The sequence below is a fragment of the Mesorhizobium sp. M8A.F.Ca.ET.181.01.1.1 genome (genome assembly GCF_004792025.1).
Classification (GTDB): domain Bacteria; phylum Pseudomonadota; class Alphaproteobacteria; order Rhizobiales; family Rhizobiaceae; genus Mesorhizobium.
This window is the reverse complement of record NZ_SRTV01000006.1, coordinates 171,892-397,440: the sequence shown is the minus strand read 5'-3', so window position 1 is coordinate 397,440 and position 225,549 is coordinate 171,892. Positions and strand designations below refer to the sequence as shown.

The following is a 225,549-nucleotide window of genomic DNA, read 5'->3' as shown; positions in this document are numbered from 1 at the left end:
TCAAGGAATCGATGCCCAACACGACCATGATCTATGTCACCCACGACCAGGTCGAGGCGATGACGCTGGCCGACCGCATCGTGGTGCTAAAGGATGGCCACATCGAGCAGGTCGGCACGCCCATGGAGCTCTACAAGAACCCCGGCAACCTATTCGTCGCCCAGTTCATCGGCTCGCCGGCCATGAACATCCTGCCGGCCACGGTCGACAAGACGGGCAATCCGACCATCATCAGCCATGTCGGCGGCCGCAAGGCGACGGTGCCGATCGCGACGCCTGCTTCGGCAAAGGGAGCGGCGGTCAGCTTCGGCGTGCGGCCGGAAGATCTCGCGATCGCCAGTGGTGCGGACTATCTGTTCGAGGGGACGGTCGATTATGTCGAGCAACTCGGCGAGGTTCAGTTGGTCTATATCGACATCGGCCGGGCCGACCTGCCGCTGGTGACCAAGCTGCCGGGCAATGTCGAGATCAAGCGCGGCTCGACGCTGCAGTTGACCGCCAATGCCGGCGACCTTCATATCTTCGATGCGGATGGACGGTCGTTCGCGCTGCACGAAGCGGAAGCAAAAGCCGCCTGAGGCCAGCCATGTCTCGACAACAAAAAAAGAGAGCAGCGGGCTGGCCCGCCGCTCTCTTTTTATACATCACGACGGCTGGTTAGTTGTTGCCGAAGAGATTGCGGTCTGCGCCGTGAGGGGCGGACTTCTGCACGTCGCCGGACGAGTTGAGCAGCTTGTAGATGGGTGAGTCGCTGTTGCGGACCGAACCCGTATGCGACGTATCGACATTGACGGTCGACGATGCAGTGGGCTGATTGGCGCCATTGGAGCCATAGTTGTCACTGCCGGCGAAAGCGCTGCCGGAGAGGGCCAGAACGGCGGCGGCAGCAATGAGGATCTTGTTCATTTCCAATACTCCTAACGTCTTGAATTCCACGAGTGGCGAGCGAGCCCGCCACTCGCAACAGGCGTCAACGGCCGAAGAGGTTGCGATCGCTACCCGGCCGGGCAGGCGCCTCGGTGGCCGGAGCCGACTTGCCGATCGATGCGGTGTTCGCGTTGTCGGTCGACGTGACAGCCGCCTGGTTGGCACCGCTCGAACCGTAGTTGTCGCTGCCGGCAAAGGCGCTGCCGGAGAGGGCCAGGACGGCGGCGGCGGCAATGAGGATCTTGTTCATTTTAGGTACTCCTGAATTTGTGGCATCCACCCCGCGCGGCAGGGTCGCCCCGCCGCAAGCCGGGGATCGGCTGTTAGTTGTTGCCGAAGAGATTGTGGTCGGCGCCCTGGGCAGGCGTCTGAGCAGCCGGCTCCGACTTGCTGGTCGAAGCGGTGTACGAGCTGTCGACAGTGGCAGCGGGGGTGGCGGCGTTCGAACCGTAATGGTCGCTACCAGCGAAGGCGCTGCCGGAAATGGCCAGAAGGGCGGCGGCAGTGAGAACAATCTTTTTCATTTTGGGTACTCCAGTATTTTTCCGTCCGTCTAGCGGCGTGTCTTGGGATTAAAATCGCGTCGTTCGGACCGCCCCGATGTGGGAGAGCACCTCTGCTGTTTCCAATCACGAAGTTGTTCAGCGTGGACCATGACTCTACCACTTGAAATTGTGCCAGTGATTTCCACATCTGTTATTTTCTGTCGTTATATCAATCAGTTAGCTAAAAATGGCACCCCGATCACCAACTGTATCGGAGGCTCGGCGTTCACACCGTCCTGCACGCACCGTCAACAGAAACGAACCGTTCGGTTCGATTTTAGAATCTGCTAATAGTCACTTTTCGAAACTGTTAACCTTTTCGCCCCCGGCAAAGGGGTCGAAAAAACGGTGCCGGCGCGCCTGGCGACAGAAGGCGATTTGATGATGCGACCCCTGTCACGACGTTCCAGCATGCGTGTCGCGCCGCATGGATGCGATGTCGCTTTCATGCCGATGTCGCAAACCCTGCCGTGATTAGATCAGGCATCTCAGGTGCCGCTGCGTGACGACGGAGCGGAGAATTGGGAAGCCGGTCAGATTCCGGCGCTGCCCCCGCAACGGTGGTGGAGTTCAAGTCGCAACGGGAGACCACTGGGCGTAAGCCTGGGAAGGTGTCGCGATGGTCCGTAAGGACGACTCCAGAGCCCGGAAACCAGCCCGAGATGGCTAGAACTCGACTGATCGCGGTGGGCGGTCAAGAGGCGGATGGTGTTTGTCCGGCTTTGCGCCGATCTGCGTCCAGTCCTTCCTCAATCACCACCAGTTCAGTCCTTGAAAATGAGGACAGGACATGGACGCGCGCAACGACATGCTGAGGCTCTTGAACAGCCGCAGACAAGGCTTTTCGCTGGAACAGCCTTTTTACACCGACCCGGACTACTTCAAGCTCGACATGGAGCTGATCTGGTATCGCGACTGGCTGTTCATCGGCCATGATTGCGAATTGCCCAAGCCGGGCAGCTTCATCACCGTGCAGATCGGCGACTATCCTATCGTGCTGGTGCGCGATCAGCAGGGCAAGATCAACGCCTTCCACAATTCCTGCCGCCATCGCGGCAGCCGCGTCTGCAACAGCGACAAGGGCATGGCCGCCAAACTGGTCTGTCCCTATCACCAGTGGACCTATGAGCTGGACGGGCGCCTGCTGTTCGCCCGCCAGATGGCCGAGGGGTTCGACAAGAGCCAGTTCGGGCTGAAGCCGGTCGCCTGCGAAAGCGTCGCCGGCTATGTCTTCATCTGCCTGGCCAAGGAGCCGGCCGACTTCGCGCCGATGCGGGCGATGATCGAGCCCTATCTCAAGCCGCACCGGCTGAGCGAGGCCAAGATCGCCTTCGAGAGCACGATCATCGAGAAGGGCAATTGGAAGCTGGTCTGGGAAAACAACCGCGAATGCTATCATTGCGCGGGCAATCATCCCGAACTGTGCAAGACCTTCCCGGAAGCACCGACCGTGACCGGCGTGCAAGGCGCCGACAGCGATCCGGAGATGCTGGCGCACTGGGCGAAGTGCGAAGCTGTTGGCCTGCCCAGCAAATTCCGCATCGACCCGGCCGGGCAATACCGCGCCACCCGCGCGCCGCTGCTGCGCGACGCCCAGAGCTACACGATGACCGGCAAGCGGGCGGTGAGGAAGGACCTGTCCGACAGCGTTTCGGCCGACCGCATCGGCACGCTGATGCACTATCACTACCCGACGACCTGGAACCACATCCTCGTTGATCATGCCGTCACCTTCCGCGTGCTGCCGGTCAGCGCCACCGAAACGGCAGTGACGACGAAGTGGTTGGTGCACAAGGACGCGGTCGAGGGTGTCGACTACGATCTCGCCGAACTCACCCATGTCTGGACCGAGACCAACGACCAGGACCGCCGGATCGTCGAGGAGAACGCTTTCGGTATCCTGTCGCCGGCCTATGAACCCGGCCCGTATTCGGAGCTGCATGAAGGCGGCGTCATCCAGTTCGTCGACTGGTATGCCCGCTTCATCGGTCCGCGCCTGGCCGAAGGCGGGCGGCCGGCGCTGCGCAGCGTCGCCTAGCGCATGTCACCCAAAAGTGTGCAGCGGTTTTGGGATCACGACATCCGCAAAATGAAAGGTATGCAGGGATGAATGCGATGACCGACCTTGGCCTCTATCGCCATCTCGACCAGATGGCGCCCTGGAACGACAGGCTGCAGGTGCTGGAAGTGACCGGTGTCAGCGACGAGGCGCCCGACGTCAAGACCTTCACCTTCCGGTCCGACAACCAGACCTGGTTCCGCTACAAGCCGGGCCAGTTCGTGACGCTGGAACTGCCGACGCCGGATGGGCCGCTGATGCGCACCTACACGCTGTCGTCGTCGCCGTCGCGGCCGTTCTCGATCGCGGTGACGGTGAAGGCGCAGGCGGGCAGCATCGGCACACGCTGGATGTTCGATCACCTGGCGCCCGGCTCGCACGTCAAGGCCTATGGACCGGGCGGCGACTTTTCACTGCACAGCCATCCGGCGGCGAAATATCTGTTCGTCTCGGCCGGCTCCGGCGTGACGCCGATGATGTCGATGCTGCGCTGGCTGAACGACTGTGCGCCATGGACCGATGTCGGTTTCGTCAACTGCGCGCGGCGCCCGGAAGAAATCATCTTCCGCAAGGAACTCGAACTGCTCGGGGGCCACATGCCTGGCCTGTCGCTCGGCTTCATGATCGAGGAGCGGTCGAGCCGCGAGGGCTGGTACGGCCATATGGGCCGCATCGACGCCATCCGGCTGCCGCTCCTGGCACCCGATTTCCGCGAACGCGAAATCTTCTGCTGTGGGCCCGATCCCTTCATGCGCGCCGTGCGCGGCATGCTCGAAGCCGCCGGCTTCGACATGGCAAAGTACCATCAGGAAAGCTTTGCCGCGCCGACCGTGGACGAAGTCCCGGCACCGTTTGCCGCGCCGGCTGAAGCCGGCGCGGCAATTTCCGTCGAAGCCGCGACGCCGATCCGCTTCGCGCTTTCGGATGTCGACGCCGACTGCGTCGCCGGCCAGACCGTGCTGCAGACCGCGCGCGCCTCGGGCGTGCGGATACCGGCGGCCTGCGAATTCGGCCTGTGCGGAACTTGCAAGGTGAAGAAAGTCTCCGGCAGCGTCGAGATGAGTCACAATGGCGGCATCCTCGATCATGAGATCGACGACGGCTTCATCCTGGCCTGTTGTTCCAAGCCATTGTCGGCGCTGGAAATCGAGGCTTGATCCGCCCGTCCTTCGACTGATCCCGGAAATGTCGGCGCCTTGCCGGCAAGGTTACCTTGCCAAGGAACGACCGAAAGTCTACAGGCGTTGTCGGTGGAAGCGGTCCTGCTGGCGGGCAGGGATGTAAAGCGGGGCAACAATGAAGCATGAATCCCATGCCTATGCGGTTGCGAGCCGGGATATCGTTTTCGAATCCTTCGATGGCGAGGCCGTGGTGCTCAACCTTGCCAATGGCAAATATTTCGGCTTCTCCGATTCCGGCAGCAAGGCGTGGCAGGTGCTTTCGTCCGGAGCGGACGCCCAGGCTCTGATCGGGCTGGCCGCGGGCGGCTCGACAATAAGCCACGCCGAACTCGAACACTTCATATCGCAGCTGCTCGAACTGGGTTTGCTGGTGCGTTCGGAAGCGGCGGCGCAGCCACTGCCGGGCGAATTGCAAGCCGAGCTTGCCGCCACCAGCGAGCCGCTCAATGTCAGCATCCACGACGACCTCGCGGACCTGATCGTCGTTGATCCCATCCATGAGGTCGAGGAACCCCTTGGCTGGCCGGCGGTCAAGCAGGCTTCCTGATCGGCCGGCCGCAGCCGTGATGGAAGGCGCTTGATGCCGCGCGTCACGCTCGAAACCCTGCCGGACTACGCCCGGTATCTCATCGCCGCCGCTGAAGGCGCTGCCTCGCGCTATCCGACCATCCGGCGGGTTCGGCTGCCCGGGCTGGAACTGGCCGTGCATCTGGGTCACGGTGTGCTCGCCGACGCCCTGAGCCATGCATTTGTCGAGGCCGCTCACGATCAGCCGGAACCGTCCACCTGCCGCATCTTCATCGCTCATCCCGGCATCGACGGCATCCCGGAGCCGGCGCGATGGGGCGACGCGCATTTCACCGAGCACGGCTTTGCCAAACGGCTCGCCGAAGCCGGGTTACGCGGCCACTATTTCCACGATCTAGATTTCTGGCAGATCTACGATCCCCAACGTTGCGTTGGCGTACAGCTGATGGCCTCGGCCGATGCCTTTCCGCCTTGGGAGCCGGGGGCACCGCTGCGCGCCTTCCTGCATTGGGAATATGCCGCACGCGGCATGCGGCTGACCCATGCCGGCACGCTCGGCATCGATGGCAAGGGTATCCTCCTTGCCGGCTCGCGTGGAGCCGGGAAATCCGGCACCGTCGCCGCCGGCCTGCTCAACGGACTAGACAGTGTCGGCGACGACTATGTGCTGATCGATCTCGCCGGAGGCGTGACCGCGCGGCCCCTTTTCTCGACCTTGAAGCAGGACGCGCAAGGTTTCACGCGGCTGGGCCTGCAAAAGCGGCTAACGGCGCAAGGCCCGCTGAACTGGCAGGGCAAGCACATGTTTCACGTCGATGAGATCGCGCCTGGGCCGGTGCCCGCGATGCTGGACATCGTTGCGCTGATGGTGCCACATATTAGCGGTGGCGGAGCAAGTTCGATCATGCCGGTGTCGCGCAGGGATGCCATGATTGCCTTGGCGCCGTCCGGCATCGCACAGATGCCGGGCGAACGCGAAAGCGGCTTTCGCTTCTTCAGCGAATTGACGCGCCGCCTGCCGTGCTTTCGTTTGTCCCTCGGCACCGACCCGGCGGAGATCGCCGGCACGATCGAGGACGTCCTGACACGAGGCGCCCGGTGAAGCTCAGCGTGATCATGCCTGTGTACAATCGCGAGCGCTACGTCGTCCCGGCGCTGCGCTCGTTGATCAGGCAGCGCGCTGACGCCGACTTCGACATCATCGTCATCGACGATGGCTCCACGGACGCCTCGGTGGAGGCAGTACGGTCGACGATGCGCGAGGCGCCCTGCATCCGCCTGTTTCTGCAACCCAATATGGGTGTCGCGAGGGCGCGCAATGCCGGGCTGAGACAGTTGCCGCCGGATGCCGGATTTGTGTCGTTCCTCGATTCCGACGACATCTCGCTTGCCGGGCGCTTCAAGGCGGATCTGGCTTGCTACGAGGCCGACCCGGGCCTTGACCTGACCTACTCCCTGATGACCCTGGCCGAGCAGATAGACGATGACACGATGGAGCCGGTAGCGGGCAGCCGCACTGTAACGCTGCGCGGCATTTCAATGAGCACCGGACTGTTCAGCCGGGCGCTTGTCGATCGCATAGGCTGTTTCGACGAGGAATTCGACCAGTGCGAGGACACTGACTATCTGCTGCGCATCTTCGAAACGGGTCCGAATTACCGTCTTCTGGAGACCGTCGCGATCTACTACAGGCGCCACGCCGGCAATATCACCCGGAAGCGCGAGGGCCGGCTCCGCGACCACATGCGGGCGATCCACAATTCGACCCGGCGACGCAGGGCCGACCCGTCCCTGCGTGAGATTCCCCGCATTTTCGAGCTCAAGAGCACGCCCGACTGGCGGCTGTTTTGATGCGGGATATCTCGCGATCAAAACGGGTGGTGCAGCAGCGGCCGCGAGGCCGAGGATGAGGCTGAGCGTGATCATGCCGGTCTACAATCGCGAGGCCTATGTCGGCGCCGCGCTGCGCTCGCTGCTCAGGCAAGGCGATGCCGCCGATCTCGACATCATCGTCATCGACGACGGTTCGACCGACGGCTCGGTCGAGGCCGTGCGCGCGATGATGGATGATCATTCCTGCATCCGGCTGTTCCGGCAAGAAAACATGGGGGTGACCCGAGCGCGCAACAGCGGGCTCAGGCAGCTCAAGCCCGAGGCGGAACTGGTGTCGTTCCTCGATTCGGACGACATCTCGCCAGCGGGGCGCTTCGGAGCCGATGTCGAGCTTTTCCGGAAGAATCCCGATCTCGACCTGACCTATTCGAGGATGATGCTGGTCGACAAAATCGATGATGGGACCTTGGAGCCCATGGCGGACAGCAACAGCATCACGGTTCGCGGCATTCACCTGTCGGCGGCGATCTTCGCGCGCCGCCTCGTCGCGCGGATAGGCGATTTCGACGAGGATTTCGTCCAGGCCGAAGATACCGACTACCTGCTGCGCGGTTTTGAGATCGGCCCCAGATACGTGCTTCCCGACACGGTCGCGCTCTATTACAGACGGCATGCGGGCAACATGACGAGGCAAGAGGACGTCCAGTCGCGGGAATTCCTGCGCGCTATCTACAAATCCATGAAGCGGCGCAAGGCCGACCCGTCGCTGCGGCCGATCGAAGGGATCTTCGAGCTCGACAAACTGTCAGATTGGCGTGCCCTGTGATGGACGGATACGGCGTCGTCATACCGGCCTTCAACGCCAGCGGCACCATCGCCGAGACGCTGCGATCGGTTGCGGCGCAGACGGTGCGGCCGGACCTGGTGGTGATCGTCGACGACGGATCAACCGACGATCTCGCCGCGGCGATCGGCGGAACGGACCTGCCGCTGCAATTGCTGCGCCAGGCAAATGCCGGACCGGGCAGCGCCACGACCAGAGGCATCGCCGCGCTGTCGACGCCGTTCATCGCGACGCTCGACGCCGACGACCTTTGGCTGCCGACCAAGATCGAGGATCAGCTTGCATATCTGCGAGGATTGCCCGGCACATCGGGCGTCTTCTGCCATTTGCGAAACTTCCGCAATGACCGGCCCGATGCACCCGAGGATGCGGTCGTGCCCGGCTGGTCGCGGACCACGATGCTGATCCGGCGCGAGGTCGCCGAGACCGTCGGTCCGGTTGTCGATCCGCCGGGCGGTCGCGGCGAAATGATCGACTGGATCGCGCGGGCACGCGAGGCGGGCCTTGCCTTCGACATGATGGAAGAGGTGCTGGCGCTGCGCCGCATCAGGCCCGGCAGCCTGTCGTACGGACGCGATGCGACGCGCGACCGCGGCTATCTCGAAGTGGCGCGGCTGGCCATGCTGCGACGGGTCCGAAACAAGACCGGCGCGGGCTGATGGCGCGCATCCGCCGCATCAGCCGCCGTTTCCCGGACTATGGCTGGCCCTGGCCGACGGGCGGGCTCGACCAGTTGCTCAAGGCCGCGCTTCTTGCCGACGACGACGCGGCCGCCGGTTGCGCGATGGAGTGGCTGAGCGCCAACGACATCGATCTCGTCTCCTTCAGGGAGCATCGGCTGCTTGCCGCCATCTGCGACCGGTTCGGCCGGAAATTGGCCGGCCATTCCGCCTATCCACGTCTTGTCGGTCTGCAAAAGATGCTGTGGACCAAGTCGCGCATGGCGATGCGCGAGGCCGAACCGGCGCTGCAGGCGATGACGGACGCCGGATGCCTTGTGATGCTGATCAAGGGCGCCAGTCGCATTGCCTTGGACGCGTCGGCGCAGCGTGGCCGGGTGGCGCACGACATCGACATATTGGTGCGGCCGCAGGACATGGGAACGGCGTTCGACGTGCTGCGCGACCGCGACTGGCAGATCGCCACCGGGGTGAGCCCGCAATATCTGAGGACAAGACTGGCGTCGTTGCGGTCGATGAACTTCTTCAAGGGCAATTATGGCGACATCGACCTGCACCAGCTTGCCTATGACGGTTCCCAGCAAAGCGACGAGGACGACCAGGCGATCTGGCGGCGGGCGGCGGCGGCCGAATTCAGTGGTGTCGGCGTGCTGGTGCCGTCGCCGGCGGACCGCATCGCGCTGGCCATCGCGCATGGCGGGCTCGACGCCCACACGCACAGCGATTGGCTGGTCGATTGCGCGGTAGCCATTCGCGTCGGCGACGTCGACTGGGACGTGTTCCTCGACGTTGTCGCCAGGCGTGGCCTTGCCGTTGCCGCAGCGGTGGCGCTCTCCTACCTCGCGCTCGAAATAGGCGTGGCGGCGCCGGACAGGGTGCTGGCGCGCCTGCTTGAGATGGCCGACCGTACAGGCCTTTCGCGCTGGTCGGCCATGCTGCAAGCCAAGCCACGGACCGACTTCGGCAGGCTGGTCTGGTTGTCGCGCGGCTTTGCCAAGCAGTTGCGTCTGCGACGCAAGAGCGGCCGGCTTCGGCAGGAGCCGCCCGCCAGGGCATGGCGCGGAAAAGCATGGCGCGACGGGCCGGCCCGCCGCGAGCAGCCGGAAGCACCGTCGCCCCTGGTGTTCTCGCAGACCATACCTTGCCCGCCGACGGCAGGGGAGATGATGCTGGACATCACGGTCAGGATCAGCGTTCCGCCGGTCCGGCGCCGTATCGAAATGGAGATCAACCGGGGTGACGACCACGTCGCGCGTCTGCGTGCGATGGCCATCAGCCGGTCCGGTGGGGAAAGGGTGCTGCGCTTTCGCGGCAAGGTTACAGTCGACGGCCGGCAGCATGCCCTGACGCTGGAGGCGCGGCCGTCGCGGCAATTCCGCCAATGGGATGACCAGGCGACGGTCGCCGCCTATGGCGCATTGCCTTTCCATCTGGTCTCGGCGACCTTTTCGCCGCTGCGCTGAGATATCGGAGTTCACCCGCCAGGATCGCGATGGCGGCACGAGCGGATCGAGCCCGATGGACACCCCGCGGAAGAGAGCCGAGGGCACGGCAATGGTTCACCGTGGCGATGATATCCGGCCGTCAGCTATCGTCGAGGTCACGCGTTCGCGAGCCCTTATGTCGGCAAGCATCCATGCCGACAGCGACAAGGGCACCAACACGCCGATGCCAAGCCCGATGCCGTTCACCAGATGAGCGATGGCAGGATAGAGCCAGACGAGCGCCAGGAAAATCCGGGGCATGCTGGCGCGCCTCGAAAACAGGTAGGCGACGGCAACGGCGAGACCGACGGTGTCGTAGCTGTAGCCGTACGGCGTCGCGACCGTTGCCAGCACGGCGGTGAGGACCACTCTTTCGCCATGCACGACCTGCCGCCGTGGCAACCAGACCCAGATGGCGGCGCAGATCGCGGCAATGGTCGCAGCGGCTTGCATCGCATAGGCCACTGTCAGCCCGGCGCCGCATGCGCGCGCCAGGAAGAACATGGTTGCGGCATTGGCCTGGTAGGGTTGGGGATAGGGTGCCTCCAGGATCGCCGTCATCAGGGGGCGGGTTTCGGTCCAGAACAGATGCCAGACGTCGAATCCGAGTGAGAGCCCGGTCAAAATGAACAGAGCCGCCGATGACAGAGCCGCTGCGGCGATGGCACGCCAGTTGCCGCTGGCCAGCAGGCAGAACGGCACCAGAATGCCCAGATGCGGCTTGATCGTCAGCAGACCGAACAGCAGCCCGGCCAGGATTGGCCGTTTTGGCGCCACGGCCAGTCCGCCAATGAGAAGAGCGGTGGTCAGGGCACCGTTCTGGCCGAAGATGGCGTTGATGAAGACGGCCGGACACACAAGGACGGCCGCTTCGGCCAGCTTGCCCAGTTTCAGCGGCCGCACCGCCAGCCAGAGGCAGAAGACGGTGCCGAAAGTCCAGATGAAATAGGCCGCAAAGATCGGCAGCAGCGCGAGCGGCACGCCGAAGACCAGGATGCTGGGCGGGTAGCTCCATTCCTGGTTGGGAAGATCGGGCGAAAACATCCGCCGCAAGGCCGCGCGATAGCTGTCGACGTCAAACAGCCAGGCTACATGGCCGTCGAGCGCCATGCGTCCGCCGGCCCACAGATTGGTGAAATCCCAATAAGGCAGCCGGTCACTGAGTTCGGAGAAGCCGTGCTCGTCGAAGGTCCACAAGGCAAGATGGTAGCGCAGTCCGATCAGGATTCCGGTGCACAGCACAAGTGCCGCGAAACGGAAATCGGATCGATTGCGGGCAGTCTGATCGGCCTGTGCCATTGCGCTGTTTCCAAGACCCTGTCCGCCTTGATAAGCGACGCGCGTTAAGATCGGCTTATGTGGAGGTCTCGCCGGGCTTCGTCACCCGCCGCAGCGTCAGATTGATCCTGCCGCCGTTCTTGAGCAGCGCGGAGGTCGAAGGGTAGATGCGGTCGACGCCATGGAAGGCAAGACGGCCCTCGCCGCCAAGCACGACGACATCGCCGCTTTTCAGCCTGAACGATTTGGTAGCGCCATCGCGCGTTGTCTGGCCGACCCTGAACAGACAGTCGTCGCCCAGCGAGACAGAGACGACGGGAGCCGAGAAATCGGCCTCGTCGCGATCCTGATGCAGGCCCATCTTTGCGTCGGGCGTGTAGAAATTGATCAGGCAGGCCTCCGGTGGATTCGGATAGCCCGACACCTGCCGCCACAGGTCGAGCAGGCTGTCGGGGATAGGCGGCCATGGCTCTCCGGTCAGCGGATGCGTCGGCTGGTAGCGATAGCCGCGTTCCTTGTCGGTGACCCAACCGAGCGGACCGCAATTTGTCATGCGCACGCTCATCTCCTTGCCGGTCCGCGGCATGGCCGGCACGAACAACGGCGCTTGCTGGACGATGCTCCTCACCTCCTCGACCAGCGTCTCCTGGACGGCGCGGGACAGATGGGCCGGCATGTGGCGGACGCCTTTGGGCAGAACGAGCATGGACTGGTTCACCTTGCTAATGTTCGGAGCCGCAAGATGCCACCATCACAGGCAGAGGGCGACCCGAAAGCCGTCGTCGTTTTTCACTGAAATTGCCCGGGCAGAACGCGCGGTGAATTCGTTTGCCCGATTGGCCAAAGGCGGTTGACGGGCACGATTGGCGTGCTGCTTAATCGTTCTCCACCCGACCGCGCAGCCTCTTCACTGTCGATCGCCCGGCCTTGGTCTTGAGCCGCCGCTCGACCGCGCCTTTCGACGGCCGCGTCTTCTTGCGCGGCGGCGGCGGTGGTTCGGCGGCCTTGGCGACCAGTGCCGTGAGCCTGGCCCGCGCATCGGCGCGGTTCTGTTCCTGGGTACGGAAGCGTCCGGCCTCGATGACGATGACACCGTCCTTGGTGGCGCGCTGGCCGGCAAGTTTTATGGTCCGCTCGCGCACACGGTCCGACAGGCCCTCGGCGTTCTGCGCGTCGAAGCGAAGCTGCACCGCCGTCGCCACCTTGTTGACGTTCTGGCCGCCGGGACCGGACGAGCGGATGAAATCCTCGTGCAAGTCGCCCGGGTGGATCACGGCCTCGCCTGAGATGATGATGTCGTCGTCGATCGGCATGCCGCAGTCATGGCGCGGCGGACCGAAAAAGAAAAGGCCCGATCGAAACCGGGCCTTCACTGGTGCCACGCGGCAATGATGCTGAGCGGCTTGGCGATTACTCCGCCGCTTCCTGCATGCGAGGTGCTGCCCCCAGCACCACGGCGTCGACATGGCTTTCGAATTTCTCGAAATTGACGGCGAACATGCTGACCAGCCTTGCCGCCTGCCGGTCGTAGGCCGCCTTGTCCGCCCAGGTTGAGCGCGGGTCGAGAATGGCGCTGTCGACGCCCGGCACCGCCACCGGCACCTCGAAGCCGAAATTGGCGTCGGTGCGGAAAGCGCCTGCCTTCAGCGAGCCGTCGAGGGCGGCAGCGAGCAGCGCGCGCGTCGCCTTGATCGGCATACGCTTGCCGGTGCCATGCGCGCCGCCGGTCCAGCCGGTGTTGACCAGCCAGCAATCGGCGCCATGGCGGGCAATCAGTTCGCGCAGAAGGTTGCCATATTCCGACGGATGGCGCGGCATGAAGGGCGCGCCGAAACAGGTCGAGAAGGTCGCCTCGGGCTCGGTGACGCCTTTTTCGGTTCCGGCGACCTTGGCCGTGTAGCCGGAGAGGAAATGATACATGGCCTGCGCCGGCGTCAGCCGGGCGATCGGCGGCATCACGCCGAAAGCGTCGGCGGTCAGCATGATGATGTTCTTCGGATGACTGGCGCGCCCGGTCTTCGAGGCGTTGGGGATGAAGTCGAGCGGATAGGCACAGCGTGTGTTTTCGGTGAGCCTGCCGTCATTGAAATCCGGCACTGCGTCGGCATCTAGCACGACATTTTCCAGCACCGTGCCAAAGCGTTGCGTGGTGGCGAAGATCTCCGGCTCGGCTTCCACCGACAGCTTGATCGTCTTGGCGTAGCAGCCGCCTTCGAAATTGAAGATGCCGTGCGGGCCCCAGCCATGCTCGTCGTCGCCGATCAATGTGCGGGACGGATCGGCCGACAGCGTCGTCTTGCCGGTGCCCGACAGGCCGAAGAAGATGGCGGCATCGCCGGCCGGTCCTTCATTGGCCGAGCAGTGCATCGGCATCACGCCCTTCTCCGGCAGGAGGTAGTTGAGCATGGTGAACACCGACTTCTTCATCTCGCCGGCGTAGGAGGTGCCGCCGATCAGCACGATCATGCGGGTCAGGTCGACGGCGATCACCGTTTCGGTGCGGCTGCCATGGCGGGCGGGATCGGCGCGGAAGGACGGCAGGTCGATGATCGTCATGCCGGGCACGAACTGTTCGAGTTCGGCCGCGTCGGGACGGATGAGCAGGTTGCGGATGAACAGCGAGTGCCAGGCAAATTCGGTGATCACCCTGGTGGGCAGCTTGAGCTCCTCGTCGGCGCCGCCGACCAGATCCTGTACATAGAGATCCTTGTCCTCGGCGTGGGCCTGGAAATCGGCGAGCAAAACGTCGAATTGAGCCGGCGAGATCGCCTTGTTGTTGTCCCACCAGACATGCGGCTCGGTGGCGCCGTCGCGAACGACGAACTTGTCCTTGGGCGAGCGGCCAGTGTGCTGGCCGGTCTCGGCGACGAGCGCGCCATGGGCGGTCAGCCGGGCTTCGCCGCGCCGGATCGCTTCCTCATAGAGGGCGGCCGCGCCGAAATTGTAGCGCACCATGCCGGAGGTTTTCAGACCGATACGATCGATCGCGCAGGCACGATTGCGTTTGCCGATTTCCGACATTGGAGACCTTTCTCAAGATTTGCCGCATCTTTGCCGGCGTATTTCCGGCACACCCGCCAAGCAGGCCAGCATGGTCAGAACCAGAAAAGCCAAATGATATCAAATCATTAATCGATTTAAATATTTTGAAAGTTGTTTAAATCGTTTATATATGCGAAAAGTTTCGTGGTTGCCCAAAGGATTGGCGATGTTCGTTCGTCCAATCCGTGTCGAGGTTGAATTGTGGCCGGCGGCACCCTTGCTCGTGACAGCGGACAAGGCCTACGCCACATTTTGTACCTAATTTGTCCTGCAAAAGCCCCTTCTCTACGAAAGAAGGGACAGCTCATGAGGGAGCCGCTTGAAATGGCAACAATCGCGCTTGTCGACGACGACCGCAACATTCTGACGTCGGTGTCGATCGCCCTCGAATCCGAGGGATATCGTGTCGAGACCTACACGGATGGTGCGTCCGCGCTGGAAGGCCTGGCGGCGCGGCCGCCGAATCTCGCCATCCTCGACATCAAGATGCCGCGCATGGACGGCATGGAGCTTCTGCGCCGGATGCGCCAGAAATCCGACCTGCCGGTGATCTTCCTGACCTCCAAGGACGATGAGATCGATGAATTGTTCGGTCTCAAGATGGGCGCCGACGACTTCATCCGCAAACCGTTCTCGCAGCGCCTGCTGGTCGAGCGGGTGCGCGCCGTATTACGCCGGGCCAGTGCCCGCGAGGCCGCGGCAAAAGCGCCCAGCCAGCAGGCTCGCTCGCTCGAACGCGGCCAACTCGTCATGGATCAGGAGCGCCATACCTGCACCTGGAAGGGCGAGCCGGTAACGCTCACCGTCACCGAGTTCCTGATCCTGCATTCGCTGGCGCAACGCCCCGGTGTGGTAAAAAGCCGTGATGCGCTGATGGATTCGGCCTATGATGAGCAGGTCTATGTCGACGACCGCACGATCGACAGCCACATCAAGCGGCTGCGCAAGAAGTTCAAGGCCGTCGACGACGACTTTGAAATGATCGAAACCCTTTACGGAGTCGGATACCGGTTCCGCGAAGCGTAAAGCCTAGGCAGGAGCTGCTATTCGATGGCAGTGGAAGCACAACGAAGCAGACCGGCGGCCGCTGCCAGGCGGCCGTCGCGCATCATGCCGTCCTTCGTGTCGAAATTCACGGTGCCTATGCGCCGATTCCTCGGCCACCATATCTTTTCCAGCCTGACGCGGCGTATCCTCTTCCTCAATCTCGCCGGGCTGGCGGTGCTCGTCACCGGCATCCTCTACCTCAACACCTTCCGCGACGGTCTGATCGACGCGCGCGTCGAAAGCCTGATGACGCAGGGCGAGATCATCGCCGGCGCCATCGCGGCGTCGGCGACGGTCGAGACGGATTCGATCAGCATCGACCCGGAAAAGCTGCTCGAGCTGCAGGCCGGCGAAAGCCTGGGACCCGGCTCGGACCAGCTCGACAATCTGGATTTTCCGATCAACCCGGAGCGCGTGGCGCCGGTGCTGCGGCGGCTGATCTCGCCGACCCGCACGCGCGCCCGCATCTATGACCGCGACGCCAACCTGCTGCTCGATTCACGCCATCTCTATTCGCGCGGCCAGATCCTGCGCTACGACCTGCCGCCGGTCGAAGAGGAAGAACCCGACCTTGTCGAGCGCGTCCAGAAATTCATCTTCGACTTCTTCCGCAACACCGACCTGCCGGTCTATCACGAACAGCCGGGCGGCAACGGCGCCGCCTTTCCGGAAGTGGTCAAGGCGCTGACCGGCAGCCCGTCGACCATCGTGCGTGTCTCGGAACAGGGCGAGCAGATCGTCTCGGTGGCGGTGCCGATCCAGCGTTTTCGCGCCGTTCTCGGTGTGCTGATGCTGTCGACCGAAGGCGGCGATATCGACAAGATCGTCGCCGCCGAACGCAAGGCGATCCTGCGCGTCTTCGGCATCGCGGCGCTCGTCACCGCAATCCTGTCGATGCTTTTGGCTTCCACCATCGCAAACCCGCTGCGCCGGCTGTCGGCGGCGGCCGTGCGGGTGCGCCGCGGCGTCAAGAGCCGCGAGGAAATCCCCGACTTTTCCGACCGCCAGGACGAGATCGGCAATCTGTCGATAGCCGTGCGCGACATGACCAACGCGCTCTATGCGCGCATCGAGGCGATCGAGAGTTTCGCCGCCGATGTTTCGCATGAGCTGAAGAACCCGCTGACGTCGTTGCGCAGCGCCGTCGAAACATTGCCCCTGGCGAAAAATGATACCTCGCGCGCACGTCTGATGGAGATCATCCAGCATGACGTCAAACGGCTGGACCGCCTCATCACCGACATTTCCGATGCCTCCCGCCTCGACGCCGAACTGGCGCGCGAGGACGCGGGAACCGTCGACCTGAAGAAATTCGTCACCGACCTCGTCGCTGTTTCGCGTGAAACGACGCGCAACAAGAAGGCGGTCGAGATCGAGCTCAAGGTTGCCAAGCTGCCACAGGGCGCCAAGGGCTATGTCGTCGTCGGCCATGACTTGCGCATCGGCCAGGTCATCACCAACCTGATCGAGAACGCCCGCTCCTTCGTGCCCGAGGATCATGGCCACATCAGCCTGTCTCTGGCGCGCGCCGGCAAGTTCAACATCCTGACCGTCGACGACAATGGGCCCGGCATCCGCGCCGACACGATCGACCGCATCTTCGAACGCTTCTACACCGACCGGCCGGCCGGCGAGGCGTTCGGCCAGAATTCGGGGCTTGGCCTGTCGATCTCCAGGCAGATCGTCGAGGCCCATGGCGGCACGCTGACCGCTGAAAACATTCCCGGCACCAAGCCCGGCGAGATCAAGGGCGCACGCTTCGTCGTGACGCTGCCGGCCGAGGGATGACCTTGGCCCTGATATAACCATGCCCGAAGCCGCCGCGCAGCCTGAAAACATCCACGGAACCGCGATCCTGATCGGCGATCGCGGCGTCCTCATCACCGGCCCGTCCGGGGCCGGCAAGACGACACTGGCGCTGACGCTCCTGGACCATTGCCGGGCGCGCGCGCTGTTCTCGCGGCTGATCGGCGACGACAGGCTGCTTGCCTCGGCACACGCCGGGCGGCTGGTCTGCCGCGTGCCGCCGACCATCGCCGGTCTCGCCGAGGTGCCTGGGTTCATGCCGCGCCCGCTACCATTCGAGCCGGGCGGCGTGATCGACCTGCATGTGCGGCTTGTGCCGAAGGCGGAAATGGCCCGTTTCCAGGAGGAACTCAGTGAGCCGGTCGCAGGCTGCCCGGTGCCGCGTATCGACCTTGCGGAGCGCAACGCCGCCACGGCCTTGCCGGCCATCATGGCGCGGCTGTCGATCGCGCCTTTTCTATGATCCGCCCTGGGTTTTTTGCTGCAATGCGTCAAAATGGCATGGGCCGGCGCAATTTTGGGCTTGTCAACGGGCCGCGCGTCGACAAGATAGCGCTCCCGCCGCCTGGATTGGCTGGCGAGCATAAAATGCGCCTGTGAAGCGGCGATGACGGGAGCCACCAAAGAATGATCGGACTCGTGCTTGTAACGCACGGTCAACTGGCCACCGAGTTCCGACATGCCGTCGAACATGTCGTCGGGCCACAAGACAATTTCGAAACCGTGGCGATCGGTGCCGACGACGATATGGAGCAGCGTCGCCGCGACATCGTCGACGCGGTCGCCCGTGTCGATACAGGGGCAGGTGTGATCGTGCTGACCGACATGTTCGGCGGCACGCCATCCAACCTGGCCATCTCGGTGATGGAGTCCGGCCGCACCGAAGTGATCGCCGGCATGAACCTGCCGATGCTGATCAAGCTGTCGTCGATCCGCAAGGGCGACAACATGGCGGCGGCGCTCGATGAAGCGCAGGCCGCGGGCCGCAAATACATCAATGTCGCCAGCCAGCTTCTGAGCAGCAAATGAACGCGATATTCCCGGAAAAAGACCAGATCGTCCGGGAGTTTCCGATCGTCAACCAGCGCGGCCTGCATGCGCGCGCCTCGGCGAAATTCGTCCAGCTCGCCAGCGGCTTCAACGCCTCTGTCCATGTCGAGAAGGACGGCGTCCAGGTCGGCGGCACGTCGATCATGGGCCTGATGATGCTGGCCGCCAGCCCGGGATACTCGATCCGCGTCACCGCCAGCGGCCCGGAGGCGCTCGAGGTCATGGATGCGCTGGAGCAGCTTGTCGCCTCCCGTTTCGGCGAAGAGTGCTGACCCCGAAATCAGCCCTCCGGGACATGCACGAATAAAGATTTCTTTATATCCCATTGTCGTGTGGAACCTGATCTGCTAGTCAGACCGGCAATTCGCGCCCTTGGAAATGTCTTCCGGCACGGGCGCATCCGCAAACAATTCGCACGCATAACAATTCGCATCGGAGCACTGCCATGACGGGTAGCAAGGACTATGTGGTCGCCGACATCTCGCTTGCCGGCTGGGGCCGCAAGGAACTCGATATAGCCGAGACCGAAATGCCGGGCCTGATGGCCTGCCGCGAGGAATTCGGCGCCAAGAAGCCGCTCAAGGGCGCGCGCATCACCGGCTCGCTGCACATGACCATCCAGACGGCGGTGCTGATCGAGACGCTGAAGGTGCTCGGCGCCGATATCCGCTGGGCTTCCTGCAACATCTTCTCGACCCAGGATCACGCCGCCGCGGCGATTGCCGAGGCCGGCATTCCGGTCTTCGCCGTCAAGGGCGAAAGCCTCGAACAGTACTGGGACTACACCGACAGGATCTTCCAGTGGGCCGATGGCGGCCTCTCCAACATGATCCTCGATGATGGCGGCGACGCCACCATGTATATCCTGATCGGCGCCCGCGCCGAGGCCGGCGAGGACGTGCTGTCCAATCCGCAGAGCGAGGAAGAGGAATATTTCTACGCGCAGGTCAAGAAGCGCCTGAAGGCTTCGCCGGGCTTCTTCACCAAGCAGAAGGAAGCGATCCGCGGCGTCACCGAAGAGACGACTACCGGCGTCAACCGGCTCTACCAGCTGCAGAAGAAGGGCCTGCTGCCCTTCCCCGCCATCAACGTCAACGACTCGGTGACCAAGTCGAAGTTCGACAACAAATATGGCTGCAAGGAATCGCTGGTCGACGGCATCCGCCGCGGCACCGACACGATGATGGCCGGCAAGGTCGCGGTCGTCTGCGGCTATGGCGATGTCGGTAAAGGCTCGTCGGCCTCGCTCAAGGGCGCGGGCGCCCGCGTCAAGGTCACCGAAGTCGACCCGATCTGCGCGCTGCAGGCGGCGATGGACGGTTTTGAAGTGGTCACGCTGGAAGATGCGGCACCGACCGCCGACATCGTCATCACCACCACCGGCAACAAGGATGTCGTCACTCTCGACCATATGCGCTCGATGAAGGACATGGTGATCGTCGGCAACATCGGCCATTTCGACAACGAGATCCAGGTCGCGTCGCTGCGCAATCTGAAGTGGACCAATGTCAAGCCGCAGGTCGACATGATCACCTTCCCGGACGGCAAGCGGATGATCCTCCTGTCGGAGGGCCGCCTGCTCAATCTCGGCAACGCCACCGGCCATCCGAGCTTCGTCATGTCGGCATCCTTCACCAACCAGGTGCTGGCCCAGATCGAGCTCTACACCAAGGGTGAGCAGTACCAGAACCAAGTCTATGTGCTGCCCAAGCATCTCGATGAGAAGGTCGCGCGCCTGCATCTCGACAAGCTCGGCGCCCGCTTGACCGAGCTGTCGGGCGAGCAGGCCGCCTATATCGGCGTCACGCCGCAGGGTCCGTTCAAGCCGGAACACTACCGCTATTAACCAAAGCCGAATTTACTACAAGATATTGATGCCGGGCGATTGACTTTTCGCCCGGCTTTATTTTTGCGCCGAATGATTCTTCACGCCGATTCCAGCAGGCGCTATTGTTGTGATTCGCGGGTCCAGGGGCGAGGACCGGCGCACGCGTCAGGGCGGTCTTGCATTCAGGCGGCGAAGAGGACCAAGACATGCCGGGGGAAAACCCGCTTCACGCGGGACAGGCCGTTTCCGGCGGCCACGATGATTCAGGGACCATGGGCTGCGCCACACGCGGCGAGCGCCTTTCCTGGCGCGCCCGTGCGGGATTGCTCCTTGCCGGTTCCGCGCTTGCCTGCCCCTTGCAGGGGGCGGTCGCGCATGCCCAGGCGGTCGGCGCCGCGGTGGCCGGTCTTTCGATCAGCACCGTCGAGGTCGTACAACTGGCGGTGTTCGTCGGCGTAACGGGTACGGCATTCCTGTCGGCCATCGTTCTCATCCGCGAACGAGCGCGTACCTCGGCGGAGAATGTCGAGCTGAGAAGCCGCGTCGCCGATGTCAGCGCGGCATTGCGGCGTTCGGAAGCGCTGCTCAATTTGCGCGACCAGCGTGTCGTCGTCTGGGCCTCGGAAAACAAGAAGCCCGAACTCATCGGCACATTGCCGACCGAAAGCGGCGCGCCGGAGGAACGGGCCGCGTTCCTCGCCTTTGGCCGCTGGCTGATGCCGCGTTCGGCGGCGGCACTCGAACATGCCGTGGCGGGTTTGCGCGAAAAAGGCAGGCCGTTCGACCTGGTGATCGAATCCCAGGCCGGCGCTCCATTGGAGGTGCATGGCCGCAAGAGCGCGGCCCATGTGCTGGTGCGGTTTGTCTCGCTGTCCGAGACACAGCGCAGCCAGGCCCGGCTCAAGATCGACAACCAGCGGCTGGCCGCTGACCATGACACGATGATCGGCCTGCTCGAAGCGCTGAAGATGCCGGCATGGCTGCGTGACGAGCATGGCCGCCTGAAATGGGTGAACCGGGCCTATGCCGACGCCGTCGAAGCCGAGAGCGCGGAAGCCGCCGTGCGCGGCGCCAAGGAGTTCCTCGGCGGCCAGGCGCGCGACGCCATCGCCACGCAGCACAAATCGCATCCGGTGTTCGAGCAGTCGCTGTCGACGGTGATCGAAGGCGACCGCCGCGTGTTCGCCGTGACCGACTTTGCCGGCGCCGACGGTTCGGCCGGCCTTGCCTGCGACACCAGCGCCATCGAGGCCATCCGCGGCGAATATGAGCGGACTGTGCGCAGCCACGCCGATACGCTCGACCAGCTCAACACCGCGGTCGCCATCTTCGACACCGACGAGAAGCTGCGCTTCTTCAACCAGGCTTTCCAGAAACTGTGGGGGCTCGACAGCGGCTTCCTGCACAGCGCGCCCGACAACGCCCTTTTGCTCGACCGGCTGCGCAGCGAGGGCAAGATCGCCGAACAGCCGGAATGGCGCCGCTGGAAGGAAGGCCTGCTCGGCGCCTACCGCGCCGTCGAATCGCAGGAGCACTGGTGGCATCTGCCGGACGGCAAGACGATCCGTGTCGTCGCCAATCCGCAACCCAAGGGCGGCGTCACCTGGGTGTTCGAGAACCTGACCGAGAAGATGGATCTCGAAAGCCGCTACCGCACCGCGGTTCGGGTCCAGGGCGAAACGCTCGACAATCTGGCGGAAGGCGTCGCGGTGTTCGGCCCCGACGGCCGGCTGCGCCTGTCGAACCCGGCCTTCGCCACGCTGTGGGGGTTGGACGCGGAAGCCGCCAAGCCCAATGTGCACGTATCGGCCATACGCGAGCTCTCCGACCGACAAGCGGTCGAGAGCCCCTGGCCCGGCTTCGTCGCCGCCATCACCGGCTTCGACGACGAGCGCCGCGACCGCCACGGCCAGACCGAGCTCAACAACGGCACCGTGCTGCGGTACGCCGTGATTCCGCTGCCCAACGGGCAAGTGATGATGACCTTCGTCGACGTTACCGACAGCGTCCACGTCGAACGCGCGCTCAAGGACAGGAACGAGGCGCTCGAGAAATCGGACCAGCTCAAGAACGAATTCGTCCAGCATGTGTCCTATGAACTGCGTTCGCCGCTGACCAACATCATCGGCTTCACCGAGCTGCTGTCGCTGCCGGCAACCGGCCCGTTGACGCAGAAGCAGCGCGAATATGTCGAGCATGTCGGCTCGTCCTCCTCGGTGCTGCTGACCATCGTCAATGACATACTGGACCTTGCGACCGTCGATGCCGGCATCATGCAGCTCGACATTTCCGAAGTGCATGTCGACCGCACCATCGCGGCCGCCGCCGAGCTTGTCGCCGACCGGCTGGAGGAGCATTCGATCCGGCTTGCGGTCGACGCCGCCGCCGCGCCGAAGACGTTCCATGGCGACGAAACCCGCATCCGCCAGATCCTCTACAATCTGCTGAGCAACGCCGCCAATTACGCGCCGGAGGCCAGCACCATCCGGCTGGCCTGCCGCCAGCTGGCGGACGGAGTCGAGTTCTCGGTTCACGACGACGGGCCCGGCATGCCGCCTGATGTGCTCGATTCGGTGTTCCGCCGCTTCGAGCCGCGCACCAATGGCGGCCGCCGCCGCGGCGCCGGCCTCGGCCTGTCGATCGTCAAGAGCTTTGTCGAACTGCATGGCGGCGCCGTTCGCATCGAAACCGGCAAGGACAAGGGCACGACCGTCATCTGCACCTTTCCCGACATGCCGGGTATCCGCGCAGCGGCCGAGTAGCGCGCTCGATGACGGAACCGGTGCTGGAGCGTTTGCTCGCCGACGAGACCCAGACGGCGCGACTGGGCGAGGATCTGGCGCTGGCGCTGCGCGTCGGCGACGTGCTGGCGCTCAAGGGCGATCTCGGCGCCGGCAAGTCGACGCTGGCAAGAGCGCTCATCCGAACACTGGCCGACGATGCCGATCTCGAAGTGCCGAGCCCGACCTTCACGCTGGTTCAGAGCTACGACACACGCATCCCGGTCCATCATTTCGATCTCTACCGCCTGTCCTCGGCGGCCGAGCTCGACGAGCTCGGCTTCGAGGAAGCAATCGCGCAAGGTGCCGCCCTCATCGAGTGGCCCGAACGGGCTGAGGGCTATTTGCCCAAGACGACGGTGCTGATCGAACTCGTCCAGCACGGCGAGGGCCGGCTGGCGCGCCTGTCGGGGCAAGGCGCGAGCTTCGACCGTGTGGCGCGCTCGCTGGCCATGCGCGGCTTCCTCGACAACGCCGGATGGGGGCAAGCGCGGCGCCGGCATTTCATCGGCGATGCCTCGGCCCGCTCCTACGAGATCGTCTCGCTTGCCGGCGAGGCGCCGCGAGTGCTGATGAATTCGCCGCGGCTGGTGCTCGGCCCTCCCGTGCGCGACGGCAAGCCCTATGCCGTGATCGCCCACACCGCGCAGTCGGTGTCGGCTTTCGTCGCCATCGACCGTGCGCTGCAGGCTGCCGGCGTCGCGGTGCCCAGGATTGACGCGCAGGATCTCGACCAGGGCTTCCTGCTGCTCGAGCATCTGGGCTCGGAAGGCTTTCTCGCCGGCAATGGCGAGCCAGTCGCCGAACGCTACGAGGCAGCGGCCGAACTGCTTGCCATGATGCATGGCAAGACCTGGCCGCCCCGCATGGAGGCGGCACCCGGCGTCGTCCATGACGTGCCGCCATTCGATCGCGACGCCATGCTGATCGAGGCGGACCTGCTGATCGACTGGTACGTGCCGGCGATATCGGGCGGCCCGGCGAGCGACGCGCTGCGTTCCGGCTACCACAGGACATGGAACGCGCTTCTCGACCGGCTGCAAGGCAGCGAATACACGTTGATGTTGCGCGACTTCCATTCACCCAACATCATCTGGCGCGGCGAGCGGTCCGGCCTCGACCGGCTCGGCATCGTCGACGTGCAGGACGCGCTGATCGGTCCCGCCGCCTATGATGTCGCCTCGCTTGCCATGGACGCCCGCGTCACCATCCCGCCCGAGATCGAGAAGCGGACGCTTGCTGCCTATGTCGCGGCGCGTCACAAAGCCGGCGGCTTCGATGAAGCAGGCTTCCTCGAAGCCTACGCAATCATGGCCGCACAACGCAATTCCAAGATCCTGGGCATTTTCGTGCGCCTCGAAAAACGCGACGGCAAACCCTATTATCTCAAGCACCTGCCGCGCATCCGCGACTATCTCAGGCGGGCGCTGTCGCATCCCGCGCTCGCCGAGCTGCGAGATTTCTACGGCGCGCACGGGTTGCTGGAGGAACGAGCGCTGTGACAATGAGACCGGACATCGCCATCGTACTTGCCGCGGGGCTTGGCAAGCGCATGCGGCCGATCACCGACACCATCCCCAAACCGCTGGTTCGGATCGCCGGCAAGACGCTGCTCGACTGGGGCCTCGACAGCCTGGCCGCGGCCGGCGTCGGCACGGCGGTGGTCAATGTCCATTACCTTCCCGAACAGATCGTCGCCCATGTCGCCGCGCGCCGCGCGCCGCGCATCGTCATTTCCGATGAAAGCGACCGGCTGCTCGATTCCGCCGGCGGCATCGTCAAGGCGCTGCCGGAACTCGGCCAACAGCCGTTCTACATCCTCAACGCCGATACATTCTGGATCGACCACGGCCCGCTCAATCTCAGGCGGCTCGCCCTTGCATGGGACGCGGCGAAAATGGATATTCTGCTGATGCTGGCGGATCTCCATCAGGCGACAGGCCATTGTGGCAGCACCGATTTCCTGGTGGCGCCGGACGGCGCGCTGCGGCGTTCGAAAGGCGATCCTGCCGGCCTGATCTATGCCGGCGCCGCGATCATCCATCCGCGCCTGTTCAAGGACGCAACCGCCGAACCGCATTCGCTCAACGCCTATTTCGACAAGGCGATTGCCCGCGGCCGCCTGTTCGGCATGCCGATGCATGGCCACTGGATAACCGTCGGCACGCCCGACGCCATTCCGCTCGCCGAAGACGCGGTGGCCGGCGCACTCATCGGATCGCAATGAGCGGCTCAAGCCGCGTTTTTTCCATTCCCTCCGGAGCGCCGTTTCTGCCGACGCTGGCCGAGGCGCTGCTTGCCGGCCGGCTTGTCCCCGGGTTTCGTTTCGACGGCGATCCGCTCGCTCTGGCCGACGTCACCATCTATGTGCCGACGCGCCGTGCCGCACGTGCCCTGCGCGGCGTGTTCGTCGACAGCCTGAAGGCGCGTGGCGGCGGCGGTTCGGCGATCCTGCCGGTGATCCGTCCGCTCGGCGAATTCGACGAGGATGAAGCCTTGTTCGAGGCCGAGCCATCGGCGGCAATCGATCTGGCGCCGCCGATCGCCGCCACCGAACGGCTGTTGCTGCTAACGCCGCTGGTGCGGGCGTGGAAACGCCGGTTGCCCGCCCATGTCGCGGCGCTCTTCGCCGAGGAGATCGTTGTGCCTGCCTCCACCGCCGACGCGATCTGGCTGGCGCGCGATCTGACCGGACTGATGGACGAGATCGAGACGGAAGGCACCGACTGGGCCAAACTTGCCGGCCTGGTGAGCGGGAACCTTGCCGGATGGTGGCAGGTGACGCTCGAATTCCTCGGCATCGTCACCGATGCCTGGCCGAAATTCCTCGAAGAAAGCGACCGCTCCAACCCGGCAGCGCATCGCAGCGCCTTGATCCGCGCCGAGGCCGCGCGGCTGCGGCGCAATCCGCCCGCCGGGCCGGTCATAGCCGCGGGGTCCACCGGTTCCATCCCCGCCACGGCGGAGCTGCTTGCGACCATCGCCGGCCTCACCGGTGGCGCCATCGTGTTGCCCGGGCTCGACCAGTTACTGGACGAAGCCTCCTTCCAGGCGCTCGTGGCGCCAGGCGCGCGTCCAGCCGTGCTTGGCCATCCGCAATACGGCCTGGCGAAGCTGATCGGCAAGATTGGCGTGCTGCGCGGCGATGTCGAGGAGATCGGCGCGGCCGAGCCGAAGCTCGCGCTCCGCGCGGCCCTTGTCGGCGAGGCGTTGCGGCCGGCCGAGACCACCGAATTGTGGGCGGAGACGCGAAACGGGTTTTCAGCGTCCGATATTGCCGCCGCCTTCGCCGACGTGACGCTGCTCGAAGCGGCAAGCGAGCGCGACGAGGCCGTCGCGATCGCGGTCGCACTCAAGCAGGCCGTGGAAGAACCCGGCCAAAGGGCCGCTCTCGTGACCGGCGACCGCGCCCTGGCGCGCCGCGTCAGTGTCGAGCTCAAGCGCTTCGGTGTCGTTGCCGACGATTCCGGCGGCACGCCGCTTTCCAACACGCCGGCGGCCAGCCTGCTCAGGCTGGCGCTCGAGGCGGTGTTCCGGCCGGGAGATCCGGTCGGCCTGTTGTCGCTGCTCAAGCATCCATTGCTCGGCCTCGGCCTGGAACGCGGCGATGTGCGCCACGCGGCGGAATTGGTCGAACTGGTGGCGCTGCGCGGCGGCACCGGCCGCCCCGACATTGCGTCGCTGCCGGACCTTTTCGAAGCCCGCCTCACCGGCCTTGGCGATGACAGCCGGCCGCCCTTCTGGTTTGCGCGGCTGACCGTGCGCTCCATCGAAGGCGCGCGGAATTTGCTTGAACGTCTCAAGCAAGCGCTGGCGCCGCTTTCAGCCTTTCGGGGCCAGGCGGAAGCCGGCCTTGCCGCGCTGGTCGAGACCAGCGTCGTTGCCCTGGAGAATCTCGGCAGTTCCGCCGATGGCGGCCTTGGCGAACTCTACGCCGGCGATGCCGGCGAAAAGCTCGCCGACCTTTTGCGCGGGCTGGTCGCGGCTTCGGCGCCGCTGTCGTTCGCGGCAATCGAATGGCCTGACGTGATGGAGGCGCTGATCGCGCCCGAGACCGTCAAGCCGGCGCAAGGCACCGACAGGAACATCGCCATCTGGGGCGCGCTGGAAGCCCGGCTGCAGCATGTCGACACACTGGTCATCGGTGGGCTCAACGAAGGGGTCTGGCCGCGCAAGCCGGAGAGCGACCGCTTCATGTCGCGGCTGATGAAGACCGGCATCGATCTCGAACCGCCGGAGCGGCGCATCGGCCTCGCCGCGCATGACTTCCAGATGGCCATGGGTGCCAGGAAGGTGCTGCTGGCGCGCTCGGCGCGCGCCGGCGACGCGCCCGCCGTGCCGTCGCGCTGGTTGCAGCGGCTGCTCACCTTCATCGGCAACGACCAGGCGACAGCGCTGCGCCGGCGCGGCGATGAATTGCTTGCCTGGGCACGCGCGCTCGACACAGGGCCGAAGCGGGATTTCGCGCCGCGGCCGCAGCCGAAACCGCCATTGCCGGTTCGCCCGGGCCATTTCTCGGTCACCGAGATCGAGACGCTGCGCCGCGACCCCTACGCCATCTACGCCCGAAGGATCCTCGGCCTGATGCCGCTCGATCCGCTCATCCGTGATCCGGGCGCGGCCGAGCGCGGCACGCTGTTTCACGCCATCCTGCATCTCTTCTCCTCCGAGGTGGCCGACCCGCGCGCGCCGGACGCGCTGGCCGGGCTCATCGCCGCCGGCCGTGCCTGTTTTGCCGAGGCGGCGCTTCCGGCCGATGTCGAGGCCGTGTGGTGGCCGCGTTTCGAAAAGCTCGCCGCCAACATCATCGAATGGGAGCGCACGCGCGCCGATGCGGTGGTCCAGCGGCATGCCGAGGAGAGGGCTGGGAAAACCGTCGTCGGACAGTCCGGGGTGACGCTGTCCGGTTACGCCGACAGGGTCGACCTGCTGGCCGGCGGCATGGCCGACATTCTGGACTACAAGACGGGTTCCTCGCCTTCGAAGGCCCAGGCGCATACGCTGCTGGCGCCGCAACTGGCGCTGGAAGGCGCGCTGCTGAGGCGTGGCGCGTTCAAGGATCTGGGGGCGCGCGAGCCGTCGCAACTGGCCTTCATCAGGCTGAAGCCGAATGGCGAGGTATTCGAGGAGTCCATACTCGAACACAACCGCCAGCCACGCACCGCGGCCGACCTCGCCGAAGAGGCCTGGGCGCGGCTGGAAAAGCTGCTGATCCATTATGCCGACCCGGCGACCGGCTATCTGTCGCGCGCGCTGCCGTTTCGCGAAGGCGAAACCGACGGCGACTACGACCACCTCGCCCGCGTACTCGAATGGTCCGCCGGCGGAGACGCCGGGGACGAGGGCGGAGAGGCATGAAGAAAGCCTATCCGATCCCGACCGACACGGCTTCGAGCCAGGCCCGCGCCGCCGATCCCGGCAATTCCGCCTGGGTGTCGGCCAATGCGGGATCGGGCAAGACCCATGTGCTTGCCCAGCGCGTCATCCGGCTGCTGCTCAACGGCACCGACCCGTCGAAGATATTGTGCCTGACCTATACGCGCGCCGCGGCCGCCAACATGTCGAACCGGGTTTTTTCCACGCTGTCGGAGTGGACGACGCTTGGCGACGCGGAGCTGGCGTCCAAAGTCGAGGCGCTGGAGGGGCGCCGGCCCGATCGCGGCACCATGCGCAGAGCCCGCCGCCTGTTCGCCGAGGCCCTGGAAACGCCCGGCGGGCTGAAGATCCAGACGATCCACGCTTTCTGCGAATCCGTGCTGCATCAGTTCCCGCTGGAAGCCAATATCCCCGCCCATTTCGAAATGCTCGACAGCCAGATGGAGGCCTCGCTTTTTGCCGCCGCGCGCCGCGAGATGATCTCGGCCGCCGGCGACAGGGCCCTGGCCGAGGCCTTCGCCACTGTCCTGGAGCGCGGCGGCGAAGCTGGTCTCGACGCCCTGCTCGGCGAGATCGTGCGCAAGCGCGACGGGTTGCGCGATTTCCTCGATGCCGTCGGGCGCGACGGCTTCCAGCCCTTGTTCGATGAGTTCCATTTCCGCCCCGGCCAGACCGCGGAAGGCATAGCGGCGTCGATATGGCCGCTGCCCGGCTTCCTGCCGGACTATTTTGCCGGCTTTGTCCAGGCAGCCGAAGCCACCGACGCCAGATCGGTGCTGAACAACATCCTGCCCTATGCGCGCCAGGCTTTCGCCGAGGGCGATCCCGTTCGTCGGCTGCAACTCCTGGCAAGAGCCTTCCTCAAGACCGATGGCGATCCCTATGATCCGGCAAAGGCCTTCAAGAAGGCGCTGGCCGACCGGCTGCCGGACCTGGCCGAGCGCTATCTCTCGGCGGCCGGCGCCATCATGGAGACCGTCGACCGGCTGGCGCTGTTCCGGATGCTGGAGGGCACACGCGCGGCCTTGACCATCGCCGACTGGCTGATCGCGCGCTACGAAGTGCTGAAACGCAGCCGCGGCTTTCTCGACTTCAACGACCTGATCACGCGCACGGTGAACCTTCTGGCGCGGCCCGATGCCGGCCCGTGGGTACAGTACAAGCTCGACCAGGGCATCGACCACATTCTGCTCGACGAGGCGCAGGACACCAGCCCGGATCAATGGGAAGTGGTGAAGCGGCTGGCGGAAGAATTCTTTGCCGGCTTCGGTGCGCGCGATCGGGTCCACCGCACGGTCTTTGCCGTCGGCGACGAGAAACAGTCGATTTATTCCTTTCAGGGTGCCGCCCCGGACTCCTTCGCCGACAGCCGGCTGTTGTTCGCCGGGCGGGTGCGCGAGGCCGATGCATCCTTCGCCGACCTCAAGCTGACCTGGTCGTTCCGCTCCACGGACGATGTGCTGGCCGCCGTCGACCGCGTCTTTGCCGATCCGACCGTGCGGCGCGGCATCAGCCACGACCCCGATCCGCTGAACCACAAGGCGATCCGCACCGATGCGCCGGGCTATGTCGAGGTGTGGCCGTCGATCGGTGCCGGAGCCGTCGACGAGCCCGACGACTGGACGCAAGCGATCGACCATGCCCATGCGCCGGCGGTGCGCGTCGCCGAGAATGTCGCGGCCACCATTGCCGGGTGGATCGGCATGGGCGAAATCATCGAGGGCCGTGGCAAGCGGCTGCGGCCGGGCGACGTGCTGGTGCTGGTGCGCAAGCGCGACAGTTTCGTCCACGCGCTGACCCGCGCGCTCAAGCGTTGCGACATTCCGGTCGCCGGCGCCGACCGGCTGAGCTTGCCCGGCCATATCGCGGTCAAGGATCTGATCGCGCTCGGCCATCTGCTGATCCAGCCGCAGGATGACCTGTCGCTCGCCGCCGTCCTGCGCAGCCCGATCTTCGACCTGCCGGAGGAGAGGCTGTTCACGCTCGCCGCGCAGAGGCCGGCCGGCGTGTCGCTGGCGGCATCGCTGCGCCAGCAAGCCGGCGACGACGAAGCCCTCGCAAAGGTCGTCGCTCAGCTTGACCTCTGGGCTGATGAGGCCGCCTTCAAGCCGGTGTTCGAGTTCTATGCCGGCCTGCTGGCGCGCGATGGCGTGCGCCGCAAGATGGTCGCCCGGCTCGGGCCGGAAGCCGGCGATATTCTCGATGAGTTCCTGAGCTTCTGCCTTGCGGACGAGCGGACCGGCCTGCCCGGGCTGGAAGCCTTCCTGTCGACGCTGGAAAACGCCGGCCCCGAGATCAAGCGCGAGATGGATCAGACCCGCGACGAGGTCCGGGTCATGACCGTGCACGCCGCCAAGGGCCTGGAGGCGCCGGTGGTGTTCCTGGTCGACGGCGGTTCCGCTCCCTTCAGCGACCAGCATTTGCCGCGCCTGATGCCTTTCGAGGGATCGGGCAGGCATTGGGACGGCAAGGGCTATCTCTGGCGTTCGGCCAGCGACGTCGCCAACGGCTTTTCGAAAACGGCGGCTGCTCGCGCCCGCGAACTCGCCGACGATGAATACCGCCGGCTGCTCTATGTCGGCATGACGCGCGCGGAGGACCGGCTGATCGTCTGCGGTTATCACGGCAAGCGGGCGCCGAACACCGGAACCTGGCATTCGATCGTCAGCCGCGCGCTGATCGGTGCGCCGGAAAGCGAACAGCGTCCGCACCCCGCCGGCGGCGAGCCGGTGCATCGTTTCCATGTCACCAACTTGCCGCCGGTCGCGCCAGGCGTCAGTGAACAGGCGCGGCAAGCCGATGCTTTCGGCCCGCTGCCGGCGACCCTGTTCCGGCCCTTGCCGCCTTTCGAGGACCTGCCGCGACCGTTGTCGCCATCGGGCGCCTCGGCGCTGATCGAGGAAGGCAAGGAAGCGGTTGTCGACAAGGCCTCGCCGGTGCTAGACGCCGATGCCGAGCCGGGTTTTGCCGTGATGCGCGGGCTCGCCTTGCACAAACTGCTGCAGATGCTGCCCGGCATGGCCGAGAGCGGCCGCCAAAGTGCGGCGGAGCGTTACCTCTCGCGAACGGGTGCGGGGTGGCCGCAAGCCGAGCGTGAAAAGGCCCTGGCGTCGGTCATGGCCATCCTTGCCGACCCCGGCCTCGGTCAACTGTTCGCGCCCTCGTCACGTGCAGAGGTCGCGATCATGGGCAGCCTGGAGGTCAAGGGCAAAATTCGCTCCATCTCCGGCAAGATCGACCGGCTGGCGGTGACGCCGGATACGGTCTCGATCGTCGACTACAAGACCAACCGGCCCGCACCCGCCTCCCCGGCCGAGGTCCCCCCGGCCTATCTGCTTCAGCTCGCGCTCTATCGCGCCCTGCTGCAGCCGCTTTATCCAGGGCGGGAAATCAAGGCGGCCCTGCTGTTCACCGAAGCGCCGAGGCTGATCGAGCTCCCGGCCCGGGCCATGGACGACGCCCTTGCCCGACTCACGGGAGCGTGACACAAGAACTGCTTGAAGAAGGGCGCGGCAACCACCACATTTGGTGCGACGAAAAATTTCGAAAGGATTTCCGCATGACCACCGTCAAGGTCGACAAGAACAATTTCCAGGCCGATGTGCTCAATGCCCAGGTACCGGTCGTGGTTGATTTCTGGGCGGAGTGGTGCGGCCCCTGCAAGATGATCGCACCGGCGCTTGAGGACATCGCCACCGAACTCGGCGCCAAGGTCAAGATCGCCAAGCTCAACATCGACGAGAATCCCGAGCTTGCCGCCCAGTTTGGCGTGCGCTCGATCCCGACGCTGATGATCTTCAAGGGCGGCGAAGTGGCCGACATCAAGGTTGGCGCCGCGCCCAAGACCGCGCTGTCGCACTGGGTCAATGGCAATCTCGCCTGATACCATTTGAATTCGAAGCATTGAGCCCGGCCATCGCGCCGGGCTTTTTGTTGGCGCCATCGGTGCGCCGCTCTGGCACTCACATCGGCGCCCTCCATGTCTTCTGTTGGCGGCAGAAGCAGGAGAGAGAAATGACCGGATCCGCCAAGGCCACAGTCTTCATCGACAATGAGCGCGTCATCGTCACCGAATACCGCTTCCAGCCGGGCGACAACACTGGCTGGCATCGCCACGGCCACGACTATGTCGTGGTGCCGCTGATGGACGGCAAGCTGAAGCTGGTGACCAAGGACGGTGAAACCTTCGCCGATATGAAGAAAGGTTCCCCCTATTTCCGCAAGGAGGGCGTCGAACACGACGTCATCAGCGCCAATGACGGCGAGTACGCTTTTATCGAGATCGAGCTGAAATAGGGCCATTCGCTCGCCGATAGTTACACCGGGAAATTCATCGACTGATCGGCACGATGTGCTGGCATGCCATCCCCTGCCATCTTGATGGCAGGTGCTGATCGGTCTATATCTCTTTCCAAACGGGAGTTTGACATGGCCGAACCACAGCTCTCAGTCCGCAGCGCAAAAGCACGCGACCTGGCTCACAGACTGGCTCGTCGCGAAAATCGTTCGATAGCCGATGTGGTCGAACGTGCGCTTGAATCATACGAAATCCGTGAAGCGGGCCGCGAACCCGCATCAACCTTCTATGCCAGCCTGATCGCGAGCGCCGGCGTCGACATCGATCTGGAGGAAGTTATTCACGAAGCTCGCCAGGTTCATTCAGGGCTTGAGCTTTGATTTTCGTCGATACCAACGTGATTTCGGAGTCCTTCAAGAAGGCGCCGAACCCGGCCGTGCTGGCGTGGCTCGTCCGCAACGACGCCGAACTGGCCCTTCCCACGGTGACGATTGCGGAAATCGCCTTTGGCATTCAAAAGATACGGCCCGATGAGCGAGCCGATCGGCTGGAGCAGGGACTTTCACGATGGCGCCATCGATTTGCCGACCGGATTTTTGGGCTGACGGAAGAAGCTGCCTTGGCTTATGGCGAGATCATGGGGTTCGCCACGCGCCAAGGCCGCGGCATGTCAGCTCCCGGTGGCATGATCGCGGCAATAGCGCGGGTGAATGGTGGTCGACTGGCAACGCGCAATCTCAATGACTTTAGTGCCACCAGCCTTGACCTAATCTCGCCGTGGGACTTCTGAACCGCCCTCGGATCTTTCGGTCAAAAGCGAGATAGCAGAATTCCGCCGCAGGCGTCTAAAGATGCAAGGCGTCGAAACTGTAGCCGCCCTCAGGTCGGCGGCGTGCCGTTTTCAGCCAGCACCGCACCGGCCAGATAGAGGGACCCGCCAATCAGGATGCGTGGCGGCGGGCCGTCCCAGGTGTCGCGCAGCAGCATGAGCGCGCTGGCGACGGAGCTTACCGGTTCGGCCGTCAGTCCGGCTTCCGTGGCGCGGACCGCCAGTTCGTCGTTCGGCACGCCGGCATCGCTCTGGCTCACTGGCACCGTGTAGACATGCCTGACCAAGCCCTTGAAGGCGCGGAAATAGCCGCTCTGGTCCTTGGTGTTGATCATGCCCGAAATGAGGAACAGCGGGCGCGGGTTCTTTTCTTCCTGCTCGGCCAGCGCTTCGGCGACGACCACGCCGGCGCCCGGATTGTGGCCGCCATCGAGCCAGATGTCGGCGCCCTTCGGCGCCAGTTCCGCCAGCCTGCCCTGCCCCAGCTTCTGCATGCGGCCGGGCCAGGCGACACTGGTCATCGCCTTCTCGGCGGCGCGGTGGCTGATCTCGAAGCCGGCGGCCTTGACCGCGGCGATCGCGGCGGCGGCATTGGCGAACTGGTGGCGACCGGGCAGGCGCGGCGACGGCAGGTCCATCAAGCCATCATCGTCCTGGTAGACCATGCGGCCGTTTTCCTCGAAAGCGAGAAAATCCTGGCCATAGACGAGGGTCGGGCATTCCAGCCGCTCGGCGGTGTCGATCAGCACCTGCAGCGCCGTCTCGCTTTCCTGGGCGCCGATGACCACGGGACAGCCGCGTTTCATGATGCCGGCCTTTTCGGCGGCGATCAGCTCCACACGGTCGCCGAGATAGGCCTCGTGGTCCATCGACACCGGCATGATCACCGACACGGCCGGCCGCGCGATGACGTTGGTGGCGTCGAAGCGGCCGCCAAGACCGACCTCGATGATGGCGGCATCGGCCGGATGTTCCGAGAACAGGATGAAGGTGACGGCGGTGAGGATTTCGAAGACGGTGATCTTCTGGCCTGCATTGGCCTTGGCGACTCGGGCGATGGCCTCGGCGAAGATGTCATCGTCGACCAGCCTGCCGCCGCCCTCGGCGGCCAGCCTGTAGCGCTCGTGCCAGCTGACCAGATGCGGCGAAGTGTGGACGTGGACGAGGCGGCCGGAAGCTTCCAGCAGCGCCCGCGAGAAGGCGGCGCAGGAGCCCTTGCCGTTGGTGCCGGCAATGTGGATGACCGGCGGCAGCAAATCCTGCGGATTGTCCAGCCGCTCCAGCAGCCGCGTGATGCGATCGAGCGAAAGGTCGAAGCCTTTCGGGTGAAGCGCCATCAGGGCTTCGATTTCGCGGTCGGCGGCAAGCGTCGTCATGGCACAATCCCGGCGCATGGCCCGAGAGCCAGAATCGCTCCCGCAATGACCACGGCTATCAAAAGGCTACAGCGCGTCATGGGCGGCGCGCAATCGCTGTTCGCGGCGGCCAATGTCGCGCCAGGCCGGGCTCACCTCCGGCCATCGTAGCGTCAAGCCTGTGGCCGGGCTTCGGCGGCAAGCACGGCCGGCGGCAGGATTTCCGGTTCCAGCGGCTTTTGCTCTTCCGGCATCTTGAGCAGCATCTTGAGCAGACGCGCGATCGTCTGGCGCATCTCCAGCCGGGACACCACCATGTCGACCATGCCATGCTCCATCAGATATTCGGCGCGCTGGAAGCCGTCCGGCAATTTCTCGCGGATGGTCTGCTCGATGACACGCGGCCCGGCAAAGCCGATCAGCGCGCCGGGCTCGGCAATGTGCACGTCGCCCAACATGGCGTAGGAGGCGGTGACGCCGCCGGTGGTCGGATTGGTCAGCACGACGATATAAGGGAGGCCGGCTTCCTTCAGCCGGTCGACGCCGACCGTGGTGCGCGGCAATTGCATGAGGGACAAAATACCTTCCTGCATGCGGGCGCCGCCGGAAGCGGCGAACAGGATCAGCGGCCGCTTGCGTTGCAAGGCGACCTCGAAGCCATGTACGATGGCATCGCCAGCCGCCATGCCGAGCGAGCCGCCCATGAAGGCGAAATCCTGCACCGTCACCACCACCGGCAGGCCCTCGACGGTCCCCAGCGCATTGATGATGGCGTCTTCCAGGCCGGTCTTGGCCTTGGCGTCCTTCAGCCGGTCGACATAGCGCTTCTCGTCGCGGAATTTCAGCGGATCCTGCATGACCTTGGGGTTGTCCAGGGTCTCGTACTTGCCGTCATCGAAGAAGAATTTCAGCCGCTCCTTGGCCGAGATCTTCATGTGATGGCCGGAGGACGGGATGACGAACTGGTTGGATTCCAGATCCTTGTGGAACACCATCTCGCCGGTCTCGGGATCCTTGATCCAGAGATTCTCGGGCATGTCGGTACGCCGGCCGAGCATCGAGTTGATCTTCGGGCGAACGTAATTGGTGATCCAGTTCATCGCTTCGGCTCCTGTCCTGACGAAGAGTTGGGTAAAGACGTAGGAAAACTATTCGGCAGCAGCAAGGCGGGCCGAGCGCACGCCTTGCGCCAGGCCGCTGACCAGCGTGGCGACGGCCTCGGCCGGATCGGCGGTCTTTTCGCCCTTCGGCCCCAGCACATTGGCGACCGCGTTGACGATCGCCGTGCCGACGACGACGCCGTCGGCGTTGGCGCCGATGACGCGCGCCTGTTCGGCGGTCTTGACGCCGAAGCCAACGCAGACAGGCAGGTCGGTGTGACCCTTGATGCGCTTGACCGCCGACGCCACCTTGCCGGTGTCGGCGAGTGCCGCACCGGTGATGCCGGTCATCGAGACGTAGTAGACGAAGCCGGACGTGTTCTGCAGCACCTTGGGCAGGCGCTTGTCGTCGGTGGTCGGCGTCGCCAGCCGGATGAAGTTGATGCCGGCCTTCAGCGCCGGAATGCACAGCTCCTCATCCATCTCCGGCGGCAGGTCTACGACGATGAGCCCATCGATGCCGCTCGCCTTGGCGTCGACGAGGAAGCGGTCGACGCCGTAGATGTAGATCGGGTTGTAATAGCCCATCAGCACGATAGGCGTTTCGTCATCGCCAGCGCGAAAGTCGGACGCCAATTTCAGCGTCTTCACCAACGTCTGGCCGCCCTTCAGCGCGCGCAGGCCGGCGGCCTGAATCGCCGGGCCGTCGGCCATCGGGTCGGAGAACGGCATCCCCATCTCGATCACGTCGGCACCCGCCTTGGGCAGCGCCTTCATGATCGACAGCGAGGTTTCATAGTCGGGGTCGCCACCCATGAAATAGGTGACGAGCGCCGGGCGGCCCTCGGTCTTCAGCTTCGCCATGCGGCGGTCGATGCGGGTGGTCATGTCTGGCCCTTTGGACGAATTTTGCTCATAATCAACTCCCAAATCGAAACTGTCCAAAGGGCCTAGATCTCCATGCCCAGCATCGAGGCCACCGTGTGCACGTCCTTGTCGCCACGGCCGGACAGGTTGACGATGACGATCTGGTCCTTGTCCATGGCGGGTACGATCTTGACCGCATGGGCGATGGCGTGCGCCGATTCCAGCGCCGGGATGATGCCTTCGACGCGCGTCGTCAGCTTGAAGGCTTCGAGCGCCTCGTCGTCGAGGATCGGCACGTATTCGACACGGCCGGAATCGCGCAGCCAGGAATGCTCCGGACCGACGCCGGGATAATCGAGGCCGGCCGAGATCGAATGGCCGTCCATGATCTGGCCGTCGGCGTTCTGCAGGAGATAGGTGCGGTTGCCGTGCAGCACGCCGGGAGAGCCGGCATTCATCGAGGCGCAATGCTCGATGCCGTCGAGACCGCGCCCGCCGGCCTCGATACCGATGATGCGGACTTGCCTGTCATCGAGGAAGGGATGGAACATGCCGATGGCATTGGAACCGCCACCGACGGCGGCGATGATGGTGTCGGGCAGCCGGCCTTCCTGTTCGAGGATCTGCGCGCGTGCCTCGGTGCCGATTACCGACTGGAAGTCGCGCACCAGTTCCGGATAGGGATGCGGGCCGGCGGCGGTACCGATCAGGTAGTAGGTGTCCTCGACATTGGTCACCCAATCGCGGAGGGCTTCGTTCATGGCGTCCTTCAGCGTGCCGTGGCCCGCGGTCACCGGCCGCACTTCGGCGCCTAGCAGCTTCATGCGGAAGACATTGGGGCTTTGGCGGGCAACGTCGGTCGCGCCCATATAGACGACGCAGGGAAAGCCGAAGCGGGCGGCGACGGTCGCGGACGCCACGCCATGCTGGCCGGCGCCGGTCTCGGCGATGATGCGCTTCTTGCCCATGCGCTTGGCCAGCAGGATCTGGCCGAGGCAATTGTTGATCTTGTGCGAGCCGGTGTGGTTCAAATCCTCGCGCTTGAAATAGACTTTCGCGCCGCCCCCGAGGCCCTTCGCCGAGGAAACGTCACGAAGATGCTTCGTCAGGCCTTCAGCGAAATACAGCTTTGACGGCCGCCCGGCATAGTGGGTGGACAGATCGGTCAGCTCGGCCCTGAAATCCGGATCGTTCTTGACCTCGTTCCAGTTTTTCTCCAGGTCGAGGATGAGGGGCATCAGCGTTTCGGCAACGAAACGGCCGCCGAAAATGCCGAACATGCCCTGCTCGTCGGGTCCAGTACGGAAGGAATTGGGTGTCGCCGGCTTGTTCATCGCCGATCTCCTAGATCTGTACTTTGAGCATGTCCCTGTCGGAAAACCGGGTTCCCGCTTTTCCGGGACATGCTCAGGGTTCGAAATTTGTTCAGGCGGCGCGGTCGTCCCGCGCGGCCCTGACGGCCCGGAAAAACTGTTCGATCAGCGCCGGATCCTTGACGCCCGGCGCGCTCTCCACGCCCGAGGAAATGTCTATTGCGGGCGGGTTTGCAAGCCGAAGGGCATCGCCGATGTTGGCGGCGTTGAGCCCACCGGAAAGCATGTAATCGATCCCGGCGTCAAGGCCGGCAAGGATACGCCAGTCGAAGGCGACGCCATTGCCGCCCGGCAGTTCCGAGCCCTTCGGCGGCTTGGCGTCGAACAGGAAGCGGTCCGCGATGCCGACGAACGGCTTTATCCGTTCGAGATCGGCAGCCTCGCTGAGCGGCAACGCCTTCATCACCGGCAGGCCATGGCGGGCTTTCAGTTCGGCCACTCGCTCGGGGGTTTCGGAGCCGTGCAATTGCAGCATGTCGGGCCGCATCTTTTCCACGATTTCATTGAGGAAGGCGTCATTGGCGTCGACGGTGACGGCAACCGCCAGGGCCTTGCCGCGCGCCGCTTCGCGCAGACGGCCGGCTTCGGCCGGTTCGACATAGCGGGGGCTTTTGGCGAAGAAAATGAACCCGACATGGCTGGCGCCGCCGGCAAGGGCCGCAGCCACTGCCTGGTCGGTCTTCAAGCCGCAGATCTTGATATCGAGCGCCATGGCGCGGGAATTGACATGAAAAGCGCCAAGAGTCGAGAAAAAGCATGCTGTTTGCCGGCAAGGCCAAAGGCGCTACCTATGGATGGACAGCATGCAAGGCGGGAGCACAGCCATGGCCGACCAGACCGTTGCCGAACTGAAGCAGAAGATCGCGCAGGCGCGCGAGGTCATCGCGCATCTCATGGACAAGGCCGCCTTCAACGGCGCCGAAGCACATCGGGCTCTGGACTATTTTGGCGGCGATGCCTTCGACCGCAACTTTCTGCCCTGGCCGCATCATGGCGATGAAGGGTTGCGGCCGGATGAGCTCAATGCGGCGAATGACGATTGAGTGCGTGGCCGGTAGCTGAAACGCCGCCGTCCGCTATCCCTATTCGAAAACGATCGCCTGCAGGGCGCCGCCGTTGCGCTTCAGCCAATCCTTGCAGCGGTCCGTGTCGGGGCAGAGCTTTTCGCACAATTTCCAGAATTTCGGGCCGTGGTTCATCTCCTTGAGATGCGCCACTTCATGCGCGACGAGGTAGTTTATGACAGGCTGCGGCGCCATCATGATGCGCCAGGAGAAGGACAGATTGCCTTCCGAGGTGCAGGAGCCCCAGCGGCTGGAAGTGTCCTTGTAGCGGATCGCCTTGGCGCGCTTGCCGAGCGCTTCCGTATGCCTGACCACCAGCTTCTCGATATCCTTCTTGGCCTCGCGCTTCAAAAAATCGGCGATGCGGCGCGGCAGATGGATGCGCTCGCCATGCACGATCAGCAGCGGGCCGCGCTCGTCGCGCGATATGGTGACGGTGCCGCGCTTTGACGGTTCGTGGACAACGCGGTGCGGCACGCCGCGCACCGGGATCTTGATACCTGGTCTTACTTGAGGACGAGCAGGCACCTTGGCCAGGCGCTGCTCCAGCCAGTCCTGGTGGCGGTCGAGGAACCTGTCCACCTCGCCGCGGCGCAGGCCCGGCGGCACGGTGATGCGCAGGCCCTGACCGCCGGAATCGATACGCAGCGTCAGGCGCTTTGCTCTGGCGCTCTCGACGATCTTGAGCGGCAGCGTGCGCCCGGCGACACAGTATTCCCGTTCCACGGCAGGCGTGGGCTTGGGCTTCGTCAGATTGCGGAAGAACCCGATGGTCATGGCCGGACGATACGCGATTCGAGGAAAACGAATAGAACAAAAAAGAAACGGCGCCGCTCGCGCGACGCCGTCATCATACCTTGGCCCTGTCGCTGGGCCTCAGTCGTCGAGCAGGTTCGAGCCTTTGCCACGCTTGGTGGGGGCCGTTCCGGTGCTCGGGTCGGTTTTCGCCGGAGCCGTCGACTTGTTGCGGTTGGCCATGAACCGGTCGAACTCGTCCTGATCCTTGGCGCGGCGCAATTCACGAGCGTATTCGTCGAACTGGGTCAACATCTCGTCGAGCTTGCGGCGCTCTTCGTTCAGACGCTCAAGCTCCTTTTCGCGCCAATCGTCGAAAGCGACGTTGCCGGTGCGAGCGGAGCCATTGCCCCAGCGCGCGGCCTTGTCGGAACCACGGCGGCAGCCGGCGAAGATGCCGTCGGTCGCACGGTTGACGTCACGCTTGAAGCCCTCGAGCCGGTCGCCCCAGATGATGTAGGCGAGCATGGCGAAGCCGAGCGGCCAGAACACCATGAAGCCGATCACCATCAACGCGATGGTCGCCGGCGTCCAGGCCGGGCGGATCAATGCAGATGTGTTCATTTTCTCCCATTCCTTCGGTTGGAGACAGCCAGGACCGGCTGCGTGGAATCGAAATGGGAAGGCGAAAACGGCGATTCAAGACAATGTCCGCCAAAACCGAACAAGGTTCTGAAATGATTATCGCTTTTTGAGCATATCGAGGAAAAGCACGACCAGCCCGGCGACAAGGCCCCAAAAAGCCGCGCCGACGCCGAACAGCGTCAGCCCGGAGGCGGTGACGACGAAGGTGACGGTGGCGGCCATGCGGTTGCCTTCGTCCTTGAGCGCAATCGCCAGCGCGTTGGCCAGCGAGGCCATCAGCGCCAGGCCCGCCACCAGCACGATCAGGCTCTGCGGCAGGACGGCGAAGATCGCCACCAGCGAAGCGCCGAAAATCGCGAAGATCAGATAGGCAAGCGCATAGAACGGACCCGTCTTCCAGCGCTCGGCGGGGTCGGGATGAACGTCAGGTCCGGTGCAAATGGCCGCCGAGATGGCCGCCAGATTGGTGGTTCCGGCCCCGAACGGCGCCGACAGCAGCGAAAACAGGCCGGTGATACCGATCAGCGGCCCAGGTTCAGGGTGGTAGCCGGCCGCCCGCAATACCGCCAGCCCCGACAGGTTCTGCGAGGCCATGGTGACGAGATAAAGCGGCAGCGCCAGCCCGATAATCGCCTTGGCGGTGAAATGGGGAGCAATAAACGTCAGCGTCGACAGTTCGGGCGCGGGCAAGCCGCCGACACGGCCGGTAAGGAAGGCGGCAAGGCCGCCGCCGACCAGCACCGCCAGTACCGACAGCGCCGGATTGAACAGCCGGATGACAAAGAATGCCGCGATCAGCGGCAGGATGAGCCAGGGGTCCGCCGGAATGGCTTTCATGGCATTGATGGCGAAGGTGACGACGATGCCGGCCAGCATGCCTGAGGCGACCGAAGCCGGTATTCTCGATATCAGCCGGGTCAGCGGCCCAAACAGGCCGGTCGCGACCAACAGCACGCCCGTGACGATATAGGCGCCGACGGCCTCGCCCATCGAAAAGCCGCTCGAGGCGGCGACCAGTGCCAGGCCCGGCGTCGACCAGGCAGTGATGACAGGCATTTTCGTGCGCCATGACAGCAACAGGCACTCGACCGTCATGGCCAGGCAGATCGCCGTCACACCGCTCGCCGTCTCGACCTGCGTCGCGCCGACCGCCTTGGCGGCGGCGATGACGATGGCCAGCGTGCCGCCGAAACCGACGATTGCCGCGACAAAAGCGGAGATCGGGATGGAAAGGCGCATCGTCACTTGCCTCGTCCGGCGATGTCGCCGACCGCCCGCACCAGCATGTCGAGATCCTGCGGGCGCGACAGGCGATGGTCGCCGTCGGGGATCAGCGACAGCGTGACATCGTCGGCCGGCAGCAGGGCGGCGAGCTTCAACGCGTGGCTCGATGGCACGTCCGCATCGGCCAGCCCCTGCAGGATGTGAACCGGGCAATGCGTGTCGATCGGCCCGGTCATCACCCGGTTTTCGCGCCCGTCGTCGATCAGCGCGCGCGTGTAGACGTAAGGCTCGGCGGAATAGTCCGACGGCTCCGCGAAGAACCCCTTTTCGGCGAGGTCGCGTTTCTGCGCCTCGGTCAGCACCGGCTCGATCAGGTCGCTGGTGAAATCGGGTGCCGGCGCCAGCAACACCAGGCCGACGACGCTTGCATCGCCCGCCTTGCGCAACTCCTGCACCATGCGCAGCGCGATCCAGGCACCCATCGACGAGCCGACCAGGACCTGATCGCCCTTGGCGAAATGCCGGAAAACCGCAAGGCTTTGCGCAAGCCATTTCGAGATCGTACCGTCGGCGAAGGCGCCGCCGGATTCGCCATGGCCCGAATAGTCGTGGCGCAGGAAGGCCCGGCCTTCCCGTGCCGCCCAGTCCGACAGCGTCTCGGCCTTCGTGCCCAGCATGTCCGACTTGTAGCCGCCGAGCCAGACGATGCCGGGCGTCGCGCCACCCGCATGGCGCACGGCGATATCGGATCCATCAACATCAAGAAAGGTCGGAGCGGCGGTCATGGCTGTGGGGCGGTCCTGGTTTTTTTCACGCCTCGCTTTTGGCACGGCCAAAGGCAAGGCGGAAAGTGCTCGCGATGTTTCTTTGCTTGGCACAGGCTCGTGATCAGGTGATTTCTTGAGAACGCTGTGCTATTGACTTGCGCCGCGCGCTTCCCACATTGGCGCGTCCGCACACAGATTCATACGAACCCTGAACGAAACGGCCAAGGAGACCACGACCATTCGCAGACCTTTCAAAGCAGCGGCGCCGACCAAGGATGGGCCGCGCTCCAACCGTGACATCCGGGTTCCCCGGGTCCAGCTTATCGACGCCGAAGGCCAGAACCGCGGCGATGTTTCCATCAACGACGCATTGCTGCTCGCCGAAGAGGCCGGGCTCGATCTGGTCGAAATATCGCCCAACGCGGTGCCCCCCGTCGTAAAAATCCTCGATCTCGGCAAATTGAAATACGCCAACCAGAAGAAGGCGGCCGAGGCGCGCAAGAACCAGAAGGTCATCGAGATCAAGGAGATCAAGATGCGCCCGAACATCGACAGCCATGACTACGAGACCAAGATGAAGGCGGTTCGCCGCTTCTTCGAGGAAGGCGACAAGGTCAAGCTGACGCTGCGCTTCCGCGGCCGCGAGATGGCGCATATGGAACTCGGCATGCAGCTTCTGAACAAGGTGCGCGAGGAAGTGGCGACCATCGCCAAGGTGGAAGCCGAGCCGAAGCTCGAAGGTCGCCAGATGATGATGGTGCTGGCGCCGCGCTAAGCAGACTCCGGTCGCTTCGCAACGCGTCGTCTGCATAGTTTCCATGGTTGTCGCGGGTTCTCACCGCAAAACCGTGGGCACTTTTGCGGAACCCGCTTGGATCACGATGACGTCAGGCCTCGTCATCGCGCCAAAATCCGCCTGAATTGTGCTACAGAGGCGTCCCGACGACCGGCGGGACGCCTATTCCTGGCTAGAGCTGCGATCGCCGGCCAGGCTCCTCGACGATCGGATCCCAATCTTGGACACAGAATACAAACACGGGCTGGGCAACTACCAGCAGATGCGCCGGCTGGTGCTTGCCGTGCTCGTGGTGGTGCTGTTTCTGGCATTGCTTTTCGGCCAGTCGACCTTCCCGCCGGACACGCCGGTCCATGAATCGATCGAGATGTTCGGCGTGCTCTTGATTTTCCTCGGCATCGTCGGGCGCCTGTGGGCGACGCTCTATATAGGCGGACGCAAGTCGTCCGAGGTGGTGACCGGCGGCCCCTACTCGATCACCCGTAATCCGCTCTACGTGTTCTCAACCGTCGCCGCCGCCGGCGTCGGCGCGCAGATCGGCTCGTTCTCCGGCATCATCCTTTTCGCGGTTCTGTGCGCCGGTGCCTTCCATATCGTCATCCTGCGCGAAGAAAAATTCCTCAAGGAGGCGCTCGGCGCACCCTATGCGGACTATCTGGCGCGCGTGCCGCGCTTCTTCCCCAAGCTTTCGCTCTACCAGGAAGGCGACACCGGCAGCTTCAAGCCGCGCCTGCTTTTGACCACACTGCTCGACGGGCTGGTGTTTCTCATTGCGCTGCCGGCTTTCGAACTGATCGACGGCGCGCAACTGTCGGGCGTGCTGCCGGTGTGGTTCAGGCTGCCCTGAGAGGGGACAGTGCGTCGCACGGCCTGAGGTGTTGCGCCCGCGCCATCTTTGATCTATAGCACCGCCGTTCCAAGAAAACCGCCCGGCAGGGCATGCCGTGGCGGTTTCATTTGCTTTTCGGGCTTTGGTCGGCCCGGAGCGAACAAGAAGCGCGATCGTGCGCCAACAATACGGAGTAGCAAAATGCCCAAGATGAAGACCAAATCGGCCGCCAAGAAGCGGTTCAAGATCACAGGTACGGGTAAAGTCCTGTCGGCTGCGGCCGGCAAGCGTCACGGCATGATCAAGCGTTCCAACAAGTTCATTCGAAATGCCCGCGGCACGATGGTTCTGGCTGAACCGGATGGCAAGAAGGTCATCAAGAATTTTCTTCCGAACGGCCTTTAAGTTTTAAGGAGATCATGACATGGCACGCGTAAAAAGAGGCGTCACCTCGCACGCCAAGCACAAGAAGGTCCTGAAAGCCGCCAAGGGTTTTTACGGCCGTCGCAAGAACACCATCCGCATCGCCAAGCAGGCGGTGGAAAAGTCGCTGCAGTACGCTTACCGCGACCGCAAGAACCGCAAGCGCTCGTTCCGCGCGCTGTGGATCCAGCGCATCAACGCCGCGACCCACGAGCACGGCCTGACCTATGGCCGTTTCATCGACGGTTTGAACAAGGCCGGCATCGAGATCGATCGCAAGATCCTGTCCGACATGGCCATCCACGAGCCTCAGGCTTTCGCCGCCCTGGTCGCCAAGGCCAAGGTCGCGCTCGAATACCTGAAGAACACCACGCCGAACGCTTTTGAAAGCGCTGTCGCCTAGAGCATGATGCCAAAAAGTTTCTGACTTTTTGGACAACATCATGCTCCAGGGAAATTAGCGAGGAGCGCGATCTTTTCCGAAAAGTCTGCAACTTTTCGGGATCGGGCTCCGAGCCCAGCGCTTCCCAAGCATTCGCAATTCTGATTTGGGGAACCCGCGCTGGCACGGCCGGCGCGGGTTCTTTTGTCTCTGATGCCTGAACTTTCAACTTAGAAGTGACTTTCACTTTAAAGCTGACTTCCAACGTAGCGAGTTTGACCGTGAACGACGCAACTACCGGCTTGGATACGCTCGAAAATTCCCTGATGGCTGAGATCGCGTCGGCCGCCGATGAGCCGGCCATCGAGGCCGTGCGCATCGCTGCCTTCGGCAAGAAGGGCACAGTGTCCGAGATGCTGAAAACCCTTGGCGCCATGACCGCCGAGGAGCGCCAAGTCAAGGGCCCCGCCATCAACGGCCTCAAGAACCGCGTCACCGAGGCGCTGACGGCCCGCAAGGCTGATCTGAAGGATGCGGCGATCGCCGCCCGGCTGGCCGCCGAAAAGGTCGACGTGACGCTGCCGGTGCGGCAGTCGCCGGCCGAGCGCGGCCGCATCCATCCGATCAGCCAGGTCATCGACGAGATCGCGGCGATCTTCGGCGATCTCGGCTTCGCCATCGCCGAAGGTCCCGATATCGAGACCGACTACTATAATTTCACCGCGCTGAATTTCCCGGAAGGCCATCCGGCGCGCGAGATGCATGACACCTTCTTCTTCCAGCCGGACGAGAACGGCGAACGCAAGCTGTTGCGCACCCACACCTCGCCGGTGCAGATTCGCACCATGGAGAAGCAGAAGCCGCCGATCCGCATCGTCATTCCCGGCAAGACCTACCGCCAGGATTCCGACGCCACCCATTCGCCGATGTTCCATCAGGTCGAGGGGCTGGTGATCGACAAGTCGGCCAACGTCGCCAACATGAAGTGGGTGCTGGAAGAGTTCTGCAAGGCCTTCTTTGAAGTGCCGCAAGTCAAGATGCGCTTCCGGCCGTCCTTCTTCCCGTTCACCGAACCGAGCCTCGAGGTCGACATCCAGTGCGACCGCTCAAGGCCAGGCGAGGTGCGCTTCGGCGAAGGCTCCGACTGGATGGAGATTCTCGGCTGCGGCATGGTGCATCCCAATGTGCTCAGGGCCGGCGGGCTCGACCCCGACGAATACCAGGGCTTTGCCTGGGGCATGGGCATCGACCGCATCGCCATGCTGAAATACGGCATGCCGGACCTGCGCGCCTTCTTCGACGCGGATGTGCGCTGGCTGTCGCATTACGGCTTCCGGCCGCTGGACATGCCGACGCTGTTCGGAGGCTTGAGCGCGTGACACCCCTGAAGACTCCTGCCGCCAGCCACTACGGAACAGCCCAATGAAATTCACCCTCTCCTGGCTCAAGGATCACCTTGAAACCGACGCCACGCTGGCCGAGATCGTCGAGCGGCTGACCTCGATCGGCCTCGAGGTTGAGCATGTCGACGACAAGGCAGGCCTGAAACCCTTCGTCATCGCCAAGGTGTTGACGGCAGTGCAGCATCCCGACGCCGACCGGCTGCGGGTGCTGACCGTCGATACCGGTGACGGCAAGCCGCCGGTGCAGGTCGTCTGTGGCGCGCCCAACGCTCGCGCCGGCCTGATCGGCGCCTTCGCCGCGCCCGGCACCTATGTGCCCGGCATCGACGTCACTTTGGCGGTCGGCAAGATCAGGGGCGTCGAAAGCCACGGCATGATGTGTTCCGAGCGCGAGCTGGAACTGTCCGACGAACATAATGGCATTATCGACCTCCCCGCGGATGCGCCGGTCGGTACCAGCTTTGCGTCCTATGCCCATCTCGACGATCCGGTCATCGAGATCAATCTGACGCCGAACCGGCCCGATGCCACCAGCGTCTTTGGCATCGCCCGGGATTTGGCGGCGAGCGGCCTCGGCCGCCTCGTCGGCGGCGCGATCATGCCGCATGTCGGCAGCGGCATGTGCCCGGTGAAGGTGACGATCGAGGCGCCGGAGCTTTGCCCGGGCTTCGCGCTCAGGCTGGTCAGGGGCGTCAAGAACGGGCCGTCGCCGAAATGGCTGCAGCAGCGGCTGATCGCCATCGGGCTGAGGCCGATCAGCGCGCTGGTCGACATCACCAATTACGTCACCTTCGACCGCGGCCGGCCGCTGCACGTCTTCGACGCCGCCAAGGTCGCCGGCAATCTGGTCGTGCGCCGCGCCAGGGATGGCGAAAAGGTCCAGGCGCTCGATGGGCGCGAGTACACGCTGACGCCGGAAATGTGCGTGATCGCCGACGATAATGGCGTCGAATCCATTGCCGGCATCATGGGCGGCGAGCATTCCGGCTGCGACGAGAACACGACGGACGTGCTGATCGAATCCGCTCTCTGGGACCCGATCACCACGGCCCGCACCGGCCGGACGCTCGGCATCATCACCGATGCACGCTATCGCTTCGAGCGCGGCGTCGACCCTGAATTCATGGTGCCGGGCGTCGAACTGGCGACCAAGCTGGTGATCGACTTCTGCGGCGGCACGCCCACGGAGACGGAGGTGGCCGGCTATGCCGGGCATCAGCCGAAGATCGTTTCCCTTCCGCTGTCGGAAGTGAAGCGGCTGACCGGCATCGAAGTGCCAAAGGCGGAGAGCCTCGACATCCTGTCGCGTCTCGGCTTCCACGCGCAGGGATCGGGCGACGTCGTCGACGTGACCGTGCCTTCCTGGCGCCCCGATGTCGACGGCAAGGCCGACCTGGTCGAGGAGGTGATGCGCATCCATGGCGTCGACAACATCGCGCCGCAGCCGCTCGGCGCGCATGACATGGTCAACGGCAAGATCCTGACGACGCTGCAGATCCGCACCCGTGCCGCCAAGCGTTCGCTTGCCGTGCGCGGCATGATGGAGGCCGTTACCTGGTCGTTCATTCCGGCCAGGCACGCCGAACTGTTCGGCGGCGGCCAGACGGCGCTGAAACTCGCCAACCCGATCGCCGCCGACATGTCCGACATGCGGCCCTCGCTGCTGCCGGGGCTGATTTCGGCTGCGCAGCGCAATGCCGACAAGGGCATCGGCGACGTGGCGCTGTTCGAGGTCTCGGGCACCTATGAGGGCGATGGCGCCGACCAGCAGCGGCGCGTCGCCGCCGGCGTGCGCCGCGGCACGGCCAAGCTCGACGGCTCAGGCCGCAACTGGGCCGGCAATTCCGGTCCGGTCGGGGTGTTCGACGCCAAGGCCGACGCGGTCGCCGCACTCGAAGCCTGCGGCGCGCCGGTCGAACGGCTGCAGATCGAGGCCGGCGGACCGGCCTGGTATCATCCCGGCCGTTCCGGCACCATCAAGCTCGGTCCGAAGACCGTGCTCGGCACGTTCGGTGAGTTCCATCCGAAGACGCTGGAAGGGCTCGATGTCTCCGGGCCGCTATGCGGCTTCGAAGTGTTCGTCGACGCCGTGCCCGAGCCGAAGGCAAAGCCGACCAAGACCAAGCCGAAGCTGGAACTCTCCGCCTTCCAGGCGGTGAAGCGCGATTTTGCTTTCGTCGTCGACAAGGTGGTCGAGGCGGGCACGCTTGTTCGCGCCGCACTGGCCGCCGACAAGAAGCTGATCACTGGCGTCTCGGTCTTCGATATCTTCGAGGGTGCGTCGCTCGGAGCCGACAAAAAATCGATTGCCGTCGAAGTGTCTATCCAGCCGGTCGAGAAGACACTGACCGACGAGGATTTCGAGGCGCTGGCCAAGCGCATCGTCGAGAATGTCGGCAAGCAAACGGGTGGCGTGCTACGGGGATAAAGGATTGCGGGTAGATGGCGAATCGCCCTCCAAAGGGCGATGGACCATTTGCGTTATTCCGGGCTCCCGTTTGAGAAACAACGAAGTGCGTTTCTCGGCATCGTCGAGGCTGATCCGCTGCTTGTCGAAACGCTGGCACGGGTGCGCGCGTTTGCCTTGCCGGATTGGCTGGTGGTTTCCGGCGCGCTCTACAACAGCGTCTGGAACCATCTGACCGGCAAGTCGTCGGGCTACGGCATCAGGGATGTCGACCTCTTCTATTTCGACGACTCCGACCTGTCCTATGAGGCAGAGGACGCGGTGATCCGCCGGGCGGCTCGGTATTTCGAGGGACTGTCGCTACCGGTCGAAGTGCGCAACCAGGCCCGCGTGCATCTGTGGTATCCGCAGAAGTTCGGACAGCCCTGCCCGCGTTATACGAGTTCCAGTGAGTCCGTCAGCTATTTCGCCTCAAAGACACATGCGGTCGGGGTGCGCTACGGCGCCGATGGGCAATTGGAGCTGGTGGCGCCGTTCGAGCTCGACGATCTCTTCTCGTTTCGCATCACGCCGAACCGGGTGATGGACAACCAGCGGACGCATGAAGTGAAGGGCGCGCGGGCAAAGGAGAACTGGCCGGAGATTACGGTGGTGCCTTGGTGAGCGGCAGAAATTTGGATGTCGGTGCGAGGCGCCCCCCTCTGGCCTGCCGGCCATCTCCCCCACTTGGGGGGAGATCGGCAGCTTCAGGGCTCCGCCCTTCCTTCAACGTTGGCGATTTGCGAGAGCGCCGGTGACAGCCAAGTCCCCCCTGGTGGGGGAGAAGTCCGGCAGGACAGAGGGGGGCGCCTCGCGCCAGCGTCTGAAAGCTAGCGGATGCCGAAAAATCTACCCATTCACCAGCGTCAGCAGTTCCTCCGTATAGCGCTTGCCCATCACCTTATCCGGCGACAGCGCATCGCCGATCGCCGCCACCTCGGCCGCACTTAGCTCAATCCCAGCCGCCGCCGTGTTCTGCTCCAGGTGCCGGATTTTCCGCGCGCCAGGGATGGGGACAATAAAATCGCCCTGGTGCAGCACCCAGGCCAGCGCCAGTTGCGCCGAGGTGACGCCCTTGTCGGCCGCCATCTTTTCCAGCGTGGCGATCACCTCGGCATTGGCGGCCATGGCATCGGCCTGGAAGCGCGGCAGGACACGGCGCCAGTCATCGTCGCTCAAGGTCTCCGGCTTGGCGATGGTGCCGGTGAGCAGGCCGCGGCCGAGCGGGCTGTAGGGCACGAAGCCGATGCCCAACTCGCGGCAGACAGCGAAGACATCGTCTTCAGGGTCGCGGCTCCACAGCGAATATTCGCTCTGCACGGCCGCGATCGGGTGTACGGCGTGTGCCCGGCGGATGGTGGCGGCGCTCGCCTCCGACAGGCCCAGCGCCCGCACCTTGCCCTCACGCACCAGCTCTGCCATGGCGCCGACCGTATCCTCGATCGGCACGTTCGGATCCACACGGTGCTGGTAGTAGAGGTCGATGACATCGGTGCCAAGCCGCTTCAGCGACGCCTCGGCAACAGCCTTGACGTGCTCGGGACGGCTGTCGACACCGGCCATGCGATCCATGCCGGTGCCTTCCTCCAGGATCTTGAAGCCGAATTTGGTCGCGATCGTCACCTTGCCGCGAACCGATTTCAGCGCCTTGCCGAGCAGGATCTCGTTCTCGAAGGGGCCGTAGACCTCCGCCGTGTCGAAGAAGGTGACACCGATCTCGACGGCGCGGTGCAGAGTGGCGATCGCCTCGGCTTCCGGCTGGCCGCCATAGGCAAAGCTCATGCCCATGCAACCAAGGCCGACCGGGAAGACTTCGAGTTCAGTACCGAGTTTGCGGGTTTTCATCACGCGTCTCCTTGTTGTGATGCGGCAGAAATAATGCCTTGCGGTCCGTTCGATAATCGGCTCTTCTTAGTACGGGTCGTTCCAAGAAATAGATCAATGAACCGAGCGCATCTCTCACAGCTTGCGGTGCTGGCAACCGTTGCCCAATGCGGCAGTTTTCGCGGCGCGGCCAGGGAACTGGCGATCGCGCCTTCGGCGGTCAGCCACGCAGTCTCCAGCCTGGAAGCACGGCTTGGCGTGCGCCTTTTGGCGCGCAGCACGCGCAGCGTCGCTCCGACCGAGGAAGGCGCACAGCTTGAACGTTTGCGGCCGGCGCTGTCCGAGATCGACCTGGCGCTGGAAACGGCCGTCGAGGCGCGCGACCGGCCTGCCGGCAATCTGCGGCTGACCGTCCCGCGCACGGCTGCGCATCTGACGCTGACGCCGCGGCTCGGCGACTTTGCCGCCGCCTATCCCGAGATCGTGCTGGAGATCGTCATCGAGGACCGCTTCACCGACGTGGTCGAAGGCGGTTTCGACGCCGGCGTGCGGCTCGGCGAAAGCCTGCAGCGCGACATGATCGCGGTGCGCATCGGGCCCGATCTTCGCGGCGCCGTCGTCGGCGCGCCGTCCTATTTCGCGACGATGCCGAAACCTCGCCATCCGCGCGAGCTTGCCGACCATCGCTGCATCCGCTTCCGTTTCTCCAGCGGCGTCCTCTACCGCTGGGAATTCGAGAAGGACGGCGAGGAGATCGAAATTGCCGCGCAAGGACCGCTGATCCTCGACGAGGACCATCTGATCGCCCAGGCGGCGGTCGACGGCGCCGGGCTCGCCTTCGTCTTCGAGGACTATGTCCGCGCGCCGCTCGCCGACGGCCGGCTGATCCGCGTGCTGGAGGACTGGTGCCCGCCCTTTGAGGGATTCTTCGTCTATTACCCCAGCCGCCGTCAGATGCGGCCGGCGCTGAGGGCTTTCGTCGATTTCTTCAGGGTGAGCGGGTAGGCAACTCTGCCCCTTGGCGGCAAGGGGAAGAAAGCTGACCGCGCCAACGTTCGCCTCCCATGCAGACCATCACCAACACCACGACCCGCTATGGCTGGGCAACCATCGTCCTCCACTGGCTGATCGGGATCATCTTCATCGGCCAGTTCACACTCGGCTTCGTCATGGTCAGGACCCAGAGCCAGCGTACCGCCTTCGAGCTGATCCAGCTGCACAAATCACTGGGCTTTCTGCTGCTTGGGCTCATCATCCTGCGTATCGCCTGGCGGCTCGGCAACGCCGCACCGCCCTTGCCGCCTTCTGTCGGCGCCCTGGAGCGCCGCTCCGCGCCGTTGGCGCATCTGGCGCTCTATGTCTTCCAGCTGGCCCTGCCTCTGTCCGGCTGGGCGCTGGTTTCGGTCTCGACCCTGGAAATCCCCAGCATGCCGTTCCACCTGTTCGTCATGCCCAACCTGCCGCAGCCCGAATCCGACGCCGCCGAAAGTTTTTGGGCGTCGGCGCACTGGTATCTCGCCTATGCCGGCATCACGCTGGTTGCGCTGCATGTCTGCGCGGCCCTGCGCCATCATTTCCTGCTGCGCGACAGCGTGCTGACACGCATGATCACGCCTTCGTCAACCGGGGAATAGAACGGGCCTTGATCTCGTTGGTGCGGTGAGGACGCGAGAGAGCGTTGCCTCCGAACAAGGAACAATCCAATGCGTGCGCGAATCCTCGGATTGGCGGCTGCCGCCGCCTGTCTTGCCATGCCCGTCTATGCGGCAGTCGTACTCGGCGATGCCGCCGGCAGCTATACGATCAGCCAGGCTGGTTCCGCGATCCGCTTCACCATCGGCAAGGCCGGCGGCGGCGGCTTCGACGGCGCCTTTGCCCGTTTCAAGGGCACGATCCGCATCGACAACGATGATATCGGGCGCTCGAAGGTCGACCTCACCATCTATCCCGAAAGTGTCGGCACCGGCCAGGGCCGCATCGATGCCTTCCTGCGCTCCGATGCGGTGTTCGATGCGGCCAACAGTCCCGAAATCCAGTTCCGCTCGACAAGCGTGAGCCGCACCGGTGACACGACGGCGCTCGTCACCGGTCGGCTGACGGCGCGCGGCAAGACGTTTCCGGAAAAATTCACCGCCGAGCTCGACGGGTTGAAGGGCGGGGCGATCAAATTCCATGTCACCGGCAAGGTGCTGCGCTCGCACTACGGCATGGATGTCGGCACGCCGCTCTATTCCAATGTCGTCGATTTCGACATGACGCTGACTGGGAGAAGGGGCTAGGCGCGACCTGGTTCCTCGCCACAGCTTCGTGGGGCGGGGAACAGAGCACCCGCATTGGCTTTTCCGGCGATTTCGGGCAAACCTCCTTGCCTGTAACCGACAAGGAGAAGCGCGATGTTCCGATGGGGTGTGTTGTCGACGGCAAAGATCGGCCGCGAGCAGTTGTTGCCAGCAATCGTCGAGGCGGAGAACGGCGTGCTGTCGGCGATCGCCAGCCGCGACCTGTCGAAGGCCAAGGCATTGGGCGACCGCTTCGGCGCGCGCCATGCCTTCGGCTCCTATGAGGAGCTGCTCGCTTCCGACCAAGTCGACGGCGTCTATATCCCCTTGCCGACGTCGCAGCATGTCGAATGGACGGCCAAGGCCATCGAGGCCGGCAAGCATGTGCTGGTCGAAAAACCGCTGGCGCTCGACGCCAAGAACATCGCGCCCCTGATCAAGCTGCGTGACGCCAAGAAGGTGCTGGTCTGCGAAGCCTTCATGGTCATCTACCATCCGCAATGGATCAAGGTGCGTGATCTCATCGCCAGCGGCGCCATCGGCCGGCTGCGCCATGTGCAGGGCGCTTTCTCCTATTACAATGTCGATCCCAACAACATGCGCAACAAGCTCGATCTCGGCGGCGGCGCGCTGCCCGACATCGGCGTCTACCCGACCGTGTCGGCGCGCTTTTCGACCGGCAAGGAGCCGCTGCGCGTACAGGCAACGATCGAGCGCGACAGGACATTCGGCACCGACATCTATTCCTCGATCCGCGCCGATTTCGGCGATTTCGAACTGTCCTTCTACCTGTCGACCCAGATGGCGGCACGCCAGGTGATGGTGTTCCATGGCGAGAAGGGTTTCATCGAAGTATTCTCGCCCTTCAATGCCGGGCTGTACGACCATCACCGCGTCGAACTGCACAACCAGAATCACACCGAGGCGCAGGTGTTCCGCTTTCCCGGGACGCAGCAATACAGGCTGGAGGTCGAGACCTTCGCGCGGGCGGCGCAGGGCGGTAAGGAGCGGGTCTTCACGCTGGAAGAATCCGTGCTCAACCAGAAAGTCATCGACGCCATCTTCCGCGCCGGCGACAACAAGGGCGGCTGGGAGACCGTCTGAGCCATTGTTTGACGCAATTCCGGACGGAAAACCGCCTCACACTTTTCCTGGAATTGCTTGCTTAACCGGCTAATTCTGGGGGGAACAAATGGCTGACGACGCGGACGTGATCATTGTCGGCGCCGGCCTTGCCGGGCTGGTTGCCGCCGCCGAGCTTGCCGAGGCCGGCAAGAAAATCATCATCGTCGACCAGGAGCCGGAGCAATCGCTGGGCGGCCAGGCGTTCTGGTCGTTCGGCGGGCTTTTCCTGGTCGATTCGCAGGAGCAGCGGCGCATGCGCATCCGCGACTCCCATGATCTGGCGCTCGAGGACTGGATGGGCACCGCCGCTTTCGACCGGCCGGAGGATTTCTGGCCGCGCAAATGGGCGGAGGCCTATGTCGGCTTTGCCGCCGGCGAGAAGCGCTCCTGGCTCCTGCAGCGCGGCCTGAAATTCTTTCCTGTCGTCGGCTGGGCCGAACGCGGCGGCGGCAATGCCATCGGCCATGGCAATTCGGTGCCGCGCTTCCACATCACCTGGGGTACCGGTCCCGGCGTGCTAGAGCCGTTCGTCCAGTGCGTGCGCGAGGCGCAAAAGCGCGGATTGATCGACTTCAGGTTCCGCCATCGGGTCAATGAGCTGACGCGGACGGGTGCGGCCGTGACCGGCGTGCGTGGCGACATCCTGCAGCCGAGCACTGTCGAGCGTGGCCACAAGAGTTCGCGCGATGTGTCAGGCGACTTCGAACTGCATGCCCAGGCGGTGATCGTCGCCTCCGGCGGCATTGGCGCCAACCATCAGCTTGTCCGCGAGAATTGGCCCAAGCGGCTGGGCACGGCACCGAAGCGCATGATCACGGGCGTGCCCGACCATGTCGATGGCCGCATGCTGGCCATATCGGAACAGGCCGGCGGCTCGATCATCAACCGCGACCGTATGTGGCACTATGTCGAGGGCATCAAGAACTGGGCGCCGATCTGGACCGATCATGCCATCCGCATCCTGCCCGGACCGTCCTCGCTGTGGCTCGATGCCCGGGGAAAACGCCTGCCGGTGCCGCTTTATCCCGGGTTCGACACGCTGGGCACGCTCAGCCACATCATGAGTACCGGCTTCGATTATTCCTGGTTCATCCTGACCAGGAAAATCATCCAGAAGGAATTCGCGCTGTCGGGCTCGGAACAGAACCCCGATCTGACGGGAAAAAGCTGGCGCCAGGTGCTCGGCCGCGCCACGTCGGGCATCCCCGGTCCCGTCAAGGCGTTCATGGAAAAGGGCGAGGATTTCATCGTCGAGGCCGATCTTTCGAAGCTGGTGGCGCGCATGAACGCGCTGGCCGGCGGCGAACCGCTGCTCGATGTAGCAGGGGTCGAGCGCGAGATCCGCGCCCGCGACATGCAGCTCGACAATCCGTTCTCCAAGGACATGCAGATCACCGCGCTGCGCGGCGCGCGCGCCTATCTTGGCGACCGGCTGATCCGCACGGCAAAGCCGCACAAGATGCTCGACCCGGCGAACGGACCGCTGATCGCGGTGCGCCTCAACATCCTGACCCGCAAGACGCTGGGCGGCCTGCAGACCGATCTCGACAGCCGCGTGCTGGGTCCCGACGGCCAGCCGGTACCGGGCCTCTATGCCGTCGGTGAAGCCGCCGGTTTCGGCGGCGGCGGCGTGCACGGCTACGCGGCGCTCGAAGGCACGTTCCTGGGTGGCTGCATCTTCTCGGGCCGCAGCGCGGGCCGGGCAGCGGCACGTTCGGTGGGGTGAGATGGCGGCGTCTTGCAGGCCTTTGGCCAGGCATGGCAAGGCCGACGCCATCGGCCGTGCAACCGACGAACCGCAGCGGTGGTTGAACGCGACCCGTGTCGCCGCTCCATGCTTGGCCGGGTGGACGTTAAACGCAGTCAAGTTGTGTTAAGTTGGGTAAAATCCCGCCGCCCGCCCGCATTTGTGCCTTAGGGGCCGGCATGAATGACGGACGGAATGGAATGAACAAGGTCCTCCTCATCGACGACGATGTCGAGTTGACGACGCTGCTGCAGGAATACCTGGTCGAAGAAGGGTATGACGTGGCGACAGGCACGGACGGCGGCACGGCGATTGCCGCCGCCGCGCGCAAAGCGGCGGACCTGATCGTGCTCGATATCATGATGCCCCGAATGAACGGGATCGAGGTCCTGCAAAGGATCAGGAAGCTGAGCCAGGTTCCGGTGCTGCTGCTCACGGCAAGAGGCGATGACATCGACCGGATATCGGGCCTTAACCTCGGTGCCGACGACTATGTGACAAAACCCTGTTCGCCGGGAGAGCTCGCGGCCCGAGTGCGCGCGATCCTTCGTCGTGCGAACCAGCCCGCGGTCGGCGCGTCCACTGACACGCTGAGAGCCGGACGGCTGGTGATCCATCCGAGCAACAGAACCGCCGAATGGGACGGGCAGTTGCTGGAGCTTACCGGTACGGAGTTCAGCCTGCTCGAAGTTCTCGCTCGCCATGCCGGTCAGTTGGTGCCGAAGCAAGACATCTCGAAACGGGCTTTTGGAAAGCCGCTAGCCCCGTTCGATCGCCGCATCGACGTCCATATCAGCAGCGTGCGTCAGAAGCTCGGCCTCAGGGACGATGGACAGTCATGGATAAGGTCTGTTCGCGGCCAAGGCTATCAACTTCTTTTGGACTGACATGCCCCGGCTGTTCAAGAAGTTCTTCGTGATAACCTGGCTGACGCTTGCCGCGTCCGTCGCGATCATAGTCCTGACGCTCGACTTCTTTCAGACGCTTCCTTCCGCTTCGAAACTGGAACGCCAGAAGCAGGCGGTCGTCCTCGACCTGACTGAAAACCTCCTTGTCAAGGACGGTGAAGATGCCGCTCGGCGCTTTGCCCGTGCAAGCGAGGACACGGTGCCGGTCGGCCTCACGATCTCCGAGATCGCGGGATCCGGCGCATGCACCGATAGGAGCACGGCGGAGACAAGAACCGTCCTGAAGGACGGGAGTTGCTACCGGATCTCCGTGCCTCGGCAATACAGTGTCATTCTCGACAAGCTTGGTCCGTTCGTACCAGGGCTCGGTATTTTGATTTCGAGCGCGATATCGGCGGCCGCGCTCGCCCGATATCTCATTCGTCCCGTCGTGCACCTTCGCGACGGCCTGAGCGCGCTCGCCCATGGCCGCTTCGACGTCCGCATCGGACACAAGATGGCAGGCCGGAAGGACGAGGTCTCCGCGCTCGCGCATGATTTCGATTCCAGCGCTGCGCGGTTGCAGGAGCTGCAGGAGGCACAGCAGAGACTTTTCCACGACGTGTCCCATGAGCTGCGCTCCCCGCTGTCACGTCTGCAAGCCGTTGGGGGTGTCCTTCGGCAGAGTCCGGGCAAACTCGATGCCATGCTGGATCGCATGGACCGGGAGATCGAACGGCTCGATGCGCTGGTCGGCGAAGTGCTGACGCTCGCCAGGCTGACGGCCGGTTCCCGCCTCCCTCTGTCGACACAGAGGCTGGACGTCATCGATCTCCTGAACGAAATCCTGAGCGACGCGGCGTTCGAAGCCCAGGCACGCCAGGTTTCGATCACCACCAATGTCGACGACAGCTTTCTTGCCGAGGTCGAAGGCGAGCTGATCTGCCGGGCGCTGGAAAACGTCATTCGCAACGCCGTCAAATACACCGCCGAACACTCGCAAATCATCGTGCAATGCGAGACCACGGAACACCTCCTCAAGGTGTGCGTCGTGGATCAGGGGCCGGGCGTCAGGCGAGACGAACTCGAACGAATCTTCCAGCCATTCTCCCGCGGCAACGACGCGGCACCCAGAGGCGGGTACGGTCTTGGCCTTGCGATCGCGAGACAGGCAATCGAGCGCCATGGCGGGCGCGTATACGCGTCGCTGCCGGACGTCGGCGGCTTGGCCATCATGCTGGAGATTCCTCGGCAGCCGGCCAACGATCGAGGTTGATGGCAAGGTTTACCCAACTTTACACTGCCTTTACCGCCATTAACGCTGGCATCGCTAAAGCTGGACCGCGACCCCGGTTCTTCAAATGCGAGAGAGTGGACTGATGTCGGTGACCACGACGGTGTTTCAGCAGGGCAAGAGGATGCGGTTCCTCTGGCTGGCCGTGCCATTACTTTTGACGCCGGTCCTATTGTCGCAGAGCGCCTGGCCGCCGGAGACTCTTCCTCGCCAAGGCATGGAGCTTATTGGCTCCGCATTTATCATAATATGTGTCGCCGGTCGGTGCTGGGCATCGCTGTATATAGGCGGACGCAAGAACCGGGAACTCATAACGAACGGCCCTTATAACCACACCCGCAATCCGCTGTACTTCTTTTCTTCCCTAGGGCTTGCCGGCATCGGCCTGATTTTCGGGTCAGTGGCGATTGCGGCCTTCTACTTCCTGTTTGGGTATCTGGTATTCGCTTATGTCTCAGGCCGCGAATCGATTGCTCTTGACGGGCTTTTTGGCGATGCCTACCGGGAATATTGCCATGAGGTGCCCGCCTTCCTCCCTCGCTTCGGACGAAGCGTTGGCGACGTCGCGCATCAATTGCCCAGGACGTTCAACCCGGTTGCGCTGAAGCGTACCGCTATCGACAGTTCCTGCTTTCTCCTTGCAATCCCCGGGTCCGAACTCATCGAGTCGTTGCAATCCGCAAAGCTCCTCAAACCAATACTGCACCTCTTTTGATGGCTGGGCTGCCGGCCCGATGAAACAAGTTTCCTCCGGCCCGCGTACGGTTCTGAGGCGAAACGCCCCGCTGGCCGCACCATCACGCTGGCGCTTCCGGCGACGTATGCGCCGGCTGAAGATCCGTGCCGATCGTGGGTTTTACCCAACTTTACACTGCCTTTACCGCAATTAACGCTGGGGCCGCTAGAGCTGAACCCATGATGCCGGTTCAGACGATTTGACAATGATCCTGAAGCTTCGACGACTTGAAATGCGGCCGCGAGCAGCGCTCTGCGCGGCCCTGTGGTTGTCCGCGTGCACGAGTGTGCCCTTGCCCCAGGGCACGTCCCTCAGTTCCTACGCCGGAATGAGCCCATCCACGGGCATCCTCGCAAAAGCGAGATTGCGTGTGGATCCGGCGCCGTTGCTCGCCGCACAGACCGTGCGCATTGTACCGACCGCGACGCAGATCGGCAGCAGTGGCTTCGATCCCAAAGACCTGGCGCTCGTCGCCAACGCGGTCGACCGGGCGCTCTGCACTGACCTTAGCGACCGCTTCCAGGTCGTGGCCCCGAGCCTGCCAGCGGACCTCATCGTCCACGCTACCGTCACCGACATCGTTGCGACCAATCGTACGGCGGCGGCGGGTTCCGTCGTTGCGTCGCTCGGCGCCTCGGTGGCGGGGCTCGGCGTTCCAGTCCCCCGGCTTCCGATCGGCCTCGGCGGCCTGGCCATCGAGGCCGAGGCCGTCGACAAGGACAGTTCCCAGAAGGCAGCCATTCTCTGGTCGCGCGGTGCAAACATAATCACGACCAAGGCTCGGGTGTCCACGGTGGGGGATGCGTATTCCCTCTCTTCGGCCTTCGCCGCTGACTTCAGCCGCATGCTGCTCAAGGGCAAGGACCCGTTCAAGGGAATGCCGGCGATACCATCGATGCAAAGACTGCGGGCCTCGCTCGGCGGTGATCCGAAATACGATGCCTGCAAGGCGTTCGGAACGGCTCCCGGCATTCCGGGAATGGTCGCCGCCCGCTTCGGCCTGCCGCCCACCTGGACCGACAGGGGCGCCGCGGTCTCCCGCTAGCGATAGCGGATATTTGTCGCGAGAAGCGGCGCTCTGCCGCACTTCGAGCAATCTAGAGCCGTTCCAGGAAAAGCGTGTAGCGGCTTTCCGTCCGGAATTGCGTAAAAACAAAGAGTTAGAAGAAGCACGTCCAAGATTGGCAGCGGCGGCGGTCGCAATCATGGATCATGGGATCGAGTTCGGAACTGCTGCGAACCCTCGTTGCCGCTTCCAGCGAAGAATCGGCGGCGTCGGCGCTCATAGTTCTGTACCGAAATGGCGCGCCCGAAGAGATTCGAACTCCTGACCCCCAGATTCGTAGTCTGGTGCTCTATCCAGCTGAGCTACGGGCGCGCATCAGGCCATGTTTTCGACGGCCCCGCGATCCGATCCGAAAGACCGGCCGCGAATGTGTGCAGTTCCCTAACGACTGAATTTGCGAAAAGCAAGCCGATCCGGCAAAAGTTTTGTCGCAAGCCTGTCATCCAGCGATGCCGGCGCCGATCCCGGCACTTCGAGCCGTGGGATCAGCCTGAATCCAGACGGCGGACAATCGGGTAAGGTCAGGGAAGAGGCGGGCCCGGAAGGCGAGTAATCCTCAGCAAACGGCCGGAAGCCGTCAGGCCGGGCGGCGCAGGCTGCCACGGGCCTGGTCGAGGCGCACCGGCTGGTCGGGGATGGTGACGGCGAATGTCGTGCGCCCGCCAATCGACTCGACCAATTCCACAGTGCCGCCATGCGCGCGGATCAGTTCATGCGCGATGGCCAGGCCAAGACCGGTGCCGCCGCTGCGCGCGGAGCCGCGGAAGGCCGCGAACAGGTTTTCGCGCGCCTTCGGCGGCAGGCCGGGGCCGGTGTCGGTGACGGCGATGCGGCTGACACTGCCCATGCGCTCGGCCGAGACCGCCAGCCGGCGCACCACGGCGCTTTCGGTATCGGCCGCCATCGCCTGCACCGCGTTGCGGCAAAGGTTGGTGAGCACCCGGAACAGCTGGTCGGAATCGGCGTCCACCTCGAAAGCCGTCTCGACGGCGTTGATGAACTCGATGCCCTCCTCGATCGCCAGCAGGCCGTGCACGTCCTCGACAAGCTGGCGCAGCCGCACCCTGCGGCGCGAGGGCGGCGGCTCCTGCGTGCGGCCGTAATGAAGCACGCCCTCCGAATAGGCGACGGCGCGGTCGAGCGCGCGCACCAGTTTCGGCGCGAAGGCCTGCACGGTCGGATCCTTGACCTGGCGCAGGCGGTCCGACAGCAGCTGGGCCGAGGCCAGAATGTTGCGCATATCGTGATTGATCTTCGATACGGCGAGGCCGAGGTCGGCCAGATGCTTCTGCTCGGCCAGCATCTTTTGCAGCCGCTCCTGCATCTGCGACAGTTCGCGTTCGGCCACGCCGATCTCGTCGGCGCGATCGGCGGGGTGAATGATCCGCCCAGGATCGTCAGGGGCCTGGGAAAAGGACAGCATCGAACGCGTCATGGTGCGGATCGGGCCGATCATGATCAGGTCGATCGCGGCATAAACCAGCATGGCCGTGAACAGCGAGATCAGGAGCGAGACGAAGGCGACGTTGCGCGAATAGATGAGCATGGCCTTGCGCAGGGAGTAGTCCGGCATGATCAGCTCGAACTCCTTGTCGCTGTCGCCGACCGGTCCAAAAACCCGCAGCATCCTGTCGCCGCCGAAAAACAGCGTGTCCAGCGCGCCGGTCATGCCCTTGACCATGCCGACGCTGGCGAGATCGATGTGTTCGTCGACCTGTGGCGGCATGTCGGCCACCACCAGAAGCCGCGAGACACCGCCGTCGCGCACCGCGATCGCCTTGGCGCCGATGGCCATCAGCACGTCGTTCTGGGCCGTGCGCGACAGCGAGGTCGACTCGCCCTGCACCAGCACGATCGACACGGCGGCGGCCGTGCTCAGCCTCTCCTTGAGCCAGCTCAACCTATAGCTGGCGATCCAGGGCAGGAAGATCAGCACTTCGGCCAGCAGCACGAAAACGATGGTGAGCAGCAGCAGCTTCGTCGACAAACCGCGCGACAGGGGTACCGTGCGGACGGCGGCTGATGCCGTTCCGGTCCCTTCCCCTGCTTGGCTGGCTTCGCTCATGCGACTCGATCTTCACAATCACTTGATCAGCCAAGATTAGGCGATTACGGCTTTTTTGCCAATTTCTCCCTTGGTCGGAAAAATAGATGCTCCAAAAGAGGTGCGTCTTTAGCGCGCCGACGCCGGATTGACTTCCAAAACCCTTCTTTCTATAAGCCCGCTCACGCTCGGGCCATTCGTCCCGGCGCGGTTTCGATCGCGCCAAAACCGGCCCGGCAAAGCTCCTGTTACAAAGTGACAGAATCAAGAAGGGCCGCACCCCGCGGTATTAAAACAAATGAAGCGTACCTACCAACCGTCCAAACTCGTCCGCAAACGCCGGCACGGCTTCCGTGCTCGCATGGCCACCAAGGGTGGCCGTGGCGTCGTCGCAGCTCGCCGCAACCGCGGCCGCAAGCGGCTCAGCGCCTAAGCGAGACGAGATCGTTGCCCGCAACCGGCAAGCCAGTGGGGCAAAATCCCAAGCGGCTTCTGAAACGCGCGGAATTCCTGGCCGTCCGTCGTGGTGAAAAGCGACGCGGACGGTTTTTCCTCGTCGAGGTCCTCGACCGCGGCGACGGCGGGGTGCCGCGCGTCGGCTACACCGTTACCAAGAAGGTCGGCAACGCTGTTGTGCGCAACCGCGTCAGGCGGCGGCTGAAAGAGGCCGTCCGCGTCCATGCCGCAGATGACATGGTGCCCGGCAATGATTATGTCATCGTCGGGCGCGATGATGCGCTGCGCGCCCCCTTCGGCCAGTTGAAGGCCGAACTCTCCCGCCGGATTCGCGGAACACGATAGGCCAAGGGCTCTCGATGGAAAACAACCGGAACTTCTTCATCACCATCGCCCTGTCGGTGCTGATCCTGGCGCTGTGGCAGTATTTTTATGTCCTGCCGCGCAGCGAGCAGCAACGCGAGGCGGCTCGCATCGAGCAGCAGCGCGTCGAGGACCAGAAGAAGGCGGCCGATACCGCCAATCCGGGCGCATCGACGCCGGCGCCGGGCACCACGGCCCCGGGTGCCATTCCCAACGCCCCCGGCGGTGACATCGTTACCGCGGCCGGCCGCGACCAGGCGCTGGCGGCTTCCAGGCGCGTCAAGATCGACACGCCGAGCCTCGAGGGCTCGATCAATCTGACCGGCGCGCGGCTCGACGACCTCAAGCTCAAGCACTACACCGAGACCGTCGACAAGAATTCGCCCGAGATCGAACTGCTCAACCCGCAGGCGCTGCCCACCGGCTATTTCGCCGAGATCGGCTTCGTCGGCAACGACAAGACCGGAACGGTGCCGGGCGCGGAAACGGCGTGGACGGTCGACGGCAATCCGACACTGACGCCGTCGACGCCGGTGACGCTCACCTACACCAACGACAAGGGCCTGACCTTCAAGCGCACCTTCTCCGTCGATAGCGACTACATGTTCACGGTTTCGGACACGGTGCAGAATTCGGGCAGCAGCGCCGTTTCGCTGTTCAACTATGGCCGCGTCACGCGATACGACAAGCCGGCCGTTGCCAGTACCTACGTGTTGCATGAAGGTTTGATCGGCGTCACCGGCACCGAGGGCTTGGCCGAATATAAATACGCCAAGATCGAATCTGAAAAGCAGGTCACCCCGGGCAAGTCGACCGACGGCTGGCTCGGCATCACCGACAAATACTGGGCCGTGACGCTCGTGCCAACCGAAAAGCAGCCTTTCCAGCCACGCTATGCCTTTTTCGAGGATGGTCGCCATCGCTATCAGTCCGACTTCCTGACCGATGCAATCAATGTCGACGCCGGCCAATCCGCAACAGTCGAGACGGAGATCTTCGCTGGGGCCAAGGAAGTTGCCAAGATCAACGCATATGAGACTGACCGTCACATTCGCCAGTTCAACTTGGTGATCGACTGGGGATATTTCTATTTCATCACCAAGCCGATGTTCTGGCTCATCGACACGCTCTACAAATTCTTCGGAAATTTCGGCCTGGCGATCCTGGCCACCACGGTCATCGTCAAGGCCATCTTCTTCCCGCTCGCCAACAAGTCCTACGCGTCGATGGCGAACATGAAGAAGGTGCAGCCCAAGATGCTCGAGATTCGCGAGAAATACGCGGACGACAAGATGAAGCAGCAGCAGGCTATGATGGAGCTGTACAAGACCGAAAAGATCAATCCGCTCGCCGGCTGCTGGCCGGTGGCGCTGCAGATCCCGGTCTTCTTCTCGCTCTACAAGGTGCTCTACATCACAATCGAGATGCGGCACGCGCCGTTCTTCGGCTGGATCCAGGATCTGGCAGCGCCCGATCCGACCTCGCTGTTCAACCTGTTCGGCCTCGTTCCGGTCACCCTGCCGCACATGCTGATGATCGGCGTCTGGCCACTGATCATGGGCGTCACCATGTTCCTGCAGATGCGCATGAACCCGACGCCGCCGGATCCGACGCAGGCCGCGATCTTCACCTGGATGCCCGTCATCTTCACCTTCATGATGGCCGGGTTCCCGGCGGGTCTGGTCATCTACTGGGCCTGGAACAACACGCTGTCGATCCTGCAGCAGGGCGTGATCATGAAGCGCCAGGGCGCCAAGATCGAGCTGTGGGACAATCTGGTGGCGCTGTTCCGCAAGAAACCTTCGCCGGCCGAATAGCCGGCACCTTCCCTCCTCAAAAGGCCCGGCTTGTCCGGGCCTTTTTGTTTGCACCAGGTATCGCTTCACGATCCCGTGATCGGCGAAACTGCAATCACGCGCGGGGCGTGACTGCGTGTGCGTTTCAAAGGCTATCAATCCCGATCAGCCCTCACCCGGAGGAAGACCACATGCGCTTGCCCACATTCAGGACCATCGCCCTATCAGCCCTCATCGCCGGCATGGCGATTGCCGCGCCGGCCTATGCCAAGAACCCGAATGTCGGCGGCGCGCCGATGTACGCCACCAAGACCATCGTCGAGAACGCGGTCAAGTCGAAGGACCACACGACGCTGGTCGCCGCCGTCAAGGCCGCCGGCCTGGTCGAGACGCTGCAGGGCGCCGGCCCGTTCACCGTGTTTGCCCCGACCAACGAAGCCTTCGCGGCGCTGCCGGCCGGCACGGTCGACACGCTGCTGAAGCCCGAAAACAAGGACAAGCTCACCAAGGTGCTGACCGCGCATGTCGTGGCCGGCAAGATTTCGGGCGCCGATATGATGAAGAAGGCCAAGGCGATGGGCGGCAAATACGAGATGAAGACCGTCTCGGGCGACACGCTCACCGCCGAAGTCAAGAAGGGCAAGCTCTACATCATGGACGAGTCCGGCGGCGAGTCGAAGGTGACGATCGCCGACGTCAACCAGTCGAACGGCGTCATTCACGTCGTCAACAAGGTTCTGTTGCCGAAGTAGCGGCTTCCGGCGAAAAGGGGGCGTCGGCGGATCGTTGGGGCTTTCCCGGTCCGCCATCCCCGCCTCATGACGAGGTGCCATGTTTCTTGCGAAGCCGTATCGGCGAGGCCGGGGTCCTGTCGTCCCTCACAGGGCCCCGGTTTCTTTTGGTGAGAGCGCTTTGCCTCGGCGTTCGAAGCCCGACCGCTTCCGCCACATCACTCCATGACGGCGCTGTGGTCGACCTTGGCCGGCGTCCCCGGCTTGCGCAGCAGGAGCAACAGCGGGATCGCCGCCAGCGACAGGATCATCATCAGCTTGAAGTCATTCATGTAGCTGATAACAGTCGCCTGCAGCGTCACCACGCCGTCGAGCGCGGCGCGGCCGGCGGCGGTATAAGGGTTCATCGCCTGGAAGATCGCCGGATCGCTGAACGCCTGGTTGAAGGGCGTCACATAGGTGGCAATGTTGGCGTGGTTGATCTGCACATTCTGCGTCAGAAGCGCGGTGACCACCGATATTCCGACGCTGGAGCCGATGTTGCGCGACAGATTGTAGAGGCCGGTGCCTTCCGCGCGCCGCTCCGGCGCCAGCGTGGCGAAGGTGATGGTGGTCAGCGGCACGAACAGGAAGCCCAAGCCCGCACCTTGGATGAAGCCGGTGGAGATGATGGTCCACTGCGAAACGTCAGGCGTCCAGCCGGTCATGTCGTACATCGCCCAGGCGGTGATCAGCAGGCCGATGAGCAGCAGCCAGCGCGTGTCGACCTTGCCGATCAGCCTGCCGACCAGGAACATGCAGGCCATCGTGCCAAGCCCGCGCGGCCCCATGACGATGCCGGCCGTCACCACGGGATAGCCCATCAGCGTCTGCAGGTAAGGCGTCATCAGCGCCAGCGAGGCGAGATAGGTGATGCCGATGATGAAGATGAAGATCATGCCGACGGCGAAATTCCGGTCGAGGAACAGCCTCGGATTGACGAAGGTGTTGCGGGCGGTGAAGGTGTGGACGAGGAAGATGTAGAAGGCCGACGCGCAGATCAGCGCCTCGACGATAATCTCGGATGACGAGAACCAGTTGAGCTGCTCGCCGCGATCGAGAAACATCTGCAAGGCGGCGATGGTGATGCTGAGCATGCCGAAACCCAGCCAATCCAGCCTCGCCTTGAAATCCAGCTTGGTTTCCAGGACGTACAGCGACACGCCGGCGAAGGCCAGCGCGCCGATCGGCACGTTGATGTAGAACACCCAGCGCCAGCTGACATTCTCGGTCAGCCAGCCGCCGATGACAGGCCCCAGCACCGGCCCGACCATCACCGAGACGCCGAACAGCGCCATGGCGGAGCCGCGCTCTTCCACACTGTAGATATCGAGCAGGATGCTCTGCGACAGCGGCACCAGCGCCGCGCCGAACAGGCCCTGCAGCAGGCGGAAGCCGACGATCTGCGGCAGCGACTGCGCGAAACCGCACAGCACCGAGGCGACGACGAAGCCGGTGATCGAGGTCAACAGGATGCGCTTGCGGCCGAAGCGGTTGGCAAGGTAGCCGGAAGGCGGCGTCATCACCGCCGCCGCCACGATGTAGGAGGTCAGCACCCAGTTGATCTGGTCGGCGCTGGCCGAGACGCTGCCCTGGATATAGGGCAGCGCGACATTGGCGATGGTCGTGTCCAGCGCCTGCATGATGACGGCCAGGATCACGCAGGCGGTGATGGCGCCGCGATTGGCGACCACCGGCGTGGCACCTGTCGCGGACGCGCTGGTCATGACTTTTGTCCGAACAGGCCGATGAGATTGGTGACGAAGTCCGGCAGGCCGCGTGCATGGCCCGTGTCGACGTCGACCACGGCGCTCATGCCGCCGCGCAGCGGTGGTTTGCCGTCGATGTCAGCGATGGTGACGCGCATCGGGATGCGCTGCACGACCTTGACCCAGTTGCCGGTGGTGTTCTGCGCCGGCAGCAGCGAGAAGCTCGACGACGAGGCGGGACTGATCGAGGCAACTTTGCCGTGCCAGACGGCACCGGGATAGGTGTCGACGCTGATCGTCGCCGTCTGCCCGGGACGCACATAGGTCAGCTCGGTTTCCTTCGGTTCCGCCGCGATCCACAGATCGGTCGACGAGACCAGGCTGAACGCCGGCTGCGAAGCCGGCAGGTACTTGCCGACCTGCAGCGCGTCGACATTGGTGACGATGCCGTCGAACGGTGCCTTGACAACGGAATCGGCGAGGTTGCGCTGCGCGTCGTCGACGCCCGACTGGGCCTGGAGGTAGAAGGGGTTCTTCTCCACCGGCTGGTTGGCGTCGCCGCCAAGCTGGGCGAGCGTGGCCTGCGCCTGCGCCTTGGCGACGGACACTTTCTGGCGCGCGGCGACGAGATCGTGCTGGGCGCTGTCGAAAGACGCCTTCGAGGCGGTGGAGGTCTTGAGCAGATCCTGCTGCCGCTGAAAGGCGGCTTCGTAATAGGGAATGTCGGCCTGCGCCTGCTCGATCTGCGACAGCGACTGCTGGTAGCTCGCCTCCAGGGTCAGCACCTGGTTGCGGACGGTTCCGAGCTGGGCCTGGGCGGCGGCGAGAGCGGTCTCGAAGGAGGCCGGCCGCAGGCGAAACAGCACGTCGCCCTTCTTGACCGCCTGGTTCTCATGCACGTCGATCTCCTGCACCGTGCCGGAGACGTCGGTGGAGACGCCGAGCGACTGAGCCTGGATATAGGCATTGTCGGTCGTCATCAGCTGACCGCCGGTGACATAATAATAGCCGCCGAAGACAAGCGCGACGGGAAGCAGGGCAAAAAGGACGGGCCGCGCCAGGCTGCGCTTCGGTTTGACCGGAACAGGAGGGGCGACGGCGGCAGGGGCCTGCCGTGGCGGCGGCTCCTTGGCCGGAGCCTCCAGCGCCGCCGGCTCCAGGGCGACGGGCGCTTCCAGTTCGTCATTTTCGATGACGGCGCTGGCCCGCCGCTGTTCGCGCTCACTGTCGAGCTGGATAATCTGGTCGGTCCGACCCGCCGGTGTTTCGTCTCCGGCAGGCTTCTTGGGGGATGTCGATTCAGCCATGTACTTTCTCCCGGTCGACGGCTGGCTGGGTGCAAGCCGCGAGCAGATTGGATTTGATCAAGCTTAGCGTTTGCAGCAGATGCTGCTGTGTTTCGGACGAAAGGCCAGCGAAGGCCTCGTCTCGTGTTTTCTGGCCGTTGCCGCGCATGATCTCGAGCAGCGGACGGGCCCGCGGTGTCAGGTAAAGCAGCCATGCCCTGCGGTCGACGGGATCGGGCCGGCGCTCGATGAAGCCGCGCGCCTCCATCTTGTCGAGCAGCCGGGCGAGCGTGATCGGCACGATCTCGATGAGGTCGGCGAGCTTGTTCTGGTGGATGCCTTCATGCAGCGAAAGGAAGGCCAGCACCTGCCATTGGGCGCGGGTCAGCCCCGATGCGCGTGACCGCTGCTCGAACCGCTTGCGAAGCAGGCGCGCGACGTCGTGCAGCACGAAGCTGATATTGCGGGAAGAGGGCATGGGAGGAGGTCGGGGTCGGGTGGCAACTTTTCGTGAGCATGCTTATTATCATCATGCACATAATCCTGCTGGACGCCCCGCGCAAGACCGATTAAGCCCCGGGGAAGAAAAAACGCATGGGCCACGGCATGCAAAAGCCGCGTGGCGATGTGGATTTGCCGGCAAGGATTTTGGCGATGGATTGGATCAGGATCGCGGCTCTCACGGCTCTCGTTGGGTGCCCCGGCGCCGCTGCCGCGAAGGATGCGGTCAGCTGCGGCGGCGCCGCCATGCTGGGCGGCGCGCAGCTCAACTGCAGCCATGTCGAACCCAAGGCACCGCCACAGTTCTGCACGTTTAGTTGGGATCTTCACACGATGGCGGGAGATCAGAAGGTCGTCGAAGGCAGCTTCATGCTGCCGCCCGGAGCGTCGAACGTTCAGGTCTATCAGGGCAGTGGTTTCGACAGCGCGCTGTCCAACCCGATCGTGATCTGCCGCGGCAACAAATGAGCGTGGCAGGCAAGGAAGGCTCGCTCGTCAGCCGATTGGTGCTATAGGGCGGATCACGTTATTTTGACCAGGCGCGCGGATTGCGGATCCGCGTGGCTATCACTTCCTGGACGGACTTCGACATGGACGGACCCAACCCCGGCATCAAGCACCCGATCCCGATGCACACGCGCGTCGGCTTCCTGAAGCCTCTGGTGACAGAGCCGAACATCGAGATCGGCGACTTCACCTATTATGACGACCCGGACGGGCCGGACAAATTCGCCGAAAAATGCGTGCTGCATCACTATCCCTTCATCGGCGACAAGCTCATCATCGGCAAGTTCTGCGCTATCGCCGAGGGCGCGCGCTTCATCATGAACGGCGCCAATCACGCCATGTCCGGCTTCTCGACCTATCCGTTCAACATTTTCGGCCATGGCTGGGAAAAGGGTTTCGACCCCCAGACATGGTCGAAGGAACTGCGCGGCGACACGATGGTCGGCAACGATGTCTGGATCGGCATGGAGGCCGTGATCCTGCCCGGCGTGGAAATCGGCCATGGCGCCATCATCGCCGCCAAATCGGTGGTGACGCACGATGTGCCGCCCTATGCGATCGTTGCCGGCAACGCCGCGAAAGTGGTGAAGATGCGTTTCGACGACAGGACGATCCGACGGCTGCTGGCGGTGGCATGGTGGGACTGGCCGGTGGACAAGATCGGCCGCAATCTCGACGCCATCAGGAGCGCCGATATCTCTCTACTGGAGGCAGCAGCTTGAACGTTCCCAACAGCACCGCGATCCAAACCGACCTGTTCACGCGCGGATGGATCTTCATCCGCGGCGTGCCGGCCATGAAGTTCCTGCCGCCGGAAGGGCCGCCGGAGATAGCCTTTGCCGGCCGCTCCAATGTCGGCAAGTCGTCGCTGATCAACGCCCTGGTCAACCAGAAGGGGCTGGCGCGCACCTCCAACACGCCGGGGCGCACGCAGGAACTCAACTATTTCGTGCCGGACGGATTTTCAGGCGAGGGCACCGACCTGCCGCCGATGGCGCTGGTCGACATGCCGGGCTACGGCTACGCCACCGCGCCCAAGGAGAAAGTCGACGAGTGGACCAAGCTGGTCTTCGACTATCTCAAGGGCCGCGTCACGCTGAAGCGGGTCTATGTGCTGATCGATGCCCGCCACGGCATCAAGGCCAAGGACGACGAGGTGCTGTCGCTGCTCGACAAGGCGGCGGTATCCTACCAGATCGTGCTGACCAAGACCGACAAGATCAAGGCCGCCGGCGTGCCGCGGCTGATCGAGGAGACGCTGCAAAAGATCAAGAAGCGTCCGGCGGCGTTCCCGTTCGTGCTGGCGACATCATCGGAAAAGGGCGAAGGCCTGGAGGAATTGCAGGCCGCCATCGTGCTCGCGGCGAATGGCGGCTAGTCGTCGTGCGCGCATACGTTGACCGCGCCCTGGCAATCCGTCAACATCGCAGTGCCGTTCGAGGGCAACCGGATGCGTATCGTTTTTCGTTGTGATCCCGCGCTTGCCGAAATGCTCCCCCGGCCGGTTCCCGCGCGTGGCGTGCTGCCTGACTGGCTCCGCAAGATGCCTCCGAAAGCCTATTCGGAAATCCATGGGCGAGAGATCAGGACAGTAAAACAGTGTCCGCCCTTCGTTGATGCGATGACACATGGCTTCATGATCCTGCTGCCATGCGATGTGACAGTTGAGAACGGGGCCTTTGAATGGCGGTGGGACATCGCCGAGCCGTCAACGAAGGGCCACCCGCGTTCGCCGCTCAGCTTCCATGTCGCCGAACAGCTCTCCGGCGCACCGTTGTCGAATGGGCTGGCGGCGATAAAATTCAACAGTTTCTGGACGATCGAGTTGGAGGAAGGCTGGTCCCTCTTCGCCACCCATCCGGTCAACCGCGATGATCTTCCTTTCCGCCTGGTGACTGGTGTCGTCGATTCGGATCACTTCCAGGACGCCGGCATCAATTTCCCGGCGATTTGGACCGACCAGGGTTTCTCCGGCGTGCTGGCGAAGGGCACGCCGGTCGCGCAATGCTTTCCCGTGCCGCGCGCCGCGCCCGAACTCGTTTTCGAAAGCTTCGATGTCACACGCAAAGCCTCCTATGAAAAAACCGTCGCCGATGTTCTTGCCGAACCCGGCGTCTACCGTAAGCAGTTTCGCGTGAAACGCGCCCGCTAGAGCTCCGATCCGAGTGCCGCCGCTCCAAATGCGACCCGACCTAATTTTTGTTTTTACCAAGCAAGCCCTTCAACGTTTCGCGATCGATCCAAAGCTTGCCGTGCGGCGCTGACGTCAGGGCCATCGCGATGGTGCCAAAGGTTGTGGCGCGCTGCCCGTAGGCCGTTCGATAGGCCTCGATCGCGGCGTCCATATCGCCCGCTTCCTGAAGTGCTACCCCCAGATTGACCGCCGCCTCGGCGTCGTCGGGGCGTATCTCCAGCGCTTTGCGATAGGCGGCCGCTGCCCCCACATGATCATGCAGATCCTGCCTGACAAGGGCGAGGTCGAACCATGCCGATGCGGGCGCGCTTCCCTTTACGGCCCGCTCCAGCAAGGGTGCCGCATCGGCGGGCATTCCGTCCTCGAACAGCATGCGGCCCAGGCGTGCTGCCGCCTCCGCCGAAAAGGGATCGGCAAGTGTCAGCTGTCGCCATACCTCGAGCGCATGGGCCCGGTCGCCTGCCTCGTCGAGCGTGCGCCCCTGCTCGATGAGCACAGCGGCGCCAGGCGCCAATTCCGCCGCGCGCGCGAGATGGAACAGTGCTTGGTCAAAATCCCGTACCGCCCGCGCCAAGCGGCCGGCGAGCAATTGGGCGGATGCGTTGTCAGCCCGGATCGCCAGACTTGCCTGGATATGGGCGCGGGCTTCCGATATCTCTCCCTTGGCGAAAAGAACGGCAGCCATAAGGTGGTTGAGGGCAGGGTCGTCAGCCGCCTCGCGAAGAGCCTCCCCGCAAAGCAGCCGTGCCTGCTCGTGGCGACCGGCGTTGAAGTCCGCCACGATGCGTCGCATCTGATTCTGGAGCTTCGGAACGCCCATCCCGATCTGCCTTCACGCTCGCGAACGAGAACCATTCCGCCGAATGATCGGTTCTACCCAGATCCAGACGTTGACGCTCCGCGCCTTGAGGTCAAGCCGCCCTCCGCAAAAAATCGGCCACTGGACGGCCGTTTCGGAGATTCCTGTCAGGGCGAGTGTGAGCTGTTTTCTTCCTCTGCCAGCCTTTCGGTGCCGTAGGCCTTGAGGAACATGCCGACGCCCGACCGGACAATGTGATCGATCTCGTCCTGGGTCGGTGCCTTGGTGCGGTAGGCGAAGATGCACTGCCGGAAAAGACCGGCCAGGCACAGTTCGGTGAACTGATAGGCGGCGAGGTCGACATCGTCGATCTCGAGCAGGCCGCGCTCGACGGCGGCGTTGAGGAAGACCACCACCTTGTCATGGCCGCGCTTGGGCCCGCGTTCGTAAAAACGCGCGCCCATGTCGGGTATCCTGTCGGAGGCGCCGATGACCGTGCGCTGCGCCTGGATGACCCTGGCCGAGGTGATCTTCATCGACAGGACCTTGCCGAACTTGACCAGCGTCTGGCGCAAATCGTCGGCGCGGTCGAGCATGTCGTACATGTTCTTGAAGATGGTGCCGCGCTCTTCCTCGATCAGCGCCTCGAACAACTCTTCCTTGTTGGCGAAGTAGACATAGATGGTGCCCTTGGAGACACCGGCCTCGCGCGTGATGTCGTTCATCGAGGCGGCCTCGAAGCCCTTTTCGATGAAGACGCGGCGGGCACCGTCGATGATCTGGCTGCGCTTGACCGGATCCTGTCCGGCTGCCGGGCGGCCACGGCGCAGACCATCGAGCAGATCCTCGCACTGGTCGGCTTCGGCGTTGCGCACAGTCTCAACCATAAAAATCACACCCCGAAAATAATTCGAACCAACCGGTTCGATTGCCCCTTGATATGGTCCTCTTTACGCGCTATGTCAACGCCCAGATCGAACCGAACGGTTCAGTATTATAACTTTAGAGAGATGTCATGTCCTCGAATACGTCCGTCACCGCCGAAGTCCGCCCTTTCCCCAACGCCAAGGTTGCCCCGGCGACGGAAGCGCCCGATGTGCATGTCCAGCCAGTCGTCGCACCGCCGCCGGATACTGAAGCTCCGGCCAAGAAGAAGCGCTCGGTGCGCTCTTTCCTGCTGCCGATCATCGGCCTTGCCCTTTTGAGCGGCGGCGCCTGGTACGGCTATGATTACTGGACCACGGGCCGCTTCATGATCTCCACGGACGATGCTTATGTCCAGGCCGACATGGCGTTCGTCTCGCCAAAAATTTCCGGCTATGTCGATCAGCTCCTGGTCAGCGAGAACCAGCAGGTCAAGGCCGGCGATCCGCTGCTGACGATCGATGCCGGCGACTACAAGATCGCCGTTGCCCAGGCCGAGGCGCAGATCGCCACGCTGGCCAAGACGCTCGACCGCATCGACGCGCAGACCAAGGCCGCGCAGGCCTCCCTGCAGCAGGCGCAGGCGCAGAAGGTCGCCGACCAGGCCGCCGCCGACAATGCCGGCCGCGCCCAGCAGCGCGCCGCGCAACTGGTCAAGACGCATGTCGGCACGCAGGCACAGCTGGACGACGCCCAGACCGCGCTCGACCAGGCCAAGGCCGCTCTCGTCGGCGCCGACGCGCAGATCGCCGCTGCGCAGGCCAATATCGGCGTGCTCGAGGCACAGCGTGCCGAATCGGCGAGCACGCTTGCCTCCTTGCAGCTCGGCCGCGACAAGGCCGCGCGCGATCTCTCTTTCACCGTGCTCAAGGCGCCGTATGACGGCGTCGTCGGCAACCGCTCCGTCGAACAGGGCGATCTGGTCAGCCCCGGCCAGAAGCTCGCCGTGGTCGTGCCGATGGACAAGCTCTACATCGTCGCCAACTTCAAGGAGACGCAGCTTGCCCGGCTGGTTCCCGGCGAAAAGGTCAACATCTCGGTGGACGCCATCGACGGCCACCCCATCCAGGGAACCGTCTCCTCGCTGGCGCCGGCGTCGGGCGCGGTGTTCTCGCTGCTGCCGCCGGAAAACGCCACCGGCAACTTCACCAAGGTGGTGCAGCGCGTGCCGGTCCGCATCGACGTGCCGGCCGATGCGCTGAAAACCGGCAAGCTGCGCGCGGGCTTGAGCGTCGTCGTCGCCGTCGACAGCCGCACGGCGCCTGCCGCGACCAGTAACTAATCGCTTTTCGGAGGGCGGCTTGGTGGCTGATTGAAGCACCTGGCCGCCCGGCCTGCCTCAAGGAGGCTTAGGACATGGCAACCGCAACCATCACCGCAGGATCGCCACCGGCCATGCCGGCGGTTCCCGACACGATTTCGACGCGACGCGTCATTGCCTTCCTGGCGATGGTGTTCGGCATGTTCATGGCGATCCTGGACATCCAGATCGTCTCGGCCTCGCTGGCCGAAATCCAGGCCGGCCTCAGCGCCAGTTCCGACGAGATCCCGTGGGTGCAGACAGCCTATCTGATCGCCGAGGTGGTCATGATCCCGCTGTCGGGCTTCCTCAGCCGGATGCTGTCGACGCGCGTGCTGTTCACCGTCGCGGCCGCGGGCTTCACCGCGGCCAGCGCGCTGGCCGCGACCGCCACCAACATCGACCAGATGATCGTCTACCGCGCCGTGCAGGGCTTCATCGGCGGCGGCATGATCCCGAGCGTCTTCGCTGCCGCCTTCACCATCTTCCCGCCGTCGCGCCGCGCCATCGTCTCGCCGATGATCGGCTTGGTGGCGACGCTGGCGCCGACCATCGGCCCGACCGTCGGCGGCTATATCAGCCACGCCTTTTCATGGCACTGGCTGTTCCTGGTCAATGTCGTGCCCGGCATTCTGGTGGCGACCGTGGCCTGGTCGCTGATCGATTTCGACAAGCCCAATCTCAAGTTGTTCTCGAAGTTCGACTGGTGGGGCCTCGCCGGCATGGCCGCCTTCCTTGGCTGCATGGAGTACGTGCTGGAAGAGGGTCCGAACAACGACTGGCTGCAAGACCAGGCCGTGTTCATCTGCGCCATCATCATGACCATCGGCGCGGTGATCTTCTTCTGGCGTGTCTTCACCGCCGAGGAACCGATCGTCGACCTCAAGGCGTTCAGCAACATCAATTTCGCCTTCGGCTCGCTGTTTTCCTTCGTCATCGGCATCGGCCTCTATGGCCTGACCTATCTCTATCCGGTCTTCCTGGGGCGCATCCGCGGCTACGATTCGATGATGATCGGCGAAGCGCTGTTCGTCAGCGGCCTGGCCATGTTCTTCACCGCGCCCATCTCCGGCATCCTGTCGAGCAAGATGGATTTGCGGCTGATGATGATGATCGGCTTCTTCGGCTTCGCTACCGGCACATGGTGGATGACCCACCTGACCGCCGACTGGGATTTTTATGAGTTGCTCATCCCGCAGATCCTGCGCGGCTGTTCGATGATGCTGTGCATGGTGCCGATCAACAACATCGCGCTCGGCACCTTGCCGCCGGACCGGTTGAAGAATGCATCCGGCCTGTTCAACCTCACCCGCAATCTCGGTGGTGCGGTCGGCCTTGCCCTCATCAACACCGTGCTGATCGACCGCAATGCCTTCCACTACGCAAGGCTCGGCGAGCACGTGCAGTGGGGCAGCGCGGCGGCCCAGCAGAAGCTGCAGAACATGACGCTCAACTTCGAGCAGACATCAGGCCTGGACGCCACCAGTGCGGCGATCTCCAAATTGTCGGGCATGGTCCATCAACAGGCGGCGCTGCTGTCTTTCATGGACGTGTTCTACATGCTCACGGTGCTGTTCGCGACGCTTGGCCTGTTCACCATGCTGATCAGGAAGCCGGCCGCGCCCGGTGGTGGCGGAGGCGGCGGGCACTGAAACAAAAGAACCATACGCGGCAGCGGTTTCAGGAAGCTCCTCCAGTCCACGCCTGAAACGCTGACAGCGCAAAAAACTCCGGGCCGCAAAGCCCGGAGTTTTTTATTGCCCTTGCTAGAGCAATTCCAGGAAAAGTGTGTAGCGGTTTTCCGTCCGGAATTGCGTAAAAACAAATAGTTAGAGCAGTTCAGCGATTCTACCAATCGCTGAACTGCTCTAGCGTCAGGCGGTGGCGGGCTTGAAGGTCAGCGCGACGCCGTTGATGCAGTGGCGCAGGCCGGTCGGCGCCGGGCCATCGTCGAAGACGTGGCCGAGATGGCCGCCGCAGCGGCGGCAATGCACTTCGGTGCGGGTCATGCCCAGCGACCGGTCCTCGGTCTTGCCGATGCCATTCGCGATCTCTTGCCAGAAGCTCGGCCAGCCGGTGCCGGAATCGAATTTCGTCTCCGAGGGATAGACCGGCAGGTCGCAGCCGGCGCAGGCGAAGATGCCCTTGCGGTGTTCGTTGAGCAGCGGGCTGGTGCCTGGATACTCGGTGCCCTCCTTGCGCAGCACGTCGAAGGCGGCCGGCGACAGGATGGCCTTCCATTCGTCGTCGGTCTTGGTGATCTCGAATTTCTCGGCGGCCTGGGCGGCCTGCGGGCTGCCCATGCGAAGCACCGTCGCCGCGGCACCGACAACGCCGATCGCGGCGGCACCGCTCAAAAGAAAGTCGCGACGGTTCATGACCAGTTCCTCCTGTCGTCCGTTTTGCCAAACTATACCCGCCACGCAAAAGTCAAAAGCCGGTGACGGTTGCCCTCAAACGACACTCCGCGCCGTTCACGGCTGACCGTGGAACGGCGCGGAGCAGGCGTGCCGATTGCGGATCACGGGAGCGAGACGACGCGATCGACAGAGAGCTCTTGCCTGCTGTTTCGTCCGCGGCAAGCGCCTTGTTACATTTTCGGTCCCATCACATTTTCGGGAGCAGAACCTTGTCGATGACATGAATGACGCCGTTGGATTGTTCGACATCGGCGATCGTCACATTAGCGACATTGCCGTTCTCGTCGGTGACGGTGACCTTGCCGCCATCGGCCTTGAGCGACAGCTCGCAGCCGCCGACCGTCTTGACCTTATGCGTCCCGCCGTCGGCCTTGGCCATCGCGGCCACATCCGCCCCCATCGCCTTGGCGCCGATGACGTGGCAGGCCAGGATCTTGGTCAGCTTGTCCTTGTTCTCGGGCTTGAGCAGCGTGTCGACCGTGCCGGCCGGCAGTGCCGCGAAGGCTTCGTTGGTCGGCGCGAAGACGGTGAACGGGCCGACTCCCTGCAGCGTCTCGACCAGGCCGGCGGCCTTGACGGCGGCGACCAGCGTCGTGTGATCCTTGGAATTGACGGCGTTGTCGACGATGGTCTTGTTGGCAAACATGGCGGCGCCGCCGACCATCGGGTTTTCAGCATAAGCAGCCGTGGCAAGCGCGGAGACAGCGATCGTACCGGCGAGCAAAAGGGTGGCGAATCTACGCATGATATCTGGACTCCTCGGGTTTCTCTTCCCATTTTTGGGGACGCGAGGAGATACGGAACACAGATGCGTGAGTTTCAGACTATTTCCTGGTTTTAGATTTATTTGCATTGCGGAAAAATTTTCGAGCACGACGGTTTGCCGGCTTACGGGCCTATTAGACATATGTGATGGAAGATAGACTGGGTAATTTCTATCTTGTCACCATCCGGAGGGTCGATCAGATGCCCTTCAGATCGCCCGCGGCAACAACGGGGCCGGTCGGCTGGCCGGTCGGCGAGCCTCCGGCAGGCTCGAGGCTGACGGCCAGCACGGCGCCCTGCGCGAGTTTCTGCTGCGTGGCGGGCGAGACCCCAATGTGCGCCGTCGCACCGGCCGGGATGACGCCCATCGAGACCGGCGCGTTCTTGCCCTCGATCATCCACAGTTCGAAGTCCTTGCCGGAGGCGAGCGCGCCGGAAACATGCGAAAGGCTGACTTCATGCCGTTCGGAATCATAGACGGCGAGATATTTGACGTCGCTGCCGTCGGCGGCCAGCGAGGCGACTAGTCGCGCCTGCGGCTGTTCGGCCGGCCGATTGACATAGGGAACGGCGACATAGAGCGCCAGCGCGGCAACAGCCGCCACGGCGAGACCACGCCAGAAGGCGAGGCTGGACCACAGGCCGGCGCGCGGTTCGGCGGGCGCGGCGGCGGTGGATGAAAACAGCCGGCGGTCGATCGCCGGCTTCACCGAAGCCGGCGGTTCGATCTCCGGATAGCCCGCGCCCAACGGCGAGAGGTGAACTTCCCAACCATCGACGAGCCGCGCGAACTCTGTCTCGCTGTCGATGCGCCTGGATGCGATCTGCCGCTCTTCCGCCGGCAGAACACCAAGAACGTATTCGGCGGCGAACAGGTCGTCGCCTCCACGTTCCGGTCCATTGTCCTCTGCCAGCGTCATCTTTCCAGGCATTCCCTGAGTTTCATCAGGCTGCGGCGCAGCCAGGTACGCATCGTGTTCAACGGCACGCCGTGACGTTCCGCCAGTTCGGCATAGCTTTCGCCCTTGAGATAAGCGCCGCGGACGGCCGCCGCCCGGTCCTTTTCCAGTTCATCGAGACAGTGGTGGATGCGTTCGGTCTCATCGCCCGCCACCGCCATCGCTTCTGGTCCCGGCGCCGGATCGGCCACGTCGAGCGCGGTATCGATATCGACTGCAGGCTTGCGCCGCGCTCGGATGCGATCGATCGCATGGTTGCGCGCGATCGCCACCAGCCAGGAGATCGGGCTCAGATCGGAGACGGCAAAACGATCCGCCTTCGTCCATATCTTGACGAAGACTTCCTGCAACGCCTCTTCCGCGTCTCCCCGGTCGTTCAATACACGAAGGCACACGCCGAAAAGTTTCGCACTGGTCTGCCGGTACAGCAGGTCGAACGCAGCCCGATCCTTCATCGAAGTCCGAACGATCAGCTTGGTGATGTCCTGCGGCGTCATGCGGGTCCAAATTAGGCAATTGCGATGTATTTGCAACGCGGAAATATTCCGCGCGCCTAAAGTTCCGGCGTCCGCACACCTGCCTCGAGGCTGTGTCCCAGTTTGAATTCAAAGATTGGCAATCGCATTTGAGGCGATGACCCCGACATGCTACACTTTAGCGGAAAGCAAGGGAGATTTGGCATGAGATTGGTAGTCGCCAAACCTGAGGATGTCGCGACTGCCTTTGCCGATGCTTGGAATAGACATGACATGGACGACTTCGCGGCGCTGTTCGCCGACGACGCTAATTTTGTCAATGTCGTGGGCATGTGGTGGAAGAACCACACCGAGATCGAAAGGGCGCACCGCGCAACTCATGAAACCATGTTTCGCGACAGCCGATTAGAAGGTGCCGTCTCGTCAGTTGTTGAATTATCTTCCGGCATTGCATCGGTGCATTATACATGGATCCTGACTGGTGCATCCGCTCCGGACGGCTCATCCGCTGGAACGCGAAAAGGCATTCTGCTTCTGGTTGTTGTGAAGGAAGAACCGTCGGGCTGGCGGATAAAGGTTGCCCAGAATACCGACATTGTTCCGGGGGCGGTTGCTCCCCCTCCAACTCCATGAGATAGGCGTCTTACAAAAACTCGCCGCTCAAATTCCAAACTGAGACATTATTGGCCTGGATTGCCAACGGAATCGCTGCTGACTAGCTTGGCGGCAACGGGGGAGCGCGCATGTCGGTCGAACGAATCCTTTGGGAAGAAGACGCGACCGGCCTCGCCGCTCTGGTGCGCAAGGGCGACGTGTCGGCGATCGAATTGACCGAAGCGGCAATCGCCCGCGCCGAGGCCACTCGCCCCGAAATCAATGCCACGGCCGAAACGCTCTATGACGCCGCGCGGGCGCGGGCGAAGAGCATCGACCGCTCCTTGCCGCTGGCCGGCGTCCCCTTTGCCATCAAGGATCTCGGCATCGCCGCCAAGGGCGTGCCCTCGCATGGCGGCAGCCGCATTCCCGCATGGGTGCCCGATTTCAATTCGGTGATGACCGACCGCTATCTCGCCGCCGGGCTGATCCCGATCGTCACCTCGACCTCGCCCGAGCACGGGCTGCGGCTGATGACGGAATCCAAAGCCTTCGGCATCACCCGCAATCCCTGGAATACCGGCCACACCACCGGCGGCTCATCGGGCGGTTCGGCAGCCCTGGTCGCCGCCGGCGTCGTGCCGGCGGCGCATGCGTCGGATGGCGGCGGCTCGATCCGCGTGCCTTCGGCCTGCAGCGGCCTTGTCGGTCTCAAGACCTCGCGCGGCCGTGTCCCGCTGTCGCCGCTGGTAAGTGAAAGCTGGTACGGCATGGTCGTCGATCACGCCGTCACCCGCTCGGTGCGCGACTGCGCGCTGCTGCTCGACCTCACCCATGGTCCAGATGCGCTGGCGCCTTATGCCGCGCGGCCGCCAAAGGGTCCGTTCGCGGCCGCTGCCGCGCGCGATCCCGGCAAGCTCAAGCTGGCCGTCTACCGCAAGTCGCCGCTCGGCCTGCCGATTTCGGCCGAGACGCTCAAGGCGCTCGACATTGCCGTGGCGCTCGCCCGTGAGGGCGGCAATACCGTCGAGGACATCGAGCTGCCCTTCATCGGCCGCGATTTCTTCGCCGATTTCTGCACGACGGTCGCCTCCGCCGTTGCCGGCTCGTTGCGGGGTGATGCGCTGCGCGTCGGCCGCTCCGTGACGGGCGACATCGAGCGCGCCACGCGGGTGCTCGGCCGGTTGGGCGAAATGGTCTCGGCCGGCGAGGTCTATGCCGGCCTGCAGCGGCTGCATGCCGCCTCGCGCCGCCTGATCGAGGACACTGCGCGCTATGATGCGGTGCTGATGCCCGTCATCGCGCACCCGCCGCTTGCCTGCGGCGCCATGGATCCCAAAGGCGCCGACGAGTTGATCGAAACCCTGGTCGACAAGCTGCATCTCACGGCGCTGCTCAGGATCAAACCACTGTTCGGCCAGTTGATGGACAAGAGCCTCTGGTTCACGCACTGGCCCGCAATCCACAATGTCAGCGGCCAGCCGTCGATTGCGCTACCGGTCCATGTCACGGACGCCGGCCTGCCGCTCGGCATCCAGGCCGCCGGCCGCCCGGGCGACGAGGAAACGCTTTTGTCGCTCGCCGCGCAGATGGAGAAGATCTCGGGCTGGCTGAAGCGGCGGGCGCCGCTGATGGTGCCGTCACAATGACGACACCGTGAACGGCTCGAATATGACAGCAATGCCATTTGCGGCTCGCGTCAATTCCCGCTAAGACGCCGCCGTCCTTACCTGATGCATGTCGCCCAAAAGTGCCCAGCGGTTTGGGGACAACGGCATGCATAAAACCAAAAGCCAGGGAACCACGCCGATGACGGACGTCGCCGCCACCGCCGAAATGCAGGCCGCACTCTTGTCGCGCGCGCTGCCCTATATGCAGCGCTACGAGCACAAGACGGTCGTGGTGAAATATGGCGGCCATGCCATGGGCGACATCGAGCTCGGCAAGGCCTTCGCCCGCGACATCGCGCTGTTGAAGCAGTCCGGCGTCAATCCGATCGTCGTCCATGGCGGCGGCCCGCAGATCGGCGCCATGCTGAACAAGATGGGGATCGAATCCAAGTTCGAGGGCGGCCTGCGCGTCACCGACCAGAAGACGGTCGAGATCGTCGAGATGGTGCTGGCCGGGTCGATCAACAAGGAGATCGTCGCACTGATCAACGCCGAGGGCGAATGGGCGATCGGCCTGTGCGGCAAGGACGGCAACATGGTGTTCGCCGAAAAGGCGCGCAAGACCATGATCGACCCCGATTCCAACATCGAGCGCGTGCTCGATCTCGGTTTCGTCGGCGAGCCGGTCGAGGTCGACCGCACGCTGCTCGACCTGCTGGCCCGCTCCGAAATGATCCCTGTTCTGGCGCCGGTGGCGCCCGGCCGCGACGGTCACACCTACAACATCAACGCCGACACTTTCGCCGGCGCCATCGCCGGCGCCTGCAAGGCCTCGCGCCTGCTATTCCTCACCGACGTGCCCGGCGTGCTCGACAAGAACAAGAAGCTGATCGACGAGCTGACGGTCACCGAGGCGAAGGCGCTGATCAAGGACGGCACGGTCTCGGGCGGCATGATCCCCAAGGTCGAGACCTGCATCGAGGCGATCGAGCGCGGCGTCGAGGGCGTCGTCATCCTCAATGGCAAGACGCCGCATTCGGTGCTGCTCGAACTCTTCACCGAACACGGCGCCGGTACACTGATCGTGCCTTGACATTTTGCGCTTCGGAGCCCGGCATCCTCAGTCCGGCAGAGCGGCGACGGCCACGATCTCGATGACGAGATCGGATTGCGCGAGCGCGGCGACCCCGATCACTTCCGAGGGCGGCGGATTGTTGTAGCTGCAGTGCTTCGGGCAGTGCTCGGCGAAGAATTCGTCCATCACGTCCAGCCGGAAATTTGGGGAGCTCAGCGCGCCTCCGTCGGGAAACGGCCCTTTGACGTACTGGGTGATCTTGACGAGATATTCGAGCGAGCTGCCGAGCTCCTCCAGATCCGATTTGATGTTCGTCAGAATGGAACGCCATTGCGTCGCCGCGTCGCCGACGGCGCCCCCCTTGCCGCTCGACGGGTCATAATTCTCGGCCGTGCCTGTATTGCCGGCAAGGAAGACATACCCCTTGGCTCCGGTCACGACGGTGCCTTTCCCCCAAGGCATAGGCCGGCCACCTTTCATCTTCTTATGCGTGACAAGTTTCATCGCTTCCTCCTGCTGGTCACCATCGTCCGATCGCCAGAAATTAGCGCGAGGTCCGCTGGCGGCCAGCGCGAGACGGGTCAGGCCGGCGGCGGTGAGACGCCAAAGGCATGCTGCTCGGCGGCAGGCGCCATTACTGGTCTCTTCGCCGGACGCTGAAAGGTCATCGACTCTTCCTCCGCATCCTGCGGCGCGCCCCAGAATTCGGCGAGCGTCGGGCCGCCTGTCACCCGGTTGTCGGTCACCAGGAAACCCCAGATCTCGCGGAACCAGACGCGGCGGCCCATTTTGGCGTACCAGCGCATCGAATGCCGCTGCTCGGGATCGGGGTGGAACAGGATGCGCGCCAGCGCCTTCGGCCGCGACTGCACGGCGAGTTCGATCAGCTTGACCGAGAAGAACAGCATCCATGGCTTGAGCCGCGTCATGTGCAGCACCTGGTGCTTGTAGTCCCACAGGCGGGCGTCCTTCTGGATGACCCTGCGATCCCGCGCGATGCGGAAGAACGGCGTCCACCGATGCGGCGTCACATAGAGCGCCTGGATCTGGTCCGGGTCATAGGCGATGAGCTGGCGAAAGCCGCGCCACAGGTCGCGAAGTCCTTCATCCTCGAAGCCGGCCACCCAGGTCGCCATCGACAGGATGCCGTGCTTTCGCAGCAGCCGTATCGCCTCGCGGTCGGACGAGGTGCTGCCGCCCTTGCGGATCAGTCGCAGCGTCTGCTCGTCGGTGTTTTCCATGCCGAGCAGCCAGCGGATAACACCGGCCTTGCGGTAGAGGTGCAGCATGTCGGCGTCGCGCACGATATCGTCGGCGCGTGTCGAGCCGACGATCAGCACCGGCACGTTCTCGGCGATCATCGCATCCAGGAAAGCGCGCCAGGCCTTCTTCGAGACGGTCGGGTTCTCGTCGGCGAGGTTGATCAGCTCGACGCCGTGCTCGCGGTGTAGCCAGGCGATCTCCTGCGCGAATTTCTTGGGATCGCGATGCCGCCAGCGGGTCCAGAAGCCGCGCTGGCCGCAATAATTGCACAGATGCGGGCAGCCGCGCGAAAACTGCATGACCACCGCGCGCTTGCCGCCCCAGTAACTGTATCTGCTGACGTCAATCAGTTCCCAGCCGACGCGGTAGGCGTCGAGGTCGGCGATGGTCATCGCCGCCTGGGTGGCGAAGGGCCGGCGCAGATCGTCGCGATAGGCGATGCCGGCAACGCTTGCCGGCGGCTGGCGCATCTCCACCGCCTCGACCAGCGCCACCACGGTCGCCTCGCCCTCGCCGCGCACGATGAAGTCGAAAACGTCCGTTTCGGCCAGGATGTCGCGCCAGTGGTAGGTCGGGAAGACACCGCCATAGATGACGATCGTCGCCGGTTCGCGCGCCTTGATCATCGCGGCGATCAACAAGGCGGTCGGATGCGCAGAAGTGGATCCGGAATGGCCGATCAGGACGAAGTCGGGACAGTCCTTCAGGGCTTCCGCGACGACCGAGGCGAGCGGCATCGGCCCGAACTCGGCATCGACGAGCCGCACGTCGTGGCCGGCGTCGACCAGCGGGCCGCCGATGGCCAGCAGGCCGAGTGGCGGCAGGTGATCGTCGGGCACGCGGCTGCCGATGGCGGTGTGCGGCGGATTGATCAGGACGATTTTCATAGCGGACCTCCAGGACGTTGGTCCGCATGCTGGCCGGCGATCGTGCCGCCCGGTTGGCCCGTTTCAGCAGTTTGCTCGCAGCTTTTCCGCAGAAAAGAGTGAGCGCTGTCAGCGCCTGAGATGCGCGAGCGGCACGTGGCCGGGTCCCTTGATGTTCTGCAGCACCAGCTGGGTGTGGACGTCGCGCACGCCCTCGAGCCGCATCAGCCGATGCATGACGAAGGCGTTGAGCTCGTCGACCGATGGCACCATGACATGCAGCAGAAAATCGTGGTCGCCGGTCATCGTCCAGCACGACGACACCTCGTCCATGCGCTGCACGGCGGCAATGAAGCTTTCGGGAGAGCCGTCGCTGTGGCTGACGAGGCGCACCTGGATGAACACCTCGACCATCAGGCCGACCGCGCGGCGGCTGATCACGGCGGCAAATCCCTTGATGATGCCGGCCTCCTGCAGCGCTTCGAAGCGCCGCGCGCAGGGCGTGGTGGAGAGGCCGATCTCCTGCGCCAGCTCGGAGACAGGTTTGCGCCCGTCGCGTTGCAGGACATCGAGCATCCTGATCTCGAAATCATCGAACTGAGGCATTTTCACTCTCCTTGTGTCGATTTTGAGTGAATATTATCTCGAATATGCCGCTCGATCTACGATCAAAACCAATTTGCCTCGGTAAGTCGGGCTACACTTTCGGCACCGCAGCCATCGATGCTTTGCGAGGGAGAAGACATATGACGACGATGAGCGTTGCCGAATATGCCCGCGACTGCGCGGCGCAAGGGTTGCGCGGCGACTATTCGGTCTGCCGCGCCGATTTCACCGTGGCACAGGGCTATGACTACAGCGCCGAGGAGCAGGCGGTGTGGCGCACGCTGTGCGACCGCCAGACCAGGCTGACGCGCAAGCTCGCCCACCATTCCTATCTCGACGGCGTGGAGAAGCTCGGCCTGCTCGACGCCATTCCCGATTTCGCCGACGTCAGCGCCAGGCTGCGCAAGCTGACCGGCTGGGAGATCGTCGCCGTGCCCGGCCTCATTCCGGCGGCCCCGTTCTTCGATCACCTCGCCAATCGCCGCTTCCCGGTCACCAACTGGCTGCGCACCAGGCAGGAACTCGACTATATCGTCGAGCCGGACATGTTCCATGATTTCTTCGGCCATGTGCCGGTGCTGTCGCAGCCGGTGTTCGCCGATTTCATGCAGATGTATGGCAGGAAGGCCGGCGACATCATCGCGCTCGGCGGCGACGAGATGATCACCCGGCTCTACTGGTACACGGCCGAGTATGGCCTGATGCGGGAAGCCGGCCAGCCGCTGAAAGCCTTCGGCGCCGGGCTGATGTCGTCGTTCACCGAATTGCAATTCGCGGTGGAGGGCAAGGACGCCCACCATGTGCCGTTCGACCTGGAAACGGTGATGCGCACCGGCTACGAGATCGACAAGTTCCAGCGCGCCTATTTCGTGCTGCCGTCCTTCGACGCCTTGCGCGACGCCTTCCAGAGCGCGGATTTCGAGGCGATCGTCGCACGCCGCAAGAGTCAGCCGGCGCTCGACCCGGCGACGGTCTAGTCCGTTTCGGTTTTGGGAATACGACATAAAAACAAAGACCTAAAGCGCGTCGCATGACTCCGTTTCGACGCGACGCGCTTCAGACGCTTTGATCCCGGCAGGCTATTGCAGGGCGGCGGGGTTCATCCACATGAACTCCCAGACGTTGCCGTCGGGGTCTTCGATGTGGCGGTTGAACATGAAGCCGAGATCCTGCGCTGGATTGGGATCAGCGCGTCCGCCTGCCGCCACGCCCTTCTCGATCATGGCGTTGACGTCGTCCTTGCTGTCGGCGGTGAGCGCGATCAGCATCTGGCTTTCACGCCTGGGGTCGCCGATCTGCCGCTCGGTGAACTGGCTGTAGTACTGATGCGAAAGCAACATGACGCCAATGGAGTCCGAGAACATGATCGAGCTGGCCTGGTCGCTCGAGAACTGCGGATTGAGCGTGCCCCCGATCGCGAGATAAAAATTGGTGGCTGCCTGCAGATCGCGCACCGGCAGATTTATGAAGATCATCTTGGTCATCGGTCTAAAGCCTCGCCTTCGTTGACAGGTACTAGTCAGTCCAGTACCGTTTGACGACTATCACGAGAGAACGGTACCGTCTAGTACCGGTCAAAGGGGTGCCATGGAAATCAAGGGGGAGACCAGATCGGCACGCAAGGATCGTGAAATCATCCAGGCGGCCACGGCGGCGTTCATCGCCAAGGGCTATGATGGAACCAGCATGGAGGAAATCGCCACCAGGGCGGGAGCTTCCAAGCAGACCGTGTACAAGCATTTCACCGACAAGGAGACACTTTTCGGTGAAGTCGTTCTATCAACCGCTGGCCAGGTCAACGACATCATCGAGTCCGTGACGACACTGCTTTCCGAGGCGAAATTCATGGAGGGCGGCCTGCAGCAGCTTGCTCGGCGCTTGATAACGATGCTCATGGACGACGAGTTGTTGAAGCTGCGCCGCCTGATCATCGCCAACGCGGATCGAATGCCGCAGCTTGGCCGCGGCTGGTACGAAAAAGGCTTTGAGCGCATGCTTGCCTCGACGGCGTCCTGCTTTCAAAAGCTCACCGATCGGGGGCTGATGCAAACCAGTGATCCCCGTCTGGCGGCCAGCCATCTTTTTGGGATGATCCTTTGGATCCCCATGAATGAAGCCATGTTCACGGGGAGCAACCCGCGTTCCAAAGCCGAACTTGAACGGCACGCGGATGCCTCGGTCGAGGCGTTTCTTGTCGCCTATGGGGTCCAACCGAAATAGCCCCGTTGCCCGCCGACGCTTGCGGCAACGCCAGCGTTGTCCCGGCCGCCGGGAGGTCCGCAATCCCGCCGCCACGTCCTACAAGGCGTAGATGGTCCGATTGAACTTCGTCTCCATCACCACATGGGAAGCGGTTTTGACGACGCCGCTGATTTCATTCACGGCATTCACCTCCCGGTTCAGCTTCTCGAGCGTCTCGGCGGCAAGGTGGATGATCAGGTCCCACTCGCCGGTGATGGCGTAGACCGCCTGGATCGAAGGCATCGCCTTGATCTTTCTGGAGACGTCCGGATAGCTCTTGTTGTTCAGGGCGGCGAGCGTGAAACAGTGGACGGCGTTCTGGGCCACCTCCTTGGTCAGCCGCACGCTATAGCCTTCGATAATGCCGCCGGCCTCCAGCTTCTGGATCCGCTCCTGCAGCGCTGTCCGCGATACGCCGAGCTGACGTGCCAGTGACGCGACCGGCTCACGCGCATTCTTCTGCATCAGCGCGAGCAGCTGACGATCCTTCTCGGTCAATTCCACAAACAAATCCTCTCGCTCGATCCGCGCTGTAACCGCCGCGATCCTATCGGCTGAACCGCCCCCGCGACAATCCGGAAGACCGGCCTTAGCGAACGGAACAAGGCGAACATATCCGGCACTTTGCCGTCTCAAGGCACGCAATGACTGCGCGATCGCCATTATCCCGCATTTCGCCGGGTGGAACCCTTCTTTTTGCGACCTGACTGTCTGGGGTCACAAACGCCGGTCCATCAGGGGGAACGAGCTTCGGCTGTGGTGGGCACAAACCGATCCGCGTTGAACCTGTGGCCGAAAGCGCTGAGGTCCGACGTTACGCATCCTATCAGTTTCAACCACAAGGGAGGGATAACTTTGAAAAAGCTGCTCGATTTAGCCGTTCTTGCCGCCGCGACATTCGCGATCACAACGGCGGCCATGGCCGGGGAAACCCTGGACCGCGTCACGTCGAAAAAGGCGATGGTCATCGCCACCAACGCGGCCTGGCCACCGCAGAGCTTTCTCAACGACAGCAACGAACTCGCCGGCTTCGACATCGATGTCTCGCGCGAGATCGGCAAGCGGCTTGGTGTCGAGGTCTCGTTCGAAACGCCCGACTGGGCGACGCTGACCGGCGGACGCTGGCAGGGACGCTACGACCTCGGCGTCGGATCGGTCACGCCGACCAAGGCCCGTTCCAAGGTGATCGACTTTGTCGGCATCTATTATTACAGCCCCTATGTCTACGTCCTGCACAAGGACAGCGGCGCGAAGTCGGTCGCCGATCTCAACGGCAAGATCATCGGCGTCGAGACGGCCACCACCTCGGAGGATTTCATCCGCCGCAAGCTCGAAATCGACGCACCCGGCCTGGCTCCCATCCAATACAAGCTGGAACCGGGCGAGGTCCGCACCTACGCGGATTCCATGCTTCCCTTCGATGACCTGCGGCTTGGCGACGGCGTGCGCCTGAATGCCGTGATCGCACCGGAGCAGACGGCGCAGAACGCCATCAAGAACGGCTATCCCGTGAAGATCCTCGAAGGCGAGTACGCCTTCCGCGAGCCGCTCGTCGTCATCGCCGAGAAGAAGGATCCGGAGTGGACCGCGAAGGTCGCGGGCATCATCACCGGGATGAAGACGGACGGCACGCTCGCCGCGCTGACCACGAAGTGGTACGGCAAGGACTACAGCGCCAAGTAAAGTCATTCCGCCGGCTGCCCCTCGGCAGCCGGCGGCGTCACCCACCAAATACATGCCCCTCACCGCAAAGTCGTCGATGGCCTATCCGGATACCTACTACGCCCGCACCCTGGCCGACCGGAAGACGAGGCCTCCGCTGCAGGGCGAGGCGCAATGTGACGTGGCCGTCGTCGGCGCCGGATTGGCCGGGCTGACGACGGCGCTGCAGCTGGCGCGGGCCGGACTGCATGTCGCCGTGCTCGAAGCCCAACTCGTCGGTTTCGGCGCTTCGGGCCGCAATGGCGGTTTCGTCACGCCCGGCTTCGCCACCGGCGGCGACAATATCGCCGCACGTGTCGGCGGGGAGGCCGCGCGCGACCTGCACCGGCTGTCGATCGAAGGCGTCGAATTCGTGCGCGACACCATCGAGACGCTCGCAATATCGGCCGCCCAGCCGCGTGCCGGCCTGCTCAGCGTCTTGCGCTACGACGACGGCGATGCGCTGAAGGCCTATGCCGAACAGATGGCCCGCGACCACGGCTATGAACTTCAGTATCTCGAGAGAGAAGACGTCCGATCGATGCTGAAGTCCGCTCGCTACCACCAGGGCCTGCGTGACCCGAACGCCTTTCACATCCATCCGCTCAACTATCTGCGTTGCCTTGCCGACGAGATCGAGCGGCTTGGCGGCGAGATTCATGAAAGCTCCGAAGTCGTGCAGTGCGACCTCTCGGGGCCGCAAAAGATGCTTCGCACCAGACAGGGCACGCTTCGGGCGCCCCGGATCGTGCTCGCGACCGGCGGCTATACCGGCCCGGTATTCGGCCAGCTCTACCGGGCGTTCCTGCCCATCGCGACCTATGTCATGGTTTCCGAGGCGGCCCCCCGCCTCATCGCGCAAGCGGTCGCCACGACGGACGCCGTCGGCGACAACAGGCGGGCCGGCGACTATTATCGCCTGGTCGAGAATGGCCGCCGCCTCCTGTGGGGCGGGCGCATCACCACGCGCGCCGCTTCCGCCGACGCGTTGGCGCGCGAATTGCGCCGCGAGATGGTCGGCACCTACCCGCAGCTTGCCGGCCTCAAGACCGAACTGGCGTGGTCGGGGCTAATGTCCTATGCCCGGCATCTGATGCCCCAGATCGGGGAGATGCAGCCAGGCGTCTGGTACTGCACCGCTTTCGGCGGCCATGGGCTCAACACCACGGCGATTGCCGGAAAAATTGTCGCCGAGGGCATTCTGGGCGCCTCGGACCGGTACCGGCAGTTCGCGCCCTTCGGACTGAGCTGGGCCGGCGGCGCCGCCGGCCTGGCCGCCGCGCAGCTTACCTATTGGAAACTGCAGGCGCAGGACTGGTGGCGGGAACGCAACGCCATCGCCAAGGACAAGGTGACGGCATGATCGGCAGGCTGATGCTCTCCCATCCAGGGCTCGCCCGCCGCGCCGCGGCCGCGCTTTTTCCGGCGCTGCTGGCCGCAGCCCTCTACGCCATGGGCATCAAGTCGAGCTGGATCGGCTCATTGATGCCGCTTGCGTCCGACTGGCTGCAGGCCAACCCAGCCTTGTCGCGAGCCCTCTCGGCCGTGTTGATCGCGCTGCTGGTGCTGGTGAATTGCAAGCTGCTTCTGCTCCTGCCCCGACGCCAGCAGATCGTCGGCGTCTGGATCGAGCTGTTCGTGCTGCTGATGCTGTTCTTCTATTCCTTCGACCTCTCCCTCGCCTTCATCGCCAGGAAAGTCGGCTTCCTGATCACCCAGGGCGTCACCACGACGCTTTACATTTCGGCGATCTCGATCCTGATCGCGACCTTGATCGCACTGGTCGGCGCCATCGCCAAGTTGACCGGGAACGGCATCGTTTACGGGCTGGCCACCTTCTACACATCGTTGTTTCGCGGCCTGCCGTTGCTGATGCAGATCTACATCATCTATCTCGGGCTGCCGCAGATCGGTTACGTGATCGGCGCGGTGCCGGCGGGTATCGTCGCGCTGTCGCTGTGTTACGGCGCCTACATGACCGAGATCTTCCGCGCCGGCATCGAAAGCATCCCGCGCGGTCAAAGCGAAGGCGCCACGGCGCTCGGCCTGAGCCCCGGCCAAACCATGGCGCTCGTCATCCTGCCGCAGGCCATGCGCGTCATCATCCCGCCGACCGGCAACCAGTTCATCGCCATGCTGAAGGATTCCTCGCTGGTCTCCGTCGTCGGCGTCTGGGAGATCATGTATCTCGCCCGCACGATGGGCCAGACGGAGTTCCGCCATATCGAGATGCTGATTACCGCCTCGATGATTTACTGGATTCTGTCGATCGCGCTGGAATTCGGCCAAGCCTATCTCGAACGGCGCTTCGGCCGATCAGGACGCTAGGTGGTCTGACCCTCTAGATCAGCGCGGCTGCGGCGCCTCGGCCTTCAGCCGCATGAGCTGGTCGCGCTGCAGGTCGAGCGCGGCGGTGACGAAGCGCCGAATGGTGGCAAGCTCCGCGTCACTGAACGTGGCAATGAGCTTCTCCCCTTCCCGCGCGATGGCGCCGTAATAGCGTGCCGACAGCTCCCGTGTTGACTCCGTTGCCTCGATGACCACCTTGCGCCTGTCCTCGAGGCTGCGCGTGCGCGTCAAGAGGCCGCGCGCCTCCAGCCGGTCGATCAGCGCGGTCACCGCGGCCGGCGTCAACCCGGTCGCGGTCGCGATCGCGCCGGCCGATTGCGGGCCGCCGTGGAGCAGTCCGATACAATGGCGCTCGGCCATGTTGAGGCCGAGTCTCATCCCCACCGCCTCGTCATAGGCCTGCGTCGCGTCCTGCCACTGCATGATGGCAAGACCGATGGCTGTCGTCAGTTCGGCTCGATTCCGGCTTGACGAATTTACTTCGATCATCTAACTATCAATCCGTCTAACATTTAGACCATTATAGCAATATGCGGCTACGCCCCCGACAAGGCAAGAGCCGCTCCCGGGCAAGGATATGAAAAATGACTTTGATTCAACAGCGTACGCCTCTCTCGCGCGAGGAAGAATTCAAATACGCCAAGCTGGCCATGGAATGGTATGGCTGGGGCTCTCCGATCGGTCTCGGTATCCTGCTGGTGTCGCTGGCCGCCGCCGCCGTGCTGGTCCGGATCGCCGTCTACGGCTTTTGAGCCTCTGCCGGCGCCATCCTTGGCGCCGGCCCTGCCGGTCGTGGCTTGGCAGGACGACGGCTTCGTGGAGGCCGCTCAGACCGTGACCACCTTGCTCAGATGGTCGCCCAGCCGGCAGGCGAGCGCGGTGATCGTCGTCGTCGGGTTGGCTTGGCCCGACGTGCAGAACACGGAAGAGCCGCCGACATAGAGATTGTCCATGCCATGCACCTTGCAATTGGCGTCCACCACGCTCCTGGTGACATCCGTGCCCATGCGCGTGCCCCCCATATGATGATGGCCCGCCGTCTCTTCGTTGGTCGGATAATCCTCGCCGTTCGAGATCCAGTCGGCAATGCGCACCCGGCCCAGGTTTTTCTGGGCAAGCGTCGTGCCGAACAGCCTCAGGCCTTCGAGAAGGGTGCGTTGTTCCAGTTTCGATTTCTTCCAGTGCAGTTCGATGCGCGGCACGCCGGCATGGTCGACCTCGGTCTTCGACAACTCGATCTGGTTCGAAGCCAGCGGCGCCTGTTCCCAGGCGACATAAAGCTGAGCGGCGCAACGCAGGTTCTGGTCGAGCTTGCCAGATACCCATTCCGCCATGTGCGGCGCCGTGCAGGCTAGGTCGGCGATGAGGCTCTTGACGCCCGGATAGGGCGTCTCGATCAGCCGGATGCCGAAATTCATGATCTTGAGACGTTCCATCGCGGCAGGCATCGGCGAGAAGAAGGCCTCCTTGACGGCATCGACCTCGAACGCACCATAGTCGGCCAGGATGGCGTTGCCGCCCTCGAAGGTCGGATGCTCCATCCAGTAGCGGCCAAGCGCCGTCGCGTTCGGCACGACGCCGCCGTTGGAGCGCTGGTTCGACCACAAAAGCAGCCGCGAATTCTCCAGCCCGCCGGTGCAGACGATGAAATAGTCAGCGCTGAACGAGCCGGCGTCCTGTCCGTTGGACCACAGCTTGGCGCCGGTCACGCGTTTGCCGTCTCCGGCAAGCTCGGTGGCGTAGGTGTTGAGCACGACGGCGATGTTTTTGCTCTTGTCGAGTTCGTCGGCGAATTTTTCGGCAAACCGCACCGCCGGGCTCTTGATCAACTGCACCCAGCGAATGTCGTCCGAAATCGGCACATCAGGCCGGAAATCGGGAAGGTCGAGGATAGCGCGCACTTCCGAGAGGTAGGGTTCGATGTCGGCTCGGCGGATCGGCCAGCCGGTGTCGGGCGCCCAGGCCTTGGGCTCGAAATCCAGTTTGTCGAGCACGCGGCACCAACCGGCCCAGTGATTGGAGCTGCCGCCCATGAACCGCAGCCGGGTGATGTCGAGATCGAAATAGAAATCGCCGACCGTGGTGCCGCGGTAGAAGTCTTGCGAGTCGTCGCTGAATTCCCGCGGACCGGCTTCCAGCACCACGACCGGAATGCCGGCAGCGCCAAGTTTTCTGGCGATCGTTGTGCCGGCCGGACCGGAACCAAGGATGCAGACCCTTGGCGCAAAGTTGGCGGCGCGATATGCCTCGTAGCTGTCGAAGATCATGCCAGATCGCTCCGCTTCAGGATCCAGCCATTGACCTCGACGATCTCGTCAGGATCGGCCCGGGATGAACCGGCATGGGTGGCGTCGGCATCAGGCAGCTTGCGGAACAACGACAGGGCAGGCAGGGCGATCAGCGCCTGCACGAGCGTGCGGCGCGACATTTTTTTTATGAGGAAACTCATGGCAGGTCTCTCGGCTAGGGCTTCGATGCGCGCATGACATTCCCCGAACGGCACACACATCGTCACGGAAGCCAGTATCGTGCCAAGCATGGCATCAAGGCGGGGAAAGTGCCGACAAGCGGCACAACCGGATGCAAACAGGGTTAGAAATTTTTTAGCGGGCCAGGTGTGCCGGCCCGGCCTGCTCATGCCGCTTCGGAAATATCGGTATCGAGGATCGTCAGGTTGCGGCCCGCATGCTTGGCCTGGTAGAGGCGCCGGTCCGCGGCGCGCATCAGCTCCGATACGTTGACATCCTCGCCGCAGACTGTGCCGCCGATGCTGACGGTCAACGGAATGGTCCGTTCATCGACCGGCCGGAAGCGGATCAGTTCGACCTCGCGGCGGATCCGCTCGGCAACGCGCTTGGCCTCCTGTTCCGTGGCTCCGGTCAGAAACGCGCCGAACTCCTCGCCGCCGATGCGGCCGAGCACGTCGCCGCTGCGCACGCCGCGCTCGATGGCGCTGGCGATCAACAGTAGCGCGTCATCACCGGTCAGGTGGCCGAAATTGTCATTGATCGTCTTGAAGTGGTCGGCGTCGATGATCAGCAGGGCGCCGCGGTCGGACTTGCGCCGGGAGCCGTCCAGCGCGGCAAAGAAGCTTTCCCGGTTGAGCATGCCGGTCATGTCGTCGCGGCTCGCCTTTTCCGCCAGGCGGCGGTGCGCGGCGGCGAGTTGGGCATGAGCACGGGCAAGCTCGCGATGCGCGTTTTTCAGCCTGTCGCTCTGCCAGAACGTGCTGGCGCATGCGGCCCAGGCAAGGACCAGCGGACAGAGCGTCGAGGTCAGCCAGATCGTGCGCGTTATGGGGAATCCCATGGCTGGGACGACAATCAACGTCAGCATGAGAGAGGCGGCGACGGAGGCGAAAGCGATGGCGGCGGATTTGAGAATAATGCTGTTCATCGCGAACTCCCCTCAGGACTTGTCTCTGTGCCAGCAAGCCCTGAAGGCCACCTTTCCCGGACGGTTAAAATTTGAACCGTGAGGCCATTTCTGCAACCTCAACGGGCAGAAGTTGTGGATAAAGTCCCTTTCGGAATCCCTGTTTCATGCCATAAGGAGCGCATGACGACGCTTCCCGATCCCGCCCGCTTCGCCCATGTCACCGACTGGGTGTTCGACCTCGACAACACGCTCTATCCGCACCACTCGAATCTGTTCTCGCAGATCGACGTCAAGATGACCGCCTATGTCGGGGAGCTGCTGGCGCTGCCGCGCGAGGAGGCGCGCAAGCTGCAGAAGGAGCTCTATCTCGAATACGGCACGACGCTGAACGGGCTGATGACGCGCCACGGCATCGATCCCGACGACTTCCTCGAGAAGGTCCATGACATCGACTATTCGTGGCTGGTGCCCGATCCCGTTCTCGGCGCCGCCATCCGGCAGCTTCCCGGTCGCAAGTTCATCTTCACCAATGGCGACCGCAGGCACGCCGAGCGCACCGCGCGCCAGCTCGGCATCCTCGACCATTTCGACGACATCTTCGATATTGTCGCCGCCGACCTCAACCCCAAGCCGGCGCGCCAGACCTACGAGAAGTTCGCCGAGCTGCACGCCGTCACCGGCCACAATGCGGTGATGTTCGAGGATCTCGCCCGCAACCTGGCCGTGCCGAAGTCATTGGGCATGACCACGGTTCTCGTGGTACCGCGCAATTTCGAACCGACCTTCTCCGAAATCTGGGAACGCGACCCGGCCAACGAGGATGACGTCGATTTCGTCACCGACGATCTCGCCACGTTCCTCACGACCATAGTCGCAAGGGAGTAAGGAATTGAGGAATTGAGGAATTGGGGAATTGAGGAATTGAGGAATTGGGGAATTGAGGAATTGAGGAATTGAGGAATTGAGGAATTGAGGAATTGAGGAATTGAGGAATTGAGGAATTGAGGAATTGAGGAATTGAGGAATTGAGGAATTGAGGAATTGAGGAATTGAGGAATTGAGGAATTGAGGAATTGAGGAATTGAGGAATTGAGGAATTGAGGACGCAAGACTATGCCCCCTATTTCGTCAATTCTTCATTTCCCCAGTTCCTCAATTCCTCAGTTCCTCAATTCCTCATTCCCCAACTCCTATTCCCCCAGCTTGTAGAAGCGGCTGATGATGCCCCAGGCTTCGTCGGCTGTGTCGACGAAATCGATGATGTCCTGGTCGCCCGGGCTGATGGTGCCTTGCTCGGCGAGGAAGTCGAGGTCGATCGCCCGCTTCCAGAAGGACTTGCCGAACAGGATCACCGGCACGCGCTCCATGCGCCCGGTCTGGATCAGCGTCAGCGTCTCGAAGAACTCGTCCATCGTGCCAAAGCCGCCGGGAAACACCGCCACGGCCTTGGCGCGCATGACGAAGTGCATCTTGCGGATGGCGAAATAGTGGAAATTGAAACAGAGCTCCGGCGTCACATAGGGGTTCGGTGCCTGCTCGTGCGGCAGCACGATGTTGAGCCCGATCGACGGCGCGCCGACATCGTCGGCGCCGCGGTTTCCCGCTTCCATCACGCCGGGCCCGCCGCCGGTCACCACGACATATTCGCGATAATATGAAGTGGCTGACTGCCGCGAGCAGAGGCGGGCGAATTTGCGCGCCTCCTCGTAGTATTTGCTGTTTTCCTCGAGGTTCTTCTTCTGCGTCTCGTTCTTGGCCGCCCAGGCTTCGCCACCGGGCTCAGGCAGGCGCGCGCCGCCGAACAGGATCACCGTCGAACGGATGCCGCGCTCGGCCAGGATCATTTCCGGCTTCAGCAGTTCCAGTTGCAGCCTGACCGCGCGCAGTTCGCGCCGGGTCATGAAGTCGGGATCGTTCCAGGCCAGGCGGTAGGTTTCGGCCCGCGTCTGCGGCGTGTCCGGCACGCTTTTCGACCGCTCCAGATCCTCATCCGAATGCGGCAGCGGCGTCCATCCCGCCTTTTCCATGGGAGTCATCGAATCCACCCGTCCATTCCTTTACTTGCGTCGTCCCGTGACGCAGTCGCGATTGACCCCCATTGAGCCTTAACATAGGGTCCGCGCGACTTTTAAACAGGTTAAGGCGCAGCCCCTTAACAGCTTGGTAATGGAGCAAATTCATGTCGAAGCCCGATCTGGCGAGCCTCGAAAAGACCATCGACAAGGCATTCGAGGAACGCGACGCCATTTCGACCGCGACCCGCGGCGAGGTGCGCGACGCCATCCAGTCGGCGCTCGACCTGCTCGACCGCGGCACCGCCCGCGTCGCCGAGCGGCAGACCGACGGCAAATGGCACGTCAACCAGTGGCTGAAGAAGGCCGTGCTGCTCTCCTTCCGGCTCAATCCGATGGAGATCATCAAGGGTGGCCCCGGCGAGGCCGTGTGGTGGGACAAGGTGGCGTCCAAGTTCGACGGCTGGAGCGCCGTCGATTTCGAAAAGGCGGGCTTCCGCGCCGTGCCGTCGTCGATCGTGCGCCGTTCGGCCTATGTGGCGCCAGGCGCCGTCTTGATGCCGTCCTTCGTCAATGTCGGCGCCTATGTCGATTCAGGCACCATGGTCGATACCTGGGCTTCTGTCGGCTCCTGCGCCCAGATCGGCAAGAATGTCCACCTTTCGGGCGGCGTCGGCATCGGCGGCGTGCTGGAGCCGATGCAGGCCGGTCCCACCATCATTGAGGACAATTGCTTCATCGGGGCGCGTTCCGAAGTGGTCGAGGGCTGCATCGTGCGCGAGGGCTCGGTGCTCGGCATGGGCGTCTTCATCGGCCAGTCGACCAAGATCGTCGACCGCGCCACCGGCGAGGTCTTCTATGGCGAGGTGCCGCCGAATTCCGTCGTCGTCGCTGGATCGATGCCGGGCAAGCCGTTTCCAAACAACGAACCGGGCCCAGGTCTCTATTGCGCCGTCATCGTCAAGCGGGTCGACGCCAAGACCCGGTCCAAGACCTCGATCAACGAATTGCTGCGCGATTGATCTTTGCCCCGGTCAGGCGCACCTTCCGCCGGCGCGACGATCGGTCGCGCTGGTTCAACATGGAGGGGGTGACATGGACTGGAAGTATCTGCTCACAAGCTTTGATGGCCGCATCAACCGAGCCAAGTTCTGGGCCGGCATCGGCGTATTCATCGTGATCGGCATTATCGCTTTCGTTCTCGATGCGATCCTCGGCACGCGTTTCACCACCGCCAGCGGTGCCCAGATCGGCATCATCGGCATCCTCTTCGCGCTGGCATCGATCTATTTCGCGATTGCCCTCTATGCCAAACGCTGGCACGACCGCAACAAGTCGGGCTGGTGGACGCTGATCGGCCTCGTACCCATCATCGGTGGCATCTGGCTGCTGGTCGAACTCGGCATCCTCGAAGGCACCAAGGGTGCCAACCAATATGGATCGGACCCGCTTGCCTGAAAGATCGGATCTCAACTGGCTTTTCTTCAAGACATCGGGCCGCGTCAGCCGCGCGGCCTATTTTCTCGGCGGATTGCTCGTCGCCATCATCCAGGCGTTCCCGCTGTACCGCTTCACGCTGGTGCCGGAGGGCTCGGCCGAGAGCAATATGTGGTCGTTCATCTTCTTCATCGCCTTCATCGCCTCGCTGTGGTCGAACATCGCGCTGGCGGTGAAGCGTCTGCACGACCTCGACAAGCCGGGCATTGCCGCGCTGATCCTGTTCGTGCCGGTCGTCTCGATCGTCGCCTTCCTTGTGTTGTGCCTGTTTCCAGGGCAGCCTGGGCCCAACCGCTATGGCCGGCGCACCAACGAGCCGGCTGAATCGAAGAGATAGAGAGGCATGATGTCGTCCGAAAGCCGCTCCGCACTTTTCGGCATCATGTTCTAGGGGCCGATCGGATATCTCGCCATGCGCTACCGCACGCTTGATCCGAAACTGATCATCGAAACCGCCGAGCGGCTTGAAGGCCGCGTCGCCGACCGTTTCCCGGACGCCGGGCTGCGCGGCGTCGCCGCCGAACTGGTGTCGCTGTCGCGCGATCTGGCCAAGGCCGCCAAGGCACTGGAAGCGCCGATCTGGTGGCTGCGCGGCATCATCGTCGCCGCCGTGATCGCGGGCGCGCTGATCTTCCTGTTCGTCGGCACCATCTTGCCGCTCATTCACATCTCCCAGGCCGACGACGCGGTGCAGTCGGTGCAAGGCATCGAAGCCACGATCAACATGATCATCCTCGCCGTACTCGGTTTCCTTGCCCTGATCCGCACAGAGGAGCGCATCAAGCGCAAGCAGGTGTTTCGCCAGCTGCACGGCCTGCGTTCGCTGATCCACGTCATCGACATGCACCAGTTGACCAAGGATCCGGCGGCGCTGTCGGCCAGTTTCAAGCCGACCTCGCATTCGCCGGCCCGCATCACCAATGCCGCCGATCTCGCGCGCTATCTCGATTATTGCTCCGAAATGCTGTCGATCACCGGCAAGATCGCGGCGCTGTTCGCCCAGTCCGTCAATGACGCCGTCGTCATCGACGGCGTCAACGACATCGAGAACCTGGCGTCCAACCTGTCGCGCAAGATCTGGCAGAAGATCACGTTGATCGACGGCCGGCCGGCGGCGCCAGAACCTTCTCCGGCACCAGGCCCGGCGAGCCAAGCCGCTCGGCTTCCGCCGCGCGCACCAAGGCGCTGACCCGCTGGACCGTCGGCGCCTGCGTGCCGGCTTTTTCGGCGAGCTGCAAGACAGCACCCTGCAGGTCGTCGATCTCGGTCGGCCGGCCGCGCCGCAGATCATCCCACATCGACGAACGCGCCTCGGGGTCGATCGCCAGCATGCGCCGCGCCAAGAGCTTGAACAGCCAGTCGGGCAGCCTGAGCACCTTCGGCAGCAGCGCAGGGCGCAGGCCGGCGATGCGCGCCGGCTCGATGCCCGAGGCCTTCATGGCCCGGAGAGCCTCATCGATCTGGCCGGCGAGGATCAGCCGCCAGCGCCTGTCGGCGAGTTCGGTCGCCAGCGGCAGGCCCGACAGCGCCACCAGCGCATTGTTCAGGTTCATCAGAAGCTTGCCCCACAGCACGGCCTTCATGTCGCCATGCGCTTCGACGGCGAGGCCTTCGACGTCGAGAAGGCGGGCAAGGCCGGCGTCCCCATCTTCAAACATTACCTTGCCGTCGCTGGCACGGTGGACGCGCAGCGGCAGTTCGCCGTCCGGCGATTGCACGACATTGAACGGCACCATGCCGGCCAGCACCGTTTGCCGGCCAAGCGCCGCGCGCAGCCTGTCGGCATTGTCGACGCCGTTCTGCAGGCTCACCACCACGGCATCGGGACGGGCATGGGCCTTGATTAGGGCCGCCATATCCTGCGTCGCGCCGCTCTTGACTGTAACCAGGATCACATCGGCCACCGGCAAGGCGACAGCGGGATCCACGGTGACGGCGAGTGCTTCCGGCTTGATCAGTCGATCGCGGCCCTTGAGGTCGCTGACGCGCAATCCGCCCTGCCGCAGCGCTGCCTCGATGCGCGGTCGGGCGAGCAGGACAAGCTGCCGCCCGGCGAGTGCCAGGCAGCCGCCGGCATAACAGCCAATGCTGCCGGCGCCGGCAATGACGATCCTCTTTTCCCCGTTTTCCATCTCTTGCTCCGCATCAGTCGACTATACGACATGAAAACCATAATGTCGGCGGTATCGTCGGCCATGGGGCTGGCCCCTACGTCTGGCCGTGACAGGCCTTTCGCTTTCGACTATCGCTTTTGCCATGACGCTGCCGACTGATCCCGCCGCAAACCTCGCCTCTCTCATCCGCTGTGCCTCGGTGACACCAGCCGAAGGCGGCGCGCTGAGCGCGCTGGAGGCGATGCTGGAACCGCTCGGCTTCCTGGTCGACCGGCCAGTGTTCTCGGAGGAGGGCACGCCGGATATCGAGAACCTCTATGCACGGCGCTCCGGCAACGGCCCGCACCTGATGTTCGCGGGCCATACCGACGTGGTGCCTGTCGGCGACGAAGCCGCCTGGACGCACCCGCCTTTCGCCGCCGAGATCGCCAATGGCGAGATGTATGGCCGCGGCGCTGTCGACATGAAGGGCGGCATTGCCTGCTTCATCGCCGCGGTGGCGCGCCATGTCGAGGCAAATGGCGGACCGAAGGGCTCGGTGTCGCTGCTGATCACAGGCGACGAGGAAGGGCCTGCCATCAACGGCACGGTCAAGCTGCTCGAATGGGCCGCATCCAAAGGCGAGAAATGGGACGCCTCGATCGTCGGCGAGCCGACCAATCCGGACACGCTTGGCGATATGATCAAGATCGGCCGGCGCGGCTCGATGTCGGGCAGCATCACCGTCAATGGCCGCCAGGGCCATGCCGCCTATCCGCAGCTTGCCGACAATCCGGTGCGCGGCCTGATGAGCCTGGTGGATGCCTTGCTGCACCCGGTCTTCGACAAGGGCACGAAGGATTTCCAGCCGACCAATCTGGAGGTGACCTCCATCGATGTCGGCAACCCGGCCACCAACGTCATTCCGGCCAAGGCGACCGCCACCTTCAACATCCGCTTCAACGACAGCTGGACGGCCGAGACGGTCCAGGCCGAAATCCACAACCGCCTCGATCAGGCGGCGGGGCGCAAGAAGTACCGGCCAGGCAAGAAGACGCCGGTCGACTATGACCTCGTCTGGCGCGACCGGCCGAGCCATGTCTTCCTGACCCGCGACGACAGGCTGGTCGAGACGCTGAGCGGCTCCGTTGGTGCGGTGGTCGGCAAAAAGCCGGCGCTGTCCACCTCCGGCGGCACATCGGATGCGCGCTTCATCAAGGATTATTGCCCGGTGGTCGAATTCGGCCTGGTCGGCAAGACCATGCACATGGTCGACGAGCGCGTCGCCATTGCCGATCTGGAAACGCTGACGCGAATCTACCAGCGCTTCATCGACGACTGGTTCGGACAGGGCTGACCGGCATGCTTTCGGCGGACGAAACCCAAGCTTCGCTGACCGGCGCCTGGCGGCTGATGCTCGGCAAGGCCGATGGGCTGCGCCTGCTCGACCTGTCGGCCGACGGCTTCTGGAATTCGTTCTTCGCCATCATCATCGCGGCTCCGGCGCTGATCGTCGGCTGGGTCGGCATCGCCAACCAGATCGGCGATCCCGATGCCTTCGCCGGCCGCTTCTCCATGCTGGTGCGGCTGGCGACGGTCGATATCGGCTCCTGGGTGCTGCCGCTGGTAGCGCTCGCCTTGGTGGCGCCGCGCGCCGGCATTGGCGGGCGCTTCGTCCACTATGTCGTCGCCAGCAACTGGGCCTCGGCCATCACCGCCTGGCTGATGCTGCCCTCGGCGCTGATCAGGCTTTTCCTGTCATCGACAAGCCAGGTCTCGAGCCTTGTGTCGCTGCTCCTATTTTCCCTGTCGATGGTGCTGACCTGGCGCATGACCAATGCCACGATCGGCAAGGGCGCGGCCATCGGCACCGCCGTTTTCGTCGGCATGTTCATCGCTTCGCTGCTGGTGCTGTTCGGGCTGCAGATGCTGCTCGGCATCGCCGTGCCGGACGATATCGGGGCTCAGAGCCTCTCGGGACTCTATCCCGGGTAGAGCCCGGTTCTACCAGGGCAGAGTTGGTGTCTATCCGGGGTAATCGACGCCTATCAGGAAAAGCCCATCGGGCGGCGCCACCTGGCCGCAGGCGGCGCGGTCTCGCGCCTCGAGCGCGGCCTTGAGGTCGCCTGATGTCCAGCCGCCGTCGCCGACCCGCTTCAGCGAGCCGACCATGGAGCGCACCTGGTTGTGCAGGAAGGACCGCGCCGAGGCTCTCACCTCGATCACGTCACCCGTTCGGCTGACATCGAGCCGCTCCAACGTCCTGACCGGGCTGTTGGCCTGGCACTGGGTGGAGCGGAAAGTGGTGAAGTCGTGCCGGCCGAGCAGGAGCTTCGCCGCCTCGTGCATGGCGGCGGCATCGAGCCGCTTCGGCACCCACCACACCTTGCCCTGTTCCAGTGCCGAAGGCGCGCGCCGATTGAGGACACGGTAGAGATAGTGCCGGCCGGTGGCCGAGAAACGGGCATCGAAGTCGTCGGAAACGACTGCAGCTTTCAGGATGGCAATGCGCGCGCCCGCCGCCTGCAGGTGCGCATTGATGGCATCGCGCACCTTGTCGTCGGGCCACGCCTTGGCAAGGTCGACATGCGCCACCTGCGCGGTGGCGTGCACGCCGGCATCGGTGCGGCCGGCGGCGCGCAGCCGGACCGCCTCGCCGCAGAATTTCTCGATCGCCTGTTCGATCGCCTGCTGCACCGAAGGCTGATCGGCCTGGTGCTGCCAGCCGGCAAACAGGCTGCCGTCATATTCGATGTCGAGGCGAAAACGCGGCATGCCGGTCGGCTGTACGCTCTCGCCTAGGCGGCGAGAGCGGTGAAGGCGGAGGCGTAGACCAGCCTGCCGGCTTCGGGTGCGTCGCCCCAGGCCAGCGCCTGCAGCGCTTCGCCTTGGTATTCGCTATCGAACTTTTCAGCCCGGGCGTGGCTATAGCCGAAACGGCCGTAATAGCCCGGATCACCAAGCACAACGGCCAGTGTCTCGCCAGCGTCCTTGAGCCGGATATGGGCCTCGCGGATCAGCGCGCCGCCGATGCCGGAGCCGTGAAAAGACGGCTCCACCGCCAGCGGGGCAAGCGCCACGGCGGCAAAACTCTTGCCGCCGTTCTGCACGAACAGGCGCGAAAACAGGATGTGGCCAACGGCCTGCCCGTCTTCTTCCGCCACCAGTTCGACGACGGCATCACCGCCGGTCACCAGCGCGTCGACCAGTCCGGCCTCCGCCTGCTGGCCGAAAGCGTGTTCCTCGACGAGGCGGATGGCCTCGCGGTCCCGCGGCGTCGCCGCGCGTATCGACATCATGCTCATGAGAATTTCAGTCCTTTTTCGATCTTGGCTCCGCGCAGGAATTCCGACGCGGCGGCGGGCTTTCCGCCCGCACGTTGAACTTCGACCAGCCTGATCGCGCCTTTTCCGCAGGCGACCGTCAGCCGGTCATCGAGAATTCCTCCCGACTCGCCCAAATCTTCCGAAGGCGACAGGCCTTCGGACAGCGTCGAGCGAAGCAGTTTCAGCCGTTCCATGCGGCCGCCAAATTCAATTTCGGACCAGGCGCCGGGAAAGGGCGACAGGCCACGAATGTGATTGTGGACATCGGCCGCAGGCCGCGTCCAGTCCACGCGCGTCTCGGATTTATCGATTTTCCTGGCGTAAGTCACCCCTTCGGCCGCTTGCGCGGTAAATGTCAGGGCATTCCGTTCCAGCCGTGCCAGCGCTTCCACCATCAGGGCAGCGCCAACGCTCATCAATCGATCATGCAGATCGCCGGCTGTCATATCGGGGTCGATGGCGCATTTTTCAAGCAATGCCACCGGTCCGGTGTCCAGGCCCTCCTCCATGCGCATCACCATCATGCCGCTTTCCAGGTCTCCTGCCATGATGGCCCGCTGGATGGGGGCGGCGCCGCGCCAGCGCGGCAAAAGCGATGCATGGCCGTTGATGCAGCCGAGCCGGGGTGCCTCCAGAACCGCCCTGGGCAGAAGCAAACCATAGGCGACGACCACGGCGATATCGGCGCCAAGCGCTGTAAAGGCGGCCTGTTCGGTCTCGCCTTTCAACGATGCCGGCGTGCGCACCTCGATACCCAACCGCTCGGCCTCGCGCTGCACCGGCGACGGCGTCAGCTCGAGCCCGCGCCGGCCCGCGGCGCGCGGCGGCTGCGTGTAGACGGCGGCGACATCATGTCCCACTTCGGCAATGGCGCGCAGCGTCGGCACCGAAAACTCCGGCGTACCCATGAAGACGACACGAAGGGGCATTTCCCCTATCCCACCAGTTTGCCTGGCGCCTTGTCCTTGGCGAGCTTCCTGAACTTCTTCACCACCATGTCGCGCTTCAACTTGGAGATATGGTCGATGAACAGCACGCCGTTGAGGTGGTCGATCTCGTGCTGCAGGCAGGTCGCCATCAGGCCCTCGGCCTCCATCTCCTGCAGCGTGCCGTCGCGGTCGAGATATTTGACCCGCACGGAAGCCGGGCGCTCGACCTCGGCATAGTAATCCGGGATCGACAGGCAGCCTTCCTCGTAGACCGACCGCGCGTCGGCGCTTTCGAGAATCTCCGGGTTGATGAAGACGTGCGGCGCCGGCGTTTCGTCTTCCTTGGCAAGGTCGATCACCAGCATGCGCAGCGGTTCGCCGATCTGGATTGCCGCCAGCCCGATGCCGGGCGCGTCATACATGGTCGCCAGCATGTCGTCGGCCAGTTTGCGCAAGGGCGCGTCGACGCGCTCCACCGGCTTGGAAACCTGGCGCAGGATGGGGTCGGGAAGGATGATGAGCGGCTTGATCGGCATGGCGTTTCACCTAAGACCTCCAAGGAAAGGCGTCAACCGGTGCGCCTGAGCCTCGTTCACGTTTTGATCTGTGCCAGCCCGCCGAATCGGCTATGCTGTCCACATGAATGATCTCAGCACCATCTTTTCGGAGCCTGTCGTACGGCTCGGCGCCTCGACAATCACGCTGGGTCACGCGCTGGCCTTCGGCGCCTTGCTGTTTCTCGGCTTGTTCGTGGCGCTCGTCGTTGCGCTGTGGCGGTCGGCCAAGGCGCGCGCGGTCGCCGCCGCGGAGGCCGCCGACCATGCCCGCGACGCCGAGACACGCATGGCTGGTATTTTGCAGTCGCAGGCTGAGATGCAGGGCCGCATGGGGGCCATCGCCGAAGTGTTCGGCGCCCGGCAGGCCGAATTGACGCAATCGATCGGCCAGCGCCTCGACGCCATGACCGGCCGCATCGGCCAGACCATGACCGAGCAGACCAAATCCACGCATGAGAGCCTGGCGAAACTGCAGGAGCGGCTGGCGGTCATCGACACCGCGCAAGGCAACATCCAGTCGCTGGCCGGCCAGGTCGTGCAGCTGCAGGCGATCCTCTCCAACAAGCAGACCCGCGGCGCCTTCGGCCAGTCGCGCATGGAGGCGATCGTCGCCGACGGCCTGCCGCATGGGGCCTATGAATTCCAGGCGACGCTGTCGAACGGCAGCCGGCCGGACTGCCTGGTGAAAATGCCGAACGGCGCGCCGTCACTTGCCATCGACGCCAAATTTCCGCTGGAAGCATGGAATGCCATCCGCGCCGCCGACGGCGCCGACCTGCAGAAGGTCGCGGCCCAGGCCTTTCGCCGCGACATCGAGGTCCATGTTCGCGACATTTCGGAAAAATACCTGCTCCAGGGCGAGACGCAGGACACGGCCTTCATGTTCGTGCCGTCGGAATCGGTGTTCGCCGAAATCCATGAGAATTTCGAGGCGGTCGTGCAGAAGGCGCACCGCGCCCGCGTCATCATCGTCTCGCCTTCGCTGCTGATGCTGTCGATCCAGGTCATCCAGGCGATCCTGAGGGATGCCCGCATGCGCGAGCAGGCGCATCTGATCCAGGGTGAAGTCATCAGGCTGATGGAAGATGTCCAGCGTGTCGACGAGCGGGTGCGCAAATTGCAGGGCCATTTCGGCCAGTCGGCCAAGGATATCGAAGACATCCTCGTCTCGACCTCGAAAGTGACCAAGCGCGGCCAGAAGATCGAGGCGCTGGAGTTCGGAGAAGGCGAGGCCGACGTCCCACACGGCGGCGCCGCCAAGGCGGAAGCCGCACCGCGCGTGGCTGATTCCAAGACGGGGCAGTTGAGGCTGAGGGTCGTCGAAGATGGAGAGTAGTCGCTCGACGCCAGAGATTAGCGAAGCGTCTATCCCATCGTCATTCTAGGGCGGAGCAAGGAGCGGAGCGACGCGCGCAGACCCTAGAATTCATGCCGCGACCGCGGCGCGCCGCAACAGTGCAGAATTCCGTTCCACGGCATCCTTCGGCAAGGTCACGGCATGGATCCTCGGGTCAAGCCCGAGGATGACGAAGCGATGGGAGGCTTCGCTAATCGCAGAGGTCTTGTGGGAGCCTACTAACCCTACTGCTCCTCCACCGTCGTCATGCCCTCGAAGTCCGGAAGCCAGTGCAGCGCCGACCGGTGCCATTTCTGGTGTCTCGGGACCAGGTCCTGACGCTGCCGCGAGGTCCCGACCCTGATCCCATAGACCTTCGGACCGTCGCCGACCGATGTCGCATAAAGGTGCGAGCCGCAGTCGGCACAAAAAGCCTGGGCGCGCTTGGCGCCGCTCGCCACGGTCTTGATATAGATTTTCGGCGCGCCCCTGGTGATCCGGTAGTGATCCTGCGGCGCGGGAACGGTGACGCGAAAGGCCGTACCGGTCAGCTGTTGGCAATCGGTACAGTGGCAGATCGAGGTCTTTTCCGGGTCGACCTCCGCCTCGTAGGTGATGGCACCACAATGACAGCCGCCGTCTATCTTCATCGTCATTCCTCCAAAATCGATCGGCTGATCTTAGCGACGCGGGGATGCGAGGCAACGGCGCGGCGCTGGTCCAGAGGCCAGGGCATGGATCACGAAGAGGGTTTTCGGGATCATGCTCAACTTTCATCGGACGCGGATTCGATCACCTTACGCCGCTTTTCCCAGGTGCCCGTGGTCTGCGGCTTGACGAACAGCCGCGCGATCTCAGGCATTTCCTTCTTCAGCCGCGCCTCGATGCGTTCGACACAGGCCTCGATCTCCGGCGCCGCCAGATGGTCCTCGAATTCGATGCTCAGGGCGGCAACGATCTCTTCCGGTCCCATATGCACCGTCAGCACACCGTTCGCCCGCTGCACCGCCGGATCCTGCTGGACGATCGCCAGTACCTTCCTCTGCACCTCGGGTGAGGCCGGCTCGCCGATGAGCAGGCCCTTGCTTTCACGCGCCAGGAAGATTGCCGTCGCGCCGAGGATGAGCGCGATGCCGATCGAGGCGGCGCCGTCGAGTTCGGGCATCTCGAAAATCTCCGCCGCCAGGATGCCGGCAAAGGCGACGGTCAGGCCGAGCAGCGCGGCACTGTCTTCGAACAGCACCGTATAGACGCTTGGGTCCTTGCTCGATTGCACGGCCTGCAGCCAGCCTTGCCTTCCCTTCTGCTTGCGGAACTCCTTCAGTGCCACCAGCCAGGAGCTGCCTTCGAACAGGAAGGACAGGCCCAGAACGATATAGTTCACCTTGACGTTGGCGACCGGCTCCGGCGCCATGATGTGGACAACGCCCTCGTAGAACGACACGCCGGCGCCCAGCGCGAAGACCAACAGGGCGACGATGAAGCTCCAGAAATAGAGTTCGCGGCCATGGCCGAGCGGGTGCGTACTGTCCGCGGGGCGCGCCGCGCGGTGCATGCCGTAGAGCAGCAGGCCGCCATTGCCGGTGTCGACCAGCGAGTGCACGCCTTCCGACAGCATGGCCGAACTGCCGGTGAAAAAGGCGGCGGCGAACTTGGTCAGCGCTATGGCGAGATTGCCGGCGAGCGCCGCATAGATGACCGTTCTGGAGCCGCCGTGCCCTGCCATCGCTTCCTCGCCGTCTCCGATACTCGCGAGCTTGTGCCGGGGAGCTTAGCCACCCGCCCGCGGAAGCTCCATATCCATCCTGAACGCATAACCCGTCGATCCGTTCAGGCCTCGGCGTTGCCCGCCCGAGGCCAATGGGACCGGAAAGCGGTTGACACGGGCATTGGCAGTGGTGGCGGGACGGAAACAGCCCCTTGCCTAGAGACGCTTCTCTTGTTTCACTCCGTTTCCCGCAACTGGAGGAACGAATCATGGCTAAAGGTGCGATGAAAGCAGGCAAGGAAGCCCGCAAACCAAAGAAAGACGCCAAGAAGCCTGTAGCCGCTCCGGCCCTGAAGGCGCCGCCGGTCAAGGCGATGAGGCTCAAGGAAAAGTAAGTCCCGGCAACCGGCGCGGCGGGATTTCACCGGCGGCATTCGACAATGCCGCCGGCACGTGTTGATCGGGCATTCGGACAGCCCTATATCGACGGCGCGGGGACGACCTCGCACTTTCCGAAAAATTCGGCCGGGACGACCCGCCATTGTCGACTGAGCAGCCAAGGCCGGAAAGCCTGGATGCTCCGATGGAGCGTTGCGATGTCCTGGACTTTTCTGTTTTTCGCCGGCCTGTTCGAAATCGGCTGGGCAATCGGCCTCAAATACACCGACGGGTTCACCAGGCTGGTTCCAACCGTGCTCACGGTCGCGTCGATGATCGTCAGCCTCACCTTGCTCGGCCTGGCGCTGAAGGCGCTGCCTGTCGGCACCGCCTATGCGGTATGGACCGGCATCGGCACTGTCGGCACGGCGCTGCTCGGCATCTGGCTGCTGGGCGAGCCCGCCACGGCCATCAGGCTCGGCTGCATCGCGTTGATCGTCTGCGGCATCATGGGGCTGAAATTCGCGGCCTGAATGGCCTTGTCCGCCGGCGGGCGACATCGACCGAGCCGATATCCCCGGATGTCCAAGCCGACATCCCGGATGCAGGAGCTTCCGGTCGGCGACATGGACAAGCGAAAAAAGGGCCGCGCCTTGGCGCGTCCCTTGTTGGTCATCCGTCGAGGCGAGTGCGCTCTTAGCGACCCGTAAAGCCGGGAGGAGTCCTGCCGGTGCGCTGCTTGCGTGCTGCGTAGCGCGCGTCGCGCTTTGCCTTGCGCTCGGCTTCATCGGCAAGCAAGCGAGCAATGCGCTCGTTCTCTTCAGCCTCCCGAAGCTTTGCTTCCGCCTCCGCTGCCTCTTCGGCGGCAATGCGCGCCGCTTCAGCTGCTGCCTCACGCTCGGCCTTCTCGATCGCCTCGCGCGCCAGCTTTTCCTGCTTCAGCTTGGCCTTTTCGGCCTCGCGGATCTCACGTGCCGCAAGAATTGCCTTGCGTTCGGCCTGTCGTGCCAGCACCGCGGGATCGTCTGCTGCCGGCTTTGACTTGAAGCGCTCCAGAAGCGCCTTCTTTGCCTCGGTCGCGGCATTGCGCCGCTCGAAAATGTCTTTTTCCCTGTAGATAGCCAAGTCCACTTCCTTGAAGTCTATTCGCGAGGCTTACATACGCGTGAAAACCGGGAGTTCAAGCGCCAAAACGGTATGGCAGCCATGAAATTCCGGGATGTTGCACCGGGGAGACGCATTTCCGGCCGAAATCGACATGCACTGTTCACCAGCCACCCTCTGGCGGCGCGACGGACGCGTCGCTACCTCTAGGGCGACAATCAACACACTGGGATGACATTCAAATGGAACTCGGCCTCTACACTTTTGCCGATGTGAGCCCTGTGCCGGGTCCCGGCGCCATCGGCCCGCATGAGCGGCTGCGCAACCTGATCGAGGAGGTCGAACTGGCCGACCAGGTTGGCCTCGACGTCTTTGGCCTCGGCGAACACCATCGGCCCGACTATGCCGCCTCGGCGCCGGTCGTGGCTTTGGCCGCGGCGGCGGAGCGTTCGAAGCGCATCAGACTGACCAGCGCTGTCACCGTGCTCTCTTCCGACGATCCGGTACGCGTCTTCCAGCAATTCGCCACGCTCGACCTTCTGTCAGGCGGCCGCGCCGAGATCATGGCCGGGCGCGGATCGTTCATCGAATCCTTCCCGCTGTTCGGCTACAACCTCGAAGACTATGACGAGCTGTTCGCCGAAAAGCTCGACCTTTTGCTTGCCATCCGCGATCAGGTGAAGGTGACCTGGTCGGGCAGTCTGCGCGCGCCGATCAACGATCGCGGCGTCTATCCCAGACCCTTCCAGGACAGGCTGCCGGTCTGGATCGCGATTGGCGGAACGCCGCAATCGGCAGCCCGCGCGGGCGCGCTCGGCCTGCCGCTGGCGCTTGCCATCATCGGCGGCGAACCGGCGCGCTTCGCGCCGCTGTTCGACCTCTACCGTGATGCAGCCAAGCGCGCCGGCAGCGATCCGGCAGGCTTGGCCACCAGCATCAACGTGCATGGCTTCATCGCCGACACGACCGAGCAGGCGGCGGACGATTTCTACGGCCCGCAAGCCGAGGTGATGAACCGCATCGGCCGTGAGCGCGGCTGGGGTCCGACATCGCGCGCGCATTTCGACCAGTCGCGTGGTCCCGATGGTGCGCTGTTCGTCGGCAATCCGGAGCAGGTGGCGGAAAAGATCGTCGCCCAGCACAGGATTTTCGGCAACGACCGCTTCCTGCTGCAAATGGCGATCGGCACCATGCCGCACGCCAAGATCATGAAGGCGATCGAGCTTTATGGCACCAAGGTGGCGCCGATCGTGCGCAAGGAAACGGCGAAATCCGTGCCGGCCGTGGCGGCGCCTGCGGGCTTGGATTTCTCCGGCGCCGACTCGATTGTCTGAAGGGTAAATCTTTGCATCGCATGTAATATGGCGCACTCGCAGCCGAGTCTCCGGTTGCGCAATTGGCGGCACGATCCCTCGACGGCGGCCCGCACGGCAGTGCCGGCTAACGGAACCTTGAAGCCGTGCCGGCGTTTTCGTCTGCGGATTGCATCAGTTGTGGTGCGCCGCCGAGGGGGCCACGATGAAAGCCGAACCCGCCGCTTTGGGCGCAGGCGTTGCCGAGGCCGAGGAGTCACGTTTGGCAACGCGCGCCGACACACGCCTGATGCGCTCGCTGCTCATCGGCATCTTCCTGTTCATGAGCATCTATGCGCTCTATTTCGCGCGCGCCTTCTTCATGCCGGTCATCCTGGCCTTTCTGCTGACGCTGACACTGACGCCGATCGTGCGGCTGCTGCGCAAGCGCGGCATTCCCGAAGTGGTCTCGGCGACGCTTCTGGTGCTTGTATCCATCTTCGTCTTCGCGAGCGCCGGCTATGTGCTCAGCGGCCCCGTCATCGATCTCATCAACAACACGTCGTCCATCGGCCAGCAACTGACCGAACGGCTGGCGCAGTTGCGGCGGCCGGTCGAGAGGATCATGGAGATCGCGCACCAGATCGAAGGGCTGACCGAAACATCGCAGGAACCGGGTGTGCAGAAGGTCGCGGTGGCGCAGTCCGGCTTCCTGTCGTCGGCGGCGAGCAACATCCTGTCGGCCGGAACAAGCCTGACCATCATCTTCGTTTTGTCGCTGTTCCTGCTCGCCTCGGGCACGATGTTCTACGAGAAGATCATTCAGTCCTTCGCCAGCCTCACCGAAAAGAAGCGGGCGCTGCGCGTCGTCTACGACGTCGAGCGGGAAATCTCGCACTATCTGCTCACCGTCACAATCATCAACACCGGCCTCGGCACGGTCATCGGCCTCGGCCTGTGGGCGCTTGGCATGCCCAATCCGCTGGTCTGGGGCGCCGCGGCCGCTCTGCTCAATTTCCTGCCTTATGTCGGGGCCATGATCACGCTCGTCCTGGTCACGGTCATCGCGCTGATCAGCTTCGACACGATCGCCTACGCGTTGTTGGCGCCTGCCTTCCTGGTGTTGTGCGACATCGTCGAAGGCCAGTTCGTGACGCCGATGGTGGTCGGGCGGCGGCTCGAGATCAACGCCGTGGCGATCTTCATCGCCATCGCATTCTGGTCATGGCTGTGGGGCTTCGTCGGCGCGCTGATGGCTGTGCCGCTGCTGGTCGTCGTCAAGGTGTTCTGCGACCATTTCGAGAGCCTTAGCCATGTCGGCAATTTTCTCGCCGCCCAACATACGGCGGTCGTGGAGGAGGACGCCGACGAACAGGACGGCACGGCCGCCGCATAACAGGCGCACCGTTTGCGGCGGCGGGATCGAATGCCTATATCCGCCCGATCAGTGCCCGGTGCCCTTCCCGATGAACGACGCTCCCTTCGACCTCGACGCCTATTTCGCCCGGATCGGCCATGCCGGTTCCAGTGATGCTTCGCTCGACACGCTGAAGACGCTTCATTTCCTGCATCCGCAGGCGATCCCCTTCGAGAACATGGATCCGTTTCTGGGGCGCCCGGTCCGATTGGACGCCGCATCGCTGCAGGACAAGATGGTCCTCGACGGGCGTGGCGGCTATTGCTTCGAGCACAATCTCATTTTCATGCACGCGCTGAAGGCGCTTGGCTTCGAGGTCGGCGGCCTCGCCGCGCGTGTGCTCTGGGGTCAGAGCGAGGACGCGATCACGGCGCGTAGCCACATGCTTTTGCGCGCCGAGCTCGATGGCCGGACCTATATAGCCGATGTCGGCTTCGGCGGCCTGACGCTGACCGCCCCGCTGCTGCTCGAGCCGGGCCTCGAACAGACGACCCCGCACGAAACGTTCCGCATCGTTGAAACCGGCGATCACTTTCGCCTGCAGGCCGCCATCGGCGGCGGCTGGCGCTCGCTGTATCGCTTCGATCTGCAGCCGCACTATGAGGTCGATTATTCCGTCACCAATTATTTCCTGTCGACCAACCCGGCATCGCATTTCCTGACCTCGGTTCTGGCGGCGCGCGCCGCGCCCGACCGGCGCTACGCGCTGCGCGGCAATCGCCTGTCGATCCATCACATTGATGGCCACACCGAACAGAAGCAGATCGCCACAGCCACTGAACTCGCCGACACGCTGGAAGGCCAGCTCGGCATCACCATTCCCGACCGCACGGCCTTCGAGGCTCGGGTGCGTGAGAAGAAGATCGTGGAGACCAGTACATGACCGAACTTTCCGTCCTCGACCTGTCGCCGATCGTCGAAGGCAGCGATGCCTCGCAATCGCTCGCCAATTCGCTCGACCTCGCCCGCCACGCCGAGCGGCTCGGCTACAAGCGCTACTGGCTGGCCGAGCACCACAACATGCCAGGCATTGCCAGTGCGGCCACATCGGTTGTCATCGCCCATGTTGCCGGCGGCACCAAAACCATTCGCGTCGGCGCCGGCGGCATCATGCTGCCCAACCATGCCCCGCTGGTGATCGCCGAGCAGTTCGGCACGCTGGCGGCCTTGTTTCCAGGCCGCATCGACCTTGGCCTCGGCCGCGCTCCCGGCACCGACATGAACACGGCGCGGGCGCTACGCCGCAATCTCGAGGCCGGCGTCGACAATTTCCCGCAGGATGTCGTCGAGCTGATGGGTTATTTCCTGCCGGCCGAGGAAGGCCAGCGCCTGCGCGCCGTGCCTGGCGAAGGGCAGACGGTGCCGATCTGGATTCTCGGGTCGAGCCTCTACGGCGCGCAGCTCGCCGCCATGCTCGGCCTGCCCTATGCCTTCGCCTCGCATTTCGCCCCGGCGGAACTCGATCACGCGCTGGACATCTACCGCTCGCGCTTCCAGCCGTCCGAGCAGCTCGACAAGCCACATGTCATGCTCGGCCTCAATGTCTTTGCAGCGCCCACCGACGCCGAGGCACGTCTGCTGTTCACCTCGCTGCAGCAGGCCTTCGTCAATCTGCGCACCGGCAGGTCCGGAAGATTGCCGCCGCCGGTCGAGAGCTATGACCGGGATCTCGACCCGATGGCCAAGACCATGCTCGGCCAGGCGCTGTCCTGCGCCGTCGTCGGCTCGCCGGAAACGGTCCGCCAAGGCATCGATGCGTTCGTACGCCGCACCGGCGCCGACGAGCTGATGGTCACCGCGCAGATATTCGATCACGCCGCCCGCGTGCGTTCCTTCGAAATCCTGGCCGAGGCGCACAAATCGCTGTCGCAAGCGGCCTGACGTCTTGTACTTCGCCGGGTGCTTTTGCCGGTCACAATGCTCTGCTAAGTGCAAGGCATCCATCGGCAGCAAGTGAGCTTTCCCGTGACACATGATCTCGAAGCACGCATGCGGTTCGCCATCGATCTGGCGCGGCGCGCCGGCGAACTCGGCCTGAGGTATTTCCGCGATCTCGACAGCCTGACCATCGAGAGCAAGGGCCATCAGGACCTGGTCTCGCAAGCCGACCGCGAGGTCGAGCTGTTCATCCGCGCGGCGATCGCCGCCGACTATCCCCGGGACGGCATCGTCGGCGAGGAGCATGCCTCGGTCGCCGGCTCTACCGGCCATGTCTGGGTGATCGACCCCATCGACGGCACCGCCAATTTCGTGCGCGGCATTCCGGCTTGGTGCGTGGTGATCGCTTGCGCCCGGGATGGGGAGACGATCGTCGGCGTCATCCACGAGCCATCGACCGGCGAGACCTTCCACGGAAGGCTGGGCGGCGGCGCCTTCGTCAACGGCAGGCCGATGAGGACGAGCGCGGCGACCAGCCTTGAAGAAGGTTCGGTGGGCACCGGCTTCTCAAACCGGGCCGAGGCCGAAAACATCGCCGTGCTGATCAAGAAGATCCTCGCCGAAGGCGGCGTCTTCTTCCGCAACGCGTCAGGCGCCCTGATGCTCGCCTATGTCGCCTCGGGCCGGCTGCTCGGCTATGTCGAAGAACACATGAACGCCTGGGACTGCGTGGCCGGCATGCTGTTGATCGAGGAGGCTGGCGGCACCGTTCTGAAGGCGGACCCGAAGACGGTGCTCCAGAGCGGCACGCAGGTCATCACGGGCGGCAAGGGCGTGTTTTCGAAGCTGCAGGCGCTGTGTTCCGGTGTCTTTACGTCCTGATCAGGCTCCAAATCTCGGGAAGCAGGATGGCGTCCGAAAACCGCTTCACATTTTTCGGCATCATGCTTTAGGCACTGACGCTCTGAACCGCCCCCAGCGGCCGGCATGAGTTGCGGATCATCAGGCGGCCCTTGAGCACGAGCTTGCGCGGCGGCGTGTCCCGGTTGCCGGCGAGGCGGTCGAGCAGCAGATTGGCCGCTTGCTCGCCGATGGCCTGCACCGGCTGCGCCACCGTGGTCAGCTGCGGCTGGAACACGTCGGACCAGGGAAAATCGTCGAAGCAAGCGACCGAAATGTCCTCCGGACAGGACAAGCCGATGTCGCGGATCGCCTTCATGGTTCCGATCACCATCGGGTTGTTGGCCGAGAAGATCGCGCTTGGCCGGTCATGCAGCGACAAAAGCTGCATGGTTGCGTTGTAGCCGTCGATCTCGTGGAAATTGCCGGAGCGAACCAGTTCCTCGGCCACCGGCAAGCCGGCGGCCTGGAGCGCCTCGCAATATCCGGTCATGCGGTCATGCATGGGTGAAATATCCGAGGTGCCGGTGATGTACCCGATGCGGCGGTGGCCGAGGTCGATCAGATAGCTGATGGCGTCGAACACCGCGCGCTGGTTGTCGAGAACCACGGCGTCGGTGTCGACCCCCTCGCACAGGCGATCCATCAGCACCACCGGCACGTTGGCATCGGCGACGATCCGCTCGAGGATCGCGCCGTCACCGACGCGCGCCACGATCAAGCCGTCGACCATGCGGTCGAGCAGCAGCCTGATCTGGTCGTCCTGGGTGTTCAAATCCTCGTCGGTACAGCACAGCATGACAGCATAGCCGGCGCGGTCGAAGGCCTGCTGGATGACCGAGACGACGGCGGTGAAGAACGGGTTGGTGATGTGGGGAACGGTCAAGCCGATGGTGCGCGTCGTACCCATCTTCAGGCTGCGGGCTATGGCGTTGCGCTTGTAGCCGATATCGCGGATCGCCTGCTCGATTCGAGCGCTGAGCTCCGGACTCACGGTTGCGGTGCCGTTGATCAGCGCCGACACGGTGGCGACCGAGACACGCGCCGCTTCGGCCACGTGCAACATGGTGGGCGCGGTGGATTTGCGTTGTTTTTTTGGCCCTGACGCTGTCATTTTCGAAACGTTTCGTCACCCCTTGCCAGCAATACCTACGGAATCCCGCCATTTTAGGCAAGAATTGAAATGCATCAAAGTTTCGTCACCCTATATCGGCTTGACAGGATCGAAACGTTTAGATTAGCGTTCGAGAAGCTGACGAAGACGGAAGGGAGGCCGCCATTGTCATGGAACAGAGCAATTCCCTTTCCTCGGCGCGCAATGCGACATCGGATCGCTCGGACACCGTTCTGAGCGCCGAGCATATTTCGAAGAGCTTTGGCGGCATCGCCGCGCTCGTCGATGTCGGCTTCGAATTGCGGCGCGGCGAAGTGCATGCCTTGATGGGTGAGAACGGCGCCGGCAAGTCGACGCTGATGAAGATCCTCTCCGGCGTCTATACCGGCTACGAAGGCACGGTCAGCATCGACGGAAGGCCGGTCAGCTTCGCCGGCGTGCGCGACGCCGAGGACGCGGGCATCGCCATCATCCACCAGGAGCTCAACCTGGTGCCGGAACTGAGCGTCGCCGACAACATCTTTCTCGGGCGCGAGAAGCTGATCGCGGGTCTGATCGTCGACCGCAAGGCGAGCAGCCGCGCGGCAAGCGCCCTCCTGCAGCGGCTCGGCATCGAACTCGATCCGGACGCACGCGTCGGCGCGCTGCGTGTCGGCGAACAGCAGCTGGTCGAGATCGCCAAGGCGCTGTCGATGTCGGCGCGTATGCTGATCATGGACGAGCCGACCTCGGCACTGTCGCCGGCCGAATGCCAACGGCTGTTTCGCATCATCGGCCAGCTTGCCGACAGCGGTGTCGCCATCGTCTACATCTCGCACCGCATCGACGAGGTCATGCATCTGGCCGGCCGCGTCACCGTGTTCCGCGACGGGCGCCATGTGCTGACGCGGCCGATGGCCGAGCTTGACGAAAATGCCATCATTTCGGCGATGGTCGGACGGGACCTGCTAGCATCCTCCCAGGACGAGCGGGATCCCGGCGGCAGGACCGTACTTTCGGTCAGCGATCTGTCGCTGTCGAAGCCAGACCGCCAGGGCTGGCGGCAGGTGATCGGCGGCATCAGCTTCGATCTGGCCGCCGGAGAAATCCTCGGCATTGGCGGGTTGCTGGGCTCCGGCCGCACCGAGATCATGGAAGCGATCTTCGGCTCGAGCGATGGCCGTGCCGGCGGCGAGATCCGGCTCGACGGCCAGCCGGTGGACATCCGCTCACCGCGCGATGCGCGGCGGCTGGGCATCGCTCTGGTCACCGAGGACCGCAAGACGCAAGGCCTGCATCTGCAGGCCTCGATATCGGACAATGTGGCGCTGCCGCTGGTCGGCGCGCTGGCCCGCTTCGGCATCCGTTCGCTAGCCGGCGAACAGGGCCTGGCGCGGCAAGCGGTCAAGGCGCTCGGCATCCGCTGCCGGGATATCGACCAGCCCGCCGGCACGCTGTCGGGCGGCAACCAGCAGAAGGTCGTCATCGGCAAGTGGCTGGCGACCAGGCCGAGGGTGCTGTTGCTCGACGAGCCGACGCGCGGCATCGATGTCGGCGCCAAGCGCGAGATCTACGACCTCATCTTCCGGCTGGCGGGCGATGGCCTGGCCATCGCCGTCATCAGTTCCGAGCTGCCGGAATTGCTGCATCTTTCCGACCGCATCCTGGTGATGGCCGACGGCCGCCAGACAGGCATCCTTTCCCGCGAAGCGGCGAGCGAGGAGGCCATCATGCGCCTCGCGGCACCGCGCCGGACCCTATCGAGACCCGCCGCATGACCGCACTGAAACTCCTGTCCCGCACCAAGCTCTACTGGGGCCTGATCGCCATCTTCCTGATCGGCGTGCTGGGCTCGCCAGTGAGTTCCAAGGGCAACAACATCTTTCTGTCCTACGGCAATCTCCTTGACGTGCTGCGCCAGGTGTCGACCACCGGGCTGATCGCCACCGGCATGACGGCGGTGATCATCACCGGCGGCATCGACCTTTCCGTCGGCTCGCTGATGGCCATCTGCTCGGTGGTGTGCGCCATGCTGCTGACGGTTCCGGGCGTGACGCCGGGCGTCGTGCTGGGCGTGCCGACGGTTGCCCTGGTTGCGCTGTGTCTCGGCTTCGTGGTCACGCGCTTCATCTTCCTCAACGTGGAAAAGTCCCGCGCCGGCGTTGATGCCGTGGCCCGCGACGTGAGGCTGGACACCGTTCGTGGGCTGGTCACGCCGGCAATCGTCGGCATCGTCCTGTGCTGCCTTTCGCTCTGGTACCTGCTGCCGCAGATCGAGCCCAAATTCGGCGTTCTCGGCGTGCTTCTGGTGGCGCCTTGCGTTGGTCTGCTGTTCGGCGCCATCAACGGTTTCATCATCGTCGGCGGACGGCTGCAGCCTTTCATCGTCACGCTGGCGATGATGGTGACGGCGCTCGGAATCGCCCGGCTCACCGCCGGCCAGAACAATGCCGTGTTGCCGGTCTATACCGGCTCCAACGCCACCGCCGATTTCGAGCTGCTGCGCTCGCTGGTATTCGGCGTCATCCCGATGCCCGGCCTGTTCTTCCTCGGCGCCATCGTCATCTACGGCGCGGTGCTGCGCTTCACGCCGTTCGGCCGCTATGTCTATGCCATCGGCGGCAATGAGGAGGCGGCAAGGCTTTCCGGCATCGCCGCCGGCCGCGTCAAGATCGCCACTTATGCCATATCAGGACTGCTCGCCGGCATCGCCGCCGTGCTCTACGTAGCGCAGTACCGGCAAGGCAAGCCGGATGCCGGCGCCGGGCTGGAGCTCGACGCCATCGCCGCCGTGGTCATCGGCGGCACCAGCCTGATGGGCGGGCGCGGCAGCCTGACAGGCACCTTCTGCGGCGTGCTGATCTTCGGGCTGCTGTCCAACATCTTGCAGCTCCACAACATCAATTCGAACCTTCAGCTGGTGCTGAAGGGGATGATCATCATCGGCACCGTGCTCGTGCAGGAGCGCAATGCCGGCGATCTCATGGCCTATCTGCGCCTGCCCGGAGCGGCGCACAAGGAAACGGCCGCCGCGAAACGGCCGTCGCAAGAGACACCGTCTCTCAATCTCGGAGGAAACAAGAAATGAAACGACGTGACATGCTGAAGCTTGCCGCATTCGGTGCGGCCCTGCTGACCACCACGGCAATGCTCTCCACCGGACATGCCTTCGCCCAGGACAAGAAGTGGAAGATCGGCTTCTCGCAGGTGACCACCATCGAGCCCTGGCGCGCCCAGTTCAACAAGGACATCATTGCCGAGGCCGCCAAGCATCCCGATGTCGAGCTGATCATCACCGACGGCGAGGACAAGACCGAGAAGCAGGTCGCCGACGTCGAGAACCTGATCCGCCAGGAAGTCGACGCGCTCCTGGTGTCGCCGAAGGAATCGGCCGGCCTGACCGGCGTCGTGCAGCAGGCGATCGACGCCAAGATTCCGGTCTTCGTGCTCGACCGCAACGTCGACACCAAGGACTTCACCCAGTTCGTCGGCGGCGACAACAAGCTGATCGGCCGCGCGGCCGGCGAATATGCCGTCGAACTGCTCGGCGGCAAAGGCAAGGCGGCAGGCAATGTCGTCGAGATCTGGGGCGGCATGGGTACCCAGCCGGCGCATGACCGCCATGACGGTTTCCATGAATTCACCGACAAGGAACCGGGCATCAAATATCTGCTCGACCAGCAGTCGGGCGACTGGAAACAGGATCAGGCCTACAATTTGATGGCCAACGCGCTGAAGACCAACGAGAAGATCGATCTCGTCTACGGCCATAACGACCCGATGGCCTACGGCGCCTATCTCGCGGCCAAGGATGTTGGCCGCGAGAAGGACATCAAGTTCATCGGCATCGACGGCCTGCCCAACGAAGGCGTGCAGATGGTGAACAAGGGCGAGCTGACGGCGACCTTCACCTATGTCACCCCAGGTGCGGAAGGCCTGCGCCAGGCGATCAAGTTCCTGAACGGCGAGAAGGTCGAGAAGACCATCACCTTGCCGACGCAGAAGATCACCAAGGAAAACGCCGCCCAGGTGCTGAAAGACAACGGCCTGTGAGATAGTGGAGCTTGAGGGGCCTCGGTTGGCGCAGCCCCTCATCCGCCTGCCGGCACCTTCTCCCCGTATAGTGACGGGGAGAAGGGAGCTGTGGTGAAGCCGGCGCCCTTCTGCAACGCCGGCGACTAGCGAAGCCGTCGATGACAGCGCCTTTCTCCCCGTCCCTATACGGGAGAAATGTCCGGCAGGACAATGAGGGGCAGCGCAGACCAACCAATTCTACTCAACTCAATCGTTTCGGTGACCAGCTTCTGCAGGCTGGTAAGGTCCGCATCTACGCCAGCTTGGCTAGCAGCTTCATGAAGGTGACGATCTCCTTGGCCGTGAGCGGCGCCAGGGTCTCCAGCGTGATCTCGCGGGCCAGCGGGATCAGGCGCTCGATCGCGTCGCGGCCCTCCGGCGTCAGGTTTACCAGCAGCCGCCTTTTGTCGACCTCATGCCTGGAAAGCTCGACCATGCCACGCGCCTTCAACCGGTCGATGACGCCTTTCACCGTCGCCGCGTCCATGGCGATCAGCGTGCCGAGCTGGTTCTGCGAAGTTTCGCCAACGTCGCGCAGCTTGGCGAGTGCGGCGAATTGCGGCGGCGTCAGATCGGCGATACGGGCGGCGAAGATTGAAACATGGCGCTGGTGCGCCTTGCGCAGGATGAAGCCGACCTGCTCCTGCAGGAGGTAGTCGTGATCGTCGGCCTCTTCAACCTCGACCAGCTTGAGCAGGTTGTCCTCGCCGCTCACCGCAGCCCGTCCCAGGCTTTTATGTCATCCGCAGCGAGGCCACCCATCCGATTATGGACGCGCGGGCCGCAGGTCATGGCGAGGCAGAACAGGATCTCGTCGGGACGCGGGCCGTCGCTGATGCCGACTTCCATGGCGTCGAAATGGCTGCGCACATAGGCGGCGTTGATATGGCCGAGCGGCACGTCGAGCTTTGAGCCGAAGGCGCCGACCTTCTTGGCCGACGGCACGATCGCCTTGGCATCGCCCAGCCGCTCGCGCATCGCATAGCCACCCGGCACATGCCACAGCGCGCCATGTTCCAGCTCGCCCGCGCTGCCGACGATGGCGCCCTTGCCGTAGCCGTCGATCTGTTTGACGTCGCCGCCGAGGGCGGCGATCAGCCGGTCGGCGAGCAGCAGGCCGAGCGGCTTCAGATCGTCCATGGCGCTTTGCAGTTCCTCGACATAACGCCCGGCGAACGGGTTCCTGACCACGGCCATGGCAGCGGCACGCCGGCGCGGCACCGCGGCGGCCGGTCCGCCGTCGTGGAAGATCTCCTCGCTCAGCACCGCGATCTTGCGGATCGGAAATTCAGGCATGGGCAACTTCCTCCGGTTCATGCTTGTTGGGCGCGCCGAGTGCAACGGAGCCGCTGATGCGGGCCTCCCCGCCAAGAAACAGCGCCGATGCTGCAATCAGGCCGCGCCGGCGAAAATCTTCGGCGACGGCAAGACCATTGTCCAGCGCGCGTGCCACCTCATCAGGCGCAAGCGTGCCGACGCCTTGCGTCACCAGCCGCGCGCCAAGATCGCTGTCGGGCGACAGGTCGCGTGCGGGAACGCGCCTGATGGCGGGATTGCCGGGCAGGTCTACCGCGTTGGCTATGAGCGTTGCCGCCGCATCGGCCTCCGCGCCGGTCCGCGCCAGCACGGTGACGGCGTCGGCAATGCCAAGCGAGAAGGAGCGGCCACGCCAGCCGCTGGTTGCAACGCCACGCACGCCATCCTGCGCGCGGATCGTGATCCGGTCGGCCATGCCGTTACCGGTGCCGGCGACCGCCAATCCCATCGAGCGGCCTCTGCCGATGTGGAGGGCGCTGTCGCCGCCATTGTTGACATAGGCGCGATCGAGCTTGCGTCCGGCAAGCAGCGCGGCAAGCATTTCGTCGGCTACCGACCCGGCAACGGCGGCCATCGGTGTGATGAAGCATTCCGCCAGGGGCATGACGGCTGCTTCCATGCGGCGCGCCGTCGGGCCGGCGAAGGTTCGCGGCGCCAAGAAAAATGCCGGGAGCCGCAATTCGGGAAGCTCCTCGACCAGCTCGATCAGGATCGTTTGGAAGCGCGCGACGGCCTGGACGTAGGCGGCGCGACACTCATCAGCCTCGCCAAAGGCCTCGACGATCAGGTCGATCGGCCCATGGTTGAGATGCAGCCGCTTGCCGTCCTGCAGCCAGTGCGCTTGCGGATCTTCCATCACCCCGCCCCGTTCGGACCCACGCGGCGCAATTGCGCCAGCGGCGGCCATGGATTTTGGGTTGCGGCGCCTGTGCCGCGTCGGGGATTGAGATACTCGCCGCCTTTGGCGACGATGTCCGCAACGCTGCGGATCTCCGCCTCGTAGCCGCCGAGCCTGACATAGTCGTCGCGACGCAGCGTGAACTCGATCGGCGCCACCAGCGCCGGCGTCGGCACATAGCCGAAGGCGCCTTCCGGAACCCTGGTGACATCGACCATCAGCGTGATGCCGCCGCCCGGCCAGACATAGACCGGGGCGCCGCCAACGGTGACATAGGTAGTCAGGCCTTGCACCGAACGGGTGAGATTGACCGGGTTTTCGGTGACGCCGGCGCGCAGCGACCCGCCGGCGCCGCCGATGAACAGCACGGTGCACAAGGCCGGCTCGCAATTGTCCTCGATCAGGTTGACCGATTTCCTAAGCCGTTCCGGAAACGGTTTTTCGACCGGCTTCAGGTCGTCATCGAGCTCGTAATAGGCGAACTGCTCGCCGGTGGTCGAAACCATCAGCAGCGACAGGCCCGGGCGCGCGCCCTTCTTGGCGTTCCATTCGCCGAGTATCGACAGCGGATCTGAAATGCTGGTGCCGCCCCAGCCGAGGCCTGGCTCGGACACTTTGAAATAGCGGCCCGGTGTCGAGCGGCGGCCAACGATCTTGATGCCCGTATCCTGCCAGCCCAGCACCTTGCCGGCCTGGTGTTCGGAGACGACACCGGTGATGTGATCGTCGACCACCACGACCTCGTCGACCAGCCCGCGCCATTGCGTGGCAAACATGCCGATCGTGGCCGAGCCGCAGCCGACCCGCATGCGGTGTTCCTGCTTGCCGTCGATGACGGGGGGTTTGCCGGCTTCGACGATGACCGTGGCGCCGCCGTCTATGCTGAGTTCCACCGGTTTGCGGTTGCACAAATTGAGCAAGGCGTCACAGGTGGCGCGGCCTTCCGCCTTGGAACCGCCGGTCAGATGATGCACGCCGCCCAGCGACAGCATCTGCGAACCGTATTCGCCCGTCGTGACATGGCCGATGGCCTCGCCTTCGGCCCGCACGACAGCCGTTTCGGGTCCGATATGACGATCGGTGTCGATCTTCACCTTGACGCCGCAGTAGGAGAAGATGCCTTCGGTCACCACCGTGACGAGATCGACACCCTCGACCTCCTGGCTGACGATGAAGGGAGCGGGCTTGTAGTCGGGATAGGTGGTGCCGGCGCCGATTGCCGTGACGAAGCGGCGGCCGGTGTTGAGCAGCTCGCCGTCCCATTGCTCGCCCTCGGCGACAAAGGGCACCATGGCAGCGCCGGTCTCGGCCGCGTGGTCGAGGATGGTCAGCGGATCCATGCGCACGATCCCGCCGGCGACATTGCCATAGCGGTCGCAGGCGCCGGTGCGGCCGTCGGCGATGTAGCACATGACGGGACAGGCATCGCAGCGGATCTTCTCCGCCACCAGCTTCTCGCCGGGATCATGGGTTTCGAAGCGTTCGGCAAGCTCGCTCATGCGCGTGCCTCCTTCTCGCGGATGGCCGCCAGGATGCGGCTTGGCGTTGCCGGCACCTTGGTGACCAGCACGCCGGTGGCGTGGCGGATGGCGTTGAGGATCGCCGGCGCCGTCGGGATCAGCACGTGCTCGCCCAGGCCCTTGGCGCCGAACGGCCCTTCGGGATCGGGCACCTCGATAAGGATGGTCTCGATCGGCGGCACGTCGCCAATGGTCGGGATGAGATAGTCGTGCAGGTTTTCGGTGCGCCCGGGAATATATTCTTCCATCAACGCCATGCCGATGCCTTGGGCGATGCCGCCTTCGATCTGGCCCTCGGCCAGCAACGGATTGATCGCCTTGCCGACGTCATGCGCCGCCGTGATCTTGATCAGCCTGACAGTGCCGAGTTTGAGGTCGACCTCAAGTTCGGCAATCTGCGCGCCATAGCCATAGACCGCATAGGGTTTGCCCTGGCCCTTGGCATCGAGGGGCAGCGTCGGCGGATCGTATGTCTCTTCGGCGCGGAAGACGAAGCCGTCGGCATTCGCATCGAGCGCGGCAAGGTCGATGCGGCGTGTCGCCTCGCCTTCGCGGATGACGATCACCGCGCCATCCAATTTAAGGGAAGCCTTATCCGAGACATTGGCAAAGCGCAGGATTTTTTCGCGAAGGGCCCGCCCAGCCTTTTCAGCCGCCTTGCCGGTCACGAAAGTCTGTCGCGAGGCCGAAGTCTTGCCGGCGTCTGGGCTGATTGCCGTATCGGCGCTCTTCAGCTGGAATTTCTCCAGCGGCAGGCCGAGCGCGTCGGCGCAGATCTGCGTAATGACGGTGTTGGACCCCTGGCCGATATCGACGGCGCCCTGGTGCAGGATGACGTCGCCCGATGGCGCGATGCCTACCCTAATGGTCGACGGATTGGGCAGCGAGGTGTTGCCGCAACCATACCAGCAGCACGCGACGCCGACACCGCGCTTTCTATCTATGCTGGTGCTGTTGAAAGTATCCGCGTCGGCCGTCGCCCGCGCCCAGTGCAGCCGCAGCGCTTCGAGGCATTCGGCGATGCCGACGCCAGACACCAGAAGCTGCCCGGTAACCGTTTCGGAGCCGTTCCGAAGGCAGTTCTTCAGGCGAAAGTCTAGCCGATCCATGCCGAGCTTGCCCGCAAGCTCGTCATAGAGCGTCTCCTGCATGATCGTCGCCTGCGGCACGCCGAAGCCACGGAAGGCGCCGGCAATCGGACCATGGGTGTGGATGGCGCGGCCCTCGGCACGATAGTTGGGCGTGAGATAAGGGCCGGAGGCATGCACCGGCACGCGGTTGGCGACCGTCGGACCCCAGCTGGCATAGGCGCCGGTGTTGAAATCGCCGGTAAAGACCATGCCGGTGACGTAGCCGTCGGAGGCGGCACCGATGGTGGCCTTCATCTGCGCCGGATGGCGCTTGGTGGTCGACATCATCGATTCGTTGCGGGTGTAGGCAAGGGCCGCGGGCCGTCCCGTCTTGATGGCGACGAGGCCGATCAGAGGCTGCAAGGAAACGTCGAGCTTGGAGCCAAAGCCGCCACCGGTCGCGGTCGGCACGATGCGCACCTTGTTGACGGCAAGGCCGAGCACTTTCGCGGTGTCGTCACGGTCCATGTAAGGCGCCTGGGTGCAGGCGACGACGACAAGCGTGTCGCCGTCGACATATGCATAGCCGGCTTCCGGTTCGATATAGGCGTGCTCGACATAGGAGGTGTCGATCGCGCCGCTCGCGGTGACGGCCGCATTGGCAAGTGCCGCCTCGGGATCGCCGCGTTCGACAAAGCCCTTGGTCAGCAGGTTGTCCGGCCGGTTGCCGTGGATCAGCGCACCACCCTCGGCCTGCGCGTCACGAGGCTGGAGAACATGCGGCAGTTCGGTCCAGCGGATAGGGAAATCCGACAGATCGAGATCGAGGATCGCCTCTCGCTCGCCGGCGACCAGGGCGACCGCCTCGCCGCGAAGCCGGGCAAAGCCTTCGGCCAGCGCCGGCTGGTCGGCGAATGGGCCGATAACGCCGAAACAGTTTTTTCCCGGGATGTCGGCGGCCGTGAAAACACCCGCGATTCCTGGATGCGCCTTGGCCCAGCCGTCGAGGTCGCCGAAATCGAACTTTGCATGATAGTGCGGCGAGCGGACCACCAGCACGGCCAGCGCGTCGGCCGGGAAGGAATCGCCGCCGAATTTCTCGGCGCCGGTCACCTTTGGCACGCCGTCGAGCCTGACCGGCGACGCGCCAATGGCGTGGCCCGAGGCCGGCATCCTCCGATCGAGATCGCGATCCAGTCCATAAAGTTGGCGCTGCCCCACACCCTTACCCTCTCCCCGCAAGGGGCGGGGAGAGGGGGGCGCCAACGCTGGAGCGCTTCCCTTCTCCCCGTCACTATACGGGGAGAAGGCGCCAGCAGGCGGATGAGGGGCGGCGCTGGCAGTTGACCGTTCACTGCCGAACCATCCCGCCTCCATCACCGCCGCGATGATCTTCCGGTAGCCGGTGCAGCGGCAGAGGATGCCGCCCAGCGCATCCTGTACCTCGGTCTCGGTCGGCCTGGGTTTCGTGTCCAGCAACGCGGTTGCGGCGACCAGCAGCGCCGGCGTGCAGATGCCGCATTGCGCGGCGCCATGCGCCAGGAACGAGGCTTGCAACGCCGACAGCCGGCCATTGGCAAGCCCCTCGACCGTCGTCACCGCGGTGCCAGCGGCCGAGGCCGCCGGCATCAGGCAGGCGCAGACGGGGTTGCCGTCGACCAGCACCGTGCAGGCGCCGCAGTCGCCGGCATCGCAGCCGACCTTTGTGCCGGTCAGCCGCAATTCATCGCGCAATACCGAAGACAGCCTGCGCAGCGGCGGCACGTTGACCGAGACAGCGGCGCCATTGACCGCGAAGGCGATATCGGCGCGATCCATGCTCATGCGGCCACCTTGTCGCCTGCTGGCGTCTCCGTGGCCGCGAGCACGGCGCGGGCAACGATCTCGCGCACCGCGTCAAGCCGGTATTCGGCGCTGCCGCGCACATCGGCGATCGGCGACAGCTCAACCATCGGCGCCGACCGGACCGCGACGACAAGCCCGGCGCCGACGGCAAGGCCGCGCAGCGCCGTCTCGACCCCGGCCAACCGCCTGGCGACGGCGGAACACGAGCCGACGGCCACGGCCGCATCCGCGACAGTGCCGTCCTCGACAACCAGACGCGCCGCCACCATGGCGATGGAGATGACGAGATAACGCCGGGCGCCGAGCTTGACGAAGGCCGATGTGCCGGAGGGTTTCGGCACGCGGATGGCAGTCACCATCTCGCCAGGCTGCAAGGCGGTACGGCGGTTGCCGAGGATGAACTGCGACAAGGGCAGATAGCGTGTCGCCGCCACCGAGCGCAGTTCTACCTCGGCGTCGAGCACGAGCAGGCCCGGCACACCATCGGCGGCAGGTGAAGCGTTGCAGAGATTGCCGGCGACCGAGGCGACGTTCTGGATCTGCGCCGAGCCGACCTCCCGCGCCGCCTGTTTCAAGGCGTCAAAGGCTGGCGGCAAGGGGTGGCGGATGACATCGGTCCATGTCGTGCGCGCGCCGACGATCCAGTGGCTGGCGGTTTCGGCGATGCCGCGCAGCGTTGTCAGGCCGTTGACATCGAGGACATTGTCGCGAAACGGCTTGCTTCCCTGTACCGGATAGAAATCCGTGCCGCCGGCAAGAATGCGCCAGGTGCCGCCGCCAAGCAGCGCGAGCGCCTCGTCGACCGTGGTGGGTTTCGCGTAACGGATCACGCTTTCCTTCCCAGTAAGATGGGCCTTCCCAACACAAAATGGGCTTTCCCAACAAGATGGGCCTTCCCAGAGATCGGCCCTCCCAAGACGTTTCGCCTGGGAATATCCTGCCGGCTTTCGATCCAGCAAATTCATTCGTATGCAAATGATATCAAGACGGCGGAATTTGTCAAAGCCAGAGTTTACGCCGGTGCCCATGTGGCGGGCATCGCCACGTATTTGTTATTCCGCTGGAGGTTGACGCGGCCCGCCATCTGGTCAAGTTTCTCCCTCCGGTCGCGCCAGCGGCTTCTTCTTTCGCCGGGCGCCTCATTCGGAGCCCGACCGCAGCCTGACAGGAAGGAAACTCCATGGCCGACGAAGCGCTCGTTGTCATCGACCTGCAGAACGACTTTTGCCCGGGCGGCGCGCTGGCCGTTGCCGGCGGCGACGAGATCGTGCCGCTGGTCAACGACATGATCCGGCGAACCGACCATGTCGTGCTGACGCAGGACTGGCACCCCGCCGGCCATTCCAGCTTTGCCTCCAGCCATCCGGGTTCGCAGCCCTATTCGACGATCGAAATGCCATACGGTGCGCAGACCTTGTGGCCGGACCATTGCATCCAGGGCAGTCTCGGTTCGGATTTCCACTCGGGGCTGGCCTGGACCAAGGCCGAACTCGTCATCCGCAAGGGATTTCGTCCCGCCATCGACAGTTACTCCGCCTTCTTCGAGAACGATCACGCGACGCCCACCGGACTCGCCGGTTATCTCCGGGAACGCGGCATCGACACGCTGATCCTGGTCGGCCTGGCGACCGATTTCTGCGTCGCCTTCTCGGCGCTGGATGCGGTCAAACAGGGGTTTAGAACCACGGTCAGGCTCGATGCCTGCCGTGGCATCGATCTCAACGGATCGCTCGAGACAATGCTGGCGAGAATGCGCGACGCCGGCGTGACGCTCGAAGATCATACGTCGGACTGACCGCACCGTGGCGGGCAGAGGGGGATGCATGCCGATGGCGATCGGGGCGGCCGGCGCGATCATCGTCGCGCTGCTGTTTCCGGCATCGGCCTTGGCGGCAGAAGAGCATGGCCTGCCGGGCGCCGCCATGTCGCTCTGGTGGGCGCTGCCTTTTGCCGGACTGCTCCTGTCGATCGCCACCGGTCCGCTGCTGTTCCACCATGTCTGGGAACACCACTACGGCAAGATCGCTGCCTTGTGGGCGGCGCTGGTGATCGTGCCGCTCGCGGTCGCCTTCGGCACCCCGGCGGCAACCGAGGCGGTGCTGCACGCGCTGCTCACCGAATACATGTCGTTCATTGTCCTGCTGTTTGCGCTCTACACGATTTCAGGCGGCATCCTGCTTGCCGGCAACATCCACGGGACACCGCTGGTCAATGCCGGACTGCTGGTCGTCGGGGCGGCGCTTGCCTCGGTGATCGGCACGACGGGCGCCTCGATGATCCTGATCCGGCCGATCCTGCGCGCCAACGACAACAGGCCTTTCAATGCCCATGTCGTCATCTTCTTCATTTTCCTGGTGTCCAACATTGGCGGCTCGCTGACGCCGCTCGGCGACCCGCCGCTGTTCGTCGGCTTCCTGCGCGGCGTCGATTTCTTCTGGACGACCGCCAATCTCTGGCGCGAGACGCTGTTCGTCGTGGTGGTCGTGCTCGCCGTCTTCCTGGCGATCGACCTCATCCTGCACCGGCGCGAGGCCGGGGCACCGAAGATCAAGGACCCAACACCGGACACGAAAGTGCGCCTGCGCGGCCTGGCCAACGTCCCGCTGCTGGCCGGTGTGATCGGCGCCATCCTGCTGTCGGCGGCCTGGAAGCCGGACGTGAGCTTTTCCGTGTTCGGCGTCGGTCTCGAACTGCAGAACCTGGTACGCGACGCGATCATCCTCGCGCTGGCCCTGCTATCGCTTCCCCTCTCCTACAAGAGCCACCGTCAAGCAAACGGCTTCAACTGGGGACCGATCGCGGAAGTGGCCAAGTTGTTTGCCGGCATCTTTATCTGCATCGTTCCGGTCGTCGCCATTTTGAGAGCCGGCCATGACGGCGCGCTGGCGCCGCTGGTCGCGCTCGTCACCTCGGCGCAAGGCACACCCAACGACCTCGCCTATTTCTGGCTGACCGGGGCGCTGTCGTCCTTCCTCGACAATGCGCCGACCTATCTGGTGTTTTTCGAGCTGGCCGGCGGCGACCCCCAACACCTGATGACGGAGTTCGCCTCGACGCTTGCCGCGATCTCGGCGGGCGCTGTGTTCATGGGCGCCAACACCTATATCGGCAACGCGCCCAACTTCATGGTCTATGCCATTGCCAGGCATCGTGGCGTCAAGATGCCGGGCTTCTTCGGCTATATGCTGTGGTCCGGGCTGGTGCTGATTCCGACCTTCTTGATCGCCGGCTTTCTGTTTCTCGGTTGATCAGCCGACACCGACATAGCGCCTGACCGCTGACGGGTCGGCGCGCAGGGCGTCGACATCGACGGTCTCGCGGTTGCGGCCGTTCTCGATGAACGAGACTCGGTCGGCGACCGACAACACAGCGTCGACCCGCTGCTCGACCAGGATGGTGGAGACGCCCAGCTCGCGCAGCTTCGATACAGTCTCGCGGATCTTGGCGATCATGGACGGCATCAACCCTTCGGTCGGTTCGTCGAGCAAAAGCACCTGCGGCTCGAGACAGAGCGCACGCGCCATGGCCAGCATCTGCTGCTCGCCGCCGGACAAGGTGCCGGAGCGCTGCCGCAGCCGCTGGCGCAGCAGCGGGAAAAGGTCGAGGACGTTCTCGCGTGTCGCCTTGCCCTTGCCGCGCGCCATCAGCCCGATCTCGATGTTTTCAGCCACCGTCATCTCGGCGAACAGCCGCCTTCCCTGCGGTACATAGGCGACGCCGGCCTTCGGTACTTCATGCGCCGGCAGGCCGGTCAACTCCCGGCCGGCGAGCCTGATCGAGCCGCCATTCGCGGGAACCAGGCCCATGATCGCCTTCAGCGTCGTCGTCTTGCCGGCGCCATTGCGGCCGAACAGGCACAGCACCTCGCCCTTGTTCAGCACGAGATCGAGCCCGTAGAGCACCTGGACCTCGCCATAGAAGCAGTCCAGCCCCGAGATCACCAATGCATCGGTCATGGGGCGGTCCCCAGATAGGCGTCCTGCACCGCCGCGTCGTTTCGGATCGCTTCGGGCGCGCCCTCGGCCAGGATCCTGCCGGCGTTGAAGACGGTGATGCGGTCAGCCAGATGCATGACCACAGGCATGTTGTGCTCGATCAGCAGCACGGTGGCGCTCTTGGCGATGTCGCGTACCAGCTCGACGAAATTGTCGATCTCGCTATCGGCAAGGCCTTGCGTCGGCTCGTCGAGGATCAGCAGGCGCGGTTTCAGCGCCAGGCCCATCGCCACTTCGAGCAACCGCTGATGCCCGTAGGACAATTGCCCGGCCGGCATATGGGCGCGGCCGGCCAGCCCAGTGCGTTCGAGCGCCGACATGACGCCGGCGCGCACCGCACCCTTCGAGCGGCCGTCGCTCAGCGTGCGCTGCACCGGCAGCGCGACATTGTCATAGGCGCTCAGGTTGGCGAAGACGCTGGTGATCTGGAAGGTGTAGGCGATGCCCTGGCGGACCCTGACATAGGCCGGCAGGCCGGTGATGTCGGCGCCGTCGAAGAGGATCGCTCCCGAAGATGGCCGGATGCGGCCGCTGACCAGGCTGACGAAAGTGGTCTTGCCTGCCCCGTTGGGGCCGATGACGGCGCGGATTTCTCCGGGCATCAAGGTGAAGTCGACGCTGTCGACGGCGCGCAGGCCGCCGAAATTGCGCGACAGGCCCTTGGTGGTCAAAAGCGGCGTCATGGCAGCCATCCGAGCCAGCGCTGGCGGATGCTGCCGAGAATGCCCTTGGGGAAGAACAGCACCAGCAGGATCAGCGCGATGCCGACGATCAGCAGATAGGCCGATGTGTAGCCGCTGGTGACGTCGATGACATAGTACATGAACAGCGTGCCGATCAGCGGTCCGAGCGTCGTGGCGGCACCCCCGAGCAGCACCCACAGCAGCGGCAGGATCGAGTATTGCACCGAGGCGAAGCTCGAGCCGACATAGCCGAACAGCAGCGCGTAGGCGGCACCCGAGGCAGCGCAGATCGTGCCGGAGACGACGACGGCGGCGAGCTTGTTGGAGAAGGTGTCGTAGCCCAGCATCTTCGTGCGTTCTTCGTTCTCGCGGATGGCGACCAACACGCGGCCATAGCGGGACCGGACGATGGCGAGCGTGATCAGCAGCACGAGCGAGAACAGCGACAGCGCGCAGATATAGCGCACGGTCGGGTTGGTGAGGTCGAGCGAGGTTGCACCGAAAGAGAGGACCCGCGCCGGCTGCGGCACCACCATGCCCTGGTCGCCCCCGGTCCAAGCCGCGAAATAGAGGATGGCGAGATAAAACACCTGGGCGAACATCATGGTGACGATCATGAAGGCGACACCCGTGGTGCGCAGCGCCAGAAGGCCAATGATCAGGGAGAGGACGGCACCACAACCGAGACCGGCGCCGAATGCCGCGGGCACGCTCCAGCCGAGCTGGATGACGGCGAGCCCGGCGCCATAGAGCCCGGCGCCGAAGAACATGGCGTGGCCCAAACTGAGCAGGCCGACATAGCCGAACAGCATGTTGTAACCCATGGCAAAGACCGCCAGCACCATGATGCGGGCGAGCACGCCGTGATAGTACTCCGGCAAAAGGAAGCTCAGCACGAAGAGCAGGGCGATGGCGCCGAGATGCAGCGCGTAGGCCTTTGCCGGCGAAGCTTCGCTCATCGCGATGCCGTCCCGAACAGGCCTTGCGGCCGGAACACCAGCACCATGGCGACCAGCAGCGTGGCGATGATCTTGGCCAAGGTCGGCGAGAAGAACATCGAGATGATGCCGTCGGACAGGCCGATCAGCACGGCGGCGACGACGGTGCCGCGCAGCGAGCCGAGGCCGCCGATGATGACGACGATGAAGGACAAGAGCAGCGGGTCCTGTCCCATCAGGTAGTGCGCCTGGCTGATCGGCACGATCAGCACCGCAGCGATCGCCGCCAGCATGGCGCCAAGCGCGAAGACGCCGCCATAGACGCGGCCGACAGAGATGCCGAAGGCTTGCGCCGTCTCGCTGTCGTACTGCGTGGCGCGCATGATGAGGCCGATCTTCGTGCGCGTCAGCACCAGCCATGTCGCGATCAACAGGACAGCGGATGCGGCGATGATCGACAGCTTGTAGCCGGAATAGCCGAACCACGGCAGAAGGATGCGATAGCTGAAGGGCGGCTCCACCGGCCGCGCTTCGGGACCATAGAAAGTTAACGCCAGCTGCTGGATGATGTAGAGCATGCCGATGGTGGCGACGATGGTGGCTTCAGGGTTGTAATTGAGCCGGCGCAGCACCAGCCGTTCGGCGACCACCGCGACGGCGCCGACGATCAGTGGCGCGATCACCAGCGCCGCCAGGAAGCCGAGCGCGGGGTGGCCGCCGATTGCTGATGTGATCGCCCAGGCAAGCACGGCGCCGAGCATGAAGAACTCGCCGTGGGCGACGTTGACGACACGCATGACGCCGAACACCAGCGACAAGCCCAGCGCCGTCAGCGCCAGCACGGCCGAGGTGACGAGGCCTTCGAGGGTTGCCAGGAGGAGATGAGGTCCGAAGTGCATTGATTACACGCTTGATAGGGCGGCGCGAAGCGCCCCCCTCTGCCCTGCCGGACATCTCCCCCTCAAGGGGGGAGATTGGCGGTACCTGCGACGGCTCTTTTTTTCCATCGTCTGCGATTGGCGAAACCCGCCGTAAAATCCAATCTCCCCCCTTGAGGGGGAGATGTCCGGCAGGACAGAGAGGGGGGCCTGGGCGCTCACGCTTGCTGGAAAAGCAACGCCTACAGCGCCTGCGTCGTGTAATCCCCTTCGGCCTCGTAAAGCCCGTCCTCGATCTTGGTCTTGTGCACGACCTTGAGCTTGCCGCCTTCGACCTTGGAGATGTTCTGGATGCCAAAGCACTGATGAATCTTGCCGTTGAAGGTTTTCGGCCCTTGCGGATGCTCAGGCCCTTCGGCGAATTCCTTCAGCGCTTCGGTCGCCTCGACCAGCTTGGCGCGATCTTCCGGTCCCTTGTAGCCGGCGTCTTCCATCGCCTTCTTGACGACGTAGAGCGTCTCCCAGCAGCCGAACATGTGCGCGGCGGTGGAGACATCCTTGGGATCGCCGACAGCGGCGCCATTGTCGTCGATGCCGACGGCGGCGCGATAGGCTTTCTGCGCGGCGGAATCATCCGGTTGCGCATAGCGCGGCGAGCCCTCCCAAAAGTGGCTGCCGTCGAGGAATTCCAGGCCGGGGCTATTGATGTCGGTGGCTTCGAGCGAATCGATGAAACCGAACAATTGCGGCCGGTTGGAGCCGTAGAATTCGCCGAGTTCCTTGACGAAGGTGAGCACCGCCGGTCCGACCATGACATGGTAGATCACCTCGGTCTCGGCCGGGATCTGCGGGAAATATTTGGTGAAGGACGATTCCGTCGGCGGAATGGCGATCTGGGCAATCACCTCGGCGCCTTGCGCCTTCAGCGCCGGCGGCAGGTAGTCGCGATGGTCGTAGCCGAAGGCGAAATCGGGGAATATCTGCGTCACCTTCTTGCCGGCATTGGCGGCGATCCACGGCGCCATCGACTGGATCTGGCTCTTCACATCGGTGATGCCGGGCTGGAAGACGTAACGGTTGAGCTTGGTCGAGGCGACGTGGTGGCCTTCGCTGACGACGAAATAGGGCATCTTGGCTTCGCCGGCGGCGGGCGCCGAGCCGATGACGACATGCGAGAACAGCGTGCCGAAGACGATGTCGGTCTTGTGCTGTGTGGCGAACTTGCCGACCACCTCGGCGCCGCGGCCAGGATCGGTGCCGTCATCCTCGATGATGACCTCGACCTGACGGCCATTGATGCCGCCGGCGGCATTGATCGCCTTGATCGCGGCGGCGGTGGTCTTCTCATACCAGCGGCCATAGGCGGCGCCGATGCCGGTTCGGTGCGACTGGAAACCGATCTTGATCGGCGCCGAGCTTTGCGCCTGGGAATAGCGGACAAAGCCGGGCGCCATGGCGAGACCGGCGCCGGCGGCGAGACCCTTCAGCGCATTGCGGCGGGTAAGTGTGGTTTTGGAGAGGTCGAAAAATCCGTTCTTGTCAGTCACGTTCGTTCCCCTGTTTTTGCGTTTTGACCAACGATAAGGCGGCTCGAACATCCTCGGCAAGAGGATGCAAAATTGCATGTGTACAAACTAAATCACCAAAGGCTTGGCCTGGCAAGCGAGCTTTCCGTGGGGGCAAGCCCGCACGGGATGGCTTGTCTCATCCGACCGTCGGCGTGGCAAGCAGCCAAAGACCGAAAATGGTGTAGGCGATCATCAAAACAGTGAGCGGAAACTGGCTGAGCGCGGCGCGAGTGGGCTGGGGATGCAGGCGCCAGGCAAAGCCGTGGGCGACGAGAACCGCCAGCACATGGCCAAGGATGATGGCGCTGGCCTGGACATTCCACAGCCACCATGCGGAGCCGGCGCCGGCAACGATGCCGGCTTCGACCTGCATGTCGGCGGTGCCGAACAGGTTCCAGCCCAGCGCGAATGGATCGGACAGGGAGGCCAAAGCATACTGGCCGTCGACCAGCAGCGCCGTCAGATAGTGCGCGACATGATAGGCGAGCGCGATCGGCACGATCGACCACACCAGCAGTCCCGCCGACTGGGCGAGAGACCGATCGCTGCGGGCAAGACGCTGGCCGAGAAAGACGGCGAGAAGGAACACCGCTGTCAGCAGCGCGAATGTCATACCGAGTCCCAGCGTGCCGCTGTCGATCACCGCCGTGCGGCCGGGAAATTCCAGCGGGTTGATGCCGAACAGGCCGAGCCAGAAGAAGGTTTTCGACAGGCCGTCGAACGAGACCGACGACAGAGCGAGCAGCAGGAACGCCATGCCGCTGGCCGGCAAGGGTTCGGCCGTGAGCAGCTTGGCACCTGGCCAGCACAGCGCGAGCCGGCCGTCATCGTCGCGCGCGACCGGCGCGAAGCGCGACACCATCGAGAAGAAGATGCCGAGGAATTCGCCGCCGCGGCTCCACTTGTCGTAGCCGAACACCAGCATGGCGACAAAAGTAACCAGCCAATAGAGGCCGGCGGCAAAGGCAAGCCGTGCCGGATCGTCCGGCGCCGGATCGATGAGTTCGAACCAGGCAAAGGCCAGGAACAGGATGACGGCCGGCCAGCAGCCAAGCCATTGCGGAAGTTGCCTGGCCACCTCATCGCCTTTGCCCGTCAGGCGGGACAGCAGGCGCCACGGGCCGTACCACGGGTTGAGCCACGACCAGAGATCGCCGAACACGCCTTGCAGCAGGGTCAGCCCGGCCCATAGCAGCGTCCACACCACCAAAGGCAGCGGATTGGAAAGCGGATCGCGGCTCCCGATGAAGCCGGCGGTGATGAGGATTGCCAAGCCGGCAAAGGAAATCAGGCTGATAACGATCCGGGCGCCGTCGCTGAATGTGAAAAGCGGCAGGCGCCGACGCCAGAAACGGTCGAGGGTGTCGGGCGGCAGCAGGGCAAGGACAAGGAAGCTGACGGCCACCGCGAACGCGCCGCCGATCAGGTAGTAGCCGGTCGGAAGGAGGAGGACGTGGCCACGGTCGGAGGCGTGGGCGAAGGCAGGAGTGGGTAAGACGAGCCCCAAAGCGGCAGACAGCAACGCTAATGACCAGCGACAGCCCTCTACGGCGGAACTCGACCTCTCCAAGATCCCGCCTACCTCCTCACACCTTGACCAGTTGCTCCACGCGATCCTTAGCGCCAAAAATCCGCAAATACCGCTCGATCTCCTTGAGATCGCCGGTCGCCTTGGCCGGGTTGTCGGACAGTTTCACCGCCGGCCTGCCATTGGCCTCGGTCACCTTGCAGACCAGCGATATGGCATCGAGGCTGTTGGTCTCCGTCGGCGCACAGCCTTCGAAATCATTGGTCAGGTTGGTGCCCCAGCCGAAGGACATGCGCACCTTGCCTTTGAAGTGGCGGTAGGTTTCCTCGATGCTCTCCACCTCGAGCCCGTCGGAGAAGATCAGCAGCTTCTGCCTGGGGTCCTTGCCCTTCTCGCGCCACCAGTCGATGATTTTTTCGCCGCCCTCGATCGGCGGCGCGCTGTCGGGACGGAAGCCCGTCCAGTCGGCGACCCAGTCCGGCGCGTCGCGCAGGAAGGAAGCGGTGCCGAAGGCGTCGGGCAGCACGATCAGCAGATTGCCGCCATAGTAACGCTGCCAATCCTGCAGCACCTTGTAGGGTGACTGCTTCAGCTCTTTTTCCGAATTGGCGAGTGCCGCAAACACCATCGGCAGTTCATGCGCGTTGGTGCCGAGCGCTTCGAGGTCGTTGTCCATGGCCAGAAGCACATTGGAGGTGCCGGTGAAGGCTTCGCCAATGCCTTCCTTCAGCGCCTCGACGCACCAGCGCTGCCACAGGAAGGAATGGCGCCGCCGGGTGCCGAAATCGGAAATGCGGATGCCGGGCAGCGCCTTCAGCCGTTCGGTCTTGGCCCACATCTTGGCCTTGGCGCGGGCATAGAGCACGTCGAGCGCGAACGGCCCGAACGACCGCAATGCGGCCCGCGAACGCAATTCGTTGATGATGGCGAGCGCGGGGATCTCCCACAGCGTGGTGTACATCCACGGGCCGGAGAAGGAGAGCTCGTACTGGCCGTCATGCCTGGAGAGCTCATAATCGGGCAGCCGGAAGCCTTCCAGCCAGGCGAGGAATTCCGGTTCGAAAATCTGCTTGCGGCCGTAGAAATTGTTGCCGCCGAGCCAGATCATCTCCTTCTTGGAGAAGCGCAGCGTGCGGGCATGGTCGAGTTGTTCGCGCAACTCGCCTTCGTCGATCTCGTCGGCGAGCCGCACCGAGGTGGTGCGGTTGATCAGCGAAAAAGTGGCATCGACCTTGGGATACATTCCCCAGATCATCTGCAGCATCAAAAGCTTGTAGAAGTCGGTGTCGAGCAGGCTGCGCACGATCGGGTCGAGCTTCCAAGTGTGGTTATAGACGCGCCGTGCAATATCGGTCTTGGCCATGTCTCGTTACCGCCTTCGCTGCCCTGCCACCACAATAGCGACAGGCCTCATAGCATCGAATTGACCAAAACGCTGCCCGCTTTCAGGTTGGCCCGACAAAAAGAAAGCCCTGCGTGCGGCTACGAGGGTTTGCCGCCCATCACCTTGAGCGCTGGACGTTTACGGCGGGTGACGAGGCGGCCCGCCACGGGGGCGCCGGCGCGGCCGTCATCCCCGGCCTTCTCGGCGAACAGCCAGTCCATGAACACCTGCACGATCGGCGTCGCCCGCATTTCGTTGCGGCAAACGACATAGAAATCATCGACCGCGGGCACCGACAGGCTGAACGGAGCGACCAGCATGCCCCTGGCCAGCAGCGCGCTTGCCGTCACCGAGTCGCCCAGCGCCACGCCATGGCCGTGCACCGCGGCCTCCGCCGTCATGCGCGCATCGCCGAGATGATGGCGCCGACCGCGCTCCAGGTCCAGCGCGTCGGCGGCGGCCAGCCAGGTGTGCCACTCGCGGCCATCGTCACCATGCAGCAAGACATGGTCGGCGAGGTCGCGAACATTGCGGATCGGCCGGTTGTTGATCAGCGTCGGGCTGACCACCGGGAACAGCTCCAGGCCCGACCATTTGCGCATCCAGCAATCGGTCCAGCTGCCATCGCCTTAGTGCACGCAGACATCGATATGCGGCGCCCGGATATCCCTTGGGTCGTTGGAGGGGATGAGCGTCAGCTGGATATCAGGATATTGCGCGGTGAAGCTGCCGAGCCTCGGCGTCATCCACAAAAGCAGCAGCGCCGGCACGCAGGACACCGACAGCGCGCCGCTGCTTGCCGGCCGCGTCAGCCTTTGCGTTGCGGCGGCGATGCCGTCGAAGGCCGTCGACACCGCCGGCAAAAGTTCGGCGCCATGCGGGGTCAACTTGACCCGCTGGCCGATGCGTTCGAACAGCTTGACGCCGAGCGATTGCTCCAGCGCCTTGATCTGGTGGCTGACGGCGCCATGCGTGACATTCAGCTCACTCGCCGCCTTGGTCAGCGAGGCATGGCGCGCCGTGGCCTCGAAGGCGCGCAGCGGGTTGAGAGGTGGCAGGCGCTTGGCCATGGGCGCTCGGCTTCATTGTGAGATTTTCTCACAGAAACCACCCTAACAATATCAATTGCTTTTTCAATGCGGCTGCCGGACACTTTTGCCTGGAACAACATCAAGACGTGAAATCTGCATTCAGCCAGCGGGACAGCGGCCCGGCCGGATGACGGTCGGTTCGCCCGAGATCACCGACGGCAACACTGCATCACCTGAGGAGGAGCGGATATGGGATACGATCGCGGCAAGCTCGACGCGCTGCGTCGCAAATATGGCGAGAGCCATGGCGGCGAGATGTTCGACCCGAAATTCCGCAAGGTCGCCGACAAGATCTTTTCCAAGAGCGGCACGCGGCTGGCGCCCTATTCCGGCATCCCGACGTTCCTCACGGCGCCTTATCGCGAAATCGCCGCTGACAATCCGGACTTTGGTGACCTGCAGGTGGCGATCATTGGCGTGCCGATGGATCTTGGCGTCACCAACCGGCCGGGCTCGCGCTTCGGGCCGCGCGCATTGCGGGCCATCGAGCGCATCGGCCCCTACAATCATGTGCTGGAATGCGCGCCGACGCATGAGCTCAGGGTCGCCGACATCGGCGACGTTCCGTTCCAGAGCCGCTACAGGCTGGAGACCAGCCATGAGGATATCGAGCGGCGCATCAATCAGATCGTCGACGCCGGTGTCATCCCATTGTCGGTCGGTGGCGACCACTCGATCACGCACCCGATCCTGAAGGCTGTCGGCAAGAAGGCGCCGGTCGGGCTCATCCACATCGACGCCCATTGCGACACCAGCGGGCTGTTCGACCTGACCAAATTCCACCACGGCGGACCGTTCCGCAACGCGGTGCTGGACGGCGTGCTCGACCCGACGCGCACCATCCAGATCGGCATACGCGGCGCCGCCGAGTATCTGTGGGAGTTCACCTACGAGTCCGGGATGACCGTGGTCCATGCCGAGGAGGTGACCGGGCTCGGCATTCCCGCCATCATCGAGAAGGCGCGCAAGATCGTTGGCCATGGCCCGACCTATGTGTCCTTCGACATCGACAGCGTCGATCCGGCCTTCGCGCCGGGCACCGGCACGCCAGAAGTCGGCGGGCTGACCACGCGCGAAGTGCTCGAGCTGCTGCGCGGCCTCAAGGGCCTCAACATCGTCGGCGGCGACGTCGTCGAGGTGGCGCCGCAATATGACGCGACCACCAACACCGCGCATGCCGGCGCGCAGGTGCTGTTCGAGATCCTGAGCCTGATGGTGTTCAGCCCGGCCCTCGCCGGCAAGGGAGCCTGACGGCCGGAAAGCAAAGGCGGCCGCCGCGCTGGAGCCGGCGGCCGACCCAAACAATCAAAAGCATCCAGAAGGGGAATGACAATGACAATCCGATCGACGTTCAAATCATCCATCGCCGCCGTCCTGGTCCTGGGCGCGGCAGGTCTCGGCCTCGCCACGCAGGCGGCCAAGGCCGACGCGCTGGCCGATATCACCAAGGCCGGCACCATCAATGTCGGCGTTTTCGCCGACTTCCCGCCTTTCTCCTCGGCCAGTGCCGACATGAGCCTCAAGGGCTACGACATTGATGTCGCGCAGTACATCGCCGACACGCTCAAGGTGAAGCTCAACACCGTGGCCGTCACCGGCCAGAACCGCATCCCTTACCTCAACGACCACCGCGTCGACATCCTGATGAGCGTCGGCTACTCGAAGGAACGCGAGCAGGTCATCGACTTCGCCGCCGCCTACGCGCCGTACTACATCGCGGTGATCGGTCCGGCGGCGATGTCGGTGAAGGGCAAGGAAGACCTTGCCGACAAGTCGATCGCCGTCAATCGCGGCACGCTGGAAGACACCTCGCTCACCGAGGCAGCGCCCGCTTCTGCCGACATCAAGCGCTTCGACAACTACAATTCGGTGATCCAGGCCTTCATTTCCGGCCAGACCCAGTTGATGGTCGTCGGCAACGATGTCGGCGCCCAGGTTCTGGCGAAGCAGGACGTGCTGAAGCCGGAACAGAAGTTCCAGCTTCTGACCTCGCCCTCGCATATCGGCCTCAACAAGAATGAGGATGCCCTCAAGAAGGCCGTCAACGATGCCGTCGCCAAGATGCTGGCTGACGGCAAGCTGGATGAAAGCTCGAAGGCCTGGCTGAAGACGCCGCTCAACCCCGACAACCTCAAGGATTGAGCTGCCGTGGCCTTCGGCTGGCTTCCAGGTGCCGTGAGCGACATCGCCCACGGCGCCGCCACGACGATCCTTTTGATCGCCGTGACAACGCTGGCGGGAACGCTGCTCAGCATCCTGGGGGCCGCCGGACGGCGAAACGGTCCCGCTCTGCTGCGCCACGCCATCGCCTGGTATGTCGAGGTGATGCGCAACACGCCTTTCCTGGTGCAGCTGTTTTTCATCTTCTTCGGTCTGCCGAGCCTCGGCATCAGGCTCGACCCGATCCTCGCGGCCATGCTGGCGATGACGCTCAACATGGCCGCCTATACGATCGAAATCGTCGGCGCCGGGCTCGACGCGGTGCCGCACGGGCAGACGGAAGCGGCGCTGGCACTCGGGCTGCGGCCGCGCCAGGTGTTCATCAAGATCGTACTGCCGCAGGCGCTCAAGGTGATTTATCCCGCGCTGACCAGCCAGATCGTCATCATGATGCTGGAGTCGGCCGTCGTGTCGCAGATCGCCGTGCGCGAGCTGACCTATGAGGCCGACATGCTGCAGGCGCGCACTTTTCGCTCGTTCGAGACCTATTTCGTCGTGACGCTGGTCTATCTCGCCCTGTCGATGGCCCTGCGCCGGCTGCTGGTCACCGGCGGGCGCCGCGCGCTCGGAGCTGGCGTGTCATGATCGAGTTCACCCTCTGGGACATCGTGCGCAACCTGCTGCTGGCCACACGCTGGACGGTGCTGTTGTCGCTGGCTGCCTTTGTCGGCGGCGCCGTGGTCGGGATGGCGGTGCTGTTCCTGCGGATTTCCAGGAACAAATGGAGCCGGCGCCTTGCCTCCGGCTATATCGCGCTGTTCCAGGGAACGCCGCTGTTGATGCAGCTCTTCCTGATGTTCTTCGGTCTGCCGATGCTCGGCCTACGCATCGAGCCCTGGACGGCGGCCGTGCTCGGCCTGACCTTCTTCGCCAGCGCCTATCTGGCCGAGATCTGGCGCTCCGGTGTCGACGCGCTGCCGCTTGGTCAATGGGATGCCGGAGCCAGCCTCGGCCTGCACTATCTGCAGGAACTCAGGCTGATCATCCTGCCGCAGGCGTTCGCCATCACCCGCGCGCCGACCGTCGGGTTCCTGGTGCAATTGATCAAGTCGACAGCGCTGACCTCGATCATCGGCTTCGAGGAGCTGGTGCGGACCTCGAACGCCATCAACAACGCCACTTTCGAGCCGTTCAAAGTCTACGGACTGGTGGCGCTCATCTTCTTCGTCATGTGCTTTCCACTGACGCAATATGCGCGCAGACTTGAGAAGCGAGCGTCGGCGATCTGAGCCGCGAGAGCACGTTGCGTTGGCCAACATCGACCGCGACTACATTGAGTGATTTCGGTGGTGGCTTGACCTGCGCTGAAGGCCGGCGGCGGGCATTATCGCGCAGGCCGCACGCGAATGAAGGCGGCACATGGAGAAGCCGTTTGGCAGCTCCAGCGCTTTACATCTGCAGCCGGTCACCTAGTTTTAGAGTTTCGCGCCGCGCACTTTGGTGCGTGGATGATCGAAAACGGGACCGTGACCTCTGGCCGGTCCCCTCAAAAAGCTCCCAAAAGGATAACTGCCATGACACAGGCCAAGAATGGCGACACCGTGCGCATCAATTATACTGGATGTCTGGCCGACGGCACTCAATTCGACGCTTCCGGCGGCGAACCGTTGCAATTCACCCTGGGTGAAGGGCAGGTGATCTCCGGTCTTGAAACCCATGTCGAGGGCATGGAGGTCGGCGCGAAAAGCACCGTCACCGTTCCCGCCGAAGCCGCCTATGGCCCCCACCGCCCCGAAGCGGTCATGACCATCGACCGCGCCCGCGTGCCGGATAACATCAATGTCGATATCGGTACCCGATTGCAGGTCAGAACCAGCGAGGGGCGCCCCATGCCGGTAACGGTCGTCGGCGTGAACGACGCCAGCGTCAAGCTAGACGGCAATCATCCGTTGGCCGGAAAGGACCTGGTGTTCGACGTTGAACTGGTCGAGATCGTCCAGGCGGCGTAGTTCCGGCGTCAACGGGATGAATCACGACTGAAAGTTCGGTGTTCTTCGTCGCGGTGGCGGCGCTGGTGTTCGGGTCGATCGCCGGGTTCGGCGATATCCGCAGGCTGCTCTGCGCGACGTCGTCGGACGGCAACTGATTGAGCCAGACGAAAACGGGAATTGCCCAACCAATGGCAAGGACCAGGAATGACAAGGTGAACGCAATCACCCGGCGTTGGGGCCCCTCATCGTGCTTGGGTGGCGCCGGGTGGCTCGGCCAGGGTGAGCTGATTGCCGTCCGGATCGCGAATATGCGCCACCCTGCCGAAATCGCCGGCTTTTTCTTTTCCCAGGGTCAGGCCCACGCGTTCCAGCGATGCACGGGCCTTGTCCATGTTTGGCACGACGATCGTGCACATGCTTGATCCAGCGTTGCTTTCATTGAGAAATATCTGGATGTTTGCGCCCGCGACGCCACGCCACTGGATCAGGCTGTCCATGGGACGGTCGTCCGGCCGGCGTTCGAACAGGAGTGTGTAAAAGCGCTCCGACGCTGCCATATTCGTCGTGGCCAGAGCGGCGTAAATACCTTGGATATCCATCGTGTGCCTCAATCCTGATTGAAATCCGCCAACGCTTGAACATTGAGTGAGTTCCGCATTTGGCGCGATTTCGGCAGGTCTGGCGTCTCGGCGCTTCTGATAGCGCCATTTGATGAGCAGCGATGTTGAGCCATGCGGCCCTTTGCTATCGGCACCCGTGGTCTCAATGTCCGAACGCCAGCGACGGCGCGATGCGGTCGCGCCGCAGCCAGCGCGCCAGAAGCAGCGCCGCCACCACGGCCAGCCCCGATGACAGGCCGATCCAGATGCCGACGCCGTGGAAGCCGAAATGGAAGGCGAGCAGCACGCCGAGCGGCAGGCCGACGCCCCAGTAGCCGATCGCGGCATAGATCATCGGCACCTTGGTGTCGTGCAGGCCGCGCAGCATGCCGGCGGCAACCGCCTGCGCGCCGTCGAAGACCTGGAACAGGGCGGCAAAGACCAGGAACGACACGGCAAGCGCGATCACCCTGGCATTGGCGGGATTGCCCAGGTCGATGAAGGCGCTGATCAGGAGATGCGGCCAAAGCACCATCACCAGCCCCATCAGCGCCATGAACGAAACGCCGATGACGAAGGCGGTCCAGCCGGCACGCGACACGCCCTCGGGATTGCCGGCGCCATGCGCCAGTCCGACCCGAACCGTCACCGCCTGGTTGAGGCCGAGCGGGACCATGAAGGAGATCGAGGCGATCTGGATGGCGATCGCGTGCGCGGCCAGCGAATCGGCGTCGATCAGGCCCATCAGCAGCGCCGCCGCGTTGAAGATCGTCACCTCGAAGGCGAGGATGCCGGCGATCGGCAGGCCGAGCCGCAGCAGGCCCTTGAAGCGCGGCCAGTCGGACCGCCAGAAGCGGCCGAACAGATGGTAGCGCCGGAACTTCTTCTCCCACATCACCACGACAGCCATGCCGACGAACATCAGCGTGCTGGACAGCGAGGTGGCAAGGCCCGAGCCGGCGATGCCCATCGCCGGAACACCCAGATTGCCGAACATGAACACCCAGTTCGCAAACACGTTGAAAGCCACGGCGACGAAGACGATGACCAGCGCCCAGCCCGGCCGCTCGAGCGCCGAGATGAACGAACGCAGCACGATGTAGCCGTAGAAGGGCAGCACCGCCCATTCGAGCCAGCGCAGATAGATGCCGGCCTGATGCGCCAGCGCGGGCTCCTGCCCCATCGCCAGCAGGATGGCCTCGCCGTGCCAGAGAACGAGCCAGATCGGGATCGAGATCAGGATTGCCAGCCAGAGGCCCTGGCGCACGGTGCGGCGCAGGTCGCGCACGGAATGGCGGCGGCGGCCAAGCTCGGTGGCGATCATCGGCGAGGTCGCCAGCATCAGGCCGAGGCCGAAGATCAGCGGCATGAAATAGAGGTTGGCGCCAAGCGCGCCGCTGGCCAGCGTATCGGCACCGAGGCGCCCCATCATCATGACGTCGGTCGCGGTCATCGCCGTCTGGCCGAGATTGGTCAGCACCATCGGCCAGGCCAGCGCCAGCGTCGCCCTGATTTCCTGGCGCCAAAGATTTTCCGGCGCGCGGGCGCCGGCTTCGATCGCGGACATTGTCCTGCTCTTTCAAGGTTGCGGCGCATCGGCAAAGAGCCGGAAGCCGCATTGCAAACGGCAAAACCTTCGGTTTCGCGGCGTTTGCGCCGTCTATTGAACGAAATGCGACATGAAGGCAAGGGAGGAGGCGCGTGAACAGATTGAGCCAGCGGCTTTGCCCGGCAGGCGTCGCCTCGTTCCCTTGCCGGCCGGGGGCTGCTACGGATTGGACATTGGCAACCGGCGAATGTGGGAGGCAGGATGGCGTTCAGGCGCAGAAAGAACCCGGCCGCGATCCCGCGCACGGTGCCTTCCTTCGAGCATATCGTCACCGAGGCGAGCGACAGTTTCCTGTGGCGCCTCGACGACTATCCCTGGGAGCGCAATGTCTGGAATTTTCATCCGGAATACGAGATCCATCTGCTCAGGAAGTCCTCCGGCGTCGTGCTGGTCGGCGACCATATCGGCGAGTTCGGCCCGGGCTACCTGACCATCGTCGGCGGCGGCCTGCCGCATGACTGGGTCACCGCGGTGCAGCCGGACGAATTGATCGAGGGCCGTGACATCGTGCTGCAATTCGATCCCGAGCGGCTGCGCGGATCGGCGGGATTGTTGCCGGAACTGCGCGAACTGGAGCCGTTCCTGGAGCGGTCGCTGCGCGGCATCGTCTTCCACGGCCGAACCGCGCTTGAAGGCGCCGCGCTCATGGAGCGGATGGGCACGGTGCAGGGGCTCGCCCGCCTCTGCCTGTTCCTCGAACTGGTCGACCTGCTGGCCAGGACCGACGAATACGAGCTGTTGTCGTCGCCGGATTTCTCGCCGGTTCTCGACGCCGCTTCGCTCGATATCATCCAGCGCACGCTGACCTATCTGTTCCAGCACTTCGCCGAGGATCTCAAACTGCCTGACATGGCCGATCTGGCCGGCATGACTGAAAGCACTTTCTCGCGCTTCTTCCAGAAGAACACCGGCAATTCGTTCAGCGACCATCTTGCCAAGCTCAGGCTCTGGCAGGCCTGCAAGCTTCTGGCCGATACCGACGTCCCGATCACCGATATCTGTTTCCAGGTCGGCTACATGAACATCTCCAATTTCAACCGCGCCTTCCTGCGCAAGCACAAGATGACGCCGTCATCCTATCGCAAGCTGTCGCGACAGCGTCTGGCGATGCGCGCATAAGCGCTTCCTGAATCATCGTTTTGGACCAGATCGATACTCGTGTGACAGGCTCCCCATAAGGAGGCCGGCTTTTGCGTTGCACAATGCATAAAAGTACAGGTCTGCTGCAACGGGGCTTCTAGCTTGGCCCATCGCAACCGCGCATTTTGGCGATGGGTGGCAAGTCGTTCGGGCGATGGTGAGGATCGCGTAACCCGAGGACCTGCGCTTCCCGCGACGTATTCCTGGAGGAGAAAAGATCATGAAACCAGTTCGGCTCGCTGCCAGCCTCGGCGCAGCTTTCGTGCTTTCCGCTACCGTCTCAACCCTTGCCCTGGCGCAGGCGCCGGTCTGCTCGGCGCCGGTCAAGGTGCTGGCGCAGCCGCGTGACGGCCTGACGCTTCTGGAGGACTCCAAGGCCGAGTTCGAGAAGCTCTCCGGCGCGAGCTTCAAGATCGACTATCTGAACGAGAACGACCGGCGGGCGAAGTCGCGCGCGGACGCCTCCACGGTCGGCAACTACAACGTCTACTATGTCGATGAAGCGAACGTGGCGCTGTTCGCCTCGTCGAAATGGATCGTGCCGCTGACCGATTATTATCCGGCTGATTATGACTATGCCGACTTCGACCCCGGCCGCCAGAAGGTTGCCACCTATGACGGCAAGGTCTGGTTCGCACCGCTGACCGGCGGCGGCGACCTGATGGTCTACCGCAAGGACGTGCTGGAGGCCGCCGGCATCCAGCCGCCGAAAACGCTGGACGAGCTGATCGCTGACGTGCCGAAACTGACCAACGCCGACAAGGGCATGTACGGCATCGCGCTGCGTGGCGCGCGCGGCTCGGGCGCCAATGTCTGGCGCTGGATGCCGTTCTTCAAGGCCTATGGCGGCAAATGGTTCGACGGCGACAAGCCGGCCTTCAATTCGGACGCCGCCGTCAAGGCAACCGAGACCTATCTGAAACTGTTCAAGGATTCCGCTCCTGGCACGCAGACCGGCAGCTGGGATGAATCGACCGGCGCCTTCCTGTCGGGCCAGGTCGCGATCCTGGTCGAATCGACGCCGCTTTCGGGCATGGCGGTTGATCCGAAGACCTCGCAAGTGGTCGGCAAGATCGGCTTCCTGCCGCCACCCTCGCCGCTTCCCGGCGGCGGCTACGGCCATGGCCTCGCCATTGCTGCAAAAGCCAATGCCGACGACGCTTCGAAGAAATGCGCCGGCCTGTTCATCGCCTGGGCAACGTCGAAGGAAAACGAGAAGCGCCGGCTCGACGCCCACCAGTTCGGTGAGCTGAACCGCACCAGCATCCTGTCCAGCAAGGAGTTCGCCGATATCTACGGCGCCGATCTCGGCCAGGCGCTGGCCGAAACCGGCAAGGTGACGGCTGTCAACTTCTGGCAGGACCCGCGCTGGCCTGATCTCGGCGACCGCTGGGGCATTATCCTCGAGGAGCTGATCGCCGGCACACGCACCGACGTCAAGGGCAGCCTCAACGAGCTCGAGGCCTATGCCAATGAGCTGGTGAAGAAATAGCCCCCTCCCTCTTGCGGCGCGCGGTCCCAAGCATTCCCGGAAAATGCCGGGACCTGTGCGTCGCAGGAGGGCCTGCCTTTCCCTGAAACATCCGCGTGCCGGTTCCGCCACGCCGGACATTCGAGACACAGCAAGGCCTGAGACCAATGCCTCGACGTTCATCCCTGCCGGTGACCTTTGTCGTGCCGACGCTGGTCATTCTGCTGATCCTGTCGATGGTGCCGACGCTCTACGCGATCATCATCGCCTTGCAGAACCGCGAGCTGAGTTCGACGGCCTATTCCTGGGTCTGGTTCTCGAATTTTGTCGACCTGTTCTCCGACCGCCGCTTCCTCAACGCCGTCTGGGTATCGGTGAAGTGGGAGGTCGTCACCGTCGTCGCGACGATGGTGGTGGCCATCGGGCTCGGCGTGCTGATGTTCGAGGTCGCCGCGCCGCGCCTGCGGAACCTCTATTGCCTGCTGTTCATCATTCCGGTGCTGTTGCCGCGCGTCTCGGCGGCCTTCGTGTGGAAGTTCGCCTACCACCCGCTCTACGGCATCGCCACCTACCCCTACCGCCTGCTGACCGGCGGGCTGATCTTCGACCCGCTGTCCAAGCCGTCGACGGCTTTGTTCGCCGTCGCTTCGGTCGATGTCTGGCAATGGGGCCTGTTCTTCGCCGTCATCGTGCTGAAGCTGTTGGAGACCTTGCCGCCGCAGCCAATCGAGGCCGCGAGGCTCGACCATGCCAAACGCTGGCAGATCCACGCCTATGTGACCTTGCCGATGCTGAAGGCGCCGTTGATCAGCCTGATGTTCGTCAAGATGATCGAATCGCTGCGCTCCTTCGACCTGATCTATGTGATGACCCGCGGCGGGCCGGGCGTGGCGACCGAGACGCTCGACATGTACGCCTTCTCGCAAGGCTTCATCGAATCCGGCAAGGTGTCCTATGCCTCGGCCATGGCGGTGCTGATGATGATCGCCACCGTCATCACCTTCACCATGCTGTGGAAGCGGGTGCAGGCATGAAGCCCGGCCGCATCATAGCCAAGGCCATCCTGGCCTTCGCCGGCTTCATCGCGGTGTTCCCGCTGCTGTGGACGGCGCTCAACTCGCTGAAGAACAGCGTCGACATCATCACCCGCGTGCCACGCCTAGTGTTTACGCCGACGCTTGCCAACATCAGCTACATCCTTGGCCGCGACAGCGTCATCACCGGCCTCTACAATTCGGTCGTCGCTTGCGGCACAGCCGTGCTGATCGGCGTCGTGCTCGGCCTGCCCGCGGCTTACGCGGTGGCGCGCTATCCCAACCGCTGGGCCGGCGACATCCAGTTCTTCGTGCTGTCGCTGCGCTTCCTGCCGCCGGTGGCGGTGGCGATCCCGCTGATGGTGATCTGGCTGCAACTCGGCCTCTACGACACTTTGCCGGCTTTGATCGTCACCTACTCGCTGCTCACCATCTCGGTCATCATGTGGCTCGCCATTCCAGCCTTCCAGGGCGTGCCGAAGGAGATCGAGGAAGCAGCTTTCGTCGATGGCTACGGAGCCTACGCGGTGTTCTGGCGGATCGCGCTGCCGGTCGCGGCCCGCTCGCTGATCGGCGCGGTCGCCTTCAGCTTCGTGCTGGTCTGGAACGAATTCCTGATCGCGCTGATGCTGTCGAGTTCCAACGCCAAGACCTTGCCGATCGTAGCCTCGGAACTGTCCCAGCAAGGCATGAACGTGCCGTGGGGAATCTTGAACGCCTCGGTCGTGCTCCTGTCGCTGCCGCCGCTGTTGTTCCTCGGCGTGCTCAGCGGTTTCCTGAATTCCGTTTTCCGGCAAAAAAAGAGTTGAAGTGAGGACGACCCGATGCGGGCTTTGGTGCTTGAGAAAAAAGGTGAATTGTCGCTGCGCGAGATCGCATTGCCGCTCGATGTCGGGCCGGACGATGTCAGGATCGCCATCCACACCGTCGGCGTCTGCGGCAGCGACGTGCACTATTACACGCATGGCGCCATCGGCAGCTACATCGTGCGGGCGCCGATGGTGCTCGGCCACGAGGCGGCGGGCACCATCGTCGAGGTCGGCGCCAATGTGACCAGCCTGAAGGTCGGCGACCGCGTCTGCATGGAGCCGGGCGTGCCCACCCTGTCGTCGCGCGCCACAAAACTCGGCATCTACAATGTCGATCCCGACGTGCGCTTCTGGGCGACGCCACCGGTGCATGGCGTGCTGGCGCCCTTCGCCGTCCACCCGGCGGCCTTCACCTACAGGCTGCCGAACAATGTCTCCTTCGCCGAGGGCGCGATGGTCGAGCCCTTCGCCATCGGCATGCAGGCGGCAAGCCGTGCCCGCATCGTCCCGGGCGATGTCGCCGTCGTCGTCGGCTGCGGCCCGATCGGCATCATGATCGCGCTTGCCGCCCTTGCCGGCGGCTGCTCGAAAGTGCTGATTTCCGATTTTTCCGCGCCCAAGCTGAAGATCGCCGCGCAATATGCCGGCATCCTGCCGGTCAATATCGGCGAGCGGTCGCTGGTCGATGCCGTCGCCGCCGCGACCGACAAATGGGGCGCCGACATCGTCTTCGAGGCGAGCGGCAGCCCGAAGGCCTTCGCCGACCTGTTCGACGTCGTGCGGCCGGGCGGCGCGGTGGTGTTGGTCGGGCTTCCGGTCGAACCGGTGAGCCTCAACGTTCCGGCGGCGATCTCGAAGGAAGTGCGTATCGAGACGGTGTTCCGCTACGCCAACATCTTCGACCGCGCGCTGCAACTCATCGCCTCCGGCAAGGTCGATCTCAAGCCGCTGATCACCGGTACCTATGATTTCGCCGACAGCATCAAGGCGTTCGAACGGGCCGCCGAAGGCAACCCGCAGGACGTCAAGCTGCAGATCCTGCTTACCGGCGAAAAGGGCTGACCATGTCCGCGATCGTTTGCTCCCATGTCGACAAGGCCTATGGCGCCACCACGGTGATCCGCGACCTCAACCTGGCGATCGAGGAGCACGAATTCGTCGTCTTCCTCGGCCCGTCCGGCTGCGGCAAGTCGACCTTGCTCCGGATGCTGGCGGGGCTGGAGGACATCAGCGGCGGCGAGGTCTCGATCGGCGGCAAGGTAGTCAACGACCTCGATCCCGGCGACCGCGGCATCGCCATGGTGTTCCAGAACTACGCGCTCTACCCGCATATGACGATCTTCGACAACATCGCCTTCGGGCTGCGGCGCCAGAAGGTGCCGGCGCCCGAAATCCGCAAGCGGGTCGAAGCGGTGTCGAGGACGCTCGGGCTCGACCCCTATCTCGGCCGCAAGCCGGCCGAGCTCTCCGGCGGCCAGCAGCAGCGCGTGGCGATCGCCCGGGCGATGATCAAGACGCCCAAGGTGTTCCTGTTCGACGAGCCGTTGTCCAATCTGGACGCCAAATTGCGCAACCATATGCGCGTCGAGATCGCGCGGCTGCACCAGTCGCTGAAGACCACCACCGTCTACGTCACCCATGACCAGCTGGAGGCGATGACGCTAGCCGACCGTATCGTGCTGCTCAAGGATGGCGTCATCGAGCAGGTCGGCTCGCCGGCGGAGATCTACGGCCGGCCGGGCAATATGTTCGTGGCCGGCTTCATCGGCACGCCGAACATGAATTTCATCGAGGTGACGGTCGGCAGGGCGGCGAACGGCTGGACGCTGACCGGCGCCGGAACGGTGCTTTCGTTAGACGGGGCGGGCTTTCATCTCCAGCCTGGCGATCGCGCCGTGCTGGGCATCCGGCCCCCGGACCTGAAGACAGGCAGTGACGGCGCCGCCGGCATATTGCAAGGCACCGCCGATCTCATCGAATTCCACGGCAATGACGCTCTGGTGACATTCGGCTCCGGCGGCAAGGAGATCAGCGCACTGGTACCGGCACGCGAATGCCCGGTGCTGCATGCCCCTGTCCGCTACACATTCGAGGAAGAAAGCATCCATTTGTTCGACGCGACATCAGGCGCGTCGCTGCGCAAGCAATAGGCAAAGCCTACCGGATCGCGTCAAGCGCCTGGCGTTGCCGGTGCATCTCCAGGAAGATCCGGTAGTCGCGATCGAAGCGGGCGCCGGCGGCCGGGTTGGCAGCACGCCTCTTGCCGCCCTGCTGCATGGCAAGGCAGGCGGCGTTGAGGTCGGGAAACAGCCCGGCGGCGGTCGCGGCGACCATGCCGGTGCCGAGCAGCACCGCCTCGTCGGCCAGCGGTTCGACCACCGTGCAGCCGGTGGCGTCGGCATAGAGCTCCATCAAGAGCGGGTTCTTGGTGTGGCCGCCGGTGACATGCAGCGTGTCGATCAGGTAGCCATTCTCGTTCAGCGCCTCCAGCACATGGCGCACGCCGAGCGCAATGCCGACGGCGGTGCGCCAGTAGAGCTTGCACAGGCTGTCGAAGGACGAATCCAGCGTCAGACCGCTGACGACGCCGACCGCGTGCGGATCGGCGAGCGGCGAGCGGTTGCCATGGAAATCCGGCAGCACGTGCAGCCGGCCGGCAAGGCTCTCGCCCTCGGCGGCGCGCAGTTCGGCGACGCGCGCGGCGATCCTGGCATGCATGGCCGCGTTCGGTTCGCCGCCGGCACCATGCCAGCGGATGATGTGGTCGAGCAGGGCGCCGGTCGCCGATTGGCCGCCTTCCGACAGCCACAGCTTCGGCAGCGCCGCGCCGTAATAGGGTCCCCAGACGCCGGCGAAAGGCTGTGGGTCGGGCGACATCGCCATGACGCAGCTCGATGTGCCGGCGATCAGCGCCAGATGGCGGCCGATATTCTGGTCGTCGCCGGCAAAGCCGCCAAGCACGCCAAGCGCGCCGGCATAGGCGTCGATGACACCTGCGCCGACGCGGCAGTTTTCGGTCAGGCCGAGTTCTGCCGCTGCCCGCGCCGTCAGCGGGCCGATGTAGGCACCCACCGGGCTGGCCCGCTCCGGCAGATTGCCGTGGTCAAAAAGATCGTCGAGGCCGACGAGTTCGAAGAAATCGCGTTGCCACGCGGTTTCCTGGTGCGCCAGGTAGGTCCATTTGGCGGTCAGCGTGCATTGCGAGCGCGCCAGCGAGCCGGTCGCCTGCCAGGTCAGGTAATCAGTCAGGTCGAATAAATAGCCGGCTTCTTTCCACGTGCCGGGCAGATTACGCTTCAGCCACATCAGCTTCGGCGTCGCCATCTCCGGCGACATGACGCCGCCGATATAATTCAGCACCTCGTGGCCGCTTGCGGTGCATTCGTCGGCCTCGGCGATGGCGCGATGGTCGAGCCAGACAATGGTGTCCCAGCGCTTGTCACCGGTGGTCGAAACACTGAGCTGGCCGCCTTGCCTGTCACGCACGACCAGCGAACAGGTGGCATCGAAGGAGATACCGGCGATATGCTCGGCGGCGACGCCTGCCTTTTCCCGCGCGGCACGCACGGCGGTGCAGACGGCGGACCAGATGTCGCGTGAATCATGCTCGGCATGATCGGGCTTCGGCTGATTCATGGCGATCGGCCGCTCGGCACGGCCGAGCAAGGAACCACTGGCGTCGAGAATGCCCGCGCGAGCGCTCCCGGTGCCGACATCGACCGCGCAGACAAACTGTTTCGTCAAGATGCTCTAACTCTCGCTCCCAGGCCTGCAATCAGATCCGGCAATTGCAGCATGTCAGCGAATATAAAGTCCGGTTCGGTCGAAGCAAGCCGCGCTTTCAATCCCGGATTGCCGGCGTGCGCGCCGCCGGTGAAGGCGAAGACGTGCATGCCGGCCGCGCGTGCTGCCGCGACGCCGGCGGGGCTGTCCTCGATGACCAGGCAGTTGCGCGGACGCGCCCGCATGCTGGCGGCAGCGTGGAGAAAAAGGTCCGGTGCCGGCTTTCCCCTGGCAACCATGGCGGCGCTGAACAGATGCGGCTCCATCAGCGTGAGCAGACCGGTGACGTCGAGCGCGTAACGAATCCGTTCCAGCGTACCGGAAGAGGCAACGCAATACGGCAGGCCGAGCTTCGGCAACATCTCCCTGACGCCGGCGATCGGCTTCAGCTCCTCGCGGAACTTTCGCATGAGGTCAACGCGCAGGGCGGTGAGATGCCGATCGGTGATCTCCAGGCCGAAGTCGCGGCCGAGGATCTCGCGCACGCTCTTCATGCTCTTGCCGAGGAAATGTTCGTAGGCGGCGTCTTCGCCGATGCTGCCGCCGGCAAGTTCGATCATGCCGAGCAGCGCCGAGACGGAGAGCGCCTCGCTGTCGACCAGCACGCCGTCGCAGTCGAAGATGACCAGTTCAGGCGTCATGGTGCCGGCTGGCTCTCAGAGCTTGCCGGCGATGTAGCGCGTCAGCGTGGCGCGCGTGCCATTGGCCCAGAGCACGTTGAGCGCGTGGGCGAAGGCCTCGACGAAGGCGGTGGCGCGGCCGACATCGCCATAGATGTCGTCCATCGCAAGCCAGGCGGCAGGCGCGGCCTTTGCCGCCTTTGCCGTTGCCTGCATCCGATCCCAGCTCGGGTCGTTGGGTTCGATGACGGCGCCGCTGTCCGTCGTTCCGAAGCAGTAGCGGCACCACAGCGCCGATTCCAGCGCCAGTCCGGTAACGCCTTTGCCCGCCTTCAGCCGGTCCGCGATGGTCGGGATGATGAATTTCGGCTGGCGGTTGGAGCCGTCGAGGCAGAGCCGGCGCACTGTGTCGCCGATCTTGGGATTGGAGAAGCGCTTCTCGATGAGCTGGTAGTAGTCTTCCAGCACCGTGTCCGGCACGGGCGGCACGGTCGGGATGATCTCGTCATGCTCGAGCTTGTCGAGGAAGCCGCGCACCAGCGGCTCCTGCATCGCCTCATGGACGAAATGGATGTCCATCAGCCCGGCCGGATAAGCAATGGTGGCGTGGCCGCCATTGAGGATGCGGATCTTCATGAGCTCGTAAGGGGCGACCTCCCTGACGAACTGCACGCCGACCTTTTCCAGCGGCGGGCGGCCATCGGTGAAATGGTCTTCCAGCACCCATTGCCGGAATGGCTCGCAGAACACCGGCCAATTGTCTTCGAGGCCGAAATCGTCGGCGAGGATCTTGCGCTCGCGGTCGCTGGTCGCCGGCGTGATCCGATCGACCATGGCGTTCGGGAAGGCGACGTGGTCGCTGACCCAGCTCGCCAGGTCCTCGTCGATCAGGCGGGCAAGGCCGATCACACCGTCCGACGTGACATGGCCGTTATGGGGAATGTTGTCGCAGGACATGACGGTGAACGGCACGATGCCGTCCTGACGGCGACGCAGGAGGCCAGCCAGGATGATGCCGAACACGGTCTTTGGTGTGGCGCCCGGCTGCGCGTCGGCGACAATATCAGGATGAGTCGGATTGAAGACTCCGGAGGCCGGATCGATGAAATAGCCGCCTTCAGTGATGGTCAGCGATACGATCCTGATCGCCGGATCGGCCAGCCGCTCGATGATGGCGGCGGCATCGCCCGGCATCAGGAAATCGATCATCGCGCCGGTGACGCGGGCGCTCATGTGGCCTTCGTCCTGCTCGACCACGGTGGTCAGCCAGTCCTGCTCTTCGAGCTTGCCGCGGCCGATCTTCTCGCCGTCGAACACGCCGGCGCCGACCAGCGCCCAATCATGGCCGATGCCCTGACCGAACAGGTCGTCGAGATAGACGGCCTGATGCGAGCGGTGGAAATTGCCGACACCGAAATGCACGATGCCGGCTTTCAACGCCGACCGGTCATAGTTCGGACCTGCGACCTTGGACGGAAGCGTGGCGAGGCTCGAGGAAGAGAGTTTCACGGTCATCTGCTTTACCCTTTGGCCGATTTGCAGCCCGACTGTTTCGCCTCCTTCGGGAGGGCGAGGATGAGGGGCCGCACCTGATGTTCCAGTATGCTGCCCCTCACCGCCCCTCGGCACTTCTCTGGAGGAAATGAGAGAAGCGCCTTCCCCCTCAACTCATCCATTGGCCGCCATCGACATTGTAGGTCTGGGCGACGATGTATTCGGCCTCGTCGCTGGCGAGGAACACGGCCATGCCCGCGAGGTCTTCCGGCTTGCCCATGCGGCCGTACGGTACGCCCTCGCCGACCAGCCGTTTCTTTTCGCCTTTCGGCCGGTTCTCGTATTTGGCGAACAAGGCATCGACCTCGTCCCACATGTCGCTGTCGACGACGCCGGGCGCGATGCCGTTGACATTGATGCGGTGTTTGATCAGGTCGAGTCCGGCTGACTGCGTCAGCGAGATGACCGCGGCCTTGGTGGCGCAATAGACCGCGACCAGCGGTTCGCCGCGACGCCCGGCCTGGCTCGCCATGTTGATGATCCTGCCGCCCTTGCCCCGCGCGATCATCGACCGGGCGGCTGCCTGCAACATGAACAGCGTGCCGGCGACATTGACGGAAAACAGCTTTTCGTAGCTCGCCCTCGAGATCTCCACGATCGGCGCCAGGTCGAACAGAGCGGCGTTGTTGATCAGGATATCGAGGCCGCCGGTCCTGCTCTCCACCGCCTTGACCGCGGCATCGATGGATGCCTGATCGGTGACGTCAAGCTTTAGCGCATAGGCGTGGTCACCGATTTCAGCCGCGGTCTTGCGTGCTGCGTCGAGGTTGATATCGGCAATCGCCACGGTGGCGCCTTCGCGCACATAGGCTTCGGCGAAGGCTCTGCCGATGCCGCGCGCCGACCCCGTGATCAGCGCCGATTTGCCTGTCAGCCTCACCGCTCCATCCTCACCGCTCCATCCTCACTGGGCCATCGCCTTGCCGTCGGGGCCGAAGCGGTGCAGCTTGGCTTGGTCGGGCGTGAGATAGATGGTGTCGCCATGGCGGACCGCCAGTTCGCCGTCTGCGCGCACCGTCAGCGGCCCGACACCATCGGCCTGGACGTGCAGGAACGTGTCGGAACCCAGATGCTCGGCCACGCCGACGGCGGCCTTCCAGTCGCCCGCCGTGGTCGAGATCTGCATATGTTCAGGCCGGATGCCGATCGTCTTGGCGCCATATTTGGCGGCCGGTGCGCCCTCGATCAGGTTCATCTTCGGCGAACCGATGAAGCCGGCGACGAACAGGTTGCGCGGCGTCTTGTAGAGCTCCATCGGCGAGCCGACCTGCTCGATGTTGCCGGCGTTGAGCACGACGATCTTGTCGGCCATGGTCATGGCCTCGACCTGGTCGTGGGTGACGTAGATCATCGTCGTCTTGAGCTGATGGTGCAGCTCGCTGATTTCGAGCCGCATTGTGCCGCGCAGTGCCGCGTCGAGGTTGGACAAGGGCTCGTCGAACAGGAAGGCCGAGGGCTGGCGCACGATGGCGCGGCCGATGGCGACGCGCTGGCGCTGGCCGCCGGAGAGCTGGCCGGGACGGCGTTCGAGATAGTTGGTGAGGTTCAAGACGCGCGCCGCGTCCTTCACCTTCCTGTCGATGGTCGCCTGATCCTCGCCCGCCATCTTCAATGGGAAGGCGATGTTCTTGGCAACCGTCATATGCGGGTAGAGCGCATAGGATTGGAACACCATGGCGAGCTTGCGCTTGGCCGGCGCCTCGCCGGTTACGTCACGGCCATCGATGTTGATGGTGCCGCCGCTGGTGTCTTCCAGGCCGGCGATCAGCCTCAGCAATGTCGACTTGCCGCAGCCCGACGGGCCGACGAAGACGACGAACTCACCATTCTCGATCACCAGGTCGAGACCGGGGATGATGGACGTCGATCCAAAGGATTTGGAGACGTTCTTGAGCGTGATGTTTCCCATGGTTTCCTCCCCGAGAGCTATTTTTCGCCGATTGCTTCAGGCAATTTCCGTTACTTCACCGCACCAAAGGTCAGGCCTCGTACCAGCTGCTTCTGGCTGAACCAGCCCATGATCAGGATCGGTGCGATGGCCAGCGTCGAGGCCGCCGAAAGCTTGGCCCAGAATAGGCCTTGCGGGCTGGAGAAGGAGCTGATGAAGGCGGTAAGCGGTGCTGCTTCCGTGGTCGTCAGCCGGATCGTCCAGAATGCCTCGTTCCAGGCCAGGATGATGTTGAGCAGCATCGTCGAGGCGATGCCCGGCACCGCCATCGGCGTCAGCACATAGATGATCTCGTTCCACAGCGAGGCGCCGTCCATGCGGGCCGCTTCCAGGATCTCGCCGGGGATCTCGCGGAAATAGGTGTAGAGCATCCAGATCACGATCGGCAGGTTGATCAGCATCAGCATGACCATCAGGCCGATGCGGCTGTCGAGCAGACCGGTGTCGCGGAAGATCAGGTAGATCGGAAACAGCACCGCGACCGCCGGCATCATCTTGGTGGACAGCATCCACATCAGGATGTCCTTGGTCCGCTTGGTCGGCGAGAAGGCCATCGACCATGCCGCCGGAATGGCGACGAGCAGGGCCAGGACGGTCGAGCCGACCGAGAGCAGCACCGAGTTGAAGAAGAACTTGAAATAGCCGCTCTGCGCTTGGACCTCGGAATAGCTTTCGAAGGTTCCCGACGGGATCAGGTTGAAGCCCTGGATCGCCTCCTGTTCCGACTTGAACGAGGTGATGATCGTGTACAGGATCGGAAAGAAGATCAGCAGGGCGACGATCCAGGCGGCTGCCGTCGCGATGGTCTTGTGCTGGGTGGTGACTGCGCGTGCCATCTTGTCCTCCCTTACTTGTCCAGGTTCTTGCCGACGGCGCGCATGGCGAAGAAGGCGACGATGTTGGCGAGAATGACGGCGATCACACCGCCCGCGGATGCCTGGCCGATTTTGAACTCCAGCAGCGCCTTCTGGTAGACGAGGAAGGGCAGGTTGGTGGAGGCATAGCCGGGGCCGCCATTGGTGGTGACCAGGATCTCGGCATAGACGGAGAGCAGGAAGATCGTCTGGATCAGGATGACCACGGTGATCGCTCGCGACATGTGCGGCAGCGTCAGATAGATGAAGCGGCTGATGAAGCCGGCGCCGTCCATCTCGGCGGCTTCCTTCTGCTCGCCGTCGAGCGATTGCAGCGCGGTCAGCAGGATCAATGTCGCGAAAGGCAGCCATTGCCAGGCGACGATGATGATGATCGCCGTCATAGGATGCTGCCCGAACCAGTCGATCGGTTGCGCCCCGAAGAAGCGCGCTATGTCGGCGAAGACGCCATATTGCGGGTGCATGATCATGTTCTTCCACACCAGAGCGGCGACCGGCGGCATGACGAAGAACGGCGAGATGACGAGGATGCGCACGATCCCTTGGCCCCACATCGGCTGATCGATGAGCAGTGCCAGCAGGATGCCGCCGATCACCGTGATCAGCAGCACGCTGACCACCAGGACCAGCGTGTTGAGGATCGACTGCAGGAAAGCCGGGTTGGAATAGAACAGCGCGTAGTTCGAGAGGCCGACGAAGCCATCGCGAACCGGATTGAGCGGGTTGTACTGCTGGAAGGAGAACCACAGCGTGAGAGCGAGCGGAACAACCATCCAGACCAGCAGCAGCACCACGGATGGCGCCATCATGAATCGGGCAAGCGAACGGGTCTGCTGAGTAGCCATGACGGTCACCCTTCAAGGATCAGACTGAATTTTCACAGGCGTTGGAAAGGCGGCCGCCCGAACTGGGTTTCGGGCGGCCGTTGCCGGTCGAGGAGGTGACCGGCATTCGGCACCGGGAGGAGCCTTACTTGATATAACCGCCCTCGGTCATCGCCGCGGTCGCGGCGTCCTGGGCCTGCTTCAACGCATCGTCGACGCTCGACTGACCGGCAAGTGCCGCCGAGAAGAGCTGGCCGACGGTTGTGCCAAGGCCCTGGAATTCAGGGATGGCGACGAACTGCACGCCGACATAGGGCACCGGCTTGACGGTCGGATGCGTCGGGTCGGCGGCGTTGATGGAGTCCAGTGTCATCTTGGCGAACGGAGCCGCCTTCTGGTACTCGGCGTTCGCATAAAGCGAGGAGCGCGTGCCCGGAGGTACGTTGGCCCAGCCTTCCTTCGACGCGACGAGCTCCGCATAGTGCTTGCTGGTCGCCCAGGAGACGAACTTCTCGGCAGCGTCGGCCTTCTGCGTGCCGGCGGGGATCGCCAGCGACCACGCCCATAGCCAGTTGCCGCGCTTGCCAAGGCCGTTGTCAGGCGCCAAGGCGTAACCGACCTTGTCGGCGACGGTCGAGTTCTTCGGGTCGGAGACGAAGGACGCCGCGACTGTGGCGTCGATCCACATGCCGCACTTGCCCTGCTGGAAGAGCGCCAGGTTTTCGTTGAAGCCGTTGGAGGACGCGCCTTCGGGGCCGTCGGCCTTCATCAGGTCGACATAGAACTGCAGCGTCTTCTTCCACTCGGGCTGGTCGAACTGCGGCTTCCAGTTCTCGTCGAACCAGCGGGCGCCGAACGAGTTCGACATGGCGGTCAGGAAGGCCATGTTCTCGCCCCAGCCGGCCTTGCCGCGCAGGCAGACGCCGTTCACGCCATTGGCGCGGTCGGTCATCTTGTCGGCGGCCTGTTTGATGAAGTCCCAGGTCGGCGCATCGGGCATCTTCAGCCCAGCCTTCTCCATCAGGTCCTTGCGGTACATGACGAAGGAGCTTTCGCCGTAGAACGGCGCGGCATAGAGCTTGCCGTCGACCGAGAGGCCGCCGGCGATGGCCGGGATGATGTCCTTGGCGTCGTAGTCGTCGCCGAGCTTGTCGAGCGGCAGCAGCCAGCTCTGCTTGGCCCAGATCGGAACCTCGTAGGTGCCGATGGTCATCACGTCATACTGGCCGCCCTTGGTGGCGATGTCGGTGGTGACACGCTCGCGCAGCACGTTCTCTTCGAGCGTGACCCAGTTGAGCTGGATGTCGGGGTTGGCCTTGGTGAAGTCGTCGGTCAGCTTCTGCATGCGGACCATATCGCCATTGTTGACGGTGGCGATGGTGATGGATTCGGCATGTGCGGCGAAAGCCAGCGCGCTGGCCGAGCACAAGCCCAGGATGAGCGTACGAAGTTTCATCAAATTCCTCCCATGGACCAAGATGAGCATTTGCCTTGGCTGTGAGCAATTACTCACTAAGTGTGAATTATGTCAAGCCGGATTCGATGCTGCAGCGCAGCACCGGGCTTGCCGATGGACCGCCGACGGATGGAAGTTGGAGACGACGAGCCGCGCGCGTGCCGGATATCAGGCAACGGGACAGGAAGGGGTCCAGGATCGAAGCGGGCGCGACGAACCGGTCAGCAGGCGATCTCGGCCAGCAGCCAATCGCGGAAGGCGCGGATCTTGGGCACGTTGCGGCGGGCTTCCGGATAGACCAACCAGTAGGCGTGGCCGTCGTCGCCGACCAGGTCGAACGGCTGGATCAGGCGGCCGTCGGCGAGTTCGGCCTTGAACAGGGCCCGGGTCAGGATGGCCACGCCATGGCCCGATATGGCCGCGTTGGCTTCATAGGCTTGCGCGCCCATGCTGCTGCCGGGCCGCCTGGCAAGGTCGTGGCTGTGCACGCCGGCGGCCTCGAACCATTGCGTCCACCAGATATCGCTGGGATCGAGGATCGGCAGCTTGAGCAGATCGGCCGGTTCGTTGATGCCGCCGATGCTCGCCGCGAGCTTCGGGCTCAGCATCGGCGTGAAATCGGCATCGAGCAGCTTGTGGGCTTCCAGCCCGGGCCATTTGCCGCCGCCAGAACGAATGGCGAGGTCGACGTCCTCGCGGGAGAAATCCGTCAGCCGGCTCGACGTCTCGAGCCGCACGGCAAGCGACGGATGCGCGATCTGGAACGCGCCCAGATGATGCGCCAGCCAATTCGAGGCAAAGGTCAGCACCGTGGTGACACATAGCAGCCCGTCCGCGCCGCCGCGCGCGGCGGCATAGGCCTGGCTGAGGATGGCAAGGCCTCGCTGACAGCCGGCGCTAGGCGCTGGCCCGCTTCGGTCAGTTCGATCTGTCGCGGCCGGCGCAGGAACAGCGGCGCGCCGACGCGCTCCTCCAGCACCTTGATCTGGTAGCTGACCGCGGCTTGCGTCATGGCGAGTTCCCCGGCGGCCTTGGTGAAAGAAAGATGCCGCGCCACCGCCTCGAACACCCGGATCGCCTGCAATGGCGGCAGTTGCGAAACCTGCGGCGCGCTGAGGTCAGGCATAAAGCCTCCTTATGGGTCGTTATCGACGTTCGATTGGCAAAGGCGGCCGGCAAGGCCGACATTCATCCTCAACCCGTCATTCGGGTTCAGGATAGCGAAGGTTGACGATCATGACCATGACGCAGCAAAAATGCACTCCCGCTCCCGATCATCGCTGGATTTCGTGGTTGGTGGACGGATTCGGCTGGTTCGCGCCCCGAAAAAAGGCGCATCTCGACATCAGGGACCTGTCGCCCCATCTGCAGCGCGACCTCGGTTTTCTCGACGGCAACGACCCTTTCGGCCGGCACCAATAGCCTTCCTGGCTTTATCAGGAAGCCGTCAAATACCGGCCAGCAGGGCGGTCGCCGTCCGCTCGTCGGTGATGAGCCCGTTGACCAGCCGCCGGTTCACGGCCGCCAGGATTCCCGGCAGCTTACGCTCGCCCATGGCGAGCGCGATGACCAGCGACTTCTCGCGCGACGGCAGCGCCGCCGACGACACCCGGTCATTGGTGATGCCTTCGATCATGCGGCCCTCGCGATCGAACACCCAGCCGACGATTTCGGCGACGCCGCCCGCCTTCTGCAAGGCTTTCAGCTCGCTTTCGGAAATGAAGCCGTCCTCGTAGAGCGGCGCCTTCGGGCCGAGGTCGCCAATGCCGATGAAGGTGACATCGGCCTCGGCGGCAAGCGCCAGCGTCGGCTGGATCATCGGCTGGTTGAGCAGCATTTCGCGCTCCTGCGGCGAGGAGGCGATGACCGGCAGCGGCATCGGGAAGGACCGCGCCTTGACCCTGTCGGCCATGGTGAAGATGACGTTGTAGAAGGCGGCCGAACCGTCCGGCGAGATGTTGCCGGTCAAGGACACCACCTTATGCTGCGGGCATTCCATCGGCGGCAATTGTTCGATCGCCGCCTTCAGCGTGCGTCCGGTGCCGATGCCCATGACGATCGGTGTCGGCGACCGCAGCCGCCGTTCGATCTCGGCGGCGGCCGCTTCGGCGATGCCGATGGTGGTGGAGGATGAGTTGGGATCGCTCGGCACCACCTCGACAAGGTCGAGCGCGAAGCGTGATTTCAGCCGCGCGGCAAGGTCCAGGCAGTTGGCGATCGGATGATCGACGCGGACCTTGATCAAGCCTTCCGACACCGCCAGCGACACCAGCCGCTGCGCCGTCTGCCTCGATATGCCGAGCGTGGCGGCGATCTGGTCCTGTGTGTTGCCGGCAACATAATAGAGCCAGCCGGCGCGCGCCGCGTCGTCCAGCCTGTTGCTGCCGCCATCCTGCCGGCTATTCACGTCCTGCCTCCCGAAACCCGCCGATCATCAGGCGATCCGTATCAGTTTCGCAGGGAATGGCCGCCTGCGCAATTGTCAATCTCAAGAGCAAATGCCTACGCTGATACAGCGGAGGTTTCTCGGCCAATACCCGGTCGGAGAAAACGCGGCCGGTTCCGTTTCGCTTTGAAGGCATGTTCTATGGCCGCCAAAGGTTTATCTCCCGCCGCAAACCCTTTAAGGGATCGCAAAAAGGAGCGCTGCATGACACCGAAGGCGGTTTTCTGGGACATGGACGGCACGCTGGTCGACAGCGAACCGCTGCATGAGGCAGCCCTCATTGCAGCGATGCGCAATGCCGGCCTGACGCCGCCTGACGATCTGCATGAGCGCGTGCTGGGCGTCGCCGCCTGGCCGGTCTACGAAATGATGCGCGACGAGTTCGGGCTGCGACTGCCCTTCGACGAGTGGATCGTTCACAAATATGAGCATTACCTGCCGCTGGTCGAAGGGCTGAAGCCGCGCCCAGGCGCTATCGAGGTCTTCCACGAACTGCACGCGCTCGGCGTGCAGCAGGCGGTGGTGTCCAATTCGGACCGGATGATCGTCGACGCCAATCTGCGCATGGTCGGCCTCACCTATCCCGGCATGAAGACGATCAGCCGCAACGACGTGCGCGACGGCAAGCCGCACGCCGAGCCTTTCTTGCGCGCCGCCTATCTGGCCGACGTCGATCCCGCGCACGCCGTCGCGGTCGACGACAGCTGGCCGGGCGCCATGGCGGGGCTGGCGGCGGGAATGAAGACCATCTTCTGGCCTGAAAAGCCGATGGAAGGACCGCCCGGCGCCATCGTCATCAACAGCGCCGGGGAATTGCGGGCTCAGCTCGGGCTGTGAGTAGCCTCCTTCTCCCCCGTCACTATACGGGGAGAAGGTGCCGGCAGGCGGATGAGGGGCAGCGCTGACTTGGCAAAACGTCGGCGTGCAGGTTCTGATTTCTGAGACCTTGGTGCCGCCCCTCATTGTCCTGCCGGACATTTCTCCCCGTATAGTGACGGGGAGAAAGTGGCGGTGCTGACGGTTTCGCCAATTACCGGCGTTGCGAAATGATCGCTTAATTCCGGTACACCGGCTCCTGCTCGTCGAGGATCGCCTTCAACTCGGCGAGGTGACGCTCGGCCTGGCCGGGATAGTCGTCCATCTCGCTCGCCGCCTTCTCGGCGATCGCGTCGGAGAGCGTGCGCAGCGGGCGACCGGTCCACAGCGCCTTGATGTAGGTCTCGGCGGCGCGCTCGAAATAGAACATGCGGTTGAAGGCGTCGGCGACGGTGTCGCCGATGACCAGCACGCCATGGTTGCCCATCACCATCACCTTGACCTTGGGGTCAGCGAGAAGCTGCGAGCAGCGTTCGCCCTCTTCCTCGAAGGCCAGCCCGCCATAGTGCGCGTCAACGACATGGCGGTTGAAGAACATTGCCGAATTCTGGTCGATCGGCGGCAGCGTCGAGTCGGCCAGCGAGGCCAGCACGGTGGCGTGGATCGAATGGACATGCATGACGCAGCGCGCGTGCGGTACGTTGCGATGGACGGCGCCGTGCAAGCCCCATGCCGTCGGGTCGGGTGCATTAGGCCCCGAAAGCGTGTCGGGGTCGTTGGCGTCGATCTCGATCAGGTCGCTCGCCTTGACGCGTGAGAAATGCACCTGGTTGGGGTTCATCAGGAACCTGGTGCCGTCGTCGTTGATGGCCAGCGAGAAATGGTTGGCCACCGCTTCGTGCATGTTGAGCCGCGCCGTCCAGCGGAAGGCGCAGGCGAGATCGACGCGCTCTTCGTAGAAGGGCAGGTTGGTCAGCTTTTCCTTCTGCAGGCGGGCAATGCTCATGCTAAAATTCCTCCGGTTTCGGCAAGAATGCCGCGCTCCGCTGGTGCCCGCAACCGCTTTCGCTTGGTGCAGACGGCCAGCTATGCCGCGGTGCTTGCGGCGCCAATGGTCCGCAGTCCGCCGTGCTCGACGATAAAATCGATCACCTCCCGCAGGCCCTTGCCGCGTGAAAGATCGGTGAAGCCGAACGGCCGCTTGCCGCGCATGCGGCCGGCGTCGCTCTCCATGACATCGAGATTGACGTTCACATAGGGCGCGAGGTCGCTCTTGTTGATGATGAGGAAATCGGAACGGGTGATCGCCGGGCCGCCCTTTCTCGGAATCTCCTCGCCCTGGCAGACCGAGATGACATAGAGCGTCAGGTCGGCAAGGTCCGGCGAGAAGGTGGCGGCCAGGTTGTCGCCGCCGGATTCGATGAAGATGATGTCGAGATCGGGGAATTTGCGGTTCAGTTCGGCGATCGCCTGCAAATTGATCGAGGCGTCCTCGCGGATGGCGGTGTGCGGGCAGCCGCCGGTTTCGACGCCGACGATGCGGTCCTCCGGCAGCGCCTGCAGCCGGACCAGCATCATGGCGTCTTCCCTGGTGTAGATGTCGTTGGTGACGACGGCGATGGAAAACTCGTCGCGCAGCGCCTTGCAGAGTTTTTCGGTGAGCGTCGTCTTGCCGGAACCGACGGGGCCGCCAATGCCGATGCGAAGAGGACCGTTAGCTTGTGTCATATCGGAAACTCCATAATGGCAAGAGCCGCGAAGCCGAGCCCGATCAGCAGGCACAGCGGCGAATAGAGACTGGTATCGAGCCACGCGAAAGGCTGTTGCGGCGCCAGCCGGCGCCACCAGGGCGTGAAACCGGCAATGCCACGCCCCAGGAACACCAGACCGATCAGCATCGACGTGGCGGCAAGGCCCTCCTTGGGAAAGGGCGAGGCGAAGAACCCGATGAGCGCCAGCGGCCAGAGCGTCGCCAGGCCAAGGCAGGCGGCAACGGCGAAACTGGCGATCGGTGTCGGCATTTCGTCGACGCCGCGAAAACCGACGACGGCATGGGCGCAGGACGCGGCATCCCTGCCCGGCCAGATGCCGCCGATGCCCCAATAGACATGCAGTGCCGTGATCAGCAGCAGGACGAATGAGAGGACGAAGGCGAGTAGGATCATGAGCGGAACAATCGCGAATACTGGGTTTCGTGCTTCATCGCCATGACGTCGGAGACGAAGGCGCAGCCGCCGAGATCGTCCGATGTCGAGCGGGACGCGCGCGCCGCCGTCGAGAGCGCCAGCGGCTCGAAGCCGGCAAGCAGCGCGGTGGCTTCGTTCTGACCGATGACGCCGAGCCGGATCGCGGCCTGGACGAGGTTGGAAAAGAAGGCTTGCAGGAAGGCGGACAGCGCGTCCTGCAGCGCAATGCCATTGCCCCCGGCGACGGCGCCGACAGCGACGCAATAGGCGCATTCGGCCGGCAAGCGCTCCAGCACGGAATTGGGCCAGGCGCCGGCCGCTTTAAGGAAGGCCGCACCTTGCAGCATGGCCTCGGCGTGGCGTTCGCGCGAGCCGGCCAGTGCCTCGGCCAGCGCGGCGACCTCGGCCGGATCGCCGCCTTCGCGGGCGCGGCGCCAGCTCTCGGCGAACAGCACGGCATCGTTCCAGCCGGAGCCCATCTCGACCAGTGTCTCCAGCCAGCTGGCAAGGCCGGCGGCATCGGCCACCAACCCGTCATGCACCGCGCGCTCCAGACCATGGCTGTAGGCAAAGCCGCCGACCGGAAAGGCCGGCGACAGCCATGCCATCAGCCGCAGCAGGGCGATGCCGGAGGGCTGGTCAGTCATGATGATGATCGTGATGCATGGCTGTGCGAATGGGATTCGCCGTGGCCATGGCTGTGCGCCTCGGCGTGGGCATGGCCATGCCCGCCGGAATAGGCGCCGCGCACCGGCTTGAACGGCTCCGAGACGTCGCGCACCGTGGCGCCGAGCCCCTCCAGCATCGCCTTGATGACATGGTCGCGCAGGATGAGGATACGGTGCGCCTCGATGCCGGCGGCGAGGTGGCGGTTGCCGATATGCCAGGCGAGTTCGGTCAGATGCACGGCGTCGCGGGCGCGGATGTCATAGACCTCTTCGGGCGCCGCGATAATCTCGATATGACCGCCGTCCTCCAGCACCAGCCGGTCGCCGTCGTTCAGGGCAACGGGCTCGGGCAGGTCGACCAGCACCTTGCCGCCGTCGGCAAGTTCGATGGCGCGGCGGCGCAGATGCCGCTCGTCATGGGCGAGGACCGCACGGCCGGAAGGCACGGTGGCCGCGGCCGTGCCGGCAGGCAGCACCGAGACGGCGCGCGGAAATTTGGTGAAGTCGGTGTTGAGGTTGAGCTTCATTTCATGGCTCCGCCATTAGAGCGCCGCGCGTCCCCTTGGACGCGCAAAGGACGCTCTAACATGTTTGAATCTATGCATCGTGCTTTCCGAAAACCGATTCCGATTTTCGGGCCGATGCATTGGCTTGGGCACGGGCGCGGGCTGGGCGGCCCAGCACGCGGTCGAAATAGGCGTTGACGCGGTCGGATTCGATCGGGAAGCGGCCGGCTCGGGCCCAGCCGCCCATATCGCCGAGCAGCACGTCGACGGCGGAAAACCGGTCGCCGAGTGCGAACGGTTTGTCGCCGAGCCGGCGATCCAGTGCCTTGAGCTCCGTAGCGAAATCATAGGCCGCCGCGGGGCCGACCTCGACCCGCACTTCCCTGGGTAAGAGGAAGCGATGGCGCAATTTGTTCCACAGCGGCGCCTCGAATTCGCTCTGGGCAAAATGCATCCAGGAATCCATCTCGGCACGGCCCGCAAGGCCCGGATTGGCACCCATGCCTTTATCGGCGTGCTTGTCGGCGAGATAGACGCAGATCGCCGCCGAATCCGTCACGATCAGCTCACCGTCGATGAGGATCGGCACCTTGCCCGACGGATTGAGCGCATAGGCTTCCGGCGAGCGGAGCTTGACCTCGACGAATTCATAGGGCTGCCCGAGTTCCTCGAGCATCCAGAGGACGCGGCTGACCCGGGACCCACGCGATCCAATGGCCTTGTACATCGCTGAACCTGCCTTTCCCCGAAACTCTAGATCATCGGCTGGCGTCATACGATCGTGTCGAAGAGCCGCAGGATGAACGATATCTGGTAGATCAGCGCCGCCGTGACGAAGGCGATGTGGAAGCGGCGGTCGCGGACCAGGATCGCGGCGATGCAGAGCGCGACGAAGATCGGCGTTCGGAACAGATATTCGTTGCCGAAGCGGGCGAAATGCTCCGGCCCTTTCAGCAGGGTGTCGATCACATCGAGCAGATAAGTCGCCGCCAGAAGGCCGAAGAACCAGGCGCGGCGCGAGTAAAAATAGTCCTCGTAGCTGGTGTAATCGAGCATCGAATCCGGAAACAGCAGCGCGCACAGCAGGAACAGCGTGATGGCGTAGAAGATGATGAACAGGTACTTGCCGAAGGTCCAGGTTTCGATGGCGTAAAGGCCGAACTCCCACCACCAGAAATGCACCATCATCAGAAGCACCGAGACCCAGGCGAGGTGCACGGGATAGAGCCGGTACTGGCCCGGATGCTGGACGATGCGAGCCAGCCCCGACAGAAGGCGAGTGACGCCGAGCCCGATCACCATGCCCATGACGATGCGAATATGCGGGAAGATGTCGTGGGGAGAGGCTATTTCGGTGGCCATGCCTAATCACAATACGGCTTTTCGAGGCCGCATATTGCGGTGTGGAATCCTCCCTGCAATGGATTTTGCACCACTTGAGGCGGTCGCCGATTTCGCGTCAAAACAGAAAATACCGCTGCGCCATCGGCAGCACGGTCGCCGGCTCGCAGGTCAGCAGTTCGCCATCGGCGCGCACCTCGTAGGTTTCGGGATCGACCTCGACATGCGGCGTCGCGTCGTTGAGCACCATCGAGTGCTTGCCGATTCCGCCGCGTGTGTTTTCGACGGCGACGAACTGCTTGTCGACGCCGAGCCGGCCATGCAGCCCCGACTCGAGCGCGGCTTTCGAAACGAAGGTCACGGACGAATTGGTCCTGGCTTTGCCATAGGCGCCGAACATCGGCCGGTAGTGCATTGGCTGCGGCGTCGGGATCGAGGCGTTGGGGTCGCCCATCGGGGCGGCGGCGATCATGCCGCCGATCAGCACCATGTCCGGCTTGACGCCGAAGAAGGCCGGGTTCCATAGCACCAGATCGGCGCGTTTGCCGACCGCGATCGAGCCGATGTCCTTGGACAGGCCATGGGCGATGGCAGGATTGATCGTGTATTTGGCGATGTAGCGGCGGACGCGGAAATTGTCGTTGTCGCCGGTCTCCTGCGGCAATGACCCGCGCTGGCGCTTCATCTTGTCGGCGGTCTGCCAGGTGCGGATCGCCACCTCGCCGACGCGGCCCATGGCCTGGCTGTCCGACGAGATGATCGAGAAGGCGCCGATGTCGTGCAGTATGTCCTCGGCCGCGATGGTCTCCTTGCGGATGCGGCTTTCGGCAAAAGCGATGTCCTCGGGAATCGATGGCGACAGATGATGGCAGACCATCAGCATGTCGAGATGCTCGGCCAGGGTGTTGACCGTGTAGGGCCGCGTCGGATTGGTCGAGGACGGGATGACGTTGGGCAGGCCGCAGACCTTGATGATGTCGGGTGCGTGGCCGCCACCGGCGCCCTCGGTGTGGAAGGCATGGATGGTGCGGCCCTTGATCGCCGCCACAGTGTTCTCGACAAAGCCGGATTCGTTCAGCGTATCGGTGTGGATCATGACCTGCACGTCGTGGTCGTCGGCGACCGACAGGCAGCAATCGATCGCCGCCGGCGTCGTGCCCCAGTCCTCATGCAGCTTGAGCGAGCAGGCGCCGCCCAGCACCATCTCCTCAAGCGCTGCCGGCAGAGAGGCGTTGCCCTTGCCCGACAGGCCGATATTCATCGGAAAGGCGTCGAAGGACTGGATCATGCGCGCCATGTGCCATGGCCCGGGCGTGCAGGTGGTGGCCAGCGTGCCATGCGCCGGGCCGGTGCCGCCGCCGAGCATGGTGGTGATGCCCGACATCAGCGCTTCCTCGATCTGCTGCGGGCAGATGAAGTGGATATGCGCGTCGAAGCCGCCGGCGGTGAGGATCTTGCCTTCCCCGGCGATGATCTCGGTGCCGGGTCCGATGATGATGGTGACGCCGCCTTGAGTGTCGGGATTGCCGGCCTTGCCTATTGCGGCGATGCGACCGTCCCTGAGGCCGATGTCGGCCTTGAAGATGCCGGCGCTGGCATCGATCACCAGCGCGTTGGTGATGACGGTGTCGACCGCTCCTTGGGCACGGGAAACCTGGCTCTGGCCCATGCCGTCGCGAATGACCTTACCGCCGCCGAATTTCACCTCTTCGCCATGGATGGTGAAATCCTTCTCGACCTCGATGATCAGCTCCGTGTCGGCAAGCCGCACTCTGTCGCCGACCGTTGGGCCATACATCTGGGCGTAGGCGGCACGGCTCAGTCTGGCCATCAGCGATTGCTCCCGAAATGCGATATGGTCGAAACCCGGCTACACATTGCCGCCACCCAATGGTCACGCAATGACCCGCTGGGCGACACCTTCTGATCCCATTTGGCGGTTGAGGTTGGCAGGCCACCCCAAAACGACCGTTTGCCAAACCGATGGAAGGAAAATCCATGCGCAAAACGATAGTTCTTGCAACCGCCGCCAGCCTGATGCTGGCGGGTGCCGCCAGTGCCCAGCAGCAGCCTGCTCAACAGCCCGCTCCGACCGCGCCGGCCCCAGCCGCCCCCGGCGGCCAGCAGGCCGCGCCGGCGATTCAGAGCGTCAACATCGTCGACATCAGCGAGTTGCCGAAGGACACCCAGACGCAGGTCAACCAGGTGATCACCCAGCGTGGCGATGCCGGCCTGCAGAAGCTGCGCAGCTCGATCGATGCCACGCCCAAGGTGAAGTCCGCCCTCCAGGCCAAGGGAATGACCTCGGCCCAGGTGGTCGCGGCCAGCATGGAGCCAAACGGCGCGCTGACCCTGATCACCAAAAAGGCGAGTTAAAGGCCCGGCGCGGCGGGCCGGTATCCGGTCCGCCCACCGAATCGGAGAGGGAACCGTGGCAGGGTTGGCGTCGTTTTGTTTCCTGAGCGTTGGAACAAACCGCGGAAGTGAACGATGACCGATACCACCTTGCCCGATATCCGTTGGCTGCATGCCATTGCAGCGGCTGCGTTTCTGGCAGTGGGCCTCCCCCAGGCCGCGCTGAACGCGCAGGGCCTTCAGAGCCCGGAAACCGTCGACCGCATCGTCGGCTCGCAAGTCAACCAGGAAGAGGCCAAGACGACCGCCGAGATTGGAAAGGTCAATTCGGCGATCGACCGCACGCGGGAAAACATCAGTACGGTGCGCAAGACGTCCAAGCTCGACAAGGTCGATATCGTGTTCCTGACCGATGCGGCGCGCAGCGAAGGCGGCCCGCCGCCGGTCATCGAGAACAAGGTCCGGCAGCATCAGGACGATGTTACCGAGCTGCGCAAGGAGATCGAGGCCAACGCCCTGCTCTTCAACGCCATCGAGTCGCGGCGCGTGCTTGCGCAAGACGTTCTCGCCGTGGAGTTCGACGATCCCGGAAAGATCGTCATCTACGCGGCCGCCAAGCCATCGGACTGAGTGACGCACAGCGCGTGCGTTCATGCCTGCCCTGAAGCCGCTCGCCGGCCTTGCGCGCCACGCATGAGACGTCCTCACAGCTTACCCATCACCTTCTGCTGGAATCCATAGACCTCGCGCTTGCCGCCAAGCGGCACCAGCGTGACGTCGCGTTCCTGCCCCGGCTCGAAGCGCGTGGCGGTGCCGGCGGCGATGTCGAGGCGCATGCCGCGCGCGCTCTCGCGGTCGAATGTCAGCGCCTCATTGGTTTCGAAGAAATGGTAATGGCTGCCGACCTGAACCGGCCGGTCGCCGCTGTTGGCCACTTTCAGGGTGACGGTCGGCAGACCCTTGTTGAGTTCGATGTCGCCTTGGGCAGGGATGATTTCGCCGGGGATCATCGGACCTCACACGACGCCGAAAACGAGGCCGACGCCGATCGCCGCGCAGGCGGCACCCACGATGCGGGCCACACCACGAAATCTCATGCCGCGGCCGAGCCCGGCGGCGATGCCTATGGCATGGAGCAGCACGGTGGCGATGGCAAAGCCGGCCATATATTCGAGCCCGCCGGCATTTTCCGGCACTTCCGTGCCATGGGCGTGGCCGTGAAACAGCGCAAACAGGCCGATGATAGCGACACCGGCCGAAACGGGGAGATCGACCGCCAGCGCGACCAGCAGCCCGAGCGCCACGACCGAGGCCAGTATGCCCGGCTCAACGAACGGCAACGGCAGATGGGCCATGCCAAGGGCCGCGCCGGCCAGCATGATGCCGACGAACGCCGCCGGCCAGGCCCAGATCGCCTTGCCGCCCTTGAGGGCCGCCCACAGGCCGACAGCGAGCATCACCGTCATGTGGTCGAGGCCCGACAATGGATGCGTGAAGCCGGCCATGAGGGAGGACGTCGGGCCGATGCCGACATGGGCGTAGGCAGGCATGGCTGCCGCCACGAGCAGGATCGCCGAGAGGCACAGGCGTTTGACAGGGATCATTTACTTGCCTTTCGTTTGCGGTGTCAGGCGGCCCTGCGGGGACCGCAGCCCTCGGCCTTGAGCACGCGTTTGGTCGAAGCCGGATATTTCTTCAGCATCGCGGCGGGACGGATCGGCCGGGCTGTAAAATCGCCGCCGCAGTTCGGGCAGACGCCGCCAAGCACGTTTTCGACACAGCCGGCGCAGAAGGTGCACTCGAAGGTGCAGATCCGCGCATCCCGGGCTTCCGGTGGCAGGTCCTTGTCGCAGCATTCGCAGTTCGGGCGCAGCTCAAGCATGTCGGCCTCCTCACCTGATCGGTTCGTGCACGGTCACCAGCTTGGTGCCATCGGGAAAGGTCGCTTCCACCTGCACGTCATGGATCATCTCGGCGATGCCTTGCATCACCTGCGCGCGGCTGACGACATGGGCGCCGGCCTCCATCAGTTCGGCCACCGGGCGGCCATCGCGGGCGCCCTCGACGACGAAATCGGTGATCAGCGCGATGGCTTCCGGATGGTTGAGCTTGACGCCGCGCTCCAGCCGCTTGCGCGCCACGATCGCCGCCATGGCGATCAGCAGCTTGTCCTTTTCCCTTGGCGTCAGGTTCATGCGTCTTCCTGAAATGATGCGGACACAGTCACAGTGACCATAATTTGGGCAACCCCGCCCTTCCGTTGAGCAATCCGACGAGCGGAACCAGCCGTTGGCGCAGCTGGTAGCCGTCCTCGGCGTAGAGCCTCGCAAGAAGCTTGCCAGATGTCGTCACGGTCCAGACACTGGCGCCACCTCGGTCGCCAATGATCTCCCGGACCGGATCGAGCAGAGCCTCGGCTCGCGGCGACACCAGCAGCAGCGTTGCCACGGCGATCGCGCCACCGGATATCGCCGTACGGGCCAGGGTGTCGGCAATGGCAGGTCCGATGCGGAAATCCTCGGCATGAATGAGGGCTCCTTGCCTGCGGATACGCCAGCGATCGCGAAAAGTGCCCTGCGCGGCACGTTCGCCCATGGCCAGGCGGCCGAAGACGGCCGCTTCCAGCACCAGCGCCTCGGCTCCGGCCGCAAGCTCGACATCGAGCGTGCGGGCAAAGGCGGCGCGGTCGAAGACGATGGTTTCCTGCGGCAGCCAGGCGATGCTGCCGTTCTCGCCGACGGTCAGCTTGACCCGCACTTCGGCATGGTCCGATGCGGCGCGATAGACTTTTTCGCAGGCCTGGGTTGTTACCGCGGCGCTGGCATCCGCGCCGACATCCACGTCCCAACCGAGGCGGTCGCCGCCGGTCAGCCCGCCGGCGGTGTTGATCAGGACGGCCTCCAGCGGACCGGCCGAAACGGCCGGCAGCCTTATCTTGGCCGAGCCGTCCTGATAGAGGCGCCGCAGCCGCGTGCGGCCGTCGACGCTGGCGCAACCAAGCTGCGCCTTGCCCGCCGCGCGCTGGGCCAGTTGACCTGATAACTTCGTATTTTCGATCGTATCCACGCCGTCAGGTTAAGCACTGTGGCGGTTTTGTCGACATATAGCTTGTTGCTTGATGGCGTTTCCGTTTCTATAGAGGGAACCACCTTGGTACGGTCGGGCGACGCTTGACGGGGGTATAAGGCGAAGATCGCGGCCTGATATCGAGGATAAGAAGGCGCTGTTCAGTTGGCGCCGGGAAACGACAAGTGGGGAAGAAACCGAATGGCTGACCAGCTGGCAACGGACATCATCGAGAAGATCAAGGCCCATGCCGAGCCGGGCGGCGAGGAAATCACCACCACTACCGAATTGACGGCGCTCGGCATCCATTCGCTGGAGTTGACCGAGATCATCTTCGACCTCGAGGAGCAATATGGCATCGAAATCGAGATGAACACGGTCGATGCCTGGAGCAATCTCAAGAATGTCGGCGACATGGTCGAGGCCGTTCGCGCGCTGATCGAAAAAAAAGCCTGACCGAATGCTGAAGCGCGTCGTCATTACCGGCATCGGCGGGCTGTGCGGATTGGGCACCGATGCGCAGGCAATCTGGGCCGAGATGCGGGCCGGCCGGTCGGCGATCGGCCCGATCGACAATCCCTTCCTGCACGACCTGAAGGTCAAGACCGGCTGCGAGATCAAGGCACTGCCGGATCACGGCATCGAGCGCAAGCAACTGGTGTCGATGGATCGCTTCAGCCTGCTGGCGGTGATCGCGGCGAAGGAAGCCATGCGGCAGTCCGGATTGGTGCCGCATGCGGACAATACCTATCGGATGGGAACCATCGTCGGTGTTGGCGTCTGCGGGTTCGAGACGGTCGAGGAGAACTATCGCGCCATCCTGATCGAGGGCAAGAATCGCGCCGGCATCTTCACCGTTCCCCGGGTCATGCCGGGCGCGGCCGCCGGCCAGGTCAGCATGCATCTGGGTTTGCGCGGACCGGTGTTCGGCGTCACTTCGGCCTGTTCGTCAGCCAATCATGCCATCGCCTCTGCGGTCGACCAGATCAGGCTCGGCCGCGCCGACGTCATGGTGGCCGGTGGCACCGATGCGCCGCTGGTGTGGGGCGTGCTGAAGGGCTGGGAGGCGCTGCGCGTTCTGTCGCCCGACACGTGCAGGCCGTTCTCGGCCGACCGCCAGGGCCTAGTGCTGGGCGAAGGCGCCGGCATGGCGGTTCTGGAAAGCTACGACCACGCGATGGCGCGCGGCGCCACCATTTTGGCCGAGATCGCCGGCGCCGGCCTTTCGGCCGACGCCTCCGATATCGTCGCGCCGACCGTCGAGGGCCCGGAAGCCGCCATGCGCTTCTGCCTGGCCGATGCCGGCCTCAATCCCGAGGATGTCGACTACCTCAACGCGCACGGCACCGGCACCAAAGCCAACGACCAGATCGAAACCCTCGCGATCAAGCGCGTCTTCGGCGACCATGCCCGCGCGCTCTCCGTCTCATCGACCAAGTCGATGCACGCGCATTGCCTCGGCGCCTCGGGCGGGCTGGAGATGATCGCCTGCGTCATGGCGATCCGCGAAGGCGTCGTGCCGCCAACGGCGAATTACCGCGAGGCCGATCCCGACTGCGATCTCGACGTGACGCCGAATGTCGCGCGCGAGCGCAAGGTGCGCGCCGCCATCAGCAATGGCTTTGCCTTCGGCGGCACCAATGCGGTGCTGGCCTTCAAGGCCATCTAGTACCGGGCGGTCACCACCTGTTCGGGCGGCTACTATCCGCCCGGGCGATCCGATCGATTGACTATCCATGCACGGTGAAAGCGTCGCCGCCATATTGATCCGGCCCGACCGCAGCCCTAATTCTTGGCCGACCCGCCAACACCGCGCCGCTTGGTGCGAATCCCCCCGCTCAGGAGTTCTCGATGGCCGACCTGTCCGCCTTTCCGATCGCAACCCGTTGGCCTGCCAAGCATCCCGACCAGATCCAGCTCTATTCGGCAACGACGCCGAACGGAGTGAAGATATCGATCGCGCTGGAGGAACTCGGCCTGCCCTATGAGCCGCATCTGATCAACATCGGCAAGAACGAGAGCTGGACGCCGGAATTCCTGTCGCTCAACCCCAATGGCAAGATCCCGGCGATCATCGATCCCGACGGCCCGGACGGCGCGCCGATCGGCCTTTTCGAATCCGGCGCCATCCTGCTCTACCTGGCGGAGAAGACCGGCCTGCTCATGCCCGTTGACGCGGCGCGGCGCTACGAGACGATCCAGTGGGTCTTCTTCCAGATGGCGGCGATCGGGCCGATGTTCGGCCAGGTCGGTTTCTTCCACAAATTCGCCGGCCGCGAGATCGCCGACAAGCGGCCGCTGGAGCGTTACCGCGACGAATCGCGCCGCCTGCTCGGCGTTCTCGACGTCAGGCTGAAGGGCCGCAAGTGGATCATGGACAATGACTACACCATCGCCGACATCTCGCTGCTCGGCTGGGTGCGCAACCTGATTGGCTTCTACGAGGCGCGCGACCTGGTCGGCTTCGACGATTTCGCCAATCTGGCAGCGTGGCTGGAGCGCGGCCTGGCGCGGCCGGCGGTACAGAAGGGCCTGACCATCCCGGCGCGAAGCTGAATCTGCCCCGCCGGGAAGCGCGTCGCTACTTTGCTTTCGCCTTGGACCCGCCCTTGCCGACGACGGATGCGGCGAGAGACGCGACACTCCGCGCCGTGGCCACGACCGCTCCGGCCGCGACGTTGGCTGCCGTGCGAACCTTCGAGCCGCCGGCCGCGGCCGGTTTCTTCGCCTGGGCGGTCTTCGCTGCCGCTTTGGGCGCGGTCACCTTCGACGCGCTGCCTGGCACGACTTTCTTGGGCGATGCCTTGCCGAAGGCCGGCTTGGCATCCTTTGAGCGCTGGGCGACCGCTGGAGCCCCGGCCTTCGATTGCGTCGCTTTCGGTTGGGCTGACTTGCCCCTGACGGGCTTTTTTGCCTTGGTTGCCATCGGACGGAATCCCTCTTCTGGCATGATTGCCTGACCGGGATAACGCCTTGTAAGTCTTAAGGTTCCCGTCGAAAAATATTGAAAATTAAGCGGGTTAATCGAGATTAACCCGGGTTAACCAATGACCAGGTCGGCCGCCCGGCGTCGTGCCAGCACGCGTTCGATGTTGGGCATGTCGTTGGAAGCTATCCAGGCCCGCGCGTCGGCTTCGGAACGGCCATGCTCGTGCCAACGTTCCATCAGGCGGCGTTCGAGTTCATTGCGCGGTACGTCGACGAAGATCGAGAAATCGAACAGTGGCGCAAGGCGCGACCACGGCTCCTCGTCGAGCAGCAGGTAATTGCCTTCGACCAGGATGAATTTGGTCTCGGCATCGACGATCGCCGCGGCGGCGCGCGACAATTCCATGCTGCGGTCGAAGACCGGAATGGCAATGTCGGGCTCGCCGGCGCGGATGCGCTTCAGAAGCGTCTCGAAGCCGCCGAAGTCGAACGTGTCCGGCGCACCCTTTCGCGCGCGCAGGCCGCGCCGCTCGAGCACGATGTCGTCAAAGTGGAAGCCGTCCATGGGCACGACTTCCACCGCGCCTTCCGGCAAAAGGTCGTGCAGGCCCGCCGATAGTGTCGACTTGCCGGCGCCCGGCGGCCCGGCAATGGCGACGATGAAGCGCTTGGCCTTGCCGGCGCGCTTGAAGATGGTGGCGGCGAGGTGGGCGATTTCAGACATTTTGGCTCCTTCCGCACGATTTCAGGCGCATCTTGTCGGCAGTTGGCGGAAATTTCAAACCCTGCCGTTGGCTGGGTTGCACTATGTCGCCGCTGGCTGGCCGATGCGCAGGAAATCACTGTCGAACGGGACCTCCGATGCCGCGGAACCGGCCAACCGAAGGCGGCCATCCGCCGTGGTGATCTCTCGTGGGGGTTCGCCATCCGACAGCGGCAACGCACCGATGACATGGCGGAACGAGACGCGGCGGCCTTCGCCGAGCGCGAATGCCGTCGCCACGCCTTCGCGCTTCAGCCAGTTGTCGCCGAGCGAGGCGGCGTGGCCAATCGCCGTGCGCCCATCCTCGATGCCGAGCACGCCGAGATGGCGGCCGCTCCACGGCGCGTAGTCGCGCCCGCCATTGCTGAACCACAGCATGGTGACCGGCAGTTCGGCCGGGTTCTTCAGCACCAGCACCAGATCGTCCTCGGCCTGGCGCGCAAGCGCGGTCCAGCCAGGTCCGCCATGATCGGCCTCGACCAAGGTGAGGAAATCCTCGCGCCGATCCTCCATGCGGTAGTCCGTGATATCCAGCGTGCCGCCGCCGGCAGCGGGGAAATGCGCTAGGTCGGACGACCGGCTGGGATAGGCCAGCATGAAGCGGCCACGTGCAGTATCCGGCTCCAGCGGATCGGCCGGCGTGGCGGCAAACCGCTTCGGCGAGAAAGCCAGCCTGCCGCCGCATTTCATCGCCGTCATCGGGTGATGGGCGACCGAGATCGCGCCATGGCCGCCGGAAAATACGTGTTCCTGGTAGAGGAAGGGATGGTCGTCGCGCAGCGTGAAAATCTTGTCGACGCTGGCGCCCATCACCTTGTGGCGCAGCCGGAAGACGGCGCGCCATCCGCCCTCCGTGGCGCCGCTTTCGACCACATCCCAGGCGCTGTTGGCCGGCCAGCCATGCAGCGGCGCCTCCTCGACATCGCTGCGCGAAAAAGGCGCACAGAGAAAGTCGCCGGAGAGCCGGACGGTGCCCTGCGGCAGGTCTTGAGGCAGCGTCTCGCTTGCGTCGACCCATGGCGCGCGGTGCAGTGGCCGCAATTGGCGCCCGCCGCTCTCGATGCTCATGTCGGCGATGTGGCCGACCGTGAGGTCGAGCGAAACCGAAATGCCTTTGGCCTTGATCGTAACTGTATCCATGGCGCTCTCACCCGAATCTGACGGGTGCCAAGAAGAACCGGTTCGGCGCACCGCGCAAGCGCGCGGGCGCGCATTTTGCATCAGATTTATGCCCGCCTTCCCACACGCCGAAAGGTGCGAGCCTACTGCCGCTTGTATTCCCGCACCGGCGATTTTGTCCCGTCGGTATAGGTCACCTGCACCGACATCGATTTCACGCTGTCGGCAACCTTGAAATAGGGCTGGAAATCATCGGGGATGGCGTAGGGGTCCTTGGCATTGCAGGGCGGCATGGCAAGCGCCTTGTCGAGCACGGCGCCATTCAGGCTGTAACGCACCTCCTTGATGGCGCAGCGGTAGGACAGCATCTGCGTGAAATAGACCAGCCCATGATTGCCGCTGGCGTCGAAGGCGATCCATGACGTCCAGAACTGGTCGAGGATCTGCTTGTTGCCTTGCTGCAGGGCGGCATCCGGATCGAAGCGGATGTCGAACGGGCCGGTCTCGCGCCCCCTGATGTCGAGATATTTGATGGCGATGGTGGTCGCCGCCGTGCTGTCGGGCAGCTCAAAGCTCGGATTGGGCATCGGCTTGCCGGTGCGCTGGTCGTTGAGCGCCAGCGGGCCGGTGTCGGTGAAGGGGCCGGTGTCGCCAAGACGCCAGGATATCGCGGTTGCCGGCTCGGGCAGCGAAATGGTCATCGACCAGCCCTGGTTGGAGCGCATCGGCGTCAGCGAAGGCACGAAGCGGGCGGGGTCGAGGACGCCGCCAAGGGCCGCCAGCCGGCTGCGGCTGCGGTCCAGCCAGTCGGCAAGCTGGGTCTGGTCGACGAAATATTTGAGCAGCCCGCCATCCTTTTCGTAGGAGACGAATTTGGTCAGCGACTGGGCTTCGCTGCGCTTGTCGGCCAGCGTCTGGCTGCCGAGGCGATCTTCCGAAAACTCCTGCGCCTCGAGGTAATAGACCGGCGCGAAATCCGGATTGGCCGATATGAAGGCGCTGAGCTTGTCGAGCCGCTGCGCGTCGTCGAACTGCATGATATGCACCAGCTTGATCGACAGCGCCTTGCCCTTGTCGGCCAGTGCTCCGAACACTTCGCGGGCGCCCGCCTTGCCGTCCTGGACCCGCAGCAGCGTGGCAAAGCGCGTATAGGGGTCGATGGCGTCGACATCGAAACCGGCAAAGGCGAGGTAGGAGCGCCGCGCGTTGAGCATGTCGCCCGACAGCTCGTAGACACGGGCATTGTGGTAGAATTCGTCCGGCCGTTTCGGTTCGGCGATGGCGCCGCCTTGCGCGGCCAAGTTGGCAAACCCCTTGGCGATCGTGTCGATCGAGGCGGCGATCTGTTCGGTCGTCGCCTGCAGCTTTTCGGCCTGGGCCACTTGCTGCTGCTGGCCTGCGGCGAGCGTCTCGGTCGTCTGCTTGACCGCTTCGACGGTCTTTTGCGTCTGCGCCCCTTGCGCCGTCTGCTGCTGCTGGACGGAGGCAATCTGATCGGTTTTTTGCGCAGCCGTGTCGGTCGATTTCTTGACCTCTTCGACGGTTTTCTGTGTCTGCGTGACGGTCTGCTCGATCCTGGCCACCTTTTCGGCGACGATGCCCATCGACTTCTGCAGTTGCGCGATCGCCGGCACCAGGCCGGCGATGAGGCCGTTCTGCGAACTGGTCTCCTTCTGCACGGCGTAGACGCCGCCGGCTACCGCCGCCGCACTGGTGGCGAACACCAGCGCCGGCAGTGCCTTGGCCGCCAGCACCAGCCTGAGCACGATGGCAATGGCGATGATCACGGCCGCGATCGAGGCAACCAGCGCGATATAGGCGGCGAACGGCGCCAGCGGGTTGAGAATGTCGGAAACGGCGCCGCCGATGAAGGCGACGCTGCCGGCCCATTTGCCGGTGCGGCTGAGCGATGCCCTGATCAATGACGGCGCGGCGCCAGCCCCAATGTCAGTCATTTTGCAACCCCCAAGCCGCCAGATGCCACACTCCTTCCCACGGGAAACGCGGCCCTGGCAAGGAAAGACAGGAACGGGGCGATTTCGGGGCGGCGGAAGCGGAGCTCGAGTTCCTCGCCCCACTCGACATTCCCAGGGCTAACCGGCATTAACCAAATGGACGCATCCGCCGCGTTACGTTAGCTTCGCCTTATCTCAGCAACAGCATCGCCAGAACAGTCAGCCCTTGTCCTTTCCGCGTCTCTTTCCGCTCTTCCAGAAAATCCTGGCTGTCCTGGCCCTGGCGGCCTTGGTTGCCGGCTGCTCGACCACAACCCCGCCCGACACGGTGCTGTCCGTGCCGGCGCCGCCGCAGAAATACGCCGCCATCGTCGTCGATGGAAAGAGCGGCAAGCAGCTGTTCGAGGTCAATTCGACGGCGCAGCGCTATCCGGCGTCGCTGACCAAGATGATGACGCTCTACCTGCTGTTCGAGGCGATGGACACCGGCCGCGTCACCAAGGAGACGCAGATCCCGGTTTCCGATCACGCCGCCTCGCAGCCGCCGACCAAGATGCGCTTCCGGCGCGGGGAGACGATCGACGTCGATTCCGCCATCCGTGCCATCGTCGTCAAATCGGCCAACGACGTGGCGGTCGCGGTGGGCGAATATCTCGGCGGCTCGGAAGACCAGTTCGCCGCCATGATGACATCCAAGGCGCGCCAGCTCGGCATGAGCAGCACCACCTTCCGCAACGCATCCGGCCTGCCCGACGACGGCCAGATGACGACCGCGCACGACATGGCGGTGCTCGGCATGTCGTTGCAGCGGCGCTTCCCGCAGCACTTCCATTATTTCTCCGAAAGCGACTTCATGTTCCGCGGCAGGCTGGTGCGCGGCCATAACGACATGCTCGGCCGCGTGCGAGGCGTCAACGGCATCAAGACCGGCTATATCAGGGCGTCGGGCTTCAACATCGTCACCTCCTACGACGCCGACGGCCGCCAGCTGATCGTGGTGGTGATGGGCGCCGACTCAGCCCGCCAGCGCAACGACCATGTCGAAGCGCTGATCCAGCGCAGCCTGTCGCCCACCATGGCCGACACCAAGACCAGGCTGATGTACGCCGAACAGCAGTAAAGAACTAGCTGGCCTTGTTGCCGGCGATTGCGCGGAGCCTCCCCCGAATTCGTCATCCACGGGCGGAGCAAGGAGCGTAGCGACGCGGCGCAGACCCGAGGATCCATGCCGGGACTCTGAAGCTGTCGCCACGGTCCAGAATTCTGCACCGTTGCACCCTCCGACAAAAGTCGCGGCATGGATCCTCGGGTCTCCGCGACGCCGCTGCGCGGCTGCTCCGCCCGTGGATGACGAAGCGCCTGCGGAGGCCGTCGCCGCCAAGAAGCTAACAAAAACCCTGCAGCCGGCTATTGTTTCACGACTGTCACGCACTCGTGCGGAAGGCATGCCATACGCTGCGAAAACCCATGGTGGCACTGCCCCGCCGCCATGGCGTATCCTAACTTACAGCGCGACAGCAGGAGCCCATCATGAGCACCGTTCCCAAGGCATCCGAGCAGCAGGGCGCCGACAACCAGAACGACAGCGGCGGCGAGTATTTCGAGGCGCCGACCACCGAGGCCAATCTGCAGGAGGTTTCGGACGAGCATTTCGACACACCCGAAGTGCCGGACTCCGAACCGACGCCGCCCGACGCGTCGCGGATAAAGCCCAGGAAGAAACCGTCGGCGATCTCGGGCCGCAAATTCCGCAAGCGCGACCTGGTGCGCATCGACACGCTGCGCCCGAGCCTTGCCGACCGTATCCGCTCCGACCATCCGGACCTGCCCAAGGGCGCGCGCGTCAGCCGCGAGGAGCTCGGCCGCTACCGCATGCGCTACATGGAGGAGCTCCTGCAGCAGGAGCACGGCGAATTCTCCGAGCTCGACCGCCAGGTGGTGGAATCGATCGCCAAGCAGGACACGATCTCCGAAAACTCGGAAGAGGAATTCGAGGAGCACAGGACCTTTCCCGACCGCGTCTCCGACAACATGGCGGCCTTCGGCGGCAGCTGGTGGTTCCTGATCTCGTTCGCCACCGTGCTTCTGGTCTGGATCGGCATCAACCTGTTCGAGGGCTTGAACGGCGCCTTCGACCCCTACCCGTTCATCCTGCTCAACCTCTTGCTCTCCTGCATCGCCGCCATCCAGGCGCCGGTCATCATGATGAGCCAGAAGCGCCAGGAGGTGAAAGACCGCCTGCGCTCCTTCAACGAATACCGCGTCAACCTCAAGGCCGAGCTCGAAGTGCGCCACCTGCACGAAAAGCTCGACTATTTGATCTCGCGCCAATGGACACGGCTGGCCGAAATGCAGCAGATGCAGCTCGATGCGATGAACGAGCTGGCCGGCGCCAAGAAAGCCAAACGCGCGGTGCGCCGGCGGCGGACGGCGAAGGGTGCGGCGGGGCCACAGTGAGGAGTTCCTCGCCCCACGCAGTGGGGGAGAGATGGCTCGGCGAAGCCGAGACGGAGAGGGGAGCGCCATATCCAACAAGCGCACGCCGTGAGAGGGCAATCGCCAATTGCCCGTTGAAGCCCGCGCCGGCTTCCGCTAAGAAGCCGTGACTTGCCGGTTCACCGGCTGGTTCGTTTTCCGGACTCCTTGTCCCGAAAGCACCCGTAGCTCAGCTGGATAGAGCGCTGCCCTCCGAAGGCAGAGGTCACAGGTTCGAATCCTGTCGGGTGCGCCATTTCTCTTTTTTGCCAAGGTTGAGATCGAGGGTTCAAATCCCCCGGATCGCGCCACGCCTTAAGCTGCTAATCCGAATCGACGGTTCGCGTTCAGCTGGGCTCACTAATCTCTTTCCCACACGGCCGAGAAGTCAGCCGGACCGCTGCCCATAGGTTCTAACCGGGGCGCGCCGCGATCGCATTGAACCGCGCCTTGAGATTGTCGAGAAGCCAGGTGCCTGCACGGCCCAAGGGGCGGTCTCGCAACTGCGCGGCATGGATGACCAGGGGCCCGTGAACGCTGGCGGGATCGTCTTCTATTGGCAGCGGGACAAGGCGTTTCTCGGCCTGATGGAGAGACCATGTTCGTCGTCACCCTTCGCTTTGCTGACAAGACCAAAGCGCCCCTATTCATGGATGGGCACAACGCCTGGATCAAACGCGGCTTGGACGATGGCGTTTTCCTGCTGACCGGCAGCCTTCAGCCGAGCGCAGGCGGTGCGATCCTCGCGCACAATGCGTCTCCTGAAGAGATCGAGGCTCGTGTGCAGGATGACCCCTTCGTCGCCGAGGGGATTGTCAGCGCTGAAATCCTCCCCATCACACCGGGCCGTACCGACGAACAGCTCGCCTTTCTGAAAGGCTGAGTGATGAGCGCGACGATCCTCGGGCCGGACGGACGCCCGCGTTGCCGCTGGTGCGCGGCCGCGCCCGAATTCCTCGCTTATCACGACACCGATGGGGCAAGACGGGGTCAAGGTCGTGCACGTCGATATGCGGCTCATCCCAGTCGATCAGAGACGAAACTTTATCACCAGACGCGCCACGATGGCCGCTATGGTGCCGTGCCCAACTCTTTGAACAATATACGTGCGTAGAACTCCACGCATTCTCCAACCCGTGCGGTGACTTCCTCATCGCTATCGTTCCATGGTGTTTCAAGGCCGATAGCGGCCCTGCGCAAGGGTTCAGCAACAAGAGCGGCAAGGATCATCCGGGCAGATCGGATGCCATCAAATGATTGGACATCGGCTTGGTACTCGCGCAGCCAGTTCGCCACGGCCAGCACTCCCCGCTCGACTCCGTTTCGATTATAGATTTCTGCGAGCCGTTCTCGGCCCTCCGTGTCAGCGCAGATGAGACGGAAAAGGGCTACAGCTTCCTTGGATAGGGCGATCCGAAAAATCCTGCTCAATAGCTCCCGCAAGCTCCCCGGATCAGGACGCGGCTCGCCCGGCCGGTGATCTCCACTGGTTTGGAGTTGCTCAGTCCAGGACGCTACGATTTTCCCGACCAGTTCCTCACGATTGGCCGCCATAGCGTAAACAGTCTTTTTGGCAACTCCTGCGCTACGCGACACCGCATCTATGCTGAACTTGGCAAATCCCTGGTCAAACAGAAGCTGTGTTGAGGCTTGGAGAATTTTGCGTTCCACCTCAAGCCGATTACGGGCCGGACGCCCTCTCGCTCGCTTTTCCAATCTTGATCTCCTTGACCAACGTTGTACGAACGGTATACCGATCATATTTAGGAAACGAAGAACGTTTCCTAAATATGGGAGATGGAAATGCAACATGAATTGGACGCAGCAATCCCTGTCGCACTGCTGCACGCCGACCCAATTAGACTCGAAATGGGTATCGAGCGCTTCGCCTCCGGCACCCTCACGGTCGCCTGCAGAACGATAATGCCAGGGTGCAATGGAGCGATGCTGGAATGGTGGTTCAAGTATTTTGAAACCGACGAACACCTTCGCTGGTGGCACCCAATTGATCACAAGCGCCATTTCGGTTGGGACGAGCTTTGGAAAAAAGGTGAGAACTACATCGGCGCGACGATAAGGGCGACGGAGTCGCTAGGAGAGGTTCCTCCGGTCAAAGCAACCATCAAATTCCTAAGCCCAGCCGCATACTTCAGTGCCACGGACATCGATGCCGCAAAGAAGGTGGGCGGCGTATCCGCACTTTTCTACGCCGGAATTGGCTTTGGCGATGATGTTGAGGTTGACGAGCATGGAATTCCAACAAGCGGCCGGATGATGCACGTCACACGGGACACGCCCGATGGCCTCGTTCTGCGAAGCAGATTCGTTCTTGGTCTCGATAGCGACAAGGGCGGCCACGCTGTCCCGGACGAGATCGGACTGAGGCTGATGCGCCATTGCCATTCGGAGTTCTCGTTCCTCGCGAAGGCACTTCCGTCTGTATATTATGGTGATCTCGCAAATTCTCGACCTGCCGACAACTGGTAGCCTCTCCCGACTGAAATAACGCTAGATAGCCGAGCGTCTACGCATCAGAGACGCTCGGCCTTCTAAGATGCCTCGTTGATAAGGCACAGCTCTAACAAGCCCTGCTGCCAAGCGTTGGGAGGAGCGGTCTTCCACGCCCTGTCCAACACTCTTGGCACTTTTCCAGTTGTCGTCTATGCGCGCTCTGCGACATTGCGGTCGCGGTGCGGGTAGGTGGGCTGCCGACCAATCGGTTCGGTCAATGACACTCGGGTTCAGGTCGCCACTTGCTCGAGTTCCGATGGCCCATTTGGCGACAGGCAATAGGTTGTTGAATGGCAGACATGGGACCGTGAGCCGAATGTCGGCTTATTCAGGTCGTCTGGCCGGAACCGGCCTTTCTGGAGTCGGCCCCATTTCAGACCTTCAAACGTTGCCCGATTGCATGGAGTCCTCCTTCGTCGCCGCTTTGTGCAACGGGGCAATCGGCGGTCTGCTGAAATCCTGGGTGCGAAACTGCCTAAAGGAGGGCTATAGCGTAGACGTAGTTCTCATCATCACCCGGCGCGGCGCGCCATCAGGCAGTTGATCGATGGCGCCAAATCGGTGATTTCCAACGACCAGAAGGCCTTGCTCGCTTCGGGCGAGAAGGGGATTTTCGAGATCATGGCGGCGACGCACGCCGGAATGACCACGGAGGAGTTCACAAAGGCGGTCGTCGAATAGACAAAAAACGCCCGGCACCCACGCTTTAATCGCGCCTATGTCGAACTTGTCTACCAGCCGATGCTGGAGTTGCTGGAGTATCTGCGGCAAAACGAGCTCAAGATGTTCATCGTTTCGGGCGGTGGAATTGATTTCATGCGCCCCTGGGTGGAGCAGGTCTACGGCATTCCGCCCGAAAGGATTGTCGGCTCGTCAGGGATTACGAAATTCACGGTTCAGCCGGATGGAACGCCGGCATTGGTCAAGGATGCGAAAGTCGATTTCATCGACGATGGTCCGGGCAAGCCTGTCGGTATCCACAGGTTCATTGGGCGCAAGCCGATCCTTGCCTTCGGCAATTCGGATGGTGACCAGCGGATGTTGGAATGGACCGCCTCCGGCAATGGAGCGCGATTCATGGGGGTCGTGCATCACACCGACGCCAAGCGCGAATACGCCTATGACCGAAATTCGCCGGTCGGCAAGCTTGACAAGGCCTGGGACCAGGCGTCCAAGCGGGGCTGGATTGTCGTCGACATGAAGCAGGATTGGAAGAAGGTCTTTCCATTCGAAATCGCCGACTAAGGCTTGCTCGGCAGCGCGCCTTGGTGGTGACGCCGCGCTATCTCCCTGGGACCGAACCATCGCTCCTTTTCGCTGCCATACCGACCTCCCGTTCCGGACCCTCGCCGTAAGGGGGGCCCCAGGGTCCGATGCAAGAGCTCGTCGGCCGGTTCGCTCGCGCCGACCGCTCACCACCGTCCCAGCCTCTCCGGGAGTCCGTTCGGCAGGAGCCTATCTTCGCGCCGGCAGGCGCTTTGCCTCACAATCGCAGCAGGCCTATCATAGCGTCCCCTCGCAGCACATCGCGCCGCAAGCCGTAGCTGGTTGATTAGGACCGTTATTGCTGGGGTGTGGTGTGGACTTAGTTGTCGCTTTCCTCCACCGTGGGATGCCAGTTCCATAGGGTCCGTTCCCGACACACAGGTTACGGTTTGTACCGGAGACATAGGTGACACGTTTGGCCCGAACGGGTTTTGGAGCCTGACTTGGCCGCAACCACCCCCAAAACCAGGCGTGTCCTGATCACCGGCGCCGGCGCTGTCGACGGCATCGGCTTCGCCATTGCGCGCCAGTTTGGCCAGGCCGGGCATGCCGTTTTCCTGACCGGCGCCAGCGCGCGGGTGCTTGAGCGCGCCGGCGGGCTTCGCGGCGAGGGCATCGATGCCAAAGCCGCCATCGCCGATCTCACCATCGCCGCGGAGGTGGAGCGGCTGCGGGCAGAGGTCGGTACTGTCGATATCCTGGTCAACAATGCCGGCATGGGATCGCTGGCGACGCCGTCCGTCGACAAGACGTTCCTGACGATGAGCGAGGCCGAGTGGGACCAGGGCATAGACACCAGCCTGAAGACGGCGTTTCTCGTCACCAGGGCGTTTCTGCCGGCGATGGTCGAAGCGGGGTATGGGCGCATCGTCAATGTCGCATCGGTGACCGGGCCGCTGGTCTCTTACCAGGGCACCGCCGCCTATTCCGCGGCTAAGGCCGGGATGGTCGGCCTGACCCGGACATTGGCGCTGGAAGTGGCGCGGCACGGCGTCACCGCCAATGCCGTGGCGCCGGGCTGGATCGAGACAGGCGCCTCGAGCGAGCCGGAGCGGATAGCGGCCCTGCATGCGCCGCCGGGCCGCGCCGGCCGGCCGGACGAGGTCGCGGCGGCAGTCGTGTTCCTGGCCTCCGAGAGCGCCAGCTATATCAACGGCGCCTTGCTCGTCGTCGACGGCGGCAACAGCCTTGAAGAACGCAAGGGATAGATCTCGCGGCCGGGTGGATCTCGACCTGACGTAATTCCTTCCATCCAAACGAATGCGATCTCTCTTTCGGGAGAAATTCCCGCACTGCCAAACAGGGCCTACTAGGTGCGCCCGCTTGACTCAATCATCAGTCTGCACTAATCATAAGTCATGACTGTTGATAGTGCACAGCTTGCCGCCTTGGGCGATCCGACCCGAAGGCAGATTTTCGAGCTGATCGCGGAGCGGCCGCGCTCCGTGGCGGAGGTCACGCGGCAGGTCAGCGTGTCGCAGTCCGCGGTGTCACAACACCTGAAGGTGCTCAGGGATTCGCGGCTGGTGCGCGCGGAGCCGAAGGGCGCCAGCAACGTCTACCACATCGATCCGCACGGGCTTGGCCAGATGCGCGCCTGGCTCGACCGGTTCTGGAGCAAGACTCTCGCGGCCTACAAGCTGGCTGTCGAGACCCCACCAGAGGAGTCACCATGAACACCCAGGTCCCCATCGCCTCCGTGAAACAGTCCGTCGTGGTCGAGGCGCCGATCGAACGCGCCTTCAAGGTTTTCACCGAGGATTTCGGCAGTTTCAAACCGCCCGAGCACAATCTGCTTGCAGCCGAGGTCGCCGAGACGGTGTTCGAGCGTCGGGTCGGCGGCCACGTCTATGATCGCGGCGTCGACGGCAGCGAGTGCCGCTGGGCGCGCGTGCTGGCCTATGAGCCGCCCAACCGCGTGCTCCTCAGCTGGGACATCAGCCCGCAATGGCGCATCGAGACCGACCCGGCCAGAACCAGCGAGTGGGAGGTGCGGTTCACCGCCGAAACGGCTGAGCGTACCCACGTCGAGATCGAGCACAGGAACCTGGAGCGCCATGGCCAGGGCTGGGAAGGCGTCCGCGATGCCGTCGCCGGCGATCAGGGCTGGCCACTCTACCTGCAACGCTATGTCGATCTGGTTGCACGGCAGGCCTGACAACAGCAGCTTTTAAAGGCGCTTCGCTGCCTGCGGTCAGGGCACCATGCCCCTGCACGCCCAGGCCACATTGGCGAACGACCTCGGCCCGTCCGGTCGTCCGGCCTGATAGGCATCGCGAACGGCAGCCTCGGCGCGCTCGCGTTCGGCTGCCTCCAGCGTGGTCATGTATTTGCCGAGCGGGCCCTCGCCGGCTGATATCGGCGCCCAATAATCGGCGAAGTCCTGATAATCCATGCGGATCATCAGCTCGGTTTCGGTCACGTCGGCCAGCCCCTGTTCCACGAAACTCCGCTTCATTTCGCCGGGCTGCATCATCGGCTGGAAGCAATAGCGGCTGCGCAGCTGGCGTCCGCTCTCGCTGAGCGCCGCCACAGTGTCGATCATCATGCGCATGCCCGCCATGCCGCCGAGATGGTCCCACACCACGGCCGCGACCACGCCGCCCGGCCGCGTAACACGGCGCATTTCGGCAACCGCCTTGCCGGCTTCCGGCACGAAATGAAGCACCAGCAGGGCCAGCGCACGGTCGAACGCATTGTCCGCGAACGGCAAGGCGGTGGCATCCGCCTGCTGGATTTCGATGCGCGGATCGGCGTTGCGCCGCTTTGCCGCCTCGACGAAAACAGGCGAAAAGTCGATTGCCTCGATCGACGCGAGTTCGGCGGATTTCGCCAGCTCGAACGTCAGGCTGCCGGTGCCGCAGCCAACGTCGAGTATCTTTTCGCCAGGGGCAAGTCCGGCGAAGCCGATGAACTTGGGCGCGAGCTTTCGGCTCCAGCGGCCCATGAGTTGCTCGTAGCCGGACGCGTCATGAACGGTGAAACTCGATGTCATAGGCGCCTCCCCCGGCTGCAGGCGCAGGCTAGACTCCTATCGAGATGAAGCCAAGACGCGGGGAGCACGGTGAATGCCTGCATCCGGGACGGGACAAGGGACCGGTGGTTTATGCGAAGCCCCTGAACGTCGCCACGCTCTCCCGCTCCACCAGTGGACACTCCAGCTTGGTGATGGGATAGCGCCCCCGTCCCGCCACCGCCGGCGCTTCCAGCTGCTCGATCGCCCATTGGCCCATGGCCATATGCGGCAGGATCGAGGTGGTCAGCGGCGGGAAGAGATGGCGGGCGATTTCCTCGTCGTCGTAGCCGACGACGGAGATATCTTGCGGGATGTGCAGGCCGGCTTCCTTCAGCGCCTCGTAGCAGCCGATCGCGGTGCGGTCGTTCTGGCAGAAGATGGCGGTCGGGCGGTCCTTCAGGGCCAGCAGCTTCACAGTCGCGGCGTAGCCGGCGCTGGCCGACCAGTCGCCCTCCACCACCAGTTCGGGGTCGAACGGGATGTCGGCGGTGGCGAGCGCCCGGCGGTAACCTTTGAGGCGGTCCTGGGCCGCCTGCATCCAGGGTTCGCCTGTGATGGTGGCGATGCGGCGGTGGCCGTGACTGATCAGATGGCGGGTCGAGCTCTGGCCGCCGGCGATCTCGGAGGGCACCACGGCGGGGAAGGCATAGTCCGACGTGTAGCAGTTGAGCAGGATGACCGGGATGTTGAGGCCGTAGAGGAAATCGGGCGCGGTGATCTCGCGGGTGAAGATGGTCATGTAGATCAGCGCCGAAATGCCCCGCCTGGTCAGCGCTGAAATGGCGCGCGGCTCCATCACGGCGTCGCCCATGGTCTGCGCCACCAAAAGCACGTTGCCGGCATTCCACGAGGCCTGGCGCGCGCCCTCTATGGCGACCACGGCCTCCGGGCTGGTGGCGAGCTGGTCGACACAGAAGCCGATCACGCCGTCGAGTCCGTCGAAGGCGGCGCCCTCGAAAGCCGCAACCGGCTGCTTCAGCGCCGAGAAGGCAGGGGCGCTGTAGCCGAGCGCCCGCGCCGCCTCGATCACCCGCTCGCGGGTCTGCTGCGACAGGCGAATGCCGGGCGAATTGTTGAGCACGAAGGAAACCGTGGCCTGCGAGCAGCCGGCGGCGCGCGCTATATCGGTCATGGTGACGCGGCCCTTGGGCTTTGCCGGCGCCTTGCGACGCTTCGCGGTTGCGATGTCCGGGTCCGTCGTCTCGCTCATGCCGTAGATGTCCCCCAATCCCCAGCCTGTCTAACGGCGGCCTGCCGGGCCGACAAGATGACGTGACGCCGCCAGTCCGTGGGCGCGTCGGGCAAACTAATAACTATTAGCACCCTTTGCAGCCCATCCCGTCATGCAGGCCCAGCCTCGCAAAAATACCCAGATCGCAAGGGCTCCGGCTGCGCTCGGACAAGCATCGCTGCGCCATCGAATCGGTTCGGCTATGACACCCGAGCGCCACCAGATCGGTCCTTTGCTAATAGTATTTACTAATACAAGGATGCGCTGTACCGTCAATCCACCGCATCCGGCCTGATCGGTCCGGTTGCGGTGGACGTGTCTGTGAATAGCCCGATGGCGAGCGGATATTGCTTCCACAAACCATGTCTCAGATATGTGATATGTCAGACAAATCGGACTATTTACGAATGAAGAATGGTTGTCTAAAGTCCGTGGCCGTGGCTGGGAACGACGCCATTCTTTTCAGTGCCGGGAACCCCTTGAGGAGGAGGGCGTCCACGCCGCAGACGGCAATTCAGGTGAGCAAGACAATTCTAGTGAGCAAGTCCGGCCAGTCCTACGACTGACCAAAACGGGAGGTTGAACATGAAATCCTTGATACGTAATGCATCCATGGCCGCCGCGGCCCTGGCTGTCGGCCTGACGGCGACGGCCATCGCGCGCGCCGACGACAAGCCGACGCTGGCCTTCGTCGTCAACGGCGCTTCCGACTTCTGGAAAGCGGCCGAAGCCGGCGTCAAGAAGGCGCAGGGCGAACTGCCCGACTACACGCTCGAACTCAAATATCCCGAACAATCCTCGGTCGCCATCCAGCAGCGGCTGATGGACGATCTGGTGACCGCCGGCGTCAAGGGCATCATGGTCTCGGCCGTCGATCCCAAGACCTCGACCGATGGCTTGAACAAGATCGCCTCGCAAACGGCGCTGTTCACCACGGACTCGGATGCTCCGCAGACCAAGCGTGTCGCCTATATCGGCTCGTCCAATGTCGACGCCGGCAAGCAGGCGGCCGAAATCGCCAAGAAGGCGATGCCGAACGGCGGCAAGTGCCTCGGCTTCGTCGGCCTGCTCGGCGCCGACAATGCCAAGGAGCGCATCCAGGGCATGAAGGACGGTCTCGCCGGCACCAAGATCGAGCTCGTCGACGTGCGCGGCGACGACATCGACCAGGCGCGCGCCAAGAAGAATGTCGAGGACGCGCTGGTCGCCAGCCCCGACGTCACCTGCATGGTCGGCTTCTACTCCTACAACACGCCGCGCATCTATGAAGCGCTGCGCGACGCCGGCAAGCTCGGCTCGATCACCGTCGTCGGCTTCGATGACGATCCGATCACGCTGGGCGGCGTCAAGGAAGGCACAGTTGCCGCCACCGTCGTGCAGCAGCCCTTCGAATGGGCCTATCAGGGCATGAAGCTGATGGCCGCCTATCTCAAGGGCGACAAGTCGGGTATCCCGGCCGGCAATTTGATCATCATCCCGACCAAGATCATCGGCAAGGATGACGTCGACGCCTATGCCGCCAATCTCAAGGCGATGGCAGGTAACTGATCGGCGTTGGCGCTGCCCCTCATCCGCCTGCCGGCACCTTCTCCCCGTATAGTGACGGGGAGAAGGGAGATGGCCGCGACGCTGGCGAGCCCCTCTCCCCGTCTCTATTCGGGGAGAGGGTAAGGGTGAGGGGCGGCGCGACGTTTCGCTTTTTATTGACGGGTTCGATCAGGCCAGTCAGTCTGTGAGCCCGCCAAACGCTGTCAGGCATGATGAATTATTCCGACACATCCATCGCTGCGACCACCCCGTTCCTCAGCTTGGAGAACGTGCGCAAGACCTATCCGGGCGTCGTGGCGCTCGACGGGTTTTCGATGGAGGTCAGGCCGGGCGAGGTCATCGGCCTAGTCGGCGAGAACGGCGCGGGCAAATCCACGCTGATGAAAATCCTCGGTGGCGTCACCACGCCGGATACCGGCACCATCACGGTCGACGGCACCGCCCATAAGGGCCTGAGCGTGGAGGGCAGCCTGGGGTCCGGCATCGCCTTCGTTCACCAGGAACTCAATCTGTTCGAAAATCTCGATGTCGCCGCCAACATCTTCTTCGGCCGCGAGCCGCTGCGCGCCGGGCCGCTGCGGCTGGTCGACCGCGCGAAACTGCGCGAAATGGTGGCGCCGCTGCTGAAGCGCGTCGGCGCCAATTTTTCCGCCGACACACAGGTCGCGGATCTCTCGCTGGCGCAGCAGCAGATGGTCGAGATCGCCAAGGCGCTGTCGATCAAGGCAAAGCTGGTCATCCTCGACGAGCCGACATCGAGCCTGCCGCTCGCCGAGACCGACAAGCTGCTCGACGTCATCAAGGCGTTGAAGGCCGACGGCATCTCGGTCATCTTCATCTCGCACCGCCTGCACGAGATCGAGCGCGTCGCCGACCGCGTCGTCGTGCTGCGCGACGGCATGCTGGCCGGAACATTGGGCAAGCGCGACATCAACCACGACCAGATGGTCAAGCTGATGATCGGCCGCATGCTGAAGGAACGCGAGAAGGCCTCCGAAGCCGCGCGTGCCCCCGGCGCCGTGGCGCTCTCGGCCAAGGCGGTCCGCACCCCCACCTATCCCAGCCGGCCGGTCGATCTCGACGTCAGGCGCGGCGAAATCCTTGGTCTCGCCGGCCTCGTCGGCTCCGGTCGCACCGAACTGGCACGGGTCTTCTTCGGCATCGAAGCCAGCCTTGGCGGCACGCTGGAGCTCAACGGCAAGCCGCTGACGCTGGCGAGCGCGGCGGACGCCGTCGCGCAAGGCATTTTCCTCGTGCCGGAAGACCGCAAGCTGACCGGCATCCTGCTCGACCTGTCGATAGCGCAGAACATTTCACTCCCCAATTTGCCGGCACATGCCAAACGCACGCTCGTCTCGAACAGCGCGGAAGCGGCTACCGCCGAGAAGCAAAAGAAGAATCTCGGCATCAAGGCACCTTCGGTGCAGACACGCACCGGCACGCTGTCTGGCGGCAACCAGCAAAAGGTCGTGCTCGGCAAATGGCTGGCCATGAACCCCAAGGTGATGATCCTCGACGAGCCGACGCGCGGCATCGACATCGGCGCCAAGGCGGAGATCTACGGGTTGATGCGGGCGCTGGCCGATGCCGGCGTCGCCGTGCTGATGATCTCCAGCGACATGGAAGAGGTGATCGGCGTCTCCGACCGCATCGCCGTGATGCATGAGGGCCAGATCTCGGGCATCCTCGACAAGGACCATTTCAGCCAGGAAAACGTGCTTTTGCTCGCGGTGGGCAAGCCGGCAAACTAATGCATGCCCGCGCAAAAGTTGCCCGCGGTTTTTTGCGGCAACGGCATGCATAAACAAAGAGCTGAAGCGCGCGACGCGCCTTAGCTAAGCGGAGACGACGATGACAAAGAAAGATCTCGGCCTGCTGATCCTGATCCTGGTGGTCGGAGCGATCGTTGCCGTCATCAATCCGCGCTTCCTCTTGCCGATCAATCTCGCCAACACCTCGAACCTCATCGGTCTCTTCGGTATCCTGTCGATCGGCCAGGCCTTCGTCATCATCACCGGCGGCATCGAGCTCTCCGTCGGCTCCGTCGTCGCGCTGCTGGGCACGCTGTTCATCGACTTCATCGCCGTGCGCGGCATGGGATGGCCTATCGCCTTCGTACTGATCCTGGTGCTCGGCGCGATCATCGGGCTGGCGCATGGCTGGCTGATCACGCGGCTCAAGCTGCAGCCCTTCGTCGTGACCCTGTGCGGCCTGTTGATCTACCGCGGCGTCGCGCGCTTCTACACCGCCGACGGCACGGCAGGCTTCGCCTTCGGCCAGAATTTTCCCGATCTCGAATTCCTGACCGCCGGCCGCTCCTGGGGCGTGCCGAACTCCTTCTTCGCGCTGATCGTCATCGCCATCGTCATGTGGGTGGTGCTGCACCGCTCGGTGTTCGGGCGCTATCTCTACGCCATCGGCAAGAACGAGGAGGCGGCGAAATATTCGGGCATCCGCACCGGGCGCGTCGTCATGGCGGCTTACGTCATCTGCGGCGTGCTCACCGCGCTGTCGGCGATCTATTTCGCCATGTACACGCGCTCCATCTCGCCGGCCAGCCATGGCCAGTTCTACGAGCTCTACGCCATTGCGGCGGCGGTGCTCGGCGGCTTCTCGCTGCGCGGCGGCGAGGGCTCGCTGATAGGCGTCATCCTCGGCACGGTGCTGTTGCAGGAATTGCAGAACCTGGTCAACCTGCTCGGCATCCCCTCCTCGCTCAACTTCGCGGTGATGGGGGGCGTCATCCTCATCGGCGTGCTGGTCGACCAGCAATGGGGCGTGTTCCGGGCGCGCCGGCGGATGGTCGATGCCGCCCGCAAGGGCGCGGTCGGGGCGGCCGCGGAATAAGTCTCGCGCGCCCGTGTAGCTGCTTGTTCCTGCCGCCAGATTATTATAATAGCATAACCTGTGCGGGAGGCTGACGGGACATGCGCTGCGATTTGCGAGGCAAGGTGGCGCTGGTCACGGGAGCCGCCGGCGCCATCGGCAGTTCGATCGCCAAACGCCTGTCGGACAATGGCGCGGCGATCGTCGTCGCCGACATAAATGGCGAGGGCGCACGCCAGGTCGCGGCCGGGTTGAGCGATGCGATGGCCTGCACCACCGACATCCGCGACCCCGCATCGGTGGACGCCGCGATCGCCGCGCTCATGCGGCGCTATGGTCGCCTCGACATCCTCATCAACAATGCCGGCGTCAACACGCTGGCGCATCGCGTCACATTAGACGAATTCCCGGCCGACGAATGGCACCGCATCACCGGCATCGACCTCGATGGCCTCTACATCGTGAGCCGGGCAGCACTGGCCCCGATGCTTGACGCCGGCAAGGGCGGGCGCATCGTCAACATCGCCTCCGTCGTCGGGCTCGCCGCCATGCGATTGCAAAGCCCGTTCGTCGCCGCCAAGGCCGGCATCATCCATCTGACGCGGTCGATGGCAATCGAACTCGGCGCCAGGGGAATTCTCACCAACGCCATCGCGCCGGGGTCGGTGATGACGGCGCTGACCGCCAAGCTGTTCTATGGCGAGGACGGCAAGTTCGCCGGGCGCACGCAGGAATTCCTCGACCATGTGCCCCTCGCCCGGCCTGCCCAGCCGGAAGAGATCGCCGAGGCGGTGCTGTTCCTGGCCTCGCCGGCCGCCAGCTATGTCAACGGCCAGGTGCTGGCCGTCGATGGCGGCTGGACGGCTGGATACATGATGTGAGCGGGGCCATGGAAATCGATCTCACTGGCTCGACAATAGAACTGGAAGGCGCGAGCAATCCGGTTGCCGAGGCGGCACTCGCCGCCTTGCGCGCCAATGGCGGCCGCGTCCTCGAAGGGGCGCGGCACGCCAGCGTCCTTTCCCCCGACATCGTTCTGGTATCATGCCCTCTGCGTCCGGGAAGCACGGCCGAAAATCCCGGCACCTTGTACGCGGCGGCGCGCAAGGCGGCGGTGGCCATGACCGAGCGCAACGGCGGACGCATCGTCTTCCTGCTTTCGGTGACCGCCGGCATGCCGATGCGCCGCCATCCGCGCTTCTCCATGGAGAACGCCTCGATCCTGGCCGGCATGCGCACGCTGGCCATGGAGTTCGGCCCCAAAATCCTGGTCAATGCCGTCGGCGTCGGCTTGGTCGAGGACGAGACCATGGTTTCGGGTGACAAGGCGATGCTCAGCCACGTCCCGGTCAACCGCGCCGGCAATATCGAGGAAGCGGTTGCGGCCGTGCTGTTCTTCTGCGATCCACTGAACACCTATACGACGGGCCAGATGCTGGGCGTCGACGGTGGATGGATGGCAGGCTATGGGCGTAATTTCTGAGCCGCTGACGCTGAAGGCCGGCGCAATCGAGGTCGGGCTGGTGTCGCAAATCGGCGGCTCCGTGAGTTCACTGCGCTGGCGCGGCATCGATCTGATGCGCGGGCTTTCGGACGGCGATCGCGAGGCCGGCAATGTGCTGGGCGTCGCCATGTTCCCGATGACGCCCTATGCCAACCGCATCGCCGGAAATGCCTTTGAGTTCAGGTCAAAGCGTTGGCAGGTCCTGCCCAACAATCCGCCGGAAAAATTCAACGTGCATGGCAGCGGCTGGCAGCTTGCCTGGACTGTCGTGGAGGCAGGAGCCGGTAGCGCAACCCTGGGGCTGGATATTGCTGGCGCCGGCGAACCCTATTCCTATCGCGCGATGCAGACTTTCGTGGTTTCCGACGAGGGGCTTGACGTGACCATGACCCTGACCAACACCGGACCGGTTTCCCTGCCGTTCGGCTTCGGCCTGCACCCCTGGTTCGATCGCGACCCGGACGTGACTCTGCAATTCAAGGCCAAGCGTTTCTATCTCGAAGAGCCCGACGGTGTTTCCGGCGACCCGATCACGCTGCCACCCGAACTCGACTTCGCCGAGGGCCGGCCATTGCCGGCGGGCTGGCGCAACAATGATTATGGCGGCTGGGGCGGCGAGGCGATCATCCGCTTTCCCTCGCGCGGCGCGGGGCTGCGGATCACGGCCGATCCGGTCTTCAGGCACCTGATGCTCTATGCCGACCCGACAAAACCGTTTTTCTGCGTCGAACCCCAGACCAATGCCTCCGGCGCCTTCAACCGCGGCCGATGGGATGATCCGGAAGAGGGCGTCATCGTGCTTGGCCCGGGGGAAAGTGCAGCCGGCGCTGTTTCGTTCATGCCCTTCGCGCTTCAATCCTAAAGCAGCCGAGCCAGCAGGCCGCCATCCACCTGCATGGCACTGCCGGTGACGAAGGAAGAGTCGTCCGAGATCAGGAAGCCTATTGCCGTGGCGATCTCGGCAGGGTTGGCGATGCGCGCGATCCGGTTCGGTTCGAAAGACAGGCCCAGCGCTTCCGCGCCGCCGGCTGCCTCCAGCCCGTCGAGCGTCATGCGGGTGGCGACCGAGCCGACCAGCACGGCGTTGACGCGGATGCGGTCGACGGCATAGTCGAGCGCCATCTGCCGCGACAGGCCGACGACCGCCGCCTTGGTCGCCGCATAGGCGGGCACGCCGGGTACGGTGGCGTCGGCATGGACGGAGGCGATGTTGACGATCGAGCCGCCGCCGGCCTCGCGCAGCAGCGGCAAGGTCGCCCGGCAGACGCGGAAAATGGCCGTCAGATTGACTGATATGGTCCTGTCCCACTCCTCGTCGGAAAGCTCTTCCAGCCGCTTGCCTGTCGGATAGATGCCGGCGCAGTTGACGACCGCGTCGAGCCCGCCGAACCGGTCCGTCGCCGCCGCAACGGCTGCCTGGACGTCCGCTTGGCGCGTGAGGTCGCTCTCCCGGAAGATCAGCTGGCTCTCGCCATAACGGCTCGCCAGTGATTTGCCGTCATCGCCGTCCAGCCCGGCGCCAAAGACCTTGGCGCCCTCGGCGACAAGGTATTCCGCCGTTGCCCGGCCAATCCCGGTCGCGGCGCCAGTGACGAAAATGCGTTTGCCGGCAAATATCATGCGGAAACCTGCGCCTGACGCTCGGCCTGCGCCGCGGTGACCGAACGCAAGACGCGATCCTCGCCGCCTTCGCCGCGGCCGAATTCATCGACGATGCGGCCGTCGGCGACGACGAGGCAGCGGTCGCAAAGACCGATCAATTCCTCGAGTTCCGACGCGACGATCAGCAGTGAAACGCCCTTGTCGGCCAACTCGACCACGAGCCGGTAGATCTCATGCCGGGTTGCCGCGTCGACGCCCTTGGTCGGCTCGTCGAGCAGCAGTACCTTCGGCGCCCGCATCAGCACGCGGGCAAACAGCAGTTTCTGCTGGTTGCCGCCCGACAGATGGGTGACCGAGGCCCGCGGCGACGATGCCTTGACGTTGAGGGCACGCATGGCTGCCACGATGGCGTTGCGCTCCAGCCCGCCGCGCACCACGCCGCGCCGCGACAAGGGCGCGAGATTGCCGATGGTGATGTTGGCGCCGACCGGCAGGTTGAACAGCAGGCCGTCACGCTTGCGATCCTCGGTCAGCAGCGCGATGCCGGCCGCGCGGGCATCGGCGGGCGACTTGATCGATACCTCCTTGCCGCCGACGTGGATCTCGCCCTCGGACAGCACGCGGCCGTAGATGCCGTGCAGGATCTCGCTGCGGCCGGAGCCAAGCAGTCCCGCCAATCCGACGATCTCGCCGGCCGCGACGGACAGGTTGATGTCCCTCGCGCCATGGACAGCACCGCCGTGGCCGTCGACGCTGAGGCGGCGAACCTCCAGCGCGGTCGGGGTGCCGACAGGCGCGGCATGCTCGGGGAACAGCCGCTGCAACCTTTGCCCGGACATCGAGAAGATGAAGGTCTCGGCGTCGAAATCCTCGCGGGCAATGCGCACCGCCACCTGTCCGTCGCGCAGCACGGTGGCGCGGTCGCAGATGGCAAGCACTTCCGGCAGGCGATGGGTGATGTAGATCATCGCCACGCCCTGTGCCTTGAGCCGACGCAGCACGGCAAACAGCGCGTCGACTTCGGTGCCCGAGAGCGACGCGGTCGGCTCGTCCAGCATCAGCACGCGCGGCTTCATGACGATGGCGCGGGCAATCATCACCAGATGACGCTGCGCCGAGGGCAGCGATGCGACATAGGCCCTTGGGTCGATATCGATGCCAAGATCGGCAAATATCTCGGCCGCCCGCTGCTCGAGCTTCCGCTGGTGAACCAGCACGCCGTCGCCCAGACCGGTGCGGCCGGCAAAGACATTCTCGGCGACCGAGAGCTGTTCGAGCACCTCGATTTCTTGCGGGACATAACCGACGCCGTTCGATCGCGCGTCGGCCGGCGAGGCAAAGCTGACGGGCTGGCCGTCGAGCTGGATCGTGCCGGTGTAGGAGCCGGCCGGATGCACGCCATTGAGGATCTTCACAAGGGTGGACTTGCCGGCGCCGTTCTGGCCAAGCAGAGCATGGATTTCACCAGAGACCACGTCGAAATCGACCCCGCGCAACGCCTGCACGCCGCCAAAAATCTTGGCGATCGCGGTGGCTGAAAACAGCGGCGCTTGGTTGGTCGACACAGTGGTCCCTCAGGATGTTGCCGGGTCCGCAAGATGCGGGCCCGGCGGCAGGCGTTACTGGCCGGCGCTGTCCAGCATCTTGTAGTAGGGGGCAAGGTCGGCTGCGGTGATCACCTTGGCCGGCAACGGATTGCTGTAGGGAACCGTCTTGCCCTGGGCGAGGTCGCCGAGCAGTTCGGCCACCTTGGCGCTTTCCTCGTAGAGCGGCTGTGCGACGATGCCGTAGGCGGCGCCCGATTTCACCAGATCGAGGTTCTGCCTGATATAGTCCATGCCGATGATGACGACGTCGCGCCCGGCCTTGCGGGCCGCGCCCGACCAGGTCTGGATGCTGTTGCCGGTGGTGCCGAAGGCGGCGGTCACGTCGGGATTGCCCTGCAGGATGGCCACCGCCTTGGCTTCGGCGGCGGAAGGCTCGAAGCCTTCCATCTGCGTATCGAGCACCTTGATGCCGGGATACTTTGCCGCGATGGTCTTGCGGAAGGCATCCGACATGGCGTTCTCGGTGTCGTTGGAAGCGCCTTGCGTCAGCGCCACAGTGCCCTTGCCGCCGAGCTTGTCGCCGATGGCGATGGCCGCATTGGCGCCGACCTCGGCAATGTCTTCTCCGGTCGCAGCCTTCAGTCCATTGACGGTGCCTTCCGGCGGCAGGACGTGCCAGGTGACGATCGGGAAGCCCTCCTTGGCAAGCTTGGTGATGTAGGAATAGATGGCCGGGTCCACCCCGTAGACGCCGATGGCGTCATATTTGGTACGGGCAAGCGCGGCCTCGGCAAGTGGCAAGGTCGCGGGGATGTCCCAGTTGGTGGCGCTCGGGTCGCCGACGACCTCGCAGGTGTAGCCGAGCTCCTTGCACTTGTTGAGGAAGCCCGCCTGCATCAGCCGGTGCACCGGGTGATCCTTCATCGCCTGCACCCAGAGCAGATGCACATCCGCCGCCCGCGCTAGGCCCGAGGTGGCGACTGTCGCCGCCACCAATGCGGCCCGGATCAGCCCCTTCTTCACCTGAATTTTCATGCCTTACCTCCCATGGTTCACCGGCATTTTTGCCGGCGCAATATCTCGGCCGGTTCAAGCCCCGGCGATGAAGTAGCGGCGGCGCACTATGTCGAGGCCGACGGCCATGACCATGATCACGCCGACCGCAATCTGCTGCCAGTTGGAGTTGACGCCGATGACGACGAGGCCGCTCTGCACCACTTTCAGCATCAGGATGCCGACGACACCGCCGGCGACCGTGCCGGCGCCGCCGAACAGGCTGACGCCGCCGACCACGACACCGGCGATGACCGTCAGTTCCCAGCCACTGCCGATCGATGTGCCGCCGCTGCCGAGATCGGCCATGACGAACATGCCGGCGATCGCCGACAGCGCGCCGACGGTGATGAAGGCGCCGATCTTGCAGGCATTGGTGTTGATGCCGACGAGATGCGCCACTTCCTTGTTGCCGCCGGTGGCATAGATGTTGCGGCCGAGTACGGTGCGCCGCAGCACGAAATCGGCTGCCACCGCCGCGATGATGAAGAAGGCGAAACTCCAGCCGAGGCCGAAGGCGAGATCCGTACCGCCGATCGTATTGATCGCCTCCGGCAGCGGATAGACCGGATAGCCTCCGGTCACCACCTGGATCAGCCCCTGACCGATGAACAGCATGCCGAGCGTCTGGATGAAGGCGGGGATACCGAGCCTGACGACGATCAAGCCGTTGAGCAGGCCGATCAATGCGCCGACGCCGATGCCGCCGAGAATGCCGACGGTCACCGGCAAGGCGGCAGCGGTCATCAGCTTGGCGGCGACCACTGCGGACAGCCCGGCGACCGAGCCGACGGACAGGTCGAACTCGCCGGCAACCAGCAGAATCGTCTGGCCGATGGCGATGATGCCGACAAAGGAGACGACGTTGAGAATGGCGCGGATGTTGCGCTCCGACAGGAAAGCCGGTTCGAGCAACCAGAAGAAGGCAATCAGCAAGGCCATCGCCGCCAGCACGCCGACTTCGCCCACCGCAATCAAGCCGATCAGTCGCCGCCGGAACGATTGCATGTCCCGGCGCGGAGAGCTCACCTCAGCCGCGCTGTTCATCCTGACCTCCCTGGCGGCGCCTGTTGCCGGATCCCGCGGCCGGCTCCATTCACCCGCGCCAATCCCGGCGCACTCCTCGTCTTCATTAAGATTATAATATTATAACTTGTCAACGATGAAAATTCCACGCCTCGCGACAGCGCGTCGCGTCGCTGGAAAGCGTCCGCTGCAACCGCTATGAATGGGCTGATGTGATCCGTGGGACTTTGCCTTGGTGGATCGCGCTCTCTTGGAGCAGGGTGATGACCGATAAGCCGCCGGCGGGCGAGAAAAAGCCGCAGCGCCTCGGCGTTCGCGAGATCGCCAAGCGCGTCGGCGTTGCGCCGATGACGGTGTCACGTGCGCTGTCCAATCCCGACATGGTGTCGCCGGAGACGCGCGCCAAGGTGCTCGAGGCGATCGAGCAGGCCGGCTTCGTGCCCAACCGCCTGGCCTCCAGCATGCGCGGCAATGGCCGCATGATCGGCACGGTTGTGCCGCCGCTGATCAATTCGGGCATAGCCGAACAGGTGCAAGGCATGTCCGACGAATGCCACGAGAGCGGCTATTCGATGCTCCTGGTGCAAGGTGAATTCACGCAGGAGGCCGAGGAGAAGGCGATCCGCAATCTGCTTGGTTGGCGCCCGGTCGGCATGATCCTGCAGAGCTTCGTGCAAAGCGAGACGGCGCGCGCGCTGCTGAAGAGCAGCGGCGCACCGGTGGTCGAGATCTCCGAGATCAAGGGCCGCAAGCCAATCGACATGGTGGTCGGCGTCTCCAATTTCGAGACAGCCTATGCCATGACCATGCATCTGGCGGCGAAGGGCTACAAGCGCATCGGCTTCGTCTCGACGCCGATCCACGGCAACGATCGTCTCCAGCAACGCCGCACCGGCTACCACGCGGCCTTGACCGAACTCGGCTTCAAGAACCATGCCGACCTGGAGGTCGAGGTGCCGATCACCGCGCAAGGCGGCGCCGAAGCGCTGGTGACGCTGACCTCCCGCCACAGGGATATCGACGCGATCTTCTTTTCCAGCGATACGCTCGCTGTCGGCGCCGTGCAGGAATGCCACCGGCGCGGTTGGGCGGTGCCTGGAAAAATCGCCATTGCCGGCTATGGCGACATGGATCTGGCCGCGCAGCTTCATCCGCCGCTGACCACGGTGAAGGTCAACCGCTACGAGATGGGACGGCGCGCGGTGCGGCAATTGCTGGCAAGGCTCGGCGGCGACACCAAGGTGCCGACCATCACCAGCCTCGGCTTCGAGATCGTCGACCGCGAAAGCGCTTGACGTCTTGATGTTAGTCGAAACGCGCCCCTAGCTTCGTCATCCTAGGGTCTGCGCCGCGTCGCTTCGCTCCTTGCTCCGCCCTAGGATGACGAATTGGCCGGAGGGCTTTTGCCAACCTAAAGGCCACGCTTCCCCGCCTCTTCGCGCCGCCCGAGGCGTTTCTCCCAGCCTTCGGCATGGACGTTGAGATAGGCGTTGGGATCGTAGGGATGATCCTTGATCGCATCGATGTCGAGGTCGATGCCGAGCCCCGGCGCGTCCGGTAGCGACAGATGGCCATTGTCGGGATTGACGGTCGGATGCCAGCTCACCAGCTCGCGCGTCCAGGGGTCGTTGAAGGCGTCGAAATGTTCCTGAATGAGGAAGTTCGGCACCGCCGCCGCCAGTTGCAGGCAAACCGCCGTCGCCACCGGTCCGCCGCTCTGGTGCGGCGCGATATGGCTGCCATGAGCAAGCGCCAGATTGGCCACCTGCATCGACGGCCCGATGCCGCCGAGCGACATCGGCTCGGGCTGGAAGATGTTGACGCCGCCGCCGGCCGCCAGCGTGTAGAACTGACCGACCGTGTCGTACATCTCGCCCGTCGCCACCGGGATCGGCGAGCGGTGCGCCACTTCATGCACGGTCTCCTGGCGGTCGCGCGAGGTCGGCTCTTCCCACCAGTAGATGTCGAGATCGGCGAATTTTTGCGCCGCCTGCAGTGCGGCGATCTCGGTGAAGCGCGCATGCACGTCAATCAGGATCAGCGTGTCCTTTGGCAGCCTGTCACGTAAGGTCCGGCAGATGGCGTAGGAAAGCTCCAGCTCCTCGCGCGAAATGAAGCCTTGGGCGGTGCCGAACGGGTCGAGTTTGAATGCCTTGAAGCCTTTGGCCAGCACCGCTTTCGCCGCATCGAGAAAGGCCTCGGGCGAGCGCTCGGTGCGGTACCAGCCATTGGCATAGCCGAGCACGCTGTCGCGCACCTGGCCGCCGAGCAATTGGTGGATCGGCACGCCGAGGCTCTTGCCCAGTATGTCCCAGCATGCGACTTCGATGGCCGCGATCACCGTGCGGTGGATGTGGCCGCCGTCGAGCGAGACGCTGTCCAGCATGCGTTTGGCCAGCGCGTTGATGCGGCGCGGGTCCTGGCCGATGGCGAGGTGTTTCAACTCGTGCACGCCGGCTTCGGTAGTCTTGATGAAACCGTTCAGCGTGCCTTCGCCGATCCCGTGGATGCCCTTGTCGGTATGTACTTTGACAAACAGCCAGTTCTTCCAGCCGGCGCCGACGGCAAAGGTCTCGATCTCTGTAATCTTCATGGGAGAACCCTAGCTCAATGCGGCAATGGTCGCGATGACGGCCTCGGTCGTCAGTCCGTATTTCGCTTGCAAGGTCGGCACCGCGCCGCATTCGATATAGCGGTCCGGCAGGCCGACGCGCGTCACTGTCTTCGCAATGCCGGCATCGAACAAGGTCTCGACCACAAGGCTCGCCAGGCCACCGACCACGACGTGGTTTTCCACTGTCACGATACGGTCAACCGACGCGGCGAATTCGGCCACCGCCTCGCTGTCGAACGGCTTTATGGTCGGCACATGCAGCACGCCGGCAGCAACGCCCCGTTTTTGCAAAGCATCGGCTGCATCCAATGTCCTTTCGGTCATCAGGCCGGTCGAGATGATGCCGACATCGCTACCCTGGCGCAGGCGGCGCGCCTTGCCGATCTCGAAGACGTAACCGGGCTCGAACACAACCGGCACGCTGCCGCGCAGCAGCCGCATGTAGACCGGTCCTCGATGTTGGGCGATCGCTTCGGTCGCGGCTTCGATCTCGGTCGCGTCGCAGGGGTCGATGATAGTGAGGCCGGGGATCATGCGCATCAGCGCAAGGTCCTCGATCGCCTGATGGGTGCCGCCATAGCCGGTCGTCAGACCGGGGAGGCCCGCGACGATCTTGACGTCGAGATTGGAGTGGGCGAGCGCGATGGCGACGAAATCATAGGCGCGCCGCGTCGCGAACACGCCGTAAGTGGTGGCGAACGGCACCTTGCCGGTGCGCGCCAGCCCGGCGGCGACGGCGACCAGATTCTGCTCGGCCATGCCGACATTGAAGAAGCGCTCCGGGAAAGCGTCTCGGAACGGCAGGATGTCGGTGTATTTGCCGAGATCGGCGGTCAGTCCGACAATGTCGGGGCGGCTCACGCCGAGCCTTGCCAATGCTCGGCCGAAGGGTGCCTCCACACTCCGCCGTCCGCCGCCGACGGCCTCGTCCTGGCCCATGGCCAGCGTGCGGCCGGCCTCCATCGCCGCGCCGCTCATTGGCTCGCTCCCACGGTTTTCTCGAACTCGGCGATGATGCCATCCCATTGCGCCACGTCGATGCGGAAGAAGTGCGACTTCTCGGAGGTCTCGATGCGCGGCACGCCCTTGCCGGGCAGCGTGCGCAGCACGATCGCCTTCGGCTTGCCGTTGCGGTTACGCGCATCCGCCAGCGCGCCAACCACCGCGGTCATGTCATTGCCGTCGATCTCTGACGTCTGCCAGCCGAAGGCGCGCCATTTGTCGGCCACCGGCTCCATGTCGAGCACCACCGGCCCATCGGCCTGGATGCCGTTGCAGTCGATCAGCGCCACCAGCCCGTCGAGCTTGAAGTGGCTGGCCGACATGGCTGCTTCCCAGGTCGAGCCTTCCTGCATTTCGCCATCCGACAGTTCGACGAAGACGCGCGCATCGGAGCGATCGACACGCAGGCCCAGCGCCTGGCCGACGCCCTGTCCCAGACCATGACCGAGCGAGCCGCCGATCATCTCGACGCCGGGCGTGGTGTCGAGCGTTGACATCTCCAGCCGGCTGTTGTCGGCGCCATAGGTGGCGAGTTCCTCGACCGGAAAGATGCCGGCCTCGGCAAAAGCCGCCCACAGCGCGATGGAATAGTGCCCGGTCGACAGCAGGAAGCGGTCGCGGTCGGGCCAACCGAGATTGCCGGGATCGTAGCGCAGCTCGTGGAAATAGAGCGCCGCCAGCACATCGGCGATGCCGAGGCCCTGGCCGATATAGCCCTGGCCCTGGCCGCGCGCCATCGTCAGCATATGACGGCGCAGCAGCATCGCCTTGCGTTCGAGCGCGCCGATGTCGGCGTAGCCGGGAGGAGCGTTTCGCAGCATCTGGATCAGTCCTTGTCGAGCCCGCCCGACATGTTGAGCCGCTCGGCGGTCATGTAATCAGGCGCGTCGAGGCAGAGCCAGACGACGGCCTCGGCCACTTCCGCAATCTCGGCACGGCGGCCGAGCGGGATGCGGCGGGTGCGCTCGTCGAGAAAGGCCTGCAAATCGTCGCGGCCATTGGCACGGGCAAGGTCGATTTCGGTCGAGCGCTGCATTTCGGTGTCCATCATGCCCGGCGCCAGGCTGTTGACCAGCACGCCATAGGGCGCGAGCGCCACTGCCGCGGCGCGGGTGATGGAATCGACGCCGGCCTTGCTCGCCGTGTAGGCGGTGTAGTCGGGCAGCGCCATGCGCGAGCCCGGCGAGGTGATGTTGATGATGCGCCCGGAGCGCTGCTCACGCATCACCCGGCCCGCCGCCTTGCAGGCCATGGCGAGGGCTGTGACATTGAGCGCCAGCGTACGCGTCCAGGCCTTGAAGGTGGCGTCGAGGAAGGGCTCGATCACGCCATAGCCGGCATTGTTCACCAGGATGTCGATGCCGCCCCAGCGCGCGACGACTTTTTCGACGGCCGCTTCCGGCGCGCCTTCCCCGGCGAAATCGCTGACGATGCTTTCGGCTTCCGTGCCGGTTTCGCCGATCTGCCTGGCGGTCTCGGCAAGCCCATCGCCGTTGATATCGGTGACCGCGACGAAACAGCCGCGACGCGCCAGCTGAACCGCCACCTCGCGGCCGAGCCCGCCGGCGGCACCTGTGACCAGCGCCCTGAGCGGCATCTTGTTTCGATTTTCGGCAGGCAAGCGAGCACTCTCCCGGAGGCGATCTTGACGAAATTGATACCGGTACCATAAATGGCTGTCAACGGCTATGTGCTATTGTCATTGGACTGTAGTATCGGCGGGAGTTGGGAGGAAAAGATGAGAGTCGTCGCGCTCGAAACGCTGCAGCTGGCCGAATTCCCGTTCCTGTTCTGGTTGCGCGTCCACACCGACGCCGGCCTTGTCGGAACCGGCGAGACCTTCTGGGCGCCGGGGCCGGTCGCCGCCTACATCCACGACAATGTCGCGTCCTATCTCTTGGGCAAGGACCCGCGCGACATCGAGTTGCACGACCGCACGCTGGGCAGCGTCTATGTCGGCGCGCGCGATTCCGGCGCCGAGGTGCGCGGCAATTCCGCCGTCAACATCGCGCTGTGGGATATTTATGGCCGGGCGCTCGGCGAGCCGGTCTGGCGGCTGCTTGGCGGGCGCACCCACAAGACCGTGCCGATCTACAACACTTGCGCCGGCTACAAGCATGTGCGCGCCACGAAGAAGAATGCCCTTTTCGAACGCGGCGAGGACTGGTCGCTCAAATCAGGCGATTCGAATGAAGGTCCGTATGAAGACCTGCTCGCCTGGCGCTACAATGCCGGCGATCTCGCTAAAAGCCTGAAGTCGGAAGGCATTGGCGCCATGAAAGTCTGGCCGTTCGACATCGCCGCCGAGGCCTCGAACGGCACCCGCATCTCGCTTGTCGATCTCGACAAGGCGCTGGAGCCCTTCCACAAGATCCGCGACGCCGTCGGCCGCGACATGGAGATCATGGTCGAACTGCATGGGCTTTGGACCTTGCCGCCGGTGCTGCGCATCGCCGAGGCGCTGAAACCCTATGACGTCGCCTGGCTGGAAGAGCCGATCCGCTACAACGAACTCGACGCCATGGCCGAGCTCGCCCGCCACACCTCCATCCCGATCGCCGCCAGCGAAAGGCTCGCCTCGCGGCAGATGTTCAAGCAGTTGATCGACAAGCGCGCGGCTAGCGTGATCATGATCGACCTCGCCTGGTGCGGCGGCCTCTCCGAAGCGCGCAAGATCGCCAACATGGCGGAAGCCAGCGAACTGCCTGTCACCTTGCACGACTGCACCGGACCGATCGTCTATGCGGCGAGCTGTGCCTTGTCGGCGACCTTGCCGAACGTCAACTACCAGGAAGCAGTACGCGCCTATTTCACCGGCTGGTACACCGAGATCGTCGCCGACATCCCGCCGGTCCAGGACGGTCATGTCGCGCCGCTCGAAGGGCCGGGCCTTGGCCTCAGCCTGCGGCCGGAGCTGTTCCAGCGGCCTGACGCAGCCGTGCGGATCACCAGACTCTAGCCTCTCGCACAGCTCGGTCAGAGCCAGTAGACATTATGCTATTATAATCTATGATGCGTCGAAGCGGGCGACCAACAAGCCCGCCGCCGGCGCTCTGCCGCCCGGCGCCAGACGCATTCAGGGAGGCTTTGGTGGCAATGTCTGCGGCGCGTGCACGCGAGGATTCCAGGAGTGCGTCAAATCTGCCCGACCGGAAAATCCTGCTCGACCTGTTCGAACGCATGGTGCTGCTGCGCCGCTTCGAAAGCATCGCCCAGATCGCCTGCCGCAAGGGCGAAACGCCCGGTTTCCTGCACCTCTATATCGGCGAGGAGGCGACCGGCGTCGGTGTCTGCGCGCATCTCAGGCCCACCGACTGGGTGACCTCGACCCATCGCGGGCACGGCCATGCGCTGGCCAAGGGCGCCGATCCCGGCCGGGTGATGGCCGAGCTGTTCGGCAAGGCCGATGGTATCTGCGGCGGGCGCGGCGGCACCATGCATCTCTATGACCGCTCGGTCGGCCTGTTCGGCACCAATGGCATCGTCGCCGCCGGCATCGGCCATGCCGTCGGCATCGGCATGAGCGCGCGCCAGCAAGGCCGCGACGATATCGGCGTCGCCTTCTTCGGCGATGGCGCCGCCAATCATGGCGGCTTCCACGAGGCGCTCAACTTCGCCGCCGTGCAGCGGGCGCCCGCCGTCTTCATCTGCGAGAACAATCTCTACGCCACCGCCACGCCGCTCAAATCCGTCACGCTCAATCCCGAGATCGCCAGCAAGGCGGCGTCCTACGGCATGCCCGGCGTCGCCGTCGACGGCAACGACGTCTTCGCTGTCTGGCTGGCGATGAAGGAAGCCACCGAACGCGCCCGCGCCGGCAAGGGCCCGACGCTGATCGAGGCCAAGACCTATCGCACGGTCGGGCACCACGAAGGCGACCCGGTCATCGGCACCTACCGGACGCAGGAGGAACTCGACGCCTGGATCAAGCGCGATCCGATCGACATGTTCCGCAGGAAACTGATCGAGGACTACGGCATCGCCGACGCCGAGGCGCTTGCGGCAATCGAGGCGCGGATCGAGACCGTGGTCGAGCAGGCGCTGACCTTCGCCCGCAACTCGCCCGAGCCTGATCCGGCCACCGTGCGCCTGCATGTTTTCGCCGACCCGATCAATCCGCCCGCCGCCCTGCAGCCGCGCGCGGTCGGCGAGACGCGCATGCAAGGCTGGCTCGAAGCCGTTCGCGACGGCCTCGCCGAGGAGATGCGCGCCAATCCGGCGATCCTTTATTTCGGCGAGGGCACCGGCGAGCGCGGCGGCAGTTTCGCGCACACCAAGAACCTGTGGCAGGAGTTCGGCGCCGAGCGGATGGTCGATACGCCGATCTCCGAACAAGGCTTTACCGCCGCCGCCGTCGGCGCTTCGGCCACCGGCGCGCGCACCGTCTCGGACCTGATGTTCGCCGACTTCGCTTTCGAGACCGCAGGCCAGATCTTCCTGCAGGCCGCCAAGCTGCGCTACATGACCAGCGGCCTGATGAGCGCGCCTATGGTGGTGCGCGTCGGTGCCGGCGCGCTGCGCAGCTCCGGGCCGCATCACAGCGGCATCTACCATCCGATCTTCGCCCATATGCCCGGCCTCATCGTCTGCGTGCCTTCGACCCCGGCGGATGCCAAGGGGTTGATGAAGACCGCGCTGCGGGCCGGCGATCCCGTCATCATGCTGGAGCCCAAGGCGCTGTTTGCCTCGAAAGACGAGGTGCCGGTCGGCGAGCATTTTGTGCCCTTCGGTGTGGCGCGCATCGCCCGGACCGGCACCGATATCAGCATCGTCGCCGCCGGCCAGATGGTGCAGCGTGTGCTGGAGGCCGCGGACCTGTTGGCCGGCGACGGCATCGAGGCGGAGGTGATCGACCCGCGCACCATCATGCCGCTCGACATCGACAGCATCGTCGCCAGCGTGCGCAAGACCCATCGCCTGCTCATCGTCGACGAGGCCTGGGCGATGTGCGGGCTGGGCGGCGAGATCGCACAGGCGATCAACGAACTCGCCTTCGACGAACTCGACGCGCCGCCGGGAAGGCTGCACACCGCGCCGACCTCGCATCCCTTCGCACCGGTGCTGGAGCGCGCCATGCTGGTCGACACGGCGCGCATTGCCCAAGGCGTACGCGACGTCATATCGGGTAAGCCGCCGGTGCCGGATCACTGGTATACGGTCGGCCTGAAGAGTGCTGCGCCGGCTAAACCAGCCCCTGTCCCCGTCAAGACAGCGCCATCGGCGCAAACGCCCGTCGCCGCCAGCGACGACGAGCCGGTGACCATGCCGTTCGGCGATCTCACCGTCAGCGAAGGCACGGTCATCAAATGGCTGAAGGCGGTCGGCGATCCGGTCAAGGAGGGCGAGCTGATCGCCGAGATCGAGACCGACAAGGCCGTGGTCGAGATCGAGGCTCCCGTCAGCGGGACGCTCGCTTCGATCGATCAGCCGGTCGGCGCGGTGGTGCCGATGGGCGGCCGCATCGGCGGCATCAAGAAATAAAGCATCCCAACAAGCGATCCGAAGGACTGGCATGAAGATCCTGTGCGTCAACTGGCAAGCCGCCGACGAGGCCGAACTCGAGCGCGAACATTATCCCGACATCGAGTTCATCCTCGCCCGCTCGACCAATGACAAGGCCGCCACGCTCGATCCGGCAGCCTGCGAGACGTCCGACGCCGTCATCAACTATTCGCCGACCCATAATGTCGCCGCCGCCCCGTCGGCCTTTCCCAAGGCACGCATAGCGGTGCGCTCAGGCGTCGGCTTCGACAACATCGACACATCAGGCTGGGGCGCGCGCAGGATCCCGGCCTGCAATGTGCCGGATTATGGCACGACCGAGGTCGCCGACCACGCTATCGGCCTGATGCTGGCGCTGACGCGCGGCACGTCAACCTATGGCGCGGAGCTTTCCGGGCATGGAGCCGAAGGCTGGCATTTTTCCAAGGCGCCGCTGGTGAGAAGGCACAAGGGCGCCACCTTCGGCATTGTCGGGCTCGGTCGTATCGGGCTCGCCACCGCGCGCCGTGCCGCCGCTTTCGACATGAAGGTGGTATTCTATGATCCGCACCTCCTGTCCGGCGTTGATCTCTCGACCGGCTACGAACGCGTCCATTCGCTGGCGGAGTTGATGGGGCGAGCCGATGTGGTGAGTGTCCACGCACCGCTCAGCGAAGAAACCCGCAAGCTGCTCGGCGCGGCGACCTTCGCCGCCGCCAGGCCAGGCCTCGTGCTGATCAACACCGCGCGCGGCCCGATCGTCGATCTCGACGCGCTGGAGACGGCGATGCGCAACGGCACGGTCAGCGGTGCCGGGCTTGACGTGCTGCCGAACGAACCGGGCGATCTCGACCATCCGCTGCTGGCGGCGTGGCGCAATCGCGAGCCGTGGATCGCCAATCGCCTGATCGTCACCCCGCATGCCGCCTTCTACAGCCCGGCATCGATGCGCGACCTCAGGCTGAAATCGATCGAAGTCGTGCACGCCTATCTTGCCGAGGGCCGGCTCACCAACTGCGTCAACTCCGAGTATCTGAAATGAATGCAGCGGCGGTGCAGGCGAGGCGTCTTGCGGTTTCCCCATACGCCCGCCGCCTGGCGCGCGAGCGTGCGCTGCCGCTCGAGACGCTTCGGGGCAGCGGTCCGGGTGGGCGCATCCTGGCCGCCGATGTGTTGAGCTTCGCCGCGCCCCCGCGGCCTGTCGGTCAGCCAGCTGTCGAGGCCGCTCCAGCCTCCCCTTCCGTCGCCGTATCCAGCATCGCCGCCTTTGCCACATCGATAGCACTGGGCGCTCTGAAAGACCTTCTGGCCGCGCTGGAAAGTACGGGGAGGATGTTCGACATCGACGATGTGCTCTTGCGTGCGGCAGGTCGAGCATTCGATGAATCCCCAGATATCGATCGGGGCGCCGATGCTTGCGTGGCATTGGAGCTGCCCGGCCGGCAAGCAGTGTTCGCGACAGTTCCGGAGATATCCCTGACATCGATGCGCGCAGCGCGGCTTGCATCCCTGCGTGGCGACCGTGACGACGCGGGAAAGTTCGCGGTTCTATCTCTGCGGCTTCTCCCCGCAAGCAGCATTCGGCCGATTATGATGCCACTTCTGCCCGACCGTGCCATGCGCCTGGCCGTTTCGCTCGACACGGCGGGCAATCAAGCCGAGTGCCTGCTGATAACGGATGCCTCGAGCGTCGATGAGTCAAACGCCGCCGCTTGGCTCGCTACCCTGAAATCGGCCATCGAACACCCGCTTCGGCTCTTCGTCTGAGAGGGTTGATCATTGCCGACGTTGCCTAGCCTCGAGCGAAGGAAGCTATTATAAAAGCTTCGACACAGGCGCGACGAGGCACATGGACCATTCCGTTCCCACCATCGAAAGTCTTCCCAAGCGCACGCTCGGCCGCGCCAATGGGCCGCTTTACCGGCAGCTCGCCGACATCCTGCGCGAGCCGATCGGCAACGGCACCTTCCCGGTCGGCGGCGAGCTGCCCAAGGAAGCGACCATCGCCGAGCATTTCGGCGTCAGCCTGATCACCGTGCGCCAGGCGCTGCGCGATCTCGAGGCCGACGGCCTGATCAGGAAGCGCTCGGCGAAACCGGCGGTGGTCACGGCGCGCAATCCGTCGGTAAACCTCAGCTGGAAATTCAAGAACTTCGCCGACATGGCGGCCTTCACAAAGGATGCCGAACTGACGGTCAAATCCTATCGCAAGGAGGTTTCCCCCGTGCTTCAGCGCCATTTCGGCATGGGCAAGGACGAGGCTGGCTACTGCTTGCGCGGCATCCTGTCGGTGGGTGAGCAGAAGAAGGCCCAGATCACCAGCTATTTCCCGCCTTCTGTCGGAGCGAAGCTGAAGCGGGACGATTTTTCCGACGTGCTGATCTTTCGTTCGGTGCAACGGCATCTCGGCCTGCGGCTGGACGTCGCGCATGTCACGGTCCGCGCCGAGATCGCCGACGAGGTCATCGCGGACGACCTCGGCATCGCGCTGGGCAGTGCAGTCCTGAGTGTGGAGATGCTCTACCAGTCGGCCGACCAGCAGAGCATCGAGTTTACCATCGCGCGGCATCCTGCCGATCTCTTCAGCATCAGCTACGACGCGCCGAACGACCTCGCCTGAACCCGATCGGCGGGATTTCACGCCGATTTCGTTGTCTCGGCCATGGACAGCTTTATAAAATTATAATAGCATCATAGCTAGGATGGAGGCTGCGTCGAGAACCACGATCGAACGTGGAAGCGCAGCCGCATCCGACGTCGAGCATTTGCCTGGTGCGTGTCGCCCAAGTGCACAGTGGTCCTGGGTAGCGGCATGCACAAAACAAAGTCTGTTCATAAGGGGTGTGCGGCGAAGGCACTTGATAGGCAGCGGCGTTCGCGCGGCTGACACCAAACACGGGAGGAGGAAATCATGAAAGCAGGCGCATTCTTCGCCGGCCTTGCGGTGATCGCGACGACTTTGCTGTCGATTGATGCCGTGCCGGCCAACGCACAGGACAAGAAGCCCTACACTATTTATCTGTCCAACAATTTCGTCGGCAACGACTGGCGCCAGCAGATGCTGCGCAGCGCCGACATCGCGGTCAAGAAACCGCCGCTTGCCGGTCGCGTCGACCTCAAGGTCGAGGTGGTCGAGACCACGGTCCAGGCGCAGATCAATTCCCTCAACAACATCATTCGCAACAAGCCCGACGCCATCGTGATCGACGCGGGCTCCGGCGAAGCGCTCAACCCGACGATCGAGAAGGCCTGCAAGGCCGGCATCGTGGTCATCGCCTTCGACCAGATCGTTAGCGCGCCCTGCGCTTACACGATGGAGTCCGACTGGGGCCGGGCACCGCGCGTGGAGGCCGAATGGCTGGTCAAGAAACTCGGCGGCAAGGGCAAGATCCTCGTTGACCGCGGACTTGCCGGTGCTCCGATCTCCGCCCAACTGCAGGGTGGTTTCGAGGAAGTCATCAAGAAATATCCCGGCATTGAAGTTGTCGCCTATTTCAACGGCGACTATGCACTGGGACCGGAACAGGCCGGCGTCGCCAGCCTGCTGGCGGCGCACCCGCAAGTCGACGCCATCTTCGTCCAGGGCTATGGCGCCGGAGCCATCAAGGCGCTGCAGGACGCCGGTCGTCCGATCGTTCCCATCACCGGCAGTCCGTTCAACCTGACGACGACGACCTGTGCGCAGACCCATGGCGCCCAGTGCATCCTTGCGCCCAACCCTGCCTATCTGTCGGCCGAGGCCTTGAAACTCGCGGTGGAGATACTGGACGGCAAGAAGCCGGCGGAGAAGAAGATCCTGCTGCGCAACGCCTTCCTTACCACCGATCCGGTCCCGTCGGAATTGTATCCCGACGCGACCATGCAGAAGATAGAGGTCGGCAAGAATGCCTTTCCGGACATGGCGCCGGGCCTGTTTCTTCCAGTCAGCCCGGACTGGGTTGAAATCACCCCGGACGAGGCTGCCGGCTCGAAATGACGATGCCTGCCGATCGGTGACGAAATGATCGCCTCCAGGTCTCTCCAATGCGCCTTGGCTTAAATTGACAAGGCGCATTGGTACCGGTATCAATTTACACGCAGCACCCACCAAAGATGGCGAAGTCCGTCACTGGCTGATGCAGGAAACGCAAGGAGGAGAGATCATGAAACTGAAGACAATTTGCGCCGGATTGGCAAGCCTTGCCGTGTCCGCGATCGCCATCGGCACGGCGCCTAGTCACGCCGAGGACAAGAAGCCCTACACCATCTATCTCTCGAACAATTTCGTCGGCAATGACTGGCGCCAGCAGATGGAACGCGTCGCCACGGTGTCGGTGAACAAGGGCCCGCTGAAAGGCCGCGTCGACCTCAAGATCGAGAATGTCGAGAACACCGTCCAGGCGCAGATCAATTCGCTGAACAACATCATCCGTCAGAAGCCGGACGCCATCCTCGTCGACGCCGGTTCGGATTCGGCGCTCAACCCGACCATCAAGAAGGCCTGCGACGCCGGCATCGTCGTCATCTCTTTCGACCAGGTGGTGACCGAACCCTGCGCCTTTGCCGTCGCTTCCGACTGGGATCGCATCCCCTCCGTGATGGCCGAGTGGATGGCCACCCAGCTTGGCGGCAAGGGCAACATCATCCTCGACCGCGGCCTCGCCGGCGCGCCGATCTCTGCGCAGTTGCAGCAAGGTTACGAGAAGGTGCTGGCCAAATATCCCGACATCAAGGTCGTCGGCTATTACAACGGTAACTACGCGCTTGGGCCGGAACAATCCGGCGTGGCGGCGCTGCTTGCCGCCAATCCGAAGATCGACGGCATCATGACGCAAGGCTACGGCTCGGGCGCCATCCAGGCGCTGAAGGATGCCGGCCGGCCGATCGTCCCGGTCGTCGGCTTCTCCTACAATGTCGCCGCCGTCACCTGCGCGCAGACACAAGGCGCCAAGTGCATTCTTGGCTCCAATCCGGCCTATCTTTCGTCGGAAGCGATCAAGCTGGCGGTCGACATCCTCGACACCGGCAAGAAGCCGGCCGAGCGCTCCGTCTCGGTCAAGGGTGATTTCGTCACCACCGATCCCTTCGAGTCCAAGCTCTATCCGGGCACCAAGATGATCAAGATCGCGGTCGGCGAAAATGCCTTCCCCGACCAGGCGCCCGGCCTGACGCTGCCGATCACGCCCGACTGGGTCGAGATCACCGCTGCGGAAGCCGCCGGCTCGAAGTAACATCACGGGACCACGACCCTGTCTCCCGGCATCGCAAGATGTCGGGAGAGCTTTTCGAAGGCGCATCCATGGACCTCGTCACCGTCAAAGGCCTGTCCAAACGCTATGGCGGCATCGTTGCGCTGAGCGATGCGACATTCAGCGCCCGCGCCGGCGAGGTGCATGCGCTGCTCGGCGAGAACGGCGCCGGCAAGAGCACCTTCATCCAGATCCTGTCGGGCGCGGTGCGGCACGATGGCGGCTCGATCCTGGTCGACGGCCAGGACTATCGCCCTGCCAATCCGGACGTGGCCCAGGCGCGCGGCATTGCCGCCGTCTTTCAGGAACTGTCGCTGATCCCCGACCTCAGCGTGGAACAGAATATCTGGTTCCGCCACGAGCCAAGGACGTTGCTGCGCACCGTCAACCGCGCCGAGATGCGCCGCAGGACGCTTGCCTTGCTCGAAAGGTATGATTTTCCGGCGTTGCGTCCCGACCAGGAATTGCGGCGGCTGACGCTGGCCGAACGGCAGATCGTGGAGATCGCCAAGGGGTTGGCCAAGGACCCGCGCATCCTCATCCTCGACGAGGCGACCTCGGCTTTGCCCGCGCGTGAAGCCGAATGGCTGCTGAAGCTCACCCGGCAACTGGCGGCCGAAGGCAGGCTGGTCATCTTCATCTCGCACCGCATGGCCGAGGTGCGCGCCATCGCCGACCGGCTGACCATCTTCCGCAATGGCAGCACCGTCGCCGCGCACGAGGCCAACGCCGTGTCCGACAACGAGATCGTCACCCAGATGATCGGCCGGCATCTCGACCGGCTCTATCCCGAGCGTGTGGCCACGGCCACGGATCGCGTCGCGCTAAGGGTCGAGGGCCTGTCGAGCGGCAGCCGGCTCTCCGGTGTCGACTTTGCCTTGCGGGAGGGCGAGGTGCTCGGCGTCGGCGGCTTGCAGGGCCATGGCCAGCGCGAGCTGTTCCAGGCACTGTTCGGCGCCAGCAGGGCGAGCGGTGCCGTCGAGCTGTGGGGCAAGCCGGTCGCGATCAGCAATCCACGCCAGGCCTTGACCGGCAGGGATGGCATCGCCCTGGTGCCGGAGGACCGGCGCGGGCAAGGCCTGCTCCTGACCAAGAGCGTGCGCGAGAACCTGACGCTGTCGGTGATCAAGCGCTTCACCGAAAACGGCTTGCTCAGCCGGCAAAAGGAAGCGGCTCTGGTCAAGGAGATGGTCGATTTCCTGCGCATCAAGGCCGGCACGCCTGAGCAGCTCGCCGGTACCTTGTCGGGCGGCAACCAGCAAAAGGTGATCTTCGGCAAGATGCTGTTGACGCAAGCGCGCGTGCTCTTGCTCTACGACCCGACGCGGGGCGTCGATGTCGGCACCAAGGGCGAGATCTTCCAGCTGATGCGCGACCTCGCCGCCAAGGGTTACGCGATCCTGTTCCATTCCAGCGACATGCCGGAACTCGTCCATGTCGCCGACCGCGTGCTGGTCATGCGCGACGGCCGTATCGCCGCGACGCTGGAGGGCGATCGCATCTCCGAGGCCGGCATCTTGCGCGCCGCCATGCTTGAACGCGAGGCGGCTTGAGGCATGGTCATGGCGAGCGCGGAGCAGACTGGCGGGATGATGCAAAGTCGGCCGACATGAAATCAACCACGCCGGCCATCGATTGGCGCGGCCGCTTGCTCGACCGCGCGCCGTTCCTGGTCGCCTGCCTGATGCTGGCATTGATTGTCGGCATCTACGGCAGCCTGCAATCCGGCGTCTTCACGCTGGATGAACTCAATCTCGACACCGCCGCGGCGATGACGCTGATGCTGGCGGCGACGGGCCAGACCATCGTGCTGCTGCGCGGCGGCATCGACCTGTCGATAGGCGGCATGATCAGCCTTGGCACGGTGATCGCCGCGACGCGGTTCGCCGATGATCCGTCGACCACCGGGTTCTGGGCGTTGGCCATCCTTGCGATCGGTTTTGTCATCGGCGCGCTCAACGGCCTGTTGATCTCACTGCTCAAGCTGCAGCCCTTCCTGGTGACGCTCGCGACATGGTCGATCCTCAACGGTGTCGCCATGATCATCCTGCCGACCGACGGCGGCAGCATTCCCACATGGTGGGTCGGCTTTGCCTCCACGCAGCTCTTCGGCCTCACCAGCCCGGTCTGGATGTTGCTGGTCCTGCTGCTGTTCTGGTGGTGGTTCCGCGCCACCCGGGTGGGCATTTCGATCCAGGCAACCGGATCGAACGAAAAATCGGCCTTCCTGTCTGGTGTCTCCATCACCCGCGTCAATCTCGTCACCTACGGCCTGTCCGGCCTGTTCGCGGCGGGCGCGGCGCTGTTCCTGGTGACACAGACCGGTGCCGGTTCGCCTACCATCGGCAAGGACTACATCCTCCCTTCGGTGGCGGCGGCGGTCATTGGCGGCGTCAGCCTGTTCGGCGGCCGGGGCCATCTAGCCGGCACGCTGATCGGCGCCTTCGTGCTCACCCTCATCGGCAACCTCGTCTTCGTGCTGCATGTATCGAGCTACTGGCAGCCGGTCGCGTCCGGTGTCATCCTGCTGCTCTCGGTGCTGGCCAGTTCCGTCGCCGAGAAAACCGCAAGGGGCCGCGTCCAATGAGTGCCTTCCTCGCCCGCAACCGGCTGATTGTGCTCGCCTATGCCGGCATGGTCGTGCTGCTCCTGGTCACGGCGCTGTTCTCGCCCGGCTTCCTCTCCGTCTCCAACATGCGCTCCACCGTCGTGCTGGCGGCCTTTGTCGGCATCGTCGCGCTCGGCCAGACCTTCGTCATCATCGGCGGCGGCATCGATCTCTCGGTGCCATGGGTGCTGAATTCGGCGGCGATCATCATGGCGCTGCTGTGCGGCGGGCAGGATCTGCCGCTGGTCTGGGTGATGCCGCTGCTGCTCGCCGGCGGCGCCTTCATCGGGCTGATCAATGGTGTCGGCGTCGCCCGGTTCGGCGTACCGCCGATCATCATGACGCTGGCCACCGACGTCATCCTGCAAGGCCTGATCCTGGTGCTGACCGGCGGCTCGCCGACCCCCTCGGCGCCGGCGCTGATCCAGTTCCTGTCGGTCGGCCGTATAGCCGGCTTTCCGGTCATCGCGCTGATCTGGCTCGCCCTGACGCTGGTGGCGACCGTGCTGCTCTCCAAGGCAGCCTTCGGCCGTCACCTCTATGCGCTCGGCACCAGCGCCACCGTGGCCGAATTCTCAGGCGTGCCGACGGCACGCACCACCATCCTGACCTATGTGATTTCGGGCCTTGCCGCCGCCTTCGCCGGCATGCTTTTGACCGGCTATTCCGGCCAGGCCTATCTCGGCATGGGTGACGCCTATCTGTTCACCTCGATCGCCGCGGTGGCGATTGGCGGCGCCTCGATCCTCGGCGGCAGCGGCCACTATCTCGGCACCGTCGCCGGCGCCATGGTGCTGACCATCCTCACTGGTCTTTTGCCGGCGCTCAACCTGTCGAGCGGCGCCCTGCTTGTCGTCTATGGCGCGGTGATCCTGCTCACGGTCTCGATCGGCAGCGAGGCCTTTGCCGGCCTCGGCGGCAGGCTGCGCAGGGGCTGAACGGAGGGAAGAATGGTCGAGATCACTTGTGTCGTCGATGCCAGGGCCGAGCTTGGTGAAGGCACGCTCTGGGACCCCAGGGCCGGCGTGCTCTGGTGGATCGACATCTGGAAGAAGCTGATCCATCGCTACGACCCCGCGACCGGCAAGGACGAGGTCTTCGAAACACCGGAATATCTCGGCTGCCTTGGCCTGCGCGAGAAGGGCGGCCTGGTGCTGACCATGACCAATGGCTTTCATTTCTTCGATCCGGCAACCGGCCAGTTCGAGGCGATCGTCGATCCGGAAGCACATATGCCGAAGACCCGCTTCAACGACGGCAAGCCGGACCGCCAGGGCCGCTTCTGGTCGGGCTCGATGTTCGAGGTGGCGGGACAGCCGATCGAATTCATCGGCGCGCTCTACCGGCTCGATGCCGATCTCTCCGTGCACAAGATGATCGACGGCATCGGCTGCTCGAACGGGCTGGCCTGGAGCCCGGACTCGAAGACCATGTACTTCTCCGACAGCCATGCGGGCGCGGTCTGGGCCTATGATTTCGACCCCGCCACCGGCGACATCGAGAACCGCCGCACCTTCATCGACATGACGGCAACAGGCGGCGTCGCCGACGGCGCCACGGTCGATGCCGAGGGCTGCTACTGGGTGACCATCCCTGTGACCAGCAAGGTCTGCCGCTACGATCCCGATGGCGAGCTGATGGAAACAGTGGTTCTGCCGACCGACCTGCCGACCTGTTGCGAGTTCGGCGGCAAGGACCTCGACATCCTCTACGTCACCTCTGCCGTCCTCAAGCGCCCGGCCAGCCATTTCGTGCGCCAGAAGAATCCGGGCGGTCTGTTCGCGCTCGACGTCGGCGTCAAGGGCCTGACCTTGCCGGCGTTCAAGGGCTGACGGCTTCGCTCAGACTGCCGACATGACCAGCGGCGTCTCGGTCCTGCGAGTCATTCCGGTAGCGAAACGACGCTCGAGGTAGCCTGCGTAGAGCGACAGCGGCCAGCACAGCGCGAAGTAGATCAGCGACACCGTACCGAACACCATCACCGGCTGGAAGGTCACAGTGTTGACCTGCGTGGCGGCCCGCGCAAGCTCGGTCAGGCCTATCAGCGAGGCGATCGATGTCGTCTTGACGATCTGCACCATGAAGCCGACGGTCGGCGGCAGCATCAGCCGCACCGCCTGCGGGATGATCACCAGCCGCAGCGTCCTGACAAAGCGGAAGCCGAGCGCCGTTGACGCCTCCCATTGTCCCTTTGGAATTGCCTCGATGGCGCCGCGAAAGATTTCGCCGAAAAAAGCGCCGCCATTGAGCGAGAAGGTCACGGCCGCCGCCACCCAGGGGTCCGGCCGGTAGCCAAGGAACGAAGAACCGTAATAGGCCATGAATAGCTGGATCAGGATCGGCGTGCCCATGAAGAACTGGATGTAGCCCGCGGCCAGCCAGCGCAGCGGCCGCGCCGGCGCCACCCGGATCGCCGCCACCACGAGGCCGATCAGGCCGCCGCCGGCAAAGGCGATCAGCGCCAGAAGGATTGTCCAACGCGTTGCCAGAAGCAGGAACATCAGTTCGTTGGGGCCAAAATCGCGCAGGCTCATGCTCAGACCTTCCAGCGGAACATGAGCTTGCCGATGCCGGCAAAGAACAGGCTGGCCGCCTGCACCAGCACGAAATAGATGATGGCGATGACGATATAGACCTCGAAGCTGCGGAAGGTCTGCATGACGAGGTTGTTGGCCACCGCCGTCAGTTCTTCCGCGGCGATGGCGCCGACGATCGAGGTGCCCATGATCTGCAGGATGAACTGCGCCGACAGCGATGGATAGACGGCGCGCGCCGCCGGCACCAGAACGACATGACGGATGATGCGGTAGCGGCTGAGGCCGAGCGACTTGGCCGCTTCGATCTGCCCTTCGGGGATGGCCTCGATGCCGGCGCGCAGGATCTCGGTGGCGTAGGCGCCGAGATGGATCGACAGCGCCACGACCGCCGCCGTGTTGCTCGACAGTTTGAAGCCGAACAGCGGCAGCGAGAAGAAGACGAAATAAAGCTGGATCAAGAGCGGCGTGTTGCGGATCATCTCGACATAGGCAGCGATCGGCCACGACAGAAATCGCGGCCCAAAGCTGCGTCCGACGGCGCCAAGGACACCGATGGCGGTGCCGAACAGGATCGACAGCGCCGCCAGCTGGATGGACTTCTCCAGGCCGCGCAGCAACAGGTCGAGATGCACCAGGATCGGGCCGAATTGCAGGGCGGTTTGCATGGGCATTCCGTCACGAGGTCGAGAAAGCGGGGCCGCTGCCATGCGCGGTCCCGCCGTGGAATGACGCGATCAGAAGACCGGCAGCACCGGCAGCGGCTGGTTGCGATACTTCATCGACAATGCATCGAGCGTGCCGTCGGTCTTAAGGGTGAACAGCCAGGTGTTGATCCACTGGCGCAGATTGTCGTTGCCCTTGGCGACGCCAATGCCGAAGTAGAAGGTTTTCAGCACATATTTCTGCTCGAAGGCGTCGCCGTTCCCGGCTTTCTTCAGGTAGATTTCGCCGTAATCACCGCCGCCCATGGCGTCGATCTGGCCCGACACCATCGCCTGCAGCAGCGAGGAATAGTCGTCGAAGCGCAGGATCTCGATGCCCGGATTGGCTTCGGCGGCCTTGGTCAGCAATCCGTCCTCGCCGGTGCCGCGCGTCAGGCCAACCTTCTTGCCGACGAGGTCGGCAACGCCCTTGATCGAGGTGCTCTTCGGCGCGATCACCACCGCCGACTGGCCGGCATAGGGAATCGAATAGTCGATCTGGATGGCGCGCGCCGGCGTGATCGAGAAGATCGAGATCACCGCATCGACCTGCTTGGTCAGCAAAGCCGGAATCCGGCCCGGCGAGGTGACGGTGACGAATTCCACAGGCACGCCCAGCGCCTCGCCCATCTTGTTGGCGACCTCGATGTCGAAGCCGGTCGGTTTCAGATTGGCGTCGAGAAAGCCGTAGGGCGGCGTGGTTGTGTCGATGGCAACGACCAGCTTGCCGCGCGAAATAATCTCATCGACCGACTGTGCCGAAGCGATCGACGGCAGCAGCGCCGACAGCGCCAGCACGATGCCGGCAAGCATCGCGCCCCTCACGAAAGTCCGCATGTTTTCCTCCCATGCATTTTCTGCGCCTCGTGTCGATATCGACGGTGCGGGGCGCCTGGCCACCCGACGATTTGAAACAGCTCGCTCGCGGACATCCCTTGCAAACCGGAGAGTCAGCGGCTCCTCTGCGAGTTATAATGGTATGCTATTATAATATTATTTGTCTGTCCATGCGCGTTCCGCCAGGGGGCTTCGCGCATTTTGATACCGGTACCATATTTTCCTTTTGAACGTGACGTTAAGGGTGCCGGGGTAAGACGATGATGATCCCCGTGGCGCCGCTGAAGCCTGTCCGCTACCGGTGAGCGTGGCGTGCGGCGCGGCGAACGCTTTGCAAAAGGATGGCAAGGCAGCCGACGAGCAGGAGGGCGCCGCCGAGCAGCGGCGGCAATGCGAGCAGCTTCACCCCCGCGGTAACCGCGGCCACCAGGACCAGCGCCAGCAGCGCCAGACTGCCGTCATCGACGAACATGCCGAAGAATTCCCTGGCGACAAGGCGAAGGACGTTCATCGGGCGAGCCCTCCGGCGGCTGTGGGATTGGTGCCGCGCAGCCAGCGCACCATGGCGAAGGATGCCAGCGCGACGATGGCGAAGATGGCGAGCAGAGCAAGATCGGCGCCCGGCCAGTCGGCGCCGATGCCCTCGCCGGTCCAGAAGATGCCGAAGCTGGTCAGCATCAGGCCGACCACGAATTTGAGGGCGTTTTCCGGCACGCGCGCCAGCGGCCGGTGGACAGCGAGACCGACAAGCATCACCAGGACGAAGGCGGCCAGCGCGCCCATGCTCGCGTAAAATGTCTGCCCATGCGCGGCGCCGACAGCGATGACGATGAACACCACCTCCACCCCCTCGAGCAGCACCGCCTTGAACGAGGCCAGCCCGGCGAGGTAGTCGGCGCGCCGATCGTCAGCCTGCCGGTGCAGCGCGGCGGTTTCCTTGGCGAAGGCCGCCTCTTCGTCATGCAGGGCGATGACGCCGACGCTGCGCAGGATGGCTTTTCGCAGCCAGCGCATGCCGAACAGGATTAGCAGCACCCCGACGATGAACTGCAGCGTGTTGATGGGGACAAGCGCCAGCAGCGGCCCGAACGCCAGCACCAGGGCTGCCAGCACCGCCAGAGCCAGCGCAGCACCCGTCAAGGCCGGACGCCAGCTGCGTGTCACCCCGACCGCGAGCACAATGGTGAAGGCTTCGACGACCTCGACCAGGGAGGCGAGAAATGCCGCCGTGACTGTCGAGAGGATGGGTGTCAGTGTCTGCATCAAGGCTTCCTGTCTTGCTCGACCCTGATTCCCTGGGGGCGAATTCCCGGATCGTAGTCCAGAATCACCCTACGCGGCCAGCAGCCCAAAGCGTTCCGGCGGCAGCGCAAGCAGACGGGTGAAACTGGCCTCGATCAGATCAGCCCCGACATGTCGGAGAAGGCCATTGCCTTGCGTAGCAGCTCGGCGAAGCGCTCACCGGCCACCTCGCGCGGACCGCTGTTGTCGATTGAGGTGACGCCAGGGCCGGACAAGGTCACACTGGCGCTGCGCGCCAGCCGTGCCAGCACTTCGCCGCGCGACTCGCGGCCGCGCATCGCCAGCCGCTCGGCCAGCACTTGGGGCGAAGCGGTGATCTCGACGATCGCCAGATTGGCATAGCGTTCGCGCAAGGTGGGGATGACCGCGCGCGATACGTTGGCAACGGCGACATGGCCATTGGAAACGGACCAGTCGACATCGGCGGGCAGGCCATAGCGCAGGCCATGCGCTTCCCAGGAGATGGCGAAGGCGCCATCGGCCTCGGCCTCGGCGAAGGCGGCGTCGGCCAGCGTGTCGTGATCCTCGCTCGCCGCATCGCTCGGCCTGGTGATGACGCGGCGAACGAAC

At 64.0% G+C, this 225,549-nt stretch carries 226 protein-coding genes, 2 tRNA genes, 5 pseudogenes and 1 riboswitch (2 of these 234 cut by a window edge); of the genes and pseudogenes, 126 read left to right on the top strand and 107 right to left on the bottom strand.

The genetic code is table 11. The features are described 5' to 3' along the window. Positions 1-578: the 3' portion of a sn-glycerol-3-phosphate ABC transporter ATP-binding protein UgpC gene (gene ugpC, locus EN824_RS23045; protein WP_127275668.1), read on the top strand. It extends 535 nt beyond the left edge of the window; the window shows 578 of its 1,113 coding nt (coding positions 536-1,113); the start codon falls outside the window, past its left edge; the stop codon is at positions 576-578. Between the two features lie 79 nt (positions 579-657). Here ugpC (EN824_RS23045) and EN824_RS23040 read toward each other — a convergent pair whose 3' ends face one another. The 3 genes from EN824_RS23040 to EN824_RS23030 all read right to left on the bottom strand — a co-directional run bounded on the left by EN824_RS23040 (position 658) and on the right by EN824_RS23030 (position 1,451). Further along, complete coding sequence (locus tag EN824_RS23040; protein ID WP_127275667.1) at positions 658-906, bottom strand: DUF680 domain-containing protein; 249 nt, start codon at positions 904-906, stop codon at positions 658-660. Between the two features lie 64 nt (positions 907-970). Further along, positions 971-1,177: a DUF680 domain-containing protein gene (locus tag EN824_RS23035; protein ID WP_127275666.1), complete on the bottom strand. Its 207-nt coding sequence runs from the start codon at positions 1,175-1,177 to the stop codon at positions 971-973. Between the two features lie 73 nt (positions 1,178-1,250). Next, positions 1,251-1,451, bottom strand: coding sequence for a DUF680 domain-containing protein (locus tag EN824_RS23030; RefSeq protein WP_127275665.1), 201 nt, complete (start codon positions 1,449-1,451; stop codon positions 1,251-1,253). 494 nt (positions 1,452-1,945) lie between these two features. After that, positions 1,946-2,148: riboswitch (cobalamin riboswitch) on the top strand. A 114-nt stretch (positions 2,149-2,262) separates the two neighbouring features. On the opposite strand from EN824_RS23030, the gene EN824_RS23025 reads away from it, so the two are divergent. The 8 genes from EN824_RS23025 to EN824_RS22990 all read left to right on the top strand — a co-directional run bounded on the left by EN824_RS23025 (position 2,263) and on the right by EN824_RS22990 (position 10,060). Then, positions 2,263-3,510, top strand: coding sequence for an aromatic ring-hydroxylating dioxygenase subunit alpha (locus EN824_RS23025; protein ID WP_127873346.1), 1,248 nt, complete (start codon positions 2,263-2,265; stop codon positions 3,508-3,510). A 77-nt stretch (positions 3,511-3,587) separates the two neighbouring features. Beyond that, positions 3,588-4,688, top strand: a complete 1,101-nt coding sequence (locus EN824_RS23020) for a hybrid-cluster NAD(P)-dependent oxidoreductase (RefSeq protein ID WP_127873345.1) — start codon at positions 3,588-3,590, stop codon at positions 4,686-4,688. Positions 4,689-4,827: 139 nt separating this feature from the next. After that, positions 4,828-5,259 carry a PqqD family protein gene (locus EN824_RS23015; protein ID WP_127873344.1) on the top strand — a complete coding sequence of 144 codons (432 nt, stop codon included), beginning with the start codon at positions 4,828-4,830 and terminating at the stop codon, positions 5,257-5,259. Positions 5,260-5,292: 33 nt separating this feature from the next. Further along, positions 5,293-6,342 carry a serine kinase gene (locus EN824_RS23010; protein WP_135862489.1) on the top strand — a complete coding sequence of 350 codons (1,050 nt, stop codon included), beginning with the start codon at positions 5,293-5,295 and terminating at the stop codon, positions 6,340-6,342. Further along, complete coding sequence (locus EN824_RS23005; protein ID WP_189343549.1) at positions 6,339-7,091, top strand: glycosyltransferase family A protein; 753 nt, start codon at positions 6,339-6,341, stop codon at positions 7,089-7,091. The genes EN824_RS23010 and EN824_RS23005 overlap by 4 nt, the downstream gene beginning before the upstream one ends. A gap of 55 nt (positions 7,092-7,146) precedes the next feature. Continuing rightward, positions 7,147-7,899 carry a glycosyltransferase gene (locus tag EN824_RS23000; protein ID WP_135862491.1) on the top strand — a complete coding sequence of 251 codons (753 nt, stop codon included), beginning with the start codon at positions 7,147-7,149 and terminating at the stop codon, positions 7,897-7,899. Then, the gene (locus tag EN824_RS22995; protein ID WP_135862493.1) at positions 7,899-8,576 is read left to right on the top strand and encodes a glycosyltransferase family A protein; all 678 of its coding nucleotides are present in this window, start codon (positions 7,899-7,901) and stop codon (positions 8,574-8,576) included. Before EN824_RS23000 ends, EN824_RS22995 begins: the two co-directional genes overlap by 1 nt. Beyond that, on the top strand, positions 8,576-10,060 hold the full coding sequence (locus EN824_RS22990; RefSeq protein WP_167531525.1) for a nucleotidyltransferase family protein: 1,485 nt from the start codon (positions 8,576-8,578) through the stop codon (positions 10,058-10,060). Before EN824_RS22995 ends, EN824_RS22990 begins: the two co-directional genes overlap by 1 nt. 96 nt (positions 10,061-10,156) lie before the next feature. On the opposite strand, the gene EN824_RS22985 is transcribed toward EN824_RS22990, so the two are convergent. The 4 genes from EN824_RS22985 to EN824_RS22970 form a co-directional block, all read right to left on the bottom strand. Further along, positions 10,157-11,380, bottom strand: coding sequence for a glycosyltransferase family 87 protein (locus tag EN824_RS22985; protein WP_245521005.1), 1,224 nt, complete (start codon positions 11,378-11,380; stop codon positions 10,157-10,159). A 55-nt stretch (positions 11,381-11,435) separates the two neighbouring features. Then, positions 11,436-12,065, bottom strand: a complete 630-nt coding sequence (locus tag EN824_RS22980) for an alpha-ketoglutarate-dependent dioxygenase AlkB (RefSeq protein WP_127275656.1) — start codon at positions 12,063-12,065, stop codon at positions 11,436-11,438. Between the two features lie 169 nt (positions 12,066-12,234). Then, positions 12,235-12,672, bottom strand: a complete 438-nt coding sequence (gene arfB, locus EN824_RS22975) for an alternative ribosome rescue aminoacyl-tRNA hydrolase ArfB (RefSeq protein WP_127275655.1) — start codon at positions 12,670-12,672, stop codon at positions 12,235-12,237. A 97-nt stretch (positions 12,673-12,769) separates the two neighbouring features. Beyond that, complete coding sequence (locus tag EN824_RS22970) at positions 12,770-14,380, bottom strand: phosphoenolpyruvate carboxykinase (RefSeq protein WP_135917027.1); 1,611 nt, start codon at positions 14,378-14,380, stop codon at positions 12,770-12,772. A 345-nt stretch (positions 14,381-14,725) separates the two neighbouring features. On the opposite strand from EN824_RS22970, the gene EN824_RS22965 reads away from it, so the two are divergent. The 15 genes from EN824_RS22965 (at position 14,726) to EN824_RS22890 (ending at position 33,375) form a co-directional block, all read left to right on the top strand. Continuing rightward, positions 14,726-15,427 carry a response regulator transcription factor gene (locus EN824_RS22965; RefSeq protein WP_010912942.1) on the top strand — a complete coding sequence of 234 codons (702 nt, stop codon included), beginning with the start codon at positions 14,726-14,728 and terminating at the stop codon, positions 15,425-15,427. A gap of 24 nt (positions 15,428-15,451) precedes the next feature. Then, a complete protein-coding gene (locus EN824_RS22960) occupies positions 15,452-17,236 on the top strand; it encodes a sensor histidine kinase (protein ID WP_127275653.1) in 1,785 nt (594 codons plus the stop codon). Between the two features lie 19 nt (positions 17,237-17,255). Continuing rightward, positions 17,256-17,717 (top strand): HPr kinase/phosphorylase, encoded by a 462-nt coding sequence (locus EN824_RS22955; protein WP_135862503.1) that lies wholly within the window; start codon positions 17,256-17,258, stop codon positions 17,715-17,717. A 164-nt stretch (positions 17,718-17,881) separates the two neighbouring features. Beyond that, the gene (locus tag EN824_RS22945) at positions 17,882-18,283 is read left to right on the top strand and encodes a PTS sugar transporter subunit IIA (protein WP_010912939.1); all 402 of its coding nucleotides are present in this window, start codon (positions 17,882-17,884) and stop codon (positions 18,281-18,283) included. Next, the gene (locus EN824_RS22940; RefSeq protein WP_127275650.1) at positions 18,280-18,576 is read left to right on the top strand and encodes an HPr family phosphocarrier protein; all 297 of its coding nucleotides are present in this window, start codon (positions 18,280-18,282) and stop codon (positions 18,574-18,576) included. The genes EN824_RS22945 and EN824_RS22940 overlap by 4 nt, the downstream gene beginning before the upstream one ends. Positions 18,577-18,749: 173 nt before the next feature. After that, complete coding sequence (ahcY, locus tag EN824_RS22935; RefSeq protein WP_127279621.1) at positions 18,750-20,150, top strand: adenosylhomocysteinase; 1,401 nt, start codon at positions 18,750-18,752, stop codon at positions 20,148-20,150. 188 nt (positions 20,151-20,338) lie between these two features. After that, positions 20,339-22,894: a PAS domain-containing sensor histidine kinase gene (locus tag EN824_RS22930; RefSeq protein ID WP_127279620.1), complete on the top strand. Its 2,556-nt coding sequence runs from the start codon at positions 20,339-20,341 to the stop codon at positions 22,892-22,894. Positions 22,895-22,902: 8 nt separating this feature from the next. Continuing rightward, a complete protein-coding gene (tsaE, locus tag EN824_RS22925; protein ID WP_127279619.1) occupies positions 22,903-24,414 on the top strand; it encodes a tRNA (adenosine(37)-N6)-threonylcarbamoyltransferase complex ATPase subunit type 1 TsaE in 1,512 nt (503 codons plus the stop codon). A 2-nt stretch (positions 24,415-24,416) separates the two neighbouring features. Then, a complete protein-coding gene (locus tag EN824_RS22920) occupies positions 24,417-25,139 on the top strand; it encodes a nucleotidyltransferase family protein (protein ID WP_189343573.1) in 723 nt (240 codons plus the stop codon). Beyond that, the gene (gene addB, locus EN824_RS22915) at positions 25,136-28,270 is read left to right on the top strand and encodes a double-strand break repair protein AddB (RefSeq protein ID WP_135862510.1); all 3,135 of its coding nucleotides are present in this window, start codon (positions 25,136-25,138) and stop codon (positions 28,268-28,270) included. The genes EN824_RS22920 and addB overlap by 4 nt, the downstream gene beginning before the upstream one ends. Beyond that, positions 28,267-31,773, top strand: a complete 3,507-nt coding sequence (addA, locus tag EN824_RS22910) for a double-strand break repair helicase AddA (protein ID WP_135932727.1) — start codon at positions 28,267-28,269, stop codon at positions 31,771-31,773. Before addB ends, addA begins: the two co-directional genes overlap by 4 nt. 74 nt (positions 31,774-31,847) lie before the next feature. Continuing rightward, entirely contained in the window at positions 31,848-32,171 is a 324-nt protein-coding gene (gene trxA / locus EN824_RS22905) for a thioredoxin (RefSeq protein WP_015314366.1), read from the top strand. Between the two features lie 131 nt (positions 32,172-32,302). After that, positions 32,303-32,584, top strand: coding sequence for a cupin domain-containing protein (locus tag EN824_RS22900; protein ID WP_127280590.1), 282 nt, complete (start codon positions 32,303-32,305; stop codon positions 32,582-32,584). Between the two features lie 132 nt (positions 32,585-32,716). Next, positions 32,717-32,965 (top strand): plasmid stabilization protein, encoded by a 249-nt coding sequence (locus tag EN824_RS22895; RefSeq protein WP_127280589.1) that lies wholly within the window; start codon positions 32,717-32,719, stop codon positions 32,963-32,965. Then, on the top strand, positions 32,962-33,375 hold the full coding sequence (locus EN824_RS22890; RefSeq protein ID WP_127280588.1) for a type II toxin-antitoxin system VapC family toxin: 414 nt from the start codon (positions 32,962-32,964) through the stop codon (positions 33,373-33,375). Before EN824_RS22895 ends, EN824_RS22890 begins: the two co-directional genes overlap by 4 nt. Positions 33,376-33,464: 89 nt before the next feature. Here the strand turns inward: EN824_RS22890 and EN824_RS22885 are convergent, their stop codons facing one another. The 5 genes from EN824_RS22885 to EN824_RS22865 form a co-directional block, all read right to left on the bottom strand. Next, positions 33,465-34,790, bottom strand: coding sequence for a folylpolyglutamate synthase/dihydrofolate synthase family protein (locus tag EN824_RS22885; RefSeq protein WP_135862515.1), 1,326 nt, complete (start codon positions 34,788-34,790; stop codon positions 33,465-33,467). A gap of 152 nt (positions 34,791-34,942) precedes the next feature. After that, a complete protein-coding gene (gene accD / locus EN824_RS22880) occupies positions 34,943-35,869 on the bottom strand; it encodes an acetyl-CoA carboxylase, carboxyltransferase subunit beta (protein ID WP_135882764.1) in 927 nt (308 codons plus the stop codon). A 48-nt stretch (positions 35,870-35,917) separates the two neighbouring features. Then, positions 35,918-36,757: a tryptophan synthase subunit alpha gene (gene trpA, locus EN824_RS22875; RefSeq protein WP_135932726.1), complete on the bottom strand. Its 840-nt coding sequence runs from the start codon at positions 36,755-36,757 to the stop codon at positions 35,918-35,920. A 62-nt stretch (positions 36,758-36,819) separates the two neighbouring features. Beyond that, the gene (trpB, locus tag EN824_RS22870; RefSeq protein WP_135862522.1) at positions 36,820-38,070 is read right to left on the bottom strand and encodes a tryptophan synthase subunit beta; all 1,251 of its coding nucleotides are present in this window, start codon (positions 38,068-38,070) and stop codon (positions 36,820-36,822) included. A 91-nt stretch (positions 38,071-38,161) separates the two neighbouring features. Beyond that, entirely contained in the window at positions 38,162-38,821 is a 660-nt protein-coding gene (locus EN824_RS22865) for a phosphoribosylanthranilate isomerase (protein WP_127279845.1), read from the bottom strand. A gap of 112 nt (positions 38,822-38,933) precedes the next feature. On the opposite strand from EN824_RS22865, the gene EN824_RS22860 reads away from it, so the two are divergent. Continuing rightward, positions 38,934-39,152, top strand: coding sequence for a hypothetical protein (locus EN824_RS22860; RefSeq protein WP_135862525.1), 219 nt, complete (start codon positions 38,934-38,936; stop codon positions 39,150-39,152). Between the two features lie 39 nt (positions 39,153-39,191). On the opposite strand, the gene EN824_RS22855 is transcribed toward EN824_RS22860, so the two are convergent. From EN824_RS22855 to EN824_RS22840, 4 genes are all read right to left on the bottom strand, one after another. Next, positions 39,192-39,950, bottom strand: a complete 759-nt coding sequence (locus EN824_RS22855) for a M48 family metallopeptidase (protein WP_135862527.1) — start codon at positions 39,948-39,950, stop codon at positions 39,192-39,194. A 99-nt stretch (positions 39,951-40,049) separates the two neighbouring features. After that, on the bottom strand, positions 40,050-40,532 hold the full coding sequence (locus EN824_RS22850; RefSeq protein WP_015314375.1) for a DUF2852 domain-containing protein: 483 nt from the start codon (positions 40,530-40,532) through the stop codon (positions 40,050-40,052). Positions 40,533-40,649: 117 nt separating this feature from the next. After that, on the bottom strand, positions 40,650-41,792 hold the full coding sequence (locus EN824_RS22845) for a benzoate/H(+) symporter BenE family transporter (RefSeq protein ID WP_135862529.1): 1,143 nt from the start codon (positions 41,790-41,792) through the stop codon (positions 40,650-40,652). 2 nt (positions 41,793-41,794) lie between these two features. After that, positions 41,795-42,562, bottom strand: coding sequence for an alpha/beta hydrolase (locus EN824_RS22840; RefSeq protein ID WP_135862532.1), 768 nt, complete (start codon positions 42,560-42,562; stop codon positions 41,795-41,797). Positions 42,563-42,782: 220 nt separating this feature from the next. On the opposite strand from EN824_RS22840, the gene infC reads away from it, so the two are divergent. From infC to EN824_RS22805, 7 genes are all read left to right on the top strand, one after another. Further along, entirely contained in the window at positions 42,783-43,319 is a 537-nt protein-coding gene (gene infC, locus EN824_RS22835) for a translation initiation factor IF-3 (protein ID WP_010912915.1), read from the top strand. Positions 43,320-43,560: 241 nt separating this feature from the next. Then, positions 43,561-44,187: an isoprenylcysteine carboxylmethyltransferase family protein gene (locus EN824_RS22830; protein ID WP_127873321.1), complete on the top strand. Its 627-nt coding sequence runs from the start codon at positions 43,561-43,563 to the stop codon at positions 44,185-44,187. Positions 44,188-44,370: 183 nt separating this feature from the next. Continuing rightward, positions 44,371-44,574, top strand: coding sequence for a 50S ribosomal protein L35 (gene rpmI / locus EN824_RS22825; RefSeq protein WP_006201248.1), 204 nt, complete (start codon positions 44,371-44,373; stop codon positions 44,572-44,574). 19 nt (positions 44,575-44,593) lie between these two features. Then, complete coding sequence (gene rplT / locus EN824_RS22820) at positions 44,594-44,995, top strand: 50S ribosomal protein L20 (protein ID WP_006201247.1); 402 nt, start codon at positions 44,594-44,596, stop codon at positions 44,993-44,995. Between the two features lie 305 nt (positions 44,996-45,300). Then, positions 45,301-46,353: a phenylalanine--tRNA ligase subunit alpha gene (pheS, locus tag EN824_RS22815; RefSeq protein ID WP_245521004.1), complete on the top strand. Its 1,053-nt coding sequence runs from the start codon at positions 45,301-45,303 to the stop codon at positions 46,351-46,353. Between the two features lie 43 nt (positions 46,354-46,396). Continuing rightward, a complete protein-coding gene (gene pheT, locus EN824_RS22810; RefSeq protein WP_135932724.1) occupies positions 46,397-48,805 on the top strand; it encodes a phenylalanine--tRNA ligase subunit beta in 2,409 nt (802 codons plus the stop codon). Positions 48,806-48,844: 39 nt separating this feature from the next. Beyond that, a complete protein-coding gene (locus EN824_RS22805) occupies positions 48,845-49,447 on the top strand; it encodes a nucleotidyltransferase family protein (RefSeq protein ID WP_135932723.1) in 603 nt (200 codons plus the stop codon). A 225-nt stretch (positions 49,448-49,672) separates the two neighbouring features. Here EN824_RS22805 and EN824_RS22795 read toward each other — a convergent pair whose 3' ends face one another. Beyond that, on the bottom strand, positions 49,673-50,668 hold the full coding sequence (locus EN824_RS22795; protein ID WP_135932722.1) for an aldo/keto reductase: 996 nt from the start codon (positions 50,666-50,668) through the stop codon (positions 49,673-49,675). Between the two features lie 96 nt (positions 50,669-50,764). On the opposite strand from EN824_RS22795, the gene EN824_RS22790 reads away from it, so the two are divergent. From EN824_RS22790 to EN824_RS22750, 9 genes are all read left to right on the top strand, one after another. Next, a complete protein-coding gene (locus tag EN824_RS22790) occupies positions 50,765-51,652 on the top strand; it encodes a LysR family transcriptional regulator (RefSeq protein ID WP_135932721.1) in 888 nt (295 codons plus the stop codon). A 59-nt stretch (positions 51,653-51,711) separates the two neighbouring features. Continuing rightward, positions 51,712-52,281 carry a cytochrome b gene (locus tag EN824_RS22785; RefSeq protein ID WP_135932720.1) on the top strand — a complete coding sequence of 190 codons (570 nt, stop codon included), beginning with the start codon at positions 51,712-51,714 and terminating at the stop codon, positions 52,279-52,281. 69 nt (positions 52,282-52,350) lie between these two features. Next, positions 52,351-52,926 carry a YceI family protein gene (locus EN824_RS22780; protein ID WP_135921720.1) on the top strand — a complete coding sequence of 192 codons (576 nt, stop codon included), beginning with the start codon at positions 52,351-52,353 and terminating at the stop codon, positions 52,924-52,926. 114 nt (positions 52,927-53,040) lie between these two features. Continuing rightward, positions 53,041-54,030 (top strand): Gfo/Idh/MocA family oxidoreductase, encoded by a 990-nt coding sequence (locus tag EN824_RS22775; RefSeq protein ID WP_135932719.1) that lies wholly within the window; start codon positions 53,041-53,043, stop codon positions 54,028-54,030. Between the two features lie 88 nt (positions 54,031-54,118). After that, positions 54,119-55,777: an FAD-binding dehydrogenase gene (locus tag EN824_RS22770; RefSeq protein WP_127873313.1), complete on the top strand. Its 1,659-nt coding sequence runs from the start codon at positions 54,119-54,121 to the stop codon at positions 55,775-55,777. A 221-nt stretch (positions 55,778-55,998) separates the two neighbouring features. Next, positions 55,999-56,685, top strand: a complete 687-nt coding sequence (locus tag EN824_RS22765) for a response regulator (RefSeq protein ID WP_127278796.1) — start codon at positions 55,999-56,001, stop codon at positions 56,683-56,685. Between the two features lies 1 nt (position 56,686). After that, positions 56,687-57,961 carry an ATP-binding protein gene (locus EN824_RS22760; RefSeq protein ID WP_127278791.1) on the top strand — a complete coding sequence of 425 codons (1,275 nt, stop codon included), beginning with the start codon at positions 56,687-56,689 and terminating at the stop codon, positions 57,959-57,961. Between the two features lie 103 nt (positions 57,962-58,064). Next, positions 58,065-58,694, top strand: coding sequence for an isoprenylcysteine carboxylmethyltransferase family protein (locus EN824_RS22755; RefSeq protein WP_189521927.1), 630 nt, complete (start codon positions 58,065-58,067; stop codon positions 58,692-58,694). 226 nt (positions 58,695-58,920) lie between these two features. Further along, on the top strand, positions 58,921-59,760 hold the full coding sequence (locus EN824_RS22750; protein ID WP_127278789.1) for a DUF3313 domain-containing protein: 840 nt from the start codon (positions 58,921-58,923) through the stop codon (positions 59,758-59,760). A gap of 256 nt (positions 59,761-60,016) precedes the next feature. Here the strand turns inward: EN824_RS22750 and EN824_RS22745 are convergent. Beyond that, positions 60,017-60,093 (bottom strand) — tRNA-Arg (locus tag EN824_RS22745). 265 nt (positions 60,094-60,358) lie between these two features. Further along, positions 60,359-61,846, bottom strand: a complete 1,488-nt coding sequence (locus EN824_RS22740; protein WP_127873310.1) for a HAMP domain-containing sensor histidine kinase — start codon at positions 61,844-61,846, stop codon at positions 60,359-60,361. A gap of 277 nt (positions 61,847-62,123) precedes the next feature. Between EN824_RS22740 and rpmH the strand changes: the two genes are divergently transcribed. From rpmH to EN824_RS22720, 4 genes are all read left to right on the top strand, one after another. Next, positions 62,124-62,258 (top strand): 50S ribosomal protein L34, encoded by a 135-nt coding sequence (gene rpmH, locus EN824_RS22735; RefSeq protein ID WP_008833937.1) that lies wholly within the window; start codon positions 62,124-62,126, stop codon positions 62,256-62,258. A 14-nt stretch (positions 62,259-62,272) separates the two neighbouring features. Then, a complete protein-coding gene (rnpA, locus tag EN824_RS22730; RefSeq protein ID WP_127278550.1) occupies positions 62,273-62,626 on the top strand; it encodes a ribonuclease P protein component in 354 nt (117 codons plus the stop codon). Positions 62,627-62,640: 14 nt separating this feature from the next. Next, positions 62,641-64,461, top strand: a complete 1,821-nt coding sequence (gene yidC, locus EN824_RS22725; protein ID WP_127278551.1) for a membrane protein insertase YidC — start codon at positions 62,641-62,643, stop codon at positions 64,459-64,461. A gap of 170 nt (positions 64,462-64,631) precedes the next feature. After that, a complete protein-coding gene (locus tag EN824_RS22720; protein WP_127278552.1) occupies positions 64,632-65,192 on the top strand; it encodes a fasciclin domain-containing protein in 561 nt (186 codons plus the stop codon). Positions 65,193-65,389: 197 nt separating this feature from the next. On the opposite strand, the gene EN824_RS22715 is transcribed toward EN824_RS22720, so the two are convergent. From EN824_RS22715 to EN824_RS22705, 3 genes are read right to left on the bottom strand one after another with little or no spacing between them, the layout of a single operon-like run. After that, on the bottom strand, positions 65,390-66,937 hold the full coding sequence (locus tag EN824_RS22715; RefSeq protein ID WP_127278553.1) for a DHA2 family efflux MFS transporter permease subunit: 1,548 nt from the start codon (positions 66,935-66,937) through the stop codon (positions 65,390-65,392). After that, a complete protein-coding gene (locus EN824_RS22710; protein ID WP_127278554.1) occupies positions 66,934-68,226 on the bottom strand; it encodes an HlyD family secretion protein in 1,293 nt (430 codons plus the stop codon). The genes EN824_RS22715 and EN824_RS22710 overlap by 4 nt, the downstream gene beginning before the upstream one ends. After that, positions 68,219-68,683 (bottom strand): MarR family transcriptional regulator, encoded by a 465-nt coding sequence (locus EN824_RS22705; protein WP_127278555.1) that lies wholly within the window; start codon positions 68,681-68,683, stop codon positions 68,219-68,221. The genes EN824_RS22710 and EN824_RS22705 overlap by 8 nt, the downstream gene beginning before the upstream one ends. A gap of 116 nt (positions 68,684-68,799) precedes the next feature. On the opposite strand from EN824_RS22705, the gene EN824_RS22700 reads away from it, so the two are divergent. The 4 genes from EN824_RS22700 (at position 68,800) to EN824_RS22685 (ending at position 71,365) form a co-directional block, all read left to right on the top strand. Beyond that, entirely contained in the window at positions 68,800-69,174 is a 375-nt protein-coding gene (locus EN824_RS22700; RefSeq protein ID WP_245464381.1) for a hypothetical protein, read from the top strand. 122 nt (positions 69,175-69,296) lie between these two features. Then, a complete protein-coding gene (locus EN824_RS22695; protein WP_167531531.1) occupies positions 69,297-69,935 on the top strand; it encodes a CatB-related O-acetyltransferase in 639 nt (212 codons plus the stop codon). Continuing rightward, positions 69,932-70,591, top strand: a complete 660-nt coding sequence (yihA, locus tag EN824_RS22690; protein ID WP_127278556.1) for a ribosome biogenesis GTP-binding protein YihA/YsxC — start codon at positions 69,932-69,934, stop codon at positions 70,589-70,591. The genes EN824_RS22695 and yihA overlap by 4 nt, the downstream gene beginning before the upstream one ends. A 72-nt stretch (positions 70,592-70,663) precedes the next feature. Further along, positions 70,664-71,365 (top strand): hypothetical protein, encoded by a 702-nt coding sequence (locus EN824_RS22685; protein ID WP_127873306.1) that lies wholly within the window; start codon positions 70,664-70,666, stop codon positions 71,363-71,365. A gap of 40 nt (positions 71,366-71,405) precedes the next feature. Here EN824_RS22685 and EN824_RS22680 read toward each other — a convergent pair whose 3' ends face one another. Further along, a complete protein-coding gene (locus EN824_RS22680; RefSeq protein ID WP_245464505.1) occupies positions 71,406-72,227 on the bottom strand; it encodes a tetratricopeptide repeat protein in 822 nt (273 codons plus the stop codon). 146 nt (positions 72,228-72,373) lie between these two features. Further along, entirely contained in the window at positions 72,374-73,093 is a 720-nt protein-coding gene (locus EN824_RS22675) for a TetR/AcrR family transcriptional regulator (protein WP_127280513.1), read from the bottom strand. 128 nt (positions 73,094-73,221) lie between these two features. Between EN824_RS22675 and EN824_RS22670 the strand changes: the two genes are divergently transcribed. Together EN824_RS22670 and EN824_RS22665 are read left to right on the top strand one after the other, a co-directional pair. Next, positions 73,222-74,412, top strand: a complete 1,191-nt coding sequence (locus EN824_RS22670; RefSeq protein ID WP_127280514.1) for an HlyD family secretion protein — start codon at positions 73,222-73,224, stop codon at positions 74,410-74,412. 113 nt (positions 74,413-74,525) lie between these two features. Continuing rightward, positions 74,526-76,082, top strand: coding sequence for a DHA2 family efflux MFS transporter permease subunit (locus EN824_RS22665; RefSeq protein ID WP_245511842.1), 1,557 nt, complete (start codon positions 74,526-74,528; stop codon positions 76,080-76,082). A gap of 222 nt (positions 76,083-76,304) precedes the next feature. Here EN824_RS22665 and msrB read toward each other — a convergent pair whose 3' ends face one another. From msrB to EN824_RS22645, 4 genes are all read right to left on the bottom strand, one after another. Beyond that, positions 76,305-76,808, bottom strand: a complete 504-nt coding sequence (msrB, locus tag EN824_RS22660) for a peptide-methionine (R)-S-oxide reductase MsrB (protein ID WP_127280231.1) — start codon at positions 76,806-76,808, stop codon at positions 76,305-76,307. A 229-nt stretch (positions 76,809-77,037) separates the two neighbouring features. Beyond that, entirely contained in the window at positions 77,038-77,595 is a 558-nt protein-coding gene (locus EN824_RS22655) for a fasciclin domain-containing protein (protein WP_127280230.1), read from the bottom strand. 217 nt (positions 77,596-77,812) lie between these two features. Continuing rightward, positions 77,813-78,535 carry an anti-sigma factor gene (locus EN824_RS22650; protein WP_127280229.1) on the bottom strand — a complete coding sequence of 241 codons (723 nt, stop codon included), beginning with the start codon at positions 78,533-78,535 and terminating at the stop codon, positions 77,813-77,815. Further along, complete coding sequence (locus EN824_RS22645) at positions 78,532-79,071, bottom strand: sigma-70 family RNA polymerase sigma factor (protein WP_127280228.1); 540 nt, start codon at positions 79,069-79,071, stop codon at positions 78,532-78,534. The genes EN824_RS22650 and EN824_RS22645 overlap by 4 nt, the downstream gene beginning before the upstream one ends. Positions 79,072-79,254: 183 nt before the next feature. Between EN824_RS22645 and EN824_RS22640 the strand changes: the two genes are divergently transcribed. From EN824_RS22640 to argB, 3 genes are all read left to right on the top strand, one after another. Then, positions 79,255-79,683, top strand: a complete 429-nt coding sequence (locus EN824_RS22640) for an SgcJ/EcaC family oxidoreductase (protein ID WP_127280227.1) — start codon at positions 79,255-79,257, stop codon at positions 79,681-79,683. 110 nt (positions 79,684-79,793) lie between these two features. Then, a complete protein-coding gene (locus EN824_RS22635; protein WP_127873304.1) occupies positions 79,794-81,293 on the top strand; it encodes an amidase in 1,500 nt (499 codons plus the stop codon). 160 nt (positions 81,294-81,453) lie between these two features. Further along, positions 81,454-82,347 (top strand): acetylglutamate kinase, encoded by an 894-nt coding sequence (gene argB / locus EN824_RS22630; protein ID WP_127276050.1) that lies wholly within the window; start codon positions 81,454-81,456, stop codon positions 82,345-82,347. A 27-nt stretch (positions 82,348-82,374) separates the two neighbouring features. Here argB and EN824_RS22625 read toward each other — a convergent pair whose 3' ends face one another. The 3 genes from EN824_RS22625 to EN824_RS22615 all read right to left on the bottom strand — a co-directional run bounded on the left by EN824_RS22625 (position 82,375) and on the right by EN824_RS22615 (position 85,064). Continuing rightward, positions 82,375-82,833: a RidA family protein gene (locus tag EN824_RS22625; RefSeq protein WP_127276034.1), complete on the bottom strand. Its 459-nt coding sequence runs from the start codon at positions 82,831-82,833 to the stop codon at positions 82,375-82,377. Between the two features lie 77 nt (positions 82,834-82,910). Continuing rightward, positions 82,911-84,479, bottom strand: coding sequence for a magnesium-protoporphyrin IX monomethyl ester anaerobic oxidative cyclase (gene bchE / locus EN824_RS22620; protein ID WP_127276035.1), 1,569 nt, complete (start codon positions 84,477-84,479; stop codon positions 82,911-82,913). Positions 84,480-84,587: 108 nt separating this feature from the next. Beyond that, entirely contained in the window at positions 84,588-85,064 is a 477-nt protein-coding gene (locus EN824_RS22615; RefSeq protein WP_127276036.1) for an Lrp/AsnC family transcriptional regulator, read from the bottom strand. A 140-nt stretch (positions 85,065-85,204) separates the two neighbouring features. On the opposite strand from EN824_RS22615, the gene phhA reads away from it, so the two are divergent. After that, the gene (gene phhA, locus EN824_RS22610; protein WP_127276037.1) at positions 85,205-86,041 is read left to right on the top strand and encodes a phenylalanine 4-monooxygenase; all 837 of its coding nucleotides are present in this window, start codon (positions 85,205-85,207) and stop codon (positions 86,039-86,041) included. Positions 86,042-86,143: 102 nt separating this feature from the next. Here the strand turns inward: phhA and EN824_RS22605 are convergent, their stop codons facing one another. Beyond that, the gene (locus EN824_RS22605; RefSeq protein ID WP_135862569.1) at positions 86,144-86,548 is read right to left on the bottom strand and encodes a VOC family protein; all 405 of its coding nucleotides are present in this window, start codon (positions 86,546-86,548) and stop codon (positions 86,144-86,146) included. Between the two features lie 103 nt (positions 86,549-86,651). Here EN824_RS22605 and EN824_RS22600 point away from each other — a divergent pair, with 103 nt between their 5' ends. After that, entirely contained in the window at positions 86,652-87,284 is a 633-nt protein-coding gene (locus EN824_RS22600; RefSeq protein ID WP_127276039.1) for a TetR/AcrR family transcriptional regulator, read from the top strand. Positions 87,285-87,362: 78 nt separating this feature from the next. Here the strand turns inward: EN824_RS22600 and EN824_RS22595 are convergent, their stop codons facing one another. After that, positions 87,363-87,968, bottom strand: a complete 606-nt coding sequence (locus tag EN824_RS22595; RefSeq protein ID WP_245511988.1) for an Lrp/AsnC family transcriptional regulator — start codon at positions 87,966-87,968, stop codon at positions 87,363-87,365. Between the two features lie 255 nt (positions 87,969-88,223). On the opposite strand from EN824_RS22595, the gene EN824_RS22590 reads away from it, so the two are divergent. The 3 genes from EN824_RS22590 (at position 88,224) to EN824_RS22580 (ending at position 91,334) form a co-directional block, all read left to right on the top strand. Continuing rightward, entirely contained in the window at positions 88,224-88,988 is a 765-nt protein-coding gene (locus tag EN824_RS22590) for a transporter substrate-binding domain-containing protein (RefSeq protein ID WP_245464268.1), read from the top strand. 76 nt (positions 88,989-89,064) lie between these two features. Beyond that, complete coding sequence (locus tag EN824_RS22585; protein WP_135862987.1) at positions 89,065-90,369, top strand: FAD-binding oxidoreductase; 1,305 nt, start codon at positions 89,065-89,067, stop codon at positions 90,367-90,369. After that, positions 90,366-91,334 (top strand): amino acid ABC transporter permease, encoded by a 969-nt coding sequence (locus EN824_RS22580; protein WP_127276041.1) that lies wholly within the window; start codon positions 90,366-90,368, stop codon positions 91,332-91,334. Before EN824_RS22585 ends, EN824_RS22580 begins: the two co-directional genes overlap by 4 nt. Positions 91,335-91,352: 18 nt before the next feature. On the opposite strand, the gene EN824_RS22575 is transcribed toward EN824_RS22580, so the two are convergent. Further along, complete coding sequence (locus EN824_RS22575; RefSeq protein ID WP_127276042.1) at positions 91,353-91,844, bottom strand: MarR family transcriptional regulator; 492 nt, start codon at positions 91,842-91,844, stop codon at positions 91,353-91,355. Positions 91,845-91,939: 95 nt separating this feature from the next. Here EN824_RS22575 and EN824_RS35345 point away from each other — a divergent pair, with 95 nt between their 5' ends. Further along, positions 91,940-92,107, top strand: a complete 168-nt coding sequence (locus EN824_RS35345) for a hypothetical protein (protein WP_189522210.1) — start codon at positions 91,940-91,942, stop codon at positions 92,105-92,107. Between the two features lie 75 nt (positions 92,108-92,182). Here the strand turns inward: EN824_RS35345 and EN824_RS22570 are convergent, their stop codons facing one another. Genes EN824_RS22570 through EN824_RS22560 form a run of 3 tightly spaced genes read right to left on the bottom strand, consistent with a single transcriptional unit; the run spans position 92,183 to position 94,751 of the window. Further along, entirely contained in the window at positions 92,183-93,622 is a 1,440-nt protein-coding gene (locus EN824_RS22570) for a GMC family oxidoreductase (protein WP_127276043.1), read from the bottom strand. After that, positions 93,619-93,993 carry a hypothetical protein gene (locus tag EN824_RS36115; RefSeq protein WP_245464267.1) on the bottom strand — a complete coding sequence of 125 codons (375 nt, stop codon included), beginning with the start codon at positions 93,991-93,993 and terminating at the stop codon, positions 93,619-93,621. The genes EN824_RS22570 and EN824_RS36115 overlap by 4 nt, the downstream gene beginning before the upstream one ends. Then, entirely contained in the window at positions 93,990-94,751 is a 762-nt protein-coding gene (locus tag EN824_RS22560) for a GGDEF domain-containing protein (protein WP_127276044.1), read from the bottom strand. The genes EN824_RS36115 and EN824_RS22560 overlap by 4 nt, the downstream gene beginning before the upstream one ends. Before the next feature lie 162 nt (positions 94,752-94,913). On the opposite strand from EN824_RS22560, the gene EN824_RS22555 reads away from it, so the two are divergent. Continuing rightward, positions 94,914-95,618, top strand: a complete 705-nt coding sequence (locus EN824_RS22555; protein ID WP_127276045.1) for a pyrimidine 5'-nucleotidase — start codon at positions 94,914-94,916, stop codon at positions 95,616-95,618. Between the two features lie 305 nt (positions 95,619-95,923). Here EN824_RS22555 and EN824_RS22550 read toward each other — a convergent pair whose 3' ends face one another. Beyond that, positions 95,924-96,769 (bottom strand): LOG family protein, encoded by an 846-nt coding sequence (locus EN824_RS22550; RefSeq protein ID WP_135862990.1) that lies wholly within the window; start codon positions 96,767-96,769, stop codon positions 95,924-95,926. Positions 96,770-96,912: 143 nt separating this feature from the next. Here EN824_RS22550 and dapD point away from each other — a divergent pair, with 143 nt between their 5' ends. The 4 genes from dapD to EN824_RS22530 all read left to right on the top strand — a co-directional run bounded on the left by dapD (position 96,913) and on the right by EN824_RS22530 (position 99,431). Next, on the top strand, positions 96,913-97,767 hold the full coding sequence (dapD, locus tag EN824_RS22545) for a 2,3,4,5-tetrahydropyridine-2,6-dicarboxylate N-succinyltransferase (RefSeq protein ID WP_127276047.1): 855 nt from the start codon (positions 96,913-96,915) through the stop codon (positions 97,765-97,767). A 73-nt stretch (positions 97,768-97,840) separates the two neighbouring features. Further along, entirely contained in the window at positions 97,841-98,203 is a 363-nt protein-coding gene (locus EN824_RS22540) for a DUF805 domain-containing protein (protein ID WP_135932718.1), read from the top strand. Beyond that, entirely contained in the window at positions 98,196-98,579 is a 384-nt protein-coding gene (locus EN824_RS22535; RefSeq protein WP_245458575.1) for a DUF805 domain-containing protein, read from the top strand. The genes EN824_RS22540 and EN824_RS22535 overlap by 8 nt, the downstream gene beginning before the upstream one ends. A 75-nt stretch (positions 98,580-98,654) precedes the next feature. Beyond that, a complete protein-coding gene (locus tag EN824_RS22530) occupies positions 98,655-99,431 on the top strand; it encodes a hypothetical protein (protein ID WP_127873293.1) in 777 nt (258 codons plus the stop codon). Here EN824_RS22530 and EN824_RS22525 read toward each other — a convergent pair. After that, positions 99,331-100,374 (bottom strand): 2-dehydropantoate 2-reductase, encoded by a 1,044-nt coding sequence (locus EN824_RS22525; RefSeq protein WP_135932717.1) that lies wholly within the window; start codon positions 100,372-100,374, stop codon positions 99,331-99,333. The genes EN824_RS22530 and EN824_RS22525 overlap by 101 nt on opposite strands. Positions 100,375-100,498: 124 nt before the next feature. Between EN824_RS22525 and dapE the strand changes: the two genes are divergently transcribed. Both dapE and EN824_RS22515 read left to right on the top strand, forming a co-directional pair. Further along, positions 100,499-101,692, top strand: a complete 1,194-nt coding sequence (gene dapE, locus EN824_RS22520) for a succinyl-diaminopimelate desuccinylase (RefSeq protein WP_127873291.1) — start codon at positions 100,499-100,501, stop codon at positions 101,690-101,692. Between the two features lie 5 nt (positions 101,693-101,697). Beyond that, on the top strand, positions 101,698-102,330 hold the full coding sequence (locus tag EN824_RS22515) for a transporter (RefSeq protein WP_135930152.1): 633 nt from the start codon (positions 101,698-101,700) through the stop codon (positions 102,328-102,330). Between the two features lie 30 nt (positions 102,331-102,360). On the opposite strand, the gene truA is transcribed toward EN824_RS22515, so the two are convergent. The 4 genes from truA to def are packed head-to-tail and all read right to left on the bottom strand — an operon-like array spanning position 102,361 to position 105,126. Next, on the bottom strand, positions 102,361-103,110 hold the full coding sequence (gene truA / locus EN824_RS22510) for a tRNA pseudouridine(38-40) synthase TruA (RefSeq protein ID WP_127873290.1): 750 nt from the start codon (positions 103,108-103,110) through the stop codon (positions 102,361-102,363). 23 nt (positions 103,111-103,133) lie between these two features. After that, on the bottom strand, positions 103,134-103,640 hold the full coding sequence (locus EN824_RS22505) for an N-acetyltransferase (protein WP_135932716.1): 507 nt from the start codon (positions 103,638-103,640) through the stop codon (positions 103,134-103,136). Continuing rightward, positions 103,637-104,590, bottom strand: a complete 954-nt coding sequence (gene fmt / locus EN824_RS22500) for a methionyl-tRNA formyltransferase (protein WP_135932715.1) — start codon at positions 104,588-104,590, stop codon at positions 103,637-103,639. Before fmt ends, EN824_RS22505 begins: the two co-directional genes overlap by 4 nt. Before the next feature lie 5 nt (positions 104,591-104,595). After that, positions 104,596-105,126: a peptide deformylase gene (gene def, locus EN824_RS22495; protein WP_127278277.1), complete on the bottom strand. Its 531-nt coding sequence runs from the start codon at positions 105,124-105,126 to the stop codon at positions 104,596-104,598. A gap of 103 nt (positions 105,127-105,229) precedes the next feature. Here def and EN824_RS22490 point away from each other — a divergent pair, with 103 nt between their 5' ends. Next, on the top strand, positions 105,230-106,483 hold the full coding sequence (locus EN824_RS22490; RefSeq protein WP_127278276.1) for a DNA recombination protein RmuC: 1,254 nt from the start codon (positions 105,230-105,232) through the stop codon (positions 106,481-106,483). 245 nt (positions 106,484-106,728) lie between these two features. Here EN824_RS22490 and EN824_RS22485 read toward each other — a convergent pair whose 3' ends face one another. Continuing rightward, positions 106,729-107,133, bottom strand: coding sequence for a GFA family protein (locus tag EN824_RS22485; protein WP_127278275.1), 405 nt, complete (start codon positions 107,131-107,133; stop codon positions 106,729-106,731). Between the two features lie 116 nt (positions 107,134-107,249). After that, complete coding sequence (locus EN824_RS22480) at positions 107,250-108,209, bottom strand: cation diffusion facilitator family transporter (protein WP_127278274.1); 960 nt, start codon at positions 108,207-108,209, stop codon at positions 107,250-107,252. A gap of 251 nt (positions 108,210-108,460) precedes the next feature. Between EN824_RS22480 and EN824_RS36570 the strand changes: the two genes are divergently transcribed. Beyond that, a complete protein-coding gene (locus EN824_RS36570) occupies positions 108,461-108,586 on the top strand; it encodes a hypothetical protein (RefSeq protein ID WP_127278273.1) in 126 nt (41 codons plus the stop codon). Between the two features lie 201 nt (positions 108,587-108,787). Beyond that, positions 108,788-109,102 carry a quaternary ammonium compound efflux SMR transporter SugE gene (gene sugE, locus EN824_RS22470; protein WP_127278272.1) on the top strand — a complete coding sequence of 105 codons (315 nt, stop codon included), beginning with the start codon at positions 108,788-108,790 and terminating at the stop codon, positions 109,100-109,102. A gap of 163 nt (positions 109,103-109,265) precedes the next feature. On the opposite strand, the gene EN824_RS22465 is transcribed toward sugE, so the two are convergent. Then, positions 109,266-109,694 carry a DUF6481 family protein gene (locus EN824_RS22465; protein WP_127873285.1) on the bottom strand — a complete coding sequence of 143 codons (429 nt, stop codon included), beginning with the start codon at positions 109,692-109,694 and terminating at the stop codon, positions 109,266-109,268. Between the two features lie 221 nt (positions 109,695-109,915). On the opposite strand from EN824_RS22465, the gene EN824_RS22460 reads away from it, so the two are divergent. The 5 genes from EN824_RS22460 to EN824_RS22440 all read left to right on the top strand — a co-directional run bounded on the left by EN824_RS22460 (position 109,916) and on the right by EN824_RS22440 (position 115,142). Then, the gene (locus EN824_RS22460) at positions 109,916-111,007 is read left to right on the top strand and encodes an LLM class flavin-dependent oxidoreductase (RefSeq protein ID WP_127278270.1); all 1,092 of its coding nucleotides are present in this window, start codon (positions 109,916-109,918) and stop codon (positions 111,005-111,007) included. Positions 111,008-111,191: 184 nt separating this feature from the next. Then, on the top strand, positions 111,192-112,361 hold the full coding sequence (locus tag EN824_RS22455) for an AI-2E family transporter (protein WP_127278269.1): 1,170 nt from the start codon (positions 111,192-111,194) through the stop codon (positions 112,359-112,361). Positions 112,362-112,431: 70 nt separating this feature from the next. After that, positions 112,432-113,265 (top strand): arylamine N-acetyltransferase, encoded by an 834-nt coding sequence (locus EN824_RS22450; protein ID WP_127278268.1) that lies wholly within the window; start codon positions 112,432-112,434, stop codon positions 113,263-113,265. Next, entirely contained in the window at positions 113,262-114,263 is a 1,002-nt protein-coding gene (locus EN824_RS22445) for an LLM class flavin-dependent oxidoreductase (protein ID WP_127278267.1), read from the top strand. Before EN824_RS22450 ends, EN824_RS22445 begins: the two co-directional genes overlap by 4 nt. Before the next feature lie 84 nt (positions 114,264-114,347). Further along, on the top strand, positions 114,348-115,142 hold the full coding sequence (locus EN824_RS22440; RefSeq protein ID WP_135862594.1) for an inositol monophosphatase family protein: 795 nt from the start codon (positions 114,348-114,350) through the stop codon (positions 115,140-115,142). Between the two features lie 67 nt (positions 115,143-115,209). Here EN824_RS22440 and EN824_RS22435 read toward each other — a convergent pair whose 3' ends face one another. After that, the gene (locus EN824_RS22435) at positions 115,210-116,226 is read right to left on the bottom strand and encodes a LacI family DNA-binding transcriptional regulator (protein WP_127280930.1); all 1,017 of its coding nucleotides are present in this window, start codon (positions 116,224-116,226) and stop codon (positions 115,210-115,212) included. Between the two features lie 218 nt (positions 116,227-116,444). Between EN824_RS22435 and EN824_RS22430 the strand changes: the two genes are divergently transcribed. From EN824_RS22430 to EN824_RS22420, 3 genes are read left to right on the top strand one after another with little or no spacing between them, the layout of a single operon-like run. Next, a complete protein-coding gene (locus EN824_RS22430; protein WP_127873279.1) occupies positions 116,445-118,031 on the top strand; it encodes a sugar ABC transporter ATP-binding protein in 1,587 nt (528 codons plus the stop codon). After that, positions 118,028-119,341 (top strand): ABC transporter permease, encoded by a 1,314-nt coding sequence (locus EN824_RS22425; protein ID WP_127873278.1) that lies wholly within the window; start codon positions 118,028-118,030, stop codon positions 119,339-119,341. Before EN824_RS22430 ends, EN824_RS22425 begins: the two co-directional genes overlap by 4 nt. Beyond that, positions 119,338-120,306 carry a substrate-binding domain-containing protein gene (locus EN824_RS22420; RefSeq protein WP_127873277.1) on the top strand — a complete coding sequence of 323 codons (969 nt, stop codon included), beginning with the start codon at positions 119,338-119,340 and terminating at the stop codon, positions 120,304-120,306. Before EN824_RS22425 ends, EN824_RS22420 begins: the two co-directional genes overlap by 4 nt. Before the next feature lie 274 nt (positions 120,307-120,580). Here EN824_RS22420 and EN824_RS22410 read toward each other — a convergent pair whose 3' ends face one another. From EN824_RS22410 to EN824_RS22385, 6 genes are read right to left on the bottom strand one after another with little or no spacing between them, the layout of a single operon-like run. Continuing rightward, complete coding sequence (locus EN824_RS22410) at positions 120,581-121,042, bottom strand: MarR family transcriptional regulator (RefSeq protein WP_135862597.1); 462 nt, start codon at positions 121,040-121,042, stop codon at positions 120,581-120,583. Beyond that, on the bottom strand, positions 121,039-121,623 hold the full coding sequence (locus EN824_RS22405; RefSeq protein WP_135862599.1) for an amino acid synthesis family protein: 585 nt from the start codon (positions 121,621-121,623) through the stop codon (positions 121,039-121,041). The genes EN824_RS22410 and EN824_RS22405 overlap by 4 nt, the downstream gene beginning before the upstream one ends. Then, complete coding sequence (locus tag EN824_RS22400) at positions 121,616-122,500, bottom strand: UPF0280 family protein (protein ID WP_135862601.1); 885 nt, start codon at positions 122,498-122,500, stop codon at positions 121,616-121,618. Before EN824_RS22400 ends, EN824_RS22405 begins: the two co-directional genes overlap by 8 nt. Beyond that, complete coding sequence (locus tag EN824_RS22395; RefSeq protein ID WP_135862603.1) at positions 122,500-124,041, bottom strand: 6-hydroxynicotinate reductase; 1,542 nt, start codon at positions 124,039-124,041, stop codon at positions 122,500-122,502. The genes EN824_RS22400 and EN824_RS22395 overlap by 1 nt, the downstream gene beginning before the upstream one ends. Then, positions 124,038-126,956, bottom strand: a complete 2,919-nt coding sequence (locus EN824_RS22390; protein ID WP_135862605.1) for a molybdopterin-dependent oxidoreductase — start codon at positions 126,954-126,956, stop codon at positions 124,038-124,040. The genes EN824_RS22395 and EN824_RS22390 overlap by 4 nt, the downstream gene beginning before the upstream one ends. Next, on the bottom strand, positions 126,953-127,807 hold the full coding sequence (locus EN824_RS22385) for a xanthine dehydrogenase family protein subunit M (protein ID WP_135932714.1): 855 nt from the start codon (positions 127,805-127,807) through the stop codon (positions 126,953-126,955). The genes EN824_RS22390 and EN824_RS22385 overlap by 4 nt, the downstream gene beginning before the upstream one ends. 350 nt (positions 127,808-128,157) lie before the next feature. Between EN824_RS22385 and pncA the strand changes: the two genes are divergently transcribed. Together pncA and EN824_RS22375 are read left to right on the top strand one after the other, a co-directional pair. Further along, the gene (gene pncA / locus EN824_RS22380; protein ID WP_127871280.1) at positions 128,158-128,772 is read left to right on the top strand and encodes a bifunctional nicotinamidase/pyrazinamidase; all 615 of its coding nucleotides are present in this window, start codon (positions 128,158-128,160) and stop codon (positions 128,770-128,772) included. A 28-nt stretch (positions 128,773-128,800) separates the two neighbouring features. Continuing rightward, positions 128,801-130,225: a sodium:proton antiporter gene (locus tag EN824_RS22375; protein ID WP_189522209.1), complete on the top strand. Its 1,425-nt coding sequence runs from the start codon at positions 128,801-128,803 to the stop codon at positions 130,223-130,225. Here the strand turns inward: EN824_RS22375 and EN824_RS22370 are convergent, their stop codons facing one another. The 8 genes and pseudogenes from EN824_RS22370 to gcvA (EN824_RS22330) form a co-directional block, all read right to left on the bottom strand. After that, positions 130,226-130,933 carry an ABC transporter ATP-binding protein gene (locus EN824_RS22370; RefSeq protein WP_135862614.1) on the bottom strand — a complete coding sequence of 236 codons (708 nt, stop codon included), beginning with the start codon at positions 130,931-130,933 and terminating at the stop codon, positions 130,226-130,228. Further along, entirely contained in the window at positions 130,930-131,655 is a 726-nt protein-coding gene (locus EN824_RS22365; RefSeq protein WP_135862617.1) for an ABC transporter ATP-binding protein, read from the bottom strand. The genes EN824_RS22370 and EN824_RS22365 overlap by 4 nt, the downstream gene beginning before the upstream one ends. Further along, on the bottom strand, positions 131,652-132,614 hold the full coding sequence (locus EN824_RS22360) for a branched-chain amino acid ABC transporter permease (protein ID WP_135862619.1): 963 nt from the start codon (positions 132,612-132,614) through the stop codon (positions 131,652-131,654). The genes EN824_RS22365 and EN824_RS22360 overlap by 4 nt, the downstream gene beginning before the upstream one ends. Further along, positions 132,611-133,492: a branched-chain amino acid ABC transporter permease gene (locus EN824_RS22355; RefSeq protein ID WP_127871277.1), complete on the bottom strand. Its 882-nt coding sequence runs from the start codon at positions 133,490-133,492 to the stop codon at positions 132,611-132,613. Before EN824_RS22355 ends, EN824_RS22360 begins: the two co-directional genes overlap by 4 nt. Before the next feature lie 221 nt (positions 133,493-133,713). Then, positions 133,714-135,018 (bottom strand): ABC transporter substrate-binding protein, encoded by a 1,305-nt coding sequence (locus EN824_RS22345; protein WP_127278104.1) that lies wholly within the window; start codon positions 135,016-135,018, stop codon positions 133,714-133,716. Positions 135,019-135,175: 157 nt separating this feature from the next. Then, a complete protein-coding gene (locus EN824_RS22340; RefSeq protein ID WP_189522208.1) occupies positions 135,176-136,561 on the bottom strand; it encodes a hypothetical protein in 1,386 nt (461 codons plus the stop codon). Between the two features lie 64 nt (positions 136,562-136,625). Next, positions 136,626-137,930: a nicotinate phosphoribosyltransferase gene (pncB, locus tag EN824_RS22335; RefSeq protein WP_127278105.1), complete on the bottom strand. Its 1,305-nt coding sequence runs from the start codon at positions 137,928-137,930 to the stop codon at positions 136,626-136,628. 119 nt (positions 137,931-138,049) lie between these two features. Next, positions 138,050-139,021 (bottom strand): annotated as a pseudogene (gcvA, locus tag EN824_RS22330) (transcriptional regulator GcvA). A 210-nt stretch (positions 139,022-139,231) separates the two neighbouring features. On the opposite strand from gcvA (EN824_RS22330), the gene speB reads away from it, so the two are divergent. From speB to EN824_RS22305, 5 genes are all read left to right on the top strand, one after another. Further along, positions 139,232-140,293 (top strand): agmatinase, encoded by a 1,062-nt coding sequence (gene speB, locus EN824_RS22325; RefSeq protein WP_127279980.1) that lies wholly within the window; start codon positions 139,232-139,234, stop codon positions 140,291-140,293. 81 nt (positions 140,294-140,374) lie between these two features. Then, positions 140,375-141,184 carry a transporter substrate-binding domain-containing protein gene (locus EN824_RS22320; protein WP_127279979.1) on the top strand — a complete coding sequence of 270 codons (810 nt, stop codon included), beginning with the start codon at positions 140,375-140,377 and terminating at the stop codon, positions 141,182-141,184. 6 nt (positions 141,185-141,190) lie between these two features. Continuing rightward, positions 141,191-141,847, top strand: a complete 657-nt coding sequence (locus EN824_RS22315) for an amino acid ABC transporter permease (RefSeq protein WP_127279978.1) — start codon at positions 141,191-141,193, stop codon at positions 141,845-141,847. Beyond that, a complete protein-coding gene (locus tag EN824_RS22310; protein ID WP_127279977.1) occupies positions 141,844-142,491 on the top strand; it encodes an amino acid ABC transporter permease in 648 nt (215 codons plus the stop codon). Before EN824_RS22315 ends, EN824_RS22310 begins: the two co-directional genes overlap by 4 nt. 285 nt (positions 142,492-142,776) lie before the next feature. Then, positions 142,777-143,211 carry a peptidylprolyl isomerase gene (locus EN824_RS22305; protein ID WP_127279976.1) on the top strand — a complete coding sequence of 145 codons (435 nt, stop codon included), beginning with the start codon at positions 142,777-142,779 and terminating at the stop codon, positions 143,209-143,211. A gap of 224 nt (positions 143,212-143,435) precedes the next feature. Here EN824_RS22305 and EN824_RS22295 read toward each other — a convergent pair whose 3' ends face one another. Both EN824_RS22295 and EN824_RS22290 read right to left on the bottom strand, forming a co-directional pair. Further along, positions 143,436-143,792 (bottom strand): VOC family protein, encoded by a 357-nt coding sequence (locus EN824_RS22295; protein ID WP_127279975.1) that lies wholly within the window; start codon positions 143,790-143,792, stop codon positions 143,436-143,438. Positions 143,793-143,955: 163 nt separating this feature from the next. Further along, positions 143,956-145,359: an MATE family efflux transporter gene (locus EN824_RS22290; RefSeq protein ID WP_135932712.1), complete on the bottom strand. Its 1,404-nt coding sequence runs from the start codon at positions 145,357-145,359 to the stop codon at positions 143,956-143,958. Between the two features lie 243 nt (positions 145,360-145,602). Here EN824_RS22290 and EN824_RS22285 point away from each other — a divergent pair, with 243 nt between their 5' ends. From EN824_RS22285 to ugpC (EN824_RS22260), 6 genes are all read left to right on the top strand, one after another. Then, positions 145,603-146,520 carry an AraC family transcriptional regulator gene (locus EN824_RS22285; protein ID WP_127871272.1) on the top strand — a complete coding sequence of 306 codons (918 nt, stop codon included), beginning with the start codon at positions 145,603-145,605 and terminating at the stop codon, positions 146,518-146,520. Positions 146,521-146,761: 241 nt separating this feature from the next. Next, on the top strand, positions 146,762-148,033 hold the full coding sequence (locus tag EN824_RS22280) for an extracellular solute-binding protein (protein WP_127279278.1): 1,272 nt from the start codon (positions 146,762-146,764) through the stop codon (positions 148,031-148,033). A gap of 146 nt (positions 148,034-148,179) precedes the next feature. Next, the gene (locus EN824_RS22275) at positions 148,180-149,046 is read left to right on the top strand and encodes a sugar ABC transporter permease (protein WP_127279277.1); all 867 of its coding nucleotides are present in this window, start codon (positions 148,180-148,182) and stop codon (positions 149,044-149,046) included. Further along, a complete protein-coding gene (locus EN824_RS22270) occupies positions 149,043-149,855 on the top strand; it encodes a carbohydrate ABC transporter permease (RefSeq protein ID WP_127279276.1) in 813 nt (270 codons plus the stop codon). Before EN824_RS22275 ends, EN824_RS22270 begins: the two co-directional genes overlap by 4 nt. Before the next feature lie 15 nt (positions 149,856-149,870). Continuing rightward, the gene (locus EN824_RS22265; protein WP_127279275.1) at positions 149,871-150,917 is read left to right on the top strand and encodes an NAD(P)-dependent alcohol dehydrogenase; all 1,047 of its coding nucleotides are present in this window, start codon (positions 149,871-149,873) and stop codon (positions 150,915-150,917) included. Positions 150,918-150,919: 2 nt separating this feature from the next. Further along, complete coding sequence (gene ugpC, locus EN824_RS22260; RefSeq protein WP_127279274.1) at positions 150,920-152,005, top strand: sn-glycerol-3-phosphate ABC transporter ATP-binding protein UgpC; 1,086 nt, start codon at positions 150,920-150,922, stop codon at positions 152,003-152,005. Positions 152,006-152,012: 7 nt separating this feature from the next. Here ugpC (EN824_RS22260) and EN824_RS22255 read toward each other — a convergent pair whose 3' ends face one another. The 9 genes and pseudogenes from EN824_RS22255 to gcvA (EN824_RS22215) all read right to left on the bottom strand — a co-directional run bounded on the left by EN824_RS22255 (position 152,013) and on the right by gcvA (EN824_RS22215) (position 162,041). After that, complete coding sequence (locus EN824_RS22255; protein WP_135932711.1) at positions 152,013-153,599, bottom strand: FGGY-family carbohydrate kinase; 1,587 nt, start codon at positions 153,597-153,599, stop codon at positions 152,013-152,015. After that, on the bottom strand, positions 153,596-154,279 hold the full coding sequence (locus EN824_RS22250) for an HAD-IA family hydrolase (protein ID WP_135921941.1): 684 nt from the start codon (positions 154,277-154,279) through the stop codon (positions 153,596-153,598). The genes EN824_RS22255 and EN824_RS22250 overlap by 4 nt, the downstream gene beginning before the upstream one ends. Positions 154,280-154,294: 15 nt before the next feature. Beyond that, positions 154,295-155,773 (bottom strand): mannitol dehydrogenase family protein, encoded by a 1,479-nt coding sequence (locus EN824_RS22245; RefSeq protein ID WP_135921940.1) that lies wholly within the window; start codon positions 155,771-155,773, stop codon positions 154,295-154,297. 148 nt (positions 155,774-155,921) lie between these two features. Further along, a complete protein-coding gene (locus EN824_RS22240) occupies positions 155,922-156,692 on the bottom strand; it encodes an L-iditol 2-dehydrogenase (RefSeq protein WP_127275234.1) in 771 nt (256 codons plus the stop codon). A 24-nt stretch (positions 156,693-156,716) separates the two neighbouring features. Then, complete coding sequence (locus tag EN824_RS22235; RefSeq protein WP_127275235.1) at positions 156,717-157,721, bottom strand: ABC transporter ATP-binding protein; 1,005 nt, start codon at positions 157,719-157,721, stop codon at positions 156,717-156,719. A 50-nt stretch (positions 157,722-157,771) separates the two neighbouring features. Continuing rightward, positions 157,772-158,596, bottom strand: a complete 825-nt coding sequence (locus tag EN824_RS22230) for a carbohydrate ABC transporter permease (RefSeq protein WP_127275236.1) — start codon at positions 158,594-158,596, stop codon at positions 157,772-157,774. Positions 158,597-158,607: 11 nt separating this feature from the next. Continuing rightward, on the bottom strand, positions 158,608-159,480 hold the full coding sequence (locus EN824_RS22225) for a sugar ABC transporter permease (RefSeq protein WP_127275237.1): 873 nt from the start codon (positions 159,478-159,480) through the stop codon (positions 158,608-158,610). 124 nt (positions 159,481-159,604) lie between these two features. Continuing rightward, complete coding sequence (locus EN824_RS22220) at positions 159,605-160,915, bottom strand: sugar ABC transporter substrate-binding protein (RefSeq protein ID WP_127871260.1); 1,311 nt, start codon at positions 160,913-160,915, stop codon at positions 159,605-159,607. Positions 160,916-161,136: 221 nt separating this feature from the next. Then, a pseudogene (gcvA, locus tag EN824_RS22215) lies at positions 161,137-162,041 on the bottom strand (transcriptional regulator GcvA). Between the two features lie 110 nt (positions 162,042-162,151). Here gcvA (EN824_RS22215) and EN824_RS22210 point away from each other — a divergent pair. After that, positions 162,152-162,337: a hypothetical protein gene (locus EN824_RS22210; protein WP_127275240.1), complete on the top strand. Its 186-nt coding sequence runs from the start codon at positions 162,152-162,154 to the stop codon at positions 162,335-162,337. A gap of 25 nt (positions 162,338-162,362) precedes the next feature. On the opposite strand, the gene EN824_RS22205 is transcribed toward EN824_RS22210, so the two are convergent. Next, positions 162,363-163,322, bottom strand: a complete 960-nt coding sequence (locus tag EN824_RS22205) for a sugar-binding transcriptional regulator (protein WP_127275241.1) — start codon at positions 163,320-163,322, stop codon at positions 162,363-162,365. A 243-nt stretch (positions 163,323-163,565) separates the two neighbouring features. Here EN824_RS22205 and EN824_RS22200 point away from each other — a divergent pair, with 243 nt between their 5' ends. Next, positions 163,566-164,198: an HAD family phosphatase gene (locus EN824_RS22200; RefSeq protein ID WP_127275242.1), complete on the top strand. Its 633-nt coding sequence runs from the start codon at positions 163,566-163,568 to the stop codon at positions 164,196-164,198. A 217-nt stretch (positions 164,199-164,415) separates the two neighbouring features. Here the strand turns inward: EN824_RS22200 and EN824_RS22195 are convergent, their stop codons facing one another. The 8 genes and pseudogenes from EN824_RS22195 to ureC all read right to left on the bottom strand — a co-directional run bounded on the left by EN824_RS22195 (position 164,416) and on the right by ureC (position 170,712). Continuing rightward, positions 164,416-165,183 (bottom strand): class II aldolase and adducin N-terminal domain-containing protein, encoded by a 768-nt coding sequence (locus tag EN824_RS22195; RefSeq protein ID WP_127275243.1) that lies wholly within the window; start codon positions 165,181-165,183, stop codon positions 164,416-164,418. Positions 165,184-165,263: 80 nt separating this feature from the next. Next, the gene (ureG, locus tag EN824_RS22190; RefSeq protein WP_127275244.1) at positions 165,264-165,905 is read right to left on the bottom strand and encodes an urease accessory protein UreG; all 642 of its coding nucleotides are present in this window, start codon (positions 165,903-165,905) and stop codon (positions 165,264-165,266) included. Then, on the bottom strand, positions 165,902-166,342 hold the full coding sequence (locus tag EN824_RS22185; protein ID WP_127275245.1) for a DUF3995 domain-containing protein: 441 nt from the start codon (positions 166,340-166,342) through the stop codon (positions 165,902-165,904). The genes ureG and EN824_RS22185 overlap by 4 nt, the downstream gene beginning before the upstream one ends. Next, a complete protein-coding gene (locus tag EN824_RS22180) occupies positions 166,339-167,010 on the bottom strand; it encodes an urease accessory protein UreF (RefSeq protein WP_127275246.1) in 672 nt (223 codons plus the stop codon). Before EN824_RS22180 ends, EN824_RS22185 begins: the two co-directional genes overlap by 4 nt. Then, positions 167,003-167,558: pseudogene (locus EN824_RS22175) on the bottom strand (urease accessory protein UreE). Before EN824_RS22175 ends, EN824_RS22180 begins: the two are co-directional and overlap by 8 nt. Positions 167,559-167,628: 70 nt before the next feature. Then, positions 167,629-168,264, bottom strand: a complete 636-nt coding sequence (locus tag EN824_RS22170) for a glutathione S-transferase family protein (RefSeq protein WP_127275248.1) — start codon at positions 168,262-168,264, stop codon at positions 167,629-167,631. A gap of 44 nt (positions 168,265-168,308) precedes the next feature. Next, positions 168,309-168,899, bottom strand: a complete 591-nt coding sequence (locus EN824_RS22165) for a hypothetical protein (RefSeq protein ID WP_135932710.1) — start codon at positions 168,897-168,899, stop codon at positions 168,309-168,311. A gap of 97 nt (positions 168,900-168,996) precedes the next feature. Then, positions 168,997-170,712, bottom strand: a complete 1,716-nt coding sequence (gene ureC / locus EN824_RS22160) for an urease subunit alpha (RefSeq protein WP_189522215.1) — start codon at positions 170,710-170,712, stop codon at positions 168,997-168,999. A 164-nt stretch (positions 170,713-170,876) separates the two neighbouring features. Here ureC and EN824_RS22155 point away from each other — a divergent pair, with 164 nt between their 5' ends. After that, positions 170,877-171,254 carry a hypothetical protein gene (locus EN824_RS22155; protein WP_127275251.1) on the top strand — a complete coding sequence of 126 codons (378 nt, stop codon included), beginning with the start codon at positions 170,877-170,879 and terminating at the stop codon, positions 171,252-171,254. Between the two features lie 114 nt (positions 171,255-171,368). After that, on the top strand, positions 171,369-171,863 hold the full coding sequence (locus EN824_RS22150) for a hypothetical protein (RefSeq protein WP_127275252.1): 495 nt from the start codon (positions 171,369-171,371) through the stop codon (positions 171,861-171,863). 74 nt (positions 171,864-171,937) lie between these two features. Here the strand turns inward: EN824_RS22150 and EN824_RS22145 are convergent, their stop codons facing one another. From EN824_RS22145 to EN824_RS22125, 5 genes are read right to left on the bottom strand one after another with little or no spacing between them, the layout of a single operon-like run. Then, positions 171,938-172,243: an urease subunit beta gene (locus tag EN824_RS22145; RefSeq protein WP_127275253.1), complete on the bottom strand. Its 306-nt coding sequence runs from the start codon at positions 172,241-172,243 to the stop codon at positions 171,938-171,940. A gap of 6 nt (positions 172,244-172,249) precedes the next feature. Next, positions 172,250-172,837, bottom strand: coding sequence for a HupE/UreJ family protein (locus EN824_RS22140; protein WP_127275254.1), 588 nt, complete (start codon positions 172,835-172,837; stop codon positions 172,250-172,252). Positions 172,838-172,860: 23 nt separating this feature from the next. Next, positions 172,861-173,115 carry a DUF1272 domain-containing protein gene (locus tag EN824_RS22135; RefSeq protein ID WP_127275255.1) on the bottom strand — a complete coding sequence of 85 codons (255 nt, stop codon included), beginning with the start codon at positions 173,113-173,115 and terminating at the stop codon, positions 172,861-172,863. Positions 173,116-173,125: 10 nt separating this feature from the next. Beyond that, positions 173,126-173,428, bottom strand: a complete 303-nt coding sequence (locus EN824_RS22130; RefSeq protein ID WP_127275256.1) for an urease subunit gamma — start codon at positions 173,426-173,428, stop codon at positions 173,126-173,128. Positions 173,429-173,456: 28 nt separating this feature from the next. Next, complete coding sequence (locus EN824_RS22125) at positions 173,457-174,299, bottom strand: urease accessory protein UreD (RefSeq protein ID WP_127275257.1); 843 nt, start codon at positions 174,297-174,299, stop codon at positions 173,457-173,459. A gap of 201 nt (positions 174,300-174,500) precedes the next feature. Between EN824_RS22125 and EN824_RS22120 the strand changes: the two genes are divergently transcribed. The 3 genes from EN824_RS22120 (at position 174,501) to EN824_RS22110 (ending at position 176,855) form a co-directional block, all read left to right on the top strand. Next, complete coding sequence (locus EN824_RS22120; RefSeq protein ID WP_127275258.1) at positions 174,501-174,755, top strand: acyl carrier protein; 255 nt, start codon at positions 174,501-174,503, stop codon at positions 174,753-174,755. Positions 174,756-174,759: 4 nt separating this feature from the next. Next, positions 174,760-175,968, top strand: a complete 1,209-nt coding sequence (locus EN824_RS22115) for a beta-ketoacyl-[acyl-carrier-protein] synthase family protein (protein WP_127275259.1) — start codon at positions 174,760-174,762, stop codon at positions 175,966-175,968. 182 nt (positions 175,969-176,150) lie between these two features. Continuing rightward, complete coding sequence (locus tag EN824_RS22110; RefSeq protein ID WP_127275260.1) at positions 176,151-176,855, top strand: glutathione S-transferase N-terminal domain-containing protein; 705 nt, start codon at positions 176,151-176,153, stop codon at positions 176,853-176,855. Between the two features lie 25 nt (positions 176,856-176,880). Here EN824_RS22110 and EN824_RS22105 read toward each other — a convergent pair whose 3' ends face one another. The 4 genes from EN824_RS22105 to EN824_RS22090 form a co-directional block, all read right to left on the bottom strand. Further along, positions 176,881-177,225 (bottom strand): hypothetical protein, encoded by a 345-nt coding sequence (locus EN824_RS22105; protein ID WP_127275261.1) that lies wholly within the window; start codon positions 177,223-177,225, stop codon positions 176,881-176,883. Between the two features lie 114 nt (positions 177,226-177,339). Continuing rightward, a complete protein-coding gene (locus EN824_RS22100; RefSeq protein ID WP_135917090.1) occupies positions 177,340-177,951 on the bottom strand; it encodes a nucleoside triphosphate hydrolase in 612 nt (203 codons plus the stop codon). A gap of 81 nt (positions 177,952-178,032) precedes the next feature. Then, positions 178,033-179,130, bottom strand: coding sequence for a hypothetical protein (locus EN824_RS22095; RefSeq protein WP_127275263.1), 1,098 nt, complete (start codon positions 179,128-179,130; stop codon positions 178,033-178,035). A gap of 122 nt (positions 179,131-179,252) precedes the next feature. Next, the gene (locus EN824_RS22090; protein WP_135932709.1) at positions 179,253-181,064 is read right to left on the bottom strand and encodes a methyl-accepting chemotaxis protein; all 1,812 of its coding nucleotides are present in this window, start codon (positions 181,062-181,064) and stop codon (positions 179,253-179,255) included. Positions 181,065-181,290: 226 nt separating this feature from the next. Here EN824_RS22090 and EN824_RS22085 point away from each other — a divergent pair, with 226 nt between their 5' ends. The 5 genes and pseudogenes from EN824_RS22085 to EN824_RS36110 form a co-directional block, all read left to right on the top strand. Then, a complete protein-coding gene (locus tag EN824_RS22085) occupies positions 181,291-182,184 on the top strand; it encodes a D-alanyl-D-alanine carboxypeptidase family protein (RefSeq protein WP_127275265.1) in 894 nt (297 codons plus the stop codon). A 410-nt stretch (positions 182,185-182,594) separates the two neighbouring features. Then, a complete protein-coding gene (locus tag EN824_RS22080) occupies positions 182,595-183,521 on the top strand; it encodes a DUF1003 domain-containing protein (protein WP_127275266.1) in 927 nt (308 codons plus the stop codon). Between the two features lie 197 nt (positions 183,522-183,718). Continuing rightward, positions 183,719-183,795: transfer RNA gene (locus EN824_RS22075), tRNA-Arg, on the top strand. A gap of 342 nt (positions 183,796-184,137) precedes the next feature. After that, positions 184,138-184,422 (top strand): YciI family protein, encoded by a 285-nt coding sequence (locus EN824_RS22070; protein ID WP_135932708.1) that lies wholly within the window; start codon positions 184,138-184,140, stop codon positions 184,420-184,422. A gap of 3 nt (positions 184,423-184,425) precedes the next feature. After that, positions 184,426-184,515 (top strand): annotated as a pseudogene (locus EN824_RS36110) (DNA-3-methyladenine glycosylase I); the annotation flags it as partial. 95 nt (positions 184,516-184,610) lie between these two features. On the opposite strand, the gene EN824_RS22060 reads toward EN824_RS36110, so the two are convergent. Further along, entirely contained in the window at positions 184,611-185,255 is a 645-nt protein-coding gene (locus EN824_RS22060; protein WP_189343555.1) for a TetR/AcrR family transcriptional regulator, read from the bottom strand. Positions 185,256-185,342: 87 nt separating this feature from the next. Between EN824_RS22060 and EN824_RS22055 the strand changes: the two genes are divergently transcribed. The 5 genes and pseudogenes from EN824_RS22055 to EN824_RS22035 all read left to right on the top strand — a co-directional run bounded on the left by EN824_RS22055 (position 185,343) and on the right by EN824_RS22035 (position 189,474). After that, positions 185,343-186,026 (top strand): hypothetical protein, encoded by a 684-nt coding sequence (locus EN824_RS22055; RefSeq protein ID WP_210236365.1) that lies wholly within the window; start codon positions 185,343-185,345, stop codon positions 186,024-186,026. Positions 186,027-186,605: 579 nt separating this feature from the next. After that, positions 186,606-187,295 (top strand): annotated as a pseudogene (locus EN824_RS22050) (HAD family hydrolase); the annotation flags it as partial. Positions 187,296-187,759: 464 nt separating this feature from the next. Further along, positions 187,760-188,524, top strand: coding sequence for an SDR family NAD(P)-dependent oxidoreductase (locus EN824_RS22045; protein ID WP_135921935.1), 765 nt, complete (start codon positions 187,760-187,762; stop codon positions 188,522-188,524). A 150-nt stretch (positions 188,525-188,674) separates the two neighbouring features. Then, positions 188,675-188,992, top strand: coding sequence for a metalloregulator ArsR/SmtB family transcription factor (locus EN824_RS22040; RefSeq protein WP_135882673.1), 318 nt, complete (start codon positions 188,675-188,677; stop codon positions 188,990-188,992). Beyond that, positions 188,989-189,474, top strand: coding sequence for an SRPBCC family protein (locus EN824_RS22035; protein WP_135932705.1), 486 nt, complete (start codon positions 188,989-188,991; stop codon positions 189,472-189,474). The genes EN824_RS22040 and EN824_RS22035 overlap by 4 nt, the downstream gene beginning before the upstream one ends. 36 nt (positions 189,475-189,510) lie before the next feature. Here EN824_RS22035 and EN824_RS22030 read toward each other — a convergent pair whose 3' ends face one another. Together EN824_RS22030 and EN824_RS22025 are read right to left on the bottom strand one after the other, a co-directional pair. Next, on the bottom strand, positions 189,511-190,311 hold the full coding sequence (locus tag EN824_RS22030; protein WP_135917675.1) for a class I SAM-dependent methyltransferase: 801 nt from the start codon (positions 190,309-190,311) through the stop codon (positions 189,511-189,513). 109 nt (positions 190,312-190,420) lie between these two features. Further along, complete coding sequence (locus EN824_RS22025; protein WP_189343556.1) at positions 190,421-191,542, bottom strand: LacI family DNA-binding transcriptional regulator; 1,122 nt, start codon at positions 191,540-191,542, stop codon at positions 190,421-190,423. Between the two features lie 606 nt (positions 191,543-192,148). Between EN824_RS22025 and EN824_RS22020 the strand changes: the two genes are divergently transcribed. The 6 genes from EN824_RS22020 to EN824_RS21995 all read left to right on the top strand — a co-directional run bounded on the left by EN824_RS22020 (position 192,149) and on the right by EN824_RS21995 (position 198,303). Next, positions 192,149-193,111 (top strand): sugar-binding protein, encoded by a 963-nt coding sequence (locus EN824_RS22020; RefSeq protein ID WP_127275274.1) that lies wholly within the window; start codon positions 192,149-192,151, stop codon positions 193,109-193,111. A gap of 212 nt (positions 193,112-193,323) precedes the next feature. Then, positions 193,324-194,862, top strand: coding sequence for a sugar ABC transporter ATP-binding protein (locus EN824_RS22015; protein ID WP_135862999.1), 1,539 nt, complete (start codon positions 193,324-193,326; stop codon positions 194,860-194,862). Positions 194,863-194,962: 100 nt separating this feature from the next. Beyond that, a complete protein-coding gene (locus tag EN824_RS22010; protein ID WP_127871236.1) occupies positions 194,963-195,958 on the top strand; it encodes an ABC transporter permease in 996 nt (331 codons plus the stop codon). 80 nt (positions 195,959-196,038) lie between these two features. Next, on the top strand, positions 196,039-196,818 hold the full coding sequence (locus EN824_RS22005) for an SDR family NAD(P)-dependent oxidoreductase (protein WP_135862675.1): 780 nt from the start codon (positions 196,039-196,041) through the stop codon (positions 196,816-196,818). Positions 196,819-196,826: 8 nt separating this feature from the next. Then, positions 196,827-197,420: an SDR family oxidoreductase gene (locus EN824_RS22000; protein ID WP_127275277.1), complete on the top strand. Its 594-nt coding sequence runs from the start codon at positions 196,827-196,829 to the stop codon at positions 197,418-197,420. Next, positions 197,404-198,303, top strand: a complete 900-nt coding sequence (locus EN824_RS21995) for an aldose 1-epimerase (protein ID WP_135862677.1) — start codon at positions 197,404-197,406, stop codon at positions 198,301-198,303. Before EN824_RS22000 ends, EN824_RS21995 begins: the two co-directional genes overlap by 17 nt. On the opposite strand, the gene EN824_RS21990 is transcribed toward EN824_RS21995, so the two are convergent. From EN824_RS21990 to EN824_RS21975, 4 genes are read right to left on the bottom strand one after another with little or no spacing between them, the layout of a single operon-like run. Further along, a complete protein-coding gene (locus EN824_RS21990; RefSeq protein WP_135862679.1) occupies positions 198,300-199,061 on the bottom strand; it encodes an SDR family NAD(P)-dependent oxidoreductase in 762 nt (253 codons plus the stop codon). The two genes, EN824_RS21995 and EN824_RS21990, sit on opposite strands and share 4 nt — an antisense overlap. After that, a complete protein-coding gene (locus EN824_RS21985) occupies positions 199,058-200,608 on the bottom strand; it encodes a sugar ABC transporter ATP-binding protein (RefSeq protein ID WP_135932704.1) in 1,551 nt (516 codons plus the stop codon). The genes EN824_RS21990 and EN824_RS21985 overlap by 4 nt, the downstream gene beginning before the upstream one ends. Positions 200,609-200,662: 54 nt before the next feature. Further along, the gene (locus EN824_RS21980; protein WP_127275281.1) at positions 200,663-201,625 is read right to left on the bottom strand and encodes a substrate-binding domain-containing protein; all 963 of its coding nucleotides are present in this window, start codon (positions 201,623-201,625) and stop codon (positions 200,663-200,665) included. A 54-nt stretch (positions 201,626-201,679) separates the two neighbouring features. Continuing rightward, positions 201,680-202,690, bottom strand: a complete 1,011-nt coding sequence (locus EN824_RS21975; RefSeq protein WP_127275282.1) for an ABC transporter permease — start codon at positions 202,688-202,690, stop codon at positions 201,680-201,682. A 242-nt stretch (positions 202,691-202,932) separates the two neighbouring features. On the opposite strand from EN824_RS21975, the gene EN824_RS21970 reads away from it, so the two are divergent. Further along, complete coding sequence (locus EN824_RS21970; protein WP_127275283.1) at positions 202,933-203,964, top strand: substrate-binding domain-containing protein; 1,032 nt, start codon at positions 202,933-202,935, stop codon at positions 203,962-203,964. A gap of 116 nt (positions 203,965-204,080) precedes the next feature. On the opposite strand, the gene EN824_RS21965 is transcribed toward EN824_RS21970, so the two are convergent. The 4 genes from EN824_RS21965 to EN824_RS21950 are packed head-to-tail and all read right to left on the bottom strand — an operon-like array spanning position 204,081 to position 207,906. Further along, on the bottom strand, positions 204,081-205,262 hold the full coding sequence (locus EN824_RS21965; RefSeq protein WP_127275284.1) for a mandelate racemase/muconate lactonizing enzyme family protein: 1,182 nt from the start codon (positions 205,260-205,262) through the stop codon (positions 204,081-204,083). A gap of 9 nt (positions 205,263-205,271) precedes the next feature. Continuing rightward, entirely contained in the window at positions 205,272-206,261 is a 990-nt protein-coding gene (locus EN824_RS21960; protein WP_135917649.1) for a transketolase C-terminal domain-containing protein, read from the bottom strand. After that, positions 206,258-207,106, bottom strand: coding sequence for a transketolase (locus tag EN824_RS21955; RefSeq protein ID WP_135917647.1), 849 nt, complete (start codon positions 207,104-207,106; stop codon positions 206,258-206,260). Before EN824_RS21955 ends, EN824_RS21960 begins: the two co-directional genes overlap by 4 nt. 5 nt (positions 207,107-207,111) lie before the next feature. Beyond that, positions 207,112-207,906: an SDR family oxidoreductase gene (locus EN824_RS21950; protein ID WP_127277917.1), complete on the bottom strand. Its 795-nt coding sequence runs from the start codon at positions 207,904-207,906 to the stop codon at positions 207,112-207,114. A gap of 117 nt (positions 207,907-208,023) precedes the next feature. On the opposite strand from EN824_RS21950, the gene EN824_RS21945 reads away from it, so the two are divergent. The 11 genes from EN824_RS21945 to EN824_RS21895 all read left to right on the top strand — a co-directional run bounded on the left by EN824_RS21945 (position 208,024) and on the right by EN824_RS21895 (position 221,434). After that, positions 208,024-209,244 carry a mandelate racemase/muconate lactonizing enzyme family protein gene (locus tag EN824_RS21945; RefSeq protein WP_127277918.1) on the top strand — a complete coding sequence of 407 codons (1,221 nt, stop codon included), beginning with the start codon at positions 208,024-208,026 and terminating at the stop codon, positions 209,242-209,244. Between the two features lie 137 nt (positions 209,245-209,381). Next, on the top strand, positions 209,382-211,766 hold the full coding sequence (locus tag EN824_RS21940; RefSeq protein ID WP_245521003.1) for a thiamine pyrophosphate-dependent enzyme: 2,385 nt from the start codon (positions 209,382-209,384) through the stop codon (positions 211,764-211,766). 31 nt (positions 211,767-211,797) lie between these two features. Next, positions 211,798-212,808: a C-terminal binding protein gene (locus tag EN824_RS21935; RefSeq protein WP_135917643.1), complete on the top strand. Its 1,011-nt coding sequence runs from the start codon at positions 211,798-211,800 to the stop codon at positions 212,806-212,808. After that, complete coding sequence (locus EN824_RS21930) at positions 212,805-213,533, top strand: E3 binding domain-containing protein (RefSeq protein WP_135917641.1); 729 nt, start codon at positions 212,805-212,807, stop codon at positions 213,531-213,533. The genes EN824_RS21935 and EN824_RS21930 overlap by 4 nt, the downstream gene beginning before the upstream one ends. Positions 213,534-213,615: 82 nt before the next feature. Next, the gene (locus tag EN824_RS21925) at positions 213,616-214,386 is read left to right on the top strand and encodes a GntR family transcriptional regulator (protein ID WP_135930216.1); all 771 of its coding nucleotides are present in this window, start codon (positions 213,616-213,618) and stop codon (positions 214,384-214,386) included. 291 nt (positions 214,387-214,677) lie between these two features. Further along, positions 214,678-215,742, top strand: a complete 1,065-nt coding sequence (locus tag EN824_RS21920) for a sugar ABC transporter substrate-binding protein (RefSeq protein WP_135932703.1) — start codon at positions 214,678-214,680, stop codon at positions 215,740-215,742. A gap of 166 nt (positions 215,743-215,908) precedes the next feature. Further along, positions 215,909-216,976 (top strand): substrate-binding domain-containing protein, encoded by a 1,068-nt coding sequence (locus EN824_RS21915; RefSeq protein WP_135930218.1) that lies wholly within the window; start codon positions 215,909-215,911, stop codon positions 216,974-216,976. Positions 216,977-217,044: 68 nt separating this feature from the next. Further along, positions 217,045-218,547, top strand: coding sequence for a sugar ABC transporter ATP-binding protein (locus EN824_RS21910; RefSeq protein WP_245464333.1), 1,503 nt, complete (start codon positions 217,045-217,047; stop codon positions 218,545-218,547). Positions 218,548-218,603: 56 nt separating this feature from the next. Continuing rightward, positions 218,604-219,581, top strand: coding sequence for an ABC transporter permease (locus EN824_RS21905; RefSeq protein WP_135932702.1), 978 nt, complete (start codon positions 218,604-218,606; stop codon positions 219,579-219,581). Then, positions 219,578-220,540 carry an ABC transporter permease gene (locus EN824_RS21900; protein ID WP_135932701.1) on the top strand — a complete coding sequence of 321 codons (963 nt, stop codon included), beginning with the start codon at positions 219,578-219,580 and terminating at the stop codon, positions 220,538-220,540. The genes EN824_RS21905 and EN824_RS21900 overlap by 4 nt, the downstream gene beginning before the upstream one ends. A gap of 12 nt (positions 220,541-220,552) precedes the next feature. Next, entirely contained in the window at positions 220,553-221,434 is an 882-nt protein-coding gene (locus tag EN824_RS21895; protein WP_127280477.1) for an SMP-30/gluconolactonase/LRE family protein, read from the top strand. 9 nt (positions 221,435-221,443) lie between these two features. Here EN824_RS21895 and EN824_RS21890 read toward each other — a convergent pair whose 3' ends face one another. The 6 genes from EN824_RS21890 to phnN all read right to left on the bottom strand — a co-directional run. Beyond that, positions 221,444-222,136 (bottom strand): amino acid ABC transporter permease, encoded by a 693-nt coding sequence (locus tag EN824_RS21890; protein WP_127280478.1) that lies wholly within the window; start codon positions 222,134-222,136, stop codon positions 221,444-221,446. 2 nt (positions 222,137-222,138) lie between these two features. Beyond that, positions 222,139-222,804 (bottom strand): amino acid ABC transporter permease, encoded by a 666-nt coding sequence (locus EN824_RS21885; RefSeq protein WP_127280479.1) that lies wholly within the window; start codon positions 222,802-222,804, stop codon positions 222,139-222,141. A gap of 69 nt (positions 222,805-222,873) precedes the next feature. Beyond that, positions 222,874-223,677 carry a transporter substrate-binding domain-containing protein gene (locus EN824_RS21880; RefSeq protein ID WP_135922278.1) on the bottom strand — a complete coding sequence of 268 codons (804 nt, stop codon included), beginning with the start codon at positions 223,675-223,677 and terminating at the stop codon, positions 222,874-222,876. A gap of 295 nt (positions 223,678-223,972) precedes the next feature. Further along, positions 223,973-224,188 (bottom strand): hypothetical protein, encoded by a 216-nt coding sequence (locus tag EN824_RS21875; protein ID WP_127279298.1) that lies wholly within the window; start codon positions 224,186-224,188, stop codon positions 223,973-223,975. Next, positions 224,185-224,940 (bottom strand): COG4280 domain-containing protein, encoded by a 756-nt coding sequence (locus EN824_RS21870; RefSeq protein WP_127279299.1) that lies wholly within the window; start codon positions 224,938-224,940, stop codon positions 224,185-224,187. The genes EN824_RS21875 and EN824_RS21870 overlap by 4 nt, the downstream gene beginning before the upstream one ends. Before the next feature lie 134 nt (positions 224,941-225,074). Then, positions 225,075-225,549, bottom strand: the 3' portion of a protein-coding gene (phnN, locus tag EN824_RS21865; RefSeq protein WP_189522214.1) for a phosphonate metabolism protein/1,5-bisphosphokinase (PRPP-forming) PhnN. It continues 155 nt past the right edge of the window; 475 of the gene's 630 nt are visible here — the last part of the coding sequence; the start codon falls outside the window, past its right edge; its stop codon occupies positions 225,075-225,077.

Coding starts and splice junctions, on each gene's coding strand:
- EN824_RS22845 (WP_135862529.1), bottom strand. CDS start 41,792: ATGCGCCTTTCCATCCCGATCTCCGCTTTTGTCGCGGCAATCGTCGGT.
- EN824_RS22540 (WP_135932718.1), top strand. CDS start 97,841: ATGGACTGGAAGTATCTGCTCACAAGCTTTGATGGCCGCATCAACCGA.
- EN824_RS21965 (WP_127275284.1), bottom strand. CDS start 205,262: ATGAAGATTACAGAGATCGAGACCTTTGCCGTCGGCGCCGGCTGGAAG.
- EN824_RS22560 (WP_127276044.1), bottom strand. CDS start 94,751: ATGAACAGCATTATTCTCAAATCCGCCGCCATCGCTTTCGCCTCCGTC.
- EN824_RS21920 (WP_135932703.1), top strand. CDS start 214,678: ATGAAAGCAGGCGCATTCTTCGCCGGCCTTGCGGTGATCGCGACGACT.
- EN824_RS23030 (WP_127275665.1), bottom strand. CDS start 1,451: ATGAAAAAGATTGTTCTCACTGCCGCCGCCCTTCTGGCCATTTCCGGC.
- EN824_RS22505 (WP_135932716.1), bottom strand. CDS start 103,640: ATGAGCATGATGTCGATACGCGCGGCGACGCCGCGGGACCGCGAGGCC.
- EN824_RS23040 (WP_127275667.1), bottom strand. CDS start 906: ATGAACAAGATCCTCATTGCTGCCGCCGCCGTTCTGGCCCTCTCCGGC.
- EN824_RS22700 (WP_245464381.1), top strand. CDS start 68,800: ATGGGCCACGGCATGCAAAAGCCGCGTGGCGATGTGGATTTGCCGGCA.
- EN824_RS21895 (WP_127280477.1), top strand. CDS start 220,553: ATGGTCGAGATCACTTGTGTCGTCGATGCCAGGGCCGAGCTTGGTGAA.
- EN824_RS22055 (WP_210236365.1), top strand. CDS start 185,343: ATGCAACATGAATTGGACGCAGCAATCCCTGTCGCACTGCTGCACGCC.
- EN824_RS22955 (WP_135862503.1), top strand. CDS start 17,256: ATGCCCGAAGCCGCCGCGCAGCCTGAAAACATCCACGGAACCGCGATC.
- EN824_RS22265 (WP_127279275.1), top strand. CDS start 149,871: ATGCGGGCTTTGGTGCTTGAGAAAAAAGGTGAATTGTCGCTGCGCGAG.
- EN824_RS21970 (WP_127275283.1), top strand. CDS start 202,933: ATGACCGATAAGCCGCCGGCGGGCGAGAAAAAGCCGCAGCGCCTCGGC.
- EN824_RS22000 (WP_127275277.1), top strand. CDS start 196,827: ATGGAAATCGATCTCACTGGCTCGACAATAGAACTGGAAGGCGCGAGC.
- EN824_RS23010 (WP_135862489.1), top strand. CDS start 5,293: ATGCCGCGCGTCACGCTCGAAACCCTGCCGGACTACGCCCGGTATCTC.
- EN824_RS22480 (WP_127278274.1), bottom strand. CDS start 108,209: ATGGCAGGGCACGGCGGCTCCAGAACGGTCATCTATGCGGCGCTCGCC.
- EN824_RS36115 (WP_245464267.1), bottom strand. CDS start 93,993: ATGAGCAGGCCGGGCCGGCACACCTGGCCCGCTAAAAAATTTCTAACC.
- EN824_RS23000 (WP_135862491.1), top strand. CDS start 7,147: ATGAGGCTGAGCGTGATCATGCCGGTCTACAATCGCGAGGCCTATGTC.
- argB (WP_127276050.1), top strand. CDS start 81,454: ATGACGGACGTCGCCGCCACCGCCGAAATGCAGGCCGCACTCTTGTCG.
- EN824_RS22805 (WP_135932723.1), top strand. CDS start 48,845: ATGGACCATTTGCGTTATTCCGGGCTCCCGTTTGAGAAACAACGAAGT.
- EN824_RS22010 (WP_127871236.1), top strand. CDS start 194,963: ATGACAAAGAAAGATCTCGGCCTGCTGATCCTGATCCTGGTGGTCGGA.
- EN824_RS22575 (WP_127276042.1), bottom strand. CDS start 91,844: ATGATCGAAGTAAATTCGTCAAGCCGGAATCGAGCCGAACTGACGACA.
- EN824_RS22365 (WP_135862617.1), bottom strand. CDS start 131,655: ATGACGCCGCTTTTGACCACCAAGGGCCTGTCGCGCAATTTCGGCGGC.
- EN824_RS22595 (WP_245511988.1), bottom strand. CDS start 87,968: ATGGCGATCGCGCAGTCATTGCGTGCCTTGAGACGGCAAAGTGCCGGA.
- EN824_RS22170 (WP_127275248.1), bottom strand. CDS start 168,264: ATGTACAAGGCCATTGGATCGCGTGGGTCCCGGGTCAGCCGCGTCCTC.
- EN824_RS22995 (WP_135862493.1), top strand. CDS start 7,899: ATGGACGGATACGGCGTCGTCATACCGGCCTTCAACGCCAGCGGCACC.
- EN824_RS22450 (WP_127278268.1), top strand. CDS start 112,432: ATGAACGACGCTCCCTTCGACCTCGACGCCTATTTCGCCCGGATCGGC.
- ugpC (WP_127279274.1), top strand. CDS start 150,920: ATGTCCGCGATCGTTTGCTCCCATGTCGACAAGGCCTATGGCGCCACC.
- EN824_RS22355 (WP_127871277.1), bottom strand. CDS start 133,492: ATGCACTTCGGACCTCATCTCCTCCTGGCAACCCTCGAAGGCCTCGTC.
- EN824_RS22765 (WP_127278796.1), top strand. CDS start 55,999: ATGAACAAGGTCCTCCTCATCGACGACGATGTCGAGTTGACGACGCTG.
- EN824_RS22185 (WP_127275245.1), bottom strand. CDS start 166,342: ATGATCCTACTCGCCTTCGTCCTCTCATTCGTCCTGCTGCTGATCACG.
- EN824_RS22640 (WP_127280227.1), top strand. CDS start 79,255: ATGAGATTGGTAGTCGCCAAACCTGAGGATGTCGCGACTGCCTTTGCC.
- EN824_RS22960 (WP_127275653.1), top strand. CDS start 15,452: ATGGCAGTGGAAGCACAACGAAGCAGACCGGCGGCCGCTGCCAGGCGG.
- EN824_RS22850 (WP_015314375.1), bottom strand. CDS start 40,532: ATGAACACATCTGCATTGATCCGCCCGGCCTGGACGCCGGCGACCATC.
- EN824_RS22040 (WP_135882673.1), top strand. CDS start 188,675: ATGACTGTTGATAGTGCACAGCTTGCCGCCTTGGGCGATCCGACCCGA.
- EN824_RS21900 (WP_135932701.1), top strand. CDS start 219,578: ATGAGTGCCTTCCTCGCCCGCAACCGGCTGATTGTGCTCGCCTATGCC.
- EN824_RS22145 (WP_127275253.1), bottom strand. CDS start 172,243: ATGATCCCCGGCGAAATCATCCCTGCCCAAGGCGACATCGAACTCAAC.
- EN824_RS22180 (WP_127275246.1), bottom strand. CDS start 167,010: ATGACTGACCAGCCCTCCGGCATCGCCCTGCTGCGGCTGATGGCATGG.
- def (WP_127278277.1), bottom strand. CDS start 105,126: ATGCCGATCAAGCCGCTCATCATCCTTCCCGACCCCATCCTGCGCCAG.
- EN824_RS22940 (WP_127275650.1), top strand. CDS start 18,280: ATGAACGCGATATTCCCGGAAAAAGACCAGATCGTCCGGGAGTTTCCG.
- speB (WP_127279980.1), top strand. CDS start 139,232: ATGGGATACGATCGCGGCAAGCTCGACGCGCTGCGTCGCAAATATGGC.
- EN824_RS22930 (WP_127279620.1), top strand. CDS start 20,339: ATGCCGGGGGAAAACCCGCTTCACGCGGGACAGGCCGTTTCCGGCGGC.
- EN824_RS22790 (WP_135932721.1), top strand. CDS start 50,765: ATGAACCGAGCGCATCTCTCACAGCTTGCGGTGCTGGCAACCGTTGCC.
- EN824_RS22095 (WP_127275263.1), bottom strand. CDS start 179,130: ATGGATACAGTTACGATCAAGGCCAAAGGCATTTCGGTTTCGCTCGAC.
- EN824_RS22710 (WP_127278554.1), bottom strand. CDS start 68,226: ATGGCTGAATCGACATCCCCCAAGAAGCCTGCCGGAGACGAAACACCG.
- EN824_RS21935 (WP_135917643.1), top strand. CDS start 211,798: ATGAAGATCCTGTGCGTCAACTGGCAAGCCGCCGACGAGGCCGAACTC.
- EN824_RS21925 (WP_135930216.1), top strand. CDS start 213,616: ATGGACCATTCCGTTCCCACCATCGAAAGTCTTCCCAAGCGCACGCTC.
- EN824_RS22685 (WP_127873306.1), top strand. CDS start 70,664: ATGCGTATCGTTTTTCGTTGTGATCCCGCGCTTGCCGAAATGCTCCCC.
- trxA (WP_015314366.1), top strand. CDS start 31,848: ATGACCACCGTCAAGGTCGACAAGAACAATTTCCAGGCCGATGTGCTC.
- EN824_RS23025 (WP_127873346.1), top strand. CDS start 2,263: ATGGACGCGCGCAACGACATGCTGAGGCTCTTGAACAGCCGCAGACAA.
- EN824_RS22235 (WP_127275235.1), bottom strand. CDS start 157,721: ATGGGAAACATCACGCTCAAGAACGTCTCCAAATCCTTTGGATCGACG.
- EN824_RS22130 (WP_127275256.1), bottom strand. CDS start 173,428: ATGAACCTGACGCCAAGGGAAAAGGACAAGCTGCTGATCGCCATGGCG.
- EN824_RS22655 (WP_127280230.1), bottom strand. CDS start 77,595: ATGCGTAGATTCGCCACCCTTTTGCTCGCCGGTACGATCGCTGTCTCC.
- dapD (WP_127276047.1), top strand. CDS start 96,913: ATGTCGAAGCCCGATCTGGCGAGCCTCGAAAAGACCATCGACAAGGCA.
- EN824_RS22420 (WP_127873277.1), top strand. CDS start 119,338: ATGAAACGACGTGACATGCTGAAGCTTGCCGCATTCGGTGCGGCCCTG.
- EN824_RS22720 (WP_127278552.1), top strand. CDS start 64,632: ATGCGCTTGCCCACATTCAGGACCATCGCCCTATCAGCCCTCATCGCC.
- EN824_RS22100 (WP_135917090.1), bottom strand. CDS start 177,951: ATGTCTGAAATCGCCCACCTCGCCGCCACCATCTTCAAGCGCGCCGGC.
- EN824_RS22360 (WP_135862619.1), bottom strand. CDS start 132,614: ATGAGCGAAGCTTCGCCGGCAAAGGCCTACGCGCTGCATCTCGGCGCC.
- EN824_RS22020 (WP_127275274.1), top strand. CDS start 192,149: ATGAAATCCTTGATACGTAATGCATCCATGGCCGCCGCGGCCCTGGCT.
- EN824_RS22165 (WP_135932710.1), bottom strand. CDS start 168,899: ATGGCCACCGAAATAGCCTCTCCCCACGACATCTTCCCGCATATTCGC.
- EN824_RS21870 (WP_127279299.1), bottom strand. CDS start 224,940: ATGCAGACACTGACACCCATCCTCTCGACAGTCACGGCGGCATTTCTC.
- EN824_RS22605 (WP_135862569.1), bottom strand. CDS start 86,548: ATGACCAAGATGATCTTCATAAATCTGCCGGTGCGCGATCTGCAGGCA.
- EN824_RS22855 (WP_135862527.1), bottom strand. CDS start 39,950: ATGACCATCGGGTTCTTCCGCAATCTGACGAAGCCCAAGCCCACGCCT.
- EN824_RS22400 (WP_135862601.1), bottom strand. CDS start 122,500: ATGGAAGATCCGCAAGCGCACTGGCTGCAGGACGGCAAGCGGCTGCAT.
- tsaE (WP_127279619.1), top strand. CDS start 22,903: ATGACGGAACCGGTGCTGGAGCGTTTGCTCGCCGACGAGACCCAGACG.
- EN824_RS22785 (WP_135932720.1), top strand. CDS start 51,712: ATGCAGACCATCACCAACACCACGACCCGCTATGGCTGGGCAACCATC.
- rpmH (WP_008833937.1), top strand. CDS start 62,124: ATGAAGCGTACCTACCAACCGTCCAAACTCGTCCGCAAACGCCGGCAC.
- arfB (WP_127275655.1), bottom strand. CDS start 12,672: ATGCCGATCGACGACGACATCATCATCTCAGGCGAGGCCGTGATCCAC.
- EN824_RS21945 (WP_127277918.1), top strand. CDS start 208,024: ATGAGAGTCGTCGCGCTCGAAACGCTGCAGCTGGCCGAATTCCCGTTC.
- EN824_RS21875 (WP_127279298.1), bottom strand. CDS start 224,188: ATGAACGTCCTTCGCCTTGTCGCCAGGGAATTCTTCGGCATGTTCGTC.
- EN824_RS22985 (WP_245521005.1), bottom strand. CDS start 11,380: ATGGCACAGGCCGATCAGACTGCCCGCAATCGATCCGATTTCCGTTTC.
- EN824_RS22945 (WP_010912939.1), top strand. CDS start 17,882: ATGATCGGACTCGTGCTTGTAACGCACGGTCAACTGGCCACCGAGTTC.
- EN824_RS22460 (WP_127278270.1), top strand. CDS start 109,916: ATGGAACTCGGCCTCTACACTTTTGCCGATGTGAGCCCTGTGCCGGGT.
- EN824_RS21955 (WP_135917647.1), bottom strand. CDS start 207,106: ATGCTGCGAAACGCTCCTCCCGGCTACGCCGACATCGGCGCGCTCGAA.
- EN824_RS22280 (WP_127279278.1), top strand. CDS start 146,762: ATGAAACCAGTTCGGCTCGCTGCCAGCCTCGGCGCAGCTTTCGTGCTT.
- EN824_RS22005 (WP_135862675.1), top strand. CDS start 196,039: ATGCGCTGCGATTTGCGAGGCAAGGTGGCGCTGGTCACGGGAGCCGCC.
- EN824_RS22840 (WP_135862532.1), bottom strand. CDS start 42,562: ATGACCGCCGCTCCGACCTTTCTTGATGTTGATGGATCCGATATCGCC.
- fmt (WP_135932715.1), bottom strand. CDS start 104,590: ATGCCCCTTCGTGTCGTCTTCATGGGTACGCCGGAGTTTTCGGTGCCG.
- EN824_RS22320 (WP_127279979.1), top strand. CDS start 140,375: ATGACAATCCGATCGACGTTCAAATCATCCATCGCCGCCGTCCTGGTC.
- EN824_RS22585 (WP_135862987.1), top strand. CDS start 89,065: ATGGCCTATCCGGATACCTACTACGCCCGCACCCTGGCCGACCGGAAG.
- rplT (WP_006201247.1), top strand. CDS start 44,594: ATGGCACGCGTAAAAAGAGGCGTCACCTCGCACGCCAAGCACAAGAAG.
- EN824_RS22275 (WP_127279277.1), top strand. CDS start 148,180: ATGCCTCGACGTTCATCCCTGCCGGTGACCTTTGTCGTGCCGACGCTG.
- pncB (WP_127278105.1), bottom strand. CDS start 137,930: ATGGCCAAGACCGATATTGCACGGCGCGTCTATAACCACACTTGGAAG.
- EN824_RS22395 (WP_135862603.1), bottom strand. CDS start 124,041: ATGAGCGAGCTTGCCGAACGCTTCGAAACCCATGATCCCGGCGAGAAG.
- addA (WP_135932727.1), top strand. CDS start 28,267: ATGAAGAAAGCCTATCCGATCCCGACCGACACGGCTTCGAGCCAGGCC.
- EN824_RS21990 (WP_135862679.1), bottom strand. CDS start 199,061: ATGATATTTGCCGGCAAACGCATTTTCGTCACTGGCGCCGCGACCGGG.
- EN824_RS21960 (WP_135917649.1), bottom strand. CDS start 206,261: ATGAGCGGCGCGGCGATGGAGGCCGGCCGCACGCTGGCCATGGGCCAG.
- ureG (WP_127275244.1), bottom strand. CDS start 165,905: ATGACACAAGCTAACGGTCCTCTTCGCATCGGCATTGGCGGCCCCGTC.
- trpB (WP_135862522.1), bottom strand. CDS start 38,070: ATGAACAAGCCGGCGACACCCAATTCCTTCCGTACTGGACCCGACGAG.
- EN824_RS22210 (WP_127275240.1), top strand. CDS start 162,152: ATGACCATGACGCAGCAAAAATGCACTCCCGCTCCCGATCATCGCTGG.
- EN824_RS22550 (WP_135862990.1), bottom strand. CDS start 96,769: ATGACTCCCATGGAAAAGGCGGGATGGACGCCGCTGCCGCATTCGGAT.
- EN824_RS21980 (WP_127275281.1), bottom strand. CDS start 201,625: ATGAAAATTCAGGTGAAGAAGGGGCTGATCCGGGCCGCATTGGTGGCG.
- EN824_RS22555 (WP_127276045.1), top strand. CDS start 94,914: ATGACGACGCTTCCCGATCCCGCCCGCTTCGCCCATGTCACCGACTGG.
- pheT (WP_135932724.1), top strand. CDS start 46,397: ATGAAATTCACCCTCTCCTGGCTCAAGGATCACCTTGAAACCGACGCC.
- EN824_RS22070 (WP_135932708.1), top strand. CDS start 184,138: ATGTTCGTCGTCACCCTTCGCTTTGCTGACAAGACCAAAGCGCCCCTA.
- EN824_RS22570 (WP_127276043.1), bottom strand. CDS start 93,622: ATGATCTTCGACAGCTACGAGGCATATCGCGCCGCCAACTTTGCGCCA.
- EN824_RS22105 (WP_127275261.1), bottom strand. CDS start 177,225: ATGGCAACCAAGGCAAAAAAGCCCGTCAGGGGCAAGTCAGCCCAACCG.
- EN824_RS22780 (WP_135921720.1), top strand. CDS start 52,351: ATGCGTGCGCGAATCCTCGGATTGGCGGCTGCCGCCGCCTGTCTTGCC.
- EN824_RS22980 (WP_127275656.1), bottom strand. CDS start 12,065: ATGCTCGTTCTGCCCAAAGGCGTCCGCCACATGCCGGCCCATCTGTCC.
- EN824_RS22245 (WP_135921940.1), bottom strand. CDS start 155,773: ATGACCGTGAAACTCTCTTCCTCGAGCCTCGCCACGCTTCCGTCCAAG.
- EN824_RS22030 (WP_135917675.1), bottom strand. CDS start 190,311: ATGACATCGAGTTTCACCGTTCATGACGCGTCCGGCTACGAGCAACTC.
- EN824_RS22270 (WP_127279276.1), top strand. CDS start 149,043: ATGAAGCCCGGCCGCATCATAGCCAAGGCCATCCTGGCCTTCGCCGGC.
- EN824_RS22600 (WP_127276039.1), top strand. CDS start 86,652: ATGGAAATCAAGGGGGAGACCAGATCGGCACGCAAGGATCGTGAAATC.
- EN824_RS22625 (WP_127276034.1), bottom strand. CDS start 82,833: ATGAAACTTGTCACGCATAAGAAGATGAAAGGTGGCCGGCCTATGCCT.
- EN824_RS22900 (WP_127280590.1), top strand. CDS start 32,303: ATGACCGGATCCGCCAAGGCCACAGTCTTCATCGACAATGAGCGCGTC.
- EN824_RS22115 (WP_127275259.1), top strand. CDS start 174,760: ATGCTGAAGCGCGTCGTCATTACCGGCATCGGCGGGCTGTGCGGATTG.
- EN824_RS23015 (WP_127873344.1), top strand. CDS start 4,828: ATGAAGCATGAATCCCATGCCTATGCGGTTGCGAGCCGGGATATCGTT.
- EN824_RS23020 (WP_127873345.1), top strand. CDS start 3,588: ATGACCGACCTTGGCCTCTATCGCCATCTCGACCAGATGGCGCCCTGG.
- EN824_RS22390 (WP_135862605.1), bottom strand. CDS start 126,956: ATGAGCATGGATCGCGCCGATATCGCCTTCGCGGTCAATGGCGCCGCT.
- EN824_RS22015 (WP_135862999.1), top strand. CDS start 193,324: ATGAATTATTCCGACACATCCATCGCTGCGACCACCCCGTTCCTCAGC.
- EN824_RS22490 (WP_127278276.1), top strand. CDS start 105,230: ATGAATGATCTCAGCACCATCTTTTCGGAGCCTGTCGTACGGCTCGGC.
- EN824_RS21885 (WP_127280479.1), bottom strand. CDS start 222,804: ATGCAAACCGCCCTGCAATTCGGCCCGATCCTGGTGCATCTCGACCTG.
- EN824_RS22530 (WP_127873293.1), top strand. CDS start 98,655: ATGCGCTACCGCACGCTTGATCCGAAACTGATCATCGAAACCGCCGAG.
- rpmI (WP_006201248.1), top strand. CDS start 44,371: ATGCCCAAGATGAAGACCAAATCGGCCGCCAAGAAGCGGTTCAAGATC.
- EN824_RS22860 (WP_135862525.1), top strand. CDS start 38,934: ATGGCCGACCAGACCGTTGCCGAACTGAAGCAGAAGATCGCGCAGGCG.
- EN824_RS22220 (WP_127871260.1), bottom strand. CDS start 160,915: ATGAAACTTCGTACGCTCATCCTGGGCTTGTGCTCGGCCAGCGCGCTG.
- EN824_RS22650 (WP_127280229.1), bottom strand. CDS start 78,535: ATGACGCTGGCAGAGGACAATGGACCGGAACGTGGAGGCGACGACCTG.
- accD (WP_135882764.1), bottom strand. CDS start 35,869: ATGAACTGGATCACCAATTACGTTCGCCCGAAGATCAACTCGATGCTC.
- EN824_RS22675 (WP_127280513.1), bottom strand. CDS start 73,093: ATGGTTGAGACTGTGCGCAACGCCGAAGCCGACCAGTGCGAGGATCTG.
- EN824_RS22920 (WP_189343573.1), top strand. CDS start 24,417: ATGAGACCGGACATCGCCATCGTACTTGCCGCGGGGCTTGGCAAGCGC.
- EN824_RS21930 (WP_135917641.1), top strand. CDS start 212,805: ATGAATGCAGCGGCGGTGCAGGCGAGGCGTCTTGCGGTTTCCCCATAC.
- EN824_RS22080 (WP_127275266.1), top strand. CDS start 182,595: ATGAGCACCGTTCCCAAGGCATCCGAGCAGCAGGGCGCCGACAACCAG.
- dapE (WP_127873291.1), top strand. CDS start 100,499: ATGACGCTGCCGACTGATCCCGCCGCAAACCTCGCCTCTCTCATCCGC.
- EN824_RS22155 (WP_127275251.1), top strand. CDS start 170,877: ATGCGCAAAACGATAGTTCTTGCAACCGCCGCCAGCCTGATGCTGGCG.
- EN824_RS22110 (WP_127275260.1), top strand. CDS start 176,151: ATGGCCGACCTGTCCGCCTTTCCGATCGCAACCCGTTGGCCTGCCAAG.
- EN824_RS22120 (WP_127275258.1), top strand. CDS start 174,501: ATGGCTGACCAGCTGGCAACGGACATCATCGAGAAGATCAAGGCCCAT.
- EN824_RS22405 (WP_135862599.1), bottom strand. CDS start 121,623: ATGCCTGAATTTCCGATCCGCAAGATCGCGGTGCTGAGCGAGGAGATC.
- EN824_RS21940 (WP_245521003.1), top strand. CDS start 209,382: ATGTCTGCGGCGCGTGCACGCGAGGATTCCAGGAGTGCGTCAAATCTG.
- EN824_RS22150 (WP_127275252.1), top strand. CDS start 171,369: ATGACCGATACCACCTTGCCCGATATCCGTTGGCTGCATGCCATTGCA.
- EN824_RS22970 (WP_135917027.1), bottom strand. CDS start 14,380: ATGTCGGAAATCGGCAAACGCAATCGTGCCTGCGCGATCGATCGTATC.
- EN824_RS22305 (WP_127279976.1), top strand. CDS start 142,777: ATGACACAGGCCAAGAATGGCGACACCGTGCGCATCAATTATACTGGA.
- EN824_RS22705 (WP_127278555.1), bottom strand. CDS start 68,683: ATGCCCTCTTCCCGCAATATCAGCTTCGTGCTGCACGACGTCGCGCGC.
- EN824_RS22090 (WP_135932709.1), bottom strand. CDS start 181,064: ATGACTGACATTGGGGCTGGCGCCGCGCCGTCATTGATCAGGGCATCG.
- EN824_RS22715 (WP_127278553.1), bottom strand. CDS start 66,937: ATGACCAGCGCGTCCGCGACAGGTGCCACGCCGGTGGTCGCCAATCGC.
- EN824_RS22515 (WP_135930152.1), top strand. CDS start 101,698: ATGCTTTCGGCGGACGAAACCCAAGCTTCGCTGACCGGCGCCTGGCGG.
- EN824_RS22885 (WP_135862515.1), bottom strand. CDS start 34,790: ATGACGACGCTTGCCGCCGACCGCGAAATCGAAGCCCTGATGGCGCTT.
- EN824_RS22140 (WP_127275254.1), bottom strand. CDS start 172,837: ATGATCCCTGTCAAACGCCTGTGCCTCTCGGCGATCCTGCTCGTGGCG.
- EN824_RS22755 (WP_189521927.1), top strand. CDS start 58,065: ATGTCGGTGACCACGACGGTGTTTCAGCAGGGCAAGAGGATGCGGTTC.
- EN824_RS21880 (WP_135922278.1), bottom strand. CDS start 223,677: ATGCGGACTTTCGTGAGGGGCGCGATGCTTGCCGGCATCGTGCTGGCG.
- EN824_RS22760 (WP_127278791.1), top strand. CDS start 56,687: ATGCCCCGGCTGTTCAAGAAGTTCTTCGTGATAACCTGGCTGACGCTT.
- EN824_RS22025 (WP_189343556.1), bottom strand. CDS start 191,542: ATGAGCGAGACGACGGACCCGGACATCGCAACCGCGAAGCGTCGCAAG.
- EN824_RS22035 (WP_135932705.1), top strand. CDS start 188,989: ATGAACACCCAGGTCCCCATCGCCTCCGTGAAACAGTCCGTCGTGGTC.
- EN824_RS22295 (WP_127279975.1), bottom strand. CDS start 143,792: ATGGATATCCAAGGTATTTACGCCGCTCTGGCCACGACGAATATGGCA.
- bchE (WP_127276035.1), bottom strand. CDS start 84,479: ATGAAAATCGTCCTGATCAATCCGCCGCACACCGCCATCGGCAGCCGC.
- EN824_RS35345 (WP_189522210.1), top strand. CDS start 91,940: ATGACTTTGATTCAACAGCGTACGCCTCTCTCGCGCGAGGAAGAATTC.
- EN824_RS22435 (WP_127280930.1), bottom strand. CDS start 116,226: ATGTTGCACGTGGCCGAAGCGGCGCGTGTCTCGGTCGCCACCGTGTCG.
- EN824_RS36570 (WP_127278273.1), top strand. CDS start 108,461: ATGGCTAAAGGTGCGATGAAAGCAGGCAAGGAAGCCCGCAAACCAAAG.
- EN824_RS22375 (WP_189522209.1), top strand. CDS start 128,801: ATGCCGATGGCGATCGGGGCGGCCGGCGCGATCATCGTCGCGCTGCTG.
- EN824_RS21995 (WP_135862677.1), top strand. CDS start 197,404: ATGGGCGTAATTTCTGAGCCGCTGACGCTGAAGGCCGGCGCAATCGAG.
- EN824_RS22615 (WP_127276036.1), bottom strand. CDS start 85,064: ATGCCTCAGTTCGATGATTTCGAGATCAGGATGCTCGATGTCCTGCAA.
- EN824_RS22485 (WP_127278275.1), bottom strand. CDS start 107,133: ATGAAGATAGACGGCGGCTGTCATTGTGGTGCCATCACCTACGAGGCG.
- EN824_RS22680 (WP_245464505.1), bottom strand. CDS start 72,227: ATGGGCGTTCCGAAGCTCCAGAATCAGATGCGACGCATCGTGGCGGAC.
- EN824_RS22740 (WP_127873310.1), bottom strand. CDS start 61,846: ATGAGCGAAGCCAGCCAAGCAGGGGAAGGGACCGGAACGGCATCAGCC.
- trpA (WP_135932726.1), bottom strand. CDS start 36,757: ATGACCACCCGCATCGACCGCCGCATGGCGAAGCTGAAGACCGAGGGC.
- EN824_RS22285 (WP_127871272.1), top strand. CDS start 145,603: ATGGCGTTCAGGCGCAGAAAGAACCCGGCCGCGATCCCGCGCACGGTG.
- EN824_RS21890 (WP_127280478.1), bottom strand. CDS start 222,136: ATGAGCCTGCGCGATTTTGGCCCCAACGAACTGATGTTCCTGCTTCTG.
- EN824_RS22525 (WP_135932717.1), bottom strand. CDS start 100,374: ATGGAAAACGGGGAAAAGAGGATCGTCATTGCCGGCGCCGGCAGCATT.
- EN824_RS22455 (WP_127278269.1), top strand. CDS start 111,192: ATGAAAGCCGAACCCGCCGCTTTGGGCGCAGGCGTTGCCGAGGCCGAG.
- EN824_RS22795 (WP_135932722.1), bottom strand. CDS start 50,668: ATGAAAACCCGCAAACTCGGTACTGAACTCGAAGTCTTCCCGGTCGGC.
- ahcY (WP_127279621.1), top strand. CDS start 18,750: ATGACGGGTAGCAAGGACTATGTGGTCGCCGACATCTCGCTTGCCGGC.
- EN824_RS22590 (WP_245464268.1), top strand. CDS start 88,224: ATGGCCGGGGAAACCCTGGACCGCGTCACGTCGAAAAAGGCGATGGTC.
- EN824_RS22580 (WP_127276041.1), top strand. CDS start 90,366: ATGATCGGCAGGCTGATGCTCTCCCATCCAGGGCTCGCCCGCCGCGCC.
- EN824_RS22645 (WP_127280228.1), bottom strand. CDS start 79,071: ATGACGCCGCAGGACATCACCAAGCTGATCGTTCGGACTTCGATGAAG.
- pheS (WP_245521004.1), top strand. CDS start 45,301: ATGGCTGAGATCGCGTCGGCCGCCGATGAGCCGGCCATCGAGGCCGTG.
- EN824_RS22445 (WP_127278267.1), top strand. CDS start 113,262: ATGACCGAACTTTCCGTCCTCGACCTGTCGCCGATCGTCGAAGGCAGC.
- EN824_RS22895 (WP_127280589.1), top strand. CDS start 32,717: ATGGCCGAACCACAGCTCTCAGTCCGCAGCGCAAAAGCACGCGACCTG.
- EN824_RS22370 (WP_135862614.1), bottom strand. CDS start 130,933: ATGACCGATGCATTGGTGATCTCGGGGCTGGACTGCTTCTATGGCGAG.
- EN824_RS22135 (WP_127275255.1), bottom strand. CDS start 173,115: ATGCTTGAGCTGCGCCCGAACTGCGAATGCTGCGACAAGGACCTGCCA.
- pncA (WP_127871280.1), top strand. CDS start 128,158: ATGGCCGACGAAGCGCTCGTTGTCATCGACCTGCAGAACGACTTTTGC.
- EN824_RS22430 (WP_127873279.1), top strand. CDS start 116,445: ATGGAACAGAGCAATTCCCTTTCCTCGGCGCGCAATGCGACATCGGAT.
- EN824_RS21910 (WP_245464333.1), top strand. CDS start 217,045: ATGGACCTCGTCACCGTCAAAGGCCTGTCCAAACGCTATGGCGGCATC.
- addB (WP_135862510.1), top strand. CDS start 25,136: ATGAGCGGCTCAAGCCGCGTTTTTTCCATTCCCTCCGGAGCGCCGTTT.
- phhA (WP_127276037.1), top strand. CDS start 85,205: ATGACGACGATGAGCGTTGCCGAATATGCCCGCGACTGCGCGGCGCAA.
- EN824_RS22770 (WP_127873313.1), top strand. CDS start 54,119: ATGGCTGACGACGCGGACGTGATCATTGTCGGCGCCGGCCTTGCCGGG.
- sugE (WP_127278272.1), top strand. CDS start 108,788: ATGTCCTGGACTTTTCTGTTTTTCGCCGGCCTGTTCGAAATCGGCTGG.
- EN824_RS22290 (WP_135932712.1), bottom strand. CDS start 145,359: ATGTCCGCGATCGAAGCCGGCGCCCGCGCGCCGGAAAATCTTTGGCGC.
- EN824_RS22225 (WP_127275237.1), bottom strand. CDS start 159,480: ATGGCTACTCAGCAGACCCGTTCGCTTGCCCGATTCATGATGGCGCCA.
- EN824_RS22200 (WP_127275242.1), top strand. CDS start 163,566: ATGACACCGAAGGCGGTTTTCTGGGACATGGACGGCACGCTGGTCGAC.
- EN824_RS22635 (WP_127873304.1), top strand. CDS start 79,794: ATGTCGGTCGAACGAATCCTTTGGGAAGAAGACGCGACCGGCCTCGCC.
- yidC (WP_127278551.1), top strand. CDS start 62,641: ATGGAAAACAACCGGAACTTCTTCATCACCATCGCCCTGTCGGTGCTG.
- EN824_RS22965 (WP_010912942.1), top strand. CDS start 14,726: ATGGCAACAATCGCGCTTGTCGACGACGACCGCAACATTCTGACGTCG.
- EN824_RS23035 (WP_127275666.1), bottom strand. CDS start 1,177: ATGAACAAGATCCTCATTGCCGCCGCCGCCGTCCTGGCCCTCTCCGGC.
- msrB (WP_127280231.1), bottom strand. CDS start 76,808: ATGAACCGTCGCGACTTTCTTTTGAGCGGTGCCGCCGCGATCGGCGTT.
- EN824_RS21975 (WP_127275282.1), bottom strand. CDS start 202,690: ATGAACAGCGCGGCTGAGGTGAGCTCTCCGCGCCGGGACATGCAATCG.
- EN824_RS22865 (WP_127279845.1), bottom strand. CDS start 38,821: ATGGCGCTCGATATCAAGATCTGCGGCTTGAAGACCGACCAGGCAGTG.
- truA (WP_127873290.1), bottom strand. CDS start 103,110: ATGCCGCGTTTTCGCCTCGACATCGAATATGACGGCAGCCTGTTTGCC.
- EN824_RS21905 (WP_135932702.1), top strand. CDS start 218,604: ATGAAATCAACCACGCCGGCCATCGATTGGCGCGGCCGCTTGCTCGAC.
- EN824_RS22990 (WP_167531525.1), top strand. CDS start 8,576: ATGGCGCGCATCCGCCGCATCAGCCGCCGTTTCCCGGACTATGGCTGG.
- EN824_RS22670 (WP_127280514.1), top strand. CDS start 73,222: ATGTCCTCGAATACGTCCGTCACCGCCGAAGTCCGCCCTTTCCCCAAC.
- EN824_RS22425 (WP_127873278.1), top strand. CDS start 118,028: ATGACCGCACTGAAACTCCTGTCCCGCACCAAGCTCTACTGGGGCCTG.
- EN824_RS22695 (WP_167531531.1), top strand. CDS start 69,297: ATGGACGGACCCAACCCCGGCATCAAGCACCCGATCCCGATGCACACG.
- EN824_RS22230 (WP_127275236.1), bottom strand. CDS start 158,596: ATGGCACGCGCAGTCACCACCCAGCACAAGACCATCGCGACGGCAGCC.
- EN824_RS22665 (WP_245511842.1), top strand. CDS start 74,526: ATGCCGGCGGTTCCCGACACGATTTCGACGCGACGCGTCATTGCCTTC.
- EN824_RS21915 (WP_135930218.1), top strand. CDS start 215,909: ATGAAACTGAAGACAATTTGCGCCGGATTGGCAAGCCTTGCCGTGTCC.
- EN824_RS22750 (WP_127278789.1), top strand. CDS start 58,921: ATGATCCTGAAGCTTCGACGACTTGAAATGCGGCCGCGAGCAGCGCTC.
- EN824_RS22310 (WP_127279977.1), top strand. CDS start 141,844: ATGATCGAGTTCACCCTCTGGGACATCGTGCGCAACCTGCTGCTGGCC.
- EN824_RS22195 (WP_127275243.1), bottom strand. CDS start 165,183: ATGAGCATTGCCCGCCTGCAGAAGGAAAAGCTGACCAACCTGCCCTTC.
- EN824_RS22775 (WP_135932719.1), top strand. CDS start 53,041: ATGTTCCGATGGGGTGTGTTGTCGACGGCAAAGATCGGCCGCGAGCAG.
- EN824_RS22250 (WP_135921941.1), bottom strand. CDS start 154,279: ATGACGCCTGAACTGGTCATCTTCGACTGCGACGGCGTGCTGGTCGAC.